Source organism: Phreatobacter sp. GW821-FHT04C01 (genome assembly GCF_059420385.1).
Window position 1 is genome coordinate 159,656 of sequence record NZ_JBWKTP010000005.1, and the last position, 222,558, is coordinate 382,213.

Genomic DNA, 222,558 nt, shown 5'->3' on the forward strand with positions numbered 1-222,558 from the left:
CGGCAATTTCTGCCGCAGCATTCGGCCATTGCGGAATGCCGCAAGGCCTCAGTAATATTGGAGATAGCGGGTGACGTCCCTGCCGCAGCGACCGTCGGACCAGGTCTCCGGCGGATCCAACCCGATATCGCGATGAAGCCGTGGTTCGAATGCAGGGGCGACCACGGACTGCGCGCCGCGGTGCCGACCGAAACACGCCCGCCAGGCGAGGCCGAGGGCAACCGGCCAGGACCGTAAGGACGGCAAGAACCGCGCGGACCGGGCGCTCTCCCGCTCATGTCGCGAACAGGTCGTGCAGACGGTGGCCATGACGTGTCGTTCTCCGGATGACGCTTCGATTGAAAGGTGTGCGCCAGGGCGGAGATAAACAATTGGCCTTGAATGAACGCATTGTTCGTCTGTATGAACACTCATGCAACTCGACCTGATCCAAAACCTGCTGATCTTCACCCGGGTAGCCGAGGCGCGCAGCGTCACGCGGGCGGCCGAGCGGCTCGGTCTGTCGAAGGCCGCGGTGAGCGTCAGGCTGAAGGCGTTGGAACGCGAGCTGGCACTGCAGCTGGTCAATCGCAGCACCCGGTCGCTGACCCTGACGGATGCCGGCGAGCGCCTGCTCGACGGCATGGACCGCATGCTGGCCGATGCCAACGATACGGTGGCCAGCGTGCGCGACCTGGCGCTCGAGCCAACCGGCCGGCTGCGCATCACCGCCTCGATCGGCGTCGGTATCAGCTTCGCCGCACCGCTCATCCCGGGCTTCCTCGACCGCTATCCCGAAATCGAGGTGGACCTTTCGACCAGCCAGGATATCGCCGACCTCGCCGCCCAGGGTTTCGACCTTGCGCTGCGCTTCGGCAACATCATCCGTGGCACCGACATGGCCTGGCCGGTCGGGCGGGTCGACTGGCACCTGGTGGCCTCACCGGGCTATCTCGCGACCCATGGCGTGCCGCTGCAACCAGCCGATCTCGCCCGGCATCGCTGCCTGCTCTACGGCTGGCAAGCCGTGCACGACCCGGCCTGGCGGTTCAGCCGCGACGGCCGGCACGAGCCGGCCCCGGTGCGAGCGGGCTTCAAGGCCAATAACGGCGAATTGCTGATGCAGGCGGCGCTCGCCGATGGCGGCGTCACCATGCTGTCAGGCTTTGCCTGCCGCCGCCACATCGCGTCCGGCGCGCTGGTGCAGCTCATGCCCGACTGGACCATCGAAGGCTCGGACGCCGAGATCATCTTCGCGGTCAGGCCCTGGAGCCCGCGCGTGCCGCGCACGGTCCGGGCCTTTGTCGATTACCTGCAGGCGATCGATACGCCGGTCGCCTGACGCCGCGAGCATCGGGACCCTGCCCCGCCGTCCCCCCCCCTTGCTGCCGCACCGCACGGCATGGAAGAACCTGCGGCCCGTCCCCGACGCCCCGTTCCGGGGCGCGCCGGTCCGAGCCGCCCGATCATGCATGACGCCGCCGCCCCCTTGCCGCTGTCCCGCGCCGTCCTGAAAGAGGTCCGCGCGTCGCTCGCCCTCGGCTGGCCGCTGGTGCTGACCAATATCGCGCAGGTCGCGCTGATGGCGACCAACCTCATCTTCGTCGGCCGGCTGGGCAAGGACGAACTCGCCGCCACCGCCATGGCGGCGAGCCTCTATCAGGCGGTGATGCTGCTCAGCATGGGCATCGTTTCGGCCTCGATGCTGCTGATGGCCAAGGCGCTCGGCCGCAACCCGGGCGAGGTCGAGGATATCAGGCGCACCGTCCGCCAGGGCCTGTGGAGCGCTGTGCTGATCTCGCTGCCCGCCTGGGTCGTGCTCTGGCACTGCGACAGGATCTTCGTCTTCCTCGGCCAGGACCCGGCGCTCGCCGCACGCTCGACCGCCTTCATGCATGCGCTGCAATGGGGCCTGCTGCCTTATCTCGGCTATATCGTGCTCAGGTCATTCCTCGCCGCCATGCAGAGGCCGCTCTGGACCATGCTGGTGGCCGGGATCGCGGCCGCCTTCAACGCGCTCGCCGGCTGGAGCCTGATCTATGGCCATCTCGGCCTTCCCGCGCTCGGCCTGAAAGGCGCGGGCCTCGCCACCGCCAGCGCCATGGTCGTGCTCATGCTCGGGCTCGTCATGGTGGTCTGCCTCGACCGGCGGTTCCGCGGCTATCGGCTGTTCCGCGACCTCTGGCGGCCCGACCTGAAGCGGCTTGCCGAGATCTGGCGGCTCGGCCTGCCGATCGGCATGGCGCAAGCCTTCGAGACCTCGATCTTCTATGCCTCCGCCATGATGATGGGCCTGCTCGGCGCGACCGCGCTGGCCGCGCATGCCATCGTCGCGCAGATCGGGGGGGCAACCTTCATGGCGGCCATCGGCCTCAGCCAGGCCGCCAGCGTCCGTGTCGGCCGGGCCCATGGCGCCGCCGACCCCGCCGCGGCGCGGCTCGCCGGCTGGACCGCCTATGGCCTGACGGTGGCTTATATGCTCACCGTCGCCGCGGTGATGCTGCTGACGCCGAAGACGCTGATCGCGGCCTTCGTCGACATCACGGCGGCCGCCAACCAGGACGTCGTCGTGCTCGCCTCGACCCTTTTGATCTGCGCCGCGCTGTTCCAGCTCGGGGACGGCATCCAGGTCGCCTGCCTCGGCATGCTGCGCGGGCTGCACGACACCACCGTGCCGATGATCATCACGGCAATAGGCTATTGGGGCATCGGCATGCCGCTCGGCGCGACGCTCGCCTTCCACTGGGGTTTCGGCGGCGTCGGCATCTGGCTGGGGCTCGCCTCCGGGCTTTCGGCGGTGGCCATCCTGACCACCTGGCGCTGGGTGAGGTTGAGCCGCCGCCTCGTCTAATCGCTCACCGGGCAGGTGGCGACCTCGGCCAGCGACTTCACCACGCAATCGGCGCCGAGGCCGGCGGCCGACGGGGTCACCACGATGACCACCAGCCGCGTCGACAGGTGTTTCGCGATCAGCGCATTGACGTCGGCGGCGGTGACCTCGGCGACCCGATCGGGATAGGCTTCGAGATCATCGGCGCCTTGCCCGTCGAGCAGGGCCGCGCGGACGCGGCCGGCGGCGCTGTTCGAGCGGCGCATGGCCTCGGCGAATTCGGCGACGATCCGCGTCTTGACCGGCTCGACCTCGTCCGGCCTGACGCCTTCGGCCAGGAAGCGGTCGAATTCCTGGCGCACGGCGGCCAGCGCGTCGGCGGTGCGGCCGGTGGCGACCGAACTGCGCATCATCAGCCGGTAATGCCCGCGGCTGAGCGGGCCGATGGCGGCCTCCGCGCCGTAGGAGGCGCCGAGCCGCTCCCTGACGGCGCGCCACAGGCGCGAGGCGCCGCCCCGTCCGAGCACGGTCATGGCGATGTCGCGCGCCGGCCGCTCCGATGTCGCGTTCCAGTCCGTCGCCTGTCCGGCGACGATCACCGACTGCGCCACCGGCCGCTCGATCGCGATGGTGCGCAGCGGCCGCAACGGCTGGAACGCCACGACCGGCTTCAGTTCGGCGGTCGCCGGCAGGCCACCGAAGGTTTCGTCAACCAGGGCCGCCACCGCCGCGCGATCGAGCGGGCCGGCCGCGACGACGACGAGATTGTCCCGGGCGAGCACCGCCTTGCGCCAGGCTTCGATATCGGCGAGCGACACCGCATCGACGACCGACGACGGCTCCATGGTCAGGGCCGAGACCAGGGGATGGTCACCCGCCAAGAGCCGCACCAGCGCGTCGGCCGCGAGTGGTTCGGCCGCTTCGCGTTGCGCCCGCGCGCCATTGAGAATCTCGCGTTTCAACCGCGCCAAGTGGCGCGGCGGCAGGCGCGGTTCCATCAGCATCAGCCGCAGCAGGCGCGCCGCCTGGGCGGTGGTCTCGGCCGGGCCATGGAGCTCGCCGAGCGTGAAGGCGATGGTGCGCCTGAACGAAACGGTGGCGCCGAGATCCTTGAACTCCTCCTCGAGCGCGCCGCCGTCGAAGGGGCCCGCCCCGCCGGCAACCAGCAGCCGGGGCGCCAGCCGCAGCAGGCCGATCGTCTCCGGGCTGTGCAGCGCATGCCGGTCGCGCCAGAAGAAGGTCAGGGCCTGCGCCGTCTCGCCGGCGAGCGGCAAATGCACCAGCCTTATGCCCTGGGCCGTCGGCGCGTCAGTGATGCCGAAACCGCGCGCCGCGGCCGGCCCGGCGAGCCCGGCAAGGGCCAGCACGACAAACGCCAGGACCGGGCCGACCAGCCGGCCGAACCAATCGGCCGGTTTCGGCCGTGCGATCGATACCATGAACCGGACGGCCATCATTGCGTCCCCGCCGGTGCGAAGATGACGGTTGCCTCGCGCCCCTCGGCGGTCGTGGCGCGCAGCAGCGCATTGACCTCGTCTGGCCTGAGGGCGGCAACCGCCGGCGCCAGTTCTGCGAGCCGCTCGTAAGGCAAGGGATAACCGAGCCATGAGATCAGGCGCGAGGCCGCCGTCTGGGGATCGTCGAGATCGATCCTGTCACGCATCGCGTAGCGCCGCTTCAACCGTTCGAGCGTCGCCTCGTCGATGCCCTGGGCCGCGAGCGCGCGCAAATAGGTGCGCAGCGCCTCCGCCAGCCGATCGCGTGTCACGTCCGGCTCGGGAACCGCGGCCAGGCCGACCTGCAGCACGCCGTCCATGACGCGCTCGAAGGTCACATTGCTGATGGCCGATGCCACTGCGTCCTGCTCGACCAGCCGGCTGTGCGGGCTGCCGCCGAGCTTGCTCGACAGGAACTGGGCGATCAGCCTGGCCGCCGCCAGCGTCTTCACCGGATCCTGGTCGGTGAAGGGGATCGCGCGGCCGACCGCAACCGTGACGGTCGCGATCCGCCGGTCCTCTTTCAGGAAGACCTGGCTCGCCGGGGTCAGGTCGGGCCTTCGGCCAAGCCATGGGCGCGCCGGCGGCGGCGCCGGATCGAGCGGTGCCAGATGTTTCGCCGCGATCCGGTGCAGTTGGTCCTCGTCCACCGGACCGGTGACGAGAAAATAGACGTTCGACCGGCGATACCAGGCGGCGAGGTAGGCACGGGCATCGTCGGAGGTCAGCCCTGCTATCGTCGCCGGCGTGCCGATGGTCCATTGGCCGAGCGGATGGTCGGGATAGAGAAAACGCGAGACCTCCTGCCACACCGGCGAGAAGGGATTGGCGCCGACGCGCCAGTTGAATTCCTGCAGCACCACATTGCGCTCGCGCAGCGCGTCCTGCGGCGTGATCTCGAAGCCGCCGAGCCGCGCGGCGTAGAAGCCGAACAGCCGGTCCAGCCGCTCGGTCGCATCCGGCGCATCCGCCGGATAGCGGTGGATGTAGCCGGTGATCTTCGAGCTCGTCCAACCGTTCGACGTGCCGTCGGCGAAGAACCGGAGCGCCGCGTCCCGGTGCTCGGCATTGCGGCCAACCAGCACCAGGTGCTCAAGATAGTGCGCGATGCCCCGGCAGTCATTGCCGGCCTCGTCGGCGCAGCCGGCGAGAACGATCATCTGGAACTGGATGAAACGCGCCTTGGCGTCGCTGACCAGGAACACGCGATCGGCGATCTGACGTTCGGCGGCGGCAGCCGGCCGGGTCGCGATCATCGCCACCATGGTCAAAACGAGGAACAGGATACGCAGGCCAGGCATCGTCGGTCGTCCCCGGAGCGTTCGGTCGGATGCCAGGCGCGACCCGCTCCCCCTTGCCGGCGGCGGGCCGCGCGCCATCAAAGCATCGCGGCCATGCCAAGTCATCCGGGCCGCGATCACGACCACGACAACCCGAACGGCCGGTGAAGCGCGCGCTACATGGCCCGGCGCGGCACTGCCTGCAGAAAGTCCTGCAATTGCTGCTTCCAGAACCTGGCCATGCCGGTGGTGCCGTGGCCGCGCGTCTCCTCGCTCGCCGGGATCAGGAAGAGCCGGGCATTGGCGATCCGTCTCAGCTCGCGTTCCATGATGCCGGTTTCCGGCGGATTGCGCTCGTCATCGGCGGAGTTGATCGCAAGCAGTTGCGCCTTGATACGCTCCAGGCCGGGCGACGGATTGTAGTCGCGCGAGGATTCCCACTGGAAGAGGAAGTCGTTGGCATCGGCGGTGAAAGGGGCCGCCAGCCGCTCGTCCAGCAGCTTGTCGGCGAGCGCGCTGGTCGGCGCAGCCTTCTGATAGGCCAGGCTGCCGCCGCTGGTGGCGATGCCGAAGAACACGTTGGCCACCCGCAAGGCCCGCGGCTGGGTGGTGTAATTGCCGTTGTTCCAGTCGGGGTCGTTGCGCACGGCGTCGATGATCAGGCGGCGCATGATCCAGTTGCGGCTCGCCATCGCGGTCGGCTGGGAGGCCATGGGCACCAGTGCATCCATGAAATCCGGATAGGTCACGCCCCAGATCCAGCTGTGCATGCCGCCCATCGAATTGCCGAGCACCAGGCGCAGGTGGCGGACGCCAAGGCCCTCGGTCACCAGGCGATATTGCGCCTGCACCATGTCGTCGTAATTGTAAGCCGGGAAGCGGGCGCGCAGGCCGTCCGAAGGCTTGGACGAGGTGCCTGCGCCGATCGCATCGGGCAGGATGATGAAATATCTGGCGGCGTCGAGCGGCTGGCCCGGCCCGAACAATTCACCGGCGAAACCGGCATTGAGCATGCCGGCGGCGGAACCCGCCGTGCCGTGCAGGATCAGCACCGGCTCGCCGCTGGGCGCGCCGATCGTGACATAGCCCAGCCGGAGCTCGGGCAGGATCTCGCCGGTGTGGAAGCGAAAGTCGCGCGCGACGAAGACACCCTGTTTCGGCGCCGGATAGTCGGCCGCCATCGCCGCGAAGGCGACCAGCGACAAGACCGCCGCGGCAGCCGCGCGGCGCAGCACATTCATCACCCTCATGCCTGCCTCCCTGACGGGCGCCGATGCCGGGGCGACAACTCCGGCTCGCCGCTCTCGATGGCGAACTATCGCCGTGGCACAACCCGCCGGCAAGGCCGGGCAATCGCTTACGGCCCGGCCGCCGCAACTTCTCCAGATAATTCATCCGGATGCGGCAAGATATTGGATCGCCTCGCTTTTCCCGCTCGCAATTCGATTCCGATTCACCTGAAGAGCCGCCCCACCTGCGACCTCGTCTCGGTGGGCGGCGGGCGGCGGCAAGGCCCGCCGCTCACAACTTCTCGATGCCGGCCTTGTCGACCACCTCGGTCCAGCGGCGAACCTCGGACGCGACGAAGGTCTTCATCACCTCGGGCGTGGTGGCCTCCGGCTGCACGCCGAGCGAGCCCAACTGCTCGCGCACCTTGGCATCGGCGACGGCCCGGCGGATACCGTCATTGAGCTTGGCGACGATCGCCGGCGGGGTCGCGGCTGGCGCCGCGACGCCGATCCAGGAGCGCACCTCGAAGCCCGGCAAGGTGGCGGCGACCAGCGGCACCTCGGGCAATGCCGGCCAGGGCGCGGCCGAGGTGATGCCGAGGCCGCGAATGGTGCCGGCGCGCACCGCCGAACCGGTCACGGTGATGCTGTCGACCATCAGGTCGATACGGCCCGACATCAGGTCGGTGAGCGGCTGCATGCCGCCGCGATAGGGCACGTGGGTCAGCTTGATGCCGGCGGTGACCGCCAGCAATTCGCCTGTCAGGTGCTGCGTCGAGCCGAAGCCGACCGACGAGAAGGTAAGCTTGCCCGGCTCGCGTTTCGCCGCCGCGACAAGGTCGGCCAGGCTCTTGATCGGGCTCTCGGCCGCGGTGGCGATGACGAAGGGAAAGGTCGCGGCCAGCGAGACGAAGGCGAAATCGTCGACCGGATTGAAGCGCAGCGCCTTGTAGAGCGCCGCCGAGACGGCATGGCCGCCGGTCAGCAGGATGAGGCTGTAGCCGTCGGGATTGGCACGCGACACCACTTCGGAGGCGAGATTGCCGCCGGCGCCGGGCTTGGCCTCCACCACCACCTGCTGGCCGAGCGTGCCCGACAGGGAATTGGCCAGGACCCGGGCAATGGAATCGGCATTGCCGCCGGCGCCGAAACCGTGGACCAGGGTCACCGGCCGCTGCGGCCAGTCCTCGGCACGCGCGGCCTGGGGCATGGCGCCCGCGGCGATCAGGCTGGCGAGCGCCAGGCGGCGGTTGAGCATGGGGTGTTCCTTCCTGCGATGATGTCTTGTCGTTGCCGCGGCGGCCTGTGCCGGCCGTTCAGAGATGCCTGCCGCTGTCGACCACCAGGGTCGAGCCGGTGGTGAGCCTCAGATGGGTGATGGCCGCCATGACGGCGAGCGCGACGTCGTCGGCCTCGGCGACGATCTTCAGCGGCGTCGAGGCCGCCTGTTTCTCGACGCCCTCGCGGCCCCGGCCGGGCACGAAATCGGTGGCGACCGCCGCCGGCGACACGCCGATGACCCGGATCTCAGGACCGAGCACGCGGGCGAGCGACAGGCCCATGGTGTCGAGCGCCGCCTTGGAAGCGCAGTAGGCGATACTACTGCCGAGCCCGGTGACCGCCGAGAGCGAGGAAATATTGACGATGATGGCGTCGCCGCCGCGCCTCATCAGCGGCGCGAAGGCGCGAATGGTGGCGAAGGGGCCGCGCACATTGGTCCGCAGGATGCGATCGAAGACCTCGTCGGTCAGCGCATCGAGATCGGCATGGGGCACGGCGCGGGTGACGCCGGCGGAATTGACCAGAATGTCGGCGCGGCCGAGCCGGTCTTCGACCGCGGCGGCCGCGGCAGCGATGGCCGTCGTGTCCTCCATCGGAACATGCAGCGCCAGGTGCCCCGCCCCGGGCAATTCGCCGATCAGCGCCTCGGCGCGGTCGCGGCCGCTGTTATAGCCGACCGCGACGGTCGCGCCGCCGGCCGCCAGGCGCCGGACGGTTGCCGCGCCGATGCCGCTGCTGCCGCCGGTGACGACGGCGACCCGCCCCTCGAGGGCATAGGCGCCTTGCCCGCCTGCTCGTATCTCGGCCACGCTTGATCTCCCCTCGTCTTGCCGCGGTGCGGCTGACAGGCCGTCGCAGGGACCTGCAGGCGCGCCCTTCGGCAACGAACCCCAGGGAAAAGCCCGCGACCGGATCCTTTCATCGGGAAGCAGCATATGGCATTCTATTTTGCATGCAAACTTTCCGACAGCTCCTCTCCCCTGGCTTCCATGGTCCACTGCCGGTGGTGGCCTCGCGATGACCAGGAGCCCCGCTGCCCGCCGCTCCGGCGATGTCTATGAATGGCTGCGCGCGGCCATCGTGACCGGCGATCTCAGGCCGAACGAACCGCTGATCGAGGCGGATCTCGCCGAGCGCCTGACCGTCAGCCGCACGCCGGTACGCGAAAGCCTGCAGCGGCTCGCGGCAGCCGGCCTGATCGTGCCACGCAAGCGCGGCTGGTCGGTGCGCGAATATACCGCCGAGGAGATGCGGCAGAAGTCCGAGATACGCGCCGCCCTGGAAGGTTATGCCGCCTATCTCGCGGCGGAACGGGCGACCAAGGACGACCTCGCCGCCATTTCACGCCTGCACCGGGAACGCCTCGCCCTGATGCCGGCCGACGAGGCGCTGCGGGTAAAGACCAACCGGGCCTTCCATGACGCGGTCATCGCGGCCGCCAAGAACCCGGCGCTCGCCAGCGCCATTTACGAGACCGGCCAGTTCTATTTCAACGGCCCGATCGCCCGCCTCACGCTCGGCGAGGAAATGCGCCTGGGCAATGCCGACCACCAGCGTATCGTCGACGCGCTCGCCGCCCGCGACGCCCCCGCCGCCGAGCGCGCCATGCGCGAGCACATCCGGCGGACCTTGTCGGTGTTTCAAAAGGTGGTGGATGTGAAACGCTAGGTGAGCGCCACACTAGAAACATCTCGCGCCATGTCGGATCGACGCCGGCTCGTTCGTCCTCCGGAGATCGCGAATGGCCGCGAACAAGGGAGAGCCCCGTGACAACCTCGAGCAAGCCCGGTGAGTGCAGCATCGTGACGGTGGAACGCCAGCTGACCGCCGTCGTCAAAGCCATAGTGCCGATGTCCGAGATCCCGGAGGCACAGCGTTCGTCGCGGCGCAAGATCGATGCGGCCTTGAAGTCGCTGGATGTCGGCCCGATCGGACCGAGTTGCACCCTCTGGCGCCCGTCGACGGACGGCCGGCTCGACATGGAGCCGGGCGTGGTGGTCGCGCGGGCCTTCGCGCCGGTCGGCGAGGTCGTGACCTCGGCGTTGCCCGCCGGCCGGGCGGCACGCTTTCTGCTGGTCGGTCCCTTCGACGGGCTTTCCGGCGCCTGGCAGGTCTTGTTCAATTGGTGCGCCAAGGAAAACTTGAAGCCTGCCGGCATCAATTGGGAAATCTACGGCGCCTTCAAAGACGACTCCACGCAGCAAGATACCTGGATCCACGCACTCCTGGCATAACGATATGGCCGATGACGCGCGTCGCCGTCCGAGCGCCCAATTGCGATCGACCGCCGCAGGCTCTGGACGCGGCCCTCTCCCGCCCTAGATCAAAGCTCGCCTCCGAAAGCATCGCGCCGGGCCTGCCTGTCCGGCCACCAGCAAAAAGGACGCGCAACCATGCAGGACGGCCAGAACCCGAGATCGCCCGTCATCCTGGAACCAGGCGCCGGCCGCAGCTATCCGATGGGCCGCATCGGCGCGGTGTTCAAGGCCGATGGCGAAGAGACGCAGAACCGCTGCTGCGTTTCCGAATGGTGGCTCGATCCCCACACCAAGGGGCCCGGCGCGCATGCCCACCCGGAAGACGACATGTTCTACGTCATCGCGGGCACCATGAGCATCCTGGTCGGCGAGCGCTGGGTCGACGCGCGCCAGGGTGCCTTCGTGCTGATCCCCGGCGGCACGACCCACGACTTCGAAAACCGCGGCGCCGAGAAAGCCGGCGTGCTGAATGTCTGGATCCCCGGTGGTTTCGAACCGAACATGCCGGCCGTCGCGGACTGGTTCGCCCAAAATCCGCCAGGCGATGCCTGAGGCGCGATGGCGCGGGCCGGGCTCCGCACGCCGGCGTGCGCCTTCAAGGTTTCGGCCGCCAAGTCGTGAAGGCGCGCCGGCCGAGATCGTCGAGCCGAGGGTCGGCTGGGTGGCGCTCGGCCCGCGCGCCGCGCCCCGAGGGATCCATGACGGGCGACGGCAAGGGTGTTCCTGGAATTATCCCAGTCCATTGCCCGCCTTGGGCGAAGCGCGGCCGAACCTATGCAATTTTTGATGGAATCTCCACAAAACCGGTGACGGCCATCGTACATACCCGCGGCGCAAGGCCGGACGCGTGTCATTTCTCCTAAATAATCGCCGGAGAGCGACATTTTCTCTCCCTGCAAACGCCCAGTAATTACGTTACGTAAGCATATGCATTACTACTCTGCGTAACAACTTATTAAACAGAAGATACAACTTTGGTGAAACTTGGAAATACGAATCGACCGGACCTGTGAACTCAGGCCGGCCCTCATGAAGCGAAGTCACCTTTCTGCGGCGCGGGGCCAGACATGTTCAATCTAGGATCGAAGAAAAACAGAGAGATCGAGGCAAAGCTTTCAGCTTTGGACCGAGCCCAGGCCGTCATCGAATTCGACCTCGCCGGCAACATTCTAAGCGCCAATGAGAACTTCCTGGCGACGGTAGGCTATACGCTGCCCGAAATCGCCGGAAAACATCACGGCATGTTCGTCGAGCCGGCCTATCGGGACAGCGCCGAATATCGCGACTTCTGGAGCAAGCTGCGCGCCGGCGAGTTCCAGGCCGCCCAGTTCAAGCGCATCGGCAAGGGCGGCAAGGAGATCTGGATCGAGGCCTCCTACAATCCGCTGTTCGGGCGCGACAAGAAGCCCTTCAAGGTGGTCAAATTCGCCACCGACATCACCCGTCAGAAGGCCGAGGATGCCGATCGCGCCGGCCAGGTCGCCGCCATCCGCAAGGCGCAGGCCGTGATCGAATTCACGCTCGACGGCAAGATCCTCGACGCCAACGCCAATTTCCTGGGTGCGCTCGGCTATTCGCTCAGCGAGATCAAGGGCGAGCATCATTCCATGTTCGTCGAGCCGGCCCATCGGTCGAGCCCGGAATACCGGCAGTTCTGGGAGGCGCTGAAACGCGGCGAATACCAGGCGGCGCAATACAAGCGGATCGGCAAGGGCGGCAAGGAGATCTGGATCGAAGCCTCCTACAACCCGATCTTCGACGCGGCCGGGCGACCCTATAAGGTGGTGAAATTCGCCACCGACATCACCGGCCAGGTCCAGTTGCTCGCCAAACTGCGGCACATGATCGACCAGAATTTCGGCGAGATCGACCAGGCCGTCGCGCGCTCGACCCATGAATCGAGCTCCGCGGCCCAGGTCGCCGAGGCCACCCGCGGCAATGTCCAGACCATGGCCGCTGCGGCCGAGGAACTCGCCGCCTCGGTGGTCGAGATCTCGCAGAGCATGGCCAAGTCGCAGACCGCGACCGAAAGCGCGCTGGACCAGACCCACGCGGCGGGCACCTTCGCCAAGAAGCTGTCGGAGGCTGCCGCCGCCATGGGCGGCATCGTCGGGCTGATCAACAATATCGCCGGCCAGATCAACCTCCTGGCGCTGAACGCCACCATCGAGTCGGCCAGGGCGGGCGAAGCCGGCCGCGGCTTCGCGGTGGTGGCCGCCGAGGTCAAGAACCTGGCCAACCAGGCGGCGAAGGCCACCGAGCAGATCAGCTCCGAGATCAACGGCGTGCAGACCATCTCGACCGAGGTGGTGAGCGCGCTGGAATCGATCCGCGGCGAGGTCGAGATCATGCGCAACAATGTGATCGCGACCGCGGCTTCGGTGGAGGAGCAAAGCGCGGTGACCCGCGACATGTCGCAGAACATGCAGAGCGCGGCGCGGGCCGTCGCCGAGATCTCCGACAACATGACCGGCATTTCCGCCGCCGTGACCCAGGTCTCCCAGGCGGTGTCGACGACCCGCGAGGCGGCGAGCGTGCTGGCGCGCTGAAGCCGGATGCGCTGAGACGGGATGCCGGGCCCAGTGGACGCGGCATCGCGCGCATTCACCTCCGAGCTCCCGTGGCCGCAAGGCCAGGCTCACGGCGCGCAGCCGGCGAGCGTGAAGACATCAAACGCCGCCCGTCCGGGATTGGCCTCGGCGAAAGCCCTGGTCATGGCGAGCACCCGGCCGAAATCGGCGAGCAGAATGGCTCGCGGCGCCATCATGCCGGCATCGCCGAGCAGGCCGGCACCGGCATCGCCGAGACTATAGGCATTGCCGGTCCAGAGCCGACAGGCGCCCCCGTCGGCCTCCTCATCCGCGGCGCAGGCGCGACCAACCTGGCCGTCCGGGCGGGTATTGCCGCCGGCATTCCAGGCAATGTCGCCGGGAAACCGCTCGGCGACATGAGGCAGCCGCAGCTCAAACAATCCCACCGTCAGGCTGCCGTCAGACGCGGGGTTCCTGGGTCTGAAATGGATCTCCGCGCCGGACACGTTTTCCCGGTACCACGCGTGATCCAGCCGGCACGCTCGCGCCGAAGCGCCTTCGGCCGGCAAGAGGAGCAGGACCAGCAGAGCCGGCAGGCGCCCGCCTGCCCCGGCCGTCAACGAAACACCAGACCGGGAAACTCGCCCGGCGTTCGGCCGAACAGCGACCGGATCACCCAGCAATAGGCCTGCAGGTTTTCCGCCGCGATGCGCGAGCCGGCCTCGGCGTAGCTGCTGTCGAACTCTCTTGGGAACCTGCGCCTGACTGCCTCGACGGACAGGCCAGCGGGTTCGATCATCTTCGACATGACGAACGGGTCGAAGCTGATGCCCGGGCAGGCACCGTCGCGGATCCGCAACAGATAGGCGATGGCGCCCGCGACTTCGGCCGGCTTCACCGGCCTCGCCACGGCCTCGGCGCCGGCGCCAAGGATAAGCAGCGCCGCCAGCCAGAAGCGGGCAGCGGCATGACGCAAAGTGCTGATGGGCATGGAGCATCCTGGGGCGAGCCCCGGGGTGTTCCGGGCGGCCTTGGTGTAGGCGCGCCGTGTTTCATGTCTGTGCCGGGCGGAGCCAGGGGCGCCAATGCTGTGGCACCGGCACGGGAGAGGGCATCTCGCCGGTTCAGGTGCTGGCCCGATCGTCCTGCGCGGGTTATGCGAAGGTGATCCGCCGCCCGACCGGAGAACCCGACCGTGATTCCCAGGCAATTGCTCGACACCGCGTCCATCCCGGGCGGCGGCGAACTGCGCCTGTTCAGGCGCGGCAGCGAGTTCTCGATCATGCTGGGCAGCAACGAATTGATGAACAGCCGTCTCAGCGGATCGGAACAGGCGCTGGCCACCCTGGCGCTCGACCGGCTGACCGACCGGACCCGACCACGGCTGCTGATCGGCGGGCTGGGCATGGGCTTCACGCTGCGCGCGGCGCTCGCCGGGCTCGGGCCGGACGGCCATGCCACGGTCGCCGAGCTGGTGCCGGCCGTCATCGCCTGGGCGCGCGGTCCGATGGCCGAGATCTTCGGCGACAGCCTGACCGATCCCCGGGTGGATATGCGCGAAGCCGATGTTGGCGCCCTCATCAGGGCGGGCACCGCCGCCTACGACGCGATCCTGCTCGATGTCGACAATGGTCCGGAGGGACTGAGCCGGGACACCAATGACGGGCTCTATACCCTGCGGGGCCTCGCCGCCGCCCATAAGGCGCTGCGCCCCGGCGGCGTGCTGGCGGTCTGGTCGTCGGCGCCCGACCAGGCCTTCGGCCAGCGGCTGCGCAAGGCCGGCTTCGGTGTCGAGGACCTGCGCGTCCGCGCCAATGGCGCGCGCGGCGGCGCCAAACACGTCATCTGGATCGCCACGCGCACGGCCGCGCCGCGCTGATCGCCAGGGCGGGCCGACGTCCGGCGCGAGACCCTGAGCCGGCTCTTCGGAGGCCCTGCTCTTGCAACTGATTTGCAAGATAATCCAAGGACTTGATAAGTTTCGCCGAGGGCTTGCCAGGGCCGGCGGGGTTGGCTAGATAGCGCCGCTCCCCCTCGCAGGCGGTGCCGAAACACATGTCCAAAACCCTCAAGCTCGCGGCCGGGAGCCTGGTCGTCGGCATCGTCGTGCTCGGCCTGAAGCTTCTGGCCTGGCACATGACCGGCTCGATCGCGCTCTATTCGGACGCGTTGGAAAGCACGGTCAACGTGGCGACCGCCATCGCCGCGCTGCTCGCGGTGCGCCTGGCCGAGCGGCCGGCCGACGCCAACCATCCCTATGGCCATCACAAGGCCGAATATGTCAGCGCCGTGCTCGAGGGCGTGATGATCGTGGTGGCGGCCATCCTGATCCTGCGCGCGGCCTATGCCGGAATGCTCGAACCAAAGGCGCTCGACGCGCCGCTCGAGGGCCTGCTGGTCAACGGCCTGGCCAGCGTCATCAATGCCTGCTGGTGCTGGCTGTTGATCACCCGCGGGCGGCAATTGCGCTCGCCCGCGCTGGTCGCCGACGGCAAGCACCTCCTGTCCGACGTCATATCCTCGATCGGTGTCACCTTCGGCGTGCTTTTGGCGGTCGCGACCGGCTGGGCCATCCTCGACCCGGCCCTCGCCGCCGTGGTCGCCCTCAACATCCTCTGGTCCGGCTGGCAGGTGATGAAGGACTCGCTCGGCGGGTTGATGGACGAGGCCGTGCCCGAGAAGACCCTGGAACGCATCCGCGGCGTCATTTCATGCGAGGCCGACGGCGCGCTGGAGGCCCATGACCTGCGCACGCGGCAGGCCGGACGCGTCACCTTCATCGATTTTCACCTGGTCGTGCCGGGCCAGACCCTGGTGTCACAGGCCCACGACATTTGCGACCGGATCGAGCGCGCGCTGAAATCGGAGATCCAGGACGCGCTGGTGACCATTCATGTCGAGCCGGAAAACAAGGCCAAGCATTCCGGTATCGTGGTGCTCTGAAGCCTGGTTTCCGGCGCCGGCGTAATCTCAGGCACTCGGGCTTTCGCTCAGCAGGGCCTGCCGGTAATCGCCGGGCGTCGCCTCCTCGGCCTTGCGGAAAGCGCGATAGAAAGTCGCCATGCTGTCGAAGCCGCAGGCGAATGCGATGTCCGTCACCGGCCGCTCCGGCGTCTGCAGCAGCAGGCGCCGCGCTTCGTCGACCCGCATCGCGGTGATCGTCCGGTGGCAGGTCGTGCCGGTCGGCTCGAACATGGCATGCACCTGCCGGACCGAAACGACCAGCATCTTGGCAAGCGATTCGACGTCGAGATCCTGGCGGTGCAGGTTGCGCGCGATGATCCGCCGCGCCGCCGTGAGATGGCCCGCGCGAACGGCCTCTCGGCTCTCCGGCAGGTTGCGGCGCACCGAGCCACGGGCGAGCAGCACCAGTTGGGCCAGATCGGTGACCGCCCGGTCTGCTTCCTCGCCGTCGAGCCGAGAGGCGTTGTCGGCCAGGCTCAGGAACGAAGCCCGGATCAGCTTGGTGTAGCGGTCGTCCGGGGCGAGCGCCTCGGTGTGATAATCCCGGGCGGACCTGTCCAGGGCTTCGAGCCGGCCGAGCGGAATCCTCAACAGCCGGACATGCAAATTGCCCGGGCGCTGCGCCACCGCGAAGGGCAGGTCGGAATAGCTGGTCGAGATCGCACCGGCGGCCAAGTAGCAGCGGCCCAGCGGCGTATCGCACCAGCCGGGCCCCTCGACCAGAAAGGCGACGCGCAGACTGTCGCTGGAGACGCGGTTGATATCGGCCGGGGTGCGGCTGACGTCATAGGCCGTGGCTTGGATTTCCGAGAGCGTCGCGCCGCCGACGGCCACCGAGGAGAACCGGCCCTTGAAAGCCCCGCGCCGTTCGCGGTCGACATCCATGCTCACGCCGGCCAAATGCTTGCCGCGCACTTCGCGCCAATGCTCGAAACGTTCGTGGGGTCGCAACTCGTCGGTGGACCAGGAGACCATTAATCGCCGGTTCCGTGACGGCCCGGGCAGAGCTTGAGATCGGCCGACTGCCAGGCGATCAAAGGGTTTATACTGAGACGAGCATAGCGCCTGCAGTGCAACGCAGCAAGCGATGCGCCCGACCGATGCGGCTCCAGCCGCAGCATCCCGTTCGGCCCGGGCGATCGGGTCGCGCCGGCTAACCCCCTGCCGGCACAGCCGCAATCGCGCGCCGGCCATGCCGGCGGGCGGATATCGGCCTGGTCCGCTCCCCTGCAGCCCCGGCCCGCGTCCCTCTGCCGCAGGACCGGAACGGCCGGGTGCGCGGCCCGGCCGCGGCGAACAGCCCTCGCGCCGCCGGAAATGGGGAACCAAGGCGGCGCGCCGGCGTTCGTTCCTGTCGAAACATGGTTCTCAACGCGGACGGAAAACGGCAGTCGCTCATGACGGATGAGACGGTATCGACCAAGGCCAAGATCGGCGTCCCCGGGCTGGACGACGTCCTTGTCGGCGGCCTGGCACGCGGACATGTCTATCTGCTGGAAGGCAGCCCGGGCACCGGCAAGACCACCATCGCCATGGCCTATCTCCTGGAGGGGACGAAGGCTGGCGAAACGGGGCTCTATGTGACGCTTTCGGAGACCGAAGGCGAGCTTCGCGCCAGCGCCACGTCGCATGGCTGGCGCCTTGGCGACCTGATCAAGGTGTTCGAACTGGCGCCGCCGGAAAGCCTGCTCGACGCCGACCAGCAGCAGAGCCTGCTCTACTCCTCGGATCTCGAACTCGGCGAGACCACCAAGCAGATCTTCGAGACGGTCGAGCGGCTCAAGCCCGACCGGATCGTCGTCGACAGCCTCTCGGAAATCAGGCTGCTGGCGCAGAGTTCGTTACGCTACCGCCGGCAAATCCTGGCGCTGAAGCACTATTTCGCCCGCCACGGCGCGACCGTGCTGATGCTCGACGACCTGACCACCGACGTCACGGACAAGACGGTCCACAGCGTCGCCCATGCGGTGATCAGGCTGGAGGAACTGGCCCCGAGCTATGGCGCGGAACGGCGGCGACTGCGCGTGATCAAATATCGCGGCCAGGGCTTTCGCGGCGGCTATCACGACTTCACCATTCGCCGGGGCGGCCTGATCGTGTTTCCGCGTCTGGTTTCCGCCGAACATCGCACGGCCTTCGAGCGGACCGTCACGACCAGCCGGATCGCCGAGCTGGACGCATTGCTCGGCGGCGGCATCGAAAAGGGATCGAGCGCGCTGGTCCTCGGCCCGGCCGGCTCCGGCAAGTCGCTGCTGACCATGCATTTCGCCAAGGCCGCCGTGATGCGCGGCGAGCGGGCGGCGCTGTTCATCTTCGACGAGGAGCTCGGCCTCCTGTTCGATCGCGCCAAGGCGATGGAGATCGATCTCGCCGGCATGCAGCACGACGGCGCGCTGCTCATCGAGCAGGTCGACGCGGCCGAGCTGACGCCCGGCGAATTCGCCCACCGGGTTCGCCATCTCGTCGATGAACGCCAGGCCAAGACCGTCGTGATCGACAGCCTGAACGGCTATCAGGCGGCGATGCCGGAGGAGAATTCGCTGACCCTGCACATGCACGAGCTGTTGCAGTACCTGAACCGGCAGGGAGCGACCACCTTCCTGACGGTGGCCCAGCATGGTCTCGTCGGCGACATGAAAACGCCGGTCGATGTCACCTATCTCGCCGATACGGTGATTCTGCTGCGCTATTTCGAGGCGCTCGGCCGGGTCCGGCGGGCGATTTCTGTCATCAAGAAGCGGTCGGGCCGCCACGAGGATACGATCCGCGAGTTCCGGATCAGTGGCCGGGGCATTTCGATCGGGGCGCCCCTGGAGGATTTCCAGGGCGTGCTGAAAGGGGTGCCCGTCTATGCCGGCGCCCACTCGCCGCTCCTCGCGGACGAGACCGCGTGATGATGCAGGAACCCGTCCTGGTCCACGCTCCGCTCGGCCGCGACGCGGTCGTTGCCATCGAGCTGTTGCGCAGCGCCGGGATCACAGCGCTCGCCTGCGACGACCTCGCGCGCATGCCGGAGGACCTCAGGCAGGACGCGGCCGCGGCCGTCCTCACCGAAGAAGCCTTTCACCTGGCGGATGTGAAGCCTCTGCTGACGTGGATCGAGACGCAGCCGCCCTGGTCGGATTTTCCGTTCATCGTGCTCAGCAAGCGCGGCGGCGGACCCGAGCGAAACCCGGCCTTGGCACGCCTCTCGGCGATCCTCGGCAATGTCATCTTCGTCGAGCGGCCGTTTCATCCGGAAACGCTGATCAGCGTCGTGCGCAACGCCTTGCGCGGCCGCAGCCGCCAATATCAGGCCCGCGACTTCCTGGAGGACCTGCGCGACGGCGAAGAACGCCTGTCGACAGCGCTCCGCGCCGGCAAACTCGGCACCTGGGAACTCTCCATCGGGACCAGGCAGTTGAATGCCTCACCACTCTGCAAGGCGTTCTTCGGCCGCACGCCGAATGAGCCGTTCTCCTATGACGACCTGATCGCCAGCGTGTCGCCGGCCGACCGCGACCGAGTCGTCGCCGCCGTGACGCACAGCATCGAGACCGGTGAGGATTATTTCATCGATCATGGCGTGGTTTGGCCGGACGCCAGCACCCACTGGGTGGAGATCCGCGCGCGTATCGTGACCGGCCGCGGCGAGCCGCGGATGATCGGCGTGTCCCAAGATATTACCGCCAAGAAGCACGCGGAGGCCGAGTTGCTGCGTTTCAGCGGGCGGCTCGAGCAATTGGTCGACGAACGCACGGCCCAGTTGCGGCAGAACGAAGAACAGCTCCGCCAAGCCCAGAAAATGGAGGCCATCGGCCAACTCACCGGCGGCGTCGCCCACGACTTCAACAATCTGCTGGCGGCGATCCTCGGCAATCTCGATCTGCTGCGCAAGCGGCTGGGCGGTCAGCCCCAGCTGGAACGCTACATCGACGGCGCGACCGAGGGCGCCAAGCGCGGCGCGGCCCTGACCCAGCGGCTGCTGGCCTTCGCGCGGCGCCAGGATCTGAAGCCGGAACCGGTCGATCTCGGCCAGCTCGTCGGGGGCATGCGTTCGCTGATCGAACGCTCGCTCGGACCTCTCATTTCCGTCAGGACCGCGCTCTCGACCGACCTGCCACCGGCGGTGGTCGACGCCAACCAGCTCGAACTCGCCATTCTCAACCTCGTCGTCAATTCACGCGACGCCATGCCCGACGGCGGCGACCTCAGCATCGTGCTGGAACAGGCCCTGCCGTCGCCGCAGCTGGAACTGCCGCCCGGCGCCTATGTGCGCCTGTCGGTGACCGATACCGGCACCGGCATGGACGCCGCGACACTGAAGAGCGCCATCGAGCCGTTCTTTTCGACCAAGGAACTGGGCAAGGGCACTGGCCTCGGCCTGTCCATGGTTCATGGGCTGGCCATCCAGCTCGGCGGCAAGCTGCACATCACCAGCGCGATCGGCATCGGCACAAGCGCCGAACTCTGGCTCCCCGCTTCGAGCGTGCCGGTGCAGCCCGCCGAGGAGATCGCAGCCGAGCCGGAGGACGCGCCGGCGTCGACCATCCTGTTCGTCGACGACGACTTTCTCATCGCCATGAGCACGGTCGACATGCTGGAGGACCTCGGACACACCGTCATCGAGGCCAATTCCGCCAAGGAGGCCCTCGACATCCTGCGCAGCAGCCGCCATGTCGATGCCATCATCACCGACCACGCCATGCCCGGCATGACCGGCGTCGAGCTGGCCGACCGGGCGCGCGCATTGCGGCCGGGCTTGCCGGTGTTGCTGGCCACCGGCTATGCTGACCTGCCTGCGGGCGTGAGCAGCGATCTGCCGCGGCTGAGCAAGCCCTATCAGCAGCGCGATCTCTCGGCCAAGCTCTCGACGCTGCTTGCGGCGTCGTCTCGCAAAGGTGTCGGGACGGCCTGACCCCGGCCGCCGGCAGGCGCGAGGCTCATTCGATCGCGACGAGGCCCAGCACATCGGCGAGATCGTTCGTCGCGAGGTCGATATCGGCCATGGCATCGCTACCGGCGCAATAGCCGACCACGAACAGACCCGCCGCCCGCGCCGACCGGATGCCGGTCGCGCTGTCTTCCACCGCGATCACCTGATGCGGCGCCAGGGCGAGCCGGCGGCACGCGTCCCGATAGGGCGCGGGATCCGGCTTGCCGGCCGGGACATCATCGAGGCTGATCGATCCGACGAGGCAGTCGCCAATGCCGAGCGCCGCGATATTGGCGTCGACGATCGGACGGCTCGAATTGGACACGCAGATCTGCGTGACGCCGCGCGCCGCGAGTTCGCGTATGGTGGCGACCGCATGGGGCATCGGCGCCATCGCGCCCCGGTCAGCAGCATAACAGGCGTTGATGGCGGCGAGCCATTGCGCCATCCCGAGATCGCCGGGAAGGCGGTGGCGCAGCAGGTCCCAGACATCGCCCATGTGAACGCCGCGAAAGGCCTGGTCCGACAGGTCCGAGAGGTCGACGCCCCATCCCAGCGATGCCGCCAGCAGCGCCCGGTGATGGCGCGGCTCGCTGTCGACGAGCGTTCCGTCGATATCCCAGGCCACCGCCCGGCGCGTCATGCCGGGCTCCCGGCGGAGCTCGCCAGCCTGTCATAGAGATCGCGGTAGCGGCGATAGCCGCGGCGATAGACCTCGGCATGACGCCGATCGGGCTCCAGCCTGTCGGCGTGGCGGACGAATGCGGACAGTCCGGACCAGTCCGTCGTCAGCCCTGCGCCGATCGCCGCCGTCCAGGCCGCGCCGATGCAGGATCCGGGATGGCCGGCGAGGCGTTGGACCGGCCGCTGCAGGACGTCGGCGACGATCTGCATCCAGACCCGGCTGTGCGAACCGCCGTCGGAAGCCAGGAAGGTCTCGGTGCGATGGCCCATGTCCTGCAGCACTTCGACATGATGGGCGATGGCATAGGCATAGGCCTCGAGCAACGCCCGCCAGAGGTGCCCGAGATCGTGGCTGAGCGTCAGGCCCTCGATGACGCCACGCGCCGCGGGGTCGTGAATGGGCGTCTTCTCCCCCAGGAGATAGGGCAGGATGATGATGCCGTCGGCCCCGGCCGGGCGCGCGTCTGCCAGCCGGTCGAGATGCTGATGAAGGGACAGCCCCTGCGCCGCGGCCGGGCCTGCCTCGCCGGCCGCGAAGGCACCGACGAACCAGTTGAGTGCCGAACCGCCGGTCGACATGCAGCCGTTCGGCATGAACAGGCCCGGCACCAGGTGATAATCGAGATAGAGCCGCGGATCCGGCCGCGCCTGGTCGGTGGCGACGAGAATATCGACCGAGCCGCCGAATTTCAGCAGGACGTCGCCCGGCGCGGTGATGCCGGCGGCGAGCGCCGAGGCGATCATGTCGGCAGCGCCGCCGACGACGGGGGTACCGGCCGTGAGGCCGGTCTCGGCCGCGGCCGACACGGAAATCGCGCCGATGACGTCATGGGACAAGGCTTTCGGCGGCACCGCCGCGCGGGGGATATGGGCAAGCGCGACCAGTTGGTCGTCGATCTCGTGCGTGGCGAGATCGATAAAGCCTGCCTCCAGCGCCCAGTTCTGCTCGACGCGCCGTTCGCCGGTCAGGCGCCAGTTGATATAGTCGTAGGAGCCGAAGACGGTGGCGATCCGCCTGAAGATCTCCGGCTCGTGACGTTCGATCCAGCGCAGCTTGGCGGTGACGAGCTGCTGGTTGATGCCATTGCCGGCCTTGGCGATGAAGGCGGCCTCGCCGAACTCCCGGCGGAGCTCGGCCACCTCGGCGCCGCAGCGGCCGTCGCTCTGCTGGATGCTCGGCCGCAGCAATTCGCCCCGCTCGTCGAGGAGCACGACGGCCGGCAGCATGCCGGTCGTGCCGACCGCCGCGATATCGGCCGCGGCGACGCCGCCGGCGGCCAGGAGTTCAGCGACGATGTCGCGGACATTGCCCCACCATTGCCGGGGATCCTCCTCGGCCCAGCCGGCATGGTCCGAGCGCAGGGCGACCGGCCGGGAGGCGATGGCCAGCACCGTGTCGGGCAGCCTGACCAGGATGCCGATGGTCGAGGTGGTGCCGATGTCGAGGCCCAGAACGCATGCCATGTCGCTTGCCGCCGAATTCGCCCTTGTCCGTCCGTCGCCTCGATCGGCCACGCGCTAGCGCAGGGCCGAGACGACATCCATGAAACGCTTGACCCGGTCGCCGTCGACCGCGTTCCAGGTGATCCCGTCGACCTTGAAATGGGTGCCGATGACGACGCCGCTGGCCATCGAGAAGATGTCCTTGATATTGTCGATGTTGACGCCGGTATTGGCGAAGATCGGCACATTGCCGACCGCCTCGCAGACGCTGCGCAGATGCGACTGGTCCGCCGGCTGGCCGGTGATCGGGCCGGATACCAGAATGGCGTCGGCCATCGACGAGAAGACCGCGCTCTTGGCCCGGAGCTCGATCGGCCTCTGGTCGAGCGAATGGGCGAACTCGGCATTGATGTTGAACAGCAGTTTCATGTCGTCGCGGCGCAGATTGTGGCGCAGGCGCGAGGCGGCCGCGCAATCGGGCTGCCACAGCCCCATGTCCGAGGCAAAGAGACCGGTGAAGATCTCGCGTACGAAGCTCGCGCCGGTGACCGCGCCGATGCCGACGCTGGCGATCGGATCCCAGAGGTAATTGACGCCGAACGGCACCTTCAGGGCAGGCTTGACCGCCTGGACGATCGCCGTCATCGCCGCCACCCCTTCGACGGATGCCTTGAACACGTAGGGGCGGTCGTTCTCGTTGCCGAACATGATGGCGTCGACACCGCCGGCCTGGAGCGCGGCCACGTCGGCCAGGACACCGTCGATCAGCTTGTTCATGCCGCCGTCGGCATCATAGAGCGGCGTCCCCGGCAGGGCCCCGATATGGGCCATGGAGATGACGACCTTCTTCTTGCTGCCGAAACACTCGAAAACCATGGAATTCTCTCCTGCAATGCGAAACCGGTCCACCTGGCGTCATGCGCCGGCCGGTGGCCTGGCGATGCGTAACTCGACACGAGACGCGGCCAGCACGGCCGCCAGCCGCTCGGGAGGCTCGGCGTCGGTGACGAGGACGTTGATGTCCGACAGCGCAGCCAGGTGAACCAGCGACATGCGCTGGAACTTGGCGCTGTCGCAGACCGCGACCTTGAGCCCGGACCGGCGCAGGTAGACCCGCTTCATGTCCGCGTCCTCGAACGAATAGTCGAACAGGCCCTCGGCGGTGATGCCGGAGACGCCGATCACGGCGACGTCGAACCAGAGGGCCTCGAACTGGGCAACCGCCGAAGGGCCGAAAGTCGACATCTCGTCGGCGCGGACGCGGCCGCCGGCGACATAGACGTCGGGTGCGGCGCCATCCAGCGCGGCGGCGATCCGCAGGCTGTTGGTGAAGACCTTGGCATGCGGCAGGGCCTTCAGATGGCTCGCCATCAGAAAGGTCGTCGTGCCGACATCGAGCGCGATGGTGCGATAGCGCCCGACAATCTCGGCGGCGGCGGCGGCAATCGCCTCCTTGGCGTCGCGGCGCTGACGCAGCCGCGCGTCGAAGCTCGGCTCTTCGCTGTCCATCGAAACCGGAGGCAGGCTCTCCGCCGGAACGGCTCCGCCGTGGATGCGCCGCAGGCGCCCCTCGCCTTCCAGCTCCAGCAGATCGCGGCGGATCGTCATGTCGGAGACGGCGAGCTCGGCCGCCAGCGCACTGACCGTCACGGACCCCGCGGCGGCCAGCAGCGCGAGAATACGCGTGTGCCGCCCCCGGCTGAGGAGCCGCGCGCGATCGCGCTCCCGGGTCGGCTGTGGCTCGCCGCGGCCGGCGGGATTGTCCTGATCGTGCATTCCGAATCCATGGCGACGCACTGGGCGAGAGGATCTCATAGCCCGATATCGCACATTTTCAAACATTATTTTTGTTCTTGATGTCGAATAATGTTTGCTATCTAGTGCTGCCACGTCTTGGGAGCCCCTTCATGTCGAATGCCGCCGTCCGCCCGGTCCTTGCCGAATTGGCAGGCAAACGCGCAGTCGTCACAGGCGGGGCGGCCGGCATCGGGCGGGCCATCGCGACCGCACTTGCGCACCAGGGCGTTCACGTGGCGATCGCCGACCTCGACCTCGAAGCCGCGCGCAGGACCGCCGCCGAGATCGGCCGCGAGACGATCGCCCTGTCCGTCGACGTTCGGCAACGGCCCTCCGTCGAGCAGGCCTGGTCGAGCGCCATCGAGGCCCTTGGCGGCTGCGACATCCTCGTCGCCAATGCCGGGGTATCGACCATGCAGCACGCGCTCGACCTCACCGATGAGGACTGGGACTTCAGCTTCGCGGTGAACGCACGCGGCGTTTTCCTGACGAATCAAGTCGCGGCACGCCATTTCGTCACGCAAGGCAGCGGCTGCATCGTCAACACGGCCTCGCTCGCCGCCAAGGTCGGCGCGCCGCTTCTGGCGCATTACTCAGCCTCGAAATTCGCGGTGCTCGGCTGGACCCAGGCGCTGGCCCGGGAGCTCGCGCCACGCGGCATCCGGGTCAATGCGGTGTGCCCGGGCTTCGTGAAGACCGGCATGCAATCGCGCGAAATCGCCTGGGAGGCCGCTTTGCGGCAGGTGACACCCGAGCAGGTGGTTGCCGACTACATCACGCAGACACCGCTTGGGCGCCTGGAGGAGCCGGAGGACGTCGCCGATGTCGTCGTCTTCCTTTGCTCGCACCAGGCGCGGTTCATGACCGGCCAGGGCATCAACGTCACCGGTGGCGTCTATATGACCTAGCGCCGCGGCGGCCTGTCGCAGTCGCGCAGGTCGCCCGGAGATCGAACATATTCGATCACGACCTGCGACCTCACTGTGAGCCCCTTTTTCATGTGCGGGGCAGTGCGGAAGGCCCGGCCGGATCGACGTCAAGACGATGCGACAAGAGGGGAGAAATCGACGATGGAACTCAAGACTCGGCATTCAGATCGGCTCGGCCGGCTCCGCACCCTGGTGAGCCGCCGGGCCGTCATCGCCACCGCCCTCTTCGGCGCGGCCCTGGTTCCCGGCGGCATGCTCGCCGCCTTCGCACAGCCGCCGATCGCGCCGCCGGCGGAACTCGCCGCCAAGGGCAGCATCAGCTATTGCGCCACCATCGACAATCCACCGCGCGCCTTTCACGACGCCCAGCAGCGCCCCACCGGCTTCGAGGTCGAACTCGGCACGGAGATCGCCAAGCGCATGGGGCTGAGGGTCAACTGGGTCCAGCTCAAATTCGTCGGCCTCGTCCCCGCCCTGCAGGCCCGGCAGTGCGACGCCCTGATGCAGGAACTGTTCATCCGGCCGGAACGGCTCGAGATCATCGACATGATCCCGTTCTCGCGCACCGGCCAGCGGATCGTCACGACCAAGGGCAGCACGCTGCGCGCGAGCTCGCTCGATGACCTCTCGGGCAAAAAGATGGCGGTTCCCAACGGCACGACCATCCACAACCTCGCCATCGAGGCCAATGCCCGGCTGAAGGCGGCGGGTCGCCCCGAAATCAATCTGGTGGTGCTGCCGACGACGACCGACACGTTCCAGCAACTCGCGGCGGGCCAGATCGAGGTTCTCGGCACGACGACGACGGCCGCCTCCTATTATATCGGACTGCGGCCGAACGATTTCCGCCCCGAGGGTGATCCCTTCGGGCTCATTCTCACCGGCATCGGCCTGCAGAAGGGCAATACCGCGCTGCACGATGCGATGAAGCGCAGTTTCGACGCCATCGTCGCCGACGGCACCTACAAGACCCTCGTCGAGAAATGGAACATGCAGGGCTCGGAACTCTGAGATGGGGTTCGACTGGTCATTCTTCTGGGACCGGCTGACCAATCCGGGCGAGCTCTATCTGCAGGCTCTCGGCAAGACCGTCGTGATGGCCGTGCTGGCGATGCTGCTCGGCCTCGTCATCGGCATCATCGTGGGCTTCGGCCGGCTGTCGCGCTTCAAGCCGATCAGCTGGGCCTGCGGCTTCTATGTCTGGCTCATCCGCGGCATCCCGGTCCTGGTCCTGCTGGTCTTCTTCTTTTCCGGGCTGGCGGCCGCGGGGTTCTTCCGCTTTGCCGACCTGACGATTGCCGGCCTGACGATTTCAGCTTCATTCCAGGCCGCGGTGATCGGGCTCGGCATTCACGAAGGCGCCTATATGGCGGAGATCGTGCGCAACGGCATCCAGGCCGTGGCGCGCGGCCAGGTCGAGGCCGCCAAGTCGCTCGGCATGGGCGGGCTGCTGGTCACGCGGCGCATTGTCCTGCCGCAGGCCGCCCGCGTCATCGTCCCGCCGCTGGGCAATGACTTCAACCACATCCTGAAGACGACCTCGCTTGCCAGCGTCATCGGTGTCCAGGAGATCTTCCAGCTGACCGAGAGCATGTCGGCAACCACGTTCAAGACGTTCGAGCTGCTGGTCGTCGTATCGATCACCTACCTCCTGCTGACCACCATCTGGAACTTCATCCAGGGCGTCATCGAGACCAAGCTTCGCGCCCACGAGCTGGACGAGCCGGTCGGCAGCTGGCGACAGAGTGTCGTGGTCTATCTGCGAGCCGGGCCGCGACCCGCAACCGAGCGGAGATAGGGATGGCGATGGCAGCAGACACACCGGCAACGGCGCCGATCGCACTGGTCCGCGCGCAGAACGTTCAGAAGTGGTTCGGCAACCACCAGGTGCTGAAGGGCGTCGACCTGTTGGTCGAGCGCGGCAAGGTCACCTCGATCATCGGCCCCTCGGGCTCGGGCAAGAGCACGTTCCTGCGCTGCATCAATCAGCTCGAGACCTACCAGGCGGGGCGGATCTATGTCGGCGACGCGCTAATCGGCTATGAGGAAACCCGTGACGGCAAGCTGGTGCCGCTCAACAACCGCCGGATCGTCGCGCAGCGGCGGCGGATCGGCATGGTGTTCCAGCAGTTCAACCTGTTCTGGCACATGACCGTGCTGGAGAACATCATCGAGGCACCGGTCATGGTGCTCGGCCAGCCGCGCCAGCAGGCGGAGCGCCGGGCGCTGGAACTGCTCGAGCGTGTCGGCCTCGCCGAAAAGGCCCATGTCTTCCCCTCGAAACTGTCCGGCGGCCAGCAGCAGCGCGCCGCCATCGCGCGGGCACTGGCCATGGACCCGGAGCTCATGCTGTTCGACGAGCCGACCAGCGCGCTCGACCCGGAAACCACCGGCGAGGTGCTCAACGTCATCGCCGAGCTGGCGAAGTCGGGAATGACCATGATCATCGTGACGCACGAGATGAGCTTCGCGCGGCAGGTTTCCGATCGGGTGATGCTGATGGAGAACGGTGCGGTCGACTATGAAGGACCGCCCGAGCAGTTCTTCGGCGAGCAGCCGAGCGCGCGCCTCAAGGCCTTCCTGTCGACCATCCACTGAGAGCGCAGGCGCCTGGCGACGACCGGGTCGCCGCCTCTTCCGGCGCCCGCCCCTACCAACTGTGCCGCAGCCCCAGATTGGCCCGGATCGAGCGGTGACGATCGCCGAGTTCGGCGTCGAGCGAGGTGGTCACCCGCGTGCCGCCGGCAAACCGCGCCTCGGCGCCGAACGAAGCGAGCGCGGTATGAACCGAGGGGCGCGCTCCGAAGACCGCGAAGCCGGAATTGGCCAGCGTCTGAAAGGCCGCGTCGATGGAGCGCTGGGTCCCAGCCTGATAGGCATAGGCGAGCCGGCCGAAGGTCAGCAGATCAGCCCCAGGCGCGAGCGGCGTCAGGCTGTCGAGGCGAAGCCCCAGTTCGGTGCGCAAGGTGCCCGATGTCTTGCCCGCATAGCTGAGCGCAAAGGCGCCGGTGGCCGGCGCCGTGAAGCGTTCGGCATAGGCCGAAGCCGAATAACCGATGGCCTCGACCGCCGCGTAGGGTGTCCAGGCGAAGGCGCGCGTGCCGAAGCGACGGCCCGCCTCGAGGCGGCCGCCGAAGGTATGAGCGACCGGCGACGACATATAGGTCTCGCCGGCCCCGCCCAAACCGACCTGGCGCGTCACCTCGAAGCGGTTCCAGCCATAAGCGAGCGCCGCCGACAGATAGCCCTCGCCGAGCCGAGTCGAGCCGTAGAGGCCGGCCTGGAAGAAGTCGCCGCTGGCGGTGCCGCGCCCACCGAAGGAGCTGCCGCCGCCTGAGAGTGCGAAACCGACAAGGGTGTCGGCGGCGATGCGCTTGTCGGCGCCGGCAGCCACACCGAACACCGAAGACGAGGTCCCGGCCGCGCCGAGGCCGGCATCCGAGGCGGTACGCCCGGCCTGGCCGAAGGCCTTGGTCCAGACGCTCCAGCCGGCCTCGACACGGGCGGCCGGCGTCGGTCCGGCCGACAGGTCGGCCATTTCGATCAGCGACGAGCTTGGCGCGGAGGCGGTCGCGCCGCGCGCGCCGGCCATCGGGTCGAGCATCAGGTTGAGGAACAGGCTCGCGCCGTTGAAGGCGCTTTGCTGGGTTCCGGTCGCCACCTCGCCGGAGGCGACCGTCAGGCCGCCCGGCGTGAGCGCCGCGAAGATCATGGGAAGGCTGCCGGTGCCGCGGAAGGAGGCGCCGATCGCGTCGGCGACGTTCTGCTGGTTTCTGGGCAGGCCGGAATAGGCGATGTCGAGGTTCAGATAGGCGTGATTGCTGTCAGAACTGACGGTCGCCTTGAGGCCCGCCGGCAAGTTGGCGACGGCGCTTGGATCGAACCCTCCGCTGATGCCGCCGGTCGCGCCGAGAATGGTATATTGCCGCACGATCGAGACGCCCGGCGCGAAATTCGCCACGACGGTGCCGGCAAGCGCCGCCGTCCCGGTGACATGGGCGAAGCTCACGCCGGCAGCGGCGATGTCGACCCGGTAGGTCGATCCCGCCGCGAAGGTCAGGTTGCCCTGGACCGTCAGCATCCCTCCCCCATTGCCGGGCGCCAGCGTGCCGCCAGCGGCAATTGCGGTATTGCCGACCGTGCCGGTCCCGATCAGCGTGCCGCCCGAAAGCACGTTCAGCGTGCCGCCAAGCTTGCCCAGGACCGAAAGCGTGCCGGCCTCGACCTTGGTCGTGCCATCGAAAACGCTGGAATCGCCGGTCAGGACCGTCCGGCCGGCGCCGATCTGGCGGATAGTGCCGTCGCCCGAGATGACGCCGTCGAACTGGTAGATGTTGGACCGGTTGAAAACGAGGGTGCCATAATTGACCACGTCGCCCGATATCGAGCCGGTCAGGCCGCCACTGCCGATCTGCAGCGTCGAGCAATCGCAGATCTGCGTGCCGCCGGTATAGGTGTTGACGCCGGTCAGCGTGAGGGTCCCCGCCATATCGAGTTCGAGAGCCAGCGGGCTCGCGCCGTCGCGGATCACCCCGGAAAAGGTCGTGCTGGCATTGGACGTGCCGACGAGCCGCAAGGTGGCGGCATCGGGCCCGCCATTGGTGACGGTGCCGGCACCGGCGAGCGAGCCGATCGCCTGGTCGAAACCGCCGAGGTCGAGGATCGCGCCCGACGTGACCACATAGGCGCTCCCCATGCCGAAGGCATAGGCCGCTCCGCCCTGCAAGGTGCCGGCCGAGATCGTCGTCGTGCCGGTATTGGAGAGCTGATGGACGATCAGCGTGCCGTCGCCGATCTTCTCCAGCGGACGCGCCCCGCCGGCCTCCTGCACCTCGCCCACCTGCGTCGCCGTCCCGGTCAGCACCTGAAACTGCGTGGTGTTGCTCTGGATGACGATCGTATTGGCGATACTGACGCCGTCGGCGTAATCGACCACCGAGCCGGTGGTGACCAGCTTTCCGGTGCCGAGCGCCAGGTCGTTCGCGAGGCGCAATGTGCCCTGGGTCAGACGGGTGGTGCCGGAATAGGAGTTGGCTCCGCTCAGGACCAGCGTGCCGACGCCGGACTTGGTCAGGTCGGTGCCACCGGTAATGACGCCTGACAGCGTCAGCGTCCGCCCGTCGGTATCAACAGTGCCGCCGCCTGCGGCGAGCGTGATGGCGTTGCCGATCGTCAGGCCGGCGGCGCCGGCCCTGAGAGTGCCTCCCGAAAACGTCACCGTGCCGGTGCTGAAGGCCGATGCATTGCCCGCGACCGTCACACCGCCGGAGAGTGTCGTACCACCCCCATAGGTATTGGCGCCGTTCAGCACGACCGTGCCGCCGGCGATAGTGATGGCAGCGCCAGGGCCGCTGCCCGCGACGAAGCCCTGGCCTGTCGGCACGCTCGACGCGCTGGCATCACCGATCGTTCCATTGAAGGTCAGCGTGCCCGTGGGATTGAACGTGGTGGTTCCGCTCGCCAGGAACAGGTCGGAGCCTGCCGCCGCGCCATCGCCACCCCCGACACTGCCCCCGGCGCCGCCGGCGGCGGCGCCGCCGCTGAAAGTACCGGAGCCGGTGATGTTCAGAGAGGCACCATCGCGCACGAAGATCGCGCCGCCGAAGCCGGCGCCACCGCCGCCGCCGCCACGAATGCCGCCATTGTAGCCGGCGCCGCTTCCGCCGCCTGTGCCGCCGCTGCCACCGTCTCCAGCAACGCCGCCACCGCCGCCACCGCCACCGAAACCACCAGCACCACCCGTGGTGCCATAGCCGCCGCCGCCACCGCCGGCGCCGAACCCACCGACGCCCGCAGATCCGCTATTGGTACCGCCGCCACCGCCGCCGAAGTCGCCACCGCTGCCGCCGGTGCCGCCCGCGCCGCCGCCGCCGCCGCCACCGCCTTTTCCACCATTCGTGCCGGCGCCGTAGGTCCCGCCCGTGCCGCCCGAGCCCGCGGCAAGACCACCACCGCCGCCGCCGCCGCCACCATCCGTAGTGTAGGACGAGCCGGAGCCTGCGGCGCCACCGCCGGTGCCGCCCCCACCGCCACCACCACCCGTGTTATAGACGCCAGAGGCGACGCTCCCGGCGCCGCCGGCGCCGCCGCCATTCGCGCCGGCAGTTCCGCTGGTTCCAGTGCCGCCGCTGCCGCCGCTGCCGCCGGGCCCTGTGCCGCCGGCGCCGCCAGTGATGGTAAACCCACCGCTCACGCCGCCGCTGCCGCCACCACCGCCGCTGTAACCACCGCCGCCGCCGCCGGCATTCTGTCCCGCGCTGCCGCCGCCGCCGCCCAGACCACCGCCGCCGCCGCCGCCGGGCGTCCCGCCGAAGGCACGGTTGCCGCCGCTGCCGCCGGTCGCCGTGTTATCGCTGAAGCTGACATTGCTGACGGTGGCGGTGCCGCTATTAACGAAGATCGCGCCGCCCGCGCCCAAACCGCCGCCACCGCCGCCGATGCCCGCGCCCCCAGCGCCACCGGTCGCCGCACCGCCCTTCAGCGTGACGTTCTGAATGGTCGCGCTGCTGTCGAGGAAGAAGATGCGGTTGTTGCCCTGCGCATCGATGGTGTGGCCGCCACCGTCAATGGTGATGTTGCTGGACACCGGCGGCAACAAGGTGGTGCCGAGCGCAATGTTGTTTTGAAGGACGATGCGGTCGCCCGGATTGGCATTCGCGATGGCCGAGGACAGTCCCGCCGCATCGGAGACGGAGATGTCGATCGCGAAGGCCGGTGCGGCAAGTCCGATCAGCATGGACGATGCCAGCAGGGCGGCGCGCAACGCCGACGCGCCACGGAACTGTGCGACCGCAAGGACGGCCTGCCGCCGCCCGACCTCGAAATTCATGCCCTGCCCCACGCGGGATCCGGTCGCCGACCATTGGCGGCGGGACTACGGATTCTCGAAATCCTCTTGCGCATCGCGCGCGATCTTGTCTTCTCATTCCGCGCAATCGCTGTTTTTGGCGCGCAGACGGCTGCGGCATTTCCGGGCCGCGTGCCGCAAAAGACACATCGCCCGCCGCCGCCGCCGACCGGCACGGCCGTCGGATGCACCACCGGCAAGGCAGCCGCCCTCTCCACGCTCGTTGCGAACCGAGCCCCGGCGTGATGGTCTTTCGACCATCATCGATGATCGCCTTTCAATCGTGGGCGAGAAACCGGGCGACCGCACGGCCAGCGCCGAGACCGGCCGCTCAACACGGGAGAAACCGCCATGGATTATCGGCGTCTCGGCCATTCCGGCCTGCGCGTACCGGCCCTCAGCTTCGGCACCGGCACGTTCGGCGGCGGCAACGACTTCTTCAAGGCCTGGGGCTCGACCGACGCGGCCGGCGCCGCGCGGCTGATCGACATTTGCCTCGACCATGGCGTGTCGATGTTCGACAGCGCCGACGTCTATTCGGGCGGTCTCGCCGAACAGATCCTCGGCGAAGCCATCAAGGGCAAGCGCCAGCGGCTCTTGATCTCGACCAAGGCGACCTTCCCGACGGGCGACGGCCCCAATGATTTCGGCTCGTCGCGCCAGCACCTGACGGAAGCTCTGGACAAGGCCTTGCAGCGGCTCGGCACCGACCATATCGACCTCCTGCAACTGCACGGCCAGGACTACAACACGCCGGTGGAGGAGACGCTGGCGACGCTCGACCAGTTCGTCCGGGCCGGCAAGGTCCGCTATGTCGGCTGCTCCAATTTCTCCGGCTGGCACCTGATGAAGTCCCTGGCCACGGCCGATCGCTACGGCTATCCGCGCTATGCCGCCCACCAGGCCTATTATTCGCTGCTGAACCGCGACTACGAATGGGAGCTGATGCCGCTCGGCCGCGACCAGGGCGTCGGCGCGGTGGTCTGGAGCCCGCTCGGCTGGGGCAAGCTCACCGGTAAGATCCGGCGCGGCCAGCCGGCCGTGCCCGGCACCCGCGCCCACGACATCGCCGGCACCGGCCCGCGCTTCGAGGAGGAGCGGCTGTTCAGGATCGTCGATGCGCTCGACGTGGTCGCCAAGGATTGCGGCAAGACCATTGCCCAGGTGGCGCTCAACTGGCTCCTGCGCAAGCCGACCATTTCCAGCGTCATCATCGGCGCGCGCAACGAGGAACAGCTCGTGCAGAATATCGGCGCCATCGGCTGGAGCCTGGCGCCGGAACAGGAGGCGAGCCTGGACGAGGCGAGCGTCGTGTCGCCGGCCTATCCGGTCTGGCACCAGCGCGGCTTCGCCATGCTGAACGAGCGCCGCTGATCGTCGGGGCGCCCCGGCTCAGGGGCGCCCGACGCCAAGCACGTCGGGATTGACCACATTGATCGGCTTGCCCGCGCCATAGGCGACGATCTGGTCGAAGATGTCGGCGAACTGGATCTCGTATTCCTCGCGGGCGACGTAGCCGATATGCGGCGTCGCGACGACATTGGCCATGCCGAGCAAGGGATGGTCGACGTCGCGCACCGGCTCCTGCTCGAAGACATCGACCGCCGCCAGGCCGGGCCGTCCCGCGCGCAAGGCCTCGACCAGGGCGCCGGGCGCGATCAGCGGCGCGCGGCTGGTATTGACGATCAGCGCCGTCGGCTTCATCGCGGCGAGGTCGCCGGCGGTGACGATGCCGCGCGTCGCCTCGACCAGGCGCATATGCAGCGAGATGACGTCGCTCTCGGCGAAAAAGGCCGCCTTGCTCGCCGCCACGGCATGGCCGTCGGCCTCGGCGCGGGCGAGCGAACCCTCGCGCGCCCAGACCAGCACCTTCATGCCGAAAGCCCTGCCATAGCCGGCGACCACCGCGCCGATCCGGCCATAACCGAAAATGCCCAGCGTCTTGCCGCGCAGGCCGCTGCCGACGCCGCTTTGCCAATGGCCGGCTTTCAGCGAGGCGACCTGCTGCGGGATCTGGCGCATCGCCGCGAGGATCAGGCCCCAGGTCAGCTCGGCGGTCGCATAGGACGGCGAGCCGGCATGCAGGTTCGACGACACGATGATGCCGAGCCGGGTGCAGGCGCCGATGTCGATATGGGGATAGACGCTGCGCTGGCTGATCAGCCGGAGCTTGCCGAGCCGCTCGAGCAAAGGCGCCTGGATCTGGGTCCGCTCGCGGATCAGCACGAGCGCCTCGGTCTCCTTCAGCCGCTCGGCCAGCCGGTCGGTGTCCTGGACATGGTCGTTCCAGATCTCGACCTCATGGCCCGCGAGCTTGTCGAAACAGGCCAGCGTACGCAGCGTGTCGTGATAGTCGTCGAGGATCGAGATCTTCATGTCGGCCGCACTGTCCCTGATGGCTCTGCCATGGATGCCTTCACGCCGCGAGATTGCCGCGACCGGGCAAGCAGCGCGAGCCCCGATTGCGTGATCGCCACCAGCGCGCAGCCATCGGCCTGCCGCCGTGTGATCAGGCCGCGATCGATCGCGTCCTCCCACACCGGCAAACGCGGGCATGAGGTGCGCCAGGCCTCCATCACCTCGGCATAGCTGCGCTCATCTGCCGCCACCCATTCCAGCAGATCGAGGATCAGGGCTTCGATCGTATCGGTCATCGGCCAGCCTCCCGCCGTGTCGCGCGGCCCCTGGCCCAGCGCGGCCGTGAAAATACGCCGTTTCGCAACGTCGATCCAATATATCGAAATAGCCCTATTCATATTCAGAACATATGGCTATCGCCGTCGGCGCACGTCCCATCGACGCGCTCGCAGGCGCTTTTTCACCTTGTCCAAAAACGCAGGGCATGGCCCGGGTCCCAGCAATTCCGGACCCCCTAGCTATTTGCCACGACGGGTACCAGACTGCATGTCCTGCGGCCGGATCGGGTGGACAATGACCGTCATTCATGCCGGAGCTTCCAAACCCGCCGCGGCTCTGCCGCTCGCCGCCACGCTCGGCGCGCTCGGGGTCGTCTATGGCGATATCGGCACCAGCCCGCTCTATGCGCTGAAGGAGGCCGCGAAAGCCGCGACCCGCGGCGGCGCGCTGACCCAGGACGCCGTGCTCGGCATCGTCTCGCTGATCCTCTGGGCGCTGATCCTGATCATCTCGATGAAATACGCGCTGCTGATCCTGCGGGCTGACAATCGCGGCGAAGGCGGCATCGTCGCCATGCTGGCGCTCTTGTCCGCCCGCAATGCCCAGCCCGGAACCTGGCGCGCGCACCTGCTGGTCGTCGGCCTGATCGGCGCGGCGCTGCTCTATGGCGACGGTGCGATCACACCGGCGATTTCCGTGCTCAGCGCGCTCGAAGGCCTGAAGGTCGACGCGCCGGCGCTGACCCCCGTGGTCGTGCCGATCACCGTGATCATCCTGATCGGGCTGTTCGCCATCCAGAAAAAGGGCGCCGGCTTCATCGGCCGGATCTTCGGACCGGTGATGCTCGGCTGGTTCGTCGTTCTCGCCCTGCTCGGCATCCACGGCATCGTCCAGGCTCCCGGCGTGCTCGCGGCTCTCAGCCCGCATCACGCCGTCAACTTCCTGATCCACCAGAACTTCCATGTCAGCTTCGCCATTCTCGGCGCGGCTTTCCTGGCGGTCACCGGTGGCGAGGCCATGTATGCCGACATGGGCCATTTCGGCCGCTTTCCGATCCGGCTCGCCTGGTTCGGCGTCGCCCTGCCGGCGCTGGTGCTGAACTATTTCGGCCAGGCCGCACTGCTGATCACCGATGCGAGCGCGATCGACAACCCGTTCTACCAGCTCGCCCCCGACTGGGCGCATTACCCGCTGATCGCGCTGGCGACAGTTGCGACCGTCATCGCGTCGCAGGCGATCATCTCGGGCGTGTTTTCGCTGACCCAGCAGGCGATCCAGCTCGGTTTCCTGCCGCGCATGCACATCGCCCACACCGCCAGCCACGAGATCGGCCAGATCTATGTGCCGCTGGTCAACTGGCTGCTGGCGGCGGCCACCCTCGGCGCGGTCATCGGCTTCGGCACCTCGGACGCGCTGGCCGGCGCCTATGGCATCGCGGTATCGCTGCTGATGGCGATCACCACGCTGCTGGCCGCGCTGGTCGCGCTGCACTGGGGTTATCCGCCGGTCATCGTCATCGCGGTCAACGGCTTCTTCTTCGTCATCGACTGCATCTTCTTCGCGGCCAATTCGACCAAACTGTTCGAGGGCGGCTGGTTTCCGCTGCTGCTCGCCGGCGCGGTCGCCTTCCTGATGCTGACCTGGCGCAGCGGCGTCAGGCTGGTGGAAGCGGCCCGGCGCAAGTTGCGCCAGCCCGAGGAGGAGTTGGTCGAGACGGCGGTCAACACATGCCATGCCAGGCTGGAGGGCACCGCGGTGTTCCTGGCCTCGGCGCCCAATGGCGTGCCGCTCGCATTGACCCAGTTCGTCAAGCACAACCATGTACTGCATCAACGGGTCCTGCTGGTGACCGTGCTCATCGAGGAGGCGCCGCGCATCGCCGAGGAAAACCGCGCCGAGGTGATCGAACTCCATGAAGGCATCACCCGGGTGATCCTGCGCTTCGGCTTCATGCAATATCCGACCATCGCCGGCGGCCTGCAGCTTGCCTGCGACCAGGGCAAACTGCCCGGCATCGATCTCGCCGCGATCACCTATTACATCGGCCGCGAAACGATCATCCCGAGCACCGAGGTCGAGGGCATGGCGGTCTGGCGGGAGACCGTCTTTGCCTTCCTGCAGCGCAATGCCGAACGCTCGGCCGCCTTTTTCGGAGTGCCGGCCAAGCAGGTCGTGGAATACGGCACCGAGATCGAGATCTAGCTGGCGGGGCCATGACGGTCGTTCATCCGCGGCGGTGCGGAGGATGGCCGCGTGAGGCTGTCCTGTCGGTGCCGCAGCGCGACGCGGCACGCGATCGCCGCCAATCCAACCGGTCTTATCGGCTGATCCCTTCCCGTCCGGTGGTATCTCGTGCCAGCTTGCCAATTCCGGATCAATGGATTGCGCGCATGGTGCTTCGCCTGGTGACCGACGAACTGACCCGAGCCCAGAAGTTGCGGGTCGCCTATTCCGCCTGGGCGCGGGCGGATGTCGACATGCTCACCACGATGTTCGCCGACGACGGTGAGTTCACCGTGGTCGGCAATCCGGTGCTCAATCCTCACGCGGGACTTCGCCTGGGCATTCCGGGCCTTCGGGGGGTGCTCGCCCAGTTTCACCGCGATTTCAGGGTCCGCGAATTCGTCATCGAGAAAGTGCTCGTCGACGGCGACGACGCCGCCGTGCATTGGCACAGCTCGCTGAAGTGGATCCGGAGCGGCCGCGTCATCGACAGCGAACGCTGCGATCTCATCCAGTTTCGCGGCGGCCTCATCCAGAAGATCCTCTGCTTCTTCGATTCCGCGACGATGGCCGTCATGACCGGCCGGGCTCAGTCGACCGGCGCCGACGCCCCCGACGGTCGCGGACCGGCCGTCGTGCCCGAGCAGGCGCCGCCGAGCGCTTAAGCGCACGCCGACGAGGCCGGGCCCGCACCGGCTCCCGCCATCGCGGAGGACGTCGCGAAAACGTCGCCAAGGTCGCGCGATCCGGATCGCGCGAAGACGCGTCCAGGGTGCTCCGGGATCGCGCGCCTGCCCGCCGGCCATCCCCGGCCCGAAGCTGCGTCCGGCAGGAAGGCACTGGCCATGAAATGGAAGGCGGACGCTTCAAAGCCGCGCCGGAATCGACCCTCTCCCAGAGGGACGGGTCGATTCAGTTGAGCTCTTCACTGCGGCCGCCGCCGAATCGTGTCTCCCGCAACGCAGCGACCAAGCCAAACGCACTGCAACACGCTAGACTTTGCCAGGGCTTTCCGGATTCTCGATCCCGACAGCCGGCAGTTCTGTTTTCGGGGAGCAGTGCGATCATGTCACAAGGTGCCGCCATCGACCGTCACACGACAGGACCCGAGGCCGCCACCGCCAAGGACCTGCCGCTGCGCGACGACATTCGCCTGCTCGGCCGCATTCTCGGCGACACCGTGCGCGAGCAGGAGGGCGAGGCGGTGTTCGATATCGTCGAACGGATCCGCCAGACCTCGATCCGTTTCCACCGCGACAATGACGAAGGCGCCAGGCGCGAGCTGGAAGCGATCCTCGGCGATCTGACGGCCGACGAAACATTGCTGATCGTCCGGGCCTTCAGCTATTTCTCGCACTTGGCCAATATCGCCGAGGATGAACATCACATCCGCCGCACCCGTGCCCATAGCCTGCGCGGCTCGCCGCCGCGCGCCGGCACGCTGGCCAATGCCATTGAGCGGGCGCGTGCAGCCGCCATCGGCGTGCCCGAGCTGAAGGCCTTTTTCGACAGTGCTCTGGTCAGCCCGGTGCTGACGGCGCATCCGACCGAGGTCCGCCGCAAGAGCACGCTCGACCGGGAAATGGAGATCGCCGCCCTGTTCGACGAGCGCGAGCGGGTCGTATTGACGCCGGAGGAGCGCGCGGCATCGGATGAGAAGCTGCAGCGCGAGGTGCTGACGCTCTGGCAGACCAGCCTCTTGCGCGAGACCAAGCTGACCGTGCTGGACGAGGTGCTGAACGGCCTGTCCTATTACGACTATACGTTCTTGCGCGAATTGCCCCGGCTCTATTGCGGGCTGGAAGACCGGCTGGCGGCGCTCGACCCGGCCTGCGAGAGCGTCGCGCTGGCATCCTTCCTCCGGATCGGCAGCTGGATCGGCGGCGACCGCGACGGCAATCCCTTCGTCACCGCCGCGGTGCTGAAGGAGACCATGCGGGTCCAGAGCACCCGGGCGCTGCGCTTCTATCTCGACGAATTGCATGCGCTCGGCGGCGAGCTGTCGCTGTCGAGCCGCGTCATCAAGACCTCGCAAGAGCTCAGGGATCTCGCCGAGCGCTCGCCCGACCCCTCGCCGCACCGGCGCGACGAACCCTATCGGCTGGCGATCTCGGGCATCTATGCGCGCCTGGCCGCGACCGCCCGCGACCTCGTCGGCTTCGAGGCGCCGCTGCAGCCGGTCGGCGAGATGCCGGCCTATGCCAGCGTTGCGGAATTTCAGGCCGAGCTCGACATCATCCACCGGTCGCTGACCGGCAACGGCTCGGGTGTCGTTGCGCGCGGGCGCCTGCGCATCCTCCGGCGCGCGGTCGACTGCTTCGGCTTCCACCTTGCCGCGCTCGACCTCCGGCAGAATTCCGACGTGCATGAGCGCACCGTCGCCGAACTCCTGGAAGCGGCGGTTCCCGGCACGCGCTATCTGGAACGCGACGAAGAAGACCGCATCGCGCTGCTAGCCGATGAGCTCGCCAAGCCCCGGCCCCTCGCCTCGCCTTTCCTGACCTATTCGGACGAGACGGCGTCCGAACTCGCGGTGTTCCGGACCGCGGCGGAGATCCATGCAGTCTACGGCCCCGCAGCCATCCGCAACTGCATCATCTCCAAGGGCGAGACAGTGTCGGATCTGCTCGAACTGGCGCTGATCCTGAAGGAGGTCGGCCTGATCCGGCCGACCGGACCGGCGGCGGTGAAGCTCATCCCGCTGTTCGAAACCATCAAGGACCTGCGCGGCTGTGCCGTCGTCATGGACGGCCTGTTCGCGCTGCCGGCCTACCGCCGCCTGATCGAACAGGACGGCGTGCAGGAGGTCATGCTCGGCTATTCCGACAGCAACAAGGACGGCGGCTTCGTCACCTCGGGCTGGGAGCTCTACAAGGCCGAGATCGAACTGATCCAGGTGTTCCGCCGCCATGGCGTCAAGCTCAGGCTGTTCCATGGCCGGGGCGGCTCGGTGGGGCGCGGCGGCGGGCCGAGCTATGACGCGATCCTGGCCCAGCCCGCCGGCGCGGTGACCGGCCAGATCCGCACCACCGAACAGGGCGAGATCATCGCCAGCAAATATTCCAACGCCGAGGTCGGCCGGCGCAACCTGGAGATCCTGGCAGCGGCCACCCTGGAGGCGAGCCTCCTGGAACCGCCGGAGAGCACCCAGCGGGAGGACTATCTCGGCGTCATGGAGGCGCTTTCCGCCAGCGCATACGACGCCTATCGCGGCCTGGTCTACGAGACGCCGGGTTTCGTCGATTATTTCTGGGAATCGACCGTCATCACCGAGATCGCCACGCTGAATATCGGCAGCCGGCCGGCCTCGCGCAAAAAGACCCGGCGGATCGAGGATCTCAGGGCCATTCCCTGGGTGTTCAGCTGGGCGCAATGCCGCCTCATGCTGCCCGGCTGGTACGGCTTCGGCACGGCGGTCAAGGCCTGGCTCGCGACCCGTCCCGACGACGGGCTCACCACCTTGCAGGCGATGTATCGCGACTGGCCGTTCTTCCGCACCCTGTTGTCGAACATGGACATGGTGCTGGCCAAGAGCAGCATCGCGATTGCCTCACGCTACGCCGAGCTGGTGCCCGACCGGGCGCTGCGCGACGCCATTTTCGGACGGATCAGCACCGAATGGCACGACGCCGTCGCGGTGCTTCTGGCGATCATGGGCCAGAGCCAGTTGCTGGAGGCCAATCCGCTGCTCGACCGCTCGATCCGCAACCGCTTTCCCTATCTCGATCCGCTGAACCACGTGCAGGTCGAACTGCTGAAGCAGCACCGCGCCGGCGGCACGGGCGACGATGCGGTGCTGTCGGGCATCCAGCTGACCATCAACGGCATCTCCGCGGGCCTGCGCAACAGCGGCTGAGGACGTCCGCGCCCAGGGACAATCCGCCTCATTCTCGGCCGCACGACGCCGCCGAGGGGCAGCCATCGGTGACTGGTCGCCCATCGCCGATGGGCGTAGCGTCGCCGCGCTGACGACGTCCGCCTGCGAAAAGAGATCGGATGACGGGCGCCGGCTCAGGGAGACTGAACCAAACCCAGGGAGGTTCGTCATGTCATCCTATTGCATCCTCCTCAACTTCACCGACCAGGGCATGCGGACCATTCGCGACGGCGCCAAGCGCATCGACGCGGCCCGCGACCTCGCCGGCGGTCTCGGCATCGAATTCACCGACCTGCGCCTGTGCCTCGGGGCTATGACGTGATGATTCAGCTGGAGGCCCCGAACGACGAGGCGGTGGCCAAATTCGTGCTGGCCGCGGGCGCCCGCGGCAATGTACGGAGCACGACGCTGAAGACCTTCAGCGAGAAGGAATACCGCAAGCTCCTGACCGAGCTGCCGGCCTGACACCCGACAGCCACGCCTCTTGCCGCCCGCGTCGGACATGGTCCGGCGCGGGTTTTGCTTTTTGCAGGGCGGCGGCGACGCTTGCGGGCTTCTACGCACTTTCGGTTGCAGCGCCCGCCGCGCGACAGTGACGCCCGCGCCATCAGGCGGCCCTGCCCCGCCGGCGACAGCGAATGCCGCAACCTTCGGGAGCCTCCATGTCCAGGATCAACAAGACCTTCGGCCTTCTGATCGCCACGGGCCTGGCGCTTGGCGGTCTGTTCCAGCCCTTCGCCGCAAAAGCCCAGACGGCTCCCGAGATCAGCCGGGTCGCCGGAGGCCCGCCCAGCTCGGCGATCTTCATCGGCAACAGTTTCTTCTATTACAACAACGGCATCGGCGGCCATGTCACGCAGCTCGTGGCAGCCGGCGACCCGGGCACACGGTTCCGCAACACGCTCGTCACCATCAGCGGCTCGGGCGCCGACTGGCACGACGTGGCCTCCTATTTCCGCCCGAACGCCATTGCCCGCTATTCCTTCGACGCCGGCAACAACATCGTCTTCAACCGCTTCAACAAGCTGTTCGACATCGCCATCGTGATGGATTGCAGCCAGTGCCCGATCCACCCGGAACTCGGGGCGGTATTCACAGACTACGCGCGCCGCAACAGCGAGACGCTCCGGCAGAACGGCGCCGAGCCGGTGTTCTTCATGTCCTGGGCCTATGCCGACAAGCCGGACATGACCGCCCAGCTCGCCGAGGCCTATACCCGGGCGGGCAATGCCAACAATGCGCTGGTGATCCCGGCGGGGCTGGCCTTCGCGCGCGCCATCGCCCAGCGGCCCGACATCAATCTCTACGTCGCCGACAAGCGCCATCCGAGCCTTGCCGGCACCTATCTCGCGGCGGCGACGATCTATGCGTCGCTGTTCAACCGGTCGCCCGCCGGGTTTGCCTATACGGCCGGCCTCGACCCGGCCATCGCGGCTTTCCTGCAGACGATCGCCTGGGAGACCGTGCAGGCCTATTACCGCAAGGGCGCCTGAGATCGGCCGTCCTGGCCGTCGCCGAAAGCCCGGCTGAGCCAATCGATGAACACCCGCACGCGCGGCGAAAGCTGGCGATTGCGTGGATAGAGCAGCGAGACCGGCGTCGGTGATGGCGGATTGCCGGTCAGCACCGCGACCAGCGTGCCACGGTCGAGATCGGCCGCCACATGATAGCGCGGCACCTGGATCAATCCGAGGCCGAGACGGGCGGCGGCAACGAAGGTCTCGGCGCCATTGACCGAGACGGTGGCCGGCAGGCTGACATGGCGCAGATTGCCGCCGACGGTGAACTCCAGCGGCATCAGCTGTCCCGTCGCCGATGAGCGGAAACCGACCATGCGGTGCCCCGCCAGATCCTCCGGGTTCTCCGGCAGGCCGAAGCGCTCGATATAGGCCGGTGCCGCGCAGGTGATCTCGTCGAGCAATCCCACGCGCTTTGCGATCATGTCGCTGTCCTTGATATCGCCGACCCGCAGCACGCAGTCGATGCCCTCGCGGACGAGATCGACCAGCCGGTCGCCCTCGCCCAGGAACAGCTCGATCCCGGGATAGTCGTCGAGGAAGGCCGGCAGGCGCGGCAGCACGAAATGGCGTGCCAGGGTGCCGTGGACGTCGACCCGCAGCAGCCCCTTCGGCTTGGCGCCGCCGAAGGCGCCTTCGGCATCCTCGACATCGGCGATCAATGCCAGGCAGCGCCGGTGATAGGCCTCGCCGTCGAGCGTCGGCGCGACATGGCGGGTGGTGCGCTCCAGCAAGCGGACGCCGAGCCTTGCCTCGAGCTGTTTCACCGCATCCGTGACGGTCGAGCGCGGCAGGCCGAGGTCCTCGGCCGCGAGCGTGAAGCTGCGGCGCTCCACCACCCGCGTGAACACCCGCATGGCATCGAACCTGTCCATCTTATTGTTCGCAATCTCCGGATAGTGATGCCAGACAATGCCCGATTATCCGGGGCAGAGAAAGGCTCATGGTCGCCTCATCGAAAGCGGACGTGCCGCTCGCGATCACCAGGAGAAAAACCATGACCCAGGCGAACAGCACCAAGGTCGCCATCGTCACCGGCGCGTCGCGCGGAATCGGTGCCGCCATCGCCGCGCGGCTCGCCGCCGACGGCTTCACCGTCGTCATCAACTATTCCGGCGATGCCGCGCCGGCAGAGGCGCTGGCCCGAACCATCGAAGCTAGGGGCGGCCGGGCGCTGACCGGCAAGGCCGATGTCAGCGACGCGGCGGCCGTGCGCGGCCTGTTCGACGCGGCCGAAGCGGCCTTTGGCGGGGTCGACGTGCTGGTCAACAATGCCGGCATCATGGCGCTCTCGGCGATCGCCGAAGCCGACGACGCCAGCTTCGACCGGCTCATCGCCGTCAATATCAAGGGCACGTTCAACACCCTGCGCGAGGCCTCGCGCCGCCTCCGGAACGGCGGCCGGATCATCAACTTTTCATCCAGCGTCGTCGGGCTGCTGCAGCCGACCTATGGCCTCTATGCCGCGACCAAGGCCGCCGTGGAAGCCATGACCGGCGTGCTGGCCAAGGAGTTGCGCGGGCGCTCGATCAGCGTCAATGCGGTCGCCCCCGGGCCGACCGCCACCGGCTTGTTCCTCGACGGCAAGCCACAGGAGCTGGTCGAGCGCCTCGCCCGGATGGCGCCGCTGGAGCGGCTCGGCGCGCCCGAGGATATCGCGGCGGCCGTCGCCTTCCTCGCCGGCCCGGACGGCGGCTGGATCAACGGGCAGACGCTGCGCGCCAATGGCGGGATCATCTAGCGGCGCTGCATGGTGATCGTGATGGCTTGATTGCCGCGAGCGGGCAAATTCGTGGATGCCCGGGACAAGCCCGGGCAAGACAAAGCGGTGCGAGATCGGGAGGTGGCGCCGAGCCGTCATCGTCGCGCGCTCTCCGTCTTGGCCGGGCTTGTCCCGGCCATCCACGAATTCAGCCGCTCACGATCGAAAATCCTGCGGAAAATGTCGCCTGATCTCTCTCGTCAAAGAGTCAAAATCACTGCGACGGAACACGAGCTGCGCCCCGCCCAGCCCCTCCCGCCCATCCGGCCGGCCCACGGCGTCCGGCATCGGCATCTTCACACGCAAACCGCCGCCGGCTCATGCCGGCGGCGGCTTCTGATTTCGATCGATGGGTTCGGCTTCGCCGCGCCGGTCACATGGCCGCGGCCATGGCGCCGGCATTGGGGATCTGGATGTCGATCTCCAGGGTCGACATGGTCTCGCCGCGATCCATGGTCACCCGCACGTCGTCCTGATCGACCTGAACATGTCTGGCGATCACCGCCATGATCTCTTCGCGCAGCACCGCGACGAGATCGGGCTGGTTGCGGTTCCTGCGCTCATAAGCCAGCAGGACCTGCAGGCGCTCACGCGCCACCGGCGCGCTGCTGCGCCGCCTGAAGAGGTCGAACAGGGTCATGCCGCCCTCCTTCCGAGCAGCCGGTCGAGCAGGCCCCGCTTGTCGATGGGCAGGATCATCTGAACCTGCTCGCCGTCGAGCCGGCGGGCCGCCTCGGTATAGGCGCGCGCGGCGGTGTTGTTCGGCTCGTTGAGCGTCACCGGCGAGCCGAGATTCGAGGCACGCAGGACGGCCTGGCTTTCCGGGATGATGCCGAGAAGCGGCGTCGACAGGATCTCGAGCACGTCGTCGATCTTGAGCATGTCGCCGCGGGCGGCGCGCGCCGCATCGTAGCGCGTCACCAGGATATGCTTGGTCACGCTCTCGCCGCGCTCGGCCTTCAAGGTCCGGGAATCGAGCAGGCCGATGATACGATCGGAATCGCGCACCGAGCTCACTTCGGGATTGGTGACGATCACCGCCTCGTCGGCGAAGCGCATGGCGAGCTGGGCACCGCGCTCGATGCCGGCCGGGCTGTCGCAGATGACGTAGTCGAAGGTTTCCTTGAGCGGAGCGATCACGCTCGCCACGCCCTCCTCGGTGAGCGCGTCCTTGTCACGCGTCTGCGAGGCGGGCAGCAGGTAGAGCGAAGCGATGCGCTTGTCCCGGATCAGAGCCTGGGTGAGCTTGGCCTGGCCCTGCACGACATTGACGAGGTCGAAGACCACGCGCCGCTCGGCGCCCATGACCAGGTCGAGATTGCGCAGGCCGACGTCGAAGTCGATCAGCACGACCTTCTTGCCGGCCTGCGCCAGCGCGGCCCCGAGCGCGGCGGTCGACGTCGTTTTGCCAACGCCTCCCTTGCCGGATGTGACGACGACGACCTTGCCCATGTCCATATCTCCAATGCGTCAGTTCAGGGCCGCGACGTGGATCGCGCCGTTCTCGAGAAAAACCTGTATCGGCCTGCCGCGCGACGACGGCTCCATGTCCTCGGCGGTGTGGTACCAGCCATCCACCGCCAGCAGCTCCGCTTCGTTCTTGCGACAGAAGATGCGCGCCTTGTCATTGCCCGTGGCGCCGGCGAAGACGCGCCCGCGCAAGGTGCCGTAGACATGGACGGACCCGCCCGCGACGATCTCGGAGCCGGAACCGACCGAGCCGAGCACGATGACATCGCCTTGCGGATGATAGACCGACTGGCCGGAGCGGATCGGCGACTGGATGATCAGCGAGCTCGAGGCCGGCGGCTCTTCCCTGGGCTCCGGCGCGGCAGGCTCGGGTGCCGCGGCCTTCTGCTCGCGCTGTGTCTTCGATTCGAAGATGACCGATGTCCTGGCGCCGATCAGCACCGGCGGCAGGTCGGGGCCGAGCGAATCGATGCCGATGGCCTCGATCGCGTAAATCCTGATTCCGCGCTCGGCGAGCTGCGCGACGAGGGCGCTGACCTCGCTCGCCCTGGGCTTGAGGACCTTGAGGTCCAGCACGACCGGCCGGCCGGCAAAGAACCCCGGGGAGTTCTCGGTCCAGCGATCCAGGGCTTCCAGCCACTCCTGCAACGGGGCTTCGGGTGCCAGTGCGAAGGCCATGAACGAGCGCGCGGGAAAGCGGATGGATTTCCGCTGAACGGGGGGGACGCTGGTGGTCTGAACGGGCGCGATGGTCGTCACAAAAGCGGGTCCTTACTGATGTGTTAACGCTACTCCGACGTGGTTAATGAAATCTAAATCGCGAGGCTGAGCGCGCGCTGTCCCACAGCTTTCGAGAGAGCCGCAGGCGGCCGCCACGCCGGGCCATTCCAACCTGCAAGGACGCCGGCTTTCGCACGCCGATGCCGGCCGGCAGCTCGGCCGGATCGGCGATGCACTCGAAGTGCTGCTCGATCACCTCACACGCGATGGCCTGAACCAGGCCGAGCGGGACGCCTTGAGCATTCTGCGCGGCCAGCTCGCTGCCGTGTGCAGCGTCAAGCCACGGGTCGGAAGCGCGAAGTAGCGATGTCCGTCTCGCCACCGCCGGAATCGATGGTGGCGAGGGTGTGCCGGGTCGGCTACCAATCCCGCAGCCACCTTCGAGGGAGCGGTCCATGCAATTGCGGGAGTGGCCGCGGATGCCCATCGCCGTAGCGTCCGACCGACGGATGTCCGACGCCCGCCGTCTCCGGGTCGTCGCCCAGGCGGGAGCGGCGCCATGCCGTTGACGCTGCACGGCTACCACTACAGCGTCTATGTCAGGATCGTCCGGATGGTGCTGGCCGAAAAGGCCGTGGCCTGCGTGCACGCCGAGGTCAATCCGTTCGCCGAAGACATGCCGGAAGCCTATCTCCGGCTCCATCCGTTCCGCCGGGTACCGACCCTCGTGCATGACGGCTTCGTGCTCTACGAGACCGGCGCCATCACGCGCTATATCGACGAGGCCTTCCCGGGCGCGCGCCTGCAGCCCGGGCCAGCCCGCCAACGCGCCCGCATGGCGCAGATCATCGCGATGATCGATTCCTACGGTTATGTCCCCCTGGTCCGGCAGGTGTTCGCGCAACGTGTCTTCGGCCCACGTCTCGGCCGCGCCGCCGATGAGGCGCTGATCCGCACGGGCCTCGACGGCGCGGCACGCTTCCTGGCGGCGCTCGAAGACCTGGCGCCTCCGGGCGAACGCGCCGGCGGCGCGGGCCCTCTGGTCGGAGACACCCTGTCGCTCGCCGACCTGCATCTGGCACCGATGATCGCCTGTTTCGTCACGGCGCCGGAGGGACGAACGCTGTTGCCGGACTATCCCGGGCTGTCGGCATGGTGGGCCTTCATGCAGGACAGGCCGAGCCTTGGCGCGACCGATCCGGGCCTGCCCGGCTGATAGCGCGCAAGGCTTGCGCCCCATCAAAGCGCGGCGAGCGGCAGACCCAGCTCGCCGCTGAGCCATGTGACGAAGACCCGGAGTGCCGCGCGCTGCCGGCTGGAGGCAGGGAACACCAGGTAATGGCCGACATAGTCGATGTCGCGGACGCGGCCGGCGAGCGGCATGACCAGGCGGCCCGAGGCGATCTCGCGCGCGGCGAGCCTCGTCGACTCGAGCGCGACACCGAGATTTTCGACCGCGGCGGTGATGGCGAGGAAGCTGCGGTCGAACCGCGCCGCGCGCGGCGGGATCGATGACAGGTCGTTGGCCGCGAACCAGTCCGACCAGCGCACCTTCTTGAAATCGCTGTCGATCAGCACACGGTCATAGAGATCCTCGACCCGGGTGATCGAGACCGCGAGCTTCGGCGAGCAGAGCGGCGTCACCGTCTCCGTGCCGAGCGGGATCACCACGATATTGTCCTGCGTCGGCACCCCATAAACGATACCGGCGTCGAACTCCTCGTTGGGGTAGCGCGGATAGTCGACATCAGCCGACAGGCGCACGGCAATGCCCGGATGCCGCTCCATGAAGTCGGCCAGCCTGGGCGTCAGCCATTGCGCCGCGAAACTCGGTGCGCAGTGCAGCCGCAGCAACTGGGGGCCGCGGGCCGCGACCAGCTCCATGCCGCGGCCGATTTCCTCGAAGCCACGGCTGACATGGCGCAGCAGCGCCTCGCCTTCGGCGCTGAGGCGGACGCCCCGGCCATTGCGTTCGAACAAGGTGACGCCGAGCGAGGCTTCGAGCTTGCGCACGGCATGGCTGACCGCGCTGATCGACAGGTGCAGCTCGTCGGCGGCGGCACGGAACGAGGCGTTGCGGCCGGCCGCTTCAAAGGCACGCAGGTTCTGCAGCGAAAAGGGCGGCATGGCTTACTTGAACAAGATTCAAGAGTCCTTGCAAGGCTTGCAATTGATCGTGGGAGCCATCCCGACCAAGGTTCGGAAAATTTCAACACCCCACGGAGGAAAGGCCATGCTGCTCAAAGGCAGAACCGCGGTCATTTCGGGCGCCGCCAGCTTGCGCGGGATCGGGCTTGCCACCGCCCGTACCTATGCCGCCCACGGCGCGCGCGTCGCCATTCTCGATCTCGACGAGACCGCCGCGAAGGCGGCGGCGAGTTCGCTCGGCCCCGGCCATATCGGGATCACCTGCGATGTCGTCGACCGTGCCGCCTGCGAACGGGCGATCGCCCAGACCCTGGCGGCCTTCGGCCAGATCGACATTCTCGTCAACAATGCCGGCATCACCCAGCCGGTGAAGATCATGGAGATCGACGGGCCGAGCTGGGAACGGATCATCGACGTCAACCTGACCGGCGTGCTGCATCTGAGCCAGGCGGTCATTCCGCATATGCGTTCGCGCAAGTCCGGTTCGATCGCCTGCATGTCCTCGGTCTCGGCGCAGCGCGGCGGCGGCATTTTCGGCGGGCCGCATTATTCGGCGGCCAAAGCCGGCGTGCTCGGCCTCGCCAAGGCCATGGCCCGCGAGCTCGGGCCCGACGGCATCCGGGTCAACTGCGTCACCCCCGGGCTGATCCAGACCGACATTACCGGCGACAAGCTCTCCGCCGAGATGAAGACCCAAATCGTCGAAGGCATTCCGCTCGGCCGCCTCGGCACGGCCGACGACGTCGCCGGCATCTATTTGTTCCTCGCCTCCGACCTCTCGGCCTATGTCACCGGTGCGGTGATTGACGTGAACGGCGGCATGCTCATCCACTAAGCCCTTTCCGAGCCAACGGTCGCCGACGGACCAGGACCCGATCCATGCAAGACCAACCCCATGTTTCACCGCTCGCGCGGGCCAATGTCAGCCTGGACGAGCGCGCCTACCGCATCCGGCGTTATGCGCTGCGCATGGGCGAGGTGCAGGGCCAGGGTTATATCGCCCAGGCGCTCGGTATCGCCGACGTGCTGGCGGTGGCCTATTTCCATGCGCTGCGCTACCGCCCCGACGATCCGGAATGGGAGGGCCGCGACCGCTTCCTGCTGTCTATCGGCCACTATGCCATCGCGCTCTACGCGGCACTGATCGAGGCGGGCATCCTGCCCGAGGACGAGTTGACCACCTATGGCGGCGACGACAGCCGCCTGCCGATGTCCGGCATGGCCGCCTATACGCCGGGCATGGAGATCACCGGCGGCTCGCTCGGCCATGGCCTCGGCATCGCTGTCGGCATCGGGCTCGGCCTGAAGCGCAAGCGCTCGGGTTCCTTCGTCTACAACCTGTTCTCCGACGGCGAGCTCGACGAGGGCTCGACCTGGGAGGCGGCCATGGCGGCCGGCAACCACAGGCTCGGCAACCTCATCGGCATCGTCGACGTGAACAACATGCAGGCCGACGGGCCGTCCACCCAGGTGTCGAATTTCGAGCCGCTGGCGCCCAAATTCGAAGCCTTCGGCTGGCATGTCCAGCGCGTCGACGGCAATGATATCGGGGCGGTCGTGAAAGCCTTCGACTGCGCGCGGGCGCTGGCCGAGCCGAAGCCGCGCATCGTCATCTGCGACACCCGGATGGCCAAGGGCGTGCCCTTCCTCGAGGCGCGCGAACGCAACCACTTCCTGCGCGTCGAAGCCGACGAATGGCAGAAGGCGATCGAGGTGCTCGACGCCGGGAGGGCCGCATGAAACGCTCGAAATATGATCGCCCCGTGCCGCAAGCCAACAGCGCGGGCGCGCGCCTGACCACATCGGCGATGATCGCCTCGCTCGCGACGCCCGATCAGCGCACCGCGCCGGCGCCCTTCGGCCATGCGCTGACCGCGCTCGCCGCAACCCGGCCCGACATTGTCGGCCTCTCCGCTGATCTCAGCAAATATACCGACCTGCACATTTTCGCGCAGGCCTATCCCGACCGCTTCTACCAGATGGGCATGGCCGAGCAGCTCCTGATGAGCACCGCCGCGGGCCTGGCGCGCGAAGGCTTTACGCCATTCGCCACCACCTATGCGGTCTTCGCGGCGAGACGTGCCTATGACTTCATCTGCATGGCGATCGCCGAGGAGAGCCTGAACGTCAAGATCGTCTGCGCCCTGCCGGGGTTGACCACCGGCTACGGCCCCAGCCATCAGGCGACCGAAGACATCGCGATCTTCCGCGGCCTGCCGAACATGACGATCATCGACCCCTGCGATGCCCATGAGATCAGCCAAGTCGTGCCCGCCATCGCCGCCCATCAGGGCCCGGTCTATATGCGCCTCTTGCGCGGCAACGTGCCCCTGATGCTCGACGAATATGGCTACACCTTCGAGCTCGGCAAGGCGAAGCTCATCCGCGACGGCCGCGACGCGCTGGTCATCTCGTCGGGCTTCATGACCATGCGCGCGCTGGAGGCCGCCGCGGCGCTGGCCGCCGATCGCGTCGATGTCGGCGTGCTGCATGTGCCGACCATCAAGCCGCTCGACGAGGCGACGATCCTCCAGGAAGCCGCCCGCTCGGGCCGGATGGTGATCGTCGCCGAGAACCACACTATCGTCGGTGGTCTCGGCGAGGCGGTCGCCGGCCTGCTGATGCGCTCCGGCGTGACGCCGCCGTTCCGCCAGATCGCGCTGCCCGACGAATTCCTCGATGCCGGGGCGCTGCCGACGCTGCACGACCGCTACGGCATTTCGACATCCGCCGTGGCCGCCAAGATCAAGAGCTGGCTCTGACGATCGGGGCCCGCTCCGATCGGATCATGGACCAGACCTGGCTGGTTGCCGAAGACATCCATCGGCGGGCGATGAAATGGGCATCGTCGCTGCTTTGAGCCGCGAGCCCGCCGGGATACGGTATGCGCCCGCCTTCGATCGGCAATACCGGGCCATCTCATGACCGTCGTGGAATGCGAGATCCCTGCGCTCAGCCTGCTGGATCGCCGGCAGGTCGCGGCCGCCTATTTCCGGGATTCCTATCGCGCACCGTTGAGCCGCGGCGATGCCGGCGTCGTCGACATCTTTCTCGCCATCTTCGCCCATCACCCGATGTGGATGAAGGCCATCCTGATGGCCCGCAACCGCGCCGCGGCCCTCTTTGGGCTCGATGCACCGACGGCCTCCGAGGTCCTTAATCCTACGGTCAGACAAGACTACCGCGTCGGCGACACGATCGGCGTCTGGCCGATCTTTGCCCTGAGCGATACCGAACTGGTCGCCGGGCGCGACAACAAGCACCTGGACTTCAGGCTCTCCGTGCTGAAATCGACGGAGGGCGGGGCCGCCAGCGTCACGGTTTCGACGATTTGCCTGGTGCACAACACGGCCGGCAAGGTCTATCTGTTCTTCATCACCCCCTTCCATCGATGGGGTGTCCGGCGGCTGATCTCGACCGCCATCGCAGCCGGACGGCTGTAATCACGATTGCCCGATCGGCCGATCGCTGCGCCTGCGCGGAATAGCCGCCACGCGCCAGAGCGCCTTGCATTGCTGCGTCGCGATACGATATTGTGCGATGCACCATACATGAGCATGCATGCCCGCTCGACAGGAAAGAAACCGATGCGTCCGTGGACAACCCTTCCGGCAAGAACCTTGCGGCCTCGCCACGAGCCGCCGACGATTCGCGAGGCTCTGGAGGCGGCGGCCGACCTGTCCGATAACGCCGCCGATCAGATCGCCATCGCGGCCGGACTGCTCGGCTGCAGCGAAGACGAGATCCGGCAGCGGGTCGGCAGCGCCGGCCTGCCGGTGCGGCAGCCGCAGCCGCAGAGGCAGCAGCCGCCTGTTCGTACGCTGACCGCCGCTCCCTTCAAGCGTACGGTCGTCGTCGAGCACAAGCGCCCGCTCGTCGTCGAGCGGCTTCGGTCCCGCGCGATCGCCCGCTGAACAACAGCGTGCCGCATCGTGCCGGCCGGTTTGCCCGGCTGGCGCGGCTGCGGACAACCGCTGCCGGCCGCCGCTCAGCCCGGCATGGCCGCCGCGGCATTCTGGCGCAGCGCCCGGACGAGCCCGGCGCGCGGCGACATATGGCCCCAGAACAGGCCGACCCGCCTGCCCCAGCCCGGCTCGGGAACAGCCAGTTTGGCGAGCGACAGACCTTCCGGCCAGGGCGGCGCCCAATCCGGCACCAGTGAGACGCCGAGGCCGCGGTCGACCATGGCGGCGATCGCATCGAGGGCATCGAGTTCGAAACGCTCCTGCGGACGGATGCGCGCCTGGCGCAGATAGCGGTCGACGATCTGCCCGCCCCAATGGTTGCGGTCGTAGCGGATGAAGGGTTGGCTCGCGAGCAGCCGATGCGGGTCTTGCGCCGGCATGCCGGCGGGCGTCAGCACGACGAGCCGCTCTTCGTGCAATGTCTGCCAGGCGCAAGCCTTCGGAATCGCGAATGGCGGCTGGACGATGATGGCGGCGTCCAGGTCGCCGCCGATCACCTGGTGGTAGAGTTCGACCGACACGCCCGGCACGATGTAGATCTCGATCTGCGGGTGGGCGGCTGCGAGCGACGACAGGATCGCCGGCATCATGCCGGTCAGCGCGGTCGCGGTGGCGCCCAGGCGCAGCTCGCCGATCAGCACGCCGTCGGCGCTGGTCGCCTTGAGGTCGCGGACCTGGCGCAGCAGCAGGCGGGCGCGCTCCAGCATGGCGATGCCGGTTTCGGTCGGCCTGACGGTACGGCCGGCGCGCGAAACCAGTGGCTTGCCGATCTCGCTTTCCAGAGCCCGGAGCCGCTGCGCGACGGCCGCCGGCGTCAGGTGCAGCCGGCGCGCGGCCTCCGCGATCGACCCCTTGTCCACGACCGTCACGAAGCTCTCGAGGAAGCGCGTGTCCATACAAACAAAATCCATCTTCTGACGATACAATTACATAGATTTTGTTACCGATTCCACGCCCCCATACTCGCCCGGCCTTCAGACCGGAGACGCAGCCCCGTCGCTCGCATCGACGGCAGCCTCATCGCCGGCATCTGCCCCCACGACCAGGACGCATCGCCATGACGCTCGATCGGAAGATCATCGAGACATTGTCGGTCATCTCGACCGCCACCATCACCACGGTCCTGCTCAAGAAGGGCTTGCGCAATGTCTGGCTGCGCGGCACCCGCCCGCTGCGCGCCGGGCAGCCGCGCCTCGTTGGCCGTGCCTTCACGCTGCGCTTCGTGCCGGCGCGCGAAGACCTGGCGACACCTGAATCCTGGTCCTCGCCGAAATCGACCCGCGCGGCGATCGAGGCCATGCCGGAAGGCTGCATCGCCGTCGTCGACGCCATGGGCGTCACGGATGCCGGCATTTTCGGCGACATTCTCTGCGCCCGCATGGCGAAGAAGGGCGTCGCGGCGCTGATCACCGATGGTGTCGTGCGCGACGTCGCCGGCGTGCTGGGCACCGGCCTGCCGGTCTGGTGCCAGGGCGGCGCCGCCCCGCCCTCGGTCGCCGGCCTTACCTTCGTCAATTGGCAGGAGCCGATCGCCTGCGGCGGCGTCGCGGTGTTCCCCGACGATCTCATCGTGGTGGATGACGACGGCGCCGTGCTGATCCCGGCGGCTCTGATCGACCATGTCGTGTCGGTCGCACCGGATCAGGAACGCCTGGAGGGCTGGATCATGGGCGAGGTCGAGAGCGGCGCCAGCCTGCCGGGGCTCTATCCGCCGAATGCCGAAAACAAGGCGCGCTACGAGGCTTTCGTCAGCAAGACCACCCAAGGCTGAGCGCCGAGTTGCCGCGCCGGCAATGGCGCGGCGGCAGCCGTCGCACCGCTTTCCTCCCCGGGGCGGCCAGGTTCGGCCGGCTGATCAGACGCCGATCGCCATCGCCATGGCGGCCTCGATCCGTTCGAAATCCCCTCGGCTGACCGGCAGCAGGCCGAACCGGAACTGGTAACCCCAGTTCGCCTCCCCGGCGGTGAAATCGAGTGCACCCAGCAAGGGCCGGATCGGCACCTCGCGCGCCTCGTCCCAGGCGATGTCGCGGCGCCAGGGGCGAAAGCCGCCGCCCATGTCGGCGAGATAGGCTTCGCCCGATCGAACCGTACCGATCGCCGTGAAGGCCTGCAGCCGATCCTTGGCCGCGAATGTCACCGTCGGCGAGTAATAGGCAACGCGATCGCCCGGTTTGACCCGCCGTAGCGGACCGGCCTTGCCGTGACAGACCTGCATGAAGCCCTCGGTCCGGCCCCGGCGGACATGCTCCGCCGAGGCAACCGCGATCCAGTAGCCGGTCATGGTGCGCGCCCGCCTCTATTGCTGCGCCAGGGCGTAGACGCGCAAGCGGTGGCCGTCCGGATCGAGGCCGACGAAGGTGCGGCCGAAATCCAGCACCACCGGTTCCTGCAGGATCGGGATGCCCAGCGCCTTCCAGGCCGCATGGGTCGCGTCGACTTCGGCGTCGCTGTCGAGCTGGAAGCCGATCTCGCCTCCGCCGCCGCCCGCTGACGGCGCCGGTTCGACCGTATGCCGCGACCAGAGACCGAGCTTGAGGCCGGTCGCCAGGGCGAACAGGACGAAGGTCTCGGAATTCTCGACCGGCTCGCTCGCCAGCAGGGCCTGGTAGAAACGCCCGCTCGCCGCAGGGCTGTTCACATAAAGGAGAATGTAGCTCGGGTGGGTCATGGACGTCGCTCCTGTTGTTCGACAAGGCGACGCTAGAGCGGCATGCTGTCAGTTTCTGGCAGTATGAATCGAAAGACACGATCATTCGAAGGATCGGGCAATGCCCTCCTTTTCGCGCCAGGCCTTGAGAAGCGCCTGGCGTCGGCGCGGATAGCGGCTGTCGGTCACCGTCAGGTCGACGATCCGGTCGGCGCGGAAATGCCGGAAATCCTGGCGCAATTCGCACCAACCGAGAACGATCCGGACACGGTCGAAGAAGCCGAGAGCGAAAGGCCAGATGATCCGGCGCGACGGCTTTCCCGTGGCGTCCCGGTAGGCGATGTCGAGCTTGCGCTCGGCGCGGATCGCCTTGCGAATGCCGGCGAGATCGACGGCGTCGGCGGCGATCGCCTCGCCCGGGCCGACGATCAGCGTCGCGCCGTCGAGCCCCTGGCGCAGGTCGGCGGGCAGCACCGCGGCGATTTTCGCCAGCGCGTTGCGGGCAGCCGATCCCAAGGGATCGTCGGCGCGGTCGGCCACCCAGCGCGAGCCGAGCACCAGCGCCTCGATCTCGTCCTCCGAGAACATCAGCGGCGGCAGCATGAAGCCCGGTCGCAGGATATAGCCGATACCGGGCTCGCCTTCGATGTCGGCGCCCTGGGCCCGCAAGGTGGCGATGTCGCGATAGAGCGTGCGGATGCTGACGCCGAGGCCGCCGGCCAGCGTGCGGCCGCTGACCGGGCGGCGATGGCGACGCAGGACTTGCAGGAGATCGAGCAGGCGTTCGGATCGCGACATCAACCGAAGCTTTGGCACGAAAGATCACATGATGCCAGATTTTGGCAGCAGGAGCGCGGCAAGGCCGCAGGAGCCGAACAAGGGGCAATTCGTTCAAGGCAAAATTCGATGATGAAAACACATCACCGGACCCAACAAGCCGGTGACAAAAAAGCCCGCCGGATGAACCGGCGGGCTTGCTTGTCGAGGTCTCACACAGGGCTCAGAATGGCACCGCCACCTTGCCACGCACCGTCCAGCGGCGGGTGGCGGACCCAAGCCCCCCCAATTCGCCGTCGAGCGACATTTTGGCGCCCCCGGCGATCGACAGGCCGAGACCGGCGGCAAGCCGCGCCGACCAGCCGTCGGCGATTGCAGCCGTGCCGGTGGAGTTCAGCGCCGCGGCGCTGTCGCCGGAGAAGTAATAGTCACCATAGAGCCCGAGCGACGGGATGAGCGTCACCGCCGGGCTATAGGCATAGTGGTAGCTGATCTTCAGGCCGCCGGAGGCCCGGCCGGTCATGAAGCTGTTCTTGTCCTGGGCGGTGCCGAGGCTGTCGATATAGGCGTTCTGGCTCTCCCAGAGGCCGAAGACGCGCGCCGAAGGCTCGAAGACGAAGGCCTGCAGCCGGTAGGTGCCGGTAATGCCCGCGCTGGCGAGCAGGCGCCGGCCGGCGAAGGCGCCGGAAGCGGTGCCGGCCTGGCCTTCGTAGTCGAGCCAGGAATGGGCCAGAGCCGCGTCGAAGCGGATGCCCTGCATGATCTGCCAGCCGAGATAGGCGCCGGCGGTGAGGCCCTGGCCCTTGAGGCGGCCGGCAAGCGACTGCGAAGTGAAGTCGAAGCTCTCGAAGCCGCCCATGACACCGACGACCAGGCCGGGCGTCAGCCGGCGGGTGACGCCGGCCAGCGCATTGATCTGGCTGCCCCGGATATCGACGCGGGCGGTGTTGGTATCGACCGGCTGCTGGCTCATGCCGCGGATGTCCATCCAGAACAGCCAGTCGCGGGTCTCGCGCGGGGTACGGCCGCCCCGCTCGCCGGAGGCAGCACCCGAGTTGAAACGGAGCGACATCTGGGTGGGAGTGAGGCTGGCCCCATCCTCGGCGAAGGCCTCGGCGATGGCGGCATCGACCGCGCTGGTGATGGCCTGGCCGGACACCTGCGCCACCATGCGCGTCACGATGACCTGCAGGCTGCGCAGCCTGACGCTGTCGCCGGGAATGTTGACTGCCTGGGTGAGGCCGGCCGAGGTGCTGGCGGTGAAGCCGCCGTCGCCGTCATAGGCGGCGGTGATGACATGGCTGCCCTTGGCGAGCGACGATGTGGTGAAGCTGGCGCTGCCGCCGGCGAGCGTGCCGGTGCCGATGACGGTACCGCCGTTCCTGAAGCTCACCGAACCGGTGGGCGTGCCACCGGGCGAGGTGACGCTCGCGGTGAAGGTGACGGCCTGGCCGACCTCGCTCGGATTGCGCGAGGAGACGAGCATGGTGGTCGTGCCGGTTTCGATCACGGCCTGGCTCAGCGGCGCGGACGTGCTGCCCTTGTGGTCGGCACTGTCGGCATAGACGACAGTGATCCGGTGGTTGCCGATGGCCAGCGCCGACGTCGAAAACGTCGCCGAGCCGCCGGAGAGCGTGGCGGTGCCGAGTTGCGTCGCGCCGTCGTAGAAGGTGACCGGACCGGCCGGCGTGCCGGAGCTGCCGGTCACCGTCGCGGTGAAGGTGACCGACTGGCCGAGCCTGGCCGGATTGAGCGAGGAACTCACCGAGGTGGTCGTGGTCGGATTGCCGATGATCTGCGTCAGCGTCCCCGAGGTGCTGACGGCATAGTTGCTGTCGCCACCATAGGACGCCTTGATCGAATGATTGCCCAGCGTCAGCGCGGACGTGGAGAAGGTGGCCGTGCCGCCGGAAAGGGTGCCCGTGCCGAGCGTCGTCGCACCATCGGTAAAGGTGACGGTGCCGGTCGGCGTGCCCGCATTGCCGAAAACGGTTGCGGTGAAGGTCACGGATTCGCCGGGCCTGGCTGGATTGGCCGAGGATGAAATGCCGGTGTTGCTGGCCGCAGGAGCCGGTATGCAGGTGGCCGTGACGGTGGCGGTGCCATAGCGCGTGAACCAACGGACGGAAGTGGTATTGCTGACACTCTCGAGAGTGAGCGAGCTCACGTCCTGCCCGAAGGCAGACTCGGTGCCCGAAAATGGGAAATTGAGATAGATCCAGTCGGTCGAGCCGGTAAAATTGATCCGGACCTTGTCGCCCTTCAGGAACGCGGCGGTGAGCGTTACACCCACGCTGTTCGTCGCATTCAAGGCGCCGGCATTGACGGCGGTGCAGCCGGCCGAAACGGCCAAGGCCGCGCTCGGCGTGGCGAGGCCGGCAAGGACCGCCAGGACCAAGGCCGCGGCGAAACGCCTGACAGCCGAAAGGCACGACTGCGCTCCGCTTCCACTCAACCATTTGGACAAAGCTGCCCCACTCCCGGCCGCCGCGCGGCGCCGGGCCCTATGCCTGGTCTCTTTCATGATCGTTCATGCCCCCGGAAGCAGCGCCCCGCCGCCCCCATTCCTTGCCCGCGATGCCCGCTCCGCCGTCGATGCGACGCAGCGATTTCAGTTCTCCCGGGAATGACGCGCTCGCGGCGGTCGTCCCGTCGACGGCGATCCGGCCCGCCGCACGGCCCCCCGGCAGTGAGTCTTGATCGCTCGAAAGTGATGACAAGACAGGAGACAATGTGTCAAATTCATCCGAATCATAATTCAATGAGCTAAACGCATAATGCTGACATTAAGACATATCGAGATCGTGGAAGCCCTGGCGCAGCACCGGCATTTCGGCCGCGCCGCCGAGGCGCTGGGCATCACCCAATCCGCCCTGACGCGGGCGCTGCAGGCCATCGAGACCGATCTCGAGGTCCGGCTGTTCGACCGGGGCACCGGCATTCCGGAGCCGACCATGTTCGGTCGGATCGTGCTGGCCTGGGGCCAGCCCGTCATCCGCAGCATGGACAACCTCGTCCGCGAAATCCGCCTGGCCCGGGGGCTCGAGGTCGGCGAGGTCACGGTCAGTGCCGGCACGTTCCCGTCCGAACTCTGGGTGCCCCAGGCGCTCGGCCGGCTGGCCAAGGACTTTCCGAATGTTCGCTGCCGCATGCGGTCCAGCGAGAGCCGGCGGGCGGTAAAGGACGTCCTGAACGGCAATTCGGATATCGCGGTCGCCGATCTCGTCGAAGTGAGAGGGCTCGACGAACTCGCCTTCGAAAAGCTGGTCACCGTCAAGGTCGCACTGTTCTGCCGACCGGGACATCCGCTGCTCAAGCACCCGACCATCAAGGAGATGGATCTCGCGGACTTTCCGCTCGCCGGCCCCCGCCCCACCCACTACGCCTCGGAGGCCATGGAGAGCGCCGGCGAAAACCGTGCTTTGACCGTGCCGAAATCCGGCGGCTTCGTTCCCAGGATCTGGGTCGAGAGCTTTGCGGCCATGCGCCAGGCCGTGTCGTCGGGCGATGCCATCAGCTGGGCGCCGGTACCACTGCTCGAACCCTATTGGGCCAGGGGCGAACTGGCTCGTCTGACGATGCAGCCGGCGCCGATCGACATCGAGTTCGGCCTGATCTATCCGCGCAACCGAACGCCAGCTCCCGCCGTCACGGCCTTCATCAAGATCATCCGGGCGATCGCCGTGGCCAAACCGGCGTCGCAGGCTCCGGCACGGAACTGAGGCAGCACGCGGCGGCCCAAAAGAAGGCCCGCTCCGTTGCCGGGAGCGGGCAGGATGGAGGGGTCATGAGGTCGACAATGCACTTCCCCGATCCTTTGCCCGAGGCGGGTCGAGGGCAAGTGCTCTTGCGAGGTAGGTGACGCGCCCCACCTTCCACGTGATCCGTGGCGGCCAGACCATCACGGCGATCGTTGTTCGACGCTGCCTCGAACCGCCCTCCGCCTGGCGTTCATCTCCCGATCCTCGCAAGGTCGCGCGGCATCAGGAGATGATTTTGACCCGCAATTCATTCGCGAAAATGACTTTTCTCAGCATCATCCCGTGCCCCGGCATGGCATTCGCCCAGGCGTAGGCGTCCGAATCGCGGCCGGCCATCGACCAGGACGGTGCGGACGAGCAAAAGACCGCCCGTCCGCGCAGCACAGGTGCCATGCGCCCCTATGTCCGGCGAGCCAAAGGCCCAAGATCCGGCGAAATTGCCTGTGACGATGAGCGCCTGACATCCAGTCGGAGCGTCGCCCCCGGGGCGGTTGCGCAGCTCGCCGGTACGGGGCCTCAACGATGCAGAATATCGCCATTTCCGTCCTCACCATTTGCGGCATCGAGGAACTCGCCGACCATAGCGGCCGGTCGGTCAGCCATGTGCTGTCGATCATCGACCCGGACTGGCCGGAGATCGAGACGTTCCGGCGCTATGGCGCGCACCAGCGCTCGGTCCTGCAGTTTCACGACATCATCGATCCCATGCCGGGCCAGATCCTGCCCGCGGCGGACCATGTCGCGGAGGTCCTGCGCTTCGGCGCCGATCTCGCGGGGTCGCGCGACGGGCGGACCGAAGGCCATCTGCTGGTGCATTGCCACATGGGCGTATCGCGCTCGACCGCGGCCATGCTGACCTTGCTCGCCCAGGCCAATCCCGACGATCCGGAGGACCGCCTGTTCGAACGCCTCAGGCAGATCCGCCCGCAGGCCTGGCCCAATTCCCTGATGATCGGCTTCGCCGACGACCAGTTGCGGCGCGATGGCCGGCTGACGGCCGCCCTGCGCCGGCACTACGCCCATCAGATCCACTACGACCCGCGCTATGTCGACTGGATGACGCGGCTCAAGCGCGACCGTGAGCTGGAAATGGGCGGACATCGCTGAAGGTGCGACGCCATTGGCGCGTCCCGGACCGACACCGGCTTCAGGGAGAAAAGCGCTGTTGAATCAACCCTCTCCCATTGGGAGAAGGTCAATTCAGGTGAGCTTTCGCGTCCAGCGCCGCGCCACACCAAGCAGAAGCCCCCGCCTCATCCCCGATGACCTCGTCTCAGTCTACGGCGATCATCACGTCGGAGGCCTTGACCACCGCATAGGCGTCCTGGCCGACGACCAGCTTCAATTCGTCGACCGCCTCATTGGTGATCGAGGAGGTCACGATGGTGCCGCCGACGTCGAGCCGGACATGGGCCGTGGTCGCGCCCTTCTTGATGTCGACGACCTTGCCCTTGAGCAGGTTCCTGGCACTGAGTTTCATGGCGAGCTTCCAACAGGTAAGAGACGACGGCGGGAAGCCGGGGCTCCCCGCCGCAGGAGGATATCACGCGGCAGCGTAGCCGACCGTGCCCTTGATCTCGAGGAATTCCTCGAGGCCGAAGCCGGCATATTCGCGACCATTGCCGGATTGCTTGTAGCCGCCGAAGGGCGCACCCGCATCCCAGGCGGGATAGTTGATATAGACATTGCCGCTGCGCATCTGGGCGGCGAGCTTGCGGGCCCGCTCGATCGAGCCGGACTGGACGTAGGACGCCAGGCCGTAAGGTGTGTCATTGGCCCGGGCGACGACTTCCTCTTCGCTCGTGTAGGGCAGGATCGACAGCACCGGCCCGAAGATTTCCTCGCGCGCGATGGTCATGTCGTCGGTGACATTGGCGAAGACGGTGGGGCGGACATAGTAGCCGCGGTTCAAGCCCTCCGGACGCCCCGGCCCGCCGGCGACCAGCTCGGCGCCTTCCTTGATCCCGGCCTCGATCAGCCGCTGGATCTTGTTGTATTGCAGCTCGCTGACCACTGGTCCGAGCCAGGTGTCCTCGGAAGCCGGCGCGCCCACCTTCAGCGGTTCGGCCGTCGCACGCGCGATCGCCACCGCCTCGGCATGCCTGTCGGCGGGCACGAACATGCGGGTCGGCGCGTTGCACGACTGGCCCGAATTGCGCATGCAGCCTTCGACGCCGAGCTTGACGGCCCGGTTCAGGTCGGCATCCGCGAGGATGATATTGGCCGACTTGCCGCCGAGTTCCTGATGCACGCGCTTGACGGTATCGGCCGCCGCCTTGGCGACCAGGATGCCGGCGCGGGTCGAGCCGGTGAACGACACCATGTCGACGCCGGGATGGCGCGAAATCGCTTCGCCGACGGTCGGACCGTCGCCGTTGACCAGGTTGAACACGCCCTTGGGCACGCCGGCCTCATGCATCACCTCGGCGAAGATGATGGCGTTGAGCGGCGCGATCTCGCTGGGCTTCAGCACCATGGTGCAGCCGGCGGCGAGCGCCGGACCGACCTTGCACATGATCTGGTTGAGCGGCCAGTTCCACGGCGTGATCATGCCGACAACCCCGATCGGCTCCTTGGCGATCAGCGTGGTGCCGCGCAGTTCCTCGAACTCGAAGGTCTCCAGCGTCTCGATCATCTTGGCGAGATGCGAGCTGCCCATGGCGGCCTGGGCCGTGTGGGCGAGCTTTTTCGGCGCCCCCATTTCGCGCGACAGCGTGTCGGCGATGTCGGCGTAACGGGTCTTGTAGACCTCGAGCACGCGACGCATCAGCGCCAGCCGCTCTTCGCGCGAAGTCGCCGCGAAGGCCGGGAAGGCGGCGCGGGCGGCAGCCACCGCCTTGTCGACATCAGCCTGGGTGCCCAGCGCGATGGTGCCGATCGACTCTTCGGTCGACGGATCGATCACGTCCAGCGTGGCAGTGCCGCTCGGCTTGACCCATTCGCCATTGATGTAGAATTCCCGCTCGTGCGCCATGATGCATGTCTCCCGGAGATGGTTTTTCGACAGATTTAAGAATTCCGCCCGGCGCGATCATAACCATGGCGCCGGCCTGTGCCAGAGGTTGCTGACTGACTTGAACGCGATCAGCGCTTGCCGGCAGCGACGCCAATGCAACGCTCGCGGCCCGGCGCCGCGGAAAGCGCGTGCTGCGACCGCCCCTCGTGCTGCACGTCGTCATGCCGGGGGCCGGCCCGGCCGTCGATCTTCATGACCGCGCCTCAAGCGTTATGTCTTACGGACCACAACGATAGGCGGTGGCCCGGCGGATGTCACGGGGGCGCCGGATCTATTGTGGGCCCGGCCGACGCAACCCTGACGCATCATATGCAGGAGCACACGGACAGCGATGCGCCAGGACCCTGGCCCGGTCGTCCCCTCCGTGCTTCCTGGCCGCCATTGCCGATGGAGCCGCGCCTTGTCCAAGCCCTCGATCCTGCTCGCCTGCAATTTCCCTGGGCGCCTGACCCGGCTGCTCGGGGAGCGCTATGAAGTCCATGGCCCGATGGAGCACTCGGTCGCCGAAGCGGTTCCAGCCGGTGGCCATCAGGCACGCGCCCTGCTCACCATGGGCACGATGAAGACCGACCGGGCGCTGCTCGACGCGCTGCCGCACCTCGGCCTCGTCGCCTATTTCGGCACCGGCTACGAGGGCGTCGACCTCGCCGAGGCGGCGGCGCGCGGCCTCGCGGTGACCCACAGCCCCGGCGCCAATGCCTCGAGCGTCGCCGATTTCGCCATGGGCCTCGTCATCGCCTCGACCCGCCAGATCCTGCAGGCCGACCGCTTCGTCCGGGACGGCCGCTGGCGCGGCAATGCCGCCGAACGCATGCCCTCGGTGCCCGGGCTCACCGGCGCCAGGCTCGGCATCTACGGCTACGGCGCCATCGGCAGCAAGGTGGCGGCGCGCGCCGCCGCCTTCGAGATGGAGATCGCCTATCACAGCCGCACCGAGCGGCCCGACCTCGCCTATGCGTTCAAGCCGAGCCTGCTGGCCCTGGCCGAATGGGCCGACATCCTGGTGGTCGCGGCACGTGCCGACACTTCCAACCGCCACGCGGTCGATCGCGGAGTGCTGGCCGCGCTCGGCCCCCATGGTCACCTGATCAATATTTCGCGCGGCATGGCGGTCGATACCGAGGCTCTGATCGAGGCCCTGGAAAACGGCGTCATTGCCGGTGCCGGCCTGGACGTTTTCGAGGCCGAGCCGGAGGTGCCGGAGCGGCTCAAGGTCTCGCCGCGGGTGGTCCTGACCCCGCATATCGCCTCGGCCAGCGTCTCTGCCCGCGAGGCCCAGGAGGACATGATCCTGGCCAATCTCGAGGCCTTCTTCGCCGGGCGCCCGGTGGTCAATCCGGTGCCGCGGGGCTGAGGAGCACGCGGTCAGCGGGTGAAGGCCGCCACCATGGTCCGGATCAGCTCCTCCGGCCGGCCCCGCGCCGGATCGAACCATTCGAGCGACCAGTTGAGCGCGCCGAGAATGGCGAGCCGGGCGACCTCGGGATCGATGCCCGGCGCCAGCGCCTTCGCCGCCGAGGCCTCGTCGAGCAGCCCGCGCCAAACCGTCTCATAGTCGCGCCGGGCCTGGCTGAGCGCAGTCTTCAGGCTCGGTGGCACATAGGGAAAGCAGCGGATATGGGCCGAGGTATAGTCGCTCTCGACCAGCAGGGTTTCGAGATGGGCCGCGATCGCAGCCTCGATGCGCGCCTTCATCGATGCCTTCGGGCCGAGCCCGGCGACCGCCGACGCCACCGCCTCATGGACGCGCTGCACGCCGATGCGCAGCACCTCGGCGGCCAGCTCCTCCTTCGAGGCGAAATGGTAATAGAGGCTTCCGGCCTTCATGCCGACCTGCGCGCCGATATCGCGCAGCGACGTCTCGGTATAGCCGCGGGCGCGGAACAGGCTGGCGGCGACGTCGAGGATCTGCTGGCGCGAGACCTCGGCCCGCTTCGGTGGCCGCTCCTCGGTCGACAGCCGCGCGCGCGGGTCCCGCGTGATCGTCTCCGTCATAGTGCCTCCTTCGCGCGCCACGGCCCCTCCTATTCCGCTGCGACACTCGCTGTCGAGAGACCGGGCCAGCGATCGAGCAGTGCGTCGAGGCGGACCGCCGCCTGCTTTTCAGCCGCAGCCTTGACGTGACCGAAGCCCCGGATCGACAGGGGCAGGCCGGCGATCTCCAACGCCAGCGCGTGATTGCCCGATGTCAGCTCGGGCAGCAGCCGGCTGCGCACCAGCGCCTCATAGTCTTCGATCAGCCGGCGCTCCATGCGCCGCTCGGCGGTGCGGCCGAAGGGATCGGCAAAGGAGCCACGCAAGCCTTTCAGCCGGGCGAGCAGCCGGAAAGCCGGAATCATCCAGGGGCCGAAACGCATCTTGCGTGGTTCGCCGGTGACCGGATCGCGCCGGGCCAATATCGGCGGCGCCAGGTGGAAGGCGACGCGGCCACCGTCGAACTCGCGTGCCAGCCGGTCGAGGAAGCCGGTTTCGACATGCAGGCGGGCAACCTCATATTCGTCCTTGTAGGCGAGCAGCTTGTGGAAGCTCCTCGCCACGGCCTCGGCGAGCCGCGTCGACCCCGGCACGGCACGGGCCTCGGCCGACGCCGTCATGACGACCAGGGCGCGGAAGCGAGCGGCCAGCGCCTCGTCCTGATAGGCGACCAGCGCGGCCGCCCTGATCGCCACGATCCCGTCGAGATCGGCCGCGACCGCGGTCGGCGCGCTGCGCGGCAGGTGGGTTTCGACCAGCGCCCGGTCAAAGCCGAGCGCCCTGCCCCAGGCGAAGGCTGCCTTGTTCATGGCGACCGCCGCGCCATTGAGCTCGATCGCCCGCAGGATGGCGGCCTCACTCACCGGCACCCTGTTCTTCTGCCAGGCAAGACCGAGCGCCATCATGTTGGCGCCGACCGCATCGCCGAGCAGCGCCGTCGCCAGCGTCGAGAGGTCGGCGAAGATCGTCTCGCCGCGCGCCGCCAGCCGCCGCTTCATCAACTCTCCAGGGAAGATCAGATCCGGCTTGGCGGCGAAATCGCCGGTCATCACGACATGGTCGTTGACGATGGCGAGCGCATCTTCGGCGATGAGCGGCAGAACCTCCGGGCTGGAGGCGACCGCCAGGTCGCAGCCGATCAGCGTCTCCGCCTCGCCGCGCGCCAGCCTGACCGGGCCGGTTTCGGCGGGGCCGGTCAGACGGATATGGGTGGTCACCTCGCCGCCCTTCTGGGCAAGCCCGATCTGGTCCATCACCGAGACGCCGCGGCCGTCGAGATGGGCGGCCATGCCGATGATCGCGCCAATGGTGACGATGCCGGTGCCGCCGATGCCGCCGATGACGAGACGCGCCGGCCGGCCGAGATCGAGAACCGGCGCCGGGACCTCAGGCGGCTTCGCGGTTGCCGCCTCGGGTTTCCTGGGCACACCACCCTCGATGGTGACGAAGCTCGGGCAGAAGCCCTCGACGCAGGTCGCATCCTGGTTGCAACTGGTCTGATCGATCCGCCGCTTGCGGCCGAACTCGGTTTCGAGCGGCACGATCGAGACGCAGTTGGACTTCCTGCCGCAATCGCCGCAGCCCTCGCAGACCGCCTCGTTGATGACCACGCGCCGGCCGGCATCGGGCATCAGGCCGCGCTTGCGGCGGCGGCGTTTCTCGGCGGCACAGACCTGGTCGTAGATCAGCACCGAGACGCCCTTCACGCCGCGCAATTCGCGCTGCACCTCCTCCAGCCGGTCGCGCGGATCGATGGTCACGCCTGTTGGCATGGCCTCGCCCCGGTGACGCCCCGGCTCCTCGGCGACAATGCGAATCTGGCCGATCCCCTCGGCGCTCAGCTGGCGGGCGATCTGCGCGACGGTGAAACCGCCCTCGGCGGTCTGGCCACCGGTCATGGCGACGGCATCGTTGTAGAGCAGCTTGTAGGTGATGGTGACCTTGGCCGCGATCGCCGCGCGGATCGCCAGCAGGCCCGAATGGGCATAGGTGCCATCGCCGAGATTGACGAAGACATGCTCGGTCTCGGTAAACGGCGCCTGGCCGATCCAGCTCGTGCCCTCGCCGCCCATCTGGGTGAAGGTCGAGGTGTCGCGATCCATCCACTGCGCCATGTAATGGCAGCCGATGCCGGCGAGCGCGCGGCTGCCCGCGGGCACCACGGTGGAGCGGTTGTGCGGGCAGCCCGAACAGAAATAGGGCAGCCGCCTGGCCAATGCCGGCTCGGCCGCCTGCGGGCCGGTGCCGAGCGTCGTCATGCCCGGCGCGATGGCCTCGGCGAGCTCGCCGCCGAGCGGGACAAGCCGGCTGCCGATGACGCGTGCCAGGTGGTCGGCGGTGAAAGCGGCGCGCGGCGACAAGAGCGGCTTGCCCTCGCCATCGATCTTGCCGGCAAGGCGCGGCCTCAGGCCGGCGTCGAGCGTCAGCAGCGTGCGGGCGACCTGGTCCTCGACCAGAGGCCGCTTCTCCTCGATGACCAGCACCTCGTCGGCACCGGCCGCGATCTCGCGGATGAAATCCGGGTCGAGCGGCCAGGGCATGCCAATGGCGGCGAGGCCGATGCCGAGAGCGGCGAGCCGCGTGAGGTCGAGGCCGAGCAGAGCGAGTGCCTGTTCGACATCGAGCCGCGACTTGCCGACCGCCAGCAGGGTCAGCCGGCGCCGGCCGGGCCCGGGATCGGCCAGCACGCGGTTGAGCGCGTTGGCGCGGCCGAAGGCGATGGCCGCCGGCAGCCTGAGATCGAACAGCCGGCGTTCCTGTTCGAGCGGCGAATCCGGCCAACGGATCGAGACGTCGGCCGGCAAGCCCTCAGGGGTGACGATATCCGGCGTTACATCGGCGAGATCGATCGCCGCGGCGGAATCCATGGTATCGGCCAGCGCCTTCATGCCGACCCACAGGCCGGTCGCCCTCGACATGGCGAGACCGATCAGGCCGAAGCGCAGGACCTCGGCCACATTGGCCGGATGCAGCACGGGGATGGAGGCGTCGAGAAAGCCATAGTCCGATTGTGACGGCAGGCTCGCCGACTTGCAGGCATGGTCGTCGCCGGCGATCGCCAGCACGCCACCTGCGGGTGCGGTGCCGGCCGCATTGGCGTGTTTCAGGACATCGCCGGAACGATCGACGCCCGGGCTCTTGGCGTACCAGATAGCGAAGACGCCGTCGTGTTTCGCTCCCTCCGAAAGCCCCACCTGCTGGCTGCCCCAGACGCTGGTCGCAGCCAGGTCCTCGTTGAGGCCGGGCTGGAAGACCACGTCCTCTTTGGCCAGGTGGCGCTTGGCGGCCCAGAGTTCGCGGTCATAGGTGCCGAGCGGCGAGCCGCGATAGCCGGAGATGAAGCCGGCCGTGTTCAGGCCTGCGGCCCGGTCGCGCCGCCGCTGCGCCAGCGGCAGGCGCACCAGCGCCTGCACACCGGTCAGGTAGATGCGGCCGTGGTCGGCAGTGTATTTATCGTCGAGCGTGACGGGGCCGGTGGTGACGGGTCCATCCATGGCGATGGTTCTCTCTCGGGCCTTATGGTCTCGAATGGGGTCGGTCGTGGCGTATTGATTGGGCAGGCTTGGCGTCTTGCGGGATCTCGATAACCACCGACGTCACCCCCGGCGAGCGAAGCGAGGGAAGGGGGTCCAGGAGTTGCAGAGCTGTTTCGCCAACACCGCGAACTCCCTCAACACATGCACGGACAAGGCGGCCTGTTGGCTCCTGAACCCCCTTCCCTCGCTTCGCTCGCCGGGGGTGACGTAGAGGCCCCAGCAAGCTTCCGCTTAGAGGGGTGCCCGAGGCCTTAAGGACGACCGCAAAGCCCTTCCCCGTCGACCTGAAACAGCGTCCCTAAAGCCGCTTGGCGACTTCTTCGAGCATGACCTCGGTGGCGCCGCCGCCGATCGCCTGGACCCGGGCATCGCGCGACATGCGCTCGATGGCGCTCTCGCGCATGAAACCCATGCCGCCATGGAACTGCACGCAGTCATACATCACGGCGTTGACCAGCTCGCCGCAATAGGCCTTGAGCATGGAGACCTCACGGGTGACGTCCTCACCGCGAGCATCGCGCCAGGCCGCCGAATAGACCAGCTGGCGGCCGGCCTCGACCTCGGCCGCGCGCATGGCGAGCCGCTGGCGGATTGCCTGCTTGTCCCAGAGCGTCTGGCCGAAGGCCTTGCGCGTCTTGACGTAGGCCAGCGTCATGTCGAGCGCCGCCTGGGCCTCGCCCATGGCCATGGCGCCGATGACGATGCGCTCGTTCTGGAAGTTCTTCATGATGGCGTAGAAGCCGCGGCCCTCCTCGCCCAGCACCGCGTCATGAGGCACCAGGCAATCCTCGAAGACCAGCTCGGCCGTATCCGACGAGCGCCAGCCATGCTTGTCGAGCGCCCGGCCGACCCGGAAGCCCGGCGTGCCCTTCTCGACCAGGAACATGGTGACCGCCTTGGAGCCGCCGCCGACATCGCCGGTCTTGGCGGCGACGCAATAGAGGTCGCCATGGACGCCGTTGGTGATGAACATCTTGGCGCCGTTGAGCACATAGCCTTCCGCCGTGCGACGCGCGGTCGTGCGGATACCCTTCACGTCGGAACCGGCATCGGGCTCGGTGACGGCCACCGCGCAGATCGTCTCGCCGGCGATGATCCGGCCCATCCACTTGTCCTGCTGCGCCCGGCTGCCGGCATTGAAGACATGGACCGAGGCCATGTCGGTGTGAACAAGCGCGGTGATGGCGACGCCGGAAAAGGTCGAGCGGCCAAGCTCCTCGGCCAGCACCACGCTGCCGCGCGTGTCCATAGCCGAGCCGCCGAGCGCCTCGGGGTAACGAATGCCGAAAAAGCCGAGCCTCCCCATGCGGCGCAGCACGTCGCGCGGCACGAAGCCCTGAGCTTCCCAGTCTTCGCCATGCGGCTTGATCTCCGCTTCGACGAAGCGGCGCACCTGGTCGCGCAACATGTCGTGCTCTTCCTCGAAGAAGGGTGAGGAACGGCCGATCGTCGGTGCGGCTTCGGCACCGCGCGAATTCACTGTCATGGAGCGATCCCTGTCCAACTCATCTCGGCCGCAGCCTCGGCGCTTGACGGCTGCCGTGAAGCCGACCTACTAATCTAACTCACGTTAGGTAGATTGATTGCAATGTCAACAGACCAGCACCAGCGAGGGCCCGCAACGTGACGATCCCGATGGCGACACCACCCGATGCGACTGCCGCCTTCGCGGCATTGATCGAGACGCTGCGCGGCCGTCGGCGCGCCGCGCTCGGCGGTGGTGGCGAGGCGCTGGTCCGCCGGCACCGCGAGCGCGGCAAGATCCTGGCGCGTGACCGCATCGACCTGCTGCTCGATCCGGCGAGCCCGTTCCTGGAACTGTCGCCGCTGGCCGCACACGGCCTCTATGGCGGCGAGCTGCCGGCGGCCGGCATCATCACCGGCGTCGGCATGGTCCACGACGCGCCCTGCATGGTGATCGCCAACGACGCGACGGTGAAGGGCGGCTCGTTCTTCGCCGAGACCGTGCGCAAGCACCTGCGCGCCCAGGAGATCGCGGAAGCCCATCGCCTGCCCTGCCTCTACCTGGTCGATTGCGGCGGCGCCTATCTGCCCGAACAGGACCGGGTGTTTCCCGACCGCGACCATTTCGGCGGCACCTTCTTCAACCAGTGCCGGATGTCGGCCGCAGGCATTCCACAGATCTCGGCGGTGTTCGGCGGCTGCACGGCGGGCGGCGCCTATATCCCGGCGCTGTCGGACGAGGTGGTGATGGTGCGCGGCACCGGCCGGATCCATCTCGGCGGCCCGCCGATCGTCAAGGCGGCGATCAACGAGATCGTCGACGGCGAGACGCTCGGCGGCGCCGACATGCACGCCACCGTCTCCGGGGTCACCGACCATGTCGCGGCGACCGAGACCGAGGCGATCGGCCGCCTGCGCGAGATCGTGCTCGGCTTCGGCGCGCTGCGGCTCGTCACGCCGCCGCCCTTTACGCCGGCGCCACCGCTGGCCGATTCGGCCGAACTCACCGCCATCGTGCCGGTGGATCTCAAGAAACCTTACGACGTGCGCGAGGTGATCACCCGCCTGGTCGACGGCAGCGCCTTCCAGGAGTTCAAGCCGGCCTATGGCGCGTCGCTGGTCACCGGCTTTGCCCGCATCCATGGCTATCCGGTCGGCATCATCGCCAATAATGGCGTGCTGTTCGCCGAGGCCTCGGTGAAGGGCGCCCATTTCATCGAGCTGTGCGACCAGCGCCACATCCCGCTGATCTTCCTGCAGAACATTACCGGCTTCATGGTCGGCACCGAGGCCGAGCGCGGCGGCATCGCCAAACATTCGGCCAAGCTCGTCTATGCGGTCTCCAATGCCCGGGTGCCGAAATATACCGTGATCATCGGCGGCTCCTACGGCGCCGGCAATTACGGCATGTGCGGCCGCGGCTTCCAGCCGCGCTTCCTGTTCGCCTGGCCGAATGCCCGCATCGCCACCATGAGCCCTGAAGTCGCCGCGACGGTTGTGACCGAGCTGCGCCGCCAAAGCCTGAAGGGTGCCGGCGACGAAGCCGGCATCGCGGAGATCGACCGGCGCACGCGTGCCCAGTTCGAGGAACAGAGCGATCCCTACTACGCCACCGCGCGGCTCTGGGACGACGGCATCATCGAGCCCGCCCAGACCCGCGACGTCCTCGGCCTTTGCCTGTCGCTCAGCGCCGGCGAGCCGAGGGACACCTCCCCCCGCCCGGTCTACCGGATGTGAGTGCAGCCATGTTCCGTTCCCTTCTGATCGCCAACCGGGGCGAGATCGCGGTCCGGATCATCCGCACCGCCAGGCGCCTGGGCATCCGGACCATCGCGGTCTATTCGGAAGCCGACAAGGACGCGCTGCACGTCCGGCTCGCCGACAGCGCCGTGCCGATCGGTCCGGCGGCGGCGCGCGACAGCTATCTGCGCGCCGATCGCATCATCGACGCCGCGCGCGCGGCCGGGGCGGAGGCGATCCATCCTGGCTACGGCTTCCTGTCGGAGAAGACCGAACTGCCGGCGCTCTGCGCCGAGAACGGCCTCGCCTGGGTCGGGCCGCACGGCAAGGCCATCGCGGCCATGGGCTCGAAAATCGAGGCCAAGCGCCTCGCGGCCCAGGCCGGGGTGCCGGTTGTTCCCGGTTATGACGGCGAGGATCAGAGCCCCGAGAGGCTGGAAAGCGAGGCGCTGCGCACCGGCCTGCCCGTCATGATCAAGGCCTCCGCCGGCGGCGGCGGCAAGGGCATGCGCGCGGTCGCCGCGCCGGAAGCCCTCGCCGAGGCCCTGGTTTCGGCGCGGCGGGAGGCCGAGGCCGCCTTCGGCGACGGCCGGCTCCTGATCGAAAAGCTGATCACCCGGCCGCGCCACGTCGAGGTGCAGGTGCTCGGCGACAAGCACGGCAATCTCGTCCACCTGTTCGAGCGCGATTGCTCGGTCCAGCGCAACAACCAGAAGCTCCTGGAAGAGGCGCCGGCCCCCCATCTTTCCGACACGACACAGGCGGCGCTGCATCGCCATGCCGTCAGGCTGGCGTCGGCGATCGGCTACGACTCGACCGGCACCATGGAGTTCATCGTCGACGCCGCCACGGAAGAGATCTTCTTCCTGGAAATGAACACCCGGCTGCAGGTCGAGCACACCGTCACCGAGGCGATCACCGGGCTCGACCTGGTCGAATGGCAATTGCGCGTCGCGGCCGGCGAGAAGCTGGGCTTTGCCCAGGGCGACGTCACCATGACCGGTCATGCGATCCAGGCCCGCCTCACCGCCGAACGCGCCGACGAGGGGTTCCGCCCGGATGTGGGGTCGATCGCGCTCTGGTCGCCGCCATCCGACATCCGGGTCGATTCCGGGGTCGAGACCGGCACGGTGATCGGCCTCGCCTATGACAGCCTGCTCGCCAAGCTGATCGCCACGGGAGCCGACCGGGCGCAGGCGCTGCAAAAGCTCGGCGCGGCGCTCGACACGCTCACCGTGCTCGGCCCGGCAACCAATCGCGCCTTCCTGATCGACGCCTTGAGGACGCCGGCCTTCGCGGAAGGACGCGCGACCACCCGGCTGATCGCCGAGACCTGGCCGGAGGGCTGGGCACGCGACAAGGCGGACCTCGTGCTCGCCCGCCGCCTGGCGGCGCTCGTCCTGTGGCTGAGGCGTGCGCCCGAGCAACGCCCCTCGCCCTGGTCCAGCCTGCAAGGCTTTCGCCTGCTGGCGACCGGAGCAACGCCCTTTTCGGTTTCGACCGATGGCGCGACGGCAATGGTGACGGTGGCGGGAGGACCGAAGCATTTCACGCTCGGCGATGCCGATGGGAGCATCGCGGTCGAAGCCTCCGTCGAAGGGGCGCCGCTGACCGTCGTCATCGACGGCATCGCCATCGCCTGCCGCTTCGCCGTCGCGGACGGGCAGGTCGCCATACGCGCCGGTTCGGTCGAGGCGAAATTCCAGGTTCTGCCGGCCGCGGAGGCGGCGCTACGGGCCGCATCCGGCGCCAATGCCGCCGGCGGCGCCGACATCATCGCGCCCATGCCCGGCCTCGTCACCGAGATCCGGGTCGCGGTCGGCGACACCGTCGCCATCGGCCAGACGATCGCCGTACTCGAATCGATGAAGCTGTTCACCGACCTGAAGAGCGCTTGCGACGGCCGGGTCGAGCGGATCCTCGGCGCGCCCGGAAAGACGGTCGGCGCCGGCGCGCTGATCGTCGCCATCACATCAGCCGAAAAGCCCGAGATTTAGGAGAAAGCCTTGCCCGGATTGTGGTTCGAGGAGTTTTCGGTCGGCCAGACCTTCGATCATCCGATCACCCGCACGGTGACCGAGATGGACAACATGCTGTTCTCCAACATGACGCTGAACCCGCAGCCGCTGCACATCGACGCGCATTTCGCGGCGAACACCGAATTCGGCAAGCCGCTGGTCAATTCGCTGTTCACGCTCGGCCTGATGATCGGCATTTCCGTGCACGACACGACACTGCGCACGACTGTGGCCAATCTCGGCATGACCGACGTGAACTTCCCGGCACCGGTGTTCCAGGGCGACAGCATTCGCGTGGTCACCTCGGTGGAGGCGGTCCGGCCCAGCGCCTCGCGCCCCAAGGCAGGCCTCGTCACCTTCCGCCACCGCGCCTTCAACCAGGACGGCAAGGAGGTGGCCAATTGCACCCGCGTCGCGCTGATGCACCGCCGACCGCAGGAGGCGGAGGCGTGAGGGCGAGGAGGGTAAGCCTCGCGCCCCGGGACCTCCGGGGTCGCACGAGAACCACTACGTCTCCGCCTGACGAGGCTCGCAGAATACCCATCTGCAGCACGACCATCTGAACGAACACACGGCCCGCCGCATGCGTCCGGCGCGGGCCGAGACCGAAACGAGACGCATCGGAGGATATGAGACCATGACCAAGGACATCACGACGACTGCCCTCACCCGCCGCAATGCCGCGGTGCTGTCGCTCGCGGCAACCGCTGCCGCGGTGGCTTCGCCGGCCGTCGCCCAGACCCAGCCGCAACTGCGCTGGCGCATGGTGACCAGCTATCCGAAGAGCCTCGACACGCTCGACGGCGGCTGCCGGATGCTCGCCAAGATCGTTTCGGAACTGACCGATGGCCGCTTCGACATCCAGGTCTTCGCCGCCGGCGAAGTGGTGCCGGCGCTGGCCGTGCTCGACGCGGTGCAGAACGGCACGGTCGAAATGGGCCATACCGCGAGCTATTATTATGTCGGCAAGGAGCCGGCGCTCGCCTTCGACACCTGCCTGCCCTTCGGGCTCAACGCCCGCCAGCAGAATGCCTGGATGACCCATGGTGGCGGCGCGGCGCTGATGCAGGAGCTGTTCCAGCCCTATGGCATCAGGCTGTTTCCGGCGGGCAATACCGGTGCCCAGATGGCCGGCTGGTTCCGCAAGGAGATCGCCACGGTCGAAGACCTGCGCGGGCTCAAGTTCCGCACCGGCGGACTGGTCGGCCAGATCCTGACCAAGCTCGGCGTCGTGCCGCAGCAGATCGCCGCCGGCGATATTTATCCGGCGCTGGAGCGCGGCACCATCGATGCCGCCGAATGGGTCGGACCGCATGACGACGAGCGCCTCGGCCTGCAGAAGGTCGCCCGCTACTACTATGCTCCGGGCTGGGCCGAAGGCTCGGCGCAGCTCTCGCTTTATGTCGGGCAGAGCCGCTTCGATGCCCTGCCGCCAGCCTACAAGGCGGCGATCGAACAGGCTTGCGCCGCGGTCAACGTCTGGATGCTGGCCAAATATGACAATGACAATCCAGCGGCGCTGCGCCGCCTGGTCGCCGGCGGCGCGCAGATCCGGCTCTATTCCCGCGAGGTGCTGACCGCCGCCTTCGAGGCCTCCGAGCAGCTCTATGCCGAGCTCAATGCCCAGAATCCGAAATTCAAAAAGATCTTCGAGGCCTGGAACGCCTATCGCCGCGAGGAATCGCTGTGGTTCCGGGTCAACGAGTTGCAGTTCGACAGCTATATGGCGTTCCGGTTGGGACGCACGGGGTAGCCACGCAATCTGCGGCAGAGCCGGCCGGCCGGCCGATCAGCGCCCGTCCTGTCGCTTGCGCGGCTTGGCGGGCGCTTTCGTCGGTGGGCCTGCGCGCGTCATCTCGGCGACCGCCGCGTCGCGGGCGTTGAACACGGTCCGCGCGATCAAGCTTGCGGCAGCATCGGCGTCGCCGGACCGTACCGCCTGCAGCACCGCGCCCATCTCGTCGATGCTGGCCCTGAGGCGCCCGGGCACGGCCATGGCCTTGACCCGCAGCCAGCTGATGCGCGCATCGAGATGGGCCAGCATGTCGCCGGCCGTGCCGTGGCCGGCGACCGCCAGCAAATGGTCGTTGAACCGGTGCACGACCATGACGATGCGCGGCACGTCTTCCGCCGCGGCGGCGCGTTTCATCTCGGCGAAGATCGCCTCCAGCGTGGCGATGTCGGCAAGCCCGGCCTTCTCGGTGAAGCGCCTGATCACCAGGCTCTCCAGCATGGCGCGGATCTCGTAGATCTCGCTGGCCTGGTCCGGCGTCAGGGTCACCACGCGCGGTCCCCGCCGCGGCTCGACGACCACCAGCCGCTCCGCCTCCAGACGGCGGATCACCTCGCGCACCGAGGCCCGGCTGATGCCCATGGCGTCGCAGAGTTCGCGCTCGATCAGCCGCGTGCCCGGTTGGATACGGCCCGAAATGATGGCGTCCCAGACCTGCTCGAAGGCCCGGTCGCGAATGAGCACGGGTGGCCCCAGGGCTTCGAGCGTGCTGGCGATCATGCGGGGCCTCCCCTTTCGTCTTCCTGCGAACCACGCGGGCGCCGCCATATCAAGCCGCTCGCCCAAAGATTGCCCGGCCATTGCCAAAACGACTGTGGGCCCATGTGGCCGGCCGGCTTGACTCGCCGAAACGGCTGACTAGCATCTTGTCAGACAAGAAGACAGATCGACAAAGAGTCGACGTCAAAAAGAAACGGCCTTCGAACGGCTTTGCAGGACTCGATTTTGGGGGGTCGGCATCCGATCGCGCCTTTTTCGCCGCGTTCGCGGCGATCGATGCCGCCCGAGTCCACCAGGGAAGACGCGCCGACACAGTGGCGCCCCCGAAGCCAGGAGACGCCCATGTCGCAAGCAGCCGCGACCCAGCCGGATGCCGGCTCGACAGCCGATTTCGAACGCATCCGCCGACGGGCGATCCTGTCCTGCGCGATCGGCAATTTCGTCGAACTGTTCGACTTTCTGATCTTCGGCCTGTTCGCCGCCCAGATCGCCGCCAATTTCTTTCCCGGCGGCGACCCGGTCATCTCGCTCCTGTCGGCCTTCGCCACCTATGGCGTCGGCTTCGTCATGCGGCCGGTCGGCGCCATCGTCATCGGCGCCTATGGCGACCGGAAGGGGCGCAAGGCGGCCCTCATCCTCACCGTCGGCATGATGGCGGGCGCCACCGCGCTCACCGGGCTCATCCCGTCCTATGCCTCGATCGGCATCTGGGCACCGATCCTCCTGGTCATCTGCCGGCTGATCCAGGGCTTCTCGACCGGTGGAGAATGGGGCGGCGCCGCCGCCTTCCTGGTCGAGTATGCACCGCCCGGCAAACGCGGCCTGATCGGCAGCATGCAGCAGTTCAGCGTCGGCCTGGCGCTGATCGCCGGCACGCTAACCGCGGCGATCCTCAATTCGGTCCTCGACAAGGAAGCGATGATCGCCTGGGGCTGGCGCATTCCCTTCATTCTCGGCTTCGTGCTGGCGCCGATCGGCCTCTATCTGCGCTCGCAGGTCTCGGAAACGCCGGCCTTCAGCAAGGCCGTCGTCCAGAAGACGGTCGCCTCCTCGCCGCTGCGCGACGCGCTGACCATCTACCGGCTGCCGGTTCTCGCCGCCTTCGGCATTTCCGTGGTCGGTACGGTCGGCAACTACACGTTCAACATCTTCATGCCGAGCTTCGCGGCGACCCAGCTCGGCATTCCCGCCGGTTCCGCCTATTACGCCTCGGCGGTCGCGGCGGTGGTGCTCACCGTGCTGACGCCGGTCGCCGGCTGGCTGTCCGATCAGGTCGGCCGCAAGCCCGTGCTGCTGGTTTCCGCCATTGGCTACGGGCTGTTGTCCTACCCGCTGTTCCAGTATCTGGTGGGCACGCCGACCGCCATGGGTCTGATGGTCACCCAGTGCATTTCGGCCGCCCTGCTCGGCTTCTATGCCGGTCCGCTCTGCGCGGTGCTGGCTGAGCTGTTCCCGACCAAGGTGCGGTTCACCGCGCTGTCGATCGGCTACAGCATGGCGGTGACCATTTTCGGCGGCTTCGCGCCCTTCGTCGCGACCTTCCTGATCCGCGAAACCGGCAGCCCCGTCTCCCCGGCCCTGTTCGTGATCTTGGCCGCGGTCATCAGCACCATCACGCTTCTCCTCATCAAGGATCCGACCAATGCTCCGCTCGACTAATGCCGAGGGTGCGGAGACGGGCGCGCCGCTGGCGCCCGTCATCTGCGATTCCGTCACGATCGAGATCGTGCGCGGCGCCATCCGGGCGACCCAGGCCGAAATGGAGGCGCTGCTCGAACGCACGGCCATCTCCGCCTTCATCCGCGAGAAGAAGGATTTCTATACCGGCCTGTTCGACGCCGACGGCGTCATGGCAGTGGGGTCGAACGTGCCGATCTTCGGCGACATGACCAGCCCGGTGTTCCGCGACTTTCCGCCGGACACCATGCGTGAGGGCGACCTCTATTGGTACAATGACTGCTACGGCTCGCGCGGCGCGGTCTCGCATTCCAACGACCAGGTGCTGCTCGCCCCGGTATTCCACCAGGGCCGGCGCTGCGCCTTCGTGATGTGCTGGGCGCATTTCGCCGATATCGGCGGCCTGCGCGCCGGCTCGATCAGCCCGGATACCACCGACATCTTCCAGGAGGGCATCATGATCCCTCCGACCAAGCTGATCGATGCCGGCCAGACCAACGAGGCGGCGCTGGCGATCTTCCACCGCAATTCGCGCTTCCCCACCCAGAGCCTCGGCGATATGCGAGCGCTGATGGCGAGCAATGCGCTCGGCGTGAAGCGCGTCGAGGAGATCGTCGCCCGCTTCGGCGCCGATGTGGTCGCCGACGCGCTGCGCCAGCTCCTGGCGCGCACCCGCCGGCTGGTCCGCGCCAAACTGGCCGAAACCTTCGCCTACGGCACCCATCGCTTCACCGATGCGATCGATGCCGACGGCCATGGCCACGGCCCGTTCCGGATCCGCTTCGCGCTGACCCGCGAGCGCGGCACGGACGGCGAGGACCGCTTCATCTTCGATGCCACCGAGACCGACGACCAGGCCGTCGGGCCGGTGAACTTCCTGATGAACCCGGGCGTGCCGGGCATGGCCCTCGGGCTCTATTATCTCGGCGGCGATCCCGGCCAGGTCTGCAATGCCGGCGGGCCGCAATCGATCGACGAGGTTCGCCTGCGCGAGGGCTCGCTGTTGTGGCCGCGTTTCCCGGCGCCGCTCGGCATGCGCGGCCTGACCATGATGCGCGTTCTGGCCGGCCTGAACGGCCTGATCAACGTCGCCGGCGGCGGCGCCCCGGCCGCCCACTCAGCCTATGTCATCGCCCTGATGCGCGGCACCTATCGCACGCCGGAAGGCGCGCTCGAACCGTTCCTGCTCGCCGACGGCATCGGCGTCGGCTATGGCGCGCGACCCAATGCCGACGGCATCGACGCGGTCTATTTCGTCGCCCAGGAGAATTATCCGGTCGAATTCCTCGAAGCCGGCTATCCGGTGCGGCTGCGGGCCTATGGCATCGTGCGGGATTCGGGCGGCGCCGGCCGCCATCGCGGCGGCTGCGGCATCGTCAGGGAATATGAAGTGCTGGCCGAACAGGCCGTGCTCGCGGTGCGCATCGACAGCGTCAAGAACCCGCCCTGGGGCATGGCCGGCGGCATGTCGGGCGGCGTCGGCCGCGCGGTGCTGAACCCGGGCACCCCGGACGAGCACCGGTTCGAGCCCCTGTCGGACGGCAACCCGCTGAAGCGCGGCGATATCCTGCGCATCGAAACCGGCGGCGGCGGCGGCCATGGCCATCCCTATGACCGCCCGGTCGCCGAAGTCCTCGAAGACGTGCTCGGCGGCTTCGTCTCGGCCGCGGCGGCGAAGCGCCACTACGGCGTCGTGATCGAGGGGCGCGGCGTCGACGAAGCCGCGACCCGCACCCTGCGCGCCGACCGCCCGGCGGTCCGCTCCTTCCATCGCAATGAGTATGTCGATGCCATCATCTGAGGCCGGCCTCGCCGTCGCCGTCGATATCGGCGGCACTTTCACCGATATCGCCCTGCATGACCCCGTCAGCGGCAAGGTCTGGCGCGCCAAGACGCCGAGCGTGCCGAGCGATCCGTCGCAGGCCTTCATGACCGGCGTCGGCCTGGCGCTGGCCGAGGCCGGCAAGGACGCGCCGTCGCTGGAACGCGTCCTGCACGGCACGACGGTCGCCACCAACATGATCCTGGAGGGCAAGGGCGCAAGATCCGCCCTGGTCACCACCGAGGGGTTTCGCCATGTGCTGGCCATCGGCCGCCAGGACATTCCCCGCCGGGCCAATCTCTACGCCTGGGTGAAACCGGAGCGGCCGGTGCCGGCCTCGCGCGTGTTCGAGGTCAAGGAGCGCATCGGCCCCGGCGGCATCGTCATGGAGCCGCTGGACGAAGCGAGCGTGCGCGCCGCGGCGGCTGAATGCGGTGCGCAAGGCGTCGCGGCCGTGGCGATCTGCCTGCTGCATTCCTTCGCCAATCCCGTGCACGAGCAGCGGGTCGCCGAGATCTTCCGCGCCTGCCTGCCCGGCGTCGCGGTGACCACCTCGGTCGATATCCTGCCGGTGGTGCGCGAATATGAGCGGTCGCTGGCGACCGTGCTGAATGCCGTGGTCATGCCCGGCGTCTCGACCTATCTGTCGCGGCTCGAGCGGCGCCTCGAGGAGGCGGCGATCACCGCGCCGCTGCTGCTGATGCAGTCGAATGGCGGAGTCGCCGGCGGCGCCACCATCCGCCGGGCCCCGGCCCTGACGGCTTTGTCCGGGCCGGCCGCCGGCGTCGTCGGCGCCCGCGACATCGCGGCGGCCTCCGGCATCAGCGACATCATCACCGTCGATATCGGCGGCACCAGCGCCGATATCTGCCTGATCAAGGACGGCAAGATCAGCCTGACCCAGCACGGCCATGTCGGCGACTGGCCGCTGCCGCTGCCAATGGTCGACATGGTCACCATCGGCGCCGGCGGCGGGTCGATCGCCCGGGTCGCCGAAGGCACGCTCGCCGTCGGCCCGCAGAGCGCCGGTGCCGATCCCGGCCCCGCCGCCTATGGCCGCGGCGGCCGGATGGCGACCGTCACCGACGCTCATGTCGTGCTCGGCCACCTGCCGGCCCAACTGCTCGGCGGCCGGATGGCGCTGGATGTCGCCGCCGCCCGCGCGGTCATCACCGACTGCGTCGCCGCCCCGCTCGGCCTCACGCCGGAGGCCGCGGCGCGCGGCGTGCTCGCCATCATCGACAATCACATGGTCGGCGCCTTGCGGGTGGTCTCGGTCGAGCGCGGCCATGATCCGCGCGACTTCACGCTGTTGCCCTTTGGCGGCGCCGGGCCGCTGCACGGCTGCGCCCTGGCCGAGCTGCTCGGCGTCCGGCGCGTGCTGGTGCCGCCGGCCCCCGGCGTGCTCTGCGCCGACGGATTGCTCGCCGCCGACCTCAAGGCCGATTTCAGCCGCACCTTGCCCAAGGCAGGCGCGATCGACGTCGCCGCGGCGGAGACGATCTTCGCCGAGCTCGAAGAACGCGCCGCCCAGTGGCTGGAAGCCGAAGGCGTCGCCGCCGATGCCGGTTCGCTGAGCCGCGTGGCGCTGATGCGGTATCACGGCCAGGGCGGCGAGGTCACCGTGCCCTGGGCCGGAACCGCCGAGCGGACCGAAGCCGCCTTCGCCGCCGCGCATGCAAGCCTTTACGGCTTCGCGCTCGACGCGCCGGTGGAACTGGTGACGCTCAGGATCGAGGCGACCGGCCGCATGCCACCGCCGCCACGCGCCGAGCTCACCGCCGGATCCGGCAAGCCGCAAAGCGGTACGCTCACCGTGCATTTCGCCTCCGGCGCGGCCGAGGTGCCGTTGCTCGACCGCGCCGCCTTCGGCGCCGGCGACCGCTTCGCCGGGCCGGCGATCATCACCCAGCTCGACGCCACCACCCTGGTGCCGCCAAACTGGACGGGCGAAGTGCATGCCTCGGGCGCCATCCTGCTGACGGCTGCCGGCCACGACACGAAGCGACAGGACAGGTGACACCCGACATGACCGGATCCTCCCCCTTGCCCGCGCCCTCGGCGGCGCTGACCAAAGTCTTCGACCATATCGCCGAGAACCAGGACGGTTTCGTCCAGCGGGTGATGGACTATGTCCGCCACCCCAGCATCAGCGCGCAGAATATCGGCATCCGCGAGGTCGCAGCCTTGCTGGTCGGCATGCTGGACAAGCTCGGCTTCACGGCGGAGACGATCCCGACCGCCGGCCATCCCATGGTGCTCGGGCGCTGGGACAAGGCGCCCGGCGCGCCCACGGTTCTGCTCTACGGCCATTACGACGTGCAGCCGCCCGACCCGCTGGACGCCTGGGTGAGCCCGCCCTTCGAGCCGACCATCCGCGACGGGCGGATCTATGCCCGCGGCATCGGCGACAACAAGGGCCAGCATTTCGCCCAGCTTCTCGCCATCGAATCCCATCTGGCGGTGCATGGCCGCCTGCCCTGCAACGTTATCTTCCTGCTCGAGGGCGAGGAAGAGATCGGCAGTCCGCGCATCGCCGACTTCGTCGCCCAGCACCGCGACAAGCTGAAGGCCGATTTCGTGGTCACCGCCGACGGGCCGCTGCACGAATCCGGCACGCCGACCATCTGCTACGGCGTACGCGGCATGGCCTGTTTCGAACTGCGCGCGCGCCACGCCAGCCGCGACGTCCATTCCGGCAATTTCGGCGGCGTCGTGCCGAACCCGATCTGGACCCTCGTGCACCTGCTCGGCACGATGAAGAACGCCGCGGGCGAGATCACCATCGACGGCCTCGCCGATGGCGTCATCCCGCCGACCGCCCATGAATTGGCGGCCGCCGCACGCCTGCCGCTCGACCTCGGCGAGGTCAAGGCCGGGCTCGGTCTCGACCGCCTCGATGCGCCGGCCGGGCGCGGCTATTACGAGCGGCTGATGTTCCACCCGACCCTGACCATCAACGGCCTCCATGGCGGTTATGGCGGCGCCGGCAGCAAGACCGTGCTGCCCCATGAAGCCTTCGCCAAATGCGACATCCGGCTCGTCGAACCGATGACGCCCGCCGACGTGTTCGCCAAGGTCGAGGCGCATGTGAAGCGCCACGCGCCCGAGGTTGAATTCGTGCCCGGTTTCGGCATGTTGCCGTCGAAAACCCCGCTGGAATCGCCCTATGGGGCGACCATCCGGCGCGCCGTCCAGATCGCCCAGGGCGTTACGCCGCTGGAATATCCGGCCGTCGGCGGCAGCCTGCCCGACTATGTCTTCACCAAGGTTCTCGGCATTCCCGCCTTCGTCGTGCCTTATGCCAATGCCGACGAGGCCAATCACGCCCCCAACGAGAACCTGAAGCTCGACTGTTTCGTCAACGGCATCCGCACCGGCGCGGCGCTGCTCGACCAGCTCGGGCGGCAGGAGGGCTGAGGGGGCTGAGAGGGCTGAGAACGAGCCCCTGGAGGGGTACGCGCGTCCACCCTCGCCCACGCCTTCGTGGGAGAGGGTGCACGCGGCACATCCCCTCTGGCGCCACCGGCGACAACCCGGTATCCCCATCGCCCTGCCTTGATGGGAGACAGTGATGACCGCATCGACCGATCTTTCGGCCCATTTCGCCCGCGTCGCCGCCCTGTCCAACGCCATCAGCATCCTGCAATGGGACAATGACGTGATGATGCCCAAGGGCGCCGCCGGCACCCGGGCCGAAAGCATGGCGCAATTGCAGGTGCTGCGCCACGGCATGGTGACCGATCCGCGGATCGGCGACTGGTTGGTGGCGGCGGCGGACGACCCGTCGCTTAGCGACTGGGACCAGGCCAATCTGCGCGAGATCAGGCGGATCTGGACGGTCGAGACCGCCCTGCCCCCGGATCTGGTCGAAGCCTCGAGCAAGGCGATCTCGGCCTGCGAGATGCGCTGGCGCCAGGCGCGCGCCGATGCGGATTTCAAGGGCCTGCTGCCGGCACTGGCAGATGTGCTGAAGCTGCAGCGCGAGATCGGCCGCGCCAAGGGCGAAAAGCTCGGCCTGTCTCCCTATGACGCCCTGCTCAACGACTATGAACCGGGCGGCCGCGCGGAGCGCATCGACGCCCTGTTCGAGGACCTCGCGGGCTTCCTGCCCGGCTTCACCGAAGAGGTGCTGGCGATCCAGGCCCGGCGCCCGGCGACGCCCGAGCTCGCCGGCCCCTTCCCGGTGGAACAGCAGCGCCAGCTCGGCCTGAAGATGATGGCGGTGCTCGGTTACGACTTCGAGCGCGGCCGGCTCGATGTCTCGACCCACCCGTTCTGCGGCGGCGCCGACAACGATGTGCGCATCACCACCCGCTATGACGAAACCGATTTCACCCGCGCGCTGATGGGCGTGCTGCACGAGACGGGCCACGCCCTTTACGAGCAGGGCCGGCCGCAGGCCTTCATGAACCAGCCGGTCGGCCAGGCGCGGAGCATGAGCATTCACGAGAGCCAGTCGCTGCTGATGGAAATGCAGGCCTGCCGCAGCCGTGAATTCATTCAGTTCGCCGCGCCGGTGATGCGCCAGGCCTTCGGCGGCGACGGACCGGCCTGGGACGCCGAGAACATGCTCCGGCGCTACACCAGGGTGTCGCGCGGCTTCATCCGGGTCGATGCCGACGAGGTCACCTATCCTGCCCATGTCATCCTGCGCTACCGGCTGGAAAAGGCGCTGATCGCCGACCAGCTGCCACTGGCCGACCTGCCGGCGGCCTGGAACGAGCAGATGCGCGAGCTCGTCGGCGTGGTGCCGCCGGACGATCGCCAGGGCTGCCTGCAGGACGTTCACTGGCCGAGCGGCGGCTGGGGCTATTTCCCGACCTATACGCTCGGCGCCATGACCGCGGCGCAGATCTTCGACGCTGCCTGCCGGGCCGAGCCGGAGATTCTTCCGGCCATCGGTCGCGGCGACTTCTCGCGACTGGTCGGATGGCTCAGGACCCATGTCCACAGCCAGGGCTCGCTCTACCAGACCGACGAGCTCCTGACCCGCGCCACCGGCCGGCCGCTCGATGCCGGCGTGTTCAAGGCCCACCTCCGCCGCCGCTACGCCGAAGGACTGTGACGGCGGCACGAAAGCCGGCCGCCGCCCGACCTCACAGGTTCGCGTAGCTCGCGCTGGCACGCTTGGCGATGATATCGCCGAGCGTGCCGTAGACCGGCCCCGCCAGGCGCCCGACCGGCCTCAGCAGCTGCGTGTCGATCTTGCCATTGGTGCAGAGACCGTCGCGGACATGGAACAGCTTGACCTCGCCGACCAGGAATTCCGAGCCGCTGCGCCCGAATGAAACGGCGCGGTCGAACACGCATTCCAGCGCGATCGGCGCGCCGCTGAGACGCGGCACCGCGACCACGTCGCTCGGCTCGGTCGCCAGGCCGAGGGCTTCCGCCTCACTGACGTCGCTCGGATAATCTTCGGCCGACATGTGCATGGGATCGACGAGGTTCTCGTCGACGACATGCACGACATATTCGCCGCGCTCATGGATGTTGCGCGCGGTATCCTTGCGGATGCCGCCGCGCAGCCCGGCATTGAAGCCCACCATTGGCGGATCCGCCGAGACGAAGGTGAAGCAGCTGAACGGCGCAAGATTCACCAGTCCCGCCGCCGACAGCGTGGCGACCCAGGCGATGGGCCGCGGCACCACGACGCCGGTGAGCAGGCGATAGGCGGTCGCGCCGTTGAGGCTATCTGCGCTGATCTTCATGAGCTCTCCCGCCCCCGATCTCAAATGTTCCTAATATAGGAACATCGTTCCGATTAATGCTAGTGGCGCGCGTCGTCCGGCGCAAGGTCGTATTTCGCGCGGGACAGGCGGGCCGCCGATCGGGCGAAGGCCTCAGCGGCCGCCGAGGCAGCGGGAGATGCGCTCGGAGGCGTCCAGGGCCGTGGCGATGATATGGTCCATCTCGCGCTCCTTGAGCAGAGCCTTGGGTTTGCTGATGCTCATGGCGGCGACCACCTTCTGGGAGAAGTCGCGGATCGGCGCGCCCACCGAGACGACGCCGCGAAACGCTTCGTCGTCGGAGATGGCATAGCCCCGCTGCCGGACGACCGAGACCTCCTCGATCAGCATGGAGGGGTCCTTGGTCATCGACGCGCTGAACTTCTTGTCGAAATAGAACGACAGCTTCTGGCGAATTTCCTCGTCCGGCAATTCGGCGAGCAGGATCTTGCCCATGGCGGTCGCGTGCAGCGGCGCCTCGGCCCCCGGGGCGACGCGAATGGCCAATGGTCCGTTGTCCTGCATCGCGATCAGATAGATGACGCTCGATCCGCGCATCACCCCCAGAAAGGCGTTGAGGTCGCTTTGCTCGACGATCTTGCGCAGCACCGGCGGCGCGCAGGTTTCGATCTTGGCCGACCGGATGAACGCCTTGCCGACCTCGAAGGCCTGGGCGCCGATCCGGTATTTGCCGTTCTCGGCATTGCGTTCGAGGAACCGCTGATCGACCAGCGAGGTGATGAGGCGGTGCATGACCGTCGTGCTCATCTCCATGTCCCGCGCCAATTCGCGCACGCCGACCTCGCCGCCCTGCTGCGCAACGTGGGTCAGCACGCGCAGCCCCTTGGTGAGCAGCTGGCTGCTCGACGTCTTGGCCCGCTCCGTCTCGCCCCGCCCTGTCTCGTCGTTCACCGTTTCAACTCCCTCAGGCCAATCGCCGGCCGGTCGGCCCGCTGCAGGACAGGCAACCCTGCCGTGAGATCGAGGCCTCGCCTTCGCATTTTTCAGCGACGCGCAGCAAGACGCTCACTTTTTATGCTCGCCCCAAAAAGACATTGCATGCGTCGGACAAACCTGCCTATCCTTGCATTATTAGGAACGTCGTTCCTGATATAGGAACATTCAAGAAAATGCAAGGGACCAGGCGATGAAGGTCATCCTCTTTCATGAAGCCATTTGCCCGCCGGACACATCCTGGGCGGCGCGCATGACGGAAGTCGTCGACGAGGCAGTGCTCGCCGAAGAGAACGGATTTGACGGCTACGCGTCGTCGGAGCAGCACTTCGCCAATGGCGAGGCGATCATTTCAGCACCCGAGATCCTGCTCGCCTATGTCGCCGCCCGTACGAAGCGGATGCGCCTGCGCATCGCATCGGTGAACCTGCTCCCCTACAACCATCCGATCCGCGTGCTGGAGCAGATCGCCACGCTGGACCTGCTCTCCAACGGCCGGGCCGAACTCGGCGCCGCCCGGTCGAACAACCCCTATACGCTCGACGGTTTCGGCGTGGATCCCTCGCTCACGCGCGAGTATCGCGACGAACATCTGGCGATCATCGGCAAGGGCCTGACCCAGGAACGGCTGGCCCATGACAGCCAGCTCTACACGATCCCGCCACGCAAGATCTCGCCCTGGAAACCGGGGCGTCGGGTGATCCCGACGCACCTCTCCGCCACCAGCAAGGACTCGCATCGCGAGGCGGGCGAAATGGGCGTCGGCGTCATGTCCGGGCTCAGCATTCTCGGCTGGGACTACGTCCAGGACTGCATCGACGCCTATAATGACGGGGCGAAGGTCGCCAGGCCCGTCGCCGGCACGATCACCAAGCGGCAGGCGCTCTTCTCGGTCGGCGTCAATTGCCACGCCGACCGCGCCCAGGCACGCGCCGCGACGGAAGAAAACACGCTGCGCTTCATCGAGGTCATCATGGACTGGATGACCAAGCTGGCGAAGCGATCGGCCGACTACCAGGCCATGGCCCGGATCGAGGAGATCAGGGGCAACATGCGCAATCTCGACTATCTCATCGATTCGGCGCCCTATGTGATGGCCGGCACGCCCGATGACCTGATCGCCGGCGCACGCCGCCTGCACGCCATGGGCATCGACGACCTGCTGTGGCGCATCGACGGCATGGGTCATGAGGCCAACAAGCGCGCCATCGAGATGATCGGCAAGCACGTGCTGCCGGAACTGCATTCCTGGCCCGAGCACGAAGGCTCGACCGTGACACCGACGGACGTACCGGCGGCAAAGGCCGCCTGACCGTCGCGGCATCGTCCGCCGCCCGGACGCTGGCGCCGCGCGGACCGCCATGTCCATGGACCATCAAGCCGGGGGCCTCGCCCCCCGGCCGATAAATCAGAGGGGAACAGACATGATCAAACTCCGACCCGCCCGCGCGGTCGCCGCGGCGATCGCGGCGCTGGGCGCTCTTCTGGCGGCGCCCGCCGAGGCAAAGGACCGTTTCGTCTTCGCCTGGCCGTCCGCCATCAACTCAGGCGTGGCGCCGCTCACCTTCGCGCGCAAGCTCGGCTATTTCGACGCAGAGAACCTCGACACCGAGATCCAGGTGCTCAGTGGATCCGGCGTCATCATCCCGCAGCTGATGTCGGGAACGGTCCAGGCGGCCTATGCCAGCCTGGAGCCGATCGTGATCTCCCGGCAACCGGGCAAGCCGAACTTCCCCCTGCGCTTCGTCTACAATTACCTGCCGCGCTCGGTCTGGGAATTCGCCGTGCCGCGCGACAGCCCGATCCGGAGTCTCGCCGACATGAAGGGCAAGACGCTCGGCGTCTTCGCGCTCAGCTCGGGCAATCTCTACATGGTACGCGCCATGCTGCAGGCGGCCGGCGTCAACTGGAGCGACGTCAAGCTCCAGTCCGTCGGCACCGGCGTCGCCGCCTTCGAGGCGCTGCGCTCCGGCCAGATCCAGGTGCTCAATTTGTTCGACACGGCGCATGTGCGCCTGGAGCAATCAGGCACCGCCATCCGGCGCCTGCCGGTTCCGCCGCAGTTCCAGGAACTGTCGAGCCACGGCATCCTGGTAACCGATGCCCTGCTCGGATCGAAACCGGACCTGCTCGCCCGTTTCGGCCGCGCGCTCGCCAAGGGCAATATCGCCTGCAACGCCAATCTGGCCGCCTGTATCAACTCCTACTGGGAGGCCTATCCGGCACTGCGTCCGAGCTCCGGCGTGGAAGCCGACAATCGCCGGCGCGAGATCGAAGTGCTCGAACACCGGATGCGCAATCTGCTCCACGTCCGCGAGGGCCAGGCCGGCCAGTACGGCCGCTTCGCCGACGAGGACTGGACGACCCTGGTGGAAGCCCTGCGCGCCGGCGGCGAGGTGACCCGGACCGACGTGCCGCTCGACGCCTATTTCACCAATCGGCTGGTTCCCGAGTTCAACCGTTTCGACGTCGAACAGGTCATTCGCGAAGCGAGGGCGGCGCCATGAGTCTCTCCCTGGTGAAGGGCGCACGGGCGCCGGTGGCCGAGGACGGCGCACCGCAGCTCGACATCCGCGCGATGTCGGTCGTCTATCATACCCGTCGCGGCAACCTGAGGGCCCTCGACAGCCTCGACATGACCATCCGGGACGGCGAGTTCGTCGCGGTGCTCGGCCCCTCCGGCTGCGGCAAGTCGACCATCCTGAAGATCGTCGCCGGCCTCCTCAAGCCATCGTCGGGTGAGGTGCTGCTGAACGGCCGGCCGGTCGACGGTCCCCAGCCGGATGTCGGCATCGTGTTCCAGCAGCCGACCTTGCTGCCGTGGAAGACGGTGCTGGACAATGTCCTGGTGCCGATCCGGGCGCTGCGCAAGCCGGTGGGAGACTATCGCGACGAGGCCATGGCCCTGCTCAGGCTCGCCGGGCTCGAGCAGTTCGCCGGTCATTATCCGAATGAACTGTCGGGCGGCATGCAGCAACGCGTCGGCATCTGCCGCGGCCTGATCCACGACCCGCGCATCCTGCTGATGGACGAACCCTTCTCGGCGCTCGACGCCATGACGCGCGAGCGCATGGCGGCGGAGCTTCAATCGATCTGGATGGCCAAGAAGAAGGCGGTTCTGTTCATCACCCATTCGATCCAGGAGGCGGTCCTGCTCGCCGACCGGATCGTCGTGCTGTCGGAGCGTCCCGGACGGGTGGTCGAGGTTCTCGACGTCGACCTGCCGCGCCCGCGCCGGGCGCAGGTGGTGACCGATCCGCGCTTCGCCCAGCTGTCAGCCCATCTGCGCGCCTATTTCCGCCTGGATGCCCAGGCCGGCTAACCCGATCGGGAGACCATCCCATGTCCGAAACACTGAAGAACTGGCTCTATCCGATCGTGACGCTCGTCGCCTTCGTGACGCTGTGGGACGCCAGCGTCCGCTGGCTCGGCGTGCCGTCCTATCTCGTGCCGCTGCCCGGCTCGGTCGCCCAGGCGTTCTGGACGGTCTACGGCAACGGCTCGATCCTGCCGCACCTTGCCGCCACCGCCACGGAGACGGTGCTCGGCTTCGCCATCGGCAGCTCCGTCGCGCTCGCCGTCGGCATCGTCGTGGCCGAATCCCGTACCGTCGAACGGTTCGTCTATCCCTATGTCGTGGCGTTGCAATCCATGCCCAAGGTGGCGCTCGCGCCACTGCTGATCGTCTGGTTCGGCTTCGGCCTGATGTCGAAGGTGGTGCTGGTCGCGCTGATCTGCTTCTTCCCGATGTTCGTCAACGTGGTGACGGGCCTCAGGGCGGCGCGCCCGGAGCTCGTCGATCTCTACCGCGCCTTCTCGGCGGCGCGCTGGCAGATCCTCTGGGACGTCAAGATTCCCTCGGCGGCCGGCGCGATCTTTGCAGGCCTTCAGGTGGCGCTTGTGCTTGCCCTGCTCGGCGCAGTGGTCGGCGAATTCGTGGCATCGCAGCAGGGCCTGGGCAGTCTCATCCAGGCCTCGTCGCTGAGCTTCGACGTGCCGGTGATGTTCGTCTGCATCATCACGCTCGCCCTGATGGGCCTCCTCGCCAGCAGCGCCGTTCGCTTCGCCCAGCGCCGCATCGTGTTCTGGGAAGGCGGCGGCCGGACCGGCGGCACCACCATCGACGAGCGCGGGTGAGGTCATGCGCGCGATCCCGCCCCCGACGCCTGCCAACACGCTCAACGTGGTCGCCGTCTCCGGCAGCCCGTCGGCGGATTCCTCGACCGCTCTGCTGGCCGAACATGTCCTGGCCCGCCTGCCCGCCGCCGTCGGCAACCGGCTGCATGTCCGGATCAGGGAGCTCGACCCCCTGGCGGTTCTCTCCGGCAATGCCGCCGAGCCGCGCATCGCCGCGGCGGTGGCGGCGATCGACCGGGCCGACGGCGTGATTTTCGCGACGCCGGTGTTCAAGGCTGCCTATTCCGGCCTGCTGAAAGCCTTTCTGGACCTGCTTCCGCAATTCGGCCTGGCCGGCAAGGCGATCCTGCCGGTCGCCACCGGCGGCAGCCTCGCCCATGTTCTGGCCCTCGACTACGCCTTGCGGCCGGTGCTGCAATCCATGGGCGCCCGGCACATCGTGCAAAGCCACTTCGTCGCGGGGCCACAGATGCACCGGACGACATCGGGCATCGAACTGGTACCGGAAGCCGAGGCGCCGCTGCGCGAGGCCATCTTCCACTTCGGCCTATCGGTCCAGGACTATCGCCACGCCCCCTTGCTCGGACATCCGCGCCCCGCCCGCGTCGCCTGAGGCGGCAGCCCGGATCCACACGCCTTCCCATCCCGGCCCGCGCGGCCGACAGGAGAGTCACATGCCGATCGATCCCCTCGCCGTCTGGGCTTCCATGCCGCTCAAGACCTGGCCCGAACGCTACTGGTTCGTCCATGTCCCCGGCGACAGGAGCGACCTGATCCTGGCGGTGCTGAATTCCACCAGCAGCGCCTATTGCTGCATCAACCAGGACCAGGGCGGCTTCTCGCTGGTCGTCGACGAGCACCGCTGGACCAGCGTCTTCGCCGATGCCGGGCCGCTCGAGAAATACGGCCCGCTCAAGGTGGTCTCGACCGACGGCGACCTGCCCTACGACGTCACCGGCTTCATCAAGGCCGCGCTCGTGCCGATCAATGGTGCGGGCTACAAGGCGGCGCCGCAATGCGGCGTGAAGTTCGACCATTTCCTGGTGCCTGAAGCCGACATCGCCAGGGTTCAGGGCCTGTTCGCCGATTTCATCGCCTCGGCCCGCGCCGCCGCCGTTCCGGCGTGACCGCCGTGCCCCGTCATCACGATGTCCCGTCCGGGTGAACTTCCCATGCAGATCCAGGCCCATCTCCTGATCGGCGGCCGTTGGCGCGCCGCCGGCGACAACGGCACTATCGATGTCGTCAATCCGGCGACCGGCACGCCGGTCGGAACTGTCGCCCGCGCCACCGCGGCCGATATCGACGAGGCGGCGGAAACCGCCGAACGCGGCTTCCGGCTGTGGCGCGACGTCTCGGCCTATGACCGATCGGCCATGATGCGGCGGGCCGCCGGCCTGCTGCGCGACCGCATCGAGCCCATCGCGCGTATCCTGACCCTGGAACAGGGCAAGCCGCTCGCCGAGGCCCGGCTGGAAATCCTCGGCGCCGCCGACATGATCGACTGGCTGGCGGAGGAAGGCCGGCGGGCCTATGGGCGCGTGGTTCCCGGCCGCTCCACCACCATCCAGCAGACCATCGTCAGGGAACCCGTCGGTCCGGTCGCGGCCTTCGCGCCGTGGAATTTTCCGGTCGCCCAGATCGCCCGGAAGCTCGGTTCGGCGCTGGCGACCGGCTGCTCGATCGTGGTCAAGGCGCCGGAGGAAACCCCGGCGTCACCTGCCGCGCTGATCCAGGCCTTCCTGGATGCCGGCGTGCCGCCTGACGTCATCGGGCTGATCTATGGCATCCCGCCGCAGATCTCGGAACGGCTGATCGCCCATCCGGCGATCCGCAAGGTCACCTTCACCGGCTCGACCGCGGTCGGCCGGACCGTGGCCGCGCTTGCCGGCAGCCACATGAAACGGGCCACCATGGAGCTCGGCGGCCATGGCCCGGCGATCGTCTGCGCGGATGCCGACATCGCGCTCGCCAGCAAGCTGCTGGCTGCCGCCAAATTCCGCAATGCCGGCCAGGTCTGCGTCTCGCCGACCCGCCTGATCCTTCACGAGGACATCCACGATGCCTTTCTCGAATGCTTCATGCGGCACTCCAGCGCCATCGTCGTAGGGGACGGCTTCGACCCCGGCGTCACGATGGGGCCGCTCGCCCATGCAAGACGCCTCGACGCCATGGAACGCCTGGTGGCGGACGCCCGGGCAAGAGGCGCTCGCGTGAGGCAAGGCGGCCAGCGGATCGGCAAGGACGGGTGCTTCTTCGCGCCGACGATCCTGACCGATCTGCCGGCCGAGGCGGCGGCGATGAACGAGGAACCGTTCGGACCGCTTGCCCTGGTGACCCGCTTCCGGGATATGGACGAGGCCATCGCCGAAGCCAATCGCCTGCCCTATGGCCTGGCAGCCTATGGATTCACCGGTTCGGCGCGCCACGCCGCCCGCATGTCGCGCGAGGTCGCCTGCGGTAATCTCGCGATCAATCACATGACCATCGCGCAGCCGGAAGTTCCCTTTGGCGGGGTCAAGGATTCCGGTTTCGGTTCCGAAGGCGGAAGCGAAGCGATCGACGCCTATCTGTCGACCAAACTGGTGACCCAGAGCCACCCCTGACGCTGTCGGGCGGGACGGCCGGGACCGACGCGGCGACCCTCACCGTCCCTGCCCTGCGGCTCAGGCGCCATCATAGGCCTTCTTCAAGCCGGCGATGTCGAGCTTGACCATGCCGAGCATGGCCTGCATCACCCGGCCGGCCTTGGCCCGGTCGGGATCGCCGAGCAATTGGCTGAGCACGGTCGGCACGATCTGCCAAGCGACGCCGTAGCGATCCCTGAGCCAGCCGCACTGCTCGACCTGGCCGCCGGCCGACAGGCCGTCCCAGAGACGATCGACCTCGGCCTGGTCGGCACAGTCGATCTTCAGCGAGATGGCATGGGTATATTCCATCGGCGTGCCGCCGTTGAGCGCCATGAAGCTCTGGCCGCCGAGAACGAAATCGACCACCAGAACCGTACCGTCCCTGCCGCCCGGGCTGTCGCCGATATTCCTCTGGACGTGCTTGATGCGCGAGTCCGGGATGATCGAGACGTAGAAATTCGCCGCCTCTTCGGCCTCCTTGGCGAACCACAGGCAAGGTGCGATCTTCGACATGGCCATTCCTCTCGTGACAGGTTGCAGGCGGTCCGGGCCGCCGCGGCGGCCCGGATCCGGGTTGGCGGAATGGGATCAGGCGGCGGTCTGGCCCTCCGCATTCACGGCCGCGGGATCCATCCACATCACCTCCCAGATATGGCCGTCGGGGTCTTCGAAGCTGCGGCCATACATGAAACCGTAATCCTGGGTCGGGCCGTGATCGATCGCGCCGCCCGCGGCACCCGCCTTGGCCAGCACCTCGTCGACCGCCTGCCGGCTGTCGGCGGAGAGGCAGATCAGCACCTGGCTCGAGCTCTTGGCGTCGGCGATCGGCCTGGAGGTAAACTGGCGGAACTTGTCGTGGGTCAGCAGCATGGCGAAAATGGTTTCGGAAAAAACCATGCAGGACGCCGTGTCGTCGGAAAATTGCGGGTTCTTCGCGGCGCCGATGGCCTCGTAGAAGGCGGTTGCGCGCTTCAGGTCGGTGACCGGCAGATTGACGAAAATCATCTTGGGCATGAGCGGGTCCTTTCGATTGGCTCGTTGCTAGAACGAACGACGAGACACCGGTTCGACATGGCTGCCGAAAAAAAATCGACCGGCGGCCCGATGACGGCGTGACCGCGCGGCCCGCCCCCCCGAGGCCCTTGCCCCGCAGCCATTGCGGGTATATACCCGCTCCATGGCTGGTGACTGTTACTGCATCCTGCTCAGAACGGCTGCGCGCAAGACCTCGGCGATCTACGACGAGGCGCTGGCTTCGCTCGACATCAATATCGCGCAGTTCAGCATGCTCCGGCGGATCGCAAGGGCAGCGCCGGTATCCCTGACTGAGCTCGGCCGGCTCACCGAACTCGACCGCTCGACGGTGGGCCGCAATGCCAAGGTGCTGGAACGCCTGAACCTGGTGCGGACGGTTCCGGCGCGCGACCAGCGGGAGGCGACGCTGGAGCTGACCGATCACGGCAAACAGGTTCTCGAACAGGGAGCGCCGCTCTGGGACCAGGCCCAGGCCAAGATCGAATCCATGCTGGGCTCGGACGCGGCGAAACACCTGCGAACGCTCATCCAGGCCATCTGATTTGCCGACCTTATACGGGTATATACCCGTAAATATACTCACCCCGGCGCGGATCGCCGGGATCATCGAAAGGCTTCGCCGTGACGGATTCGACCAAGACTTCGACACTGTCTTCCCGCCTCGCCGCCGGCCTCCAGCGCCGCGACATTCACTATGGCTGGGTGGTCATCGCCGCGACCTTCCTCACCATGCTGGCAACCGCGGGCGCGCTCGGCTCGGCCGGCGTGATGATCGAACCGCTGCAGCGTGAATTCGGCTGGCAGAATGCCGATGTCTCCTTCGCCCTGGCGGTTCGCCTCGTGCTGTTCGGACTGATGGGGCCGTTCGCCGCGGCCTTCATGAACCGCTTCGGCATTCGCAACGTGGTGGTCACGGCGCTCGCCTTCATCTCGGCCGGGCTGCTCGGCTCCTTGTTCATGACCGAGATCTGGCAATTGGTTCTGCTCTGGGGCGTGGTCACCGGCCTCGGCACCGGCATGACCGCGCTGGTGCTGGGCGCGAGCGTCGCGACCCGCTGGTTCTCGGCGCGCCGGGGCCTGGTGGTCGGCATGCTGACGGCGAGCACCGCGACCGGCCAGCTGGTGTTCCTGCCCCTGCTCGCCACGCTGACGAGCCAGATCGGCTGGCGCGCGGCCCTCGTCTTCGTGCTGGTCATGCTGATGCTGGCGTTCACCGCCGTGTTCTTCCTGATGCGCGACTATCCGGCCGATGTCGGCCTGCCGCGTTACGGCGAGACCGCCACGACCGAGATTCCGGCTCGCCAGCATGGCCTCGCCACCCTCATGCTGTCGCCGCTGATCGCGCTGCGTGACGCCGCGCGCACCTATACGTTCTGGGTCCTGTTCGCCACCTTCTTCATTTGCGGGCTCAGCACCAACGGCCTGATCCAGACCCATTGGATCACGCTGTGCGGTGATTTCGGCGTAGCGCCGGTCGGCGCCGCCGGCATGCTGGCGGTCATCGGCGTGTTCGACTTCGTCGGAACCATCCTCGCCGGCTGGCTGTCGGACCGCTACGACAATCGCTGGCTGCTGTTCTGGTTCTACGGCCTGCGCGGCCTGTCGCTGATCTACCTGCCGTTCACGGATTTCACCCTTTACGGCCTGTCGATCTTCGCCGTGTTCTACGGCCTCGACTGGGTGGCCACCGTGCCGCCAACGGTCAAGCTCGCCGCCGAGCGCTTCGGGCCGGAACGGGCGACGCTGGTGTTCGGCTGGGTCTTCGCCGGCCATCAGTTGGGCGCGGCGACCGCGGCCTTCGGCGCCGGCGCGACGCGCACCGAATTCGCCACCTACCTGCCGGCGCTTTATGTCGCCGGCGCCTTCTGCCTGGTCGCGGCCATGCTGGTCATGTCGCTGACCCACCAGGCCAAGCCGGACCCCGTGCCCGCGCCGGCAACCTGATTCACGACAACACGCTCCCAGGAAAGGCCCGAACAATGCCGCTCGTCCGTATCGAACTGATCAAAGGCAAGAGCCCGGACTTCCGCAAGACGGTTGGTGATGTCGTTTATGACGCCATGCGCCAGACCCTGAACGTGCCCGAAAACGACCGTTTCCAGCTCGTAACCGAGCACGAGCCGGACCATTTCATTGCCGATGACAGCTATCTCGACATCCAGCGCTCCGCCGACCTGATCATCCTCCAGGTGACGCTCAATGAGGGCCGCACGGTCGAGATGAAAAAGGCCTTCTACGCGGCGGTCGCCAACGGCCTGCACGACAAGCTGAAGCTTCGCCGCGAGGACGTGTTCATCAGCCTCGTCGAAGTCCGGAAGGAGAACTGGTCGTTCGGCAATGGTATCGCGCAATACGCGCCGGCTTGACGGCCCGCCGGCCGCCGGTCGCGCTGACCGGCCGTCGGCTTCTCGAGCCGTTTTGCCTTCACGCGGTTTTGGCCTTCAGCGCCTTGAGCCGTTTCCACGCCGGCGCCAGCCCGTAGCCGACGACCGGGATGAGCAGCGCGCCGAGGATGAGCCCGACCAGGCCCGACCCGGCCGCCGTGACCAGCCATTCGGCGATGCCGATGAAGGCGGCGGGCAGGACGAGCGAGACGGCGACCGCGGCGTCGTGAATGAGATGGCCGAGTTGCGGCAGACCATAGCTTTCCAGGCCATGGACGACGATGCCGCCGCCGACCCAGATCATCGCGGCGGTGCCGACGACGCCGAGAATGCCGACGAAGACCGGCATGCCCTTGACCAGCGCGCGTCCGAACCCGCGCAACAGCCCGCCGAACACCGATCTCGCCTGGCTCCTGGCCAGCGCCAGGCCGATATCGTCGGCCTTCACGATCAGGGCGACCGCACCATAGACGGCCACGGTGATGCCGATGCCGACCGTGGCCAAGACGGCCGCCTGGGTCCAGAAGCCGCTGCCGGGCACGGCGGCGAGCGTGATCGCCATGATTTCGGCGGAGAGGATGAAGTCGGTCTTGATGGCGCCGCCGACTTTCTCGTCCTCGGCATTGGCCGCGTTCAGCGTCACCGTTCCGATCTCGGCCTCGTGCTGTCCGGCATGATGGGGCAACAGCGCCTCGAAGACCTTTTCGGCGCCCTCGTAGCAAAGATAGGCGCCGCCGAGCATCAGGAGCGGCGTAATCGCCCAGGGCGCGAAGAAGGCGAGGCCGAGCGCCGCCGGCAACAGGATGACCAGCTTGTTGCGCAGCGAGCCGGCAGCGATCTTGCCGATGACCGGCAGCTCCCGCTCCGCGGAAAAGCCGGTGACATAGCGCGGCGTGACGGCGGCATCGTCGATCACCACGCCAGCCGCCTTGACCCCGGCCTTGGCGGCCTGGGCCGCGACATCGTCGAGGGAGGCGGCGGCCACCTTGGCGATGGCCGCGACATCGTCCAGCAGCGCGATCAGTCCGATGCTCACCCGTCGTCTCCGCGCTCGCCGGCCGCTCCGGATACGACCGGGCCGGAACTTACACGTCTGCCGCGGCGCAACACCAGAGCGGTGGGGCGCGGCAATTCGCGCTCCCAGGACCTAGAATGGCTTGACCACAACCAGCACGGCGATGACCACGACCGCCGCAAGCGTCAGCGGCGCGGACAGGCCGAGGACGGCCGGCGGCGGACCGCCGGTTTCGCCGGCCATTCGCCTGAGGGCACCGCCCTGCATGCCGTGCAGGGCAGTCAGCGCCGTCACGACCGCAAGCTTGACCAGGAACCAGGGTGACGAGAACCAGCCGGCCCAGACCGCCATGGCGAGGCCCAGGATCCAGGCCAGCGCCATGGCCGAGGTCGTGACCAGCCGGTCCCAGCGGCGCACCGCGGCGAGCAGGCCCGCATCGGAGGCCGCGTAGGGCGGCGGTTTGGCCGCGAGCAAAGTCAGTGCCAGGGCATTGATCAGCATGCCGCCGGTCCAGGTGACGATGGCCGCGACGTGAAAGGCTTTCAGCCAGAAATAACCCATCGAGGTCCCCGGTCAGGCGGGCAAGGCAAGGGCCGCCTGTTTCCGCCTCAGGTCGCGTTCGTTCCAGAAGGCGCCGAAGGGAACGAAGGCGACGACGAGCAGGCGGATCACCTCGCGCCTCGGCCAATGGCCGCCGGTGACGGTCTGGATCAGCATCCAGACGTAGAGGACGAAGGCGAAACCGTGGATCGGCCCCATGATGGAGGTCGCCAGCGAATAGCCGGCGAGGCGCTTCAGCGGCACGGCGATGAAGATCAGGGCAATCAGCGTGGTGCCCTCGAGCAGCGAAACCAGCCGCATGCACCGGAGTTGGTCACGCTCCGCGGCGTGCGCGAGATCCTGCTTTGCCGGTATCATCAGACATCCCTCAGCAGTTTTTCGATGGCTGCGAGCCTGCCCTTCATATCGGCGAGATCGGCCTGAAGGGTGGTGAGCGCGGCGGCATTGGCGACCTCGGCCATGGCGGCCTTCTCGGCGAGGACACGGTAACCGCCCTCCCCGGCGAGCCGCAGGCGATCGCTTCGCATCGACGACAGGTATTTCATGCCGAAGATGAGGAGGATGGTGCCGAGCACCAGGATGGTCGGAAGCAGGAAGGTATTCGCCGGAGGGCCCATGCCGATCGCCTTTCTCAGTCGGACTTCGCCTGGTCGACGGTCAGCGACGAGACCGCCTCGGCGACGGCCTCGGGCGTCAGCGCCAGGCTGAAATCCGCGACCTCGAAATAGTTCAGAGCCTTGCCGTCACGTGACAACTCGAGCCGGCTGCTGACCAGGCCCGCTTCCTGCAATCGGTGCAGATGCAGGTGCAGCAGCGGCCGGCTGATGCCGACCTCGCGCGCCAGCCGGCTGACATAGTTGCGCCCGTTCGCGCTGAGCGAGGCAATGATGCGCAGCCGGTGTGGATTGGCGAGCGCCGCCAGCGCCGCCAGCATCTGGTCTCCTGTCGCCGAAACCGGGATATCGCAACTCCACCTTACATATGTCAGAATTTTCTGACGCATGGAAGAGAGGGTGTTAAGCGCCGAGACCGACCGCGACCGAAAGGCCGCAGTCCGCGTCGCCATTGCTGCGCCGCTCGGTCCGGCTGGTGCCGCCTGCCCCTATTTGCTCTTGACGAAAGCCGCGAAAGCCTCCGCGTGATCCGGGTGCCAGCGGGACAGCGGCGGGCGGTTCTCGACGATGTCGCCGGCCGCCCACAGGATGCGCCGCTCGTCGAGCGCGCGTGGCACGTCATTGTCGGGACAGAGAATGTAGAAGTCGCCGGCCTCGAGGCGGGCCAGCATGAAATCGACGGTTTCCTCCGGCGTCCAGGCGCCGGCCGGCTTTTCCGTGCGTCCCCTGGCGGTCAGGCCGGTATAGACGAAACCCGGGATCAGCAGATGAGCGCTGATCCGGCAGTCCATCGTGTTGCGCAACTCGTGCTGCAGCGCCTCGGTGAAAGCCTTCACGCCGGTCTTGGAGACATTGTAGGCGGGGTCGCCGGGCGGCGTGGTGATGCCCTGCTTGGATCCGGTATTGATGACGAGCCCGGGCCGGCCCCGCGCGATCATGCCCGGCGTGAAGATCTGGGTGCCGTGAATGACGCCCCAGAGATTGACGCCCAGGACATGCTCCCAGGTGGCGGCCGGCCCGAACAGGGCACTGCCCGGCTGAATGCCGGCATTGTTCATGAGAATGTCGGCGCCGCCGAAACGGCTCGCGACCGCCGCCTCCAGCCGGCGCAGATCGTCCGGCCGGCTGACATCGACCGTCATGGTCATCACGGCGGCCGCGCCGTCGGGGGCCGCGGAACCGATCAGGGCCGCAGCGCGGGCGAGCCGGTCCTCGCCGAGATCGGCGATGCAGACCTTCAGGCCGAGGCCCGCGAAACGCGTCGCCGCGGCAAGGCCGATGCCCCCGGCGCCGCCGGTGATGACGGCGACGGCCCCGGGAACGATGGCGGAATGGGACATGATGGCGTCTCCAGGCTCGGGGTGTCGGCCGCGGTCGCACCACGGCCAGGATGCTCCAACAGGTCGCATGAATGGCGCCGCGCCGCCACCAGTCCGGGGGTCACCGCCTATCCGGTGGCCTCCGGCCAAGTGGAGCCAGCGATGATCGATGGCCGACCCGACAGTCTTCGTAGCGTCCGGGCCACTCCCGTCCCGGCCATCCACGCCTTGCGCGGCTCAAGGACATTCGTGGGCGACCGGGACAAGCCCGGTCATGACGGAAAGGGCAACGCTGTCGCGTCGGCTTGCGACCTGATCGACGCACATTGCGTCACGGCCGTGCTTGGGACGGCCATCCACGTCTTGCGGAGCGCAAGGTCATGCGGCCGCACCGCCGGCTGCTGCGCGGCGTGATGTCGCAGGCGACGATCCAGCCCACCCGCGCGACGGCACGACCGTCGCCATTGCCGTCCCCTGCGCCGGAAATCCGCATCTTCCAGCATGTCTTGCCTCGTCCAGCCGCGCGTTTCCGCCTGGAACTCAAGCCCTCGGATCTCTTGCAGTTGCAATTCATTTGCAATAACTGTTGCGAACAATTCGCAACAAGAGCGCCGCAACATTTCCATGGCGAGGCAGGGCATTTCGATGGCTGGAGGCAGGATGAGCGACGCGTCGGCAACGGCGGCAGCGGGCCGGACATCGGCGAAGTGGTCATGGCCGCTTGGCCTGATGACCCTGGCCTTCGGCGTGGACGGTCCGGCGCTCGCGCAGGTCACCGAACTACCGGTCATCGTGGTCGAGGCGCCGCGCCGCGAGGACGGGCCGCAGGGCCCTTCCGAGGGCGAGTTGACCGTCATCGACCGCAGCTTCGCGCCGGTCTCGGTGGTGCGCGAAGGAGAGATCCGGCGCAATGGCGGGCGCACCATTGGCGACCTCCTGGGCAACCTGCCCGGCATCACCAATTCGGGTTTCGCACCGGGCTCGGCGAGCCGGCCGATCATTCGCGGCCTCGACGCCTTCCGGGTGCGCATTCAGGAAAACGGCGTCGGCACCCAGGATGTCTCCGATCTCGGCGAGGATCACGGCGTCACCGTCGATCCCTCGAACGCCCAGCGCGTCGACGTGGTGCGCGGTCCGGCGGTGCTGCGCTACGGCTCGCAGGCGATCGGCGGCGTGGTCAATGTCAGCAATGAACGCATTCCGACCGTGCTCGGCCCGGAGGGCATTTTCCCGGCGTTGCGCACGGCGCTGTCCTCGGTCGATCGCGGCGTCGATTCAGGCCTGAGCCTGTCCGCCCGCAAGGGCAATATCGCCTTTCACGGCGAGTTCAACCGGCGCACCGCGGAAGACTATGCGACGCCCGGCGGCGGCCGCCAGGCCAACAGCTATCTGCGGGCGCTGAACGGCTCGATCGGCGCCACCCTGTTCTTCGACGGCGGCTATTGGGGCGCCGCCATTGCCCATACCGATGCGACCTATGGCATCCCCGGCCGGTTCTCGGCGGCCGAGCGGGCGCGCATCGACCTCAGGCAGACACGCGTCACCTCCAAGGGCGAATATCGCCCCGAAAGCGGGCCCATCGACATCCTGCGCTTCTGGTTCGGCGCCTCGGTCTATGCCCATAACGAAGACTCCTTCGTGCCCGCTTCCGACCGCTTCGTCACCGCCCTGACCTTTCGAAACCAGGAGGCCGAAACGCGCGTCGAGGCGCAGATGCGGCCGCTGGAGACCGCGATCGGCCCGCTGACCATCACCACCGGCGTCTCGGCCAATTACCAGCTGGCCGGCGCCACCGGCAGTTCGCCGCCCTTGTTCGAGCCGGCGACCACCCAGACCGCGGCGAGCTATCTGTTCGGCGACCTGCAGGTGACGCCGACGACCCGCCTGCAGGCCTCCTCGCGCGTCGAATACACGGCGCTGCGCGGTATCGGCGGCATTTTCCCGGTCGATTATCTCGGCAGTTCCGGCCCGATCGTCGATGTCAGGATCGCCCGCTCCTTCCTGCCGTTCAGCGCCAGCATCGGCGTGCTGCAGGACCTGCCGTGGAATTTCGTCGGCAGCCTCACCGCCCAGTTCGTCGAACGGGCGCCACGCGTGCCCGAGCTGTTCTCGAAAGGCGCGCATGCCGCGCCGGGCACTTTCGACATCGGCAATCCGAACCTCAACAAGGAGCAGGCGCGCACCTTCGAGATCGGCCTGCGCCGGGCCGCCGGGCCGCTGCGCCTCGACATGTCGGCCTATTACACCAGCTTCAACGGCTTCATCTTCAAATCGCCCACCGGCCTCTATTGCGACGACACCTTCGCGAGCTGCGGCACCGGCACGGCCTATCGGCAAACCGTGTTCCGCCAGCGCGACGCGACTTTCTACGGCGCCGAATTCCGCGCCCAATATGACCTGGCCGCCATCGGCACGGGCATGCTCGGCGTCGAGGCGCAATATGATTTCGTCCGCGCGCGCTTTTCCGACGACAGCAACGTGCCGCGCATTCCGCCGCACCGGCTGGGCGGCGGCGTGTTCTGGCGCGACGGCGGCCTGTTTGCCCGGGTGAGCCTGCTGCACGCCTTCGCCCAGCGCCAGATCGCGGCCAACGAGACGCCGACCGCCGGCTACGACCTGCTCAATGCCGAGCTCAGCTACACCACCCGCCTTGCCGGCAACACTTTCGGCGTCAGCGAGCTGACCGCCGGCCTCGTCGGCACCAACCTGCTGGACGCCGAGATCCGCAACCACGTGTCGTTCAAGAAGGACGAGGTGGTGCAGCCCGGGCGCGGTGTCCGCGCCTTCGTCAATATTCGCTTCTGACGCGCGGGGGATTCGAAACGATGCATGCTGACCTCAACCCCCTTTCGCTGTTCTGGATGGCCGGCCCGGTGGTCAAGGCGGTCATGCTGATGCTGCTCGCCGCCTCGCTCTGGTGCTGGATCGTCGTCGCCGAATGCCTGTTCGCCATCCGACGGCTGCGCCAGGCCGTCGGCGCCGCGGAGACCGGTCGGTCGAGCCCGATCATCGAGGCGATTTTCGACGGCGGCGCCCGCGAAGCCGCGGTGCATTTCCCCGACGAGGCGGTGGGCGCGCGGCGCGAGCGGGTCGTCGGCGCCATGCGGCGGCGCGTGCAGGAAACCATCGAGGCGGCCCATGGCGGCCTCGCCAATCTCGCGGTCATCGCCTCGGTCGGGCCCTTCCTCGGGCTGTTCGGCACGGTTTGGGGCATCATGACGGCGTTTATCGGCATTGCCGGGTCGCAGGATACCAGCCTCGCGACCGTCGCGCCGGGCATCGCAGAGGCGCTGGCCGCGACCGCCATTGGCCTTGCCGCCGCCATTCCGGCGGCCTTCGGCTACAACCAGCTGGTGGCGATCTACGGCAAGCTCGGCAAGCGCCTGGTGCGTCTCGTCGAGGATGACGCCGCCCGTGTGCTGCGGCCCCGGCCTGACGGCGGCGCCGTCGCGGAGGGCATCCGCTGATGGCCTTCGGTTCCGAGCCGTCACCTGGCGACGAATTCGCCCCGCTCGCCGAGATCAACGTGACGCCGTTCATCGACGTCATGCTGGTGCTGCTGATCATCTTCATGGTGACGGCGCCGCTGCTGACGGCGGGCATGAAAGTGGAATTGCCGCAGGCGCGCGCGAGCCAGCCGCTCGAACCGGTCCAGCCCGTCGTGGTGACGGTCGGCCCCGACGGGCGCCTGCAGGTCGGCGACCGCGACGTCGCCCGCGACGGCCTGGTCGCGCTGGTGCGCGAAACGCTCGGCGCCGGCACCGCCGCCAACAGGCATATCCAGGTGCGTGGCGACACCAAGGCCGATTTCGGCGCCATTGTCGGCGTGCTCGACCTGCTCGCCAGCAACGGCCTGACCAGGATCGCGCTGGTCACCCAGCGTCCGGCCGGCCGGGCCGCGCCCGTCGCGGCGCAATAGGTATCCAGCGCATGACATCGCAAGGCATGCTTCACCCGGCCTGGCTGCGTCCGGTCCTCGTCGTGGGTGCGGTGGCCATTCATGCCGGACTGTTCTGGACGCTGAGCCCCAGGACGCGCCCGCAGGCCGGCGTCGCGCCGCCGATCATCGAAATGGTCCAGGCCGAAGCCGAGGCCGCGGCACCGGAACAACCCGTTGCCGCCGAGGCCGCGCCGCGCATCGAGCCGGCGCCGGCCATGGAAGAGACCGCGCTCGCCGAACCACCGCCGGTCGAGCCGGTTCAGGAGGAGCGCCAAGATCAGGCGGAATTGCCACCGGAATTGCCGCCCGCCCCGTCGCCCGAGCCAGCACAGCCGACACCGCCGCTCGTCGCCCAACCCGCGGCTCCGGCGATACCGGTGGCGCAGCCTCCGCCGGAACGGCCGCGCGATACCGAGGTCGAACGCCGTGCCGAGCAGCGGCGGATCGCGCGTGAGCGGGTGGCCGAAGCCCAGCGCCGCGAGCGTGAGGACCAACGCCGCCGCAAGCGGGACGAGGAGCGCCGGCAGGCCTTGGCCCGTCCGCCGCGCGAACTCTCGACCGGCGCCGCGCCCTCGGATGCCGGCCGGCCCGCCCAGGCCGGCGGCAATGTCTCGGCCGCCGCCTACGCCTCGCAGGTGCACCGCATCCTGCAATCCCGCACAACCGCGCTCGGCCTCAATGCGCGCGGCAATGTCAGCGTCAGTTTCGCCATCGATGCCTCCGGCCGCATGGCCGCCTCGGGCATCATCCGCTCGTCCGGCGACGACGGCGTCGACCATGCCATCCGCACCATGCTGGCCCGGTCGAGCTTCCCGGCGCCGCCCTCCGGGCGCTTCTCCGGTTCGGTGACGATCCGGATCCAGTAGCGCGGCCCGGACGACCCGGACCGCGCCCCTTCTCGCTCACGGCATGATCGGCGGGTGATAGGTGAAGGTCGCCATCAGGACGGCGGCCAGAACCATGACGATGGGGAAATGGACGACGAACTGCACCGAGGTATAGCCGATCAGGTCCTTCGACTTCAGCCCGAGAATGCCGAGCAGCGGCAGCATCCAGAACGGGTTGAGGAAATTCGGCAGCGTTTCGGCGATGTTGTAGACCATGACCGTCCAACCGAGATGCGCGCCGATCTCGTTGGCAGCCTTCATGATATAGGGCGCCTCGATGATCCACTTGCCGCCGGCTGACGGGATGAAGAAGCCGAGCACGGCGGAGTAGATGCCGACCAGGAACGAGAACACTGTCGAATTGGTCGAGAAGCCGACGAACCAGTGGGCAATGGTATCCGACAGGGTAACGCCATTGGCGTTCGGCACCTTGGTCAGGATCTGCGCGATACCGGCATAGAAGGGAAATTGCAGCAGCACGCCGGAGACGCTCGGCATGGCCTTGGCGAAGGATTCGATCAGGCTGCGCGGGCGCCAGTGCAAGAGGATGCCGAGGATCAGGAAGACGAAGTTATAGGTGTTGAGGCCGGACAAGGTGATCAGCGGATTGCCGGACTGGAAGGTCTGCCACAGCCAGCCGCAGGCGAGCAGAACGATCAGGATGGTCAGGATCGGGCTGAATTCGAGATAGTCGCCAGGCCGCGCCGCCTTCTTCACTTCGACCTTGTCGTTGTCGAGAGAGACGCCCAGGTCCTCGGCGGTCTTGGCGTCGGCCGGCGCCGGCGTGGTGAAATAGCAGATGGCGGCGGAGAGCAGCGTCACCGCGATCGTGGTCACCAGGTTCTGCCAGGTCAGGATCGTTTCGGAAAAGCCGATGACGCCGGTGATCGGCAGCAGGGATGCCGGAATGCTCGCGGCATTGGCCTGCAGCTGCGCGGCCGAGGAGGTGATGCCGAGCGTGAAGCCGCAGCCCAGCCCGAGATAGCCGGCGGCGCCCGCGGCGCGATAGTCGAGCCGGATATCCTTGCGCCGGGCGATCTCGCGCACCAGCAGCCCAGAGAAGATCAGGCTGACGCCCCAATTGACCAGCGACAGGAGAATGCTCAGCACACCGACGAAGACCACCGCGCCGCGACCGGTCTTCGGCACGGCCGCGAGCCGGCCGAGCAGCGCCGCCACCGGCGGCGACATCGCCACGACGTAACCGCCAATGGCGACCAGCGCCATCTGCATGGTGAAGGGGATGAGGTTCCAGAAGCCGTCGCCGAAAGCGCGGCTGACCGCCAGCGGCGAGCCGCCATGCAGGATGGTGCCGCCGGCGACCGCGATGACCGCGATCAGCACGAAGACATAGGCGTCCGGAAACCAGCGCTCGGCGAAGGCCACCATGTGCTGGGACAGCCGGGCGAGAATGTTGTCGCCGCCGCGTTTCTCGGGAGCGAAGGTGGGGGTCTGGATCGTATCGGTCATGGTTGTTCCCGCTATTGCCTTTGCTGGCTCTGGATGGTGTTTTTCGGTCCCGCTTAGAGCGCGAGTGTCAGTTCGGAGAGAGGCACCGCCTGACAGGTCAGGCAGTGGTCCTCGCCGCCGTCGAAGGCGCCGAGTTGCGCGACTTCGCCCTCGACGATGCGCATGACGCAGCTCTCGCATTGGCCGACGCGGCAGCCGCTCGGCAGCGACAGGCCGGCGGCCTGGGCGGCGTCGAGCAGCGTGCCGAGCTCGGGCGACCAGACGAAGCTCTCGCCCGTTCCGGCGAGATGCACGGTCCGGGGTTCGAGCGTCGTCGGCACGATTGGGGGCGTGGCGAAGGCCTCGGCGAAAATGTCGAAACGCGGCATGCCGCGGGCGATGAGCCCATCGATCATCGCGGCGACGAATTCGGATGAGCCGCAGAGATAGGCGAGCGGCCGTTCCGCCAGCATGGGTCCGACGGCATCGAGGTCGATGCGACCGGTGCGGTCATGGCCGCGATCCTGCGGCCTGGGCGCCGAATAGCTGGTGACGATGTCGAGTTCCGGCAGCAGCCGGCGCAAATCGTCGAGCCGGGCGGCGAAGGGATGCTCGCCGCCATGACGGCAGCCATAGAGCAACGATACCTTGGGCACGCGCCGTACCGGATTCCACTGCGCCAAAGCCTCGAGATGGCTGATGAAGGGCGTGATGCCGATGCCGGCCGCCAGGAAAATCAAGGGCCGGATGCCCCCGAGCGGTGGTGTGAAGACGCCGCCGGGCGGCTCGAGCAGGACCTCGTCGCCGATGTCGAGGGCGTGCAGATGATCAGGCATGTGAACGCGGCCATTCGACCCCGCAGCGGTCCGCGGGTCCCGCCGCACCGCGACCGAAAGCCAGTCCGGCCGGTCGCCGGCGCCGGTGAGCGAATAGGCCCGTGACAAATTGGTGCCCGGCAAGGACAAGACGACATGCTGTCCGGGGCGAAACGCCGGCAATGGCCGGCCATCGCGGGCGACCAACGCGAGCGCGACGACATTGTCGGCCTCCTGGCCGCGCTCAGCCACGACGAAGGCACGTTGGCCGCTCCAGCTCCCGAGGCTTGCCGCGTCGTCGCGCCTGATGTCGCAGATGCCGGCGCGCAGCGGTACCGAACCGCTGACCGGATCGCGTTGCCGGTCGCTCAGGATGGCGTTGACATTGGAAGTCTTCGGACCGGCCTCGGCGGTTCGCGTGCGGCCGAGCGGCGGGCAATCCTCCCACCAGCCGAATTCGGCAACCACCACCCGGTCGTCGAGCGCCGGGTTCAGGCGCACGCGCAGGCTCGCTTCACCACCCGGCGTCTCGACGATCGCCCAATCGCCCTGGACCAGCCCGGAGCGCGCGGCCAGGGCCGGGCTGATCTCAACGCCGGGATCCGGCGATTTCCGGCGCAACGAGGCGATGTGCCGGTGCGAGGAATGGACGAACCACCCGCTCTTGGCCGTGGTGATCACATAGGGAAAGCGCCGGTCGGGCGCGAGCGCGAGCGGACTGTCGGCCGGTTCGACATGGCCGGGGAGCGGCGCGTAGCCGTGGCCGAGCATGAGTTCTGAATAGAGCTCCACCCGGCGCGTCGGCGTGGCGAAGGCGGCGACCGTGCCGTCCGCCCGCGTCGCCGCATATTTGGCCACGCCGAAGGGCTGCGGAAAGCGCAAGCCTTCAGGGTGCTTGCGCAGCTCGTCGACGGTGACGCCCAGTGGTTCGAGCTGGTGGTTCCAACCGGCCTCGATATCGCCGCCGAAAAACAACTCGTCCATGCCGAGCCGCAGCGCCAGCGCCGCCGCGATCTCGTAGTCCGCCCGGCTCTCGCCCACCGGGGCGATCATGCGCGGGCGGAACTGGATGGTTTCGACCGCGGCTTGCGTGATCTCGAAGCCGATCTTCAGCGCGTCGCGCTCCCAGGGCATGTTGGCCGGCAGCACGATGTCGGCGCTTTCCGCCGTCGGATTCATGAACATGTCGATATGGACCTGGAACTCCAGGGCCCGCAGGGTGGCGCGGTTGCGTCCGGAATCGCCCTGCGACACCACGAAATTGGTGCCGAAGCCGACCAGCGCACGCACCCGATAGGGCTCGCCCTCGAGCACCGCGTGGCTGAAGTCGCGCGCGGTGATCCAGCCCTTGGCCGGCGGGCCGAGCGGCAAGGCTTCGAGGCCCAGGGCCTTGGCCTTCTGCGCCGGCGACAGGATATTGAGGTCGTTGAGCGCGCGGGTCGGCGGCGCGACCTGCCAGAGATTGCCGCCCGGCCGATCGCAGGCGCCGGTCAGCGCGTAGAGCGTCGCGATGGCGCGCTCCATGGCGGTGGCGTTGGTGTGCTGGCCGACACCGGTCCAGGAGTGATAGGCGAGCCGCGGCCGGCCGGCGAACACGGCGTTGAAGGCCTCGATATCGGCCCGGTCGAGCCAGGTCAGCGCCGCCACATGGTCGGGCGTATAGGCCTCGGCCTCGGCCGCCAGCAGGACGAACGCCGTAGCCGCAGCGATCGTCCGGCCGCCCACGCCTTGCAGGGTCGCACGGCCGTCGAGCCGGACCGCGTCGGCGCCCTGCAGGGCAAAGCGCGTGTCGTAAAACCGAGGCAGGCCGGCCGCATCGAGCACGACGAAATCATCCGGACTGCCGTCTTCCCGAAGATCGGCCGCGCGCAGGAACCGGCCGGTCGCCTGGTCGACCAGCAGCGGCGCATTGGTCCAGGCCCGGACGAAATCCGCATCATAGCCGCCGGTCGCGATCAGATGCCGGATGGCGCCCATGGCGAGCGCGCCATCGGCGCCCGGCCGGATGCGCAGCCAGAGATCGGCCTGCTGGCCGGATCCGTCGGGCTTGGGATCGACCACGACCACCTTGGCGCCGCGCCGACGGGCATCGACGACCCGCGTCGCCTGGGCAAGCCAGGTGCGCGCGGGATTGTGGCCCCAGAGCACGATGGCCTCGGCCTGCTCGTAATCGGGAAAGCCGATGCCACGCCCGAAGGTCAGCGCATGGGCATAGTCCTTGTGCCAGCCGCAAACCTCGACGGCATAGATCAGGTTCGGGCTGCCGAAGCCGCGAATGAAGCGCTCGACCCATTCGAAGCTGTCGACCATCGGCGTACCGCTGGGTGTGGTGACGGCGAAAGCCACGGCCTCGGCGCCGTGCTCGCGCCGGATCGTGCCGAGCCGCGTGGCGATCTCGTCGAGCGCCGCATCCCAGGAGATCTCGACCCAGCCGGCATCGGCGTCGCCGCGCGGCCGGGTGCGTTTCAGGGGTTTGGTCAGCCGGCGTGGACTGCCGGCGATTTCCGGCGCGGCGCGGCCCTTGGCGCAGAGCGCGCCGCCGGTCGGGTGGCCGGGTAAGGGCTCAACGCCGACCACCTTGCCCGCCTCGACGACGGTGACCGCGCCGCAGCGCGACCGACAGAGCGTGCAATAGCCGGGGAACCGCTCAGCCAAGACCTCGACCTCGATGGGTGCTTGAATTGCAATGATGCGTGACGCATTTAAGTAGCGCGTTACACATTTACGTCACGCGTTTCATGCTCCGTCAAGCGGCTTTGGCCTATGATGGTGAGAATCGGGCTTCGGCGTGCGCGCCGGCCGCAGAGCAGGATGAACCGCCAATGGATCAGAATCTGCGCCAGCAAGTGCTTCAGCAGGTGCGTGCCGAGATCATCTCGGGCCAGAGCCAGCCGGGCACGATGTATTCCGTGCCGAGCCTGGCCGCGAGCCTCGGCGTCTCGACCACGCCGGTGCGCGAGGCGCTGCTCGAGCTCAGCCGCAACGGCCTGGTCGAACCTATGCGCAATCGCGGCTTCAAGGTGGTCGAGCCGACGCTGCAGGACCTCAACAACCTCTTCGACATGCGCGAGGTGCTGGAGCTGCACGCCGCCGTCCTCGTTGCCCGGATGCCGCAGAAGGACCTGTCGAGCCTCGCGGGCTGGGCCGACGAGATCGCGCGCGCGGTGCGCGAGGAAGACGTCCGGCTCTATCTCGAGGCCGACCGCAGCTACCATCGCGACCTGGTGGCGGCCGCCGGCAACGACCTGCTGACCGAGACCGTCATGGGCCTGCGCGACAAGATGCGGCTCTATGGCATCGGCTCACGCGCCGGGCTTGAACGCCAGCACGCCTCGATTGCCGAACATTATCGCATCATCGAACTGGTCATGGCCGGCGACGAGGCGGCGGTCACCGCCCTGCTGCGCAGCCATGTCCGATCGTGGCAGCCGATCTTCATCGACGCGCTGATGAAATCGAAGGAGAGCCTGCGCGAACCGCTCGTGCTGGCGCAGGCTCGGGCCGGCTGAGGCAGAACAACCGGCGGCGCCGCCTTCAGACCGAACTGAGCAGAATGCTGGTCTCGCTGTTCAGGATGCCGTCGATGGCGCGGACGTCGCGCAGCACGCGGTCGAACTCGCGAAGGTTCGAAGCCCGGATCTCGGCGACCAGGTCCCAGGTGCCGTTGGTGGTGTGCAGCGCGTGCAGCTCCGGCAGGCCGCGCAGTTTCTGGATGATCGCCGTGGTCGACTTGCCGGTCACCTCGATCATCATCACCGCCTGGATCGCACCATCCTCGTGGTCCTGGCGGACACGAACGGTGAAGCCCAGCACGGCGCCGGAGGCGAGCAGCCGTTCCAGCCGCATCTGCACCGTGCCGCGCGCGACCCCCAGGATGGTCGCGAGCTTCGACAAGGGGGCCCGGCCGTCATGGCGCAGGACGGCGAGCATGCGGCGGTCGAGATCGTCGAAATGATGCATGGCGATTTGTACAGTCGAGCTATGCAATATGCCAGAATTATCCGCCAGAATGCGCGAAGTTCTGCCTGTCCTGTGTGACCTGCCGGCCCCTACCCTGAGGCGAGTTCGTTCGTCGGGGATATCTCATGGTTCAATATGTCGGCGTGGAACATGTCATTCGCCTGGTCGCGGCGATCGGCCTGCCCGAAATCTTCACCGGCCTCGCCGGCTATATCGAGGACGACTTTCGCCGCTGGGCCGATTTCGAGAAGACGGCGCGGATCGCCAGCCATTCCGCCCATGGCGTGATCGAGCTCATGCCGGCGAGCGACGGCCGGCTCTACGGCTTCAAATATGTCAATGGCCACCCGCGCAACACCCGCAGCGGCCTGCAGACGGTGACCGCCTTCGGCGTGCTGTCGGATGTCGCCACCGGCTATCCGCAATTCCTGTCGGAGATGACGCTCACCACGGCGCTCAGGACAGCGGCGACCTCGGCGCTCGCCGCCCGCTATCTCGCCCGGCCGGATGCCAAGGTCATGGCGCTGATCGGGCTCGGCGCCCAGTCGGAATTCCAGGCGCTCGCCTTCAAGGCGCTGCTCGGGCTGTCGCGGCTCAGGGTCTATGACATCGACGGGCTGGCGACCGGCAAGTTCCTGGCCAATCTCGCCGACCAGGGATTCGAGATCGTCGTCGCCGGCAGCTCCGACGAGGCGGTGCTCGGCGCCGACATCATCACCACCGTCACCGCCGACAAGCAGAAGGCGACCATCCTGTCGGACAACATGGTCGGCGCCGGCGTGCATATCAACGCGGTCGGCGGCGACTGCCCGGGCAAGACGGAGCTGCAGCGCGAACTGCTGCTGCGCGCCGATGTCTTCGTCGAATATCCCGAACAGACCCGCGTCGAGGGCGAAATTCAACAGGTGCCGGCGGATTTTCCGGTGACCGAGCTATGGCAGGTGATCACCGGCGCGGCCGCCGGCCGCAGCTCGGATGGGCAGATCACCATCTTCGACTCGGTCGGCTTCGCCATCGAGGATTTCTCGGCGCTGCGCTACCTGCGCGACCGGGTCCAGGGCACCGATTGCTACAGCGAGATCGACCTGCTGGCGGAACCCGAGGACCCGCGCGACCTCTTCGGCCTGCTGCGCGCCGCACCGGCCCGGCCGGTCGCGGCGTTGGAGGACGCCGGCGCATGAAGCCGGTCTCCGTCCAGGCGCCGCGGCTATGATCGATTGATTTCGGTGCGGACAAGTCGTGGATATCAGGGACAAGCCCGGGCAAGACGATGTGTGGGCCTTGTGCCATCCCGGACCATGGCACGCGTCGTGTCACGGTCGGTCCAGTGCGCGCTCGAAGGCACTTCCCGTCTTGGCCGGGCTTGTCCCTGATACCCACGACTTCGACCCAATTTCTCGTCCAGAACGGTCGATTCAAGGGCGCGTCACCGCGATTGGCAATTTTCACCAGGATCCATCGGCGCATGCCCGACCAAGCCTGGACCAACGGACTGTGAACCACCAAAAACGCACGCGGGAAGCGTCGCAGCGCCTGTCCAGTGATCACTCGGCGGCAATGCCGCTCGGCCGTCTTCCCTTGATCTTGCCCAGGGCCTTGGCGACCAGCGGTTCGAGGGCCGCGTGATCCTGGCCATAAGCGGAGACGAAGTCCTCACGCATTCGCCAGCTCCAGAACTGGTTGATGTGGTCGGCGATCGAGGCGACCGCCTCCTGCTCCGGATAGGACTTGAAGAATTCGGCGATCTGGCCGGCCATCTGGGCGAGCTTGTCCGTCGGCGCGTTGGCGCTCATGAGGCGATGGCCTTGGGCTGAAATGACGGGCTCTGGGTGAAGGCCACTGCCGTATCGCGCCTGGCGACAGCCACCAGTGCAATGCCGAGCGCATGGGCGCGGTCGATGGCAAGCGAGGTCGGCGCGGAAATGGCGACCAGCGTGCCGGCACCGAAGATCGCCGCCTTCTCGATCATCTCGAAGGAACAGCGGCTGGTGATGACGACGAAGCCGTTGCCCGGCGCGATACCGGCGCGCAGGCAGGCGCCGATCAGCTTGTCCAGCGCATTGTGGCGGCCGACATCCTCGCGCGCCATCAGGATGGTGCCGTCGGGGTCGCAGAAGGCGGCGGCATGCACCGCCCGGGTCAGCCGGTGCAGCGGCTGGTGGTCGTCGAGGCTCGCCAGCGCCCGCTCGATCGCCCGCGGCGCGACCGGCGCGGCCGGCGCCACGGCCCGGCTCGCACCGGGGACCTGGTCCAGGCTCTCGACGCCACAAAGCCCGCAGCTCGTCCGTCCCGACAGGCTGCGTCGGCGGGTCAGGTGGCGGCTCAAGGCGCTGGCGACGAGATCGACGGTCACGACGAAGCCATCGGCCTGCTCGTCGACCTTGACCCCGCGGATCTCGTCGAGACCGGTGACGATGCCTTCGGTGAGGCTGAAGCCCGCGACGAAATCGTCGAGATCGTCGGGCGTCGCCATCATCACCGCATAGGGCAGATTGCCGTAGACGATGTTGACGGGCATCTCGACCGGCACCTCGACGGCACTCGGCCGATCGAGCGCATGGTCGTAGCGCAAGGTCCGTCCGATGGTGGAGCGGGAGACCGGAACCGCCATGGCGCCCTACTCCGCCGCTTCGGGCATCTGCCCGGCGATCAACCTCAGCAGCACGCTCTCCTCGCGGTTCTGCTCCTGCCATTGCGAGTAGTAGTTGGTCCGCCGGACCTCGACCGCGGTCACCTTGTATTCTGGGCAATTGGTCGCCCAGTCGGAATAGTCGGTCGTGATGACATTGGCGCCGGTGTCGGCATGGTGGAAGGTGGTGTAGACGACGCCCGGCTGCATGCGCTCCGAGACCTCGGCCTTCAGCGAGATGTCGCCGGAGCGGCTGGCGAGCGCGACGAGGTCGCCAGTCTTGATGCCGCGGTTCTCGGCATCGAAGGGGTGGATCTCCAGCACGTCCTCGGCATGCCAGGTGGAATTGGCGGTGCGCCTCGTCTGCGCGCCGACATTATATTGCGAGAGGATGCGGCCGGTGGTCAGGATCAGCGGGAAGCGCGGACCGGTGCGCTCCTGCGTCGGCACGAATTCGGTGATCATGAACTTGCCTTTGCCGCGCACGAAGCGGTCGACATGCATCAGCACGGTGCCCGCCGGCGCCTTGTCGTTGCAGGGCCACTGCACCGAACCGAGCTTTTCGAGCTTGTCGTAGCTCACCCCGGCAAAAGTCGGCGTCAGCCGGGCGATCTCGTCCATGATCTCGCTCGGATGGTTGTAATTCATGGGATAGCCGAGCGCGCGCGACAGCTCGGATGTCACCTGCCATTCCGCCTTGCCGGCCATCGGCGCCATCACCTGGCGCACCCGGTTGATCCGCCGTTCGGCATTGGTGAAGGTGCCATCCTTTTCCAGGAACGAGGCGCCGGGCAGGAAGACATGCGCATATTTGGCGGTCTCGTTCAGGAACAGGTCCTGGACGACGACGCATTCCATCGCAGAGAGGCCGGCGGTGACATGCTGGGTGTTGGGGTCGGACTGGGCGATGTCCTCGCCCTGGACATAGAGCCCCTTGAACGTGCCGCCGACCGCCTCGTCCAGCATGTTGGGAATGCGCAGCCCCGGCTCGGTGTCGAGTGCCTGGCCCCACATCATCTCGAAGATCTGGCGCGTCGCGTCGTCCTCGACATGGCGGTAGCCGGAGAGCTCGTGCGGGAACGACCCCATGTCGCAGGCGCCCTGGACATTGTTCTGCCCCCGCAAGGGATTAACCCCGACGCCTTCACGGCCGATATTGCCGGTGGCCATGGCGAGATTGGCCATGCCCATGACCATGGTCGAGCCCTGGCTGTGCTCGGTGACGCCGAGGCCGTAATAGATCGCGCCATTGCCGCCGGTGGCATAGAGGCGGGCGGCGGCGCGCACATCGGCCGCCGGCACGCCGGTGAACTGCTCGCTCGCCTCCGGCGAATTGCGTTCGTCGGCAATGAAGCGGGCCCAGATCTCGAAATCGACGAGGTCGCAGCGTTCGCGGACGTAATCTTCCTTGATCAGGCCTTCGGTGACCACGACATGGGCGATGGCGTTGATCAGCGCGACATTGGTGCCGGGCATCAACTGCAGGTGATAGTCGGCCTTGATATGCGGCGACTTGACCAGGTCGATGCGGCGGGGATCGGCGACGATCAGGCGGGCACCATCGCGCAGCCGCTTCTTCATGCGCGAGGCAAAGACCGGATGGCCGTCGGTGGGGTTGGCGCCGATCACCAGGATGACGTCGGACTTGGCCACCGATTTGAAGTCCTGGGTGCCGGCCGAGGTGCCGAGCGTCGTCTTCAGGCCGTAGCCGGTCGGCGAGTGGCAGACGCGGGCGCAGGTATCGACATTGTTGTTGCGGAAGGCGGCGCGCACCAGCTTCTGGACGAGGAAGACCTCCTCGTTGGTGCAGCGCGAGGAGGTGATGGCGCCGACCGATTCCCGGCCATATCGGCCCTGGATGCGCTTGAACTCGGAGGCCGCGTGGTTGATCGCCTCGTCCCATGACACCTCGCGCCAGGGGTCGCTGATCTTGTCGCGGATCATCGGCTTGGTGATGCGGTCCTTGTGGGTGGCATAGCCCCAGGCGAAACGGCCCTTGACGCAGGAATGGCCGTCATTGGCCTTGCCGTCCTTGTAGGGCACCATGCGCACGACGCGATCGCCCTGCATCTCCGCCTTGAACGAGCAGCCGACACCGCAATAGGCGCAGGTGGTGACCTTGGAATGCTCGGGCTGGCCGTGCTCGACGACCGTGTTCTCGATCAGCGTGGCGGTGGGGCAGGCCTGCACGCAGGCGCCGCAGGAGACGCATTCGGAGCCGAGGAAATCCGTGCCGCCGGGCGAGACCCGGCTGTCGAAACCGCGGCCGGTGATGGTCAGCGCGAAAGTGCCCTGCACTTCCTCGCAGGCGCGGACGCAGCGGTTGCAGACAATGCATTTTGCCGGATCGTAGGTGAAATAGGGGTTCGACGTGTCCTTCTTGTCGTCGAAGTGGTTCTCACCCTCGTAGCCATAGCGCACCTCGCGCAGGCCGACGGCGCCGGCCATGTCCTGCAGCTCGCAGTCGCCATTGGCCGAGCAGGTCAGGCAGTCGAGCGGATGGTCGGAAATATAGAGCTCCATCACCCCCTTGCGCAGCTTGGCGAGGTTCTGGGTCTGGGTGCGCACCACCATGCCGTCCTCGGCCGGCGTGGTGCAGGAGGCTGGCGTGCCGCGCCGTCCCTCGATCTCGACCAGGCAGAGCCGGCAGGACCCGAAAGGCTCCAGGCTGTCGGTGGCGCAGAGCTTGGGGATCTTGGTGCCGAGGCTCATTGCCGCCGCCATCACCGAGGTGCCGGCCGGCACCGAAACGGTCTCGCCGTCGATGGTCAGGGTCACCTGCTTTTCGGAGACGCGGATCGGCGTGCCGAAGTCGATTTCCTTGATCAGGCTCATCACGTGATCCTCACTCGGCCGCCACGGCCATCGCGGGGCGATGGAAATCATCAGGGAAGTGACGCACCGCGCTCATGACCGGCATGGGGGTCAGCCCGCCCATGGCGCAGAGCGAGGCATCGGTCATCAAGCGGTTCAGATCGGCGAGCACGGCGAGGTTCTTGTCCCGCTCGATGCCCGCGATGATCCGGTCGACGGTCTCGACGCCGCGCACCGCGCCGATCCGGCACGGCGTGCATTTGCCGCAGCTTTCCTTGGCGCAGAATTCGAAGGCGAATTTCGCCTGGCGCGCCATGTCCGCGCTGTCGTCGAACACCACCATGCCGGCATGGCCGAGCATGCCGCCCGCGGCCGCCAGCGCCTCGTAATCCATCGGCGTATCGAGCAGCGCGTCGGGCAAATAGGCGCCGAGCGGGCCGCCGACCTGCACCGCCTTGAGCGGCCGGCCGGAGCGCGTCCCGCCGCCGAAATCCTCGATCAGGCTGCGCAAGCTGATGCCGAAGGCGAGCTCGACCAGGCCGCCGCGCCGGATATTGCCGCCGAGCTGCACCGGCATGGTGCCGCGCGACCGGCCCATGCCGCAATCGGCATAGGCCTTGGCGCCATGGGCCATGATCCAGGGGACGGTCGCCAGCGACAGCACGTTGTTGACCACGGTCGGCTTGCCGAACAGGCCTTGCAGCGCCGGCAGAGGCGGCTTGGCGCGGACGATGGCGCGCTTGCCCTCCAGGCTTTCGAGCAGCGAGGTTTCCTCGCCGCAGATATAAGCGCCGGCGCCGAGCCGGATCTCCAGGTGGAAGGCCCGGTCCGAACCCAGCACCGAGGCGCCGAGCAGCCCTGCCCGTTCGGCCCGCGCGATGGCATGCTCGAGCGCGGCATGGGCATGAGGATATTCCGAACGCAGGTAGATGAAGCCCTTGGTGGCGCCCACCGCGATCCCCGCGATCACCATGCCTTCGATCAGCATGAAGGGATCCCCCTCCATCAGCATGCGGTCGGCGAAGGTGCCGCTGTCGCCCTCGTCGGCATTGCAGACGATGTATTTCTGCTCGGCCACGGCGCCGAGCACGGTCTTCCACTTGATGCCGGTCGGGAAGCCGGCGCCGCCGCGCCCGCGCAGGCCGGAGGCCCGGACCTCTTCGACGATATCGGCCGGCGCCATGGCGAGCGCCCGTTCCAGGCCGGCGAAGCCGCCATGGGCCCGGTAGTCCTCGATCGACAAGGGATCGGTGATGCCGACACGGGCGAAGGTCAGGCGCTGCTGGCGCTTCAGCCAGTCCATGTCCTCGGTCGCGCCGTGACCGAGCCGGTGGCCGCCGCCGCCGAGAAATCCGGCATCGAACAGGCCCGCGACGTCGGCGGCCGCGACCGGCCCATAGGCGACCCGGCCGGCCGGGGTCTCGACCTCGACCAGCGGCTCGAGCCAGAGCATTCCGCGCGAGCCGTTCCTGACGATCTCGACGGCAAGGCCACGTTTGTCGGCTTCGCTGCGGATCGCGCGGGCCACGGCCTCCGCGCCGACCGACAAGGCGGCGGCGTCGACGGGCACGAAGATCCGGATCGGGGTTTCTGCTTCGCTCACGCCGCGACCCCTTCGCTCGACCGGGTCGCTTCGATCGCCGCGCCCCGGCAGAGGGCGGACAGGCTGGCGGCATCGAGCCGGCCGACCAGTTCGCCGTCGACCAGCGCCGCCGGCCCGAGCGCGCAATTGCCGAGGCAATAGACGGTCTCGATCGTCAGCGCGCCGTCGGCCGTGGTGGCGTCGACCGCGACGCCGTGATGCCGCGCGAGGTGGTCGACCAGGCCTTCGCAGCCCACCGCCTGGCAGGCCTCGGCGCGGCACAGCTTGATGACCCGGCGCCCGGCCGGCCGCTCGCGGAAATCATGATAGAAGGTGACGGTGCCGTGGACTTCGGCGCGCGACAGGTTCAAGGCGTCGGCGATCAGCGGCACGGCCTCGCGGTCGACATAACCGAATTCGTCCTGAAGCGCGTGCAGGATCGGCATGGCGGCGCCGTCGAGACGGCTCATGCGCGCGATCAGCGTTCGCGCAGCCTCGATGTCCCAAGCCGCATATCGTGCCATGCTTCCTCCAACCATCACCATCGGATCGGCGATCGCGCGCCATGAATGGTGACCGCAGACTGGAAGAGTTCAAATTGTTTGTTCCGAACGCTTGATAGTTAAAAACTATCATATGAGCGTCTCAGTCGCGACGCTGGCGGCACGGCAGCGCTGGGCCGGCCCATGCCTTCCGGCATTTGACGGACGGCAAGCACAAGTCCCTCGCCGCGATAGGTCCAGGCTATCGCCCGGCCAAAGTCCGGGCGATCCCTGCGTTCCTGACCGGCTCGGTCACCATCAGGAGATTGCGTGCCAGCGGGGCAACCGGCTGGCGGTCGGCGACGATCAGGCCAATGGTGCGCTGGGCGTCGGGGGCCACCAGCGGCAGCGCCTTGGTGCCGAGCGGGATGCCGAAGAACTCGAGCAATTGCCGTGACACGATCGAGGATATGCCGAGCAGGCCGGCATGCGAGCAGAGATTGAAAATGGAATTGGTCTCCATGGTCGGCACGGGCGCCTGGCCGACCGAACGGAAGATGCCGTCGATGATGCGGCGGTTCTGCATGTCGGCGGTCAACAGGCAGAGCTTGAGCTTGGCGGCCTCCTCCCAGGTCACTTCGCTGCGGCCGGCCATGGCGCTGTCCTCGCGCATCAGCAGCACGTAGGATTCCTGGTAGATCGGCTTGGAAATGACCCGCTCCAGCGGCTCGTTGTCCAGATAGGTCAAGCCGACATCGAGCTCGAAATTGTCGATGCGGCTCTGGATTTCCTGCGAGGTCAGCGACAGCACGGTCAGCGAGACCTCGGGGAAGCGGGCGGAGAACGGGCCGGTAATATGGGCGACCATCGGCAGCGCGGTCGGGATGGCGCCGAGCCTGAGCCGCCCGCTGACGCCCTGCCGGAGCTCGGCGATCGACTGCTTGAGCAGGTCCGATTCGGCGAGGATGCGCCGGGCATGGGCGACCACCACCTCACCTTCCTTGGTCAACCCCTTGAACTGCCGGCCGCGTTCGACGATCAGCACGCCCAGTTCTTCCTCCAGCTGGACGATGGCGGTCGACAGGGTGGGCTGCGAGATGTTGCAGGCCTCGGCCGCGCGCCTGAAATGCTTTTCCCGCGCCAGGGCATCCAGGTAGATCAACTGCTTGATGATCATCGCATTCCAATCGACGCGTGGCCGGCCGCCGGCTGGCCTCGCGCGAATCTAACCGACATGGCCGGCGGCGCAACGGACCCCCACTTCCGGGCCGGCCCGTTCACGCCGCCTGCAGGTCGGCAATGAACCCGCTCACCGCGCGTTGCAGGTCGCTTGCCTGCCCCGACAGGCCGCTGGACAGCGTCATGAGCTGGGTCGACGCCGCGCCGGTCATCTCGGCGGCCTGGCCGACGCCGGTGATATTGGAGGTGACCATGCTTGCGCCCTGCGCCGCGCGCTGGCAATTCGCCGCGATCTCAGCGGTCGCGGCCCCCTGCTCTTCCATGGCCGCGGCGATCACCACTACCGTCTCCTTGATACCGCCGATGGTCCGGACGATCTCGCCGATCGAGCCGACCGTCATCTCCGTCGCCACCTGGATCTCCGCGACCTTGCGCGAGATATCCTCGGTTGCCCGGCCCGACTGCGAGGCGAGCTGCTTCACTTCGGAAGCAACGACGGCGAAGCCCTTGCCCGCCTCGCCCGCGCGCGCCGCCTCGATCGTGGCGTTGAGCGCGAGCAGATTGGTCTGGTCGGCAATCCCCTTGATCAGCCCGACGACCTCGCCAATGGCGTTGCCGGCTTCCGCCAGGGTCCTGATCCGATCGTTGGAGGACGAGGCTTCGTCGAACGCCCGGTCGGAAATCTTGGCCGAATGGGCGACCTGTCCGGTGATTTCGCGGATCGACGACGACAGCTCTTCCGCGGCCGAAGCAACCGTCTGGACGTTGCTCGACGCCTCCTCGGCCGCTGATGCGACGGTCTGTGCCTGGCGCGACGTCTCTTCGGCGGTGGCCGACAGATTGGTCGCAGCGTCGGCCACCTCCTTCGACGACAGGCCGAAGCTGCCGGCGAGCTTCTCCATATTGGCGACAAAGCGCTCGGAAATGCCGTTGCGCCGCTCGAGCCTCTCGCGATCGGCAGCCTCGGCGGCGGCCCGCTCCGCCCGCAGGCGTTCCGCCTCCTGCAACTGGTCGCGGAACTTCAGGACCGACCGGGCGATGTCGCCGATCTCGTTGCCGCGGTCGGCATCCCGCACGTCCACCTGCAACTGGCCGCCGGCAAGCGCCGTGATCGTGCCGTTGAGACGATCGAGCGGCCTTGCGACATGCGCCACCACATAGACCATGACCGCGAGCGCCAGGATCAGCCCGATCCCGAGCACGCCCGTGGTCGCCATGGACGTCTGCCAGTAGGAGGCTTCGCTGCGGGCTTGGGCGTTGGCGCTGCCCTGGCGGTTGAACGCAACCAGTTCGGCAATGACGCGTGACACCGCGTCGAAGCGGTTGCGGCTCTCGCTCCGGTAGAGCGCACTGCCTTCGGCCGCTTTGCCGGCGCGCGCCAATTGCACCAATTGCGTGTCCACCGCCATGTAGGCCTGCCACGCGGGTGGGAATTTCTCGTAGAGGGCCTGTTCCTCCGCATTCGCGATGAGGGCCTGGTAGCGGCGCTGGCCGGCCTGAAGCTCCGCCAGGGCCTGCGCCATCCGCTGCTCGGCGGCTGCGACGTCGGCCGGCTCGACCGACACCAGGAGGGCGGCTTCCGAAGCGCGGAACCGCGCCGCGCTTGTGTTCATCGCATTGGCCGCGTCGAGCGCCGGCAGCCAGTTTGTTGCGATATCGACGGTGCTATGATGGGTCCGCGACAGGCCGAGATAAGCGGTCGCTCCCAAGGCGGCGATCATTCCAAGCAGCATCAAGCATGCACCAATGAGCGCCGTCTTCACGGTAAGCTTCATTTCAATCTCCGCGCGAATCGACCATCGACTACACCACTGTGTGAAAAACATCTTTCGCGGGCGTTAACGTGATCTTAGCCACGATCGAAGCAGGGCGGCCGGCGATTGCGTCGTCCGACTGCAGCCGCGTCACCCCTCGGCTGTCGGCGTCGAGAGGCGACCAGGCATGGATGTCGGCCGCACCACCGTGGCGGTGCGGCCATCGCGGACCGGTAATCACGACGCCGGATCAGGACCGGTGGGTGGAAGGCCCGGACTGCTTGCCCAGGACCCGGTCCCAATAGGGCGGCCGCCCGAAACGCTGGCGCAGATGCTCGGCCAGGGCGCGGAGCTTGGCCGACGGGCGGCGTCCCTCGGGATGGGCCATCACGATGAACTCCTCCTCCGCCTCGGCCCCCACCGAGATCACGGCGAGCCGGCCGGCCGCGATGGCCTCGCTCGCGATGAAGGTCGGCAGCAGCGCAATGCCGAGGCCCGCCACCGCCGCGTCGCGCATCATGTCGCCATTGTTGACCCGCAGGCCAACGGCGGCGCGCACGTTGATCGCGCCGCCAGGGCCGGGAAAGCGCCAGTCGGCAACGCCGCGATGGGTGTAAAAAATGCCCCTGTGCCCATTCAGTTCGACGAGGGAAGCCGGTCTCCCGTGGCGAAGGAGATAGTCCGGCGAAGCGACGAGCCGACGGCGGCTCGGCGCCAGAGCCCAGGCGATGAGGCGCGTATCGGCGATCGGCCCGTGACGGACGACCGCATCATAGCTGTCGGCCGCGGCATCGACCCGGCGATCGTCGCAATCGAGCGTCAGTTCGATCCCGGGGTTGGCCGCGAGGAAGGGATAGAGCGCGGGGCCCAGATGCATGCGCCCGAAGGTGACCGGCGCCGACAACCGCAAAGGTCCGGTCAGCGCACCGCGGCGCTCGCCGAGATCGGCCGCGGCATCCTCGACCTCGCGCATGATGCGCACCGCCCGTTCGCGAAAGGCAGCGCCATCCTCGGTCAAGGACAGCTTGCGTGTGGTGCGGTGCAGGAGCATCGTCCCGACACTGCGCTCCAATTCGGCCAGCCGCTCGCTGACGACGGATTTCGACAGACTGAGGCGGCGCGCCGCTTCGCTGATCGAACCGGCGTCCGCGACCGCCACGAAGGCGGCGATGCCGTCGAGCTTCATTGTTCGTCATTTCCGAAAAACAGATCCAGAAATCGCAGCCTAATCCGAACGATCCATTCGCGCCAGATTTGATCGCAAGCGGTGGTGGCGAAGGGACGGCGATCAGGCCGCCCCGCCCGCCGATCGAGGAGATGAAAATGCTGCGACTTCTATTCGGCGCCCTCGGTGCCCTTGCCCTGTCACTGCCGGCGCAGGCGCAGGTGCAACCCTACCCGGCCGGCTTCCGGACCCAGGACATACCGACCAACGGCAGCACGCTGCATGTCCGCATCGGCGGCCAGGGACCTGCGGTCGTGCTGCTGCATGGCTACGGCGAGACCGGCGACATGTGGGCGCCGCTCGCCGCCGAACTTGCCCGTGACCACATGGTCATTGCGCCGGACCTGCGCGGCATGGGGCTCTCGGCGCGGCCCGCCGGCGGCTATGACAAGAAGACCCAGGGACAGGATATCGCCGGCGTGCTCGATGCCCTGCGCATCGAGAAGGCCGACCTCGTCACCCATGATATCGGCAACATGGTCGGCTATGCCTTTGCCGCCCAGTTTCCGCAACGCGTGACGCGCTTCGTCATCATGGATGCGCCGCTCCCCGGCGTCGGTCCGTGGGACGAGATCGTGCGCAGCCGCGCGCTTTGGCATTTCTCCTTCCAGGGGGCCGACGCCGAACGTCTCGTCGCCGGCCGCGAGCGGATCTATCTCGATCGCTTCTGGAACGAGTTCTCGTTCGATCCGAAGAGCTTCAACGAGGCCTCGCGCGAACACTATGCCAGGCTCTATGCCCGGCCCGGCGCCATGCATGCCGGCTTCAACCAGTTCGCCGCCTTCGACCAGGACGCGGTCGACAACAAGGTGTTCGTCGCCCGGGCCAAGCTGACCATGCCGGTGCTGGCGGTGGGCGGCGGCGCCTCGTTCGGCCCGACCATGGCGGTGGTCATGCGGGCCGCCGCGACCAATGTCACCGAGGCGGTAATCCCGAATTCGGGCCACTGGCTGATGGAAGAACAACCGGCGGCGACCGTTGCCGCGATCCGCGCCTTCCTCGACAAGGCGCCTTGAGCGCTCGCCTCCGGTCGCTCCGGCCCGCCAAAGCAGATCAGGCCCGCCAAAGCAGATCAGGCCCGCCTCATGGCGAGCCTGATCAGGCCGAACCGGCAAACAAGGGCGTGCGGTTCAGAACTTGTAGGCGACCGCCACGCGACCGCCGAGATTGAACTGCGAGTCCGTCGACAGGCGGGTGCTGCCGCTGACCGCCCGCGAACCGGCGATGAAGGTCGGATAGACCGGGTTCGGCACGGCACCGACATATTCGGCGAGCGCGCTGACGCGCAACGACCAGGCCGACTGCGAGGTGTAGAGAACGCCGAGTTCACCGGTGGCCCGCCATGTCGTGCGGGTCAGGCGGTCGGAAGCCGAAGCGACATTGGTCGGCGGCGGGAAAAAGGTGCCGGTGAACGACTGGCTGGCATTGAGGTTGGCGCTGAGCAGATCGAGCGACACCGAACCGTTGCCGAACAGGCTGATCTGCTGGATGATCGGGACACTGGCGCCGAGCGAGGCGCCGAACCGCCAATAATGGCCATCGACATCCGAGCGCAGGTTCATGGTTTGCGGGTCGCTCCCCGTCGCCGCGATCCTGTCCCGGTTGTTGATCGCCTGATAACCGACGAACAGGCCCGGCGTCAGCGTGTAGCCACCCATGTTGTAGGTCTGGCGAAAACCAAGATCCAGGCCGATGCGCTGTTGCGACCGGTCGATCGTGATGCCGCTGGAGCCGAACAGGCCGACCACGGCGCCGCCGGAAATGCCCGGGCGAATGATACCGTCGATAAACGGCACCATCGCCACATTGGAGGGCAGGCTGTCCGGCGTTCCGGCCCTGAGATAGCTGACCTTGGCGTAGATCTCGGTCGGCGCCGCGAAATTCAGCAGGCGATAGCCGATCGTCGCGTCGAGGCCAACGCCGGCGCCATATTGACTGCCCGGCCCGAAGCGGCCGCGGTCAACGCCATTGCTGATCGGAAAGGTCGACATGTTGCGACCGAAATTCATCGCGGGAAACTGGATGGCATAGGCGGCCGCACCCCCCTCGACGAACCAGTTCGACACGTCCTCCCGTACCAAGGGGCTGGCGCCGATGTCGGCCGCGCAGGCCGACCCGACAGCAACAGTGGCGAGAGCGACGCCAAGGAGTGCCTTGTGAGCGAACATGTTTCCCGCCTCCCTTTCGGTGAACCTTGAGTCGAGTCCTAAGGTGACGGCGCGGTATCCCGCAACCAGGAACATATCGAACCTTTGACGGCGTCGACGACCCGTGTCTTCCAGGTCACATTTTCTGCATATTCCCAACAACATCTACGCGCAAATACGCACGAACTATTTCGTATATTTGTACTTGGCCGAGAGCCGACGCCGCCCGATGCCGAGACTGCCAGCCTCCCCCTGCGGAACCAAGGCCACCCATGGCGATCGGCCAAGCGCGCACCCGGCCTACGGGCCGGCGTCGCGATCCGCACCGAGCCCTGCCGACCAAGGGCGAAGACGGCCGCGCGGCGGCGCGACGATTGGTTCGTCGCGCGGACATCCACGACCCTCTATGCTGCGTATCCAGTCAGGCCTCTGTCCGGCCGCCTGGTCCAGCGGCGCCCCGCTATCTTCACGATTTTTTTCCGACCGTCATCCGGCAGTCCGGTGCGCGTGCTCCGGCAAGCCGCAACCGGCAAGATCTCGCGAGACGTCCTTGTCCCACCGAGCGATCGCCCCGTCCCGAACACAGGCCCGCATCTTGCTTCCGGCCGATATCAGGCTGGCATCAAGGGCTTGGATCGCGTGCATGGATCAACAAGCCGACATACGCGTTGCATCGGTTGCGACGGCCATACCGGAAGGCTTGGCGATACCTATATTGAATGAAGCCGGGAGAGACGAAGGAAAAGCTCAACGACGCATGACCGCCGGGTCATTCAGGCGTTATCATCGTAGGGAAGGCGCGCTGAGTCGCGCTGATGTTCTCCGCAGCGCCGCGGGGCATGGGCATCGATCAAGAGGCGCACGATTGCGGGACAGGGAAGCGACCTAGGAGACTCATATCTTATTCAGCCAGCACATGGCGGGAGGTTGATATGCATCCGCATGAATCCGACGTCTTCAATCTCTTTTCGGAGATCTACCGAAGCGAGACCCAGGAGGAGATGAGCCTCCAGCAATACCTCCTGGCCTGCCGTGAAAATCCGTCGATGTATGCCACCGCCCCCGAGCGGATGATGATGGCGATCGGCGAGCCGGCCCTGGTCGACACCAGCGCCGACGAGCGGCTCGGCCGCATCTTCTCCAACAGGACGATCAAGATCTATCCGGCCTTCGCCGATTTCTACGGCATGGAGGACACGATCGAGCGGATCGTCGGCTATTTCCGTTACGCGGCCCAGGGCCTCGAGGAACGCAAGCAAATCCTCTATTTGCTCGGCCCGGTCGGCGGCGGCAAGTCATCGCTGGCCGAACGGCTGAAGAAGCTGATGGAGAAGCAGCCGATCTACACGCTGAAGATCGGCGACCAGATCAGCCCGGTCTTCGAGTCGCCGCTCGGTCTGTTCCATCCCGAACGGATGGCCGACCTGCTCGAAGAGAAATACGGCATTGCGCGGCGGCGGCTGAACGGCCTGATCTCGCCCTGGGCTGCCAAGCGCCTGGACGAGCTCGGCGGCGACATCTCGAAATTCAGCGTGGTCCGGCTGATGCCCTCGCGGCTTCGCCAGATCGGCATCGCCAAGACCGAGCCCGGCGACGAGAACAACCAGGATGTCTCGGCGCTCGTCGGCAAGGTCGACATCCGCCAGCTGGAGAATTTCAGCCAGGCCGATCCCGATGCCTATTCCTTCTCGGGCGGCCTGAACCGGACGACGCAGGGCCTGCTGGAATTCGTCGAGATGTTCAAGGCACCGATCAAGGTGCTGCACCCCTTGCTGACCGCGACCCAGGAGGGCAATTACAACGGCACCGAGAATTTCGGCGCCTTTCCGTTCCAGGGCATCATTCTGGCTCACTCGAACGAGTCCGAATGGCTGCAGTTCAAGAACAATAAGAACAACGAGGCCTTCCTCGACCGCATCCTGGTGGTCAAGGTGCCCTATTGCGTGCGCGTCACCGAAGAGCGGCAGATCTATGAAAAGCTGCTGCGCGAAAGCGACCTGGTCAAGAACCCCTGCGCGCCGGAAGTCCTGGAAATCCTCAGCCGCTTCACCGTGTCGACCAGGCTGGTCGAGCACGGCAATTCGCCGCTCTACACCAAGATGCGGGTCTATGACGGCGAGAACCTGAAGGACGTCGATCCGAAAGCCAAGTCGGTGCAGGAATATCGCGATGCCGCCGGCGTCGACGAAGGCATGACCGGCGTCTCCACGCGCTTCGCCTTCAAGGTTCTCTCGGAGACCTTCAACTACGGCACCAAGGAGGTCGCCGCCGATCCGGTCCACCTCATGTACATCCTGGAACAGGCGATCAAGCGCGCCCAGTTCCCGCAGGAGCTCGAAGCCAAATATCTCGACTTCATCAAGTCGGAACTGGCGACGCGTTATGCCGAGTTCATCGGCCATGAGATCCAGAAGGCCTATCTGGAATCCTACAGCGAATATGGCCAGAACCTGTTCGACCGCTATATCGCCTATGCCGATGCCTGGATCGAGGACCAGGACTACAAGGATCCCGATACCGGCCAGATCCTGAACCGGGAAATCCTCGACAGCGAGCTGTCGCAGATCGAGAAGCCCGCCGGCATCGCCAATCCGAAGGATTTCCGCAACGAGGTGGTGAAATTCACGCTGCGGGCACGTGCCAGGAACAGCGGCCGCAACCCGGCCTGGACCAGCTACGAGAAGCTGAGGGAAGTCATCGAGAAGCGCATGTTCGGCCAGGTCGAAGACCTGTTGCCGGTGATCAGCTTCGGTTCGAAAAAGGACAGCGCCACCGAGAAGCAGCATACCGAGTTCGTCCAGCGCATGGTCGAGCGCGGCTATACCGAAAGGCAGGTGCGGCGCCTGGTTGATTGGTACATGCGGGTGAACAAGGCCGGCTGAGCCTCCTTGACATCAGGCGACGCGCCGACCCGGGCGCGTCGAGAGGTGCTGGGATGAGCCCAGCGTCGCGTCAACCGAGGTGAAGCGCATGCCGAACTACATCGATCGGCGCCTGAATCCCAAGGACAGGAGCCTCAGCAATCGTCAGCGCTTCCTGAAACGGGCGCGCGACGAGCTGAAACGCATCGTCAACGACCAGATTACATCGGGCAAGATCACCGATGTCGACGCCGATCACGCCGTGCCGGTGCCGGTGCGCGGCACCGCCGAGCCGAGCTTCCAACATGCCCAGGGGAGCGGCCGGCGGGACCATATCCTGCCCGGCAACAAGGAATTCGTCGCCGGCGACCGGCTGCCGAAACCGTCCGGCCAGGGCGGTGGTGGCGGTACCGGCAAGGGTCCGGCGGGCAGCGGCGGCGACGAGGACGACTTCCGCTTCGTGCTGTCGCGCGAGGAGTTTCTCGACCTGTTCTTCGAGGACCTGGAACTGCCCGACCTGATCAAGATGAACCTGAAGGAGGTGGTTTCCTTCAAATCGCGGCGGGCCGGCTATACCATTGCCGGCTCGCCGACCAACATCAATGTCGGCCGCACCATGCGCAACAGCTTCGGCCGCCGCATCGCGCTCAGGCGGCCGAAGCTGACGGAACTGGACGCGATCGCCGCCGAGCTGGCCGCGCTCGAGGCGGCCACTCCGCCCGATCCGGACACGGAGGCGCGTATCGTCCTGCTGCGCGAGGACCTGGCGCGGCTCCGGCGGCGGCGCAAGGTGATCGGTTATGTCGACCCTGTCGACATCCGCTTCAACCGCTTCGAACCGCAGCCGCTGCCCAATGCCAAGGCCGTCATGTTCTGCCTGATGGACGTCTCCGGCTCGATGGGCGAGCGCGAGAAGGATCTGGCCAAGCGCTTCTTCGTGCTGCTGCATCTGTTCCTGAAACGGCGCTACGAGCGGATCGACATCGTCTTCATCCGCCACACCCACGAGGCGCAGGAGGTCGACGAAGAAACCTTCTTCTACTCGACCCAGAGCGGCGGCACGGTGGTGTCGACGGCGCTCAAGGAGATGCAGCGGGTGATCGAGGAGCGCTATCCGAGCAAGGAATGGAACATCTATGCCGCCCAGGCCTCGGACGGCGACAACGGCTATGACGACTCGGACTATTGCACGTCGCTGCTCAACAGCGAGGTGATGCGGCTCTGCCAATATTACGCCTATGTCGAGATCATCGACGAGCGCGAGAGCCATATTTTCGGCGCGACCGACAACGGCACGTCGCTGTGGCGCGCCTATCGCAAGGTCGGCGAGCACTGGCCCAATTTCCAGATGACGCGCATCGCCAAACCATCCGACATCTATCCGGTCTTTCGCACGCTCTTCGCAAAGCAGCAGGCCTCCAAGGGCCATTGAAGGCGGGTCATCGTGGAAAAACGCGCCAAAGCCTCAAGCCTCCTGTTCTCGGGTTCCGACTGGAACTTCCAGACCCTGTCGCGCACCTATGACGCGATCGAAACGGTCGCGCTCGACAACCTGAAGCTCGACGTCTACCCGAACCAGATGGAGATCATTTCCTCCGAGCAGATGCTCGATGCCTATGCCTCGATCGGCATGCCGCTGATGTATCAGCACTGGTCCTTCGGCAAGCATTTCATTCACGAGGACCATCTCTACCGCAAAGGCCGGCGGGGCCTGGCCTATGAGCTGGTGATCAATTCCAATCCGTGCATCGTCTATCTGATGGAAGAAAACACCATGGCGCTGCAGGCCCTGGTGACCGCGCATGCCGCCTTCGGACACAACCATTTCTTCAAGAACAACTACCTGTTCCAGCAATGGACCGATGCCGGCGCGATCCTGAACTATATGGAATTCGCCAAGACCTATGTCGCGCGCTGCGAGGAGCGCCACGGTGTCGCCGCGGTCGAGCAGATCCTGGACGCGGCGCATGCGCTGATGGATCAGGCGGTGTTCCGCTATCGGCGGCCGCCGCGGCTGTCCTCGGAGAAGGAACGCGAGCGCATTCGCGAACGCCTGGAATATGAGGAACAGTCGTTCTCGGACCTGTGGCGGACGCTACCCCGGCGCAAGGAAAACGTCACGCCGTCGGAAGCCGAACGCGATGCCCAGGAGCGCAAGAAATTCCTCAACCTGCCGGAGGAGAACCTGCTCTATTTCCTGGAGAAGAACAGCCTGATCCTGGAGCCATGGCAACGCGAGCTGGTGCGCATCGTGCGCATCGTCGCGCAATATTTCTATCCGCAGCGGCAAACCAAGGTGATGAACGAGGGCTGCGCCACCTTTGTGCACTACACGATCATGAACAGCCTGTTCGACCAGGGCAAGATCGGTGAAGGCACGATGCTGGAAGTGCTGCAGAACCACTCCAACGTGGTGTTCCAGCCGGGCTTCGACGATCCGCGCTATTCCGGCCTCAATCCCTATGCGCTCGGCTTCGGGCTGATGCAGGACATCGAGCGCATCTGCATGAAGCCGACATCGGAGGATCGCGACTGGTTTCCCGACATTGCCGGCAATGGCAGCTGGCGGGAAACGCTGATCGATGCCTGGGCCAATCACCGCGACGAATCCTTCCTACGGCAATATCTGAGCCCGGCGCTGATCCGCAAATTCAGACTGTTCGTGCTGGCCGATGAACCCGACGACAATCACTTCAAGGTCGCCTCGATCCATGACGAGCGCGGTTATGAGAAGGTCCGCTCGGCGATCGCCCACAGCTATGACGTCGGCGCCAACCGGCCGGATATCCAGGTGGTGGATGTCGACCTTCTCGGCGACCGCCATCTTCGCCTGCAGCATTCCGTGCAGAACGGCGTGGTGCTGGCGGAAGCCGGCCGCGAGGCAACCTTGCGCTACGTGCGCCGCCTGTGGGGCTACAATGTCAGCCTTGCCGGCGTCGACGCGGAAAGCGGCAATCAGCTCTACGAGGTCAGCGCGACCGAGGCCGCCAACTGACGAATGGCGGCCGATCCCGGCCGGGGCTATCTTGACCCCGCCCGAACCCGCCTTTCACGGTACGGCACCTCACGGCGCCTTTTCATATTCGGCATATTGCTCTGCGGTCATGCCCGGCAGTTTCTGCACGAAGGCCACCACCGCCCTGAGATCGGCATCGCTGTGGGTGTCCGCGAATGACGGCATGCCGGTCATCCGGACACCGTTCTTGACGATCCAGTAGAGCTCGGCGGTGGTCCAGCCCGCCGCGGTATCGGGCAGAAACGGCGGCTCGGGATTGAGGCCCTTGCCGAAATCCACGGGGTCCTTGCCGGGGCCGCCATGGCAATAGACGCAGGTCTCGTTGTAGAGGCGAAAGCCGGCCTTGAGGTCGGTGGAGGCGGCGGGCGCCGGTTCCGCCGCCGCCTGGCGCGCCACCGAACGATGCATGGCGGTGGTGAGAAACCACGCCACCACCGGATTGTCGGGACCACGGGCGGTGACGCTGACGACACCGGTGAAGGCGACCGCGAGGCCCGCGATCGCAACGACGATGAAAGCGAAGATAAATCCTGAGATGAATTTCATGACGCCTTCCCCGAACGGGATCCGGCTCGCCCCTCGCTCACGGCGACGGGGCAACCAAGGCGATGCTACCTCAGAGATATCAGGCCGAACAGGTTATCCTCAGGGTCGCGCGGCTGCTCGCTCGATTGTGACCGCCGCCGGTCAAGCCCGGACGAGCCGCGATCACGGCCTGTCCAGGGCACGCATGGCGGCGGCCACCACGGCATCGAGCTCCTCGCGGCCGGCACCATCCCGGGCCTGGAGCGACAGGCCCTGCATCACAGTGGCGTAGAACGAGGCGAGCTCCGCCGTGTCGGCGCCGGCGGCCAGATCGCCGTCGCCAAGGCCGCGGTCCAGTCGCCGGCGGATCCTCTCGCTGGTCGTGCGCCTGATATCCCTGAGATAGTCGCGCGAGGGCCGGTTTTCGGGCAGGCAATTGACCAGGCCGAGGATCAGCAGGCAGCCGCCGGCCTCCGGCGCGGCCAGCGCAACGGCAGCGCTTGCCCGCAGCATGGCCTCGACGGCATCACGCGCGACCGGCGTCTCCTCCAGCGCCCGCATGGCGTTTGCGCCTGACGTCGCGAGATAGAGGTCGATGGCTTCGCGGAAGATCGCCTGCTTGGAGCCGAAGGCGGCGTAGAAGCTCGGCGGATTGATGCCCATGGCCGCCGTCAGATCGACGAGCTGCGCGCCCTCGTAGCCCTTCGCCCAGAACACCTGCATGGCGCGCTCCAGCGCCTGGTTCCGGTCGAAACTGCGTGGACGTCCGCGGCTGGCCATGCCGACCCTTTCTGTAGTTCATTTTACATAAACCGATTGACCGCCCTCCTCAAGCGCGGCATATTTCTGTAATCAAAAATACATAAATGAGATGGACATGGCAGACAGCCAGCGCATCGAGATCATCAAGAGCTACTTTCGCAAGGTCGACGCGCGCGACGCCACGTTCCTGGACGCCGTGACCGATGACGTTCAACTGTTCTTCCCGAAATTCGGCATTGGCCACGGCAAGGCCGCGCTGGCGCTGTTCGGCGAGCGGCTCGGTGGCGACCTCGCGCGCCTGACGCATGACATCGACGGCTTCGCCTTCATCGTCGCCGGTGACACCATCGTGGTCGAAGGCCAGGAAAGCGGCGTCACCCGCGCCGGCCTGCGCTGGCCCGACGGGATCGTGTCCGAGGGCCGCTTCTGCAACGTGTTCGCATTCGACGGACTGAAAATCCGCCGCATTCACATCTATGTCGATCCCGATTTCACGAGCAGCCACACGGAACGCGTCCGGCTGCTGCGCGGCGAGGCGGCCCCTGCGGACACCACCCGCGCGGTGGTGAACCGCTATTTCGAGAGCATGAAAACCGGCGCCGCTCCGGAGGCTATCGCGGCGCTGTTCAGCGAGACGGTCGACTGGGAGATCGCCGGCGATACCGAGCGGGTGTCCTGGATCGGCCGCAAGACCGGGCGTGCCGGCGTCGCAAGCTTCGTGCGCGAGCTGTTCGAGCGGATCGAGCCCGTCCGGTTCGAAGTCGGGTCAATCCTGGTCGAGGGCCAGCGCGCCGTCGCGCTCGGCGCACTCTCCTCGCGGGTGAAAGGCACGGGCAAGACGATCGAGACCGAATTCGCCATCGATTTCACGGTCGAGGACGGCCTGATCACCCGCTACCGCATGCTCGAGGACAGTTTCGCGGTTGCCCAGGCCGTGGCCTGACATTCGCCCCTCGGGGGCTCCGGCCGGAATTAGCCGGCCGGAGCGGCGAACGGGGCCTTGGTCAGTTGCTCGGACACATCCCAGAGGCGGGCCGCCACGGCCTCATCCCTGGCTTGCGGCATGACCCGGGCAGACTTCGGTGAGCCTTTCAGCTCATAGAACCAGTCCGGCCCATAATAGGCTCCACCTTCGGCATCGGGCGAGGCTGCTGCGAACAAGGTCGGTAAGGCGCCGTCCGCCGCCGAATGGCTCATCAGCGGCTGCAGCATCAGGCTGAGCCTCATCAGCAGGCCGCCGGTGCCTGGGCCGTTCCGGATCAGGTCGGTGCGGGCGAAGCCCGGATGCGCGGCATTGCTCATCAGGCCCCAGCCGCCGGCATCGCTCCGGCGTTGCAATTCGAGAGCGAAAATCAGCATCGCCAATTTCGACTGGCGATAGGCGCGCCACGGCGAATAGGCGCGCTGCGACTGCAGGTCGTCGAAATCGATCCTGCCGCTGCGATGAGCAAGGCTGCTCAGATTCACCACGCGCGGCGCCCGCCCTCGCCTGAGCAGCCCAAGCAAATGCCCCGTCAGCGCGAAATGCCCGAGGTAATTGGTGCCGAACTGCAGCTCGAAACCGTCGGATGTGGTGCGCCGCTCCGGCGGCGTCATGACCCCGGCATTGTTGACCAGGAGATCGAGGCTGTCGCGCTCGCCGCTCATGCGCGTGGCAAAGGCTTCGACCGAGGCGAGGCTCGCCAGATCCAGCGCCTCGAAGCGAATGCCGGCGCCTGGAACAGCCTTGCGGATGGCCGCGATCGAATGAGCGCCCTTCTCGGCGCTGCGCCCGGCCAGGACCACCTCGCCGCCGGCGCGCGCCAGGGCCAGGGCGGTCTCGAAACCAAGGCCACCGGTGCCGGTGACGATGGCCGACCGGCCGCGCTGCGGGGGAATGTCTGCAAAGGTAAAGGGCGCCATGGCTTTTCTCGTCCGGTGATCGACCCGACAAGAAATATGCATCAAATGCAAATTTGCAATAAGCGCACGAAACGAAATGCGATGATCGTCTCCGCCGGGCCGAGATCGCTTCAGGCGACCCATAGTCGGCGTTTGCGATGCCAGTCCTCGATCGACTCGACGGGATAGCCGTCGAAAGCCTGATCCCCGGGAGCGATGACCGGCTCGACCCAGCTCGCCTTGTCACGCAGCAGGATATGGGTTCTTTGCGGTGCCACCGGCAGGTCGGTGTCGATGACCGAGGCGAAGGGATGGACGAGGTCCGGCCAGCTCGGATCCGACACCCACAGCGCCGTGCCGCAGGCCGTGCAGAACCGCCTTTCGCCGCTCGATATCTCGCAATTGCCCTTGTCGTCGCAGATCTCGGCACGAAACAGGCCGATCGAACGCTCGCCCTTGATCGTCAGCGTCGCCGCGTCGCCCATGATGTTGATGGCGAAGCCGCCGCCGCCCGCGGTCTTGCGGCAGATCGAGCAGTAGCAGAGCTGGTAAGGACAGGGCGTGTGGCTCTCGACCGAGAAGCTGACGGCCCTGCACCGGCAGGAGCCCTTGAGTGTGAGCGGCATGGGGCCTCCTGACCGGTGAGAGCGCGCGGCATCGAAGCAGGGGCGCATTCGGCCAGAAACGCAGACGAAAGGTCAAGCCGGCGCGAGCCTCGGCCGCGCCGCGGTCCAATGCCCGTGGCCGGCCCGAGGCTTGCGATCCCTCAATAGATCTCCGGCTCGGGCGTCGGCTCGCCGCGCTCCAGCACGTCGAAATCGGCGCCGAGATTGGCCTGCCGGACATGGCTCTCGAACAGCGCGCCATAGCCGCGCGCAAAACGCTTGGGCGGGGCGATCCAGGCGGCCTTGCGCCGCGCGATCTCGGCCTCGTCGATCAGCATGTCGAGCCGGCGGTTCGGCACGTCGAGAAGGATCTCGTCGCCGGTCTGGAGCAAGGCGAGCGGGCCTCCGACGCGTGATTCCGGGCAGATATGCAGCACACAGGTACCGAAATGGGTGCCGCTCATGCGCGCATCCGACAGCCGCACCATGTCGCGGACGCCGCGCGCCAGGAGCTTTTTCGGGATCGGCAGCGCCCCCCATTCCGGCATGCCGGGCCCGCCGACCGGGCCGGCATTGCGCAGCACGATGACGGTGTTCTCGTCGATGCCGAGCGTGTCGTCGTCGATACCGCGGTTGAGCGCGCCATGATCGTCGAACACGACGCAGCGGCCGCGATGGGTCATCAGGGCCGGGCTGGCCGCCGAGGGCTTGATCACCGCGCCGTCGGGGCAGAGATTGCCGTAGAGCACGGCGAGGCCCGGCTCGGAGGCCGCCGGCTTGTCGAGCGTGCAGATCACCGCCTCATCACGCACCGTGGCGCCGGCGATATTGTCGCCGAGGGTCTGGCCGGTCACCGTCATGGCGGAGAGATCCAGCCGGTCGGCGATGCGCGAAAGCAGCGCCGGCAGGCCGCCGGCGAAGTAGAAATCCTCCATCAGGAAACGGCCGGCCGGATAGAGATTGGCCATGACCGGCGTGCGTCGTGCAGCCGCGTCGAAGGCATCGATGGTGAGCGGCACGCCGGCCCGCCTGGCCATGGCGACGAGGTGCACCACCGCATTGGTCGAGCCGCCGAGCGCGGCGCAAACCTCGACGCCATTGGCGAAGCTGCCGGCGCTGAGCAACCGGGAGGGCGCCAGGTCTTCCCAGACCATATCGACAATGCGTTCGCCCGCTTGCGAGCACATGCGCGGATGGGCGGAATCGGCCGCCGGAATCGACGAGGATCCCGGCAGCGAGAAGCCGATGGTCTCGGCGATCGCGGTCATGGTGGTGGCCGTGCCCATGGTGTTGCAGGTGCCCGGCGAACGAGACGAAATGCCCTCGATCTCGACCCAGTCGGCGTCCGAGAGATTTCCGGCGCGGTACTCGTCCCAGAACTTGCGGGTATGGGTGCCGGACCCGATGGCCTGGCCGTTGCGCCTGGAGTTCAGCATCGGCCCGGCCGAGCAGAAGATGACCGGGATATCCATCGAGGTGGCGCCCATGATCAGGCCGGGCGTGGTCTTGTCGCAGCCGCCGAGCAGCACCGCGCCGTCGATCGGCAGCTGGCGCAGCAGTTCCTCGGCCTCCATGGCGAGGAAGTTGCGGTAAAACATGGTGGTGGGCTTCACCAGCACCTCGCCGAGCGACATGGCCGGCAGTTCCACCGGAAAGCCGCCGGCCCGGATCACGCCGCGCTTCACCGCCTCCGCCCGGTCGCGCAGGTGGAAATGGCAGGGGCTCATCTCGCTCCAGGTGTTCAGGATGCCGATCACCGGCCGGCCCATGAACTCCTCGCGGCGGAAGCCCATCTGCTGGGTGCGCTGGCGGTGCGAATGCGAACGCATGTCGTTCGGCCCGTACCAGCGGTGGCTGCGCAAGGTCTCCGGCGTCTTGATGCGCGTGGTCATGCTGGCTCGCTCGCGTTGGGCAATTGCAATGATTGGTGTAAGCGCTATCATTGCCGTGTCACTCAAGGAAGGCAAGACGCGTGTCGCCACCTCGCACGATCCGTGGCCCCGGCCTGTTCATCAGCCAGTTCATCAGTAATGATCCGCCTTTTGATACGTTAGAGGGCATGGCTGGCTTTGCTGCGGAGACCGGTTTCGTGGCATTGCAGGTGCCGGTTCATGATCCTCGTTTCGTCGACCTCGGACAGATCGACGCAAGCGGTTACATTGGCCGGATCGAAGGCACGATGCGCCGCCACGGGCTGGCCGTGAGCGAAATCGCAGCCCACCGCGCCGGGCAGCTCATGGCGGTCAACCCGGCCTATGACGCGGTGATGGACGTTTTCGCGCCGGCCGATTGCCGCGGTGCTCCGGCGAAGCGCCAGGCCCGCGCGGCCGCCGACCTCGCGGCCGCCATCACGCTGGCCGGCCGGCTCGGCGTGACCAGGCTGGCGACCTTTTCCGGCGGCCTCGCCTGGCCGTTCTTCTATCCCTTCCCGCCGCCGCCGGCGGGCCTGATCGAGCGCGCCTTCGCGGAGCTCGCCGACCGTTGGCGGCCGCTGCTCGACCATGCGGACGAAGCCAATGTCGATCTCTGCTTCGAGCTGCATCCGGGGCAGGACGTGCATGACGGCGCGACCTTCGAGCGCTTTCTGGCGCTGGTCGACGGCCACCCGCGCGCCAGGATCCTCTATGACCCCAGCCACATGCTGCTGCAGCACATGGACTATCTCGGCTTCATCGACCGCTATCACGACCGCATCGGCGCATTTCACGTCAAGGATGCCGAATTCACGGTCAGCGACCGCAGCGGCGTCTATGGCGGTTATGGCGACTGGCTGGACCGGCCGGGCCGGTTCCGCAGCCCGGGCGACGGCCAGGTCGATTTCAAGGGCATCTTTTCCCGGCTGACCCGCCATGGCTATGACGGCTTCGCCGTGCTGGAATGGGAGTGCTGCCTGAAGAACCGCCTGGATGGGGCGGCGGAAGGCGCGCGCTTCATCCGCGACCACATCATCCGGGTCGGCGAGACCGCCTTCGACGCGGCGATCCGGCGGCCGACGCCAGGTGCGGCCACCCTGAACACGATCCTGGGCCTCGGGGGGACCACATGATCAATCCGGTGCGCGACTGTCTCGGGCGGCCGTTCCGGCTCGGTATGGCCGGCGGCGCGCCGCCCTCCACCATCGGGCCGGTGCACCGGGTGGCCAGCGCCATGGACCAGCGCTTCCAGCTGGTTGCCGGCGTGCTGTCCTCGCGCCCCGAGCGATCGCTGGCCGAGGGCCGCGCCATCGGCCTTGCCGACGAGCGCTGCTACGCCAGCGTCGAGGCGATGATCTCGGTCGAGGCGCGGCGGCCTGATGGCATCGAGGCCATCGCCATCGTCACGCCGAACGACAGCCACGCCCGCTATGTCCGCATGGCGCTGGAGGCCGGGCTCGACGTGATGGTGGAGAAGCCGCTCTGCAACGATCTCGGCGAGGCGCTGGCGCTGGCCGACCTCGCGCGCCGGAGCGGCCGCGCGGTGGTACTGACCCATACCTATTCCGGCTATCCGATGATCCGCGACATGCGCGCGCGCATCCAGGCCGGCGCGATTGGCGCGGTCAGGCTCGTGCAGCTCGACTACATGGCCGGGGGCATCGCCACCCGGGTCGAGGACGGGCCGGACGCCGCCAGGCGCTGGCGGCTCGACCCGGCGATCAGCGGGCCCTCGCTGGTGCTCGGCGATATCGGCACCCACGCCCATCATCTCGTCGGTTTCGTCACCGGCGAGCCGTTGACCAGCGTCTCCGCCGATGTCGGAACCCTGATGCCGGGACGGCGCGTGCATGACATCGCCCAGGTGCGCTTCCGCCTGGCGAGCGGCGCGCGCGGCCGGCTCGACCTCTGCAATGCTGCGGCCGGCACCTCCAACCAGGTGTCGATCACAGTCTTCGGCGAGACCGGTCATTTGCGCTGGGAGCATCGCAACCATGGCCGCCTGGTTCATGCCAATCTCGACGGCGACGTCAGGATCATCGGGGCCGGCCAGCCGAACCTCACCGACATGGCCAAGGCCGCGACCCGGCTGATGCGGCCGGGCCATCCCGAGGGCCTGCAGGAGGCGGTGGCCAATCTCTATTGCGGCCTTGCCGACGACATGCTGGTGCGGCGCGGCTTGATGGCGGCCACCGAGACACTGACACCCGCGATCGCCGACGGCGTCGCGGGGCTCGCCTTCGTCATGGCCTGCCTGGAGAGCTCGGCGGCGGGCGGAGTGAGTGTGGAGCTGGCGGCGCATGGATGAGGGCTTGGCGTCTCGCCCATCGGTCAGCGGTCCTTCGAGGCTCGCGCAACGCGGCCTGCTGGTGGAAGTGCACCGGACACGCCTGCGTCACCCCAAGGCAAAGCAATTGCTTTGCCTTGGGGTGACCTAAAGCGAGCCCCGAAGACGGCGCCCGCGAACAGCCCCCTCCCCTCACCCGCAAAGGCCTCCCATGGCGACCATCCTGATCACCGGCTGCGACACCGGCCTCGGCGTCGAATTCGCGCGCCAATATGCCGCCGACGGCCATCGCGTGCTGGCAACCTGCCTCGATCCCGAGGCCGCTCATGAGACCCGCGCGATCCAGGGCGACATTGCGGTGTCGAAACTCGACGTCACCGACCACCGGGCGATCGAGGCGCTGGCCGATCGGCTCGACGGCGAGCCGATCGACATCGTCCTCAACAATGCCGGCATCGGCCGGCCGCATCCGCCCTTCGGCCAGACCGATTACGCCAACTGGCGGCGCATCCTGGAGACCAACCTGGTCGGCCCGATGAAGCTCGCCGAATGTTTCGTCGAACATGTCGCGGCGAGCGAACTGAAGCAGATGGTCTTCGTGTCGAGCCGCATGGGCTCGATCGCGCTGAACAATTCGGGGGGATCCTATGGCTATCGCTCGAGCAAGGCCGGGCTCAACATGATCGTCAAGACACTGGCGGTCGACCTCGCCCACCGGCAGATCTGCGTTCTCGCGCTGCATCCGGGCTGGGCCGCAACCGAGCCCGGCGGCCGCGTGCCGGTCGATGAAAGTGTCTCCGGCATGCGCGGCGTCATCCACCGGGCCGGGCGCCACCACACCGGCAATTTCGTCACCTATTCCGACCAGCCCCTGCCCTGGTGAACCATGCGCGAGCCGTCGATCGACATCATCGGGAATATCGCCAACCAGCTCGGCGAAGGCCCGTGCTGGCATGGGCTGGAACAGGCGCTCTACTGGGTCGATGCGCTGGCCCCGGCCGTGCATCGGCTGGACGCCACGGGCAAGCGCGAGACCTGGACCATGCCCGAGATCATCGGTTCCTTCGTGTTCCGCCGCGCCGGCGGCCTGGTCGGCGCGCTGAAGACCGGCTTCGCGACGATCGACCTCACAGGCGGCGCGGTCCACACCATTGTCGATCCCGAACCCGACCAACCGTCCAATATTCTGAACGACGGCAAGTGCGACCGGCGCGGCCGCTACTGGTGCGGCTCACGCAATGGCGAATTGACCCATCCGACCGGCGCGCTGCACCGGCTCGATCCCGATCTTTCGGTTCGGCGCATGGACCAGGGTTTCATCGTCTCCAACGGCATCGCCTTCTCGCCCGACGACCGCACGATGTATCTCGCCGACAGCCGGGCCGAGACGGTCTTCGCCTATGATCTCGATATTGACGACGGCGTGATCTCCAACCGACGGGTGTTCTTCTCGACCCGCGACATTGCCGGACGCTGCGACGGCGCCACCGTCGATGCCGAAGGCTATTACTGGTGCGCGCTGATCCATGGCGGCCAGGTCGCCCGGGTCGATCCCAAGGGGCGTTTCGACCGGTTGATCGACATGCCGGTGAAACATCCGACCATGTGCACCTTCGGCGGCCCCAAACTCGATATTCTCTATGTCACCTCGGCCGCCGCCATGGTGCCCGAGGCCGAGCGGGCCGCCACGCCGCATGCCGGCGCGCTCTTCGCCGTTCATGACCTGGGCGTGACCGGCCTGCCCGAACCGCATTTCGGCGGGTGAAGAGGGACGCGGCAATTGGACCCGCCCGTCCATTCTCGCCGATGGGGTCGAAAGCCCGCTACCGTTCAAATTCGCGTTTTCCCGGGACATCCCCTGATCCCGTTTCAGTGAACACCCGATGCCATTTCGGGCGGCCGGCGCCATCTTGGCCTTTCCATCATTGGGTATGGGAGAGGCCGTCATGAAATTTCCGATCCTCGCATTGTTCGCCGCGGCCACGATCAGTTCGCCTGCGCTCGCCCAGGGCGGCGGCGATGCCGGCAGCGGCAATGCCGGCAGCCGCGCCAATTACGATTACAGCTATCGCTTTCCCGGCGACCTGCCGCAGACCGGCTACGACGCGTCCTACGGACAGAGCGAACCGACGCCGCGACCGCATCGCAACCATCGCGGGCGGCACTGAACCCTCGCCGCGCCGGCGGGCCCTGGTGGCCTCGTTCATGCCCGGCAGCCGCGGACGGGAGCAATGACGGCGGCATTGCCGCCGCTGTGACCAGCAGCGGCGACGGGGCGATGCGGGGGCCGGTTTTGAAGCTGTGAAATTCCAAGAGAAGAACCAGCCGCCTGCGCACTCGCGACATTACGCCATCATCGTCAATAGGCTGACATCATTGGCTTTTACCGCCGCTTTCCAGCTCGTTCTGGGTCGCGCGACGCTCCCTTTTAGGCGTGTGCACAAGCTTGACCTGGTCTCATGCCTTGCCTATCGTGTATCAGTAAAATTTCACTGATGCACGACGCATCCCGCACCGCCCTGCCGGGACCCCGCGGTCGTTGCGAGGAGAGGCATGTGACCAAGGAAATCCTGCTGCAGATGAGCCAGATCGCGCCCGAAGCGTGGCTCGACTTTCCCGATTACGGCTTTCGCCAATTCTTCTTCTGGAAGAACGAGGCGACCGGCGCGAGCATCGCGGTGCTCGACTTCGCCGAAGGCGGCGGCGTGCCGATCAAGCACGCGCATGCTTCCAACCAGTTCATGTACTGCCTGGAAGGCGCCTACGAATATACCGACAGCAAGCTTTTGCTGGTGCCGGGCTCATTTTACATGAATCCGAAGGATCATCCCCATGGCCCGACCATCGCGCGCAAGCGCAGCCTGCTGATCGAAATCTATGACGGCCCGCATTATTACGAGAAGCCGGTTTTCCACACCGACGCGACCATCGGCGGCTTCCTGGCCAAGGATCAGCCGGCGAAGGACTGACCGGTCGCGGCAAGGGCAGGCGTCGCGGCGGAGATATTTCTCGCCGCCCCTGCCCGGCCGCGATCAGCGACCGGAAGGTTCAGGGGGAGCCGCCGACATCGACCGCCGCGATCGAGGCGTCGACGATGTTCTGGCGCAACGTCTCGATATGGGTGCGCATGGCGTCGGCGGCTCCCGGGGCATTGCGTGCCGCCAGAGCCCTGAACACGGCCGTGTGCTCGTCCTGGGTCTTCTGGAGATTATCGACCTTCCAGGCGCGCAAATGCCAGATCCGGCTGATCCGGGCGTGAAGCGCGCCGAGGGTCTCGAGCAGGATGGCATTGCCCGCGGCCTCGGCGATCTTTTCGTGAAACGCACGATCATGCCGCATGAAGGCTTCGAAATCCTCGCTATCGAGCGCCCGCCGTCCGCCCGACAGAATCTGCTCGAGCGCCTCGACAACGGTGGTATCGGCGCGCTGGGCCGCGAACCGCGCCATTTCGGTCTCGATGACGATACGCGCCTCCAGCACCGTCAGGGCGTCGTTGAGGGAATCGGGCGTGATCACGATGCCCTTGCGCGGCACGATCTGGACGAAGCCCTGGGCGCTCAGCATCTGCAGGGCCTGATGCACCGGCGTCTTGCCGATGCCGATCAGGTCGCAGATCACCTGTTCGTTGACCCGCTCGCCCGGACGCAGCTTCAAGGTGACGATCAGGCGCTTGATTTCGTCATAAGCGGCCTGCTTCAGGCTGATGCGCGCGGGGCGGGAGCGCGATGACCTGATGGTCCCGCTGCGGATCTGGTCGCCCACGCGCTCCATGGCAATCCTCTTCAGCATCGCGTCTTCGCCTGATATCAGCGTCCGCTTGCTCCGATATGGGCAATGCCTTCGATTTCGACCTTAATCGCGGGCTCCGCAAGGGCCGCCACCTGGACCAGCGAGCAGGCCGGAAAATTTCCGCTGAAGAACTCCTTGCGGGCCTTCCAGACCAGTTCGCGCTGGCTGATGTCGGTGACGAAAATGGTCAGCTTGACGATGTCGCCGGCCGCGCCGCCGGCCGCCTCGACCAGGTTCTTCAACTTGGTGAAGATGATCCGGGTCTGCTCATATTCGTCGAGCCCGTCGACCGCCTTCATCTGGCGATCGCGTGCGGTCATGCCGGAGAGATAGGCGATGCCGCCGACGACGAGGCAATTGGACCAGAGGCCCTCGGCGGGCTCGGCGACATGCGGGCTGACGGCGCGGGTGATGGACGACATGGGGGAGAACTCCATTTGACAAGACATGGCCATGAGGCCTCGAGACATGGGGCGGCCGTGGGGCCGCGCCTCAGCGATTGACGACCTCGTTCCAGGCATTCACCAGCGCATTGCGGTTCTCGGCGAAATAGAGCCAGTCGATGCGTCTGAGCCTGGAGATCTCGGGCACGGAGGCGGCGACATCGGCGGGCACCGGAACCTCGCGATTGGCCGGCCGGCTGCGGCCGGCGACGATCCAGGCGGCCTGCGCCTCGACACCGAGCAGGTGATCGATAAACCGGTCGGCCAGGGCCGGGTTCGGGCTGTTGGCGACCTTGGTGACATTGAGCGGCACCGCATAGGCGCCCTCCTCCGGCACCACGAATTTCAGGTCCGGCAGGTCGCGATCCTGCATCAGTGCCAGCACGTTGCCGCTGAAATAGGGCGTCGCCCAGATCTCCTCGGTCTTCAGCCAGCCGACCGCGACGCTTTCCTGTTCCCACAGACCGGGACCGGAGGTGCGGATCTGGCGGATCGCCTTCATGCCCGCTTCCGGAGACTTCAGATCGCCGCCGCCCAGCCGGGCGAGCGCGTCGAGCGAATAGACCGAGGAATTATAGGTGATATTGGGATGCGAGACCCGGCCCTTGAGATCGGCGCGCAGCAGGTCGCCCCACGATTTCAGCGGCGTCGAAACCCGCTTGGCGTTGTAGACGATGCCCCAGCTGCCATAGGCGGCGGGCACCGCCTGGCCGTCCCAGACGAGCAGCGCCGGATCGACCTTGGCGAGATTGGGGATGCGGGCCGGATCAAGCCTGGTAACCAGGCCGGAGCGGGCCACAAGCGGCATCAGCACGTCGATGAAAGCGGCGACATCGGTGTTCGGCCGCGCCCGGCCGGCCTGCATCTGGGTGAAACGCGGGCTGTCCCAGGCCTCGGTGACCTGAACCTTGTCTTTTTCTACGAAGGTGTCGAGGAAGGCACGCTTGAAATTCGCGCCCAGCAAGCCGGGATACCAGCTGACCGACAGCTTGCCGTCCTGCGCCTTCAGGTCCCCGGCGATCGAAGACAGCGCCGCGGCGGCGGCCGATGCCAGAAGCATCCGGCGGGTCAGGTCTTGGCTCATCTCGTGTCCTCGCTTCGGGTTGGCCTATGGCGCGTCGCGCGGAGCGCGGCCGTTTCGGCTCTTGATCACCACGCTCCGGTGCCGGGGAAGGCGGCGCGACTTGCACATTCCCACCACGGAGACGCCTCAGTGAAGTTTCTCTGGTGCAGCACTATGGAGCACGAGATATGGAGTTGACAAGCCTTTCACGATCATTTTGTGTTCAGTGAAATTTCTCAAGCATGACGGAGAGCTCCTTGGACGAGGTGCTGCAGCCCCAGATCGAGCCATCGCCGGACGATGCCCGCGCGTCGCCGGCCACCGTGAAGGTCTCGGTGCGGGCGCTGGCCAAGAGCTTCGGCACCTATCAGGCGCTCAGGACCGTCGACCTGGATATCAGGACCGGCGAATTCCTGACGCTGCTCGGTCCGTCCGGTTGCGGCAAGACGACGCTGATGCGGATCATCGCGGGCCTGGAGACCGGCGACCGCGGCACGATCTCCATCGACGGCCGCGACGTGACGCATCAGCCGCCCCGCCAAAGGGGGCTGGGCATGGTGTTCCAGAACTACTCGCTGTTTCCCCACATGTCGGTGGCCGCCAATATCGGTTACGGCCTGGCGGTGAAGGGCCGGCCGAAAACCGAGATCGCGGCGCGGGTCGCCGCGATGCTCGAGCTCATCCGGCTGCCCGATGTCGCCGACCGCAAGCCGTCGGCCCTGTCCGGCGGCCAGCAGCAGCGCATCGCGCTGGCCCGGGCGCTGGCCACCGAGCCTTCGCTGCTGATGCTCGACGAACCGCTCGGCGCGCTCGACCTCAAGCTGCGCCGCCAGTTGCAGGGCGAGCTGAAACGCATCCACCGGGAAACCGGCATGACCTTCCTGTTCGTCACCCACGACCAGGAAGAGGCTTTGTTCCTGTCCGACCGGGTGGCGGTGATGCGCGACGGCCGGATCGAACAGCTGGATACGCCCGACGCCATCTATCATCGCCCGGTCAACGACTATGTCGCCGACTTCATCGGCGACGTGACCCTGCTGACCTGCTCGGCCGATGCCGGCGACCATCACCAGGGCCATGCCACGGGATGGGCGGGCGCTGCGCCGATCATGCTCGCCGCCCCCGCGACGCGCGACGCCTTCAGGCTCGTCATCCGCCCGGAACAGGTCCGCCTCGCGGCGCCATCGGGCGCCGGCCTGCCCGCCGAGATCGAGGAGGTGATCAACGAGGGCAGCACCACATTGGTCCTGCTGCGCAGCGCCGAGGGGCTCGGCCTCAAGGCCCGGCTGATCGGACGTCCGCCGTTCGCGCTCAGCCGCAGCACCCGTGTCGACGCCATTGTCGAAGGCGCCGGCATCGGCCTGCCGGTCGCCGCATCATGACCGCCGGTCTTGCCACTTCGCCGTCGGCCCGGGCGCGGCTGCGTTCCCGCCGGTTCCGCATCGCCGGCCTCGCCAGTCCCGCCTTGCTGGTCATCCTGCTGCTGCTGGCGGTGCCGCTGGTGCAGATGGTCGACGCCAGCTTCCGCCGGCAGGATTTCGGCATTCTGCTGCCCGGCTTCACTCTCGACAATTACCGGCAGATCCTCGCTTCGGCGCAATATGCCGAACTGTTCTACAAGACCGGCCTCGCCGCCGCCCTGGTCACCGTGCTGTGCGCGCTGATCGGCTTTCCGGTGGCGCTGATGATCGCCAGCGCACCGGCGCGGCGCAAGCCGATCCTCTATTTCCTGGTGGCCGCGCCGCTGCTGGTCAATACCGTCGTGCGCAGCTATGGCTGGCTCCTGATGCTGGGCAATCGCGGCGTGATCAATTCGCTGCTGATGTCGGCCGGCATCATCAGCGAGCCCTTGCCGCTGTCCGGCAATACGCTGGGCATGGTGATCGGCGCGACGCAGGTCTTTCTGCCCTTCATGATCCTGTCGCTCGCCGCCTCGCTCGAGGGGATCGACGGCCGGCTCCTGGAATCGGCGGAGATCCTCGGCGCCGGACGGATCCGGGCGTTTCGCGACATCACCTTGCCGTTGGCCCTGCCTGGCCTCATCGCCGGCTCCGTGCTGGTGTTCAGCCTGATGCTCGGCGCCATCGTCACTCCCCTGATGCTGGGCGGCACGGCGATCCGCTTCCTGTCGGTGGCGATCTACACCGATGCGCTGGTGCTGTTCGACCTGCCGCGCGCCACCGCACTCAGCGTCATTCTGCTGGTCGTGGTCATCGCGGTCTACGCACTGCAGCGCCGCTTCATCCGCAGCTACAAGGACCAGCCCCGATGAAGCCCCCCTCCACACCGGTGCGCATCGCGGCCTGGCTCGCCTATGCCTTCATGCTGACGCCACTCATGGTGATCGTGCTGTTCTCGTTCAGCGACCGCTCGTTCTTCCAGTTCCCGCCCCAGGGCCTCTCGCTGAAATGGTATGCCCGCGCCTGGGACAGCGGCCTGTTCCTGTGGCCGGCGCTGCGCAGTCTCGTGATCGGCATTTGCGCCACGGCAACCGCCGCGGCGCTGGCCATCAGCGCGGGGCTCGCCATCCGCGAATTGAAGGCGAGCCGCCTTGCCCAGGCGCTGGAATTCGTCTTCCTGTCGCCGCTGATCGTGCCGCACCTGATCCTCGGCATCGCCCTGCTGCACTATTACAACCCGCCCGGCCTGATCGACACCTGGACCGGCCTGCTCGCCGCCCATGTGGTGATGATCTTCCCCTTCCTGTTCCGCACCGTGCTGGTCAGCATCCAGGATCTCAATCCGCAACTGGAGGAAGCCTCCGAGCTGCTCGGGGCATCGCCTTTCACCACGTTCCGGGCGGTGATCCTGCCGGCCCTGACGCCGGGGATCGCCGCCGGCGCGATCCTGGCCTTCATCGTCTCGTTCGACCAGTTCACCGTGTCGCTGCTGATCACCCAGCGCGAACAGATCACCTTGCCGGTGGCGATCTACAAATATCTCTACGACGTCAACGACCCCGTGGCCGCCGCCGTCTCGACCGTGCTGGTGGTCGCGGGCTTCTCCATCACGCTGCTGGTCCAGCGTCTGGGCTGGCTGAAGAGCGTTCCGGGCGGCTGAACGCCGCGCCCGGGCGCGCCGGCGGACCAAACGTCAACACCAACGCAACGAGGTCTCCCTTGGATCAGGCTCTCCCGAAAGGTCTGACGCGGCGCGTCTGTCTCGCCCTGCCGCTCGCCGGGCTCGCGGCCCGGCCCGGCCATGCCGCCGGTTATCCGGCCCGGCCGGTGACCGTCATCGTGCCCTATGCGGCCGGCGGCACCGCCGACATTCTGGCGCGCGTCGTCGCCGAGACCTTCGGCGAGACGCTCGGACAATCCTTCATCGTCGAGAACAAGCCGGGCGCGAGCGGCACCATCGGCTGCAATGCGGTCGCGAAGAGCGCGGCCGACGGCTACACGCTGCTGTTCACCGCCGGCGGTCCGCTTACCATCGGGCCCAACCTGACCAAGAACGCACCCTACCGGACCGCGACCGACTTCAAGCCCGTCGGCCTGCTGACCCAGGTGCCGAGTTTCCTGGTGGTCAATCCGGCCAATCCCGCCAAGACCGTCGCCGACCTCGTCGCGGCGGGCAAGGCGCGCGCCGGCAAGCTGCATTTCGCCTCGCCCGGCGTCGGCACCTCGGTTCACCTGCTGACGGAGCTGTTTCGCCTCGAGGCCGGGTTCGAAGCCGTGCACGTGCCCTATCGGGGCGGCGCGCCGGCGGTGAACGACCTGCTCGGCGGCCATCTCGATTTCCTGTTCGAGAATGTGCCCCAGCTTCTACCGCAGGTGACGTCGAACACCCTGCGCGCGCTGGCGGTGACCGCACCGGCCCGCCTCGCCGCGGCGCCGGGCATCCCGACATTGGACGAGGCCGCCGTGAACAATGTCGGCGTCGGCACATGGTACGGCCTTCTCGGCCCGCAAGGTCTCGCACCGGCCATCGTGGATGCGCTGGGGCAGGCCTTGCGCAAGACCGTCGCCTCACCGACCGTCGCCAGGCGGCTCGCCGAGCTCGGGGTCGAGACCGACCTGCGCACCGAGGCTGCCTTCGCGAGCTTCATCGCCGAGGACGATGCCCGCTGGAAGGCGACCATCGCACGGGCCAGGATCGAGGTCGCCAACTAGGGTCCGGCGCGCGCAGGGTAGCAGCCCCCCAAGGTCGCGCTCGCCCCGGCCCGAATGGCCGGGACGGGTGGACTTGCCGAAGCTCCCGCGCCGCCGATCGGCCCGGGTCGCAGCCGGCCTGTGACCACCGAAACGCCCGCCGCCACTCAAAATCATTGCCAGAACGAGAATTCGGGAGCACGATGCTTGTTCGTATCGGCCCAATACTTCGCAAGGAGTGGCCGCGATGAGCGAGACCGGAAGCAAACGCGGCGGCTGGAGCTGGTGGTACCTGCTCTTCATCATCCAGTTCATCGCCGTTCTCTGGCCGCCCTTCTACAACAGGGCCGAGCCCTACTGGATCGGCGTGCCGTTCTTCTACTGGTACCAATTCCTCTGGGTGATCATCGGCGCCGCGTTCACGGCCGTCGTCTATTTCGCCACCGAGGAGTGATGCCCCGGCGCATTGCCCGATCCAGCCCTCCAAAGCGGTAGCGAACGTGGGAGGATGTCGTGCATGACGCAAACTGGACCGCCCTGGCGGTCTTCGTGCTGCTGTTCGGCTTCATCACCTGGCTCGGCTTCGCCGCCGCCAACTGGCGCAAGGGCGACCTCGACCAGTTGCACGAATGGGGGCTCGGCGGCCGACGCTTCGGCACCATCATCACCTGGTTCCTGGTCGGCGGCGATCTCTACACCGCCTATACTTTCATTGCCGTGCCGGCTCTTGCCTTCGGTGCCGGCGCGTTGGCCTTCTTCGCCGTGCCCTATACGATCGTGATCTATCCGCTGTTGTTCGTGTTCTTTCCGCGGCTCTGGCACGTCTGCCACAAGCATGGCTACATCACGGCCGGCGACTTCGTCCGTGGCCGCTTCGGCAATCGCTGGCTGGCGCTCGCGATCACGGTCACCGGCATCGTCGCCACCATGCCCTATATCGCCCTTCAGCTCGTCGGCATCCAGGTCGTCCTGGGCGCGCTCGGCGTCACCGGCAGCGGCTTCCTGGCCGACCTGCCGCTGATCATCGCCTTCGTCATCCTCGCCGCCTTCACCTATTCGAGCGGCCTGCGCGCGCCGGCCTCGATCGCGATCGTCAAGGACATCCTGATCTACGTCACGGCTTTTGCCGCGGTGATCGCCATTCCCATGCAGTTTGGTGGTTTCGGTCCGATCTTCGCGGCGGTGCCGGCGTCCAAGCTGCTGCTGACGCCGCCCGACGCCGGCACCACCGGCGCCTATGGCAGCTATGCCACCCTGGCGCTCGGATCGGCGCTCGCCCTCTTCCTCTATCCCCATTCGCTGACCGGCATTCTGAGCGCCAGCAGCGGCGCCGCGATCCGCCGCAACGCCGCGATGCTGCCGGCCTATTCCTTCATGCTCGGCCTGCTCGCTCTGCTCGGCTTCTTCGCGCTGGCCATGGGCGTCGCCGATCGGCCGGAATATGCCGCCGGCTTCAAGCAGTTCGGCAGCAATTTCGCGGTGCCGGCGCTGTTCCTCGCAAGCTTCCCCTCCTGGTTCGTCGGCATCGCCTTCGCCGCCATCGGCATCGGCGCGCTGGTGCCGGCGGCGATCATGTCGATCGCCGCCGCCAACCTCTACACGCGCAACATCCATCGCGAGTTCATCAACAAGAACCCGACCGACAAGCAGGAAGCGCAAATGGCGAAATGGGTGTCGCTGATCGTCAAGCTCGGCGCGCTCGTGTTCATCCTGTTCGTGCCGACGCAATATGCCATTCAGCTGCAATTGCTGGGCGGAATCTGGATCATCCAGACGCTGCCGGCGGTGATGCTTGGCGCCTATACGAGATGGTTCAACGATTGGGCGCTGCTGCTCGGCTGGGCGGTGGGGACCGTCACCGGAACCGCCATGGCGGTCGCAGCGAACCTGACGCCGACCTATCCGCTGACCCTCGCCGGCTATGTCCTGCCCGGCTATACCGCCTTCTACACCGTGATCCTCAACCTGGTGATCGTCATCCTGCTGACGCCGGTGCTGAACGCCATGACGGGCCGGCACGGGCCCGTCGACGAGACCATCGCGGCCGATTATCACGCCTGAGCCTATGCCCCTTGCTTCAGGCGCAGCGGCTCGGACAGGTTGACGTTCTGGGAGCGGAAATAGAGCCGGATCGGCACCCGTGCCGAGCGGCCGGCACCGGCCTTTTCGGCGCTCACCTGAATATTGTGCGAGGGGTTGCCGACAAAGGAGAAGCGGCCGTCCTGGCGCGACGTCGCCTTGGCGGTTTCGCTGAAGGTGGTGAAGTTGAAGGTCCAGAGCGTCACCGCCGCACCCGCCACCGGCCGCCCCGCCTCATCGACCACCTGGCCGGTGACGACACCGCCATTATGGGTGAGCGTGTAGAGGTTCCAGCTACCCGCGATCAGCACCAGGACGAGCGGCACCAGGACGAAGCGGTTCAACAGAAACCGCCGCCAGCGCGGCCGCGAGATGTCGTCGTCGCCATCGTCGTTGTTCATCACATCACCCCTTGGTCGCGCCCGAGGTCAGGCCCTGGATGAACTCCTTCTGCGCCAGCAGGAACAGGAGGATGCCGGGTGCCAGCACCATGATGCAGAAGGCATAGAGCGCGCCGGTCGTGTCCTCCTGGTAGGACAGGAAACGGGCGAGCCCGAGCGGCAGGGTCTGCATATCCGCCGAGCGGGTCATGATCAGCGGCCAGAGGAAATTGTTCCAGGACCAGATGAAGGACAGGATGACATTGGTCGCCATGGCCGATTTGGCCAGCGGCATCATCACCTTCCAGATGATCCGCCACTCCGACAGGCCGTCGATCTTGGCCGCGTCGATCAGCGAGCGCGGCACGGCGTCGAAGCTCGCCTTGAACACGAAGATGCAGATGATGGTGGAGAATTGCGGCAGCGCCAGCCCGAGATAACTGTCGAGCAGGCCGAGCTTGCCCGTGATCAGATAGGCCGGGATGATGGTCGCCTGGAACGGCACCATCATGCAGGACAGGAACAGCATGAGCACCACGCCCTTGCCGACGAAGCCGCGTGACAGCGAATAACCGGCCATGGCGTTGAACACGACATTGGCGGCAATGGTGATGGCGGAGACCACCACGCTGTTGAAGAAATAGCGCGCGAAGGGAATGGCGTACCAGACGTCGACATAAAAGAACGGGTGCGGATTGCGCGGGATGATATTGGGCGGGTAGCTGAAGATGTTCTCGCCCGACACCGAGGTCTTCAGCACCCAGTAGAACGGCACCAGCATGACGAAGCAGGCGAGCACCAAAGCCAGGTGGATGGGCCAGCGCGGATAGCGGTGCATCGTTCCCCCTAATCCTGGTCGACCGCGCCGGCATTGCCGCCGGAGAGCCGGTTGGCGGCCCAGGCAATGACGATCAGCAACACGAAGAAGACGATGGTGACGGCGGCGGCATAATCGAACCGGGTCTGCACGAAGCCGAGCTTGTAGATATAGGTGACCAGGATTTCGGTCGCCCGGCCCGGGCCGCCGCCGGTCATGACATAGACCAGGTCGAAGCTCGTCACCGAGTTCAGCATGCCGATGACGAAGCAGAGGAAGATCGAGGGCTTCAGCAGCGGCGCGGTGATGCGCAGGAAGCGCCTGAAGGCATTGGCGCCGTCGATCTCGGCGGCCTCGTAGAGATTGCCGGGAATATTCTGCAGGCCGGTCAAAAGGATGATCATGTAGAAGCCGAGCATCTGCCAGATATTGGCCGCGATCACCGAGGGCAGCGCCCAGGTGAAGGAGTTGAGGAACTGGATCGGCGTATCCGTGAGATGGAGCGCCCGCGCCGCGTAATTGATCAGGCCGACGCGCTCGTCGAACATCCAGCGCCAGATGATGGCGACCGCCACCGTCATCAGGGGATAGGACAGGAAGATCAGGGTGCGGTAGATGTCGCGGCCGCGAATGTCGGAATTGACCAGCAGCGCCAGGCCGAGCGCGATGGCAATGCCGATCGGCGCCGAGCCGATGACGTAGAGCGTGTTCCACAGCGCCTGCCAGAACACCTCGTCGGTGAGGATCTCCTCGTAATTGTCGAGCCCGACCCAGACCGCCGGCCGCAGCGGCGACCAGGCCTGGAACGACAGCACCAGGTTCCAGGCCAGCGGCAGGATGCGGTAGAGCAGGAAGATCAGGAGCGAGGGCGCCAGGAAGCACCAGATCAGCACCGCCTGGCGCGTCTTCTTTTTGGCCATGAACGACCGGCGGCGCGTTCCGGCCGGCTCGGCAAGCGCAATGGTCATGGCCTCGCCTCTCGGCTGAACATCCCCGTCACGACCGGCGCATGACGCGCACCACCGCGCGTTCGGCATCGGCGAGCGCGGTCTTGGCGTCCTTGCGGCCGAGCAGCGCGTTCTGGATTTCCGGCCAGAAGGCGTCCTTGACCTGCGCATCGTTGGGCAGCGGCCAGTTGCCGGTCATCTTGTCGGTATGTTCGAGCTGGGTCTGGAGCACCGTATGGGCGAGCGCGTCCTCGGCCTTGACCTTGGCGAGGCCCGCCGCATCCGCGGCGACATTGCCGGTGAGGATGCGGCGGCGGGTGGAGAATTCCGTCGCCCATTTGTTGCCGGTCATGTGCTTGACCAGCGCGAAGGCCAGATCCGGGTTCTTCGAGGTCTTGGAGACGGCGAGGCCGTGATTGGTCGGGGTCGACCAATTGCCCGGCGCCTGCACCGCGCCCAGCGTATCGCCATTGACCCAGGGGCCCTGCCCCTTGACGAAGAAATAGGAGGCGGAATGGGCCTGCAGCATGCCGACATTGCCGGCAGCGAAGGCGCCGTTGGGCTCGACCCAGCGGCCGGTCCAGGCGACCTTGTTGATGGCGCCAGACTGCGTCGCCTTGGCGAGCTTGTCGAGCATGGCCGCGGTCTCCGGCGTGTTGAAGGCCGGCGTCTTCAGGTCCGGCTTCAACAGCTCGACGCCGTTCATCTTGAACAGCGGCCAATAGAGCCAGTCGAAATTCAGCGTCAGGAAGCCGGTCTTCTCGCCCTTGGCCATGGCCTGCGAGAAGCTCAGGATTTCGTCGAACGAGGTCGGCGGTCCTGACAGGCCGGCCTCCTTGAACATGATCTTGTTGTAGTAGAGCAAGGTCTTGGCGACGTAGAAGGGAATGACGAAGGTCTTGTCGCCGAAGGCGAAACCCTTGAGGTAATCGGGGTTGTAGAGCTTGGCGGTCTCCGGCTCCTTGGCGAGATAGGGCGTCAGGTCGAGCAGCGCGCCATTGGCCGCCCACTCGACCCAGATGGCACCTTGCAGGTCGACGATGTCGGGTGCCGTGCCGGCCACCAGCTGGGTCTGGTAGAAGGCCGGCAACTCCGGTCCCTTCTTGTCCAGCCATTCGATCTCGACGCCCGGGTTGAGCTTCTGGAAATCGGCGAACTCCTCGCGGAACAGCGCCTCCTGGTCGGCGATGTTCCAGGTGAGAATGCTCAGCTTGCGGCTCGTCTGCGCGCGCAGATAGGCCGGCAGGCCGAGGCTGCCGGCGAGCACGGCGCCCGTCTTGATGACTGTCCTGCGGTCCATCTCATCCTCCCGACATCTGCCCTGGTGAACGCTTTTGCGTCCGGCTTGGCGGCGCGGCCCGACCAGCCGATCGAGCGCCACAGATCAAATGATAGCGGTTACATTGAGGTGGTCAAGCGCCCTGCCTCAGCCGCCATAAACTCATGCAGAGCGCGGCCTTCAACCATGGCTTGCGCATTGACACGGCATTGCAAGCGGTATCATCTGCTGCAACCGGGGCCGGCTTTGCCCGGCCCGGGCGATATGCTATCGGCCGCTGGCAGCGAGAGGATATCAGGTGGGAATCGACAGCGGATCGCCTCACGTGCGCGAGCGCCTGAACTCGGCGCGGTCGCGCATGGCCGATGTCGCCCGGCTCGCAGGCGTGTCGACCGCGACCGTGTCGCGCGCGCTGCGCCAGCCCGACCTCGTCTCGCCCGCCGTTCGCGCGCGTATCCAGGAGGCAGTGGAGCGGCTGTCCTACCGGCGCAACCTGATGGCCGGCGCGCTCGCCAGTGCCCGCAGCATGACCATCGGCGTGATCATTCCCTCGATCGTCAATTCGTTCTTCGCCGCCACCGTCGAAGCGATGGAACAGGGACTGAAGGGCACCGACTACCAGCTCATGCTGGGCAATAGCGACCATTCGGAAGACAATGAGGAGCGGCTCGTCGCCTCGTTCCTGGCCTGGTCGCCGGCCGCCATGGTGCTGACCGGCCGGCGGCACACGCGCAACACCATCCGCGCCCTGATCGAAGCGGAGATCCCGGTTATCGAGACCTGGGAACTGACCGATCATCCGATCGACACGATCATCGGTTTTTCGCAGCGGGCCGCCGGGCGTATCGTCATCGACCATTTCAAGGCGCGCGGCGCCAAGCGCCTCGGTTTCATCGGCGCCATGATGGATCGCGACTACCGGGCGGTGGAGCGCCATGCCGGCTTTGTCGAGGCCGCACTCGCGGCAGGCTTCGAGGCCCCCGCCGAGGTGCTGGTCGCCGAGCGCGCCAGCACGGTCGGCGGCGCCAAGGCCTTTGCCGAGCTCATGGCCGGCCACGGCGATGTCGACGCCGTCTTCGCGACCAACGACACGCTGGCGCTCGGCGCGCTGTTCGAAGCACAGCGGCTCGGCCTCGCCATTCCCGACCGCCTGAAGCTCTGCGGTTTCGGCGACCTCGAATTCGGCGCGGCGAGCGAGCCAGGACTGACCACGGTAAGGCCGCCGCGGCGCGAGATCGGCCAGCAGACGATCGAGATCCTGCTGAAACGGCTGGCCGGCGGTGAAGCCGGCGACCGGGTGGTCGATCTCGGCTTCGACCTGGTGGTGCGCGGCAGCACGTGAGGGGGAGTGGCGAACAGGGGCGACGCGAAACGCGCAGCGAAACAACCTTCTCCCAGAGGGAGAAGGTGGCGCCGTCAGGCGCCGGATGAGGGGACGTCCATTTCAGGATGGGGCGCCAGGCGCGACGAGCACCGCTACAGTTCTCAGCGCCCACGCCGCTCACCCGGCGGCTGACGCCGCCCCCCTCCCTTTAGGAGAGGGTTTTCTGGTGCCTCAGCCGCTTCTCGCCAGCCCGTCCCAATCCACCGCGACGCCCAGCCCCGGGGCGTCGGGAAGCTCGATCAGCCCGTCGGCGACCGTCAGCGCATCCCCCACCAGCCGGTCGCGCCAGGGGTTGGGATTGCTATCGATCTCCAGCATGCCCGGACCACCGACCGCCGCCAGGAGCTGGGCCGAGGCCATCAGCCCGATGCCGCCGCCGAGATAATGCGGGCAATAGCTGATGCCCGCGGCAAGCGCCCGGCGCGCCACCTGAAGGCAGCCGGAAACGCCGCCCCACTTGGCCGCGTCCGGCTGCAGGATCGCAAAACAGCCCGCCGCGATGGCGGCGTCGAATTCGGCCAGCGCGTTCATGTTCTCGCCGGCCGCCAGCGCCGTGCCGACCTGTCCGGCAACGTCGTGCCACTCGGCCAGCGGCCGGTCCGCGGCAATCGGCTCCTCGATCCAGGCGAGACCATAGGAGCGCGCGAGACCGGCACCGAGCCGTACCGCCTCTTGCGCGTTCCAGCCCTGGTTGGCATCGACCATCAGGATTGCGGCATCGCCGAGCAGGCTGCGGACTGCATCCAGCGACCGCCGGTCGACCGCCTCGCCGAAGCCGACCTTGAGCTTGAACGCACGATGGCCGAGATCGCGCTCACGGGCCGCTACCGCCGCCGGCTGCTCCGGGCCGATACCGCTGGCATAGGCGCGAATGCGGCCGGGCGCCCCACCGAGCCAACGCCAGAGCGGCAGGCCGGCCTTGCGCGCCCCAAGGTCGTGACAGGCCATGTCGAGGCCGGCGGCGACCTGGCGCAGTGGCCCCCATTCGCCCGACTGGATCGCCAGGATGTGCAGGCGGCTCATCAGGCGCGCGAAGATCTCGCTCGGCGGGAGCGGGCCCAACTCCACCAGAACCGGGCCGACGACCGAAAGCGCGAGCCTCGCCCGATGCTCGGCCCCGACCGAGGGAAAATTGCACCAGACCTCGCCGAACCCTTCCGCGCCATCCGCGTCGCGCACGCGCAGGAACACCGCGGGGCGGTCGGTCATGGTGCCGAAGGAGGTCTTGACCGGCACGTCGATCGGCGCACGCAATGCGAGCGCCTCGACCGATACGATCCCGACCTCATCGGCCCCCGCTATCGAAGCTGTCTCGGTCAACGGTCTCACCTGTTGAAATCCGGTTTCATGTCACCTAGACATAACCGACCCGGCCACAAGGGCAACAGGCCGATCAGCGGAAGATATCGCGACCATGCCGATAGCCAAGCCGCGCTCCAGCACCGCCGACGAGACCAGGCCCGATACGGCGGCCGCCTCGCCGGTGCGCGCCATCGAGCGGACGATGAAGATCCTGCGCGCGCTCGGCTCGAGCACCGGCTATGTGACCCTGACCGAACTCAGCCAGAGCGTCGACCTGCACAAGTCCACCGTGCTGCGCTTCCTCAGGACGCTGGAACAGGGTGGCTTCGTGGCGAGCGGTCCCGGCGGCAAGGGCTGGCGGCCGGGGCCGGTGTTTCTCGACATCAAGTCGCGCGCCATCGCCGAACAGGACCTCGCCGAGATCGCCCGGCCTTTGATGGAACAGGCCGTCAAGCTGACCAATGAAACGGTGCAGATGGCCATCCTGGCCGAAACCAGCATCGTGTATATCGCCAAGATCGAGCCGCTCGACGCGCCCTTGCGCATCAACACCCAGATCGGTACGCGCCGGCCGGTCCATTGCACCGCGCTCGGCAAGGTGCTGACCGCCTGGCGCGATCCGGCCGAGGTCGATGCGATTATCGCCGTGGCAGGGCTGCCGCGCTACACCGCCGCCACCATCACCACCACGCAAGCCCTGCACAAGGCGCTGGCCAAGGTCCGCCGCGACGGCCACGGCTTCGATCTCGGCGAATTCAACCAGCTGGTCAGCTGCGTGGCGGCGCCGATCCGCGGCGCCGACGGCCGGGTGGTGGCCGGCCTGAGCATTTCCAGTTTCGGCCAGTCGGCCAAATCGGCGCGCTTCGCCGAGCTGACCCGTCAGGCAATGGCGACCGCCGAGCGGATCTCCGAACGCATCGGCTGGACCCCGGAGGCAACCCGTTGAGGAGATCACATGCAGATCGTGCTTGAGAACGGCCCGGCCCGTGCCGTCGTCACCACGACGGGCGGCGAGCTCCACGCCTGGCGCGCCGGCGGCCGCGACCTCCTGTGGAACCGCGACCCGGCCTGGTGGGCCAAGTCGTCGCCCGTGCTGTTCCCGATCGTCGGCTGGACCAATCAGGGCCAGATCCGCGCCGACGGCAAGGTGCGCCCGATGGGCGTGCACGGTTTCGCGGCGGCGAGCGAATTCACCGTGGAAGCCCGTGAGGCGGCAAGCGTCAGCCTGGTCCTGACCGACAGCGAGGCGACACGGGAGGTCTACCCTTACCCGTTTGTCCTGCGGGTGACCTACCGGCTGGTGGAGGACCGGCTCGCCGTGAGCTTCGCGGTGGAGAACCCCGGCTCGCGGCCCCTGCCCTATGCGCTCGGCCTGCACCCCGCCTTTCGTTGGCCGCTCGCCGAGCCGGCGAGAGCCGACCATGCCATAGTCTTCGAGAAGCCCGAGACGCCCGAGGTGCCGGTGATCGCACCGGGTGGGTTGATTTCCCCGGCGCGGCGACCCGTGCCGCTCGACGGCCGCAGGCTCCAGCTCACCGACGATCTGTTCGCGGCGGACGCGCTCTGCTTTCTCGACGCCAGAAGCCGGTCATTCCGCTTCGTCGCCGGTGACAAAGGCCCAAGCATCGCGCTGGAGGCCGAGGACTTTCCGCATCTGGCGCTCTGGACCAAGCCCGGCGCGCCCTATGTCTCGATGGAGGTCTGGAGCGGATATGGCGATCCCGAGGGTTATGTGGGCGAGCTCATCGACAAACCGGGCATGCGCCTGCTGGCGTCGGGTGCGACGGCCCGTCACGCGGTCGATTTTGTCTATCGGGAGACGGATGAGGGATAAGGGCAGTTGGAAAAGCACCGCGGAATCAACTCTCTCCCAGAGGGAGAGGGTCAAGTCGGAGCCTTTCTCGCACTCGGACAGTTTCATCTGCTGCAACTCACTTTCTCCTGCTGGAATTTCCCTTGCAAATGCCGTCCTGCCACTTATCGTGACGCAATGCCGAGGCAGCCGGCCAAGAGCCGCCCGGCCTGTGCCAGGGAGGCTCCATGTCCGACATCCATTCGACGCCGAAAAACCCCTTCCGCATGGCGCTGGCCAAGGGCCGACCGCTCGTCGGCATCTGGTCCATGCTCAATTCGGTCAATGCCAGCGAAGGCCTCGGCTGGTCCGGCTATGACTGGATCCTGATCGACGGCGAGCATTCCCCGGTCTCGCTGCACGACGCCATGGCCCATTCGCGCGCGCTGGCCGCAACACCGACCGTGCCGATCGTCCGGCTGGTCTGGAACGACCCGGCCCTGCTCAAGCAACATCTCGATGCCGGCCTCTCCACCATCATGCTGCCCTATGTGCAGAGCGCCGAGGAAGCCCGCGCGGCGGTGGACGCCATGATGTATCCGCCCAAGGGCCAGCGCGGGGTCGCCGCCATGCACCGGGCCAGCCGTTACGGCCGGTTCAAGGACTATGTCGCGCGGGCCAATGACGAGACCTTCCTGATCGTCCAGATTGAAACGCTTGCCGCCCTCGAACGCTGCGAGGAGATCGCCAATGTCGACGGCGTCTCGGCGGTGTTTTTCGGCCCCGGCGATCTCGCCGCCAGCATGGGCAAGCCCGGCGAGGCCGCCCATCCAGACGTGACGGCCGCGATCGAAGAGGGCCTGAAGCGCTGCCGGCCGACCGGCAAGGCGGTCGGCGTGCTCGCGCCGAATGACGAGATCTCCGAGCGCCACATCCGCTCCGGCTTCGATTTCGTCTCGGTGGCCAATGACTGCGCCATCCTGTTCCGCAATGCCGACGCGGGCGCCGCGCGCTTTCGGGCGATCGCCGAAACCTCCGGCAAGGGTTGAGCCATGGCCACCGTCGAGTTCCGCAAGCTGACCAAGCGCTATGGCCCGCTGGAGATCGTCCACGGCATCGACCTGTCCATTCACGACGGCGAGTTCATCGTGCTGGTCGGCCCGTCCGGTTGCGGCAAGTCGACCACCCTGCGCATGCTCGCCGGGCTCGAGGACATCAGCTCGGGCGACATCCTGATCGACGGCCGGGTGGTCAACGAGATCGAGCCCCGCGACCGCGACATCGCCATGGTGTTCCAGGACTACGCGCTCTACCCGCATATGTCGGTCTATGAGAACATGGCCTTCTCGCTGCGCTACCGCGGCGTCGCCAAGCGCGACATCGATGCCCGGGTGCGTGACGCCGCGGCGGTGCTCGGGCTGGAGCCCTATCTCAAGCGCCGCCCCAAGCAATTGTCCGGCGGCCAGCGCCAGCGCGTCGCCATGGGCCGGGCCATCGTGCGCAAGCCGCAGGTCTTCCTGTTCGACGAGCCGCTGTCCAATCTCGACGCCAAGCTGCGCGGCTCCATGCGCGTGGAGATGAAGAAGCTGCACCAGCGGCTCGGCGTCACCACCGTCTATGTCACCCATGACCAGGTGGAGGCGATGACGCTCGCCGACCGGGTGGTGGTGATGAATGGCGGCCATATCGAGCAGACCGGCACGCCGGACGAGGTCTATCACGCGCCCGCGAGCCTGTTCGTCGCCGGCTTCATCGGCGCGCCGACGATGAACCTGATCCCGGCGCGGCTGACGTCGGGCACCAGGCTCAGGCTCGCTGAAGGCGCAGCGGAAGCGCCGCTGCCCGCCGACCGCCGGCCGGCGTCCGACGAGCTCACCTTCGGCATGCGCCCGGAAGATGTCGAGGTGGCCGAGGGCGAGACGCCGAGCGGCCGGCTCGACGTGCCGGCCCAGGTCGAGGTGGTCGAGCCGCTCGGCGCCGATACCCTGGTGTTCACCAATGTCGCCGGTCATCCGGTGGCCGCCCGCGTGCGCCCGGAGATCCGGCCGAAGCCGGGCGAGAACCTGAAGCTGCGCTTCAATCTCGACCGCATGCACCTGTTCGACGCCACCACCGGCCGGGCGATCGGGGCGCCGCAAGCCCATGGCTGAGACGCGGATCGCCCTTGCCGGTTTCGGCGCCTGGGGCCAGATGCATGCCCGTGCGATCCAGGCGATCGAGGGCGCGACGCTTGCCGCCGTGTTCTGCCACGGCGAGACGTCCGAGCGAGCCGCGGCCGAGGCCTTGCCGCAGGTCCCGCGCTTCCGCAGCTACGACGCCATGCTCGCCGCCGGCGGCTTCGACGCGGTGACGGTCGCGGTCCCGAACGACCGTCACGCCGATTTCGCGATCGCCGCGCTCGAAGCCGGCGCCCATGTCATCCTGGAAAAGCCGCTCGGCGTCTCGCTCGCCGAATGCGACCGGGTGCTGGCGGCGGCAGCCGCTGCGGGCCGGCAGGTCGCGGTCAATCATGAACTCCGCGTCTCGCATCAATGGGGCAAGGTGCGCGACATCATCGCCTCGGACGCGATCGGACGGGTGCGGCACCAGCATTTCTCACTGTTCAGGAAGCCGTTCCGGCTCGGCTCGGGCGGCTGGCGCCACGACCGTCAACGGGTCGGCTCCTGGATCCTCGAGGAACTCGTCCATTTCGTCGACCTGGTGCTCTGGTACGCCGCCGAAAACGGGTCGCCCCGATCGCTTCAGGCCATCGCCTCTTCGGCCGGCGGGCTGGCCGATACGGTCACGGTGACGCTCACCTGGGCCGACGGCTCGACCGCGCTGGCGACCCAGTGCCTCGCCGGCTTCGAGCATCACACGCTGCTCGAAATCGCCGGTGACGACGGCGCCATCCGCACCTGGTGGGCCGGTGTCATGGACCGCACGGCCACACCCGACTTCGCCCTGGCGGTCCGGCGGCGCGGCGCCGAGACGGCGAAGGCCGTCGCCATTCCCCGTTCCGGCGAGATCTTCGAGCTGGAGGAGAATATCCGCCGGGCGGTGCACGGGTTTCGTACCGGCGAGCCGGTCATGCCGCTCGCCGATGCCCGCGCCGCGGTCGCCATTTGCCTCGCCATAGAGCAAAGCATCGAGACCGGCGCGGCCGTTGTGTTGGGCCCCACGGTCTGAGGCTCGGCCTTGCGTTCAAGCCGCCGCGCGCAATAGCCGTTCGATGCGGATGAAGGCTTCACCGACCTCGTGCGCGGGCACCGGGTGGCCGAAATAGAAGCCCTGGATCTCCGCGCAGCCGATCTCGCTGATCGTGTCGAACTGGGCGCGGGTTTCGACGCCCTCGGCTGTCGTCACCATGTTGAGGCTGCGCCCGAGATCGGTGATGGAGGCGACGATGGCGCGGCAATCCTCGCGCTCGTTGATCTCGGTGACGAAGGAACGGTCGATCTTGATCTTGTCGAAGGGAAAGCTGCGCAAATAGCTGAGCGAGGAATAGCCCGTGCCGAAATCGTCCATGCAGGTGCGGATGCCGAAGGAGCGCAGCTGATGCAGGACGGCCAGCGTCGCCTCGCCGTCCTGCAACAATACCGATTCAGTGATTTCGAGCTCCAGCCGGTTGGGCGCCAGGCCGGCGGCGGATAGCGCGCCGAAGACGGTTTGCGCGAAGCTTCCCGCACGCAACTGGGCGGCGGAGAGGTTGACCGAGACGCGGGTCGCGTCCGGCCAGAACAGGGCGTCGGCGCAGGCCCGTCGCAAGACCCATTCGCCGATCGCGACGATCATTCCGGTCTCCTCGGCGACCGGAATGAATTCGAGCGGCGACACCTGGCCGCGCGAGGGGTGATTCCAGCGGATCAGCGCCTCGAAGCTGACCACCGTCATCGTCTTGAGATTGACGATCGGCTGGTAATGTACCTCGAACTCGCCGGCCCCAAGGGCTCCCCGCAGATCATATTCCAGGGCGCGCCGGGCATTGAGTTCGGCTTTCATCGCAGCCTCGAAGAACCGATAGGTACCGCGTCCCTCGTTCTTCGCGCGGTAGAGCGCCATGTCGGCATTGCGCAGCAATTCGTCGGAATCCAGGCCGTCCGTGCCCGATATCGCGATGCCCACGCAGGTCCCGATACTGAGCTCGTTGCCCTCGATCGAGAACGGCTGCCTGATCCGGTCGACCAGTCGTTGCGCCAGCCCCTCCATCTCCACCATGCCGCCGCCGCGCCCGCCACGGAACATGATGGCGAACTCGTCGCCGCCGAAGCGCGAGACGACGTCACCATCCCTCACGCATTCCTTCAGGCGCGCGGCAACGCTCCTCAGCAACAGGTCGCCGACGGCATGGCCGAGCGTATCGTTGACGATCTTGAAGTTGTCGAGGTCGAGATAAAGAATCGCGAAGGCGGACTTGCCGCCGCGCCTGGTGGCCAACGCCTCGTCCATCCGCGCCCGGAACAAGGTCCGATTGGGCAGGTCGGTCAGGGCGTCGTGATGGGCCATATGCGCAATGCGCTCTTCCGAACGTCGCCGCTCGGTGATGTCCTCATAGGTCGAGACCCAGCCGCCATCCGGCATGGGCTGCTGCGAGACCGAAATGACGACGCCGTCGTCGAGCTCGAAGGCGAAGGTCGCCGATGCGCGGTCGGCTGCAATGCCGTTCTGGCGATCGATCAGCCCGGCGAAACGTTCGCTGCCGAGCGCACGCATCGTTGCGCCCGGCAGCACCACGACATCCTTCAAATTGAAGATCTCGCGATAGCGCTGATTGCAGACGATCAGGCGATGCGCGCCGTCCACCAGCAGCAGGCCCTGCGACATGTTGTTGAGCGCGGCATCGAAACGCTGGTTCTGCGTCCGAAGCTCGACGTCGCGGATCTGCAGCATTTCATTGCGCTGCTTGAGGTCGGCATTGGTGCTGAGGATCTCGACATTGGCCTGTTCGAGGTCGAGCTTGGCCTCTTCCAGCACGCCGGCCAGCACATGCACTTCGTCGTGGGCGCGGTTGAGCTGGATATGGCGCAGATAGAGCATCAGCATCAGCACCAGGCCGACCAGCACCAATGAGGCGATGAGGCCGGAAAAGATCCAGTGCAACCGCAGGAGGTGACGCTGGTCGGTGTCGACATTCTCGCCGGACACCCGGTTCGCCGAAGCCGCGAGCCCCGCCAGCTTCTTGTCGAGCGGCGCCAGCAGCGACCGGATGCGGTTGACATTGTCGTCGCGGCCGACGTTCTCGACCAGCGGCGCGATCTCGGCGAGCGCATGGCCAAGATCGTTGACGATCTGCTGGCGTTCCGGGTCCTTGTCGACGAACTCGTCAAATTCGCCCGATTTCATCAGATCGAGCCGGTTGAGCAGGATCTGGTAACGCAAATCGACATCGTCCGCGGTGATCCGGCTGTTCGGCAGCGCAGAGGCCGCCACGACCTCTTCGAAACGCAGCACCTCGAATGCCGCCTGGCTCGCCAGCCAGGTGACATTGTAGCGCGCGGTATGCCGGATGATGTCCTGGCGCTCGACGATCAACACGGAGACATAGACGGCCGCGGCCACCAAGCCGAACATGATCACGCCGGACAGGATCCCAAGTCTGCTCAGCTTCGGCATGACCATGGTCCGGGTTGGGCGAGCCACGTTGCGTGCGCCGACGTGGCTGCCATGTCGGTCAACGGACGATGATCTGGGCGAGCTGCCAGGCGGACCGGCTGTAATATTTCTGGCTTCGCAGCTCCGGGTCGGAATCATAGGGGTAGACGATGAACAAGGGCCCCTTGTCGCGCACCGGCATATATTCATTGTTGCGTTTGAGCGCGAGAATGACGTTGTAGCGGGTGAAATCCTCCACCGGGATTTCGGTCGTATAGTCGTTCAGCGCGATGGCCTGGATGCGATTGCCGCTGGCGCCGACGCTGGCGAGCAGCCTGGCGATCGAGACGCCCTCGAATTTCTGCGGCCCGGAATGCCAGGGCGTCGCCGTCTCGAACGAGACCAGCCCCATCGCCTCCAGCATGGCGCGATCGAATTGCGCGGTATTGCCGACATTGGTTACCGAGATCTTGCCGGAAATGGTCAGCATGACCCGGTCGGTCGGCAGCGCCAAGCCTTGAGCCGCGGCGCGCCCGCAGATAAGGAGGCCGGCCGAGGCAAACAGCCCTAAGCTGAATGCACGCCTGACATCGTTGACTGGCATCATGATCTCCGTTGGCATGCGAACGCGACCTTCAAATTCCCACAAATGCACATAACAATCGATGAATCCGCCTGCGGATCCTGGCACTTGCGCGATTCCGGAATCATACGCCCGACGGTCCGGGACACACAATATTCCAGTAACCAATAGGCTATACTTTTCGTATCGGCTTGCAGCCATTGAGAGAACGCATGACAAAGAACAACGCATTGGCGAACAGCGCTCGCTTCGGCAACGAAGCGATCGACGGCTTCCTGGACAAGGCCGGACGCGCTGCGATGATGGCCTCCGCAGCCGAAAAGCTGGAGGAGCTGTTCGACGTCCTGAAGATCGATCACCGCAACGATCACAACACGCGCGACACGCCGGCGCGGGTTGCCAAGATGTTCGTCGAGGAAATTCTTCACGGACGCTACGTGCCGCCGCCCAAGATCACCGAATTCGAGAATGCGGCGCGCTACGACCAGTTGATCGTCACCGGACCGATCGAACTGCGCTCGACCTGCGCCCATCACATGATGCCGATCTATGGCAGCGCCTATATCGGCGTCCTGCCCTCGGTCGACGGCAAGATCATCGGCCTGTCCAAATATGACCGGATCGTCAATTATTTCGGCACGCGCCTGCAGATCCAGGAAGAGCTGGTCAAGCAGATCGAGCAATATATCGTGGAGACGACCAATCCGCGTGGCCTCGCGGTGCGGATCAGCGCGGTCCATATGTGCAAGACCCATCGCGGCGTACGGGCCAGCCACGCGAGCCGGATGGTCAACAGCACATTCTACGGCGAAATGGCCACCTCACCGGCACTGAAGGCGGAATTCCTGCAGGAATGCGCCGCCCTGGACCGGTGACGGCACACCGACAGGAGGTCTTGCGATGGACATTTCAACGGTTTCGATCAGCCCCGACATGCAAAGGCTCGAAACGAAGCCGCGCGAGATCTATCGCTCGACCAAGAGCTACGACCACAATGAAGGACTGTCGTGCTGCTTTCGCCAGTGGCGCGCTGGTCATTCCCATTGCCGTCTCATCCACGGCTATGCGCTGGCCTTCAAATTCGTCTTCGCCACCCATCAGCTCGACGAACGCAACTGGTGCTACGATTTCGGCGGCATGAAGCCGGTCAAGGCCTGGCTGCATGAGATGTTCGACCACACGATGGTGGTGGCCGAAGACGATCCGGAGCTCGCGACCTTCCGCAAGCTCGCGGCCGACGGCCTGGTCGACCTGCGCGTCATGCCAGCGGTGGGCTGCGAGGCGACCGCGAAATTCACCTTCGACCATGTGGCGCCGACGATATCGGCCGAGACCCGGGACCGGGTCTGGCTCGAGTCCGTCGAGGTGCGCGAGCATGCCGGAAATTCCGCGGTCTATGAGCGGCTGAGAGGCTGAGCCGGTTCGGGACGGCGCCTGGCTGGGACCGTGCCCGGCCGCCGGCTCATGCCACCGAGCGCAAATGGCTCGCCCGGCGCAACCGTGGCGCCTTCATCAGCTGGCTGGCCAGAAACCGCCGGGTGACGCGACCGTAGCCCGGGGTCCACCACGCGCAGTAGACCGCCAGCTTGTCCGGCCCGGCCGGCCGGATGCTCAGCACTTCCATCAGGCGGCCCTCGCCGTTCCTGGCCACCACCCGGTCACCGACCGAGAATGTCGTCGCGGATAACATGACACGAGCCCTCCGTTTGCTCGTCGGCCCCCGCTCGTCCCAGGATCTGCGAATTTACCACCCAATAGGTTCGGATTCATGGCGCCGGCCATCACGGCCTCGTGTCCCGGCAAGCGTGCGGCGCGCTCCCCCGGGTTCAGGCGGCGACCGCCCGGAACATGCCGTCGATCCATCCATCGGGCGTGCGCCCCTGGAACGCGCCGATGACCTTTTCCAAGCGCAGCAGGCGCGCCTCCTCGCGATGCCGGCGGTTGACGAAGCCGGCCTTGGCGGCCAGTCCGAGCATGGCGTCGTTGGAACGCAGCGTCTCGCCGATCAGCATCAGGCTGCCGGCCCGCGCCGCCCGAAGCTCGACGCTGGCGATCAGCGCCTGGCCGATACCCCGGCCATGCCAGGCATCGGCGACGGAAAGAGCGAATTCGACCGTGCCGGCCTCGGCGTCGACGGCATAGACCGCCTCCCCGACAACCACCGTCTCGCCCAGCTCCACCGTCTCGGCCAGGAGCCCGAAGATATTGCCGGCACCGTGACGGGTGATCCGCTCGAGCTCGGCTGCGGTCAGTTCGTTGATGCCGCCGAGAAAGCGGTTCTGCCGGGAGGCGCGCCCCAGGGAGCGCACATGGCCCTGCAGGAGCGCCGCATCGGCCGGCCCGACGACACGAATGATCAGACGGTCAACCGATAGCCGCAAAGTGTCGACGGTCGCCACTGCCTCGGGGAAACCAACTCGCATGGCGTCACCCCGCCCTCTGGCCGAGCGTTTCGGCAAGTTCCGGCTCGGCGACGACCGGCCGGCCGATGGTCAGCACCGCCGGACCGGCAATGGCGCAGACCACGGTGAGACCCGGACATTCGACCACGTAGCTTTCGCCCTCGGTCAGCACGATGTCGCGCCGGTCGTGGTCCTGCGTGATCCAGACCGCGCCTTCGATACAGGCCACCGAGGAGCCTGCGCCGTCGCCCAGCCGGACCAGGCCGCCGCGCAGGAGATGGATGAGGGGATCATTTGAAAGACAGACCACGTCCGCCTCCTGTTTGCATGCGTCTCGATCATGTACGGCGACGCAGATCGCGCCGATCAGGCTCGACAAGATCGGATGTTGCGCGCAGGATCGACGTTGTTCAAACGATCAATTTTCACATCCTGCATGAGTTCTGGGAATGTCAAACCGGCGTTATGACCTGCCTCCGCTGGATTTCGTTCAGGGCTTCGAGGCCGCCGCGCGAAACCTCAGCTTCACCAAGGCGGCGCGCGAATTGTTCATCACCCAGTCGGCGGTCAGCCGGCAGATCAAGGCGCTGGAAGAAGCGCTGGGCACGGTGCTGTTCGAGCGCCGGCACCGCGCGCTGCGGCTGACCGAAGACGGCCAGGCCTTCTATCGCATCGCGATGGACGTGCTCGACCGCCTGCAATCCTCGATCGACCAGATGCGCCAGCGCCGCACGTCGGACCAGTTGTCGATCACCACGACCACGGGGCTCGCCTCGCTCTGGCTGATCCCGCGGCTCAGGCGCTTCACCAAGGCCAATCCGCATATCGACGTGCGCATCGTCGCCAACGACCGGCCGCTCAATCTCGACCGCAGCCTGGTCGACATCGCCATCCGCTACGCCCAGCGCGAGACGGCGCCGAAGGATGCGATCCCGCTGTTCGGCGAGGAGATCCTGCCGGTCTGCTCGCCGCTCGTCTCGCGCGATCCGGCGACGCCCCTGCGCGAGCCCGCCGACCTGCGCCATCACACGCTGCTGCATCTCGATTATCCAGGCATGCAGAAGACCTGGTACGACTGGGGCACCTGGCTGACCGCACTCGGCATCGACGACCTGAAACCCGCGGGCACGCTGCATTTCACCCGCTACGAGCAAATGATCCAGGCCGCCGTCAGCGGCCAGGGCGTAGCGCTCGGCCTGTCGCCGCTGATCAACGAGCCGATCCGCTCCGGCCTGCTGATCGCGCCCTTCGACAAGACCGTGGTCGGATCGCGCGGCTATTTCCTGATCCGCTCGAGCGCCGCCGCCGCCAAGCCGCAGGTGCAGGATTTCTGCGCCTGGCTCACGGAAGAGGCGGCAAACGATGCGGTGGAGGATGGGGGGAAGTGAGGGGCGACATAAGCGCCTGCAGCATGACCTTCTCCCATAGGGAGAAGGTGGCGGTGCATAGCGAGATGCGAACGCATCTCGCGTTCGCTCGATGCTATGAGCCGCCGGATGAGGGGCGTGAGCGTGGAGAACAAGCGCCGCGGGCGTCGCTTATTCTTCGCTGATTCAAAGGCCAAGCGCCCCGCGCAGAGCCTTCTCCTGATGTGGACGTCCCCTCACCCGGCAGCTGACGCTGCCACCCTCTCCCTTTGGGAGAGGGTTGATTTATCTGCGCTTTTTCGACGAGCGCGAGGGGTATCGCCCCCTCACCCGCCCGCCAGCAACCGCTTCACCTTGTCCAGCGCCGCGTCATGGGCCTCGCCATAGGCAATGGTGCCGGCGAGCCGTCCCTGGCCGTTCATCAGGTAGACGATGGCGGTATGTTCCATCGTATAGGCGTCGCCTTCGGTCGGCACTTTCATATAGACGGCGCGGAAGGCGCGCGCGGTGGCGGCGATCTCGGCCTCCGAGCCGGTCAGCCCGATGATCCTGGGGTCGAAGGAATCGGTATAGACCTTCAGCAGTTCCGGCGTGTCGCGCGCGGGGTCGACCGACACGAAGAAAACGCGGAAATCGCGCGCGGGATCACCGATCTCCTGAATGACATTGGCCATTTCCATCATGGTCGTCGGACAGACATCCGGGCAATGGGTGAAGCCGAAGAAGATCGCATAAGGCTTGCCGGCGAGGCTCAGCGACGACAGCCGCTTGCCGTCCTCGTCGGTCAATTCGAACGGCCCGCCGATGGCGTCGCGATCGACCAGCGTCGTGGTGTTGCGCGGCGACGGCAGCGGTCCCTGGAAATAGGCCCAGGCGCCCGCGGCGGCGACGACCGCGACGAGGCCCCAGAGGCCGTAGCGAATGAAGCGAAGAGTTGTCATCGAGCTTGCTCGTGGGAAATGGATATGCTGGCTTCAGCCTCGGCCCGCTTGTGCCGGAATGCCTTGCCGGAATGCCGGCCTGTCACGCCGGCTATGGAATGCCATGAAAACATGCGGCCGGACGCCCGCGGAGCGCCAGGCGCGCTCGGGCGAGGCCCGGCAGCGTCACGCGACCGGCGGCGGCGGCGCGCGCGATTGCGGCCGGGTCAAGCGGTCGATGAGCGTCACGCCGGCGGAAGCCTGGACCACCGGCGGTGTCCCGGGCCTGACCGGAGCGGCGCGGACGGCGACGGCGAGCAGGACCGGCCGGACCGCCAGCACGCAGGCATCGCAGGGGCCGGCATGCGGCAGGCCGGCCGGCATCTCGCCGGAGGCGGGCGCGCAGAATTCGGCAGGACTGCCATCCGGCAGGACCAGCGCCAGGCGCGAGACGCCGAACGGCTGCGCCGCGCCCGGCACGACCGGTCGGTGGCCAAGACCCAGCCAGATCACCGCCACGGCGAACAATGCCGCGACGATGGGCCGGAGATCGGGATGGCGAAGGCGAGCCAGCATGGCGACCGCGATTGTTGAAACCTGACGAGAGCCTTAGCCGCGCACGGGCCGGGCGCCAAGCGCCCGATATGTCGCACGCTCCCGGCGCCCTTCACAAAGCCGTGGCAGGCCAGCCGTGCCGTCGCTGTCGTCTGGACAAGCCCTGCGAAGCTGTGAAGATCGCCGCGTTCACTGGCTTTGCCGCAACGGGCGGCTGACGCGGAGTATCGACATGGCGCATCGGGGTGAGGTCACGGCCTATCGCATGGCCGATGACGCCGAGATCGACGTCTATCACGTGAAGCCTGTCGGTGCGCGGCGCGGCGGCCTGGTGCTGATCCAGGAGATCTTCGGCCTGACCGACCATATCCGCGAGCAATGCGACGTCTATGCCGCCGAAGGCTACGAGGTGCTGGCGCCGGCGCTCTATGATCGCGAGGCCCCGGGCCTGCAGGCGCCCTACAGCCCCGAGGGCATCGCGATGGCGATCAAGATCGCGCGCGAGCAGCATCCCTTCGACCTGTCGATCAGCGATACCCAGGCCTGTATCGATGCGCTGAAGCCGGCGGGCCCGGTGTTCATCACCGGATACTGCTACGGCGGCTCGGTCACCTATGCCGCGGCCGCGCGCTGCGACGGGCTTTCGGCCGCTTCGGGTTATTACGGCAGCATGATCCCGCGGCTGGCGGCGGAGCCGCCGCGCTGCCCGACCATCCTGCATTTCGGCCGCAAGGACAGCGGCATCCCGCTCGACGCCATCGCGGCCTTCGAGGCGGCCCGGCCGGAGGTGACGGTGCATCTCTACGATGCCGGCCACGGCTTCAATTCCGACCGGCGGGCCGATTATGATGCGGCCAGTGCCGCGCTCGCCTTCCAGCGCACCCTGGCGCTGTTCCGGGCCCATGGCGGCTGAGGCTCGTCCTACCGCCCGGGCAGGCTGCGCGCCGAGAAATCGCAACAGACCCGGGCGATCGCGGCCATGCGGGCGCCGAGCGGCGACAGGTCCTGGGCCCGGTGGACGGCGAAATAGTGCAGCAGCGGGATAGGCGGCTCGGTCGCGATGATCCTGAGCTTGCCGCTGGCGATCTCCGGCGCGAAATAGCTGGCGGTCAGGAAGGTGATCCCGAGGCCGGAGGCTGCGAGCCCGGCCAGCACGTTCAGGCTGTTGCACTGGACCACCTGGTTGACGGTCAGGCCATTGGCCACCGCCCAGTCGAGCACCAGGCGCTGCAGGCCGGAGCCCTGGCCCTGGGTCAGGATCGGATAATGGATCAGCTCTTTCAGCGGGATCGTGTCGGTTGCCGGACCGAAGCCGGGCGCGCAGACCCATTCGAGCTTGACGCCCTGCAGGGGCACGGCGGCGAAGGCCGAGCCGGGCGGCGGGTCGAGCCCGATGACCAGGTCGAGTTCGTTGGCACCGAGCTTTTCGAAGAGATCGATGCTGGCGGCGACTTCAGGCACCGGGACCAGGCCGGGATAGTCGGCCTTCATCGCCACGATGAATTTCGGCAGCCAGGTGAGCGCGACCAGTTCGGTGACGCCGAACCGGAACGGCCCGGAAAAGGTGGCGGCGCCACCGGCCGCTTCGCGGAAGCGCAGCTCCAGCGCCAGCATGTCGGCGGCGAGCGACAAGCTCGCCTCGCCGGCGCGGGTCAAGCGCAGGGCGCGGCTGGAGCGGTCGAACAGCGGCCCGCCGATGACGTCCTCGAGCTCCAGGATGCGTTTCGAAACGGTCGACTGCGCGAGGTTCAGGCGTTCCGACGCCTCGACGAAACCGCCGAGACTGGCGGTCCAGTAGAAGGCCTCGAGCTGCTTCAGGGTCACGGGCATGGGCACTTCCCTGCGGAAGGAAAAGCGCTGATGAATCAATCCTCTCCCAGAGGGAGAGGGTGGCGCCGTCAGGCGCCGGGTGAGGGGCGTGGGCGCCGAGAACAGGTGCCGACGCTCGCGCAGCATGCCGCTCTATCCGGACATGGACACCCCCTCACGCGGGTCCTGACGGACCCACCCTCTCCCTCTGGGAGAGGGTCAATTCAACAGCGCTCCGCCTCCGCCGAACCACATTTCATCCCCTCTTCCCCTACCCCCTTCAATGAAGAAAAGCGATGCCGAACGCGAATAATATTCGCTTTCTGTCATCGCGCACGGGTCACATAATCTTTACCCAGCCCGCATTTCAGCACCCGGTTCCAAAATCCATGTCGCTCATCGGTCATCGCTCCAACGCTTCGGCGCCGCCGGTTCCGCAGACCATCCTCGACGCCTTCCGGGCGGCCCAGGTCGCGGTCATCTCCGACAACATGAACCGGTTGCACGGCACGCGGGCTCTGCGTCCCTATCACCGCTCCGGCAAGCTGGTCGGCACGGCGGTCACCGTGAAGACCCGGCCGGGCGACAATTTCACCCTGCACAAGGCCTATGAGATCCTCAGGCCCGGCGACGTGCTGGTGGTCGACGGCGGCGGCGACCTGATTCAAGCCCTCGTCGGCGAGATCATGATGAGCCGGGCCAGGACCATGGGCGTCGCCGGCTTCGTCATCGACGGCGCCATCCGCGACGTCGCGGCCTTCGCCGCCGCCGACTTCCCCTGTTACGCCCGTGGCGTCACCCATCGTGGCCCCTACAAGACCGGCCCCGGCGAGATCAACGTGCCGGTCGCCATCGACGGCATGGTGGTGATGCCGGGCGACGTCGTGGTCGGCGACGAGGACGGCGTCGTCTGTTTCGATCGTGCCGATGCCGAGGAGTTGCTGGCCCTGGTGCAAAGCCAAGAGGCGCGCGAGGCCGGTGCGCTCAGCGCGATCGCCGAGGGCCGTTTCGACAATTCCTATATCGGCGTGGCCGGCATCGCAGCCAAGACTGATACCCGCGATACCGGGAAGGCCTGATCATGACCGAAATTCCGCTGTCGCCGCGCGTCAAGCGCATCAAGCCCTCGCCCAGCATGGTTGCGCGCATGCGCGCCCAGGAACTGAAGGCCCAGGGGCATGACATCATCGACCTGACCGTCGGCGAGCCGGACTTCGACACGCCGGCCCATATCCAGGCCGCGGCGACCGCCGCCATGGCGGCCGGTGAAACCCGCTACACCCCGGTCAACGGCACGCCGCGCCTGCGCAAGGCGATCGCCGCGAAATTCGCCCGCGAGAACGGCGTCACCTATGACCTCGACCAGATCACCGTCGGCGTCGGCGCCAAGCAGGTCATCTTCAACGCGCTGGCGGCGACACTCGGCGAAGGCGACGAGGTGATCGTGCCGGCGCCCTATTGGGTGTCCTATCCGGACATGGTGCTGGCCTGCGACGGCACCCCGGTCATCGTCGCCTGCGGCGAGAATTCCGGCTTCAAGCTGACCGCGGAGGCGCTCGAACAGGCGATCACGCCGAAGACCCGCTGGCTGATCCTCAACACGCCGTCGAACCCGACCGGCGCCTTCTATTCGGCAGCCGAGATGAAGGCGCTGACCGAAGTGCTCAAGCGCCATCCCCATGTCGCGCTGATGACCGATGACATCTACGAGCATATCCGCTTCGACGGCGGCGAACCTGTCTGTCCCGTGGCGATCGAGCCTGGCCTTGCCGGCCGCACGCTGCTGGTCAACGGCGTCTCCAAGACCTATGCCATGACCGGCTTTCGCATCGGCTACGGTGCCGGGCCGAAGCCGCTGATCGCCGCCATCAACACCATCCAGTCGCAGACCACCTCGGGCGCCGCCTCGATGAGCATGGCGGCGGCCGCGGCAGCCCTCGAAGGCGACCAGGGTTTCGTCGCCGAGACGCGGGCCGCCTACAAGGCACGGCGCGACCGCGCCGTGGCGCTGTTGAACGACATCGACGGCATCACCTGCCAGAGGCCGGACGGGGCCTTCTATGTCTATCCCTCGGTCGCCGGGCTGATCGGCCGCAAGCGGCCGGACGGGCGTGAGCTGAAGACCGATTTCGACGTGGCGCTGTTCTTCCTGGAAGAGGCCGGCGTCGCCGTGCTCGACGGCGCGGCCTATGGGCTCTCCCCCTATCTGCGCCTGTCGATCGCCACCTCTCTCGCCGACATCGAAGAAGCCTGCGCGCGGCTCAACCGCGCCAGCCAGACACTCAACTGATCAAAAACCAAAGGGGATCCACCATGACGCTCACCTCCCGGCTCACATCCATGCTGGCGCTCGGCGCGGCCCTGGTCGCCGGCGCGACGGTCGCCGCCCAGGCCGACCAGCTGGCCGACATCCGCGCCCGCGGCAAGCTGATCTGCGGCACGCTCGGCACCGCCGAACCGTTCTCGTTCCAGCATCCGCAAACCCGCCAGATCGTCGGCTATGACGTGGACATCTGCCAGAAGGTGGCGGAATCGCTCGGCGTCGCGCTAGAGCTGAAGCCGATCGCGGTGGAGGCGCGCATCCCCGAGCTGATCCAGGGCCGGGTCGACATCCTCGCCGCCAATCTCGGCTACACGCCCGAGCGTGCCCAGCAGATCGACTTCTCCTTCTCCTATTTCGTCAGCCAGCAGAAGATCATGGTGACGCGCGAATCCGGCCTCACCATGCTGGAACAGCTCGCCGGCAAGAAGGTCACCGCGCTCAAGGGATCGTCCTCCGAGCAGGGTGTGCGCCGCCTCATCCCGGCCGCCGAAACCGTGACCTTCCAGGACACCTCGGCCGCCTTCCTGGCGCTGGTGCAGGACAAGGTCGACGCCTTCTGCGCCTCGGAACTGATCCTGGTGAAGCTGCGCCAGCAGGCGCAGGCGACCAACCCGATGGTGGTGATCGAGAAGTCGCTGTTCGTGGAGCCCTGGGGCCTCGGCTTCCGCCGCGGCGAGACGGCCTTCCGCACCCATGTCAACGGCGTGCTGACGCAGCTGGAAAGCTCGGGCGAGATCGATCGGATCTTCACCCGGTGGCTGGGCGAAGGCACGGTGTTCAACATCCGCCGCGACTTCAAGATCGAAGAGATCCGCGGCTGAGGTTTTTTGCGGGGGCTCGCGCGACTTAGCCCGCTCCCAACGGGAGAGGGGCGAACCGTCATCAACCCTCTCCCAGAGGGAGAGGGTCAATTGAGCGCCCTCCCACCGGACCTGACGCGATGGGCTATGTCTTCGATCTCGGCGCGGTGCTGAGCGGCCAATATCTGAACTGGTTCCTGATCGGCATCGCCACCACCCTGGCGCTGACCGCGGCGGCCTGGTGCCTGGCCATGACCATGGGCATCCTGCTCACCCTCATCCGGATGATCCCGTTCCGGCCGTTCGAATGGCTGGTCGCGCTCTATGTCGAATATCACCGCAACGTGCCGCTGCTGGTACAGATCTTCGTCTGGTATTTCGGCGTGCCATCGCTTTTGCCGCGCTGGGCGAGGCTCTGGATCAACGCGCACAATGGCGAGTTCCTGCTGGCGACCGTCGCGCTCGGCCTGGCGGCCGCCGCCTATGTCGCCGAGGACCTGAGGAGCGGCATCCGCTCCATTCCCAAGACGCAATATGAGGCGGCCCGCTCGATCGGCTTCGGCTATCTCGGCGCCATGGGTTACGTCGTGCTGCCGCAGGCGCTGCGCATCGTCATCCCGCCTTTGATCAACCAGACCCTGCTCCTGTTCAAGAACACCAGCCTCGCCATGGCGATCGGGGTCGGCGAGCTGACCTATCGCACCCGCGAGGTGGAGAGCTACACGTTCAAGACCTTCGAGGCCTTCGCGGTGGCGACGGCAGTCTATCTCGCCGTGTCCTTCTGCATCATGGCCATCGGCGACCTTGCCGACCGCCGGCTCAAGCTGGAGGCGCGCTGATGTTGCAGATCCTTCAGGACAACTGGCTGCTGTTCCTCATCGGCCAGTATCCGCACGGTCCGATCGGCGGCCTGGCCATGACCATGTTCATGGCGGTCACGGCGCTCACCTTGTGCTTTCCCATCGCCATCGGGCTGGCGCTGGCCCGCCTCAGTCCCTATCGGGCGCTGCGCCTGCCGGCCACCGCCATCGTCCACGGCGTGCGCGGCCTGCCGCTCATCATGTTCGTGTTCTGGACCTATTTCTTCTCGCCGCTGATCATCGGCCGTGCCGTCGGTGGGGTCGAAACCCTGGTCATCGCCCTCGTCATCTATGAAGCGGCCTATCTCTCCGAAATCATTCGTGCCGGCATCGAGGGTCTGCCCAAGGGCCAGATCGAGGCCGCGAGAGCACTGGGCCTCGGCTATTTCCCCACCACCTTCAAGGTCGTGCTGCCGCAGGCCCTGCACAACATGCTGCCGAGCATGGTCAGCCAGTTCGTCTCGACCATCAAGGAAACCTCGCTCGGCTATGTCATCAGCGCGCATGAAATGACCTTCGCGGCGAGCCAGGTGAACAACGTGCTCCTGACCAAGCCCTTCGAGGTCTATGGCATCCTGGCGCTCACCTATTTCACGCTCTGCTTCGCGCTGACCTCGCTCGCCCGCTTCATCGAGCGGCGAATTTCGACCGAGCGCGGTTCCGCGCCCGGCGTGACGATCACCGCGTGAGGCGCCGATGATCCGCTTCGACACTGTCGACAAATGGTTCGGACCGATGCAGGCGCTGGCCGGCGTCTCCGGCGAGGTCCGCCGCGGCGAAGTGAAAGTCCTGGTCGGGCCGTCGGGCTCGGGCAAGTCGACGCTGATCCGCACGGTGACGCGGCTCGAGGCGATCCAGGGCGGCCGGGTGCTGGTCGACGGCCAGGATGTCGCCGGTCGCGGCCTCGACATCAACGCCTTGCGCCAGCGCGTCGGCTTCGTGTTCCAGGCCTATAACCTGTTCCCGCATCTGACCGCCGCCGGCAATATCACGCTCGGCCTCGTCAAGCTGCGCGGCCTGGCCAAGGCGGAGGCGCGTGAACGGGCGCTAGCCGAACTCGCCCGGGTCGGCCTCGCCGACAAGGCCGACGAGATGCCCGGCAAGCTCTCCGGCGGCCAGCGCCAGCGCGTCGCCATCGCCCGGGCGCTGGCCATGGACCCGCAAGCCATGCTGTTCGATGAACCCACCTCGGCGCTCGATCCGGAAATGGTCGGCGAAGTGCTCGCCGCCATGAAGCAGCTCGCCGCTGCCGGCATGACCATGATCTGCGTCACCCACGAAATGGGCTTTGCCCGCGAGGTGGCCGACGAGATCTGGTTCATGGAGCAAGGGCGCGTCGCCGAACGCGGCGCGCCGGCGGAGCTGATCGACAGCCCCCAGCACCCGCGGCTGAAGAGTTTCCTCAGCCGGCGGGTGTGAACGCGCAGCCCCGCTCAGTAGCGCGCGTGGATGCGCATGCCGAAGACATGCACCGGGCCGGCGCGATCACGGTTGTAGCCGGGGTTGTGGACGAGCTGGTAATTGGCCGCGACGAAGACGTTGTCGCGGTAAACCGGCAATTCGTAATAGGCCTCCATCACGCGTTCGCTGCCGTAGCGCAGGCGCCCGTCACCGACGATGATGCCGGTGCCGCCGGAGGCCAGGAACTCCTTGTGAAAGCGCGACAGGTCGTTCTGCGCCACCGCGATGCCGGCCGAATGGCCCGGCCGATCCCATAATTCACCCTTGAAACTCAACCCGAAAGCGACCGACCGGTCGATCTGGGTGAAGGCGAAGGTCTCGGTCTTGCCGTCGTTCCAGCTCGCACGGAAGAACGCCCCGACATTGTCGGCGAGCTCCTGGTCGACGAGAATTCCCGCGCCGTATTTGCGGTTGCCGTAGCGCCGCGTCAGCGCGATGGCATCGTCGGCCGTCAGCCCGCCCATGCCGGCAATGCCGAGCGCCTGCTGGAAATCGCCCATCCGACCGAACGAATAATAGACGAAGGGCTTGATGGCGCCCGGCCGACCGAACCAGCGATGCTGGTAGGCGACCTCCAGGATGTGGTTGAGATTGTTCATCCGGAACGGCAGCTCGCCGCCATTCGGCTGCGAGGGCAGAAGCAGAGCGCCGTAACGGATCGCCCAGGCCGGGTCCGGGATCACCTCGATGGCGACGCCCTGGGTATAGCCGCGCACGTCGGCGGCGAAATCCCAGGCCCCAGGCGCCCAGAACGACCAGTTCCAGAACTGCCGCCGCGGATCACCGGCATAAGCGCTGGTCTGGAATATATCGGGACCGGCGAATTTGCCGACGGTGACGACCACCCGGCGGGTCGGCACGAAGCCGGCCAGCTGGTTGAAGTCGCCCGGCCGCCATTCGGTCTCCGGCCCGAGCGCGAAAGTCTGGCGCAGGAACAGGCGGGCGACCGACAGGACGCCGACACGGTTGCCGGCCTTCTGGGCGTCGCCATTGGTGAAGCCGGCGATGCCGACCGTCTCGGCCAGGCCGAAGCCCTGGAAAAACTCCGGGTTGAAATAGAGTTCGCCGCCAGCCCACGGCATCCGGACCCCCAGATAGCCGGTGATGCTGGTCGACTGCCGCACCTGGCCGCCCGGCGGCAGGCTGTTCAAGCCGCTATAGGGCGCGCGAAAGCTCGGATAGCCCTGGATGAATTCGGTCAGCTGCGCATTGAACCTGATATCCTCGGGCACTTGCTCGCCGGATGGCGTGGACCAGCCTTGTGCTTTCGCCGGAATCGCCGCGAGCGACAAAAGGGCGGCGCAGGTGGCGGCGCGAATGGCCCTGGCGGGCCGGGTCTGACATGTCATTGGTCACCCGTATCGATATGTTGCGCTATGTTTCGATAGTTTGTGAAGGGCGTGTGTCAGGCGGCCCGGAACAGGCCGCCCGCTCCGTTCAGGCAAGACCGCGCGAAGGCCCGCGATCGATCCTCCGACGGGCTGCCGGGCACGGCATCGGTGCCGCATTCCGGTCCACGGACCGGCTGCACGGCGGCCAGCCAGACCGGCAGTTTCGCGGCCCGCGCCATGCGCACGAGATCGGCGGTGTCGCGGCCGCCGGGAAAGGCCAGCAGAAAATCGGGCCGGCTGTCGGCAAGCATGAAGGCGTTGCGCCGGGCCTCAGCCTTGGCGCCGAGCAAGGTCCAGTTCGGCGGGTAACGCACGACATGGACATTGTGCTGGCGGGCCCAGGCCTCAGCGACGGTGCCGATGGCGGCAAGGCCGCCATGGATGAGGACATCGATCGGCTGCCCGCCATGCAGGCGGTCCAGCTCCCGGCAAATGGCGGCCGCATCGTCATAGTGCCGCCCACCGCAGATCAAGAGGCGCATGGGGGTTCTCCTTCGGGCATTGTCCCGGGACGCGGCACCGCGGCCGGCCTTGCGGGGTTTCAATCGGGTTTTCAGAGGCGAGGTTCGGGGCGGCGGCGCCTCCCGGCCGGCACGCGACACGTGCGGGCCGGGCCGACGCCGCGGTGCGTCACAGCCAGGTCTTGAACCGGCGGATGTAGAGCGTCTTGACGATCTGGGTCAGCACGCAATAGCCGACGAGGGTTCCAGCGAGCCACGGGAAGTAGTCCCACGGCAGCGGCTGCAGGCCGACGGCGGCGCCGAGCGGCGAGAACGGCACATAGATGCCGAAGGCCATGATCGCACCGGTCAGCAGCAGCACCGGCCAGGCCGCCGTGCTCTGGATGAACGGGATCTTGCGGGTGCGGATCATGTGGACGATCAGCGTCTGCGACAGCAGGCCCTCGATGAACCAGCCGGACTGGAACAGCGACTGGTGCTCCGGTGCATTGGCGCTGAAGACAAACCACATCAGGCAATAGGTCGAGATATCGAAGATCGACGAGATCGGCCCGATGCAGATCATGAACCGGCCGATATCGCCGGGCAGCCATTTGCGCGGCTCGCGCAGGAATTCCCGGTCCATCCGGTCGAACGGCAGCGCCAGCTGCGAGATGTCGTAGCAGAGGTTCTGGATCAGCAGGTGGATCGACAGCATCGGCAGGAACGGCAGGAAGGCGCTGGCCACCAGGACCGAGAAGACGTTGCCGAAATTCGAGCTGGCGGTCATCTTGATGTATTTGATGATATTGCCGAAGGTCTCACGCCCCTTGATGATGCCTTCCTCCAGCACCATCAGGCTCTTTTCCAACAGGATGATGTCGGCCGATTCCTTGGCGATGTCGGCGCCGGTATCGACGGAAATGCCGACATCGGCGTCACGCAGCGCCGGCGCGTCATTGATGCCGTCGCCGAGGAAGCCGACGGTGTGGCCATTGGCCTGCAGGGCCTTGACCACCCGCGACTTCTGCAGCGGCGACATCTTGGCGAAGACCGTGCGCTGTTCGACCAGGCGGCCGAGCGCCTTGTCGTCGAGGCCTTCCAGGTCGCGCCCGAGCACCGGCTCGCCGGCATCGAGCCCGACCTCCCGGCAGATCTTGGCGGTGACCACCGCATTGTCGCCGGTCAGGATCTTGATCGCCACGCCATTGGCGCGAAGCGCCGCGATGGCCGGACGCGCGGTCTCCTTGGGCGGATCCAGGAAGGTCAGGAAGCCGCGCACAACGAGGTCCCGCTCATCCTCGTTGCCGTAGAGCGGCTTCGTCTCGCCACGGCCGAAGAGACGGGTGGCGACCACCAGGACACGAAAGCCGTCCTCGTTATGGCCACGGGCGAGGGCCATCAGTTCGGCGCGCTTGGCGTCGTCGAGCGGCCGCACCTCGTGTCCCTCGTGGACATGGGTCGCGATCGACAGCAACTCCTCCACCGCGCCCTTGCAGATCATCAGGTGCTCGCGCTGGATGGTCTCGACGACGATCGACAGGCGGCGACGGATGAAATCGAACGGCAATTCGTCGATCTTCTTGTAGAGCGCGCCGTCGCGGACATCGCCCTTCTCGGCCATGAAGCGCACGACCGCCTGGTCCATCAGGTTCTTCATGCCGCTCTGGTGATGGCTGTTCAGCCAGGCGAGCTTCAGCACCTCCTCATCGGGCCGGCCGGCGCTGTCGAGATGGTGCTCGAGGATAACGCGATCCTGGGTCAGGGTGCCGGTCTTGTCGGTGCAGAGCACGTCCATCGCGCCGAGATTCTGGATGGCGTTGAGCCGCTTCACCACCACTTTGTGCCGGGCCATGGCGACGGCGCCCTTGGACAGGTTGGCGCTGACGATCATCGGCAGCATTTCCGGCGTCAGGCCGACCGCCACCGAAATGGCGAAGAGGAAGGCCTCCATCCAGTCGCCCTTGGTGAAGCCGTTGATGACCAGCACCACCGGGACCATGACCAGCATGAAGCGGATCAGCAGCCAGCTGACGCTGTTGACGCCGCGATCGAAGCTGGTCTGCGCGCGTTGGCCGACGATCGACCGGGCGAGCGAGCCGAAATAGGTCCGCCGGCCGGTCGCGACCACGACGGCGGTCGCCGTGCCGCTGACCACATTGGTGCCCATGAAGCAGACATTGGGCAGGTCGAGCACATCGGCCGGCGCCAGCACCGGCATCAGCGTCGATTTCGCCGCGACATTGCCGAGCGTGTCGTATTTCTCGACCGGCAGGGATTCGCCGGTCAGTACGGCCTGGCTGATGAACAGGTCGCGCGAAGTGATCAGCCTGACATCGGCCGGCACCATGTCGCCGGCCGAAAGCTGGACGATGTCGCCGACCACGAGCTCCTGCATCGGGATCTCGCGCGGCTTGGTGCGACCGGCCTCGCCGGCGCGCCGCAGTACCGTGGCGGTGGTGCGCACCATGGCCTTCAGCTTGTCGGCGGCGCGGCCCGAGCGGAACTCCTGCCAGAACCGGAGCGCCACGCTGATGCCGACCATGACGCCGACAATGATGACCGGCCGCAATTCGTCAGGGCTCGAAATGAACTGGATGGCGGCGAGCGCCACCAACACCAGGATGAACGGGTTGTTGAAGCAGCGCGCCAGCTGGACCAGCCAGTGCGGCGGCCGGTCATGGGCGACCTCGTTGGGGCCATCCTTGGCGAGCCGCTCCACGGCCTCCAGCTGGGTCAGGCCGTCACGGTGGCCCCGGACATTGGCAAAGGTCGCCTCGAGGCTGTTCTGGGCCTCGCGCACGGCGCGCATCGACAGGCGCTTGTCGTCGAAGGGTTCCGCCTGTCTCAGGTCGGAACGGTTGGTCATCTTGTTCATGGCTCGGTCTCCTGCCGCGGGTCGACGCGGCAGCGACACGGGCCGTCACCCGCCAGGCGGGCGTGACCGGTCGTGCCGAGCCGCGCACCGCGCAGTCGGTTGGAAGAGATGTTCGGTATCGGGGATTGCCCACCCTGCCCCGCGGTCCCCGCGGACAGGGGGCATGGCGGGCCTACTAGAATAGTCGTCCATGGCTCGATCCTGATGTCCGGGTGGCGGTTATCGCGGCGAACCGGAGGCCGGTCGCCGGGCGCAAGCGAGATCGGCGCAAGCGGGATCGGCGACTGTCGTCGCCTTCGGTCTCCAGGGCCCAGCACAGTTCGGCCCGGCCGCTTGCCGCGTTGACGCGCCAGGTCGCGCGCGGCCGGCCCGTCGCATGGCGGTCGGGCACGGCCGCAAGGCTTGGCCGAGCCGCCGCGCGCATCATGCGCGGCCGATCGCCGGAGCGCCGCCGGCCGAACCGGGACACCGCGCCGCGCGCGCCGAGAAGGTTTTCAAAGGTGTCGTGAAGAGTTGCGAACGTGAAGTTCATGGCTCACCTCCTGACCGGACCCCATCCGGCCAGAGGCGAGCGACGATCGAGCCCTTAAGCCCTGGCGCCGTTCAGCCGACCAGTCGGATCGGATCCCGTCTTGCTCAGTTGTTGAAGCGCCCGGCCAACCACGGAGGTCGCCGCGACGCTGCTAGGGTCGCTGTCCATTGCTCTGCTTTGATTTTGAAAAAAGGCTCGGCACGGCCGAGCAAGGTTGGGGTAGTTCGCCGGGATGAGCCTGTCAACCCAAAAAGCGCCCGCCGGCAAAGGCCTATTCGCCGGCCGGCGCCAGGGCCGCGCGACGCTCCTGCCGGGCCCAGACGGCGGTCATGACGGCGGCAGCCAGGATCAGAGGCAGGATGACGATATTGAGCCTCGACCAGCCATAGATCTCCAGGAGCGGGCCGGCGCCGAGGGTGGCGATGGCGGTCAATCCGTAACGCAGGATTTCGGCCGCCCCTTGAGCGCGCGCCCGCTCGGCCGGCCGGTATGACCGGGCCAGCAAGGTAGTGCCGCCGACAAACATGAAATTCCAACCCACCCCCAGGCAGAACAGCGCAATGTAGAAGGCCGTCAGGCTGGTGGAAGCAACCGCGACCACGGCGCAGGCGAGGTTCAGCACCATGCCGGCGAACAGCACGGCGGTGAGCCCGAACCGGCCGATCAGCCGGCCGGCGAAGAAGGACGGCCCGAACATGCCGACCAGATGCCATTGGATGATATTGGCGCCGTCGTCGATGCTGTGGCTGCAGGCGACAGCCGCCAGCGGCGCGGCCGTCATGATCAGCATCATCACCGCGCCGCCGATGACATTGTTGGCGGCGGCGGCCAGGAAGATCGGCTGGCGCATCACGGTCGCGAGCGGCCGGGCCGGCAGGTCGAAGCCCTGCGTCGTTCCGGCATGCAGGGGGACATCACGATAGCCGACCGCGAGCAGCGCGGCGGAGGCGAGCCCGAGCAGGAACACCATGAGATAGGATCCGGCGAACAGCACGGGATAGAGATCCTTGCTCCAGGCGGCGAGTGCCGGGCCGAGGACCGCGGCGATGACACCACCGGCCAGCACTGTCGAAATCGCCTTGGCCTTGGCGTCGTCGGGCACCGAGTCCGCCGCGGCCAGCCGGTAATATTGGGCAAAGGCCTGAAACGCCCCGACCCCGGCCGTGCCGAGACAGAACAGCCAGAAATCGCCACGGAACACGGCGAGCACCGAGACGAGCCCACCGAGCGCGCCGAACAGGGCTCCCAGCGTGAAGCCCCAGCGGCGGCCGATGCGCTCCATCAGAAGCGAGGCGAAGATCGTCACGACGGCACCGGCAACGGTGATCATGGCGAAAGGCAAGGTGGCGAGCGACTTGTCGGGAGCGAGCTGGTAGCCGGTCAGGCCGGTCAGCGTCAGGTCGATCGCGACCGCGGCGGTGAACAGCCCCTGGCAGACGGCCAGCACCGTGGCATTGCGCGCGCCTGATGTCGCGGGGCGAAGACGATCGAAAATGCCTGATGCCATGGGCGCTTGCCACCTGATCTGCTGAAGCGCGCCGCACATGCGACGGCGCCGCGGCGAGCATCGCGCATCACACCTCCGTCTCAAATGACATAGAACCCTCTATTTCAGACATACGCCTGATCGAGGGCTTCGCGGCGGTGATCACGCCCCAACGCGGCGATTGAACAGCAAGAACCAGAGTGCCCGTCGAAGCGGCGCCGGGTCTAACGGTCCAGCGGCAGCCGATGCCGGCTCCGCAGAACAGCGCAGGACATCAGACATGACCCAGCTTCACGGCAAGACCGCCATCATCACCGGCGCCAGCTCCGGCATCGGCCACGCCACCGCCAGGCTGTTCGCCCGCGAAGGCTGTCGCCTGGTCGTCGCGGCCCGGCGAAAACCTGAACTCGACGCGCTGGTCGGCGAGATCCGGGAAGCCGGCGGCGAGGCGGTGGCGCTCGCCGGCGACGTCAAGGACGAGGCCTTCGCCAAGGCGCTGGTCGACGAAGCCGTCGGCCGCTTCGGCGGACTCGACATTGCCTTCAACAATGCCGGCATCCTCGGCCAGATGGGACCGGTACCCGAGATGGCGCGGACGAGCTGGGCAGAGGTGATCGAGACCAACCTGACCAGCGCCTTTCTCGGCGCCAAATATCAGATCCCGGCGATGATTCGGCGCGGCGCCGGCTCGGTGATCTTCACCTCGACTTTTGTCGGCCACACCGCCGGCATGCCGGGCATGGCCGCCTATGCGGCGAGCAAGGCGGGGCTCATCGGCCTGATGCGGGTGCTGGCGGTCGAGTTCGGACCGCAGGGCATTCGCGTCAACGCCCTGGTGCCCGGCGGCACCGACACGCCGGCGGCAACCGAGTTCGCCACCAGCGAGGAGACCAAGGCTTTCGTGCGCGGGCTGCACGCGCTGAAGCGGATCGCGACGCCGGAGGAACAGGCCCGCTCGGCACTCTATCTCGCCTCCGACGCCTCGTCATTTACCACCGGCTCGACCTTGATGGTGGATGGCGGCGTGTCGATCAACCGGACCTGAGGAGAGAGACGCGTGGCATCAACCCTGCCTGATGCAGACAGGATTGATTCAGGCGATGCATCTGCAATCCGTGCTGGATGACGAGCTCCCTCCGGCGCTTCGCAAGGCGCCTGCGCCATGATGCTACCAAGCCGGAGGATCAGCTCTGGGAACTGCTGCGCGACCGGCGGCTCGGCGGTTACAAGTTCCGGCGGCAGGTGCCGGTGGATCGTTACGTGGTCGACTTCGTGTGCACAGAGGCGCGTATCGTGGTGGAGATCGACGGGCGGCAGCACGGGCCGCTCGCCGACTATGACGCACAGCGATCGGAGGTCATCCGCAGCTATGGCTTCGAAGTCGTGCGCTTCACCAATGACGATGTCATGAAGCGCCCTGGGCCGAGTTTGGCGCGGTTGAAGGCGATAATGGATATGCGCGTGGTGGGGTGAGCGGTGCCCCCGGCACCGAAAAAGCGCAGATAAATCAACCCTCTCCCAAAGGGAGAGGGTGGCAGCGTCAGCTGCCGGGTGAGGGGTCGTCCATCTCTGGATGAGGCGGCATGCTCGACGAGCATCGGCCCAGGTCTCGAAGCTCACGTCCCTCACCCGCCGGCTACGCCGGCACCCTCTCCCTACGGGAGAGGGTTGATTTCGTTGCGCTTTATCTCATCGAATAGTGAAGCGGCGCTCGTCCGAATTCCCCCTACAACGCCACGTCCCGGTTGACGTTCTTGTACAGGAGATATTCCACGTCGCCGAAGCCGGTCGGGTAGAATTGCTGCGGGCAGAAGCCGCCCATCCAGATGAAGTCGTCGACCCAGGTCTCGTGCCATTCGTCGCCGAGGAAATAGAGCCCCTGCCCTTCCAGCATGTAGAGCCCGTGCTCCATGATATGGGTCTCGACATCGGGAAACGACGCGCCGGTCTGGAACCACATCAGGTTCATCTCGAAATCGAAGCGCATGTCGCCGAATGGCAGCAGATACTGGAAGCCGCGGCCTTCGAGGCCGGTCGGGTTTTCGCGCGGCACGCGGTCGCGATGCGAGACGATCGGCTCCGGCGCCGGCAGCTCGATCGCCTCGAAACGCTTGCGCAGGCCGAGCACGCGTGTGTCCGCGCCGCTGTCGTTCTTCAACGTGAAGGGCACGCCGGGCGGGACATAGGCAAAGCCGCCTTTGGTGAGCTCGGCGGGCTGTTCGGTGCCGACGCGAATGACCGCGCTCCCTGAGAGCACATAAAAGAAATGCTGGATGCCGGCTTCGACGATCGTCCGATTGCCGCCGCCGCCGGGCGCGATCTCCAGGACGAACTGGGCGAACTGCGCCCCCAGCACGGGCGCCGCCAGGAAGCGCACCACGGTCTGGTCATAGGCCGGCAGCCGGCTCTTCAGCACGCCTTCCGGCGGCATGAAGGCATAGTTCGGCCGGACCACGCCGCGGTTATGCCCGATGGCGCCGGGCGGCAGGCGGCCGGGGGAGAGTTTCAACGAGCTCGGATGCATGGGGCAACGATCCTGAAATGGCGCGACGGCGGCGCGGAAACGCCATCGGCCATCAGACTCGAAAAGCCATCGGCGAAGCAACCCTCGCGGACGGAAGGCGGATCACCGCGTGGCCGCGCTCAGCATGCCAAGCCGCTCACAACGAGCGGGAAATCAGCAGCTTCATGATCTCGTTGGTGCCGCCATAGATCTTCTGGATACGCGCATCGACGAACATCCGGCCGATCGGGAATTCCTGCATATAGCCATAGCCGCCATGCAGTTGCAGGCATTCGTCGACGGTCTCGTTCTGCTTCTGCGAGCACCACCACTTGGCCATCGAGGCGGTCACGGTGTCGAGTTCGCCGGCGATCAGCTGCATCACGCACCAGTCGACGAAGACACGCGCGATCATCGCCTCGGTCTTGCGCTCGGCGAGCTTGAAGGCCGAGTTCTGGAACTCGATGACCGGCTTGCCGAAAGCCTTGCGCTCGCGGGTATAGTCGACGGTCAGCCGGATCGCTTTTTCCATGGCCGCGACCGCGCCGACCGCGAGCGACAGCCGCTCGCGCGGCAATTGCTGCATCAGTTGCGCGAAACCCTGGCCCTCGACCTCGCCCAGCAGGTTTTCCGGCGGCACCACGGCATCGTCGAAGAACAGTTCCGAGGTGTCGGAGGCGTTCATGCCGATCTTGTCGAGGTTGCGGCCGCGGCGGAAGCCGTCATTGCCCTCGGCCTCCAGCACCATGAGCGACACGCCCTTGGAGCCCGGCTCGTCGCTGGTGCGGGCCACCACCACGATGAGGTCGGCGAGCTGGCCGTTGGTGATGAAGGTCTTGGAGCCGTTCAGCACATAGGAATTGCCACGCTTGCGCGCGGTGGTGCGCACCGCCTGCAGGTCCGAACCGGTGCCCGGCTCGGTCATGGCGACGGCGCCGATGAATTCGCCCTTGGCCATTTTCGGCAGCCAGCGCTGCTTCTGCGCCTCGGTGCCGTAGCTGAGAATGTAATGGGCGACGATCGTGCTGTGGACGCCGACCGGGCCGGCGATTTCGGGGACGATGGTCTCCAGATCCTCGGTCACCGCGGCATCATAGGCAAAGCTCGCGCCGAGGCCGCCATAGGCTTCCGGCACGCTTGCCAGCAGCGCGCCCATGTCGCCGAGCGCGCGCCAGGCCGAGCGGTCGGTGATCTTGTCGCGCCGCCAGCGTTCGGCATGAGGCGCGAGATCCTTGGTCAGGAAACGCCGGAACGGATCGCGGAACGTGTCGAGCTCCTCGGTCATCCAGGGCGAGCGATAGGTCATGCCGATGCTCCGGGTTTGGCGGCGCGGCTTTTGGCGATGAAGCGGTGCACGGCGTCGCGGAACGGCGCGGTCTTCATGCAGCCGATCAGCTCGGTCATTTCGGCGTCGAGCTGGTCGGCCATCGCGCGGCCGGGCGCATCATGCACGAGCCGCTTGGTGGCGGCGACCGCCGCCGGATTGAAGCCCGCCAGCCGTTCGGCCAGCGCCTTGGTCGCGGCTTCCAACTCGCTGGCCGGCACCACCTTGTTGACCAGGCCCCAGGCCGCGGCCTGGGACGCGTCGAAGCCGTCCTCCATCAGGTAGATCTGCAGGGCCCGCCTCGGGCCGACCGCGCGCACCAGGCCGACCGTGCCGCCGCCGTCGGGCGAGACGCCGAGCCGGGCATAGGCCGGGGTAAAGCGCGCCGTGTCGGCGGCGATGCAGAGATCGCCCATGAAGGCGAGCGACAGGCCGGCGCCGGCGGCGGCCCCATGCACGCTGGTGACGACGATCGCCGGCAGCGCTTGCAGGCGCTGGAGGAAATCATGGTGGCTGTCGAGAATGCCCCGGACCATTGGCGCGGGATCGTCGAGATGGGCGGCGAACAGGCCGATATCGCCGCCGGCGCAAAAGGCCGGCCCCGCCCCCTTGATGACGACCACGCGCAGATCCGCGCGGGCCTCGAGCTCGCCGACGAGGCGCGTCAGCACCTGCGCGGCATCGGCATCGACCGCGTTGAAGCGCTCGGGACGGTTCAGCGTCAGCGTCGCGACGGGACCGTCATGACTGAGAAAGGCGGCTTCGGTCATGGCCTGGTCCTCACATCAATATGCCGCCGCCGCAGACGACGACCTGGCCGCTGATGTAATTCGATTCAGGGCTGCAGAAGAGATAGACCGCATCGGCGGCCTCTTCCGGTGTGCCGGCGCGGCCGAGCGGGATCATCCGGTCCATGGTGGCCAGCAGCTGCGGCTGGACACCGACCTTGATCTCGCGGCCGGCGACATCGATCGTCTTCTGCTCGGCCTCGATCGCCTGGGTCAGCCGGGTCTGGATCAGGCCGAAGGCGACCGCGTTCACATTGACCTTGTAGCGGCCCCATTCCTTGCACAGCGTGCGGGTGAGGCCGATCAGCGACGCCTTGGCGGAGGAATAGCTGGCCTGGCCGGCATTGCCGTAAAGGCCGGCGATGGAGGAGATGTTGACGACCTTGCGGAACACCTCCCGGCCGGCCTCGGCATCGCGCTTGGACAGCACGCGGATCGGTTCGGCAGCCGCGCGCAGGATGCGGAACGGCGCGACCAGATGGACGTCGAGCATGGCCTGGAACTGCTCGTCGGTCATCTTCTGGATGGTCGCGTCCCAGGTATAGCCGGCATTGTTGACGATGATGTCGAGGCCGCCGAAGGTCTCCATCGCGGCGCCGACGAAGCGGTCCGGGAAGCCCGTGTCGGTGACGCTGCCATTGACCGTGATCGCCTGGCCGCCGGCCGCCCGGATCTCGGCGACAACCGCATCGCCCGGCTCGGCGTCGAGATCGTTGACCACCACCTTCGCGCCCTCGGAGGCGAGCTTCAGCGCGATCGACCGGCCGATGCCGCGGCCTGAGCCGGAGACGAGCGCGACCTTTCCAGCAAGCTTGGTCATATCAGGTATCCCTTTGAAAACAGATGATGATTGGCGCGTCAGAGCGCGATGACGGCTTCGCCGGCGAGCTTGGTCTCGCCATGTTCGTCTTTCGCTGAAAGCGCGAGCCTGGCGCGCTTTTCGCCACCCGCCTCGAAGATCTCGGTGACCGCCCCCTCACAGGTGAGCCGGTTGCCGAGCTGGGTGATCGCGGCGAACCGGGTCGAGAAGGAGCGAATTGCGGTGGGGCTCACCGCATCGGTCAGCGCCTGGCCGAGATAGGCCATGACCAGCATGCCGTGGGAAAACACGTCGGGGAAACCGGCCTTCTTGGCGAAGTCGCTATCGACATGCATCGGATTGTGGTCGCCCGAGGCGCCACAATAGAGCGCCAGGGTGTGGCGGCTGATCGGCGGAAAGGACTTGTGGACGAGACGCTCGCCGATGGCGGGGGACTGGCTGGTCATGGACGCCTCCTCGGGCGGGATTGTTGGTGGTGGGGCGATCATTGCTAAGCGCCCGATATTTCTCGTTAATTCGGGACGACGGCGGAAGCTGCATCCGCCAACTCTCTCCCAGAGGGAGAGGGTGGCAGCGTCAGCTGCCGGGTGAGGGGCGTGAGCTCCTCGAACTGCCGCTGACGCTCGCGCCGGACGCCGCCCTATCCGGAAATGGACGACCCCTCACCCGCCCGCTGACGCTGCCACCCTCCCCCTCTGGGAGAGGGTTGGTCGCCGCGGGCGCGGAGCCTTCACGGCCTAGTTCCTGACCACGATTGTGCGCGTGGTATCGGCGACATGCCGGCCGGCCTGGTTGGTCACCTTGGTCCTGACCCCGACGAAGGTCAGTGCGCCGCCCTTCTTGTCGGTGACGTCGGTCACTTCCGACTGGAAAGTCAGGGTGTCGCCGACCACGACGGGGGCGTGATAGCTGAAGCTCTGCTCGCCATGCAGCACCCGGGAGAGATCGATGTTCAGCGCCTCGAGAAATTCGAAGGGCTTGTCGTTGTCCATCATCTCCAGGCAGAACAGATAGGTCGGCGGGATCGGCACGCCGGCATAGCCGGCGGCTTCCGCCGCCTTGGCGTCGCGATAGATCGGGTTGCGCTCGCCGATCGTGTTGAAGAAATAACGCAGGCGCCCCGGCTCGACCCGGGCGGTAACCGGCGTGAAGCTGCGTCCGACGGCGGATTGATCGACCATGACGGACCTCACACGCGCTCGTAGAGAGTGACGACGCATGCGCCGCCGAGACCGAGATTGTGCTGCAGGGCATGCCTTGCGCCCTCGACCTGGGTCGCCTCGGCCGAACCGCGCAGCTGGCGGGTCAGCTCGTAGCATTGGGCAAGCCCCGTGGCGCCGAGCGGATGGCCCTTGGACAAGAGGCCGCCCGAGGGATTGGTCACCACCTTGCCGCCATAGCTGTTGTCGCCGGCCTCGATGAACCGCTCCGCACCGCCTTCCGGACAGAGGCCGAGCGCCTCATAGGTGATCAGCTCGTTCTGGGCGAAGCAGTCGTGCAACTCGACCACGTCGAGATCGTCGGGACCGATGCCGGCCTGCTCATAGACCTTGGCTGCGGCCGCCTTCGACATGTCGAAGCCGACCACCCGCATCATGTCCGAGGTGTCGAATGTCGACGATGTGTCGGTCGTCATCGCCTGGGCGGCGATCACCACGTCGGTCCGGATCCCGTGGCGCCGGGCGAAGGCCTCGGACACCAGCACGGCCGCGGCCGCCCCGCAGGTCGGCGGGCAGGCCATCAGCCGGGTCATCACGCCCGGCCAGATCACCTGGTCGTTCATCACGTCCTCGGCGGAAACCTCCTTGCGGAAGATCGCCAGCGGATTGTTCCTGGCGTGGCGGCTCGCCTTGGCGCGCACCTTGGCGAAGCTCTCCAGCTTGGTGCCGTATTTCTTCATGTGGCTGATGCCGGCGCCACCGAAATAGCGCAGCGCCATCGGGATCTCCGGTGCGCCGACCAGCGTGTCGGTCACCTTGTCGAAGGCCTCGAAGGCGCTCGGCCGGTCGGTGAAGACGGCGCCCAGCGCGCCGGGCTTCATCTGCTCGAAACCAAGCGCCAGCACGCAATCGGCCGCACCTGAGGCGATCGCCTGGCGCGCCAGGAACAGCGCGGTCGAGCCGGTGGAGCAGTTGTTGTTGACGTTGATGACCGGGATGCCGGTCATGCCGAGCGGGTAGATCGCCTTCTGGCCGGCGGTCGAGTCGCCATAGACGTAGCCGGCATAAGCCTGCTCGATCGCCTCATAGCCGAGGCCGGCATCGGCCAGCGCCAGGCGGCCGGCCGCCGTGCCCATCTCGTCATAGGGCGCGCTCGCCCCGGGTTTTGCGAAGGGGATCATGCCGACGCCTGCGACCACGACCCGGGAGCTCGAATTCGCCATGACGGCTTTCCTCCATAAGTTACCGACTGGACATCTTATGACCGATGGGTAATATATGACCCTGACATCTCGGTCAATCCGAGCCGAACGGATGATGGACAGGAGCGACATGCGCGGACGACCGAAAGCGGCCGAAGTTCCCCCCTGGGTGCCGTTCGAGGATCGCCGCCGGGCGCGCGACGAGAAGCGCGACGCGGTGCTGCGCATGGCGGTGAAGATGTTCCTGACCGAGGGCTATCACCGCACCACGCTGAACGAGGTGGCGGCGCGGCTGAACATCACCAAGCCGGCGCTCTACAACTACTTCCGCTCGAAGGACGAGATCCTGGTGGAATGCTACCGGATCGGCCAGGAGACCTACGAGGCCAATATCGAGGCCATCGAGCGGCAGGGCGGCAGCGGCCTCGACAAAGTGCGGGCGCTGATCCGTGCCTATGTCCGGGCGATCACCACCGATTTCGGCATGTGCGTGACCCGCCTCGACGACCGCGAACTGTCGACGGAGGCGCGCGCCTCAGTGCGCCGCGCCAAGCGCAGCTACGACACGGCCTTCCGCACCCGGATCGAAGCCGGCATGGCGGACGGCTCGATCATGCCCTGCGATTCCAAGCTCGCCGCCTTCGCGATCGCCGGATCGCTGAACTGGATCGGCCATTGGTACGAGCCGGGCGGCGAACTCTCGGCCGAGACGATCGGCGAGGAATTCGCCATCCGGCTGACTGGGGGCCTGGCCGCCAGATAACCCATCCCAACCCGGTATCGAAGGCCCGACAGAGGCCGGCCGACAGCATCGTCCAGGGAGGACAACCATGAACATCACGCACGGTTTCAAGCGCGCCCTGCAGATCAATGCCGGCGGGATCGCCACCGTTTACGGCGACCGCCGCCGGACCTGGGGCGAACTCGGCGAACGGGTGCCGCGGCTCGCCGGCGGCCTTGCCGCGCTGGGCATCGCGCCGGGCGAGCGGCTCGCCGTGCTCTCGTTGAATTCCGACCGCTATCTGGAAACCTATCTCGCCGCCGCCTGGGCCGGCGCGGTCATCGTGCCGCTCAACATTCGCTGGTCGCCCCTGGAAAACGAGGACGCGCTGAAGGATTGCCGTGCCAAGGTGCTGGTCGTCGACAAGATGTTCGCGAGCGTCGGCGAGGCCCTGGCAAAGACCATCCCCGGCCTCCGCCTGGTCTATGCCGACGACGATGACGCCCCCGCCGGCACCATCCATTACGAAGCGCTGATCGCGCAGAGCGCGCCGATCGCCGACGCCATGGCCCGGCGCGAAGACCTCGCCGGCATCTTTTATACCGGCGGCACCACCGGCCGCTCCAAGGGCGTGATGCTCAGCCACGATAACCTCATGGCCAATGCGCTGAATGCGCTCGCCGAAGGGCTGTTTCCCTCGACGGCGATCTATCTGCACGCAGCCCCGATGTTCCACCTCGCCAATGGCGCGGCAATGTACGCGCTGCTGCTCAGCGGCGGCTCCAACGTGATGATCAAGGCCTTCAGCCCCGAAGCCGTCATGGCCGCCGTCGCACGCGACAAGGTGACCGAGGTGCTGCTGGTGCCGACCATGATCCAGATGCTGGTCGACCATCCCGCCCTCAAGACCCACGACATGTCGTCGCTGAGCCGCGTCGTCTACGGCGCCTCGCCGATCAGCGAGGCGGTGCTCGACCGCGCCATCGCGGCTTTGCCCAACACTCGCTTCGCCCAAGCCTATGGCATGACCGAGCTGTCGCCGATCGCCACGATCCTGCATTGGAACGAGCATATCGGCGAGGCCCGCGCCAAGGGCCGGCACCGTTCCGGCGGCCGCGCCACGCTCGGCTGCGAAGTGCGCATCGTCGACGGCAACGACCAGCCGGTGCCGCTTGGCACGGTCGGCGAGATCGTCGCGCGCGGCGACAATGTGATGATGGGCTATTGGGAGCGCCGGGAGGAAACCGAGCGGGCGCTGATCGACGGCTGGATGCATACCGGCGACGGCGGCTACATGGATGCCGACGGCTTCGTCTATGTCGTCGACCGGGTCAAGGACATGATCATCTCGGGTGGCGAGAACGTCTATTCGACCGAGGTCGAGAATGCCGTGGCCCAGCATCCGGCCGTCGCCCAATGCGCCGTGGTGGGCATTCCCAGTGAAGAATGGGGAGAGCAGGTCCATGCCGTGGTGGTGCGTAAGCCCGGCGCCGAGGTGAGCGCCGCCGATATCATCGCTTTCTGCAAGACCCGTATCGCCGGCTATAAATGCCCGCGCTCGGTCGACATCAGCGATACGCCGCTGCCGATGTCGGGGGCCGGCAAGATCCTCAAGCGCGAGCTGCGCAAGCCGTTCTGGGAGGCCAAGGAAAGACGGGTCAACTGAGCCGCCGGTGCTGCCTCGACGCGGCCCGGAACACGCCAAACGCCCAGCATCAGACCCAGCATGGAATGGAACACCGTGATGACCCGCTCTCTCGGCAAGATGGTTGTCGGCAATATCCTGGCCACCGCGGCGATACGCTTTCCCGACGATCCGGCGCTCTATTGCGCCGGCACCGACCGGCGCTTCACTTTTCGCGAGATCGACCAGCGCACCAATCGCCTCGCCCAGGGGCTTTTGGGGCTCGGCTACGCCAAGGGCGACGTCGTCGCCTTCCTCTGCTCCAACCGCGCCGAAATGGTCGAGATCTATTTCGCGCTCGCCCGCACCGGCATTGTCGGCCTGCCGCTGAACTACCGGCTGGCCGAACGGGAAATGGTCGAGCTGATCCGCGCCATGGGTGCCACCGGGCTGATCCATGAGGCGAAGTTCGGCGGTATCGCCGATGCTGCCCGGCCCCTGGTCAGGCACGTGATCACGATCGGCGGGGAAGACCCGCCGGCCGCATCGGGTTACGAGGCGCTGCTGGCCGGCGCCTCGGCCGAAGCGCCCGACATCGAGATCGACGAGGCCGATCCGTTCTATTTCAACCTGACCTCGGGCACCACGGGCCTGCCGAAGTCCTATGTGCTGACCCAGTACAACAACAGCACGCTCGGCCCGATGTTCCAGGCCTTCGACATGACCCGGGCCGACGTGGCGATGACCGTCTTCCCCGCCTTCGGGCGGGTCGGCTTCGCCTGGATCGCCGGCGCCATACTTTATGGCGTGCCCCACGTGCTGGCCAATTTCGAGCCGAACGAAATGTTGCGGCTGATCGAGGCCGAGCGCGTAACCATCGTCAACCTGGTGCCGACCATGGCGGCGATGCTGCTGCCGGCCCAGGCCGCGGCACCGCGTGATCTGGCTTCGCTGCGCGCCATCGTCTTCGCCGGATCGAGCCTGCCGGCCAGCATTCGCGAGGCGACCACGGCGAAGCTCTGCCCGCGCCTCTACGAATATTACGGCATGCAGGAGACCGGCGCGCTGGTGGTCAGCACGCCGGCCGACCGGGCGCGGCGTCCCGACTCGGTCGGCCGGGCGATCGCCTTCAGCGAGGTGAAGATCGCCGGCGACGACGGCCGGGCTCTTCCCGCCGACCAGCTCGGCGAGATCCTCGGCCGCTCGCCCAATGCGGTGAGCGCCTATTTCGACAATCCCGAGCAGTCGACCCGCACCTTCCGCGATGGCTGGATCCATACCGGCGACCTCGGCAGCATCGACGACGAGGGCTACCTGTTCATCCGCGGACGCAAGAAGGACATGATCGTCACCGGTGGGCAGAACGTCCACGCCGCCGAGGTCGAGGAGATCATCCTCGGCTGTCCCGGCGTCGCCGACTGTGCCGTGTTCGGCCTGCCCGACGACATGTGGGGCGAGCGCGTGGTGAGCCTGGTGGTGCCGCAGGACGGGGCTCATTTGACCGCGACGGCGCTGGAGGCCCATTGCCGCAGCCAGCTCGCCGGTTTCAAGACGCCGAAACAGTTCATCATCGAAGCGACGGCCCTGCCCCGCACGCCCACCGGCAAGGTGCAGAAATTCCTGCTGGTCGAACGGTTCGGCAAGGGTGGCGGCTGAATGGGGCGAAGGGGCTTGGCGAGCGGCGTGCGATCGCCTCTCGCCACGCGAAAAAGCGCTGCCGAATCAACCCTCTCCCAAGGGGAGAGGGTGGCAGCGTCAGCTGCCGGGTGAGGGGTCGTCCCTCTCCGGATGGGCTCCCCTCTTCACGAGTATCGGCATCAGTTCGGAGCGCTCACGCCCCTCACCCGGCGCCTGACGGCGCCACCCTCTCCCTTTGGGAGAGGGTTTTTTCGCGCCCCGCATGGCCGGGCCCTCGGCTAGCGCGCGGAGGCCTCTGCCCTGGTCAGCCGGGCCCGCGACAGGCGCGACAATCCGCCAGGCGGGCCATGGGGCGCGATCCGTGTCGCGCTCGGCGGCACGAAGGCGCAATAGGTCATGAAGCGGTTCTCGCCGTTGAGCCGCCGGCCGCACCAATGGCCGCCGCCGGTTTCGCCGGTGTCGCCCTCGATCGAGCGCTGCTCGACCTGGGAATCGGGGATGGTGACCCAGACCCCTTCGATGAACATTTGCACGCCTGACGAGGTCTGCCGATAAGGCACCGGCCGGCAGTCGGTGCCGTTGCAACAGCTGCGCCCGGCGCTGTTCTTCAGGTCCATGTAGATATCATGGGCCGGCAGCGACCCGACGGTGAGGATCAGAAACCCGAAGGCCAGCGCGACGGGCGGGATGAGCCAGCCTGGCGCGAACGCGGCGTCGATGGCCGAAGACCGGCGCCGGGCATCACGGCCGGGACGAAGCTTCGCAGTGGCGACGAGCGGATGGGGGTCGACGAAGTGCACGGCATCCCTCCCTGTCAGGCTCAAGGCCCGCCAGCCGGGAACGCCGTCCCCCCCGATCTCAGCGTCCGGGCTTCGCCGGGCCGCCTGTCCAGAGTACCCGCAGGATACCCGCTTTCAAATCCGGCGAGACGCTGATGCGGCAGGGCGAGCTGCCCGACCTTCCCGATCGTCTCCGCGCGATGCGGGATGCACACCCGGTTCGGCGCGATCGGATCGCTGCCCCCTGGTCCTCTCTCCCATCCTGCCGTAACAATCCGGTCGGCCTGCCATCGCAGGGCGCGGTTCCCGCGGCGGGGCGAGATTCCGGCCCGCTCAGAGACAGGCGCCCCCCGCACCACCGCCGCCGTCCCTCCCCCGGAGATCAGCCGTGACCAGCATTTTCGATGGCGAGTCCGTGAAGTTCGCGATCCCGCCCGGGTTTCGCGTCGGCCATTACGAGATCCTGAGCCGAATCGGCAGCGGCTGGACCGCGGAATCCTATCTCTGCCGGGAATTGCCGACCGGCATTCGGCGGGTGTTCAAGATCTATGACCGGTTCGACGAGCGGCAGGCGATCCTCAACCTCCGGCTGGTCGCCCATTATGCCGACGTGCTGGAGCGGCTCGGCGATATCGCCATCCTGCCGCGCTACCACCATATGGGCCACCTGTTCCTGTGGAACGAGGACGGCGTCGGCCATTATTACCTGATCCAGGAATTCATCGAGAGCGGCACGGCCGGGCTGGACGACTGCACGACGGACGCGGTCCGCGCCTTCCTCGCTAAGGTGAAACGCGTGCACGCGCGCGGCCTGGCGCTGGGCGACCTCGAGCGCGACAACCTGGTGGTCACGCCTTCAGGCGAAATCCGCATGGTCGACTGCGACTATGGCCGGCCTGGCAAGCCCAACACCAATATCGCGGGCGACGTCTGGGCCTTGCGCCGGCTGTTCAAGGCCTTCGGCTTCAAGGCCTTGTGGCAGGAGCCTGGCTGACCGCGGGGCCGGTGGCCGGGCGGTTCTTCACGACCTTGTAGAGCTGGAAGCGTGGACCGCTGAACACCAGTTCCAGCTGCTCGGGCAAGGGATTGTCAGCATCGGCGTCGGAGAAAATGACGTAGATATAGTCATATTGCTCCCACCAGAGCTGCCAGTAATGCGGGTCCTCACCCTCGATCGGTTCCAGCGCGGCGCGCAACTGGTCGATCGACGGCGGCGTGCCGTCGTCATTGTCGACACGATCGCGCCAGGCCGAACGGACATGCATGATCTGCTTGCCGGCCACCGTGAAGGCGGTGGTGACCAGCGCCGAACGCTCGATGATGGCGAGACAGGCGGCATGCAGGAGGCCGTAGTCACGCACGTCGTCGCCGGCCGTGCGATCGGCATAGGCGACCAGCACCTTGGAGCCGCGCGCCACCTGCTGCATCGACTGCTTGACCGCCAGCGGCCCGCGCGACAACTGCGCCCAGGCGAGCTGGACCTCGGCGGTGCGCACCACGAGCAGTCCCAGCAACACGACGACAAAGCCGCGGCGGACGAATTTGTGGCGCAGGTCGATATTGACACAGGCGATCAGCATGAAGGCGACGGCGACCGGCAGCCGCTGGTCGGCGAGATAGGAGCCGAACATGACACGCGGCATGGCCATGTAGACGATGCCCGCCACCACCAGCATCGTCCAGGTCAGCGGATGGAAGCGCAGCACCTTGTGACGCAGCGCCCAGACCGCCGCGACCACGACGACGGCGGTCAGCGCGAAGGCAACCGCGTCGGAATAGATCTCGATGACGTAGACGAGGCCGTCGATCTTGCCACGCGGCTCCCAGGAATTCTCGGTCGCCAGGCCCCAGGTCGGGCTGGCGCGCAGCAGCGCCAGGACGGGAAGGAAAGCGATGCCCGTGGCACAGAAGTCGAGAAGCTTCGGTCCGATCGGCTGGCCCCACTTGTCGCGCAGGCGCTGCAGTTCGATGGCGAGCAGGCCGAGGCCGAAGACCCCGACGGAATAGAGATGGCAGAAGAACAGCGCGCAGGCGAACAGCGCGGCGACGGCCAGGCGCAGCGTGACGTTGCGCTCGCGCAGCGCCACCCAGGCGGCCATGCCCCAGAGCGCCAGGCCGATGCCGAAGACATAGTTCAGCACGCCGACCAGTAGGACGTAGTTGTAGAGCAACGGAAAGCCGACCAGCGGCAGTGCCGACCAATGGCCGAACAAGGCGCGGTTCAGCGCCATCGTGCCGGAAATGATCAGCAGGAAGGTCAGGATCGAGAACAGCTGGCCGGCCAGATAGACGTCCATGAACCGGGTCAGCGTCGGCACGACCAGATCCATCATCAGGTTCGGCACGATCTGCCATTTGATCTCGTAGAACTGCGCCAGATAGGAATCGGCGCCCCGGTCGGCGATGACATGCATGCGCGCCAGATGGTTCACATAGTCCGACATCGGCGGCAGCGAATGCAGCAGGATCGGCGCCGAGACGATGACCGCCATCGCGACGAACAGCAGCGCGATCTGCGCGCGGCTCAAATCGACATAGGTGCGGGGAGGACGGGTCTGGGCGCTGGGCTGGTTCATGGCGGCCAGATCGGTATTGCAGTTACGCCGGCCGCGCCAGCGCTAGAACCTGTCGATTTGCTGACAATTGACGGTTTTAGTGGGGGCGTGACCGTTTTGACGCAATTTACCCGGTGGGGAACGGACTTCCGTGGCGGTGAGGCGGCAACGCGCCCTTACCGCCCCGCCAGATCCTTGCCCGCGAGATAGCCGAAGGTCATGGCCGGCCCCAGGGTGATGCCCGGGCCGGGATAAGTGCCACCCATCACCGAGTTCATGTCGTTGCCGCAGGCATAGAGCCCGGGGACGACCTGGCCTTGGGCATCGAGGGCGCGGGCGTGGCCGTCGGTAACGATACCGCCGGCCGTGCCGATATCGCCGGGATAGACCTTCACGGCATAAAAAGGCGCAGTGTCGAGCGGGCCGAGGCAAGGATTGCCCTGCTTCGTCTCCCCGTCGCCGAGATAGCGGTTATAGGCATTGCCGCCCTTGCCGAATTCCGGATCGTTGCCGGCAGCCGCGTAGCGGTTGAACCGCGCCACGCTATCGGCGAGCGCATCCGCCGGCAGGTTCAGCTGCGCCGCGAGGCCGGCGATAGTCGGCGCCTCGAAGAGATAGCCCGCCTCGACGAGATGGTGGAACGGCCGGCCTCCGGGCAGCACCAGGCCGAGCCCCCATCGCTTCAGGAAGGCCGCGTCGCAGACCAGGAAAGCCGGAATGGTCGGCACCGTCTTGTGACCCTCGACCATGGCGAGGCCGAACGCGTGATAGGAGGTCGATTCATTGACGAAACGCCGCCCCTCGCCGTTCACCGCCATCAGCCCCGGCTTGGCCCGGTCCCAGACGAGATGCGGATATTTGACCACCGTGCCGTCGGGCCTTTCCAGGATCGAGATTGGGGTCATGAAGATATTGCTGGAATTGTCCCGGCGCAGTGCCGCGCCCGCGGCTTCGCCGAGCCTGAGGCCATCGCCGCTATTGCCCTCCGGCGCCATCGACCAAAGCCCGATCGGGTCAGGCAGAAAGGCCTTGCGGCGCTCCGGGTCGTTGGGAAAGCCGCCGGTCGCCAGGACAACGCCGCGGCGCGTGCGGATGGCGAGTTCCCGGCCCTCATGCGTGACGACGATACCGGCCACCTTGCCCTGGTCGAAAAGAATGCGGCGGGCCGGCGTCTCGGTCAGCACGGGAATGTTGCGGTCGATGACGCTCTTGAACAGCCGGCCGGCCAGCGCATTGCCCAGCACCAGGCGCGTGCCGCGCCGGTAGCGCAGGCGGTCGCCGGCATAACGCAGCACCATTTTCATGCCGTGGCGCCAGGAGGCGAAGGACGAGGTCACCTTCAGGAGATGCTGCACGTCGGTCATGGTGACCATCATGCCGCCGAGCACGACGAATTCCTTCAAGGGGTCGCGCAGGCGGGCGAATTCCTTGCCCAGCGTCCGGCCGTCGAAGGCGAGCGGGTCCATGGAGCGGCCACCGAGCGAGGCCCCCGGCGTGTCCGGGTAATAGTCCGGAGAATAGGCGCGCGCGGCGAGCCTCACCTCCGTGTTGGCCTCGAAGAAGCGCAGCATGTCCGGGCCGGCGCGCAGGAACGCGCGTTTCATGGCGTCGCTCGCCCAATTGCCGACGATCTGGTCGAGATAGAGCTTGGCCTGATCAGGCGTATCGGCATGGCCGAGGCCGGCGGCCTGGTCATTGCCGGGGATCCAGACGGCGCCGCCGGACACCGCGGTGGAGCCACCGACAAAAGGCGTCTTCTCGACGATCAGGACCTCAAGGCCTTCGATCGCAGCGGTCAGCGCTGCGCTCATGCCGCCGGCGCCGGCACCGACGCAGACGACATCGACCTCGCGGTCAAAGGACTGTCCGCTCGCCGCGCTCACAGCGCGGCACCCCGGCGGGAATAATTGGTGACGCTCCAGCCGCCATCGACCGCCAGAACATGGCCGCTGACATAGGAGGCATCCTCGGAGACCAGGAAATAGACGGCATTGGCGACATCTTCGGGCTTGCCGAGGCGCGGGAACGGAATCGGATCGATGTTCAGCGCCTGGAAACGCTCATCGGTGTCGATGCGCTGGCGTGTCAGCGCAGTCTCGATGACGCCGGGCGCCACCGCGTTGACGCGAATGCCCTTCGGCCCGTAATCGGCGGCCATCTGATGGGTCAGGCCGACCACGGCAGCTTTCGTCGCGGCATAAGGCGCCACACCCGGATGACCGAACAGGCCGAAAACCGAGGCTATATTGACGATGGCGCCGCGGCCGGCTTCCAGATGCGGCAGCGCCTCGCGCGAGAACCGAAAGAGCTGGCGCAGATTGACGTCGACATAACGGTCCCACTCAGCGTCACTGGTCAGATGCGCCGCCTTGGCAGCACCAATGCCGGCATTGTTGACCAGCCAGTCGAGCCGGCCGAAGCGGGAAACCGCGCGAGCCACGGCGGTCGCGGGGGCGTCTTTGGCCGTCACGTCGGTGGTGAAGGTGTCGATCGCGTCGGGATGGCCGGCAAGGGCGGCCGTTTCGGCGAGCCCCTCGGGGTTGAGATCGACCGCCAGCACCCGGGCGCCGGCGCGGATGAAACGCAAGGTGGTGGCCCGGCCGATGCCGGACCCCGCCCCGGTGACGAGCGCGACGAAGGGAGGGGTCATCGGTGGGTCCTCAGTTGGTTAGAGGCGAGTGGCGAATAGCGAGTGGCGAATGGGGCATGATGCGACGAGCGATGCGACTTGCGGCCGAAGCGCCGCGCTCAACCAACCCCCTCCCAGAGGGAGAGGGTGGCAACGTCAGCTGCCGGGTGAGGGGTCGTCCATCTCCGGATAAGGCGGCATGCGGCGTGAGCGTTCGGGCCCGATCTCCGCGGCTACGCCCCTCACCCGGCGCCTGACGGCGCCACCCTCTCCCTCTGGGAGGGGGTTGGTTGAGGACGGCGCTTCGTTCCCATACCGCTGCGTTGTCGGCTGCATGCCCCATTCGCCCTCTCACACCGCCGAGCCGCCGAGCGACTTGCCGCCGTCGACGAACAGCACCTGGCCAGTGATGAAACCGGTCGCGGGCGATGCCAGGAAAGCCACCGCATTGGCGATGTCCTCGGGGCGGCCGGCCTTGCCGGTCGGCTGCAGGGCGAGCTGGGCCGCCATGCGCTCCGGCGTCAGCGCGCGCAGGATCGGCGTGTCGATCAGGCCCGGCGCCACCGCGTTGACGGCGATGCCACGCTCGACCACCTCCATGGCGAGCGCCCGGGTGAAGCTGACCACCGCGCCCTTGGAGGCGACATAGTCGATCTGGTTCCTGGCGCCGAGATAGGCGCGCGAGGCGATGTTGACGATCTTCGCGCCCTCGCCCATGCGCGCCACGGCGGCCTTGGCCAGGATGAAGGGCGCGATGACATTGACCTCGTAGGTCCGGCGAAAGTCGGCGACGCCGGTCTGCTCGAAGGGCTGGTCCTTGAAGATGCCGGCATTGTTGATCAGCGCCGCCAGGGGTGGCAGCGCGGCGATCAGCGCGGTCACCTTGGCCTCGTCGGTAATGTCGAGGATGCGGGCTTCGGCCGAAGCGCCCCGCCTCTGCACCTCCTGGACGACCTCTTCGGCGAGCGCCGCATTGAGATCGACCACCACGACATGAAAGCCGTCGGCGGCGAGCCGCTCGGTGATGGCGCGGCCAATGCCGCTGGCGCCGCCGGTGACGAGGGCAAAGGGCTTGGTCATCACAATCTCCGATCAGGCGCCGAGATAGGCACGGCGGATGGCGTCGTCATTGGCGAGCGTCGCCGAGGGCCCCTCGGCGACAATCTCGCCGTTTTCCAGGATGTAGGCATATTGCGAGACGGCCAGCGCCACCGCCGCATTCTGCTCGACAATCAGGAGAGTGAGCTTCTGCTCGTGGTGCAGGGTCACCACGATGTCGAAGATCTGCTTGACCAGGAGCGGCGCCAGGCCGAGCGAGGGCTCGTCGAGCAGGAGCAGGCTCGGCCGGGCCATCAAGGCACGGGCGATCAGCAGCATCTGCTGCTCGCCGCCGGACAGGGTGCCGGCCATTTGCCTGAAACGCTTGGCGAGGATCGGAAAATAGCCGGCCATCACCTCGATATCGGCCGCTATCCCCGCCCGGTCGCTCCTGAGCTGCGCACCGATCGCCAGGTTTTCGTGAACGCTCATGTCGCGGAACACCTCGCGGCCCTCGGGCACCTGCGAGATGCCGGCCGCGACGATCCGGTCGGAGCGGTCGCCCGTGATCGCGCGGCCCTTGAAGCGAACCGCGCCCGCGGTCGCCGGCACGATACCGGAGATGACGTTCAGCGTGGTGCTCTTGCCCGCGCCATTGGCGCCGAGCAGCGCCACGATGCCGCCTTCGGGCACTTTCAGGCTGATGCCGGACAAGGCTTCGATCCGGCCATAACCGGCCGAAACATGGTCGAGTTCGAGCAGGTCAGCCATGGCTTGCCGCCTCCGCTCCCAGATAGGCCTCGATGACCCGCGGATGGGTCTTCACTTCGGACGGCGTGCCCTCGGCGATCTTCTCCCCGAAATTCAACACCGTGATGCGATTGGAAATCGACATGACCAGCTGCATGACATGCTCGACCAGCAGGATGGTGATGCCGTGCCGCTGGTTGAGATCGGTCAGGATCTGGTCGAGCCGCTCGATCTCGCGGGAGCGCAGGCCCGCGGCCGGCTCGTCGAGCAGCATCAGCCTGGGCGAACCGGCCAGCGCGCGGGCGAGTTCCAGCAGCTTCTGGCGGCCGAAATCGAGGCTGTTCGCTTTGACGTCGCGAAACTCCTTGAGGCCGGTCTGCTCGAGGATCGCCTCGGCCCTGGCGCGGGTCGCCGGCGAGCGCGGCCTCAGGCGCTGCCAGAAGCCGGTCTCCTCATGGGCATAGGCGCCGAGCATGACGTTTTCGATCACGCTCAGCTCGTTGAACAGTTCGAGGTTCTGGAAGGTGCGGGCGACGCCGAGCCCGGCCATGGCATGGGGCGGCAAGGCGGTCACGTCCTGGCCGGCGACCACGATCCTGCCCGTCGCCGGCTGGTAGATGCGCGAGATGCAGTTGAACACGGTCGACTTGCCGGCGCCGTTCGGGCCGATCAGGGCGTGGATCGCGCCGGTCTCGACCTCCATGGAGAAGTCGTTGATGGCGACGATGCCGCCGAAGCGCATCAGCACGTTGGAAAGCGAGAGCATGCTGGCCATGGCGCTCACCGCCTGCCGACGAAGGAGAACATGCCGCGCGGGGCATACATCATGAAGAGGATGAGGATGCCGCCATAGATCATCTCCTGGTAGGACGGCACCTGGCGCAGCAGCTCCGACAGGAGGCCGAAGACCACCGCCCCGCCGATCGCGCCGATCAGCGATCCCATGCCGCCGACCACCACGGTGGTCAGGATGATGATGGTGGTCTGAAAGCCTAGGCTGTCCGGGTGGATGAAGGTGGAAAAGGTGGTGTAGAGGCCGCCGGCGAGCCCCGCCACGAAAGCCGAAAGCGTGAAGGCGGTGAGTTTCATGCGGGTCACGTTGATGCCGACGGAAGCCGCGGCGATCTCGCTTTCGCGCACCGCCCGCAGGGAGCGGCCAAGGGTCGAGACATGCAGCACGGTGACGAGCGCGACGATGACAAGCGTCACGACCAGCACCAGCGGGAAGGCCGCGCGATCGGTGAGGAACTGATAGCCGAACAGGGTCGCCGGCTTGATGTTGAGGCCGTTCGGGCCGCCGGTCACCGGCGTCCAGTTGAGGAACAGCCATTGCATCGCCTCGCCGAAGGCAAAGGTCGAGAGCGCCAGGTAGATGTCGCGCATGCGCAACGACAGGAAACCGATGAAGAAGCCGATCAGCCCGGCCACCAGCCCTCCGGCCAGGAGCGACAGCCAGAACGGCACGCCGAGGAGATTGGTGACGAGGCCGGCGGTGTAGATGCCGATGCCGTAAAAGGCGGCATGGGCCAGCGAGAACTGGCCGCATTCGCCGATGACGATATGCAGGCCGAGTGCCAGTACGATCGCCACCAGCACCAGATTGACGATGTAGATGACATAACCGGTCGCGAGCGAGGTGAGCCCGATGGCGCCGGCGATCAGCGCCACGAGGCCGAGCCCGACCAGGATTGCGGTGCGCGGGCTGATCAGGCCGGGCGCCTTGGGAGAGGAAGCCTCGGCCATCAGACCTTCCTCACCTTCAGGGCGCCGCCGAACAGACCCTGGGGCTTGAAGATCAGCACCAGCATGATGATGACGAAGGGCGCGACATTGATGGCGCGCGAGGAAATGAACAGCCCGACCATGTTTTCGGTGATGCCGATGATGAAGCCGCCGATGACCGCGCCCGGCAGGCTGGTGAAGCCGCCGACAATGGCCGCGGCGAAGGCCATAGTGACGACCGAGCCCATTTCGGCGGTCATCAGCAGTTTCGGCGCGATCAGGATGGCGGCGATGCCGGAAATCGCGCTGGCGAAGCACCAAACCATCATTTCGACCCGGCCGAGATTGATGCCGACAAGCTGGGCGGCGCGCCGGTTCATGCCGACCGCCCGCATCGCCCGGCCGGTCTTGGTGAAATTGAACACCCAGAAGAACAGCACCATGACCAGCACGGCCGTGCCGAGGATGGCGACGTCGAGATAGCTCACGGAGGCATCGCCAATGGTGATCGAGCCATCCGGCACGACGGACGGAAAGGTGCGCGGCGTGTCGCCGAAGCCGGTGGAGCGGACGATGCCCTTGACCAGATAGGACAGGCCGAGGGTGGCGATGACCAGGTTGATCGAGACGCCGCGGGCGCGCGCCACCTGGGCCAGCACGACACGCTGGAACAGGCCGGCGCCGACGCACATGACGGCCAGCGTGGCGATGACGGCGGCCCAGAACGGCAAAGCCACCATGGCGAGCATGAAAAAGGCCAGATAAGCCGCCGCCATGTAGAACTCGCCGCCGGCGAAATTGGCGACATCGGTGGTCCGGTAGATGATGACGATGGCGATGGCGAGGAGCGCATAGACCGAACCGGTCACGAGCCCGGACGCGACACCTTGCTGAATGAACAGAAGCGCGACGTCGAAGGACATTCAGGGTCTCTTGTGGTGGCCGGTGACGGGGTCGGGAGGTGGAAGGGGTCGGGACAAGAACGAGGAGGCACGGCGCGAACTGACCCTCTCCCAGAGGGAGAGGGTGGCGCCGTCAGGCGCCGGGTGAGGGGCCGTCCATTCCGGAGAAGGCGGTTTGCTCGACGCGCGTCGGGGCGAGTTCTGAGCGCTCACGCCCCTCACCCGGCAGCTGACGCTGCCACCCTCTCCCTTTGGGAGAGGGTCGATTCACCCCCGCCCCTGCCCCCTGCCCGCTCACTGCCCCTGATAGGTCCAGCGGCTGGCGAAGACGCCGGGGACGGCGGTCATGGTCTGGCCGTCGAAGCGGAAATAGATCGAGGCTTTCTGCCCTGCCCGGTCGGTGGGCGAGAAGCTGATCGGACCGGCCATGACGCCGGAGTCGAAGTTCAGCTGCTCGATCGCCGCGATCACCTTGGCGCGCGTCGGCTGGGGGCCTGCGGCCTGCAGCGCGCGGACGATGACCATGGCGGGCGGAATGCCATAGGGCATGTAGACCTGCGGATGGTCGGGCTTGGCGGCGAGCTCGGGATAGGTCTGCTTGTAGAGGTCATAGACCCAGGCGAGCTTTTCCGAGCCGGGCGCGGCGGCCAGCAGTTCCTGGATATAGACATTGCGGAAGGCCTCGCGGCTGCCGACATTCTCGACCAGCTGGCGCAGGTTGGCGATGGCGTTGACCGCGATCACGATCGGCTTGTTGAGGTTGAGCTCCTGCGCCTTTTTCAGGATCAGCTGGGCGGGCCGCGCATAGGTCGCGATGATGATGGCGTCGACATTGGCGGCGCGCAGCTTCAGCACCGGCGCCGTGACGTCGGCAATGTTGGGATTGATCGACTCAACGATCAACTCGGCACCGTTCTGGGCCGCCTGGAAACGCGCGGCCTCAAGGTTCCAGGCGCCATAGGCGTCGTCGTGATTGATGTAGCCGATGCGCTTGGCGGTCAGCTGGCGGGTGGCGAATTCGATGGTCGAGCCACCGACCGCGCGCTGCGAAATGGACAACGCACCGAAGATGTTCGGCTGCGGCGGATAAAGCGCACCATCGCCCGAGGCGTTCAGCATCACCCACGGCACGCCCGAGCGTACGACATAATCGCGCGCCGCGACCACCGGGGCCGAACAGGAGCCGCCGTTGAGCATGAAGACCTGGTCTTGCTCGACCAGCTTCTTCACCGCCGCGACCACGTCATTGGCGGTGCAGCGGTCGTCCTCGACCACCACCTCGATGCGGCGGCCATGGATGCCGCCCTCGCGGTTGATCTTGTCGAAATACATGCGCGCGGCATTCACCACGTCGAAGCCATAGGCCATGGACGGGCCGGACAGCGGCCCGAACATGCCGATCTTGATGGTGGTGGCGGTGAGGCCCGGCTCGGGAGCCTGGGCGTGCGCCTGAGACATGAAAGCGACGGCACCCAGCAGGGCCGCGCCGGCCAGTTTCGGCAGGCTTTTGAGACTTTTGATCATGCGTTCCTCCCAGAGAACGGTTTTCTTGTCCGAGAACGGCTTCTTGGTCATTGCATCCGGTAGCCGCCATTGACGTCGATGGTCGTGCCCGTGATGTAGGCGGAGGCGGGCGAGGCCAGGAACGCGACGGCAGCGGCGACATCGGCCGGCTGGCCGAGCCGGCCGAGCGGCACATTGCCCGTGGTCGCCGCGGTCGTTCCGGCGCCGCCGGCGGCGAGCTTCATCATGTCGGTGTCGATCAGCCCGGGGGCGATGACATTGGCGGTGATGCCGAAGGGGGCCGCCTCGCGCGCCACCGCCTTGGTCAGTCCGATGACCGCCGCCTTGGCGGCGATATAGGCGGCACTCGCATTGTAACCGCCGATCTGGGCGGCGACCGACGAAAAGGTGACAATGCGGCCGTGCTCGACCGGGGTTTCGCGGCGGCGCCTCAAATAGGCGCGCGCGCCGAGGAAAGGCCCGACCGTGTTGACCGCAAACGTGTCCTGCCAATTGTCGAGCGAAGTCTCGGTGACGAGCGGCCGGCGGCCGTCATGCAACAGCAGGCGGCCGGCATTGCAGATCAGCACGGCGACCGGGCCGAGCGCCTTCTCGGCGCGCTCGAACATGGCCTCGACCGAGGGTTCGCTGGCGACATCGACATGCAGGCCGAGATGGCCCTCGCCCGGCAGCGACGCCGCCGTGTCGCGGGCCGAGGCCTCGTCGATATCGGCGGCTGCGACAAGGTGGCCAGCGGCCGCCAGAACCCGGCAGATTTCCCGTCCGATGCCACGGCCACCGCCGGTCACCAATGCGACCCTTTTCATGCGCTTCCCCGGGAAATTCGTTTTTTGGTTGGCGCCAACATGTACACATGACTGGAGCCTGTCAACCAATTGCAGCGCTTTACATTGCGCTTTTCGCGTCTATGTATCCATAGCATGCGAACGCGCTCCCAAGACGTCACTGAAATCCTGCGCGACTGGATCCTCAACGGCGCGGTCGCCGGCGGCGAAAGGCTGGAAGAAATTCCGCTCGCCGAACGGCTCGGCGTGTCGCGCACGCCGGTGCGCGCGGCGCTGACCCTGCTCGCCAATGAGGGACTGCTGGATTACCAGCCGAAGCGCGGCTATCTCGTCCGCACTTTCGGCGCCGACGAGGTTTTCGCCGCCTATGAGGTGCGCGCGACGCTCGAAGGGCTCGCCTGCCGGCTGGCGGCGACATCAGGCATTCCGGCCGAAGCCGCGGCGACGCTCCGGGCCTGCGTCGAACAAGGCGACCGCTATCTCGCCAAGGGGTTTCTGGCGGAAGAGGACTTCCGGCCCTACCAGGCGATGAACGTCACCTTTCACGAGACGATCCTGAAACTCTCAGGCAATGTCTGGGCCGAGCGCTTCGTCAACCAGACCCACGGCATCCCCTTCGTTTCCGACCGGATCATCCTGTGGCATGACTACGGGGTGATCCTCAGATCCCACAACGATCACCACCGCATCGCCGAGGCGCTGGTGGCCCGCCAATCCGCGCGTGCGGAAGACCTGATGCGCGAACACGTCTATTTCGCCGGGCTGTTCCTCAAGGAAAACTTCCATAGGATCGGCCGCGGCGCCGATCGTGGCGCCGACAGGATCTGAACGGAGATCTCGCTTAGACCCTGCACACCCGTTAGCCGTCCTTCGAGGCTCGCTGCGCTCGCACCTCAGGATGAGGGGTGGTGAGAATTGCAGCAGCGTTGCTGGCGAAGCGCAATTCTCAGTGCGCATCTCGCACAGCGAGAACTGCAACGCTCTGCAGCCCTCATCCTGAGGTGCGAGCGCAGCGAGCCTCGAAGGACGGCTGACCCGAATGCAAGCCAGCCCTTTTTGCCCCCTGAGGAAACGCGTCCATGAAGATCTATTTCTCGCCCGCCTCGCCCTTCGTGCGGAAGTGCATGGTGATCGCCCACGAGCTCGGCCTCACCGAGCGCATCGAAAAGCTCGCCAGCGCGGCGGGACCGGTGGTTCGCGATGCCAATATCCGCGCCGACAATCCGCTCGGCCAGGTGCCGACCTTCTTCACCGACGACGGCGAAGCGCTCTATGACAGCCGGGTGATCTGCGAATATCTCGACGCCGAGGGCGGCGGCACCATGTTCGGCTCGGGCAAGCAGCGCTGGACGCTTCTGACCGAACAGGCCATGGGCGACGGCCTGCTCGGCGCGGCGCTGCTGATCCGCTACGAGCGGGTGGCCCGGCCGAAGGAGCTCTACTGGGCCGATTGGGAAAAGGGCCAGATGGGCAAGATCACCGACGCCCTCGACCGCCTGGAAAAGCTCGCGCCGGAACTCGGCCGGCGGGTCGATATCGGCACCATCACCTTCGGCTGCGGGCTCGGTTATCTCGACTTCCGCTTCCCCGACTATGACTGGCGCGCGGACCATCCCAAGACCGCTGCCTGGTACGCCGCATTCAGCACGCGTCCGTCGATGCAGGCGACGCAGCCGACCGCGTAATCACCGGCCGCGACCGCGATACCAGCCGCCACGGCCAGACCGTGGCGGCGCAAGCCCGTGCCAGCCGCGCTATCTCGCCGCGCCGGCACGCCGTGCCGCCGCGTCGCAAACCGCATTGGCCACCCGGTCGAGCCGGAAGCGGCGGTCGTCGGCGCCGGCCTCGAGCTCCCGCTCGCCGCCGTCACAGCCGTTCATGCTGATCCGGCCGTGAGGTTGCTCGAGGTTGAGCAGCACCGTCTGCGGCGTGGCATTGCCGGCGATCGAAAAACCGCCGCCGTCACATTCGACCGAACAGACGATGGCGCCGCCGGCCGCGCATTCGCCGGCGGCACTCCAGAGATCGCGGTCGCCACGCACGGTGACGAAAACCTGGAATTCGGCCGGTGAGGCCCGTCCACGCTTCAGCGACAGCGTCATCGCGGTGACCCGCTGCTGCGGATGCTCGGCGAGATGACCGGCCTGATAGGAGCGGGCGTAACAGAGCCGGCCCGAGGTGCCGGCGCTCAGCAGGTCGCGCAGCGGATCCGCGCGCCGTTCGGGCTGCGCCGCGGCCGAGGTGACGGCGACCGCCAGCGCGCCGAAGACCAGGCCTGCACGCATCGTCAAGACGGCATGACCGCGACGGCGGCCCTTGTCGTTCATGCCAGGATTCATTCACCGCACCTCGTCCATCAGGCCGCCGGAAAATCCGCGCGCCGACACTGTCACTTGGCGGATGGGTCGGCGCAAGCGCCGGAAAGGTTCAGGTCCGATGGCGGCCTGCGCAACCGCAACCAGATTGCGGTCGCCAGCGCGAGGCAGAGCAGGCCCGAAGCCATCGCAAAAGGGGCAAAGGGATTCAAGCGGTAGACTGCGGTCGCAATGAGCGGTCCAGCCATGGTTCCGGCGCCCAGCGCGGCGTTAAGGAGCCCGGCCGCCCGCCCCTGCGAATGCCCGCCGGTCGCCAGCATGACGGCGGCGGCATTGCTCGGCAGGACCAGGCCGATACCCGCTCCCAGCACGGCCAGCGGGGCGCATTGCAGGACAAGCGAGAGCGTGCCCCAGGGGGGCGGCGCGAGCCCGGCCAGCGCGAAGCCGGCGCTGCCGGCCACGGCCGCACCGACGCCGAGCCAGAGCAGCGAGACCGGCCTCCAGCCCTCGCCGCGCCAGATGACGAAACTCTGGGCCGCCACCGTCGCGATCGCCAAGCCGGTCAAGGCCAAGCCGGCATGACGCGTCGCCGCGCCGGCGGTCAAAGCATATTGATCCTGCAACCGGAAGGCGGTGAGCTGCTGCAACATGATGGTGGCCATCGCCGCGGCGGCACCGATCAGCAAATAGGGCCAGAGCCGCATGAAGGCCTGGGCAAAACCATCCGCCGCCAGCTGCCCGGCCGATGCGGCAGCGCCGTCATGGGCGGCCGGGGCGGCCGGCTTCACCTCGCGCAGATGCAGGAGGACCGCGATCAGGCTCACGAACGAAAGCCCGGCTATGCCGATGAACGGCGCGGTCGTGCCGAAGGGCGTCAGCGCCCAGGCCACCGACGGCCCGACGATCGATCCAAGTCCGAAGGCCGCGCCGAGGAGCGCCGCCCCCGTGCTGCGGCGGGCGACGGGCACGGCATCGGCCATATAGGCGAAAGCCGCGGGAAACATGCCGCCCCAGCTGATATTCAGCAGAATGCGCGAGCCGAGCAGCAGGCCGTAGACGGTCGCGGCGGCGAGCCCGCCGGCAAGCCCGGCCCAAAGCGCCAGCGCGAAGATCAGGTTTGTGGCGATGGCCGCGACGAGGCCGATGACGACAAAGGGGACGCGACCGCGACGCTCGCTAAGGCTGCCGAGAAACGGCGCGAAAGCAACGAAGCAGAAGGCTGCGATCGAGGCGATCGACCCGATCTGGATATCCGAGAGGCCGATGTCGCGCGCCAGTGGCGGCAACACCGCGAAGATCGAAGATTGACTGACGGCCGACACTGCAATGGCTGCCAGCAGGACAGCGTGGGACCGTATCATCATGCCATTTCCGTCGAAGGCATCACCGCCTCATGCCTTACTCATAGTTGCTACATCAAATAATACGCAATCACTTTTCGTGACGAAAACCTCGGCTGCCGGGGCGGTGCCCCCCGGCATGATGGCCTCCACGGGACCGGCGAGCCCGCTATCGACGATCGTCTCGCCGGGCTGGTCCGCCAGCCTGGCGGGCAGATCGAGACGCCTTGCTCCAGCTCCCGTAGATGCCGCCAGCAAAAACCGATCGGCACAGGACGGCCACATCCGCTGAGCGCGACCAGGATGCTTGCATCCGCCTTTCACCAGTCGCAAACTGGTCTGGCGACCGGGCCCCGATCGCTTGACCGACCAGACCAATGCCGACATCCACGACACGAGCGAAATGGGCGGAATTTCTCGATCTCGAGATCGATCCGCGGAGCGATCGGCCGCTGTTCCAGCAGATCTATCTGATGCTGCGCGCGGCGATCGTTTCGAATGCCTTGTCGCCCGGCAGCCGCCTGCCCTCGACCCGGCAGCTCGCCGACCGGCTCGACGTCTCGCGCACCTCGGTGCTGACGGCTTATGAGCAGTTGATCGCCGAGGGCTATGTCGCCGGCCAGGCCGGCTCGGGAACCTATGTCTCTCATGACGTGCCGCAGGCCATCGTCGCCTCGCAACCACCGGCGACGACGCTGCGCAAGTCCGACCGGAGAAAGCTCTCGCAGGCCGGCGAACGCTATGCGGAGGTGTCGCCCCATCTCACCGTCACCGAACACATGGCGTTCGGCACCGGCTGCTGCTCGATCGACGCAGTGACGGTCGAGGCCTGGCGACGGATCGGCGCCCAGGAAATGCGCCGGTTCAATCCGGTCAATCTCGGTTATGCCGATCCGGCAGGCGAATACGATTTGCGCAACGAGGTCGCGCAATATTTGCGGGCGGCGCGCGCCGTGCAATGCGATCCAGAGCAGATCATCATTCTGTCCGGCGCCCAGCAGGCGATCGACCTGTCGCTCCGCCTGCTGATCGATCCAGGCGCCGCGGTCTGGGTCGAGGACCCCGGCTATTATGCGACCCGCGCCGCTCTGGTCGCGGCGGGAGCAAAGCTCGTCCCCGTGCCGGTCGACGGCGACGGCCTGATGGTCCATGAAGGCATCGCCAGGGCCCCTCGCGCCTGCGCCGTCTATGTCACGCCCTCGCATCAGTTCCCGACCGGCTCGGTCATGTCCATGGCCCGCCGGCTCGACCTGATCGCCTGGGCGGCCAAGAGCGGGGCCTGGATCATCGAGGACGATTACGACAGCGAATTCCGCTATGTCGGCCGGCCGCTCGCCTCGCTTCAGGGGCTCGATCGCGACGGCTGCGTCATCTATGTCGGCACGCTGAGCAAGATCCTGTTCCCCGGCATCCGCCTCGGCTTTGCCGTCTTGCCGGAAAGTCTCATCCCGGCTTTCAAGGCGGCCCGCTATCTGGCCGACCGGCAGCCGCCGACCCCGCATCAGACGATCGTCGCCGAATTCATGCGCCAGGGCTTCCTGACCAGCCACATCAGGCGCATGCGCCAGCGCTACCGCGAGGCGCGCGACGTGGTGGTGGAATCGATCACCAAGGAGCTCGGCGACCTCGTCGAGATCGAGGTGCCGGAATGCGGCATCCAGCTGGTGCTGCATTTCCACGAAGCCATTTCGGACATCGCCGTCACCGCCGAAGCGCGCCGCGCCGGCGTGGTGGTCAAACCGGTCAGTCCGCTCTACCTCGAGGCCGAGGCCCGCAGCGGCCTGGTCCTCGGCTATTCCGGCTTCGACATGCACCAGCTCCGCGCCGCATCGGCCAATCTTGCGCGGGCGACGCTGGCGGTGGCGCGACGCAAAGCGTCGTGACCGGCGCCTGACGCCGTTCCGAATGGGGGAATGACAGTGCGTTCGTGGTATCTCGACATGCCCGACGAGATGAAGTCGATCGCCATGCTGGCGATCGCGATCCTCTGCGTCCTGGTCTTGTGGGCGACGCGCAAGCGGTGATGCCGGCAGTCAGGAAAAGCGCTGTTGAATCAACCCTCTCCCAAAGGGAGGGGGGCGCCGTCAGGCGCCGGGTGAGGGGTCGTCCATCTCCGGATGAAACGGCATGCGCGACGAGCACTCCTGTCAATTCTCGGTACTTGCGCCCCTCACCCGGGTCCTCCGGCCCCCCCTCTCCCTTTGGGAGAGGGTCGCTTCGGTCCCCCCTTCGCTGCGCCCATGCCTCCCCTCCGAATATCCGGCCTCGCCCCAAGTGGTTCGCCGCCGCGCCGGGAAGTGGTCGTTGCGCGTCCCCCCTCCCCGCCCAAAACTTCGACCATGGCAAAGCTCCGCCCCTGCCACGGCAAAGGCGGTCCAACGTCCCGAGGGCTCTCCGATGGAAACGGTTCGTGTCGTCTGCGCCCATGACTGCCCGGACATGTGCTCGCTGATCGCCCATGTAGAGGGCAACAGGGTGATCCGCGTGCAGGGCGATCCGGATCAGCCCTATACCGCCGGATTTGCTTGCGCCAAGGTCAATCGCGATGCTGAACTTGTCCACTCGCCGGACCGCCTGACCACGCCGCTCCGCCGCACCGGCCCCAAGGGCTCGGGCCAGTTCGAACCGATCAGCTGGGATGCCGCGCTCGGCGAGATCACCAGCCGCTGGAAGACGATCATCGCCGAATCGGGGCCGGAAGCGCTGCTCGGCTACGCCTATAGCGCGCACCAGGGCCAGATGAACCGGCACATCGTCAACGGCCTGTTCCATGCGCTCGGCGCAAGCCGCCTGCAGGCGGGCACGGTCTGCGACACCTGCTGCGAAACAGCCTGGGACCTGACGCTCGGCCCGGTCGGCAGCGCCGACCCGGAGACGGTCGTCGATTCCGACCTCGTCATCGCCTGGGGCTGCGACCTCATGGCGGTCAATGTGCATTTCTGGGCCAAGGTCGAGGCCATCCGCAAGAAGGGCGTCAAGGTCGTGGTCATCGACCCCCGGCGCAGCCGCACCGCGGCCAGCGCCGACTGGCATCTGCCGATCCGCATTGGCACCGATGCGGCGCTGGTGCTGGGCATCGTCCATATCCTGGTGCGCGACGGATTGTGCGACCGCGACTATCTGCAGCGCCATACGCTCGGCTTCGACCGATGGGAGCATGAGGTGGTGCCGCGCTTCACGCCGGAGCACACCGCCGCCATTACCGGCCTCGCCGTCGCGGATATCGAAAAGCTCGCCGCCATGTACGGTGCCGCCAGGCGTTCGTTCATCCGCATCGGCGAAGGCATGACCCGGCTCGCACGCGGCGGCCAGGCGCTGCGCGCGGTCGCCAGCCTGCCGGCGGTCACCGGCGCTTATGGCCGCAAGGGTGGCGGCGCGCTCCTGATGACCGCTGCCTCGATGGACTTCAAGTTCGGCTTCGTGAAAAAGCCCTCGGGCCCGGCGACCGCGCGCCAGATCAATCACCTGAAGCTCGGCGAGGATCTCCTCAACCTCGACGACCCGCCGCTGCGGGCGATCCTGATCGCCGCCAACAATCCGGCGGTCACCTGCCCGGAAGCCAACAAGGTGCGCGCCGGCCTGTCGCGCGAGGACCTGTTCGTGGTGGTGCACGACCCGTTCATGACCGACACGGCGCTCTATGCCGACATCGTGCTGCCGGCCACCACCTATCTGGAAACCCAGGACTTCTACCGCGCCTATGGCGCCTATTACATGCAATATGCACCGGCGGCCATCGCGCCGCAGGGCGAGGCCTGGTCGAATTTCCGCCTTGCCCAGGCACTGGCCCAGCGCATGGGCCTGACCGATCCGGTGTTCCGGATGAGCGAGCGGGAGATCCTGCCGGAATTCTTCCGCGGCGCGACCGGCGCGGTCGCCGCCGTCGACCCGGACGAGGTGGTCGGCGGCGGGCCGATCAAGGTCGCGCCGTCAGGCGGGCAGGAATTCCGCACCCCGTCGGGCAAGCTCGAGATCTATTCGGCGGCGCTCGCCGAACAGGGCCTGCCGCCCCTGCCCGACTGGCAGCCCGATGCCGAGGAGGAGCGCGATGCCGCGCGCTGGCCGCTGAGGCTGCTCACCGCACCGTCCTATTTCCAGCCGCACACCGCCTATTCCGGCGTCGCGTTCCTGCGCAACCGCGAGGGCGAGCCGTTCTGCGTGCTCAATCCGGGCGATGCCGCCAGGCGCAATCTCGCCGAAGGCCAGAAGGTCCGGCTGCACAATGACCGGGCTTCCGTCGGCCTGATCCTGCGCGTCGGCGAAGAAATCGCCGAGGGTGTCATCCTGGTGCCCGGCCAGCGGCCTGGCTCGGAGGCGGTCGACGGCACGATCAACATGCTCTGTTCCGACCGGCTGACCGATATCGGCGAAGGCGCCTGCTACCAGAGCACCTTCCTCGACATCGAAGCCTGGGATCCGCCGACCGCGCGCGCCTGAGGCGGACACGTGCGGCCGCCGCTCAAGCCGCGTTCTCCTTGTCGATCAGCGCGCGCTTGCGCTCGACGCCCCAGCGATAGCCTGACAGCGCGCCGTCATTCCTGACGACGCGGTGGCAGGGGATCGCCACCGCGATGGTGTTGGCGGCGCAGGCCTGGGCCACCGCCCGCACCGATTTCGGCGCGCCGATCCGCCTGGCGATATCGGAATAGCTCACCGTCTCGCCGGCCGGAATATCGCGCAAGGCCTGCCAGACGCGCTGCTGGAACGCCGTGCCGCGCACGTCGAGCGGCAGGTCGAGACCCAGCGCCGGCGCCTCGACGAAGCCGACCACCTTGGCGACCAGGCTTTCGAACGCGGCATCGCCGCCGATCAGGCTGGCCTGCGGAAAGCGATCCTGAAGGTCGCGCGCGAGGGTGTCCGGATTGTCGCCGAGCAGGATGGCGCAGACGCCGCGCTCACTGCGCGCCACCAGGATAGCACCGAGCGAGCACTCGCCAATGGCGAAATGGATCTCGGTATTGGTGCCGCCGGCGCGATAGTCGGTGGGTTTCATGCCGAGCACCTCATTCGATGTCTCGTAGAAGCGGCCGTTCGAATTGAAGCCGGCGCCATAGATCGCCGAGGTCACGCTGGTGCCGGGCCTGGCCAGCTCGGAACGCACCCGTTCGGCCCGCCAGGCGCTGGCATAGGCCCTGGGCGTCACACCGGTGATCGATTTGAACAGGCGATGGAAATGAAACGGGCTCATGCCCGCCTTGCGGGCGAGCACCTCCAGTTGCGGCGCCTCTTCCGCCGCCTCGATGAAGCGACAGATCTCGGCGATGACGGCGGCATGCTGCTCGGCAAGGCCCGCCCCGTCGGGATTGCAGCGCAGGCAAGGCCGAAAGCCCGCCCCGGCAGCGGCCTCGCAGGTCGGATGGAAAACGACATTGGCGGGCTTGGCGTGGCGCGACGCACAGGACGGCCGGCAGTAGATGCCGGTTGTCTTGACGGCATAGACGAAGCTGCCGTCGAAGGCGCGGTCGCGCGCCAGCACGGCCTGCCAGCGCGGGTCGGCGGCGGTCGGTACGGCGGCCGCCTCCCGCGCCTCGGCAACCGGTTCCGCCGCCTTGGCGGGCTCCAATGTCGTTGCACTGAACATGGCGTCGATCCTCTGTTTCCGGTGGCTCATTGTCGTCCTGTCACCGATCTAGCGATCCGCCGCGCGCACCACACTCCGGGGCTTGCTTTCAAATTCGAAATGCCGGACGCGCCTCCTATGTCGGCGTCCATGCGCCCAGATGCCACCCGTTTCCTGCGCGGGTGCATGCCTCGTCCCGGCGGCCCATCGCGATCAACATGCCGTGACACGGATTGCACCGGAACCCGCCGTGACAAAGCTAAGGAATGTCGAGGGACATGCCCCTCCGGCCGGGTTCCAGGACGCCTTCCATGGATCGCGCGGTCAAGCTGGTCTCGATCGGCACGGCAGTGCCGGAACATGTGCTGCTGCAGCGTGACGTGGCCGCGGCCGCGCGTGAAGTGTTCGGCCCGCGCTATCCCGGCTTCGGCGGCATGGCGGGCGTCTTCGCCAGCGCCGGCATTCGCAAGCGCCATGCGGTCAAGCCGCTCGACTGGTTTTTCGAACCGCGCGGCTGGCCGGAACGCACGGAGGCCTTCCTGGAGGGGGCGGGACGGCTGTTCATCGACGCGGCGAGCCAGGCCATCGAGGCCGCCGGCATCGGCGCCCGCGACATCGACTGCATCGTGACGATATCCTCGACCGGCATCTCGACCCCCAGCCTCGAGGCGCGCGCCGCCAAGGCCATGGGGTTTCGCGACGACGCACGGCGGGTGCCGGTGTTCGGGCTCGGCTGCGCAGGTGGCGTCACCGGCCTGTCGCTGGCGAGCGAACTCGCCAGGGCGCGGCCCGGAACCCATGTGCTCATGGTCGCCGTCGAGGTCTGCAGCCTCGCCTTCCGGCTGGATCATCTGACCAAGGCCAATATCGTCGCCACCGCGCTGTTCGGCGACGGGGCGGCGGCCTGCGTGCTGCGCGCCGGCCCGGACGGCATCGCCACGGTCGAAGCCTCGGGCGAACATTGCTGGTCGGATACGCTCGACATCATGGGCTGGAAACTCGACGGTCAGGGCTTCGGCGTCGTCTTCTCCCAGGCCATCCCTCCTTTCGTCGAAGCCAATATCGCCGGCGCGATCTCGGGCATCCTCGGCCGGGCCGGCCTCGACGGCCAGGCCGTCGACCGTTTCATCTGTCACCCCGGCGGCACGCGCGTCATTCAGTCGCTGGAACATGCGCTGGCGCTCGGCCAGGGCAGCCTCGACCATGAGCGCGAGGTGCTGAGCGAATATGGCAACATGTCCGCGCCATCGGTGCTGTTCGTGCTCGAGCGCGCACTCGAGGCGGGCCTGCCCCGGCGCGCCGCACTGACCGCGCTTGGGCCGGGCTTCACGGCGAGCTGCGCGGTGCTGAAGCGCGCGGCATGACGGCCGCCGTCGTCATTCTGGCACTCGTCACCGCCGAACGCGTGGCCGAGCTGCTGTTCGCGCGGCGCAACACCGCAAGGCTCATCCACCAGGGCGCCGCGGAGTTCGGTGCGGCGCATTATCCGCTCATCGTGGCGCTGCATGCGGCCTGGCTCGGCGGTCTGTGGCTCCTCGCCCGCGACCAGCCGGTGCAGCCCTATTGGCTCGGCCTTTTCGTCCTGCTGCAGGCCGGCCGCGGCTGGGTGCTCCTGACGCTCCGGGAGCGCTGGACCACGCGTATCGTCGTGGCTTCCGGGCGCCCGCTCATCCGCCGCGGTCCTTATCGTTTCATGGCCCATCCGAACTATGCGGTAGTGGCCGGCGAGATCGCGGTCCTGCCGCTCGCCTTCGGGCTGGTCTCCTACGCCGTCCTGTTCTCGATTCTGAATGCCGTGATCCTCGTCATCCGCATCAAGGCTGAGAATGTCGCGCTCAGACAGTCGGCTCGCTAGTCAGAGCCTGGACGAAAGACCATCGGCCCCGGCGAGGACCTGGATGGGTTTCGCCATGATGTGCCTCGGCATGTTCATGGCGATCCTCGATGTCCAGGTCGTCGCCACTTCGATCCCGACCATCCAGGCGGCGCTGGCGGTCGAACCCGACCGTGTCAGCTACGTCCAGACCGCTTATCTGATCGCCGAGGTCATCGCCATTCCGCTGACCGGCCTGCTCACCCGCGTGCTGACCATGCGCTGGCTGTTCGTCTCGACCCTCGCCCTGTTCACGCTCGCCTCGGTCGGCTGCGCGGCGAGCCCAGACTTTTCGGCTCTGATCGCCTGGCGCCTGTTGCAGGGCTTTTCCGGCGGAACGCTTATCCCTGCGGTGTTTTCCGCCGTATTCCTGCTGTTTCCGGACCGCCAGCAGGGGCTCGCCACCACGATCGGCGGGGTGCTGGCGGTGCTGGCGCCCACCGTCGGACCGATCGTCGGCGGCTGGATCACCGAAACCTGGTCCTGGCACTGGCTGTTCCTGATCAACGTCGCGCCCGGTCTCGTGGCCGTGCTGGCGGCGATCCGGCTGCTGCCGGTCGCCCCCCTCGCGTTCGATCAGGCGCGCCATCTCGATCTGGCCGCGCTGGCGCTGATGGCCACGGCCCTCGCCGCGCTGATCCTCGGCCTGAAAGAGGCGCCGCAGCGCGGCTGGCTGTCTGTGCCGGTCGCCGGCCTCATGGGGCTGTCGGCCGCGACCCTTGCCGGCTTTCTCATCCGGACCCTGAAAAGCCGGTCGCCGATCGTGAACGTGCGGACATCGGCCGATCCCGCCTTCGCGGTCGGCTGCATCCTGAGCTTCGTGCTCGGCATCGGACTGTTCGGATCGGTCTATATGATGCCGGTCTTCCTGGCGGTGGCCCATGGTTATGGCGCGTTCACCATCGGCACGATCATGCTGGTGACCGGCATCACCCAGCTCGCCACCGCGCCGCTCGCCGTGGTGCTGGAGCGGCGCATGGATGCCCGCCTCCTGTCGGCGCTCGGTTTCCTTGCCTTCGCCATTGGCCTTGGCGCCAGCGCCGTTCAAACGCCGGAAACCGACTATGCCGGGATGTTCTGGCCGCAAGTCCTTCGCGGCGCGGCCATCATGTTCTGTCTGCTGCCGCCGACGCGCATGGCGCTGGGGCACCTCGCGCCCGAGGCCGTGCCGGATGCCAGCGGACTGTTCAACCTGATGCGCAATCTCGGCGGCGCGATCGGGCTGGCCTTGATCGACACGGTCATTTTCAGCCGTGCTCCGATCCATGCGGCGGACCTTGTCGAAAAGCTGCGGGCCGGCGATGCCGCGACCGCCCGAGCGCTCGGCCTGCCGCCCGACATCGTCGCCAGCGGCGGGATCGGCGCGCTCGGCGACGAGATGAAGATGATGCTGCAGCCGATGATCGAAAGGCTCGCCTTCGTCGATGCGATGAACGAGGCCTGGGGGCTTGCGGCGCTGATCACGCTCGCCGCGATCGCCAGCCTCGCCTTCACCCGGCCGCCGGCGCAATGAGGCATCGCCGCCGGGCAACCCCGGTCACGCGGCCTCGGCGTTCCGGCGCTTCGCCACGCCGGCCCACCAGCCGCTGAGCGCATGGATGACCGGCATCAGGGCCTGCCCGTCATCGGTCAGCCGATATTCCACCCTCGGCGGCACTTCGGGATAGACCGTGCGCGACACCACGCCGATCGCCTCCAGCTCGCGCAGGTCGAGCGTCAGCATGCGCTGGGAAATCTTCGGCATGTCCCGGCGCAGGTCGCTGAACCGCTTCGGCCCGTCCTTCAGATAATAGACCACCAGGCTGCGCCAGCGCCCGCCGAGCACGCGCATCGCATCTTCGATCGGACATTCGGACAAGCTGACCTTCATCACCCCACCTCAGTATAAAAAATGTAACCGCACAACATTATTGTGCCTTCTTTACAGACAAATCCGGTCACCGCATATCCATCGCGTTTTCCTCGTCGCACAACTCAAAAGGATTTTCGCAATGGAACCGGTTCTTTTCTACGGTGTCCCACATGGTTGCTCGTTCGGCTCGATCGTCGCATTGGAATGGTCGAACCAACCCTATCGTCTTTGCCGAATCGACATGCTGGACAGGCCGAAAGGCTATGCCCGTTTCAATGCGTCGCAGCAGACCCCCGCTTTGCTTCTGGAGAATGGCGAAACCCTTCGCGAGAGCCTGGCCGTTCTGCATCATATCGCCGCATGCGACCTCGATCGGAAGCTCGGTTTTGCCCAGGGCACGCGCGCCTTCGACCGGCTGAACCAGGCGCTGGCCTTCCTCCACACGGAATTGCACGCCGCCTTCTCACCCGCCTGGGGCGCCTTGAAGGTGGCCGACGGCGCGCCGGAGAAAGATATGCTGCGGACCATGGGGCGCAACAAGGCCGCCCATAGCCTGGGACAGCTTGACGTCCTGATGGCCGACCGGACCTGGCTGGTCGGTGACCACAGGACCGTTGCCGACGCCTATCTGGTGGGCATCGCGCGCTGGGCCGAGGATCTCAGCCTGTTCGATCTCGCCCGCGACTATCCGCGCCTGCATGGCTATCTGCAGAGGCTGGAGGCCGACAAGGCGGTGATCTTCGCCCATGCCGTCGAGGACGACCGGCCGGTCGAAAGCAGCGGCCAGTTCCTGAGCCATGTGACGATCGAGGAATTGCTGCCGCGCCTCGGGGCGTGAACGGCACGCACCCGCTCCGCGTGGTGCTGACCAACGGGCTGGTCGGGGTCGGGCCCCCGGCCGGAAGCGAGCTTGATACCGCGTTGCCGGCACGAGCCCCCCGTCCTATTGATGGCGTTCGCCATCGAGATCGTCGCATGCAGCTCGTCTTCGTCCACGGCCCGCCCGCCGCAGGCAAATTGACCATCGCGCGGGACCTGGCCGCACTCACCGGCTTCGCGCTGTTCCACAATCACTTGATCGTCGATGCGGTCGCCGCGGTCTTTCCCTTCGGCAGCGAGCCCTTCGTCCGCTTGCGCGAGGCTTTCTGGCTGGCGACCTTCGATGAGGCCGCCAAGGCCGGCCGCTCGACCATCTTCACCTTTCAACCGGAAGCGACGGTGTCGCCCGACTTTCCCGAACGGACCCGCCGCATGGTAACGGACGCGGGCGGCGAGGTGATCTTCGTCCGGCTGACCGCTTCGGCCGAGATCCAGGACGCCAGGATCGCCAATGCCGACCGTGCCGCCTTCGGCAAGCTGCGCTCGCTTGGCTTGCTGCGCGACCTTCGCGGTCAGTTCGAAGCCGCGGAGGCCGCCATGCCGGCGGCACGGCTGACCATCGATACCGGCGTCACCACGCCAGCCGAAGCTGCGCAACTGATCGCCGGGGAGATCGGTCGCCGAACCTAACCCAGCCGGCCGAAGGCCGGGGCATAGTCGACCTGGCCGGCGCTCGCCGGCAGGGGCGCGCCGAGGGCAAGCGCCATCAGA

208 protein-coding genes (1 of these 208 running past the window's edge) are annotated in these 222,558 nt (G+C 67.0%); 105 read left to right on the forward strand and 103 right to left on the reverse strand.

Annotated elements, in window-relative coordinates; genetic code table 11:
• Window positions 1-412 precede the first annotated feature (412 nt).
• Window positions 413-1,321, forward strand: coding sequence for a LysR family transcriptional regulator (locus AC07WJ_RS20115; RefSeq protein ID WP_494936416.1), 909 nt, complete (start codon window positions 413-415; stop codon window positions 1,319-1,321).
• Window positions 1,322-1,447: 126 nt separating this feature from the next.
• Complete coding sequence (locus AC07WJ_RS20120; RefSeq protein ID WP_494936417.1) at window positions 1,448-2,830, forward strand: MATE family efflux transporter; 1,383 nt, start codon at window positions 1,448-1,450, stop codon at window positions 2,828-2,830.
• Here AC07WJ_RS20120 and AC07WJ_RS20125 read toward each other — a convergent pair.
• The 5 genes from AC07WJ_RS20125 to AC07WJ_RS20145 all read right to left on the reverse strand — a co-directional run bounded on the left by AC07WJ_RS20125 (window position 2,827) and on the right by AC07WJ_RS20145 (window position 8,904).
• The gene (locus tag AC07WJ_RS20125; RefSeq protein WP_494936418.1) at window positions 2,827-4,263 is read right to left on the reverse strand and encodes a M16 family metallopeptidase; all 1,437 of its coding nucleotides are present in this window, start codon (window positions 4,261-4,263) and stop codon (window positions 2,827-2,829) included. The two genes, AC07WJ_RS20120 and AC07WJ_RS20125, sit on opposite strands and share 4 nt — an antisense overlap.
• Window positions 4,263-5,606, reverse strand: a complete 1,344-nt coding sequence (locus tag AC07WJ_RS20130) for a M16 family metallopeptidase (RefSeq protein ID WP_494936419.1) — start codon at window positions 5,604-5,606, stop codon at window positions 4,263-4,265. Before AC07WJ_RS20130 ends, AC07WJ_RS20125 begins: the two co-directional genes overlap by 1 nt.
• Window positions 5,607-5,761: 155 nt before the next feature.
• The gene (locus tag AC07WJ_RS20135) at window positions 5,762-6,826 is read right to left on the reverse strand and encodes an alpha/beta fold hydrolase (RefSeq protein ID WP_494936822.1); all 1,065 of its coding nucleotides are present in this window, start codon (window positions 6,824-6,826) and stop codon (window positions 5,762-5,764) included.
• 280 nt (window positions 6,827-7,106) lie between these two features.
• The gene (locus AC07WJ_RS20140; protein ID WP_494936420.1) at window positions 7,107-8,072 is read right to left on the reverse strand and encodes a tripartite tricarboxylate transporter substrate binding protein; all 966 of its coding nucleotides are present in this window, start codon (window positions 8,070-8,072) and stop codon (window positions 7,107-7,109) included.
• A gap of 58 nt (window positions 8,073-8,130) precedes the next feature.
• Complete coding sequence (locus AC07WJ_RS20145; protein ID WP_494936421.1) at window positions 8,131-8,904, reverse strand: SDR family NAD(P)-dependent oxidoreductase; 774 nt, start codon at window positions 8,902-8,904, stop codon at window positions 8,131-8,133.
• 208 nt (window positions 8,905-9,112) lie between these two features.
• On the opposite strand from AC07WJ_RS20145, the gene AC07WJ_RS20150 reads away from it, so the two are divergent.
• The 4 genes from AC07WJ_RS20150 (at window position 9,113) to AC07WJ_RS20165 (ending at window position 12,902) form a co-directional block, all read left to right on the forward strand.
• On the forward strand, window positions 9,113-9,763 hold the full coding sequence (locus tag AC07WJ_RS20150) for a GntR family transcriptional regulator (protein ID WP_494936422.1): 651 nt from the start codon (window positions 9,113-9,115) through the stop codon (window positions 9,761-9,763).
• A 134-nt stretch (window positions 9,764-9,897) separates the two neighbouring features.
• Window positions 9,898-10,329 carry a GyrI-like domain-containing protein gene (locus AC07WJ_RS20155; RefSeq protein WP_494936423.1) on the forward strand — a complete coding sequence of 144 codons (432 nt, stop codon included), beginning with the start codon at window positions 9,898-9,900 and terminating at the stop codon, window positions 10,327-10,329.
• Window positions 10,330-10,488: 159 nt separating this feature from the next.
• The gene (locus AC07WJ_RS20160) at window positions 10,489-10,905 is read left to right on the forward strand and encodes a cupin domain-containing protein (RefSeq protein ID WP_494936424.1); all 417 of its coding nucleotides are present in this window, start codon (window positions 10,489-10,491) and stop codon (window positions 10,903-10,905) included.
• A 515-nt stretch (window positions 10,906-11,420) separates the two neighbouring features.
• Window positions 11,421-12,902, forward strand: coding sequence for a methyl-accepting chemotaxis protein (locus AC07WJ_RS20165; RefSeq protein ID WP_494936425.1), 1,482 nt, complete (start codon window positions 11,421-11,423; stop codon window positions 12,900-12,902).
• 89 nt (window positions 12,903-12,991) lie between these two features.
• On the opposite strand, the gene AC07WJ_RS20170 is transcribed toward AC07WJ_RS20165, so the two are convergent.
• Both AC07WJ_RS20170 and AC07WJ_RS20175 read right to left on the reverse strand, forming a co-directional pair.
• Entirely contained in the window at window positions 12,992-13,330 is a 339-nt protein-coding gene (locus tag AC07WJ_RS20170) for a hypothetical protein (RefSeq protein ID WP_494936426.1), read from the reverse strand.
• Between the two features lie 170 nt (window positions 13,331-13,500).
• Window positions 13,501-13,875, reverse strand: a complete 375-nt coding sequence (locus AC07WJ_RS20175; RefSeq protein ID WP_494936427.1) for a hypothetical protein — start codon at window positions 13,873-13,875, stop codon at window positions 13,501-13,503.
• 204 nt (window positions 13,876-14,079) lie between these two features.
• Here AC07WJ_RS20175 and AC07WJ_RS20180 point away from each other — a divergent pair, with 204 nt between their 5' ends.
• Window positions 14,080-14,763 carry a spermidine synthase gene (locus tag AC07WJ_RS20180; RefSeq protein WP_494936428.1) on the forward strand — a complete coding sequence of 228 codons (684 nt, stop codon included), beginning with the start codon at window positions 14,080-14,082 and terminating at the stop codon, window positions 14,761-14,763.
• Between the two features lie 176 nt (window positions 14,764-14,939).
• Window positions 14,940-15,827, forward strand: coding sequence for a cation diffusion facilitator family transporter (locus tag AC07WJ_RS20185; RefSeq protein WP_494936429.1), 888 nt, complete (start codon window positions 14,940-14,942; stop codon window positions 15,825-15,827).
• Window positions 15,828-15,854: 27 nt separating this feature from the next.
• On the opposite strand, the gene AC07WJ_RS20190 is transcribed toward AC07WJ_RS20185, so the two are convergent.
• A complete protein-coding gene (locus AC07WJ_RS20190) occupies window positions 15,855-17,042 on the reverse strand; it encodes a helix-turn-helix transcriptional regulator (protein WP_494936430.1) in 1,188 nt (395 codons plus the stop codon).
• 203 nt (window positions 17,043-17,245) lie between these two features.
• On the opposite strand from AC07WJ_RS20190, the gene AC07WJ_RS20195 reads away from it, so the two are divergent.
• Together AC07WJ_RS20195 and AC07WJ_RS20200 are read left to right on the forward strand one after the other, a co-directional pair.
• Window positions 17,246-18,742, forward strand: a complete 1,497-nt coding sequence (locus tag AC07WJ_RS20195) for an ATPase domain-containing protein (protein WP_494936431.1) — start codon at window positions 17,246-17,248, stop codon at window positions 18,740-18,742.
• Complete coding sequence (locus AC07WJ_RS20200) at window positions 18,742-20,745, forward strand: hybrid sensor histidine kinase/response regulator (RefSeq protein ID WP_494936432.1); 2,004 nt, start codon at window positions 18,742-18,744, stop codon at window positions 20,743-20,745. The genes AC07WJ_RS20195 and AC07WJ_RS20200 overlap by 1 nt, the downstream gene beginning before the upstream one ends.
• Window positions 20,746-20,770: 25 nt before the next feature.
• Here the strand turns inward: AC07WJ_RS20200 and AC07WJ_RS20205 are convergent, their stop codons facing one another.
• The 4 genes from AC07WJ_RS20205 to AC07WJ_RS20220 are packed head-to-tail and all read right to left on the reverse strand — an operon-like array spanning window position 20,771 to window position 24,666.
• Window positions 20,771-21,406 (reverse strand): HAD family hydrolase, encoded by a 636-nt coding sequence (locus tag AC07WJ_RS20205; protein ID WP_494936433.1) that lies wholly within the window; start codon window positions 21,404-21,406, stop codon window positions 20,771-20,773.
• On the reverse strand, window positions 21,403-22,911 hold the full coding sequence (locus AC07WJ_RS20210) for an FGGY-family carbohydrate kinase (RefSeq protein WP_494936434.1): 1,509 nt from the start codon (window positions 22,909-22,911) through the stop codon (window positions 21,403-21,405). The genes AC07WJ_RS20205 and AC07WJ_RS20210 overlap by 4 nt, the downstream gene beginning before the upstream one ends.
• A 54-nt stretch (window positions 22,912-22,965) precedes the next feature.
• The gene (locus AC07WJ_RS20215) at window positions 22,966-23,766 is read right to left on the reverse strand and encodes a BtpA/SgcQ family protein (RefSeq protein WP_494936435.1); all 801 of its coding nucleotides are present in this window, start codon (window positions 23,764-23,766) and stop codon (window positions 22,966-22,968) included.
• Between the two features lie 39 nt (window positions 23,767-23,805).
• Window positions 23,806-24,666, reverse strand: a complete 861-nt coding sequence (locus AC07WJ_RS20220; RefSeq protein WP_494936436.1) for a DeoR/GlpR family DNA-binding transcription regulator — start codon at window positions 24,664-24,666, stop codon at window positions 23,806-23,808.
• Window positions 24,667-24,797: 131 nt separating this feature from the next.
• On the opposite strand from AC07WJ_RS20220, the gene AC07WJ_RS20225 reads away from it, so the two are divergent.
• The 4 genes from AC07WJ_RS20225 to AC07WJ_RS20240 all read left to right on the forward strand — a co-directional run bounded on the left by AC07WJ_RS20225 (window position 24,798) and on the right by AC07WJ_RS20240 (window position 28,214).
• A complete protein-coding gene (locus tag AC07WJ_RS20225) occupies window positions 24,798-25,595 on the forward strand; it encodes an SDR family NAD(P)-dependent oxidoreductase (RefSeq protein ID WP_494936437.1) in 798 nt (265 codons plus the stop codon).
• Between the two features lie 162 nt (window positions 25,596-25,757).
• The gene (locus tag AC07WJ_RS20230; RefSeq protein WP_494936438.1) at window positions 25,758-26,627 is read left to right on the forward strand and encodes an ABC transporter substrate-binding protein; all 870 of its coding nucleotides are present in this window, start codon (window positions 25,758-25,760) and stop codon (window positions 26,625-26,627) included.
• A 1-nt stretch (window position 26,628) separates the two neighbouring features.
• Window positions 26,629-27,414: an amino acid ABC transporter permease gene (locus AC07WJ_RS20235; protein WP_494936439.1), complete on the forward strand. Its 786-nt coding sequence runs from the start codon at window positions 26,629-26,631 to the stop codon at window positions 27,412-27,414.
• Window positions 27,415-27,416: 2 nt separating this feature from the next.
• Window positions 27,417-28,214 (forward strand): amino acid ABC transporter ATP-binding protein, encoded by a 798-nt coding sequence (locus AC07WJ_RS20240; protein WP_494936440.1) that lies wholly within the window; start codon window positions 27,417-27,419, stop codon window positions 28,212-28,214.
• A 52-nt stretch (window positions 28,215-28,266) separates the two neighbouring features.
• Here the strand turns inward: AC07WJ_RS20240 and AC07WJ_RS20245 are convergent, their stop codons facing one another.
• Window positions 28,267-32,445 (reverse strand): autotransporter domain-containing protein, encoded by a 4,179-nt coding sequence (locus AC07WJ_RS20245; RefSeq protein ID WP_494936441.1) that lies wholly within the window; start codon window positions 32,443-32,445, stop codon window positions 28,267-28,269.
• Window positions 32,446-32,814: 369 nt separating this feature from the next.
• Between AC07WJ_RS20245 and AC07WJ_RS20250 the strand changes: the two genes are divergently transcribed.
• Window positions 32,815-33,837, forward strand: a complete 1,023-nt coding sequence (locus AC07WJ_RS20250) for an aldo/keto reductase (RefSeq protein WP_494936442.1) — start codon at window positions 32,815-32,817, stop codon at window positions 33,835-33,837.
• 18 nt (window positions 33,838-33,855) lie between these two features.
• Here AC07WJ_RS20250 and AC07WJ_RS20255 read toward each other — a convergent pair whose 3' ends face one another.
• Together AC07WJ_RS20255 and AC07WJ_RS20260 are read right to left on the reverse strand one after the other, a co-directional pair.
• Window positions 33,856-34,839, reverse strand: coding sequence for a D-2-hydroxyacid dehydrogenase family protein (locus tag AC07WJ_RS20255; RefSeq protein ID WP_494936443.1), 984 nt, complete (start codon window positions 34,837-34,839; stop codon window positions 33,856-33,858).
• A complete protein-coding gene (locus AC07WJ_RS20260) occupies window positions 34,836-35,117 on the reverse strand; it encodes a hypothetical protein (RefSeq protein ID WP_494936444.1) in 282 nt (93 codons plus the stop codon). Before AC07WJ_RS20260 ends, AC07WJ_RS20255 begins: the two co-directional genes overlap by 4 nt.
• Window positions 35,118-35,394: 277 nt before the next feature.
• Here AC07WJ_RS20260 and AC07WJ_RS20265 point away from each other — a divergent pair, with 277 nt between their 5' ends.
• The 6 genes from AC07WJ_RS20265 to AC07WJ_RS20290 all read left to right on the forward strand — a co-directional run bounded on the left by AC07WJ_RS20265 (window position 35,395) and on the right by AC07WJ_RS20290 (window position 42,693).
• Entirely contained in the window at window positions 35,395-37,302 is a 1,908-nt protein-coding gene (locus AC07WJ_RS20265; protein WP_494936445.1) for a potassium transporter Kup, read from the forward strand.
• 11 nt (window positions 37,303-37,313) lie between these two features.
• A complete protein-coding gene (locus tag AC07WJ_RS20270) occupies window positions 37,314-37,988 on the forward strand; it encodes a nuclear transport factor 2 family protein (protein ID WP_494936446.1) in 675 nt (224 codons plus the stop codon).
• A gap of 401 nt (window positions 37,989-38,389) precedes the next feature.
• Window positions 38,390-41,179, forward strand: a complete 2,790-nt coding sequence (ppc, locus tag AC07WJ_RS20275) for a phosphoenolpyruvate carboxylase (protein ID WP_494936447.1) — start codon at window positions 38,390-38,392, stop codon at window positions 41,177-41,179.
• A 190-nt stretch (window positions 41,180-41,369) separates the two neighbouring features.
• Entirely contained in the window at window positions 41,370-41,522 is a 153-nt protein-coding gene (locus AC07WJ_RS20280; RefSeq protein ID WP_494936448.1) for a hypothetical protein, read from the forward strand.
• Entirely contained in the window at window positions 41,522-41,665 is a 144-nt protein-coding gene (locus AC07WJ_RS20285; RefSeq protein ID WP_494936823.1) for a GYD domain-containing protein, read from the forward strand. The genes AC07WJ_RS20280 and AC07WJ_RS20285 overlap by 1 nt, the downstream gene beginning before the upstream one ends.
• A 197-nt stretch (window positions 41,666-41,862) precedes the next feature.
• The gene (locus AC07WJ_RS20290; protein ID WP_494936449.1) at window positions 41,863-42,693 is read left to right on the forward strand and encodes a hypothetical protein; all 831 of its coding nucleotides are present in this window, start codon (window positions 41,863-41,865) and stop codon (window positions 42,691-42,693) included.
• Here AC07WJ_RS20290 and AC07WJ_RS20295 read toward each other — a convergent pair.
• The gene (locus tag AC07WJ_RS20295; RefSeq protein WP_494936450.1) at window positions 42,675-43,592 is read right to left on the reverse strand and encodes a LysR family transcriptional regulator; all 918 of its coding nucleotides are present in this window, start codon (window positions 43,590-43,592) and stop codon (window positions 42,675-42,677) included. The two genes, AC07WJ_RS20290 and AC07WJ_RS20295, sit on opposite strands and share 19 nt — an antisense overlap.
• Window positions 43,593-43,714: 122 nt before the next feature.
• On the opposite strand from AC07WJ_RS20295, the gene AC07WJ_RS20300 reads away from it, so the two are divergent.
• Window positions 43,715-44,458: an SDR family oxidoreductase gene (locus AC07WJ_RS20300; protein WP_494936451.1), complete on the forward strand. Its 744-nt coding sequence runs from the start codon at window positions 43,715-43,717 to the stop codon at window positions 44,456-44,458.
• Window positions 44,459-44,852: 394 nt separating this feature from the next.
• Here the strand turns inward: AC07WJ_RS20300 and minE are convergent, their stop codons facing one another.
• The 3 genes from minE to minC are packed head-to-tail and all read right to left on the reverse strand — an operon-like array spanning window position 44,853 to window position 46,627.
• Window positions 44,853-45,119: a cell division topological specificity factor MinE gene (minE, locus tag AC07WJ_RS20305; protein ID WP_494936452.1), complete on the reverse strand. Its 267-nt coding sequence runs from the start codon at window positions 45,117-45,119 to the stop codon at window positions 44,853-44,855.
• Window positions 45,116-45,931 carry a septum site-determining protein MinD gene (minD, locus tag AC07WJ_RS20310; protein WP_494936453.1) on the reverse strand — a complete coding sequence of 272 codons (816 nt, stop codon included), beginning with the start codon at window positions 45,929-45,931 and terminating at the stop codon, window positions 45,116-45,118. The genes minE and minD overlap by 4 nt, the downstream gene beginning before the upstream one ends.
• Window positions 45,932-45,949: 18 nt before the next feature.
• Window positions 45,950-46,627 (reverse strand): septum site-determining protein MinC, encoded by a 678-nt coding sequence (gene minC / locus AC07WJ_RS20315; RefSeq protein WP_494936454.1) that lies wholly within the window; start codon window positions 46,625-46,627, stop codon window positions 45,950-45,952.
• Between the two features lie 601 nt (window positions 46,628-47,228).
• Here minC and AC07WJ_RS20320 point away from each other — a divergent pair.
• A complete protein-coding gene (locus tag AC07WJ_RS20320; protein ID WP_494936455.1) occupies window positions 47,229-47,885 on the forward strand; it encodes a glutathione S-transferase family protein in 657 nt (218 codons plus the stop codon).
• 23 nt (window positions 47,886-47,908) lie between these two features.
• Here the strand turns inward: AC07WJ_RS20320 and AC07WJ_RS20325 are convergent, their stop codons facing one another.
• On the reverse strand, window positions 47,909-48,796 hold the full coding sequence (locus AC07WJ_RS20325; RefSeq protein ID WP_494936456.1) for a LysR substrate-binding domain-containing protein: 888 nt from the start codon (window positions 48,794-48,796) through the stop codon (window positions 47,909-47,911).
• Between the two features lie 106 nt (window positions 48,797-48,902).
• Here AC07WJ_RS20325 and AC07WJ_RS20330 point away from each other — a divergent pair, with 106 nt between their 5' ends.
• The 5 genes from AC07WJ_RS20330 to AC07WJ_RS20350 all read left to right on the forward strand — a co-directional run bounded on the left by AC07WJ_RS20330 (window position 48,903) and on the right by AC07WJ_RS20350 (window position 52,731).
• Window positions 48,903-49,652 (forward strand): SDR family NAD(P)-dependent oxidoreductase, encoded by a 750-nt coding sequence (locus tag AC07WJ_RS20330; protein WP_494936457.1) that lies wholly within the window; start codon window positions 48,903-48,905, stop codon window positions 49,650-49,652.
• Window positions 49,653-49,696: 44 nt separating this feature from the next.
• Window positions 49,697-50,557, forward strand: coding sequence for a transketolase (locus tag AC07WJ_RS20335; RefSeq protein ID WP_494936458.1), 861 nt, complete (start codon window positions 49,697-49,699; stop codon window positions 50,555-50,557).
• On the forward strand, window positions 50,554-51,579 hold the full coding sequence (locus tag AC07WJ_RS20340; RefSeq protein ID WP_494936459.1) for a transketolase family protein: 1,026 nt from the start codon (window positions 50,554-50,556) through the stop codon (window positions 51,577-51,579). The genes AC07WJ_RS20335 and AC07WJ_RS20340 overlap by 4 nt, the downstream gene beginning before the upstream one ends.
• 159 nt (window positions 51,580-51,738) lie before the next feature.
• Window positions 51,739-52,260, forward strand: coding sequence for a DUF2867 domain-containing protein (locus tag AC07WJ_RS20345; protein WP_494936460.1), 522 nt, complete (start codon window positions 51,739-51,741; stop codon window positions 52,258-52,260).
• Between the two features lie 108 nt (window positions 52,261-52,368).
• Window positions 52,369-52,731 carry a hypothetical protein gene (locus AC07WJ_RS20350; RefSeq protein ID WP_494936461.1) on the forward strand — a complete coding sequence of 121 codons (363 nt, stop codon included), beginning with the start codon at window positions 52,369-52,371 and terminating at the stop codon, window positions 52,729-52,731.
• Between the two features lie 74 nt (window positions 52,732-52,805).
• Here the strand turns inward: AC07WJ_RS20350 and AC07WJ_RS20355 are convergent, their stop codons facing one another.
• A complete protein-coding gene (locus AC07WJ_RS20355; RefSeq protein ID WP_494936462.1) occupies window positions 52,806-53,678 on the reverse strand; it encodes a LysR family transcriptional regulator in 873 nt (290 codons plus the stop codon).
• A gap of 161 nt (window positions 53,679-53,839) precedes the next feature.
• Between AC07WJ_RS20355 and AC07WJ_RS20360 the strand changes: the two genes are divergently transcribed.
• Window positions 53,840-54,553, forward strand: a complete 714-nt coding sequence (locus tag AC07WJ_RS20360) for a ribonuclease activity regulator RraA (protein ID WP_494936463.1) — start codon at window positions 53,840-53,842, stop codon at window positions 54,551-54,553.
• Between the two features lie 84 nt (window positions 54,554-54,637).
• Here the strand turns inward: AC07WJ_RS20360 and AC07WJ_RS20365 are convergent, their stop codons facing one another.
• From AC07WJ_RS20365 to AC07WJ_RS20380, 4 genes are all read right to left on the reverse strand, one after another.
• On the reverse strand, window positions 54,638-55,066 hold the full coding sequence (locus AC07WJ_RS20365; RefSeq protein ID WP_494936464.1) for an EVE domain-containing protein: 429 nt from the start codon (window positions 55,064-55,066) through the stop codon (window positions 54,638-54,640).
• A 15-nt stretch (window positions 55,067-55,081) separates the two neighbouring features.
• Entirely contained in the window at window positions 55,082-55,453 is a 372-nt protein-coding gene (locus AC07WJ_RS20370) for a VOC family protein (protein WP_494936465.1), read from the reverse strand.
• 81 nt (window positions 55,454-55,534) lie between these two features.
• Window positions 55,535-56,230, reverse strand: coding sequence for a helix-turn-helix transcriptional regulator (locus tag AC07WJ_RS20375; protein WP_494936466.1), 696 nt, complete (start codon window positions 56,228-56,230; stop codon window positions 55,535-55,537).
• A gap of 202 nt (window positions 56,231-56,432) precedes the next feature.
• Window positions 56,433-58,562 (reverse strand): Ig-like domain repeat protein, encoded by a 2,130-nt coding sequence (locus AC07WJ_RS20380; protein ID WP_494936467.1) that lies wholly within the window; start codon window positions 58,560-58,562, stop codon window positions 56,433-56,435.
• A 424-nt stretch (window positions 58,563-58,986) separates the two neighbouring features.
• On the opposite strand from AC07WJ_RS20380, the gene AC07WJ_RS20385 reads away from it, so the two are divergent.
• Window positions 58,987-59,931, forward strand: coding sequence for a LysR family transcriptional regulator (locus tag AC07WJ_RS20385; RefSeq protein ID WP_494936468.1), 945 nt, complete (start codon window positions 58,987-58,989; stop codon window positions 59,929-59,931).
• 261 nt (window positions 59,932-60,192) lie between these two features.
• On the opposite strand, the gene AC07WJ_RS20390 is transcribed toward AC07WJ_RS20385, so the two are convergent.
• On the reverse strand, window positions 60,193-60,363 hold the full coding sequence (locus AC07WJ_RS20390) for a hypothetical protein (RefSeq protein WP_494936469.1): 171 nt from the start codon (window positions 60,361-60,363) through the stop codon (window positions 60,193-60,195).
• A gap of 129 nt (window positions 60,364-60,492) precedes the next feature.
• On the opposite strand from AC07WJ_RS20390, the gene AC07WJ_RS20395 reads away from it, so the two are divergent.
• Window positions 60,493-61,077: a tyrosine phosphatase family protein gene (locus AC07WJ_RS20395; RefSeq protein WP_494936470.1), complete on the forward strand. Its 585-nt coding sequence runs from the start codon at window positions 60,493-60,495 to the stop codon at window positions 61,075-61,077.
• 166 nt (window positions 61,078-61,243) lie between these two features.
• On the opposite strand, the gene AC07WJ_RS20400 is transcribed toward AC07WJ_RS20395, so the two are convergent.
• From AC07WJ_RS20400 to AC07WJ_RS20410, 3 genes are all read right to left on the reverse strand, one after another.
• The gene (locus AC07WJ_RS20400) at window positions 61,244-61,450 is read right to left on the reverse strand and encodes a TOBE domain-containing protein (protein ID WP_494936471.1); all 207 of its coding nucleotides are present in this window, start codon (window positions 61,448-61,450) and stop codon (window positions 61,244-61,246) included.
• Between the two features lie 63 nt (window positions 61,451-61,513).
• Window positions 61,514-62,944, reverse strand: coding sequence for an aldehyde dehydrogenase family protein (locus AC07WJ_RS20405; RefSeq protein WP_494936472.1), 1,431 nt, complete (start codon window positions 62,942-62,944; stop codon window positions 61,514-61,516).
• 110 nt (window positions 62,945-63,054) lie between these two features.
• Complete coding sequence (locus tag AC07WJ_RS20410) at window positions 63,055-63,180, reverse strand: hypothetical protein (RefSeq protein ID WP_494936473.1); 126 nt, start codon at window positions 63,178-63,180, stop codon at window positions 63,055-63,057.
• A 206-nt stretch (window positions 63,181-63,386) separates the two neighbouring features.
• Here AC07WJ_RS20410 and AC07WJ_RS20415 point away from each other — a divergent pair, with 206 nt between their 5' ends.
• A complete protein-coding gene (locus AC07WJ_RS20415; protein WP_494936474.1) occupies window positions 63,387-64,340 on the forward strand; it encodes a 2-hydroxyacid dehydrogenase in 954 nt (317 codons plus the stop codon).
• Window positions 64,341-64,351: 11 nt separating this feature from the next.
• Here AC07WJ_RS20415 and AC07WJ_RS20420 read toward each other — a convergent pair whose 3' ends face one another.
• The 3 genes from AC07WJ_RS20420 to AC07WJ_RS20430 all read right to left on the reverse strand — a co-directional run bounded on the left by AC07WJ_RS20420 (window position 64,352) and on the right by AC07WJ_RS20430 (window position 69,982).
• Entirely contained in the window at window positions 64,352-64,981 is a 630-nt protein-coding gene (locus AC07WJ_RS20420) for a TetR-type transcription factor C-terminal domain-containing protein (protein ID WP_494936475.1), read from the reverse strand.
• 29 nt (window positions 64,982-65,010) lie between these two features.
• Entirely contained in the window at window positions 65,011-68,454 is a 3,444-nt protein-coding gene (locus AC07WJ_RS20425) for an indolepyruvate ferredoxin oxidoreductase family protein (protein WP_494936476.1), read from the reverse strand.
• Window positions 68,455-68,794: 340 nt separating this feature from the next.
• On the reverse strand, window positions 68,795-69,982 hold the full coding sequence (locus tag AC07WJ_RS20430) for an acyl-CoA dehydrogenase family protein (protein WP_494936477.1): 1,188 nt from the start codon (window positions 69,980-69,982) through the stop codon (window positions 68,795-68,797).
• 149 nt (window positions 69,983-70,131) lie between these two features.
• Here AC07WJ_RS20430 and AC07WJ_RS20435 point away from each other — a divergent pair, with 149 nt between their 5' ends.
• From AC07WJ_RS20435 to AC07WJ_RS20450, 4 genes are all read left to right on the forward strand, one after another.
• Window positions 70,132-71,697 carry an acyl-CoA carboxylase subunit beta gene (locus AC07WJ_RS20435; protein ID WP_494936824.1) on the forward strand — a complete coding sequence of 522 codons (1,566 nt, stop codon included), beginning with the start codon at window positions 70,132-70,134 and terminating at the stop codon, window positions 71,695-71,697.
• Window positions 71,698-71,705: 8 nt separating this feature from the next.
• A complete protein-coding gene (locus AC07WJ_RS20440) occupies window positions 71,706-73,697 on the forward strand; it encodes an acetyl/propionyl/methylcrotonyl-CoA carboxylase subunit alpha (protein ID WP_494936478.1) in 1,992 nt (663 codons plus the stop codon).
• A gap of 9 nt (window positions 73,698-73,706) precedes the next feature.
• Entirely contained in the window at window positions 73,707-74,171 is a 465-nt protein-coding gene (locus AC07WJ_RS20445) for a MaoC family dehydratase (protein WP_494936479.1), read from the forward strand.
• Between the two features lie 184 nt (window positions 74,172-74,355).
• Window positions 74,356-75,471, forward strand: a complete 1,116-nt coding sequence (locus tag AC07WJ_RS20450; RefSeq protein WP_494936480.1) for a TRAP transporter substrate-binding protein — start codon at window positions 74,356-74,358, stop codon at window positions 75,469-75,471.
• 36 nt (window positions 75,472-75,507) lie between these two features.
• Here the strand turns inward: AC07WJ_RS20450 and AC07WJ_RS20455 are convergent, their stop codons facing one another.
• Window positions 75,508-76,230 (reverse strand): GntR family transcriptional regulator, encoded by a 723-nt coding sequence (locus AC07WJ_RS20455; protein WP_494936481.1) that lies wholly within the window; start codon window positions 76,228-76,230, stop codon window positions 75,508-75,510.
• A gap of 342 nt (window positions 76,231-76,572) precedes the next feature.
• Here AC07WJ_RS20455 and AC07WJ_RS20460 point away from each other — a divergent pair, with 342 nt between their 5' ends.
• From AC07WJ_RS20460 to AC07WJ_RS20480, 5 genes are all read left to right on the forward strand, one after another.
• The gene (locus AC07WJ_RS20460) at window positions 76,573-77,889 is read left to right on the forward strand and encodes an MFS transporter (protein WP_494936482.1); all 1,317 of its coding nucleotides are present in this window, start codon (window positions 76,573-76,575) and stop codon (window positions 77,887-77,889) included.
• Window positions 77,873-79,708 (forward strand): hydantoinase B/oxoprolinase family protein, encoded by a 1,836-nt coding sequence (locus AC07WJ_RS20465; protein ID WP_494936483.1) that lies wholly within the window; start codon window positions 77,873-77,875, stop codon window positions 79,706-79,708. Before AC07WJ_RS20460 ends, AC07WJ_RS20465 begins: the two co-directional genes overlap by 17 nt.
• The gene (locus AC07WJ_RS20470) at window positions 79,695-81,749 is read left to right on the forward strand and encodes a hydantoinase/oxoprolinase family protein (protein ID WP_494936484.1); all 2,055 of its coding nucleotides are present in this window, start codon (window positions 79,695-79,697) and stop codon (window positions 81,747-81,749) included. The genes AC07WJ_RS20465 and AC07WJ_RS20470 overlap by 14 nt, the downstream gene beginning before the upstream one ends.
• 8 nt (window positions 81,750-81,757) lie before the next feature.
• Window positions 81,758-83,149, forward strand: a complete 1,392-nt coding sequence (locus tag AC07WJ_RS20475) for a M20/M25/M40 family metallo-hydrolase (RefSeq protein ID WP_494936485.1) — start codon at window positions 81,758-81,760, stop codon at window positions 83,147-83,149.
• Window positions 83,150-83,303: 154 nt separating this feature from the next.
• Window positions 83,304-84,797 (forward strand): carboxypeptidase M32, encoded by a 1,494-nt coding sequence (locus AC07WJ_RS20480; protein ID WP_494936486.1) that lies wholly within the window; start codon window positions 83,304-83,306, stop codon window positions 84,795-84,797.
• A 31-nt stretch (window positions 84,798-84,828) separates the two neighbouring features.
• Here AC07WJ_RS20480 and AC07WJ_RS20485 read toward each other — a convergent pair whose 3' ends face one another.
• Both AC07WJ_RS20485 and AC07WJ_RS20490 read right to left on the reverse strand, forming a co-directional pair.
• Entirely contained in the window at window positions 84,829-85,440 is a 612-nt protein-coding gene (locus AC07WJ_RS20485; RefSeq protein ID WP_494936487.1) for a flavin reductase family protein, read from the reverse strand.
• A 132-nt stretch (window positions 85,441-85,572) separates the two neighbouring features.
• Window positions 85,573-86,370, reverse strand: a complete 798-nt coding sequence (locus AC07WJ_RS20490) for an IclR family transcriptional regulator (RefSeq protein WP_494936488.1) — start codon at window positions 86,368-86,370, stop codon at window positions 85,573-85,575.
• Window positions 86,371-86,605: 235 nt separating this feature from the next.
• Between AC07WJ_RS20490 and AC07WJ_RS20495 the strand changes: the two genes are divergently transcribed.
• The 7 genes from AC07WJ_RS20495 (at window position 86,606) to AC07WJ_RS20525 (ending at window position 93,155) form a co-directional block, all read left to right on the forward strand.
• Window positions 86,606-87,724 (forward strand): LLM class flavin-dependent oxidoreductase, encoded by a 1,119-nt coding sequence (locus AC07WJ_RS20495; protein WP_494936489.1) that lies wholly within the window; start codon window positions 86,606-86,608, stop codon window positions 87,722-87,724.
• A gap of 112 nt (window positions 87,725-87,836) precedes the next feature.
• Window positions 87,837-88,919 (forward strand): ABC transporter substrate-binding protein, encoded by a 1,083-nt coding sequence (locus AC07WJ_RS20500; protein WP_494936490.1) that lies wholly within the window; start codon window positions 87,837-87,839, stop codon window positions 88,917-88,919.
• Window positions 88,916-89,734, forward strand: a complete 819-nt coding sequence (locus AC07WJ_RS20505; RefSeq protein WP_494936491.1) for an ABC transporter ATP-binding protein — start codon at window positions 88,916-88,918, stop codon at window positions 89,732-89,734. The genes AC07WJ_RS20500 and AC07WJ_RS20505 overlap by 4 nt, the downstream gene beginning before the upstream one ends.
• Window positions 89,735-89,754: 20 nt before the next feature.
• Window positions 89,755-90,549, forward strand: a complete 795-nt coding sequence (locus AC07WJ_RS20510; protein ID WP_494936492.1) for an ABC transporter permease — start codon at window positions 89,755-89,757, stop codon at window positions 90,547-90,549.
• Window positions 90,550-90,553: 4 nt separating this feature from the next.
• Complete coding sequence (gene ssuE, locus AC07WJ_RS20515; RefSeq protein ID WP_494936493.1) at window positions 90,554-91,162, forward strand: NADPH-dependent FMN reductase; 609 nt, start codon at window positions 90,554-90,556, stop codon at window positions 91,160-91,162.
• A gap of 61 nt (window positions 91,163-91,223) precedes the next feature.
• The gene (locus AC07WJ_RS20520) at window positions 91,224-91,676 is read left to right on the forward strand and encodes a hypothetical protein (RefSeq protein ID WP_494936494.1); all 453 of its coding nucleotides are present in this window, start codon (window positions 91,224-91,226) and stop codon (window positions 91,674-91,676) included.
• Between the two features lie 45 nt (window positions 91,677-91,721).
• A complete protein-coding gene (locus AC07WJ_RS20525) occupies window positions 91,722-93,155 on the forward strand; it encodes an NAD-dependent succinate-semialdehyde dehydrogenase (RefSeq protein WP_494936495.1) in 1,434 nt (477 codons plus the stop codon).
• A 60-nt stretch (window positions 93,156-93,215) separates the two neighbouring features.
• Here AC07WJ_RS20525 and AC07WJ_RS20530 read toward each other — a convergent pair whose 3' ends face one another.
• Window positions 93,216-93,692, reverse strand: a complete 477-nt coding sequence (locus tag AC07WJ_RS20530) for a VOC family protein (RefSeq protein ID WP_494936496.1) — start codon at window positions 93,690-93,692, stop codon at window positions 93,216-93,218.
• A 75-nt stretch (window positions 93,693-93,767) separates the two neighbouring features.
• Window positions 93,768-94,193 (reverse strand): VOC family protein, encoded by a 426-nt coding sequence (locus tag AC07WJ_RS20535; RefSeq protein ID WP_494936497.1) that lies wholly within the window; start codon window positions 94,191-94,193, stop codon window positions 93,768-93,770.
• A 163-nt stretch (window positions 94,194-94,356) separates the two neighbouring features.
• On the opposite strand from AC07WJ_RS20535, the gene AC07WJ_RS20540 reads away from it, so the two are divergent.
• The 3 genes from AC07WJ_RS20540 (at window position 94,357) to AC07WJ_RS20550 (ending at window position 96,580) form a co-directional block, all read left to right on the forward strand.
• Window positions 94,357-94,755: a MarR family winged helix-turn-helix transcriptional regulator gene (locus AC07WJ_RS20540; RefSeq protein WP_494936498.1), complete on the forward strand. Its 399-nt coding sequence runs from the start codon at window positions 94,357-94,359 to the stop codon at window positions 94,753-94,755.
• 107 nt (window positions 94,756-94,862) lie between these two features.
• A complete protein-coding gene (locus AC07WJ_RS20545) occupies window positions 94,863-96,158 on the forward strand; it encodes an MFS transporter (RefSeq protein ID WP_494936825.1) in 1,296 nt (431 codons plus the stop codon).
• A gap of 35 nt (window positions 96,159-96,193) precedes the next feature.
• A complete protein-coding gene (locus tag AC07WJ_RS20550) occupies window positions 96,194-96,580 on the forward strand; it encodes a tautomerase family protein (protein WP_494936499.1) in 387 nt (128 codons plus the stop codon).
• A 58-nt stretch (window positions 96,581-96,638) separates the two neighbouring features.
• Here the strand turns inward: AC07WJ_RS20550 and AC07WJ_RS20555 are convergent, their stop codons facing one another.
• From AC07WJ_RS20555 to AC07WJ_RS20580, 6 genes are all read right to left on the reverse strand, one after another.
• Window positions 96,639-97,634 carry a DUF808 domain-containing protein gene (locus AC07WJ_RS20555; RefSeq protein ID WP_494936500.1) on the reverse strand — a complete coding sequence of 332 codons (996 nt, stop codon included), beginning with the start codon at window positions 97,632-97,634 and terminating at the stop codon, window positions 96,639-96,641.
• 111 nt (window positions 97,635-97,745) lie between these two features.
• Window positions 97,746-98,174, reverse strand: a complete 429-nt coding sequence (locus AC07WJ_RS20560; protein WP_494936501.1) for a CopD family protein — start codon at window positions 98,172-98,174, stop codon at window positions 97,746-97,748.
• A 12-nt stretch (window positions 98,175-98,186) separates the two neighbouring features.
• Window positions 98,187-98,474 carry a DUF3817 domain-containing protein gene (locus tag AC07WJ_RS20565; RefSeq protein WP_494936502.1) on the reverse strand — a complete coding sequence of 96 codons (288 nt, stop codon included), beginning with the start codon at window positions 98,472-98,474 and terminating at the stop codon, window positions 98,187-98,189.
• A gap of 56 nt (window positions 98,475-98,530) precedes the next feature.
• On the reverse strand, window positions 98,531-98,791 hold the full coding sequence (locus AC07WJ_RS20570) for a hypothetical protein (protein ID WP_494936503.1): 261 nt from the start codon (window positions 98,789-98,791) through the stop codon (window positions 98,531-98,533).
• A 14-nt stretch (window positions 98,792-98,805) separates the two neighbouring features.
• Entirely contained in the window at window positions 98,806-99,108 is a 303-nt protein-coding gene (locus AC07WJ_RS20575; RefSeq protein WP_494936504.1) for an ArsR/SmtB family transcription factor, read from the reverse strand.
• A gap of 168 nt (window positions 99,109-99,276) precedes the next feature.
• Complete coding sequence (locus tag AC07WJ_RS20580; RefSeq protein WP_494936505.1) at window positions 99,277-100,128, reverse strand: SDR family NAD(P)-dependent oxidoreductase; 852 nt, start codon at window positions 100,126-100,128, stop codon at window positions 99,277-99,279.
• A gap of 639 nt (window positions 100,129-100,767) precedes the next feature.
• On the opposite strand from AC07WJ_RS20580, the gene AC07WJ_RS20585 reads away from it, so the two are divergent.
• Genes AC07WJ_RS20585 through AC07WJ_RS20600 form a run of 4 tightly spaced genes read left to right on the forward strand, consistent with a single transcriptional unit; the run spans window position 100,768 to window position 104,913 of the window.
• Window positions 100,768-102,912 carry a TonB-dependent receptor gene (locus tag AC07WJ_RS20585; protein ID WP_494936506.1) on the forward strand — a complete coding sequence of 715 codons (2,145 nt, stop codon included), beginning with the start codon at window positions 100,768-100,770 and terminating at the stop codon, window positions 102,910-102,912.
• A 20-nt stretch (window positions 102,913-102,932) separates the two neighbouring features.
• Window positions 102,933-103,574 carry a MotA/TolQ/ExbB proton channel family protein gene (locus AC07WJ_RS20590; protein WP_494936507.1) on the forward strand — a complete coding sequence of 214 codons (642 nt, stop codon included), beginning with the start codon at window positions 102,933-102,935 and terminating at the stop codon, window positions 103,572-103,574.
• The gene (locus AC07WJ_RS20595; RefSeq protein ID WP_494936508.1) at window positions 103,574-104,026 is read left to right on the forward strand and encodes an ExbD/TolR family protein; all 453 of its coding nucleotides are present in this window, start codon (window positions 103,574-103,576) and stop codon (window positions 104,024-104,026) included. The genes AC07WJ_RS20590 and AC07WJ_RS20595 overlap by 1 nt, the downstream gene beginning before the upstream one ends.
• Before the next feature lie 11 nt (window positions 104,027-104,037).
• Window positions 104,038-104,913: a TonB family protein gene (locus tag AC07WJ_RS20600; protein WP_494936509.1), complete on the forward strand. Its 876-nt coding sequence runs from the start codon at window positions 104,038-104,040 to the stop codon at window positions 104,911-104,913.
• 36 nt (window positions 104,914-104,949) lie between these two features.
• Here the strand turns inward: AC07WJ_RS20600 and AC07WJ_RS20605 are convergent, their stop codons facing one another.
• Complete coding sequence (locus AC07WJ_RS20605) at window positions 104,950-106,404, reverse strand: short-chain fatty acid transporter (RefSeq protein ID WP_494936510.1); 1,455 nt, start codon at window positions 106,402-106,404, stop codon at window positions 104,950-104,952.
• A 53-nt stretch (window positions 106,405-106,457) separates the two neighbouring features.
• A complete protein-coding gene (locus AC07WJ_RS20610) occupies window positions 106,458-109,853 on the reverse strand; it encodes a molybdopterin-dependent oxidoreductase (RefSeq protein ID WP_494936511.1) in 3,396 nt (1,131 codons plus the stop codon).
• Between the two features lie 167 nt (window positions 109,854-110,020).
• Between AC07WJ_RS20610 and AC07WJ_RS20615 the strand changes: the two genes are divergently transcribed.
• Window positions 110,021-110,707 carry a GntR family transcriptional regulator gene (locus AC07WJ_RS20615; RefSeq protein ID WP_494936512.1) on the forward strand — a complete coding sequence of 229 codons (687 nt, stop codon included), beginning with the start codon at window positions 110,021-110,023 and terminating at the stop codon, window positions 110,705-110,707.
• Between the two features lie 25 nt (window positions 110,708-110,732).
• Here AC07WJ_RS20615 and AC07WJ_RS20620 read toward each other — a convergent pair whose 3' ends face one another.
• Window positions 110,733-111,158: an Lrp/AsnC family transcriptional regulator gene (locus tag AC07WJ_RS20620; protein WP_494936513.1), complete on the reverse strand. Its 426-nt coding sequence runs from the start codon at window positions 111,156-111,158 to the stop codon at window positions 110,733-110,735.
• 125 nt (window positions 111,159-111,283) lie between these two features.
• Between AC07WJ_RS20620 and ocd the strand changes: the two genes are divergently transcribed.
• Window positions 111,284-112,339 (forward strand): ornithine cyclodeaminase, encoded by a 1,056-nt coding sequence (gene ocd, locus AC07WJ_RS20625; RefSeq protein ID WP_494936514.1) that lies wholly within the window; start codon window positions 111,284-111,286, stop codon window positions 112,337-112,339.
• Between the two features lie 363 nt (window positions 112,340-112,702).
• Here ocd and AC07WJ_RS20630 read toward each other — a convergent pair whose 3' ends face one another.
• From AC07WJ_RS20630 to AC07WJ_RS20665, 8 genes are all read right to left on the reverse strand, one after another.
• Entirely contained in the window at window positions 112,703-112,951 is a 249-nt protein-coding gene (locus AC07WJ_RS20630) for a formate dehydrogenase subunit delta (RefSeq protein ID WP_494936515.1), read from the reverse strand.
• Window positions 112,948-113,769 (reverse strand): formate dehydrogenase accessory sulfurtransferase FdhD, encoded by an 822-nt coding sequence (gene fdhD, locus AC07WJ_RS20635; protein ID WP_494936516.1) that lies wholly within the window; start codon window positions 113,767-113,769, stop codon window positions 112,948-112,950. The genes AC07WJ_RS20630 and fdhD overlap by 4 nt, the downstream gene beginning before the upstream one ends.
• 6 nt (window positions 113,770-113,775) lie before the next feature.
• Window positions 113,776-116,622 carry a formate dehydrogenase subunit alpha gene (gene fdhF, locus AC07WJ_RS20640; RefSeq protein ID WP_494936517.1) on the reverse strand — a complete coding sequence of 949 codons (2,847 nt, stop codon included), beginning with the start codon at window positions 116,620-116,622 and terminating at the stop codon, window positions 113,776-113,778.
• Window positions 116,623-116,632: 10 nt separating this feature from the next.
• On the reverse strand, window positions 116,633-118,204 hold the full coding sequence (locus AC07WJ_RS20645; RefSeq protein ID WP_494936518.1) for a formate dehydrogenase beta subunit: 1,572 nt from the start codon (window positions 118,202-118,204) through the stop codon (window positions 116,633-116,635).
• Window positions 118,201-118,707 (reverse strand): formate dehydrogenase subunit gamma, encoded by a 507-nt coding sequence (locus AC07WJ_RS20650; RefSeq protein WP_494936519.1) that lies wholly within the window; start codon window positions 118,705-118,707, stop codon window positions 118,201-118,203. Before AC07WJ_RS20650 ends, AC07WJ_RS20645 begins: the two co-directional genes overlap by 4 nt.
• 220 nt (window positions 118,708-118,927) lie before the next feature.
• Window positions 118,928-119,842, reverse strand: coding sequence for a LysR family transcriptional regulator (locus tag AC07WJ_RS20655; protein ID WP_494936520.1), 915 nt, complete (start codon window positions 119,840-119,842; stop codon window positions 118,928-118,930).
• A gap of 100 nt (window positions 119,843-119,942) precedes the next feature.
• Complete coding sequence (locus AC07WJ_RS20660) at window positions 119,943-121,670, reverse strand: methyl-accepting chemotaxis protein (protein WP_494936521.1); 1,728 nt, start codon at window positions 121,668-121,670, stop codon at window positions 119,943-119,945.
• Window positions 121,671-121,848: 178 nt separating this feature from the next.
• Entirely contained in the window at window positions 121,849-122,784 is a 936-nt protein-coding gene (locus AC07WJ_RS20665; protein ID WP_494936522.1) for a LysR family transcriptional regulator, read from the reverse strand.
• Window positions 122,785-122,921: 137 nt separating this feature from the next.
• On the opposite strand from AC07WJ_RS20665, the gene AC07WJ_RS20670 reads away from it, so the two are divergent.
• Window positions 122,922-123,839, forward strand: a complete 918-nt coding sequence (locus tag AC07WJ_RS20670; RefSeq protein WP_494936523.1) for an alpha/beta fold hydrolase — start codon at window positions 122,922-122,924, stop codon at window positions 123,837-123,839.
• A gap of 114 nt (window positions 123,840-123,953) precedes the next feature.
• Here the strand turns inward: AC07WJ_RS20670 and AC07WJ_RS20675 are convergent, their stop codons facing one another.
• Window positions 123,954-124,991, reverse strand: a complete 1,038-nt coding sequence (locus AC07WJ_RS20675; protein ID WP_494936524.1) for a hypothetical protein — start codon at window positions 124,989-124,991, stop codon at window positions 123,954-123,956.
• A 911-nt stretch (window positions 124,992-125,902) separates the two neighbouring features.
• Between AC07WJ_RS20675 and AC07WJ_RS20680 the strand changes: the two genes are divergently transcribed.
• The 3 genes from AC07WJ_RS20680 (at window position 125,903) to AC07WJ_RS20690 (ending at window position 130,826) form a co-directional block, all read left to right on the forward strand.
• Entirely contained in the window at window positions 125,903-127,852 is a 1,950-nt protein-coding gene (locus AC07WJ_RS20680; protein WP_494936525.1) for a PrkA family serine protein kinase, read from the forward strand.
• Between the two features lie 88 nt (window positions 127,853-127,940).
• On the forward strand, window positions 127,941-129,263 hold the full coding sequence (locus tag AC07WJ_RS20685) for a YeaH/YhbH family protein (RefSeq protein WP_494936526.1): 1,323 nt from the start codon (window positions 127,941-127,943) through the stop codon (window positions 129,261-129,263).
• Window positions 129,264-129,275: 12 nt separating this feature from the next.
• Window positions 129,276-130,826: a SpoVR family protein gene (locus AC07WJ_RS20690; protein WP_494936527.1), complete on the forward strand. Its 1,551-nt coding sequence runs from the start codon at window positions 129,276-129,278 to the stop codon at window positions 130,824-130,826.
• Window positions 130,827-130,895: 69 nt separating this feature from the next.
• On the opposite strand, the gene AC07WJ_RS20695 is transcribed toward AC07WJ_RS20690, so the two are convergent.
• Entirely contained in the window at window positions 130,896-131,393 is a 498-nt protein-coding gene (locus AC07WJ_RS20695; protein ID WP_494936528.1) for a c-type cytochrome, read from the reverse strand.
• Window positions 131,394-131,555: 162 nt separating this feature from the next.
• Window positions 131,556-132,152: a TetR/AcrR family transcriptional regulator gene (locus AC07WJ_RS20700; protein ID WP_494936529.1), complete on the reverse strand. Its 597-nt coding sequence runs from the start codon at window positions 132,150-132,152 to the stop codon at window positions 131,556-131,558.
• A gap of 97 nt (window positions 132,153-132,249) precedes the next feature.
• On the opposite strand from AC07WJ_RS20700, the gene AC07WJ_RS20705 reads away from it, so the two are divergent.
• On the forward strand, window positions 132,250-133,077 hold the full coding sequence (locus tag AC07WJ_RS20705; RefSeq protein WP_494936530.1) for a nuclear transport factor 2 family protein: 828 nt from the start codon (window positions 132,250-132,252) through the stop codon (window positions 133,075-133,077).
• Window positions 133,078-133,106: 29 nt separating this feature from the next.
• Here AC07WJ_RS20705 and AC07WJ_RS20710 read toward each other — a convergent pair whose 3' ends face one another.
• The 3 genes from AC07WJ_RS20710 to araD form a co-directional block, all read right to left on the reverse strand.
• Window positions 133,107-134,036, reverse strand: a complete 930-nt coding sequence (locus AC07WJ_RS20710) for an SDR family oxidoreductase (protein WP_494936531.1) — start codon at window positions 134,034-134,036, stop codon at window positions 133,107-133,109.
• Window positions 134,037-134,146: 110 nt separating this feature from the next.
• Window positions 134,147-134,641 (reverse strand): GFA family protein, encoded by a 495-nt coding sequence (locus tag AC07WJ_RS20715; protein WP_494936532.1) that lies wholly within the window; start codon window positions 134,639-134,641, stop codon window positions 134,147-134,149.
• A gap of 140 nt (window positions 134,642-134,781) precedes the next feature.
• Entirely contained in the window at window positions 134,782-136,512 is a 1,731-nt protein-coding gene (araD, locus tag AC07WJ_RS20720; RefSeq protein WP_494936533.1) for an L-arabinonate dehydratase, read from the reverse strand.
• 167 nt (window positions 136,513-136,679) lie between these two features.
• Between araD and AC07WJ_RS20725 the strand changes: the two genes are divergently transcribed.
• The 6 genes from AC07WJ_RS20725 (at window position 136,680) to AC07WJ_RS20750 (ending at window position 141,789) form a co-directional block, all read left to right on the forward strand.
• Entirely contained in the window at window positions 136,680-137,666 is a 987-nt protein-coding gene (locus AC07WJ_RS20725; protein WP_494936534.1) for a sugar phosphate isomerase/epimerase family protein, read from the forward strand.
• The gene (locus AC07WJ_RS20730; RefSeq protein ID WP_494936535.1) at window positions 137,663-138,841 is read left to right on the forward strand and encodes a Gfo/Idh/MocA family protein; all 1,179 of its coding nucleotides are present in this window, start codon (window positions 137,663-137,665) and stop codon (window positions 138,839-138,841) included. Before AC07WJ_RS20725 ends, AC07WJ_RS20730 begins: the two co-directional genes overlap by 4 nt.
• Window positions 138,842-139,031: 190 nt before the next feature.
• Window positions 139,032-139,703: an SDR family oxidoreductase gene (locus AC07WJ_RS20735; RefSeq protein WP_494936536.1), complete on the forward strand. Its 672-nt coding sequence runs from the start codon at window positions 139,032-139,034 to the stop codon at window positions 139,701-139,703.
• A gap of 3 nt (window positions 139,704-139,706) precedes the next feature.
• Window positions 139,707-140,585, forward strand: a complete 879-nt coding sequence (locus tag AC07WJ_RS20740) for an SMP-30/gluconolactonase/LRE family protein (RefSeq protein ID WP_494936537.1) — start codon at window positions 139,707-139,709, stop codon at window positions 140,583-140,585.
• Between the two features lie 181 nt (window positions 140,586-140,766).
• On the forward strand, window positions 140,767-140,988 hold the full coding sequence (locus AC07WJ_RS20745; RefSeq protein WP_494936538.1) for a DUF2790 domain-containing protein: 222 nt from the start codon (window positions 140,767-140,769) through the stop codon (window positions 140,986-140,988).
• Window positions 140,989-141,375: 387 nt separating this feature from the next.
• On the forward strand, window positions 141,376-141,789 hold the full coding sequence (locus tag AC07WJ_RS20750) for a cupin domain-containing protein (RefSeq protein WP_494936539.1): 414 nt from the start codon (window positions 141,376-141,378) through the stop codon (window positions 141,787-141,789).
• A 79-nt stretch (window positions 141,790-141,868) separates the two neighbouring features.
• Here the strand turns inward: AC07WJ_RS20750 and AC07WJ_RS20755 are convergent, their stop codons facing one another.
• From AC07WJ_RS20755 to AC07WJ_RS20765, 3 genes are all read right to left on the reverse strand, one after another.
• On the reverse strand, window positions 141,869-142,609 hold the full coding sequence (locus AC07WJ_RS20755) for a GntR family transcriptional regulator (protein ID WP_494936540.1): 741 nt from the start codon (window positions 142,607-142,609) through the stop codon (window positions 141,869-141,871).
• Between the two features lie 17 nt (window positions 142,610-142,626).
• Window positions 142,627-143,031, reverse strand: a complete 405-nt coding sequence (locus tag AC07WJ_RS20760; protein ID WP_494936541.1) for a RidA family protein — start codon at window positions 143,029-143,031, stop codon at window positions 142,627-142,629.
• A gap of 70 nt (window positions 143,032-143,101) precedes the next feature.
• Window positions 143,102-144,136, reverse strand: coding sequence for an extracellular solute-binding protein (locus AC07WJ_RS20765; protein ID WP_494936542.1), 1,035 nt, complete (start codon window positions 144,134-144,136; stop codon window positions 143,102-143,104).
• A 245-nt stretch (window positions 144,137-144,381) separates the two neighbouring features.
• Here AC07WJ_RS20765 and AC07WJ_RS20770 point away from each other — a divergent pair, with 245 nt between their 5' ends.
• The 6 genes from AC07WJ_RS20770 (at window position 144,382) to mctP (ending at window position 150,267) form a co-directional block, all read left to right on the forward strand.
• Complete coding sequence (locus AC07WJ_RS20770) at window positions 144,382-145,497, forward strand: ABC transporter ATP-binding protein (RefSeq protein ID WP_494936826.1); 1,116 nt, start codon at window positions 144,382-144,384, stop codon at window positions 145,495-145,497.
• The gene (locus tag AC07WJ_RS20775; RefSeq protein WP_494936543.1) at window positions 145,494-146,387 is read left to right on the forward strand and encodes an ABC transporter permease; all 894 of its coding nucleotides are present in this window, start codon (window positions 145,494-145,496) and stop codon (window positions 146,385-146,387) included. The genes AC07WJ_RS20770 and AC07WJ_RS20775 overlap by 4 nt, the downstream gene beginning before the upstream one ends.
• A complete protein-coding gene (locus AC07WJ_RS20780; protein ID WP_494936544.1) occupies window positions 146,384-147,175 on the forward strand; it encodes an ABC transporter permease in 792 nt (263 codons plus the stop codon). The genes AC07WJ_RS20775 and AC07WJ_RS20780 overlap by 4 nt, the downstream gene beginning before the upstream one ends.
• A gap of 59 nt (window positions 147,176-147,234) precedes the next feature.
• A complete protein-coding gene (locus AC07WJ_RS20785) occupies window positions 147,235-148,227 on the forward strand; it encodes a Bug family tripartite tricarboxylate transporter substrate binding protein (RefSeq protein ID WP_494936545.1) in 993 nt (330 codons plus the stop codon).
• 226 nt (window positions 148,228-148,453) lie between these two features.
• Entirely contained in the window at window positions 148,454-148,660 is a 207-nt protein-coding gene (locus AC07WJ_RS20790) for a DUF3311 domain-containing protein (RefSeq protein ID WP_494936546.1), read from the forward strand.
• A 59-nt stretch (window positions 148,661-148,719) separates the two neighbouring features.
• The gene (gene mctP / locus AC07WJ_RS20795) at window positions 148,720-150,267 is read left to right on the forward strand and encodes a monocarboxylate uptake permease MctP (protein ID WP_494936547.1); all 1,548 of its coding nucleotides are present in this window, start codon (window positions 148,720-148,722) and stop codon (window positions 150,265-150,267) included.
• Between the two features lie 2 nt (window positions 150,268-150,269).
• Here the strand turns inward: mctP and AC07WJ_RS20800 are convergent, their stop codons facing one another.
• From AC07WJ_RS20800 to AC07WJ_RS20815, 4 genes are read right to left on the reverse strand one after another with little or no spacing between them, the layout of a single operon-like run.
• Window positions 150,270-150,686: a carboxypeptidase-like regulatory domain-containing protein gene (locus tag AC07WJ_RS20800; protein WP_494936548.1), complete on the reverse strand. Its 417-nt coding sequence runs from the start codon at window positions 150,684-150,686 to the stop codon at window positions 150,270-150,272.
• Between the two features lie 4 nt (window positions 150,687-150,690).
• The gene (locus AC07WJ_RS20805) at window positions 150,691-151,503 is read right to left on the reverse strand and encodes a carbohydrate ABC transporter permease (RefSeq protein ID WP_494936549.1); all 813 of its coding nucleotides are present in this window, start codon (window positions 151,501-151,503) and stop codon (window positions 150,691-150,693) included.
• An 8-nt stretch (window positions 151,504-151,511) separates the two neighbouring features.
• Entirely contained in the window at window positions 151,512-152,450 is a 939-nt protein-coding gene (locus tag AC07WJ_RS20810) for a carbohydrate ABC transporter permease (protein ID WP_494936550.1), read from the reverse strand.
• Window positions 152,451-152,478: 28 nt separating this feature from the next.
• A complete protein-coding gene (locus tag AC07WJ_RS20815; RefSeq protein ID WP_494936551.1) occupies window positions 152,479-153,729 on the reverse strand; it encodes an ABC transporter substrate-binding protein in 1,251 nt (416 codons plus the stop codon).
• A gap of 277 nt (window positions 153,730-154,006) precedes the next feature.
• Here AC07WJ_RS20815 and AC07WJ_RS20820 point away from each other — a divergent pair, with 277 nt between their 5' ends.
• Window positions 154,007-155,050, forward strand: a complete 1,044-nt coding sequence (locus AC07WJ_RS20820) for a LacI family DNA-binding transcriptional regulator (protein WP_494936552.1) — start codon at window positions 154,007-154,009, stop codon at window positions 155,048-155,050.
• Window positions 155,051-155,263: 213 nt separating this feature from the next.
• On the opposite strand, the gene AC07WJ_RS20825 is transcribed toward AC07WJ_RS20820, so the two are convergent.
• A complete protein-coding gene (locus AC07WJ_RS20825; protein WP_494936553.1) occupies window positions 155,264-156,412 on the reverse strand; it encodes a mandelate racemase/muconate lactonizing enzyme family protein in 1,149 nt (382 codons plus the stop codon).
• A 94-nt stretch (window positions 156,413-156,506) separates the two neighbouring features.
• Between AC07WJ_RS20825 and AC07WJ_RS20830 the strand changes: the two genes are divergently transcribed.
• The 5 genes from AC07WJ_RS20830 to AC07WJ_RS20850 all read left to right on the forward strand — a co-directional run bounded on the left by AC07WJ_RS20830 (window position 156,507) and on the right by AC07WJ_RS20850 (window position 161,354).
• On the forward strand, window positions 156,507-157,340 hold the full coding sequence (locus AC07WJ_RS20830) for an IclR family transcriptional regulator (RefSeq protein WP_494936554.1): 834 nt from the start codon (window positions 156,507-156,509) through the stop codon (window positions 157,338-157,340).
• A 9-nt stretch (window positions 157,341-157,349) separates the two neighbouring features.
• Complete coding sequence (locus AC07WJ_RS20835; protein WP_494936555.1) at window positions 157,350-158,228, forward strand: aldose 1-epimerase family protein; 879 nt, start codon at window positions 157,350-157,352, stop codon at window positions 158,226-158,228.
• Between the two features lie 206 nt (window positions 158,229-158,434).
• Window positions 158,435-159,235, forward strand: a complete 801-nt coding sequence (locus AC07WJ_RS20840; RefSeq protein WP_494936556.1) for an HpcH/HpaI aldolase family protein — start codon at window positions 158,435-158,437, stop codon at window positions 159,233-159,235.
• Window positions 159,236-159,238: 3 nt separating this feature from the next.
• Complete coding sequence (locus tag AC07WJ_RS20845; protein ID WP_494936557.1) at window positions 159,239-160,336, forward strand: ABC transporter ATP-binding protein; 1,098 nt, start codon at window positions 159,239-159,241, stop codon at window positions 160,334-160,336.
• Window positions 160,329-161,354, forward strand: coding sequence for a Gfo/Idh/MocA family protein (locus AC07WJ_RS20850; RefSeq protein ID WP_494936558.1), 1,026 nt, complete (start codon window positions 160,329-160,331; stop codon window positions 161,352-161,354). Before AC07WJ_RS20845 ends, AC07WJ_RS20850 begins: the two co-directional genes overlap by 8 nt.
• Window positions 161,355-161,369: 15 nt before the next feature.
• Here AC07WJ_RS20850 and AC07WJ_RS20855 read toward each other — a convergent pair whose 3' ends face one another.
• Both AC07WJ_RS20855 and AC07WJ_RS20860 read right to left on the reverse strand, forming a co-directional pair.
• Entirely contained in the window at window positions 161,370-163,778 is a 2,409-nt protein-coding gene (locus AC07WJ_RS20855) for a putative bifunctional diguanylate cyclase/phosphodiesterase (protein WP_494936559.1), read from the reverse strand.
• Between the two features lie 58 nt (window positions 163,779-163,836).
• Window positions 163,837-164,361 (reverse strand): putative pterin-binding protein, encoded by a 525-nt coding sequence (locus AC07WJ_RS20860; RefSeq protein ID WP_494936560.1) that lies wholly within the window; start codon window positions 164,359-164,361, stop codon window positions 163,837-163,839.
• Window positions 164,362-164,552: 191 nt separating this feature from the next.
• Between AC07WJ_RS20860 and folE the strand changes: the two genes are divergently transcribed.
• Together folE and AC07WJ_RS20870 are read left to right on the forward strand one after the other, a co-directional pair.
• Window positions 164,553-165,215, forward strand: coding sequence for a GTP cyclohydrolase I (folE, locus tag AC07WJ_RS20865; RefSeq protein WP_494936561.1), 663 nt, complete (start codon window positions 164,553-164,555; stop codon window positions 165,213-165,215).
• A 25-nt stretch (window positions 165,216-165,240) separates the two neighbouring features.
• Window positions 165,241-165,756, forward strand: coding sequence for a 6-pyruvoyl trahydropterin synthase family protein (locus AC07WJ_RS20870; RefSeq protein WP_494936562.1), 516 nt, complete (start codon window positions 165,241-165,243; stop codon window positions 165,754-165,756).
• A gap of 46 nt (window positions 165,757-165,802) precedes the next feature.
• On the opposite strand, the gene AC07WJ_RS20875 is transcribed toward AC07WJ_RS20870, so the two are convergent.
• From AC07WJ_RS20875 to AC07WJ_RS20885, 3 genes are all read right to left on the reverse strand, one after another.
• Complete coding sequence (locus AC07WJ_RS20875) at window positions 165,803-166,030, reverse strand: hypothetical protein (protein ID WP_494936563.1); 228 nt, start codon at window positions 166,028-166,030, stop codon at window positions 165,803-165,805.
• A gap of 136 nt (window positions 166,031-166,166) precedes the next feature.
• Window positions 166,167-166,763 (reverse strand): GNAT family N-acetyltransferase, encoded by a 597-nt coding sequence (locus AC07WJ_RS20880; RefSeq protein ID WP_494936564.1) that lies wholly within the window; start codon window positions 166,761-166,763, stop codon window positions 166,167-166,169.
• Between the two features lie 4 nt (window positions 166,764-166,767).
• Window positions 166,768-167,052, reverse strand: a complete 285-nt coding sequence (locus AC07WJ_RS20885) for a DUF2917 domain-containing protein (protein WP_494936565.1) — start codon at window positions 167,050-167,052, stop codon at window positions 166,768-166,770.
• 139 nt (window positions 167,053-167,191) lie between these two features.
• Between AC07WJ_RS20885 and gcvA the strand changes: the two genes are divergently transcribed.
• Complete coding sequence (gene gcvA, locus AC07WJ_RS20890) at window positions 167,192-168,130, forward strand: transcriptional regulator GcvA (protein ID WP_494936566.1); 939 nt, start codon at window positions 167,192-167,194, stop codon at window positions 168,128-168,130.
• A gap of 305 nt (window positions 168,131-168,435) precedes the next feature.
• Here gcvA and AC07WJ_RS20895 read toward each other — a convergent pair whose 3' ends face one another.
• Both AC07WJ_RS20895 and AC07WJ_RS20900 read right to left on the reverse strand, forming a co-directional pair.
• Entirely contained in the window at window positions 168,436-169,050 is a 615-nt protein-coding gene (locus AC07WJ_RS20895) for an SCO family protein (RefSeq protein ID WP_494936567.1), read from the reverse strand.
• A 165-nt stretch (window positions 169,051-169,215) separates the two neighbouring features.
• Window positions 169,216-169,605 carry a hypothetical protein gene (locus tag AC07WJ_RS20900; protein ID WP_494936568.1) on the reverse strand — a complete coding sequence of 130 codons (390 nt, stop codon included), beginning with the start codon at window positions 169,603-169,605 and terminating at the stop codon, window positions 169,216-169,218.
• Window positions 169,606-169,816: 211 nt separating this feature from the next.
• Between AC07WJ_RS20900 and AC07WJ_RS20905 the strand changes: the two genes are divergently transcribed.
• Window positions 169,817-170,497: a dienelactone hydrolase family protein gene (locus tag AC07WJ_RS20905; RefSeq protein ID WP_494936569.1), complete on the forward strand. Its 681-nt coding sequence runs from the start codon at window positions 169,817-169,819 to the stop codon at window positions 170,495-170,497.
• An 8-nt stretch (window positions 170,498-170,505) separates the two neighbouring features.
• Here AC07WJ_RS20905 and AC07WJ_RS20910 read toward each other — a convergent pair whose 3' ends face one another.
• Entirely contained in the window at window positions 170,506-171,414 is a 909-nt protein-coding gene (locus tag AC07WJ_RS20910) for a LysR family transcriptional regulator (protein WP_494936570.1), read from the reverse strand.
• 368 nt (window positions 171,415-171,782) lie between these two features.
• Here AC07WJ_RS20910 and AC07WJ_RS20915 point away from each other — a divergent pair, with 368 nt between their 5' ends.
• The 6 genes from AC07WJ_RS20915 (at window position 171,783) to AC07WJ_RS20940 (ending at window position 176,795) form a co-directional block, all read left to right on the forward strand.
• Window positions 171,783-172,472, forward strand: coding sequence for an RraA family protein (locus AC07WJ_RS20915; protein ID WP_494936571.1), 690 nt, complete (start codon window positions 171,783-171,785; stop codon window positions 172,470-172,472).
• A complete protein-coding gene (locus tag AC07WJ_RS20920) occupies window positions 172,472-173,683 on the forward strand; it encodes an aspartate transaminase (protein ID WP_494936827.1) in 1,212 nt (403 codons plus the stop codon). The genes AC07WJ_RS20915 and AC07WJ_RS20920 overlap by 1 nt, the downstream gene beginning before the upstream one ends.
• A gap of 23 nt (window positions 173,684-173,706) precedes the next feature.
• Complete coding sequence (locus tag AC07WJ_RS20925; RefSeq protein ID WP_494936572.1) at window positions 173,707-174,537, forward strand: ABC transporter substrate-binding protein; 831 nt, start codon at window positions 173,707-173,709, stop codon at window positions 174,535-174,537.
• Between the two features lie 119 nt (window positions 174,538-174,656).
• Complete coding sequence (locus AC07WJ_RS20930; RefSeq protein WP_494936573.1) at window positions 174,657-175,355, forward strand: amino acid ABC transporter permease; 699 nt, start codon at window positions 174,657-174,659, stop codon at window positions 175,353-175,355.
• Window positions 175,355-176,065 (forward strand): amino acid ABC transporter permease, encoded by a 711-nt coding sequence (locus AC07WJ_RS20935; RefSeq protein ID WP_494936574.1) that lies wholly within the window; start codon window positions 175,355-175,357, stop codon window positions 176,063-176,065. Before AC07WJ_RS20930 ends, AC07WJ_RS20935 begins: the two co-directional genes overlap by 1 nt.
• 7 nt (window positions 176,066-176,072) lie before the next feature.
• Window positions 176,073-176,795, forward strand: a complete 723-nt coding sequence (locus tag AC07WJ_RS20940; RefSeq protein ID WP_494936575.1) for an amino acid ABC transporter ATP-binding protein — start codon at window positions 176,073-176,075, stop codon at window positions 176,793-176,795.
• A 14-nt stretch (window positions 176,796-176,809) separates the two neighbouring features.
• Here the strand turns inward: AC07WJ_RS20940 and AC07WJ_RS20945 are convergent, their stop codons facing one another.
• From AC07WJ_RS20945 to AC07WJ_RS20960, 4 genes are all read right to left on the reverse strand, one after another.
• Window positions 176,810-178,186: a carbohydrate porin gene (locus AC07WJ_RS20945; protein ID WP_494936576.1), complete on the reverse strand. Its 1,377-nt coding sequence runs from the start codon at window positions 178,184-178,186 to the stop codon at window positions 176,810-176,812.
• Between the two features lie 56 nt (window positions 178,187-178,242).
• The gene (locus AC07WJ_RS20950; RefSeq protein ID WP_494936577.1) at window positions 178,243-178,710 is read right to left on the reverse strand and encodes a DUF2493 domain-containing protein; all 468 of its coding nucleotides are present in this window, start codon (window positions 178,708-178,710) and stop codon (window positions 178,243-178,245) included.
• Window positions 178,711-178,858: 148 nt separating this feature from the next.
• Entirely contained in the window at window positions 178,859-181,537 is a 2,679-nt protein-coding gene (gene mgtA, locus AC07WJ_RS20955) for a magnesium-translocating P-type ATPase (protein ID WP_494936828.1), read from the reverse strand.
• Between the two features lie 812 nt (window positions 181,538-182,349).
• The gene (locus AC07WJ_RS20960) at window positions 182,350-183,585 is read right to left on the reverse strand and encodes an MFS transporter (RefSeq protein WP_494936578.1); all 1,236 of its coding nucleotides are present in this window, start codon (window positions 183,583-183,585) and stop codon (window positions 182,350-182,352) included.
• A gap of 259 nt (window positions 183,586-183,844) precedes the next feature.
• On the opposite strand from AC07WJ_RS20960, the gene AC07WJ_RS20965 reads away from it, so the two are divergent.
• Both AC07WJ_RS20965 and AC07WJ_RS20970 read left to right on the forward strand, forming a co-directional pair.
• A complete protein-coding gene (locus AC07WJ_RS20965) occupies window positions 183,845-184,609 on the forward strand; it encodes an SDR family oxidoreductase (RefSeq protein WP_494936579.1) in 765 nt (254 codons plus the stop codon).
• 77 nt (window positions 184,610-184,686) lie between these two features.
• The gene (locus AC07WJ_RS20970) at window positions 184,687-185,037 is read left to right on the forward strand and encodes an endonuclease domain-containing protein (protein ID WP_494936580.1); all 351 of its coding nucleotides are present in this window, start codon (window positions 184,687-184,689) and stop codon (window positions 185,035-185,037) included.
• Between the two features lie 253 nt (window positions 185,038-185,290).
• Here the strand turns inward: AC07WJ_RS20970 and allE are convergent, their stop codons facing one another.
• The 7 genes from allE to AC07WJ_RS21005 all read right to left on the reverse strand — a co-directional run bounded on the left by allE (window position 185,291) and on the right by AC07WJ_RS21005 (window position 191,382).
• Window positions 185,291-186,088, reverse strand: coding sequence for a (S)-ureidoglycine aminohydrolase (gene allE, locus AC07WJ_RS20975; protein WP_494936581.1), 798 nt, complete (start codon window positions 186,086-186,088; stop codon window positions 185,291-185,293).
• 136 nt (window positions 186,089-186,224) lie between these two features.
• Window positions 186,225-187,373, reverse strand: coding sequence for an acyl-CoA dehydrogenase family protein (locus tag AC07WJ_RS20980; protein WP_494936582.1), 1,149 nt, complete (start codon window positions 187,371-187,373; stop codon window positions 186,225-186,227).
• On the reverse strand, window positions 187,370-188,161 hold the full coding sequence (locus tag AC07WJ_RS20985; RefSeq protein WP_494936583.1) for an enoyl-CoA hydratase/isomerase family protein: 792 nt from the start codon (window positions 188,159-188,161) through the stop codon (window positions 187,370-187,372). Before AC07WJ_RS20985 ends, AC07WJ_RS20980 begins: the two co-directional genes overlap by 4 nt.
• Window positions 188,162-188,171: 10 nt before the next feature.
• Window positions 188,172-188,999, reverse strand: a complete 828-nt coding sequence (locus tag AC07WJ_RS20990; RefSeq protein WP_494936584.1) for an SDR family NAD(P)-dependent oxidoreductase — start codon at window positions 188,997-188,999, stop codon at window positions 188,172-188,174.
• A gap of 38 nt (window positions 189,000-189,037) precedes the next feature.
• Window positions 189,038-189,445: a MaoC family dehydratase gene (locus tag AC07WJ_RS20995; RefSeq protein ID WP_494936585.1), complete on the reverse strand. Its 408-nt coding sequence runs from the start codon at window positions 189,443-189,445 to the stop codon at window positions 189,038-189,040.
• Window positions 189,446-189,736: 291 nt separating this feature from the next.
• Complete coding sequence (locus AC07WJ_RS21000) at window positions 189,737-190,180, reverse strand: MaoC family dehydratase N-terminal domain-containing protein (protein ID WP_494936586.1); 444 nt, start codon at window positions 190,178-190,180, stop codon at window positions 189,737-189,739.
• Window positions 190,181-190,188: 8 nt separating this feature from the next.
• Window positions 190,189-191,382, reverse strand: a complete 1,194-nt coding sequence (locus tag AC07WJ_RS21005) for a lipid-transfer protein (protein ID WP_494936587.1) — start codon at window positions 191,380-191,382, stop codon at window positions 190,189-190,191.
• Between the two features lie 109 nt (window positions 191,383-191,491).
• Here AC07WJ_RS21005 and AC07WJ_RS21010 point away from each other — a divergent pair, with 109 nt between their 5' ends.
• The 3 genes from AC07WJ_RS21010 (at window position 191,492) to AC07WJ_RS21020 (ending at window position 195,362) form a co-directional block, all read left to right on the forward strand.
• The gene (locus AC07WJ_RS21010) at window positions 191,492-192,124 is read left to right on the forward strand and encodes a TetR/AcrR family transcriptional regulator (protein ID WP_494936588.1); all 633 of its coding nucleotides are present in this window, start codon (window positions 191,492-191,494) and stop codon (window positions 192,122-192,124) included.
• 67 nt (window positions 192,125-192,191) lie between these two features.
• Window positions 192,192-193,748 (forward strand): acyl-CoA synthetase, encoded by a 1,557-nt coding sequence (locus AC07WJ_RS21015; RefSeq protein WP_494936589.1) that lies wholly within the window; start codon window positions 192,192-192,194, stop codon window positions 193,746-193,748.
• Between the two features lie 78 nt (window positions 193,749-193,826).
• A complete protein-coding gene (locus tag AC07WJ_RS21020; RefSeq protein ID WP_494936590.1) occupies window positions 193,827-195,362 on the forward strand; it encodes an AMP-binding protein in 1,536 nt (511 codons plus the stop codon).
• Between the two features lie 260 nt (window positions 195,363-195,622).
• Here the strand turns inward: AC07WJ_RS21020 and AC07WJ_RS21025 are convergent, their stop codons facing one another.
• Window positions 195,623-196,144, reverse strand: a complete 522-nt coding sequence (locus AC07WJ_RS21025) for a hypothetical protein (protein ID WP_494936591.1) — start codon at window positions 196,142-196,144, stop codon at window positions 195,623-195,625.
• A gap of 367 nt (window positions 196,145-196,511) precedes the next feature.
• Here AC07WJ_RS21025 and AC07WJ_RS21030 point away from each other — a divergent pair, with 367 nt between their 5' ends.
• Window positions 196,512-197,117: a protein kinase family protein gene (locus AC07WJ_RS21030; RefSeq protein WP_494936592.1), complete on the forward strand. Its 606-nt coding sequence runs from the start codon at window positions 196,512-196,514 to the stop codon at window positions 197,115-197,117.
• Here the strand turns inward: AC07WJ_RS21030 and AC07WJ_RS21035 are convergent.
• The 10 genes from AC07WJ_RS21035 to AC07WJ_RS21080 form a co-directional block, all read right to left on the reverse strand.
• A complete protein-coding gene (locus AC07WJ_RS21035) occupies window positions 197,089-198,699 on the reverse strand; it encodes a hypothetical protein (protein WP_494936593.1) in 1,611 nt (536 codons plus the stop codon). The two genes, AC07WJ_RS21030 and AC07WJ_RS21035, sit on opposite strands and share 29 nt — an antisense overlap.
• 155 nt (window positions 198,700-198,854) lie before the next feature.
• Complete coding sequence (locus AC07WJ_RS21040; RefSeq protein ID WP_494936594.1) at window positions 198,855-200,561, reverse strand: FAD-dependent oxidoreductase; 1,707 nt, start codon at window positions 200,559-200,561, stop codon at window positions 198,855-198,857.
• Window positions 200,558-201,328, reverse strand: a complete 771-nt coding sequence (locus AC07WJ_RS21045; RefSeq protein ID WP_494936595.1) for an SDR family NAD(P)-dependent oxidoreductase — start codon at window positions 201,326-201,328, stop codon at window positions 200,558-200,560. Before AC07WJ_RS21045 ends, AC07WJ_RS21040 begins: the two co-directional genes overlap by 4 nt.
• A gap of 330 nt (window positions 201,329-201,658) precedes the next feature.
• Entirely contained in the window at window positions 201,659-202,387 is a 729-nt protein-coding gene (locus AC07WJ_RS21050) for an SDR family NAD(P)-dependent oxidoreductase (RefSeq protein WP_494936596.1), read from the reverse strand.
• A 12-nt stretch (window positions 202,388-202,399) separates the two neighbouring features.
• Window positions 202,400-203,116, reverse strand: coding sequence for an ABC transporter ATP-binding protein (locus AC07WJ_RS21055; protein WP_494936597.1), 717 nt, complete (start codon window positions 203,114-203,116; stop codon window positions 202,400-202,402).
• Entirely contained in the window at window positions 203,109-203,870 is a 762-nt protein-coding gene (locus AC07WJ_RS21060; RefSeq protein WP_494936598.1) for an ABC transporter ATP-binding protein, read from the reverse strand. The genes AC07WJ_RS21055 and AC07WJ_RS21060 overlap by 8 nt, the downstream gene beginning before the upstream one ends.
• A 5-nt stretch (window positions 203,871-203,875) precedes the next feature.
• Window positions 203,876-204,838: a branched-chain amino acid ABC transporter permease gene (locus AC07WJ_RS21065; RefSeq protein WP_494936599.1), complete on the reverse strand. Its 963-nt coding sequence runs from the start codon at window positions 204,836-204,838 to the stop codon at window positions 203,876-203,878.
• Window positions 204,838-205,740, reverse strand: coding sequence for a branched-chain amino acid ABC transporter permease (locus tag AC07WJ_RS21070; protein ID WP_494936600.1), 903 nt, complete (start codon window positions 205,738-205,740; stop codon window positions 204,838-204,840). The genes AC07WJ_RS21065 and AC07WJ_RS21070 overlap by 1 nt, the downstream gene beginning before the upstream one ends.
• 273 nt (window positions 205,741-206,013) lie before the next feature.
• On the reverse strand, window positions 206,014-207,243 hold the full coding sequence (locus AC07WJ_RS21075) for an ABC transporter substrate-binding protein (protein ID WP_494936601.1): 1,230 nt from the start codon (window positions 207,241-207,243) through the stop codon (window positions 206,014-206,016).
• Between the two features lie 47 nt (window positions 207,244-207,290).
• Complete coding sequence (locus tag AC07WJ_RS21080) at window positions 207,291-208,049, reverse strand: SDR family NAD(P)-dependent oxidoreductase (protein WP_494936602.1); 759 nt, start codon at window positions 208,047-208,049, stop codon at window positions 207,291-207,293.
• A gap of 114 nt (window positions 208,050-208,163) precedes the next feature.
• On the opposite strand from AC07WJ_RS21080, the gene AC07WJ_RS21085 reads away from it, so the two are divergent.
• A complete protein-coding gene (locus tag AC07WJ_RS21085; RefSeq protein ID WP_494936603.1) occupies window positions 208,164-208,856 on the forward strand; it encodes a GntR family transcriptional regulator in 693 nt (230 codons plus the stop codon).
• Window positions 208,857-209,107: 251 nt separating this feature from the next.
• Window positions 209,108-209,713, forward strand: coding sequence for a glutathione S-transferase (locus tag AC07WJ_RS21090; protein ID WP_494936604.1), 606 nt, complete (start codon window positions 209,108-209,110; stop codon window positions 209,711-209,713).
• A gap of 69 nt (window positions 209,714-209,782) precedes the next feature.
• Here the strand turns inward: AC07WJ_RS21090 and AC07WJ_RS21095 are convergent, their stop codons facing one another.
• Together AC07WJ_RS21095 and AC07WJ_RS21100 are read right to left on the reverse strand one after the other, a co-directional pair.
• Window positions 209,783-210,319, reverse strand: a complete 537-nt coding sequence (locus tag AC07WJ_RS21095; protein ID WP_494936605.1) for a hypothetical protein — start codon at window positions 210,317-210,319, stop codon at window positions 209,783-209,785.
• Between the two features lie 98 nt (window positions 210,320-210,417).
• Window positions 210,418-211,707 carry an MFS transporter gene (locus AC07WJ_RS21100; RefSeq protein ID WP_494936606.1) on the reverse strand — a complete coding sequence of 430 codons (1,290 nt, stop codon included), beginning with the start codon at window positions 211,705-211,707 and terminating at the stop codon, window positions 210,418-210,420.
• A 353-nt stretch (window positions 211,708-212,060) separates the two neighbouring features.
• Here AC07WJ_RS21100 and pdxR point away from each other — a divergent pair, with 353 nt between their 5' ends.
• Together pdxR and AC07WJ_RS21110 are read left to right on the forward strand one after the other, a co-directional pair.
• A complete protein-coding gene (gene pdxR / locus AC07WJ_RS21105; protein ID WP_494936607.1) occupies window positions 212,061-213,566 on the forward strand; it encodes a MocR-like pyridoxine biosynthesis transcription factor PdxR in 1,506 nt (501 codons plus the stop codon).
• A gap of 514 nt (window positions 213,567-214,080) precedes the next feature.
• Window positions 214,081-216,120 carry a molybdopterin-containing oxidoreductase family protein gene (locus tag AC07WJ_RS21110; RefSeq protein ID WP_494936608.1) on the forward strand — a complete coding sequence of 680 codons (2,040 nt, stop codon included), beginning with the start codon at window positions 214,081-214,083 and terminating at the stop codon, window positions 216,118-216,120.
• Window positions 216,121-216,142: 22 nt separating this feature from the next.
• On the opposite strand, the gene ada is transcribed toward AC07WJ_RS21110, so the two are convergent.
• Window positions 216,143-217,264: a bifunctional DNA-binding transcriptional regulator/O6-methylguanine-DNA methyltransferase Ada gene (gene ada / locus AC07WJ_RS21115; protein ID WP_494936609.1), complete on the reverse strand. Its 1,122-nt coding sequence runs from the start codon at window positions 217,262-217,264 to the stop codon at window positions 216,143-216,145.
• A 290-nt stretch (window positions 217,265-217,554) separates the two neighbouring features.
• On the opposite strand from ada, the gene AC07WJ_RS21120 reads away from it, so the two are divergent.
• The 3 genes from AC07WJ_RS21120 to AC07WJ_RS21130 are packed head-to-tail and all read left to right on the forward strand — an operon-like array spanning window position 217,555 to window position 220,629.
• Complete coding sequence (locus tag AC07WJ_RS21120; protein WP_494936610.1) at window positions 217,555-218,607, forward strand: type III polyketide synthase; 1,053 nt, start codon at window positions 217,555-217,557, stop codon at window positions 218,605-218,607.
• Window positions 218,604-219,098 carry an isoprenylcysteine carboxyl methyltransferase family protein gene (locus tag AC07WJ_RS21125; RefSeq protein ID WP_494936611.1) on the forward strand — a complete coding sequence of 165 codons (495 nt, stop codon included), beginning with the start codon at window positions 218,604-218,606 and terminating at the stop codon, window positions 219,096-219,098. The genes AC07WJ_RS21120 and AC07WJ_RS21125 overlap by 4 nt, the downstream gene beginning before the upstream one ends.
• Complete coding sequence (locus AC07WJ_RS21130) at window positions 219,070-220,629, forward strand: DHA2 family efflux MFS transporter permease subunit (protein WP_494936612.1); 1,560 nt, start codon at window positions 219,070-219,072, stop codon at window positions 220,627-220,629. The genes AC07WJ_RS21125 and AC07WJ_RS21130 overlap by 29 nt, the downstream gene beginning before the upstream one ends.
• 24 nt (window positions 220,630-220,653) lie before the next feature.
• Here the strand turns inward: AC07WJ_RS21130 and AC07WJ_RS21135 are convergent, their stop codons facing one another.
• Entirely contained in the window at window positions 220,654-220,986 is a 333-nt protein-coding gene (locus AC07WJ_RS21135; RefSeq protein ID WP_494936613.1) for a winged helix-turn-helix transcriptional regulator, read from the reverse strand.
• Between the two features lie 121 nt (window positions 220,987-221,107).
• Here AC07WJ_RS21135 and AC07WJ_RS21140 point away from each other — a divergent pair, with 121 nt between their 5' ends.
• Window positions 221,108-221,806: a glutathione S-transferase family protein gene (locus AC07WJ_RS21140; RefSeq protein ID WP_494936614.1), complete on the forward strand. Its 699-nt coding sequence runs from the start codon at window positions 221,108-221,110 to the stop codon at window positions 221,804-221,806.
• A 137-nt stretch (window positions 221,807-221,943) separates the two neighbouring features.
• Window positions 221,944-222,477 carry a P-loop nucleotide/nucleoside kinase family protein gene (locus tag AC07WJ_RS21145; RefSeq protein WP_494936615.1) on the forward strand — a complete coding sequence of 178 codons (534 nt, stop codon included), beginning with the start codon at window positions 221,944-221,946 and terminating at the stop codon, window positions 222,475-222,477.
• On the opposite strand, the gene AC07WJ_RS21150 is transcribed toward AC07WJ_RS21145, so the two are convergent.
• A protein-coding gene (locus tag AC07WJ_RS21150; protein ID WP_494936616.1) for a GNAT family N-acetyltransferase crosses the window boundary here: on the reverse strand, window positions 222,474-222,558 show its 3' portion. Its footprint extends 401 nt past the window's final position; the window shows 85 of its 486 coding nt (coding positions 402-486); its start codon lies off the right edge, out of view; it ends in the stop codon at window positions 222,474-222,476. The genes AC07WJ_RS21145 and AC07WJ_RS21150 overlap by 4 nt on opposite strands.

What these genes read in the sequence shown, in the direction of transcription:
- AC07WJ_RS20895 (WP_494936567.1), bottom strand. Translation starts at nt 169,050, where the DNA reads ATGACAACTCTTCGCTTCATTCGCTACGGCCTCTGGGGCCTCGTCGCG.
- AC07WJ_RS21055 (WP_494936597.1), bottom strand. Translation starts at nt 203,116, where the DNA reads ATGGCTGACCTGCTCGAACTCGACCATGTTTCGGCCGGTTATGGCCGG.
- AC07WJ_RS21050 (WP_494936596.1), bottom strand. Translation starts at nt 202,387, where the DNA reads ATGACCAAGCCCTTTGCCCTCGTCACCGGCGGCGCCAGCGGCATTGGC.
- AC07WJ_RS20775 (WP_494936543.1), top strand. Translation starts at nt 145,494, where the DNA reads ATGACCGCCGGTCTTGCCACTTCGCCGTCGGCCCGGGCGCGGCTGCGT.
- AC07WJ_RS20810 (WP_494936550.1), bottom strand. Translation starts at nt 152,450, where the DNA reads ATGACCATTGCGCTTGCCGAGCCGGCCGGAACGCGCCGCCGGTCGTTC.
- AC07WJ_RS20435 (WP_494936824.1), top strand. Translation starts at nt 70,132, where the DNA reads ATGGCGACACCACCCGATGCGACTGCCGCCTTCGCGGCATTGATCGAG.
- AC07WJ_RS20495 (WP_494936489.1), top strand. Translation starts at nt 86,606, where the DNA reads ATGAAGGTCATCCTCTTTCATGAAGCCATTTGCCCGCCGGACACATCC.
- AC07WJ_RS20215 (WP_494936435.1), bottom strand. Translation starts at nt 23,766, where the DNA reads ATGGTTTTCGAGTGTTTCGGCAGCAAGAAGAAGGTCGTCATCTCCATG.
- AC07WJ_RS20250 (WP_494936442.1), top strand. Translation starts at nt 32,815, where the DNA reads ATGGATTATCGGCGTCTCGGCCATTCCGGCCTGCGCGTACCGGCCCTC.
- AC07WJ_RS20670 (WP_494936523.1), top strand. Translation starts at nt 122,922, where the DNA reads ATGCTGCGACTTCTATTCGGCGCCCTCGGTGCCCTTGCCCTGTCACTG.
- AC07WJ_RS20485 (WP_494936487.1), bottom strand. Translation starts at nt 85,440, where the DNA reads ATGAAGATCAGCGCAGATAGCCTCAACGGCGCGACCGCCTATCGCCTG.
- AC07WJ_RS20630 (WP_494936515.1), bottom strand. Translation starts at nt 112,951, where the DNA reads ATGAGCGCCAACGCGCCGACGGACAAGCTCGCCCAGATGGCCGGCCAG.
- AC07WJ_RS20960 (WP_494936578.1), bottom strand. Translation starts at nt 183,585, where the DNA reads ATGGCATCAGGCATTTTCGATCGTCTTCGCCCCGCGACATCAGGCGCG.
- AC07WJ_RS20725 (WP_494936534.1), top strand. Translation starts at nt 136,680, where the DNA reads ATGGCTGGCTTTGCTGCGGAGACCGGTTTCGTGGCATTGCAGGTGCCG.
- AC07WJ_RS20360 (WP_494936463.1), top strand. Translation starts at nt 53,840, where the DNA reads ATGACGCTCGATCGGAAGATCATCGAGACATTGTCGGTCATCTCGACC.
- AC07WJ_RS20700 (WP_494936529.1), bottom strand. Translation starts at nt 132,152, where the DNA reads ATGGCCAGCCGCGGACGTCCACGCAGTTTCGACCGGAACCAGGCGCTG.
- AC07WJ_RS20230 (WP_494936438.1), top strand. Translation starts at nt 25,758, where the DNA reads ATGGAACTCAAGACTCGGCATTCAGATCGGCTCGGCCGGCTCCGCACC.
- AC07WJ_RS20940 (WP_494936575.1), top strand. Translation starts at nt 176,073, where the DNA reads ATGATCCGCTTCGACACTGTCGACAAATGGTTCGGACCGATGCAGGCG.
- AC07WJ_RS20525 (WP_494936495.1), top strand. Translation starts at nt 91,722, where the DNA reads ATGCAGATCCAGGCCCATCTCCTGATCGGCGGCCGTTGGCGCGCCGCC.
- AC07WJ_RS20780 (WP_494936544.1), top strand. Translation starts at nt 146,384, where the DNA reads ATGAAGCCCCCCTCCACACCGGTGCGCATCGCGGCCTGGCTCGCCTAT.
- AC07WJ_RS20330 (WP_494936457.1), top strand. Translation starts at nt 48,903, where the DNA reads ATGCTGCTCAAAGGCAGAACCGCGGTCATTTCGGGCGCCGCCAGCTTG.
- AC07WJ_RS20910 (WP_494936570.1), bottom strand. Translation starts at nt 171,414, where the DNA reads ATGCCCGTGACCCTGAAGCAGCTCGAGGCCTTCTACTGGACCGCCAGT.
- AC07WJ_RS20650 (WP_494936519.1), bottom strand. Translation starts at nt 118,707, where the DNA reads ATGGCACGATATGCGGCTTGGGACATCGAGGCTGCGCGAACGCTGATC.
- AC07WJ_RS20195 (WP_494936431.1), top strand. Translation starts at nt 17,246, where the DNA reads ATGACGGATGAGACGGTATCGACCAAGGCCAAGATCGGCGTCCCCGGG.
- AC07WJ_RS20845 (WP_494936557.1), top strand. Translation starts at nt 159,239, where the DNA reads ATGGCCACCGTCGAGTTCCGCAAGCTGACCAAGCGCTATGGCCCGCTG.
- AC07WJ_RS21120 (WP_494936610.1), top strand. Translation starts at nt 217,555, where the DNA reads ATGGATCGCGCGGTCAAGCTGGTCTCGATCGGCACGGCAGTGCCGGAA.
- AC07WJ_RS20350 (WP_494936461.1), top strand. Translation starts at nt 52,369, where the DNA reads ATGAGCATGCATGCCCGCTCGACAGGAAAGAAACCGATGCGTCCGTGG.
- AC07WJ_RS20340 (WP_494936459.1), top strand. Translation starts at nt 50,554, where the DNA reads ATGAAACGCTCGAAATATGATCGCCCCGTGCCGCAAGCCAACAGCGCG.
- AC07WJ_RS20240 (WP_494936440.1), top strand. Translation starts at nt 27,417, where the DNA reads ATGGCGATGGCAGCAGACACACCGGCAACGGCGCCGATCGCACTGGTC.
- AC07WJ_RS21035 (WP_494936593.1), bottom strand. Translation starts at nt 198,699, where the DNA reads ATGAACCAGCCCAGCGCCCAGACCCGTCCTCCCCGCACCTATGTCGAT.
- pdxR (WP_494936607.1), top strand. Translation starts at nt 212,061, where the DNA reads ATGCCGACATCCACGACACGAGCGAAATGGGCGGAATTTCTCGATCTC.
- AC07WJ_RS20915 (WP_494936571.1), top strand. Translation starts at nt 171,783, where the DNA reads ATGTCGCTCATCGGTCATCGCTCCAACGCTTCGGCGCCGCCGGTTCCG.
- AC07WJ_RS20735 (WP_494936536.1), top strand. Translation starts at nt 139,032, where the DNA reads ATGGCGACCATCCTGATCACCGGCTGCGACACCGGCCTCGGCGTCGAA.
- AC07WJ_RS20335 (WP_494936458.1), top strand. Translation starts at nt 49,697, where the DNA reads ATGCAAGACCAACCCCATGTTTCACCGCTCGCGCGGGCCAATGTCAGC.
- AC07WJ_RS20265 (WP_494936445.1), top strand. Translation starts at nt 35,395, where the DNA reads ATGACCGTCATTCATGCCGGAGCTTCCAAACCCGCCGCGGCTCTGCCG.
- AC07WJ_RS20135 (WP_494936822.1), bottom strand. Translation starts at nt 6,826, where the DNA reads ATGAATGTGCTGCGCCGCGCGGCTGCCGCGGCGGTCTTGTCGCTGGTC.
- AC07WJ_RS20695 (WP_494936528.1), bottom strand. Translation starts at nt 131,393, where the DNA reads ATGAAATTCATCTCAGGATTTATCTTCGCTTTCATCGTCGTTGCGATC.
- AC07WJ_RS20505 (WP_494936491.1), top strand. Translation starts at nt 88,916, where the DNA reads ATGAGTCTCTCCCTGGTGAAGGGCGCACGGGCGCCGGTGGCCGAGGAC.
- gcvA (WP_494936566.1), top strand. Translation starts at nt 167,192, where the DNA reads ATGTCAAACCGGCGTTATGACCTGCCTCCGCTGGATTTCGTTCAGGGC.
- AC07WJ_RS20210 (WP_494936434.1), bottom strand. Translation starts at nt 22,911, where the DNA reads ATGGCATGCGTTCTGGGCCTCGACATCGGCACCACCTCGACCATCGGC.
- AC07WJ_RS20390 (WP_494936469.1), bottom strand. Translation starts at nt 60,363, where the DNA reads ATGGCACCTGTGCTGCGCGGACGGGCGGTCTTTTGCTCGTCCGCACCG.
- AC07WJ_RS20660 (WP_494936521.1), bottom strand. Translation starts at nt 121,670, where the DNA reads ATGTTTTTCACACAGTGGTGTAGTCGATGGTCGATTCGCGCGGAGATT.
- AC07WJ_RS20225 (WP_494936437.1), top strand. Translation starts at nt 24,798, where the DNA reads ATGTCGAATGCCGCCGTCCGCCCGGTCCTTGCCGAATTGGCAGGCAAA.
- AC07WJ_RS20805 (WP_494936549.1), bottom strand. Translation starts at nt 151,503, where the DNA reads ATGCACCGCTATCCGCGCTGGCCCATCCACCTGGCTTTGGTGCTCGCC.
- AC07WJ_RS20740 (WP_494936537.1), top strand. Translation starts at nt 139,707, where the DNA reads ATGCGCGAGCCGTCGATCGACATCATCGGGAATATCGCCAACCAGCTC.
- AC07WJ_RS20580 (WP_494936505.1), bottom strand. Translation starts at nt 100,128, where the DNA reads ATGTCCCATTCCGCCATCGTTCCCGGGGCCGTCGCCGTCATCACCGGC.
- AC07WJ_RS20995 (WP_494936585.1), bottom strand. Translation starts at nt 189,445, where the DNA reads ATGACCAGCCAGTCCCCCGCCATCGGCGAGCGTCTCGTCCACAAGTCC.
- AC07WJ_RS20120 (WP_494936417.1), top strand. Translation starts at nt 1,448, where the DNA reads ATGCATGACGCCGCCGCCCCCTTGCCGCTGTCCCGCGCCGTCCTGAAA.
- AC07WJ_RS20985 (WP_494936583.1), bottom strand. Translation starts at nt 188,161, where the DNA reads ATGACCGAAGCCGCCTTTCTCAGTCATGACGGTCCCGTCGCGACGCTG.
- AC07WJ_RS20405 (WP_494936472.1), bottom strand. Translation starts at nt 62,944, where the DNA reads ATGGCGCACGAGCGGGAATTCTACATCAATGGCGAATGGGTCAAGCCG.
- AC07WJ_RS20115 (WP_494936416.1), top strand. Translation starts at nt 413, where the DNA reads ATGCAACTCGACCTGATCCAAAACCTGCTGATCTTCACCCGGGTAGCC.
- fdhD (WP_494936516.1), bottom strand. Translation starts at nt 113,769, where the DNA reads ATGGCGGTTCCGGTCTCCCGCTCCACCATCGGACGGACCTTGCGCTAC.
- AC07WJ_RS20665 (WP_494936522.1), bottom strand. Translation starts at nt 122,784, where the DNA reads ATGAAGCTCGACGGCATCGCCGCCTTCGTGGCGGTCGCGGACGCCGGT.
- AC07WJ_RS20535 (WP_494936497.1), bottom strand. Translation starts at nt 94,193, where the DNA reads ATGCCCAAGATGATTTTCGTCAATCTGCCGGTCACCGACCTGAAGCGC.
- AC07WJ_RS20455 (WP_494936481.1), bottom strand. Translation starts at nt 76,230, where the DNA reads ATGATCGCCAGCACGCTCGAAGCCCTGGGGCCACCCGTGCTCATTCGC.
- AC07WJ_RS20680 (WP_494936525.1), top strand. Translation starts at nt 125,903, where the DNA reads ATGCATCCGCATGAATCCGACGTCTTCAATCTCTTTTCGGAGATCTAC.
- AC07WJ_RS21145 (WP_494936615.1), top strand. Translation starts at nt 221,944, where the DNA reads ATGCAGCTCGTCTTCGTCCACGGCCCGCCCGCCGCAGGCAAATTGACC.
- AC07WJ_RS20410 (WP_494936473.1), bottom strand. Translation starts at nt 63,180, where the DNA reads ATGAAGATCGACGGCCGGGCCGGCCCCCGGCATGACGACGTGCAGCAC.
- AC07WJ_RS20205 (WP_494936433.1), bottom strand. Translation starts at nt 21,406, where the DNA reads ATGACGCGCCGGGCGGTGGCCTGGGATATCGACGGAACGCTCGTCGAC.
- AC07WJ_RS21110 (WP_494936608.1), top strand. Translation starts at nt 214,081, where the DNA reads ATGGAAACGGTTCGTGTCGTCTGCGCCCATGACTGCCCGGACATGTGC.
- AC07WJ_RS20385 (WP_494936468.1), top strand. Translation starts at nt 58,987, where the DNA reads ATGCTGACATTAAGACATATCGAGATCGTGGAAGCCCTGGCGCAGCAC.
- AC07WJ_RS20470 (WP_494936484.1), top strand. Translation starts at nt 79,695, where the DNA reads ATGCCATCATCTGAGGCCGGCCTCGCCGTCGCCGTCGATATCGGCGGC.
- AC07WJ_RS20830 (WP_494936554.1), top strand. Translation starts at nt 156,507, where the DNA reads ATGCCGATAGCCAAGCCGCGCTCCAGCACCGCCGACGAGACCAGGCCC.
- AC07WJ_RS20745 (WP_494936538.1), top strand. Translation starts at nt 140,767, where the DNA reads ATGAAATTTCCGATCCTCGCATTGTTCGCCGCGGCCACGATCAGTTCG.
- AC07WJ_RS20705 (WP_494936530.1), top strand. Translation starts at nt 132,250, where the DNA reads ATGGCAGACAGCCAGCGCATCGAGATCATCAAGAGCTACTTTCGCAAG.
- AC07WJ_RS20150 (WP_494936422.1), top strand. Translation starts at nt 9,113, where the DNA reads ATGACCAGGAGCCCCGCTGCCCGCCGCTCCGGCGATGTCTATGAATGG.
- AC07WJ_RS20260 (WP_494936444.1), bottom strand. Translation starts at nt 35,117, where the DNA reads ATGACCGATACGATCGAAGCCCTGATCCTCGATCTGCTGGAATGGGTG.
- AC07WJ_RS20600 (WP_494936509.1), top strand. Translation starts at nt 104,038, where the DNA reads ATGACATCGCAAGGCATGCTTCACCCGGCCTGGCTGCGTCCGGTCCTC.
- allE (WP_494936581.1), bottom strand. Translation starts at nt 186,088, where the DNA reads ATGCATCCGAGCTCGTTGAAACTCTCCCCCGGCCGCCTGCCGCCCGGC.
- ocd (WP_494936514.1), top strand. Translation starts at nt 111,284, where the DNA reads ATGGTTCAATATGTCGGCGTGGAACATGTCATTCGCCTGGTCGCGGCG.
- AC07WJ_RS20980 (WP_494936582.1), bottom strand. Translation starts at nt 187,373, where the DNA reads ATGACCTATCGCTCGCCCTGGATGACCGAGGAGCTCGACACGTTCCGC.
- AC07WJ_RS21065 (WP_494936599.1), bottom strand. Translation starts at nt 204,838, where the DNA reads ATGGCCGAGGCTTCCTCTCCCAAGGCGCCCGGCCTGATCAGCCCGCGC.
- AC07WJ_RS20325 (WP_494936456.1), bottom strand. Translation starts at nt 48,796, where the DNA reads ATGCCGCCCTTTTCGCTGCAGAACCTGCGTGCCTTTGAAGCGGCCGGC.
- AC07WJ_RS20125 (WP_494936418.1), bottom strand. Translation starts at nt 4,263, where the DNA reads ATGGCCGTCCGGTTCATGGTATCGATCGCACGGCCGAAACCGGCCGAT.
- AC07WJ_RS20480 (WP_494936486.1), top strand. Translation starts at nt 83,304, where the DNA reads ATGACCGCATCGACCGATCTTTCGGCCCATTTCGCCCGCGTCGCCGCC.
- minD (WP_494936453.1), bottom strand. Translation starts at nt 45,931, where the DNA reads ATGGGCAAGGTCGTCGTCGTCACATCCGGCAAGGGAGGCGTTGGCAAA.
- AC07WJ_RS20900 (WP_494936568.1), bottom strand. Translation starts at nt 169,605, where the DNA reads ATGCTGGCTCGCCTTCGCCATCCCGATCTCCGGCCCATCGTCGCGGCA.
- AC07WJ_RS20255 (WP_494936443.1), bottom strand. Translation starts at nt 34,839, where the DNA reads ATGAAGATCTCGATCCTCGACGACTATCACGACACGCTGCGTACGCTG.
- AC07WJ_RS20285 (WP_494936823.1), top strand. Translation starts at nt 41,522, where the DNA reads ATGATTCAGCTGGAGGCCCCGAACGACGAGGCGGTGGCCAAATTCGTG.
- AC07WJ_RS20185 (WP_494936429.1), top strand. Translation starts at nt 14,940, where the DNA reads ATGTCCAAAACCCTCAAGCTCGCGGCCGGGAGCCTGGTCGTCGGCATC.
- AC07WJ_RS20270 (WP_494936446.1), top strand. Translation starts at nt 37,314, where the DNA reads ATGACGGTCGTTCATCCGCGGCGGTGCGGAGGATGGCCGCGTGAGGCT.
- AC07WJ_RS21010 (WP_494936588.1), top strand. Translation starts at nt 191,492, where the DNA reads ATGCGCGGACGACCGAAAGCGGCCGAAGTTCCCCCCTGGGTGCCGTTC.
- AC07WJ_RS21140 (WP_494936614.1), top strand. Translation starts at nt 221,108, where the DNA reads ATGGAACCGGTTCTTTTCTACGGTGTCCCACATGGTTGCTCGTTCGGC.
- AC07WJ_RS20595 (WP_494936508.1), top strand. Translation starts at nt 103,574, where the DNA reads ATGGCCTTCGGTTCCGAGCCGTCACCTGGCGACGAATTCGCCCCGCTC.
- AC07WJ_RS20990 (WP_494936584.1), bottom strand. Translation starts at nt 188,999, where the DNA reads ATGACCAAGCTTGCTGGAAAGGTCGCGCTCGTCTCCGGCTCAGGCCGC.
- AC07WJ_RS20710 (WP_494936531.1), bottom strand. Translation starts at nt 134,036, where the DNA reads ATGGCGCCCTTTACCTTTGCAGACATTCCCCCGCAGCGCGGCCGGTCG.
- AC07WJ_RS20850 (WP_494936558.1), top strand. Translation starts at nt 160,329, where the DNA reads ATGGCTGAGACGCGGATCGCCCTTGCCGGTTTCGGCGCCTGGGGCCAG.
- AC07WJ_RS20220 (WP_494936436.1), bottom strand. Translation starts at nt 24,666, where the DNA reads ATGCACGATCAGGACAATCCCGCCGGCCGCGGCGAGCCACAGCCGACC.
- AC07WJ_RS20835 (WP_494936555.1), top strand. Translation starts at nt 157,350, where the DNA reads ATGCAGATCGTGCTTGAGAACGGCCCGGCCCGTGCCGTCGTCACCACG.
- AC07WJ_RS20840 (WP_494936556.1), top strand. Translation starts at nt 158,435, where the DNA reads ATGTCCGACATCCATTCGACGCCGAAAAACCCCTTCCGCATGGCGCTG.
- ada (WP_494936609.1), bottom strand. Translation starts at nt 217,264, where the DNA reads ATGTTCAGTGCAACGACATTGGAGCCCGCCAAGGCGGCGGAACCGGTT.
- minC (WP_494936454.1), bottom strand. Translation starts at nt 46,627, where the DNA reads ATGGCCTTCGCACTGGCACCCGAAGCCCCGTTGCAGGAGTGGCTGGAA.
- AC07WJ_RS20760 (WP_494936541.1), bottom strand. Translation starts at nt 143,031, where the DNA reads ATGTCGTCCATCACCCGCGCCGTCAGCCCGCATGTCGCCGAGCCCGCC.
- AC07WJ_RS20465 (WP_494936483.1), top strand. Translation starts at nt 77,873, where the DNA reads ATGCTCCGCTCGACTAATGCCGAGGGTGCGGAGACGGGCGCGCCGCTG.
- AC07WJ_RS21060 (WP_494936598.1), bottom strand. Translation starts at nt 203,870, where the DNA reads ATGGCCAGCATGCTCTCGCTTTCCAACGTGCTGATGCGCTTCGGCGGC.
- AC07WJ_RS20450 (WP_494936480.1), top strand. Translation starts at nt 74,356, where the DNA reads ATGACCAAGGACATCACGACGACTGCCCTCACCCGCCGCAATGCCGCG.
- AC07WJ_RS20655 (WP_494936520.1), bottom strand. Translation starts at nt 119,842, where the DNA reads ATGATCATCAAGCAGTTGATCTACCTGGATGCCCTGGCGCGGGAAAAG.
- mgtA (WP_494936828.1), bottom strand. Translation starts at nt 181,537, where the DNA reads ATGACCAACCGTTCCGACCTGAGACAGGCGGAACCCTTCGACGACAAG.
- AC07WJ_RS20345 (WP_494936460.1), top strand. Translation starts at nt 51,739, where the DNA reads ATGACCGTCGTGGAATGCGAGATCCCTGCGCTCAGCCTGCTGGATCGC.
- AC07WJ_RS20460 (WP_494936482.1), top strand. Translation starts at nt 76,573, where the DNA reads ATGTCGCAAGCAGCCGCGACCCAGCCGGATGCCGGCTCGACAGCCGAT.
- AC07WJ_RS20575 (WP_494936504.1), bottom strand. Translation starts at nt 99,108, where the DNA reads ATGCTGGCGGCGCTGGCGGCGCTCGCCAATCCACACCGGCTGCGCATC.
- AC07WJ_RS20570 (WP_494936503.1), bottom strand. Translation starts at nt 98,791, where the DNA reads ATGGGCCCTCCGGCGAATACCTTCCTGCTTCCGACCATCCTGGTGCTC.
- AC07WJ_RS20855 (WP_494936559.1), bottom strand. Translation starts at nt 163,778, where the DNA reads ATGCCGAAGCTGAGCAGACTTGGGATCCTGTCCGGCGTGATCATGTTC.
- AC07WJ_RS20280 (WP_494936448.1), top strand. Translation starts at nt 41,370, where the DNA reads ATGTCATCCTATTGCATCCTCCTCAACTTCACCGACCAGGGCATGCGG.
- AC07WJ_RS20320 (WP_494936455.1), top strand. Translation starts at nt 47,229, where the DNA reads ATGCCGTTGACGCTGCACGGCTACCACTACAGCGTCTATGTCAGGATC.
- AC07WJ_RS20815 (WP_494936551.1), bottom strand. Translation starts at nt 153,729, where the DNA reads ATGGACCGCAGGACAGTCATCAAGACGGGCGCCGTGCTCGCCGGCAGC.
- ssuE (WP_494936493.1), top strand. Translation starts at nt 90,554, where the DNA reads ATGCGCGCGATCCCGCCCCCGACGCCTGCCAACACGCTCAACGTGGTC.
- AC07WJ_RS21075 (WP_494936601.1), bottom strand. Translation starts at nt 207,243, where the DNA reads ATGATCAAAAGTCTCAAAAGCCTGCCGAAACTGGCCGGCGCGGCCCTG.
- AC07WJ_RS20245 (WP_494936441.1), bottom strand. Translation starts at nt 32,445, where the DNA reads ATGAATTTCGAGGTCGGGCGGCGGCAGGCCGTCCTTGCGGTCGCACAG.
- AC07WJ_RS20970 (WP_494936580.1), top strand. Translation starts at nt 184,687, where the DNA reads ATGACGAGCTCCCTCCGGCGCTTCGCAAGGCGCCTGCGCCATGATGCT.
- AC07WJ_RS20925 (WP_494936572.1), top strand. Translation starts at nt 173,707, where the DNA reads ATGACGCTCACCTCCCGGCTCACATCCATGCTGGCGCTCGGCGCGGCC.
- AC07WJ_RS20420 (WP_494936475.1), bottom strand. Translation starts at nt 64,981, where the DNA reads ATGACGGAGACGATCACGCGGGACCCGCGCGCGCGGCTGTCGACCGAG.
- AC07WJ_RS21045 (WP_494936595.1), bottom strand. Translation starts at nt 201,328, where the DNA reads ATGACCCCTCCCTTCGTCGCGCTCGTCACCGGGGCGGGGTCCGGCATC.
- AC07WJ_RS20395 (WP_494936470.1), top strand. Translation starts at nt 60,493, where the DNA reads ATGCAGAATATCGCCATTTCCGTCCTCACCATTTGCGGCATCGAGGAA.
- AC07WJ_RS20200 (WP_494936432.1), top strand. Translation starts at nt 18,742, where the DNA reads ATGATGCAGGAACCCGTCCTGGTCCACGCTCCGCTCGGCCGCGACGCG.
- AC07WJ_RS20905 (WP_494936569.1), top strand. Translation starts at nt 169,817, where the DNA reads ATGGCGCATCGGGGTGAGGTCACGGCCTATCGCATGGCCGATGACGCC.
- AC07WJ_RS20160 (WP_494936424.1), top strand. Translation starts at nt 10,489, where the DNA reads ATGCAGGACGGCCAGAACCCGAGATCGCCCGTCATCCTGGAACCAGGC.
- AC07WJ_RS20500 (WP_494936490.1), top strand. Translation starts at nt 87,837, where the DNA reads ATGATCAAACTCCGACCCGCCCGCGCGGTCGCCGCGGCGATCGCGGCG.
- ppc (WP_494936447.1), top strand. Translation starts at nt 38,390, where the DNA reads ATGTCACAAGGTGCCGCCATCGACCGTCACACGACAGGACCCGAGGCC.
- AC07WJ_RS21015 (WP_494936589.1), top strand. Translation starts at nt 192,192, where the DNA reads ATGAACATCACGCACGGTTTCAAGCGCGCCCTGCAGATCAATGCCGGC.
- AC07WJ_RS20510 (WP_494936492.1), top strand. Translation starts at nt 89,755, where the DNA reads ATGTCCGAAACACTGAAGAACTGGCTCTATCCGATCGTGACGCTCGTC.
- araD (WP_494936533.1), bottom strand. Translation starts at nt 136,512, where the DNA reads ATGACCACGCGCATCAAGACGCCGGAGACCTTGCGCAGCCACCGCTGG.
- AC07WJ_RS20560 (WP_494936501.1), bottom strand. Translation starts at nt 98,174, where the DNA reads ATGGGTTATTTCTGGCTGAAAGCCTTTCACGTCGCGGCCATCGTCACC.
- AC07WJ_RS21090 (WP_494936604.1), top strand. Translation starts at nt 209,108, where the DNA reads ATGAAGATCTATTTCTCGCCCGCCTCGCCCTTCGTGCGGAAGTGCATG.
- AC07WJ_RS20870 (WP_494936562.1), top strand. Translation starts at nt 165,241, where the DNA reads ATGGACATTTCAACGGTTTCGATCAGCCCCGACATGCAAAGGCTCGAA.
- AC07WJ_RS20615 (WP_494936512.1), top strand. Translation starts at nt 110,021, where the DNA reads ATGGATCAGAATCTGCGCCAGCAAGTGCTTCAGCAGGTGCGTGCCGAG.
- AC07WJ_RS21085 (WP_494936603.1), top strand. Translation starts at nt 208,164, where the DNA reads ATGCGAACGCGCTCCCAAGACGTCACTGAAATCCTGCGCGACTGGATC.
- AC07WJ_RS20190 (WP_494936430.1), bottom strand. Translation starts at nt 17,042, where the DNA reads ATGGCCGGCGCGCGATTGCGGCTGTGCCGGCAGGGGGTTAGCCGGCGC.
- AC07WJ_RS20300 (WP_494936451.1), top strand. Translation starts at nt 43,715, where the DNA reads ATGACCCAGGCGAACAGCACCAAGGTCGCCATCGTCACCGGCGCGTCG.
- AC07WJ_RS20800 (WP_494936548.1), bottom strand. Translation starts at nt 150,686, where the DNA reads ATGAACAACGACGATGGCGACGACGACATCTCGCGGCCGCGCTGGCGG.
- AC07WJ_RS21020 (WP_494936590.1), top strand. Translation starts at nt 193,827, where the DNA reads ATGACCCGCTCTCTCGGCAAGATGGTTGTCGGCAATATCCTGGCCACC.
- AC07WJ_RS20730 (WP_494936535.1), top strand. Translation starts at nt 137,663, where the DNA reads ATGATCAATCCGGTGCGCGACTGTCTCGGGCGGCCGTTCCGGCTCGGT.
- AC07WJ_RS20140 (WP_494936420.1), bottom strand. Translation starts at nt 8,072, where the DNA reads ATGCTCAACCGCCGCCTGGCGCTCGCCAGCCTGATCGCCGCGGGCGCC.
- AC07WJ_RS20755 (WP_494936540.1), bottom strand. Translation starts at nt 142,609, where the DNA reads ATGCTGAAGAGGATTGCCATGGAGCGCGTGGGCGACCAGATCCGCAGC.
- AC07WJ_RS20935 (WP_494936574.1), top strand. Translation starts at nt 175,355, where the DNA reads ATGTTGCAGATCCTTCAGGACAACTGGCTGCTGTTCCTCATCGGCCAG.
- AC07WJ_RS20235 (WP_494936439.1), top strand. Translation starts at nt 26,629, where the DNA reads ATGGGGTTCGACTGGTCATTCTTCTGGGACCGGCTGACCAATCCGGGC.
- AC07WJ_RS20430 (WP_494936477.1), bottom strand. Translation starts at nt 69,982, where the DNA reads ATGACAGTGAATTCGCGCGGTGCCGAAGCCGCACCGACGATCGGCCGT.
- AC07WJ_RS20950 (WP_494936577.1), bottom strand. Translation starts at nt 178,710, where the DNA reads ATGCGCCTCTTGATCTGCGGTGGGCGGCACTATGACGATGCGGCCGCC.
- AC07WJ_RS21125 (WP_494936611.1), top strand. Translation starts at nt 218,604, where the DNA reads ATGACGGCCGCCGTCGTCATTCTGGCACTCGTCACCGCCGAACGCGTG.
- AC07WJ_RS20520 (WP_494936494.1), top strand. Translation starts at nt 91,224, where the DNA reads ATGCCGATCGATCCCCTCGCCGTCTGGGCTTCCATGCCGCTCAAGACC.
- AC07WJ_RS20165 (WP_494936425.1), top strand. Translation starts at nt 11,421, where the DNA reads ATGTTCAATCTAGGATCGAAGAAAAACAGAGAGATCGAGGCAAAGCTT.
- AC07WJ_RS20585 (WP_494936506.1), top strand. Translation starts at nt 100,768, where the DNA reads ATGAGCGACGCGTCGGCAACGGCGGCAGCGGGCCGGACATCGGCGAAG.
- AC07WJ_RS20685 (WP_494936526.1), top strand. Translation starts at nt 127,941, where the DNA reads ATGCCGAACTACATCGATCGGCGCCTGAATCCCAAGGACAGGAGCCTC.
- AC07WJ_RS21130 (WP_494936612.1), top strand. Translation starts at nt 219,070, where the DNA reads ATGTCGCGCTCAGACAGTCGGCTCGCTAGTCAGAGCCTGGACGAAAGA.
- AC07WJ_RS21000 (WP_494936586.1), bottom strand. Translation starts at nt 190,180, where the DNA reads ATGGTCGATCAATCCGCCGTCGGACGCAGCTTCACGCCGGTTACCGCC.
- AC07WJ_RS20715 (WP_494936532.1), bottom strand. Translation starts at nt 134,641, where the DNA reads ATGCCGCTCACACTCAAGGGCTCCTGCCGGTGCAGGGCCGTCAGCTTC.
- AC07WJ_RS20400 (WP_494936471.1), bottom strand. Translation starts at nt 61,450, where the DNA reads ATGAAACTCAGTGCCAGGAACCTGCTCAAGGGCAAGGTCGTCGACATC.
- AC07WJ_RS20565 (WP_494936502.1), bottom strand. Translation starts at nt 98,474, where the DNA reads ATGCGGCTGGTTTCGCTGCTCGAGGGCACCACGCTGATTGCCCTGATC.
- AC07WJ_RS20355 (WP_494936462.1), bottom strand. Translation starts at nt 53,678, where the DNA reads ATGGACACGCGCTTCCTCGAGAGCTTCGTGACGGTCGTGGACAAGGGG.
- AC07WJ_RS20375 (WP_494936466.1), bottom strand. Translation starts at nt 56,230, where the DNA reads ATGTCGCGATCCGAACGCCTGCTCGATCTCCTGCAAGTCCTGCGTCGC.
- AC07WJ_RS20295 (WP_494936450.1), bottom strand. Translation starts at nt 43,592, where the DNA reads ATGGACAGGTTCGATGCCATGCGGGTGTTCACGCGGGTGGTGGAGCGC.
- AC07WJ_RS20965 (WP_494936579.1), top strand. Translation starts at nt 183,845, where the DNA reads ATGACCCAGCTTCACGGCAAGACCGCCATCATCACCGGCGCCAGCTCC.
- AC07WJ_RS20930 (WP_494936573.1), top strand. Translation starts at nt 174,657, where the DNA reads ATGGGCTATGTCTTCGATCTCGGCGCGGTGCTGAGCGGCCAATATCTG.
- AC07WJ_RS21135 (WP_494936613.1), bottom strand. Translation starts at nt 220,986, where the DNA reads ATGAAGGTCAGCTTGTCCGAATGTCCGATCGAAGATGCGATGCGCGTG.
- AC07WJ_RS21080 (WP_494936602.1), bottom strand. Translation starts at nt 208,049, where the DNA reads ATGAAAAGGGTCGCATTGGTGACCGGCGGTGGCCGTGGCATCGGACGG.
- AC07WJ_RS20875 (WP_494936563.1), bottom strand. Translation starts at nt 166,030, where the DNA reads ATGTTATCCGCGACGACATTCTCGGTCGGTGACCGGGTGGTGGCCAGG.
- AC07WJ_RS20530 (WP_494936496.1), bottom strand. Translation starts at nt 93,692, where the DNA reads ATGTCGAAGATCGCACCTTGCCTGTGGTTCGCCAAGGAGGCCGAAGAG.
- AC07WJ_RS20540 (WP_494936498.1), top strand. Translation starts at nt 94,357, where the DNA reads ATGGCTGGTGACTGTTACTGCATCCTGCTCAGAACGGCTGCGCGCAAG.
- AC07WJ_RS21070 (WP_494936600.1), bottom strand. Translation starts at nt 205,740, where the DNA reads ATGTCCTTCGACGTCGCGCTTCTGTTCATTCAGCAAGGTGTCGCGTCC.
- AC07WJ_RS20440 (WP_494936478.1), top strand. Translation starts at nt 71,706, where the DNA reads ATGTTCCGTTCCCTTCTGATCGCCAACCGGGGCGAGATCGCGGTCCGG.
- AC07WJ_RS20860 (WP_494936560.1), bottom strand. Translation starts at nt 164,361, where the DNA reads ATGCCAGTCAACGATGTCAGGCGTGCATTCAGCTTAGGGCTGTTTGCC.
- AC07WJ_RS20290 (WP_494936449.1), top strand. Translation starts at nt 41,863, where the DNA reads ATGTCCAGGATCAACAAGACCTTCGGCCTTCTGATCGCCACGGGCCTG.
- AC07WJ_RS21100 (WP_494936606.1), bottom strand. Translation starts at nt 211,707, where the DNA reads ATGATGATACGGTCCCACGCTGTCCTGCTGGCAGCCATTGCAGTGTCG.
- folE (WP_494936561.1), top strand. Translation starts at nt 164,553, where the DNA reads ATGACAAAGAACAACGCATTGGCGAACAGCGCTCGCTTCGGCAACGAA.
- AC07WJ_RS20605 (WP_494936510.1), bottom strand. Translation starts at nt 106,404, where the DNA reads ATGACCGATACGATCCAGACCCCCACCTTCGCTCCCGAGAAACGCGGC.
- AC07WJ_RS20370 (WP_494936465.1), bottom strand. Translation starts at nt 55,453, where the DNA reads ATGACCCACCCGAGCTACATTCTCCTTTATGTGAACAGCCCTGCGGCG.
- AC07WJ_RS21005 (WP_494936587.1), bottom strand. Translation starts at nt 191,382, where the DNA reads ATGGCGAATTCGAGCTCCCGGGTCGTGGTCGCAGGCGTCGGCATGATC.
- AC07WJ_RS20620 (WP_494936513.1), bottom strand. Translation starts at nt 111,158, where the DNA reads ATGCATCATTTCGACGATCTCGACCGCCGCATGCTCGCCGTCCTGCGC.
- AC07WJ_RS20590 (WP_494936507.1), top strand. Translation starts at nt 102,933, where the DNA reads ATGCATGCTGACCTCAACCCCCTTTCGCTGTTCTGGATGGCCGGCCCG.
- AC07WJ_RS20765 (WP_494936542.1), bottom strand. Translation starts at nt 144,136, where the DNA reads ATGAGCCAAGACCTGACCCGCCGGATGCTTCTGGCATCGGCCGCCGCC.
- AC07WJ_RS20675 (WP_494936524.1), bottom strand. Translation starts at nt 124,991, where the DNA reads ATGTTCGCTCACAAGGCACTCCTTGGCGTCGCTCTCGCCACTGTTGCT.
- fdhF (WP_494936517.1), bottom strand. Translation starts at nt 116,622, where the DNA reads ATGAGCCTGATCAAGGAAATCGACTTCGGCACGCCGATCCGCGTCTCC.
- AC07WJ_RS20130 (WP_494936419.1), bottom strand. Translation starts at nt 5,606, where the DNA reads ATGCCTGGCCTGCGTATCCTGTTCCTCGTTTTGACCATGGTGGCGATG.
- minE (WP_494936452.1), bottom strand. Translation starts at nt 45,119, where the DNA reads ATGACCCTGTTCGACCTCTTCAGGCGGCGCAGCAGCGCGCCGGTGGCG.
- AC07WJ_RS20880 (WP_494936564.1), bottom strand. Translation starts at nt 166,763, where the DNA reads ATGCGAGTTGGTTTCCCCGAGGCAGTGGCGACCGTCGACACTTTGCGG.
- AC07WJ_RS20550 (WP_494936499.1), top strand. Translation starts at nt 96,194, where the DNA reads ATGCCGCTCGTCCGTATCGAACTGATCAAAGGCAAGAGCCCGGACTTC.
- AC07WJ_RS20365 (WP_494936464.1), bottom strand. Translation starts at nt 55,066, where the DNA reads ATGACCGGCTACTGGATCGCGGTTGCCTCGGCGGAGCATGTCCGCCGG.
- AC07WJ_RS20945 (WP_494936576.1), bottom strand. Translation starts at nt 178,186, where the DNA reads ATGACATGTCAGACCCGGCCCGCCAGGGCCATTCGCGCCGCCACCTGC.
- AC07WJ_RS20425 (WP_494936476.1), bottom strand. Translation starts at nt 68,454, where the DNA reads ATGGATGGACCCGTCACCACCGGCCCCGTCACGCTCGACGATAAATAC.
- AC07WJ_RS20790 (WP_494936546.1), top strand. Translation starts at nt 148,454, where the DNA reads ATGAGCGAGACCGGAAGCAAACGCGGCGGCTGGAGCTGGTGGTACCTG.
- AC07WJ_RS20175 (WP_494936427.1), bottom strand. Translation starts at nt 13,875, where the DNA reads ATGCCCATCAGCACTTTGCGTCATGCCGCTGCCCGCTTCTGGCTGGCG.
- AC07WJ_RS20475 (WP_494936485.1), top strand. Translation starts at nt 81,758, where the DNA reads ATGACCGGATCCTCCCCCTTGCCCGCGCCCTCGGCGGCGCTGACCAAA.